The sequence below is a fragment of the Staphylococcus sp. HGB0015 genome, from assembly GCF_000411275.1.
In the GTDB taxonomy this organism is placed as follows: Bacteria; Bacillota; Bacilli; order Staphylococcales; family Staphylococcaceae; genus Staphylococcus; species Staphylococcus schleiferi.
Genome location: NZ_KE150417.1, coordinates 856,084 through 1,085,186, shown reverse-complemented (window position 1 = coordinate 1,085,186; position 229,103 = coordinate 856,084). Strand labels below are relative to the sequence as shown.

The 229,103-nt window shown below is 35.0% G+C and carries 233 protein-coding genes, 2 other RNA genes, 2 pseudogenes, 2 riboswitches and 1 other annotated feature; of the genes and pseudogenes, 210 read left to right on the top strand and 27 right to left on the bottom strand.

Features of this window, described 5'->3' with window-relative positions; translation table 11 throughout:
* Window positions 1-116 precede the first annotated feature (116 nt).
* A complete protein-coding gene (locus HMPREF1208_RS12355) occupies window positions 117-278 on the bottom strand; it encodes a hypothetical protein (protein WP_016425284.1) in 162 nt (53 codons plus the stop codon).
* A gap of 172 nt (window positions 279-450) precedes the next feature.
* Here HMPREF1208_RS12355 and HMPREF1208_RS05060 point away from each other — a divergent pair, with 172 nt between their 5' ends.
* Window positions 451-927, top strand: coding sequence for a DUF4930 family protein (locus HMPREF1208_RS05060; RefSeq protein ID WP_016425283.1), 477 nt, complete (start codon window positions 451-453; stop codon window positions 925-927).
* 83 nt (window positions 928-1,010) lie between these two features.
* Window positions 1,011-1,142 (top strand): hypothetical protein, encoded by a 132-nt coding sequence (locus tag HMPREF1208_RS12500; protein WP_016425282.1) that lies wholly within the window; start codon window positions 1,011-1,013, stop codon window positions 1,140-1,142.
* Between the two features lie 330 nt (window positions 1,143-1,472).
* Here the strand turns inward: HMPREF1208_RS12500 and HMPREF1208_RS12175 are convergent, their stop codons facing one another.
* Complete coding sequence (locus HMPREF1208_RS12175; RefSeq protein ID WP_187364094.1) at window positions 1,473-1,718, bottom strand: hypothetical protein; 246 nt, start codon at window positions 1,716-1,718, stop codon at window positions 1,473-1,475.
* 584 nt (window positions 1,719-2,302) lie between these two features.
* On the opposite strand from HMPREF1208_RS12175, the gene mreC reads away from it, so the two are divergent.
* From mreC to HMPREF1208_RS04950, 22 genes are all read left to right on the top strand, one after another.
* Entirely contained in the window at window positions 2,303-3,139 is an 837-nt protein-coding gene (mreC, locus tag HMPREF1208_RS05050) for a rod shape-determining protein MreC (protein ID WP_016425280.1), read from the top strand.
* On the top strand, window positions 3,139-3,654 hold the full coding sequence (gene mreD, locus HMPREF1208_RS05045; protein ID WP_016425279.1) for a rod shape-determining protein MreD: 516 nt from the start codon (window positions 3,139-3,141) through the stop codon (window positions 3,652-3,654). The genes mreC and mreD overlap by 1 nt, the downstream gene beginning before the upstream one ends.
* Window positions 3,655-3,689: 35 nt before the next feature.
* Window positions 3,690-3,763 (top strand) — a sequence feature (ribosomal protein L21 leader region).
* 11 nt (window positions 3,764-3,774) lie between these two features.
* The gene (gene rplU / locus HMPREF1208_RS05040) at window positions 3,775-4,083 is read left to right on the top strand and encodes a 50S ribosomal protein L21 (protein ID WP_016425278.1); all 309 of its coding nucleotides are present in this window, start codon (window positions 3,775-3,777) and stop codon (window positions 4,081-4,083) included.
* Window positions 4,084-4,085: 2 nt separating this feature from the next.
* Window positions 4,086-4,406, top strand: a complete 321-nt coding sequence (locus HMPREF1208_RS05035) for a ribosomal-processing cysteine protease Prp (protein ID WP_016425277.1) — start codon at window positions 4,086-4,088, stop codon at window positions 4,404-4,406.
* A 10-nt stretch (window positions 4,407-4,416) separates the two neighbouring features.
* Window positions 4,417-4,701 carry a 50S ribosomal protein L27 gene (gene rpmA, locus HMPREF1208_RS05030; protein WP_014613716.1) on the top strand — a complete coding sequence of 95 codons (285 nt, stop codon included), beginning with the start codon at window positions 4,417-4,419 and terminating at the stop codon, window positions 4,699-4,701.
* A 153-nt stretch (window positions 4,702-4,854) separates the two neighbouring features.
* The gene (gene obgE / locus HMPREF1208_RS05025; RefSeq protein ID WP_016425276.1) at window positions 4,855-6,144 is read left to right on the top strand and encodes a GTPase ObgE; all 1,290 of its coding nucleotides are present in this window, start codon (window positions 4,855-4,857) and stop codon (window positions 6,142-6,144) included.
* A gap of 25 nt (window positions 6,145-6,169) precedes the next feature.
* On the top strand, window positions 6,170-6,613 hold the full coding sequence (locus HMPREF1208_RS05020) for an ACT domain-containing protein (protein ID WP_037559285.1): 444 nt from the start codon (window positions 6,170-6,172) through the stop codon (window positions 6,611-6,613).
* Window positions 6,614-6,625: 12 nt separating this feature from the next.
* Window positions 6,626-7,231: a Holliday junction branch migration protein RuvA gene (ruvA, locus tag HMPREF1208_RS05015; RefSeq protein ID WP_016425274.1), complete on the top strand. Its 606-nt coding sequence runs from the start codon at window positions 6,626-6,628 to the stop codon at window positions 7,229-7,231.
* 16 nt (window positions 7,232-7,247) lie between these two features.
* A complete protein-coding gene (ruvB, locus tag HMPREF1208_RS05010; protein WP_016425273.1) occupies window positions 7,248-8,246 on the top strand; it encodes a Holliday junction branch migration DNA helicase RuvB in 999 nt (332 codons plus the stop codon).
* Between the two features lie 17 nt (window positions 8,247-8,263).
* Complete coding sequence (gene queA, locus HMPREF1208_RS05005) at window positions 8,264-9,289, top strand: tRNA preQ1(34) S-adenosylmethionine ribosyltransferase-isomerase QueA (protein ID WP_016425272.1); 1,026 nt, start codon at window positions 8,264-8,266, stop codon at window positions 9,287-9,289.
* A 17-nt stretch (window positions 9,290-9,306) separates the two neighbouring features.
* Window positions 9,307-10,446 carry a tRNA guanosine(34) transglycosylase Tgt gene (gene tgt, locus HMPREF1208_RS05000; protein WP_016425271.1) on the top strand — a complete coding sequence of 380 codons (1,140 nt, stop codon included), beginning with the start codon at window positions 9,307-9,309 and terminating at the stop codon, window positions 10,444-10,446.
* 16 nt (window positions 10,447-10,462) lie between these two features.
* Entirely contained in the window at window positions 10,463-10,726 is a 264-nt protein-coding gene (gene yajC / locus HMPREF1208_RS04995) for a preprotein translocase subunit YajC (RefSeq protein WP_016425270.1), read from the top strand.
* Between the two features lie 138 nt (window positions 10,727-10,864).
* Window positions 10,865-13,144 carry a protein translocase subunit SecDF gene (gene secDF, locus HMPREF1208_RS04990; RefSeq protein ID WP_016425269.1) on the top strand — a complete coding sequence of 760 codons (2,280 nt, stop codon included), beginning with the start codon at window positions 10,865-10,867 and terminating at the stop codon, window positions 13,142-13,144.
* A 108-nt stretch (window positions 13,145-13,252) separates the two neighbouring features.
* Window positions 13,253-15,535: a single-stranded-DNA-specific exonuclease RecJ gene (gene recJ / locus HMPREF1208_RS04985; protein ID WP_016425268.1), complete on the top strand. Its 2,283-nt coding sequence runs from the start codon at window positions 13,253-13,255 to the stop codon at window positions 15,533-15,535.
* Window positions 15,536-15,548: 13 nt separating this feature from the next.
* Window positions 15,549-16,067, top strand: coding sequence for an adenine phosphoribosyltransferase (locus tag HMPREF1208_RS04980; RefSeq protein WP_016425267.1), 519 nt, complete (start codon window positions 15,549-15,551; stop codon window positions 16,065-16,067).
* Window positions 16,068-16,407: 340 nt separating this feature from the next.
* Window positions 16,408-18,597 (top strand): RelA/SpoT family protein, encoded by a 2,190-nt coding sequence (locus tag HMPREF1208_RS04975; RefSeq protein WP_016425266.1) that lies wholly within the window; start codon window positions 16,408-16,410, stop codon window positions 18,595-18,597.
* A gap of 12 nt (window positions 18,598-18,609) precedes the next feature.
* The gene (gene dtd / locus HMPREF1208_RS04970; protein ID WP_016425265.1) at window positions 18,610-19,062 is read left to right on the top strand and encodes a D-aminoacyl-tRNA deacylase; all 453 of its coding nucleotides are present in this window, start codon (window positions 18,610-18,612) and stop codon (window positions 19,060-19,062) included.
* Window positions 19,059-19,934, top strand: a complete 876-nt coding sequence (locus HMPREF1208_RS04965; RefSeq protein ID WP_016425264.1) for an N-acetylmuramoyl-L-alanine amidase — start codon at window positions 19,059-19,061, stop codon at window positions 19,932-19,934. Before dtd ends, HMPREF1208_RS04965 begins: the two co-directional genes overlap by 4 nt.
* Window positions 19,935-20,292: 358 nt before the next feature.
* Window positions 20,293-21,564 (top strand): histidine--tRNA ligase, encoded by a 1,272-nt coding sequence (gene hisS / locus HMPREF1208_RS04960; protein ID WP_016425263.1) that lies wholly within the window; start codon window positions 20,293-20,295, stop codon window positions 21,562-21,564.
* Window positions 21,564-23,333 carry an aspartate--tRNA ligase gene (gene aspS, locus HMPREF1208_RS04955; protein ID WP_016425262.1) on the top strand — a complete coding sequence of 590 codons (1,770 nt, stop codon included), beginning with the start codon at window positions 21,564-21,566 and terminating at the stop codon, window positions 23,331-23,333. The genes hisS and aspS overlap by 1 nt, the downstream gene beginning before the upstream one ends.
* 73 nt (window positions 23,334-23,406) lie before the next feature.
* A non-coding RNA gene (gene ssrS / locus HMPREF1208_RS11780) (6S RNA) lies at window positions 23,407-23,598 on the top strand.
* Between the two features lie 80 nt (window positions 23,599-23,678).
* Window positions 23,679-24,446 (top strand): tRNA threonylcarbamoyladenosine dehydratase, encoded by a 768-nt coding sequence (locus tag HMPREF1208_RS04950; RefSeq protein WP_016425261.1) that lies wholly within the window; start codon window positions 23,679-23,681, stop codon window positions 24,444-24,446.
* A gap of 161 nt (window positions 24,447-24,607) precedes the next feature.
* Here the strand turns inward: HMPREF1208_RS04950 and HMPREF1208_RS04945 are convergent, their stop codons facing one another.
* A complete protein-coding gene (locus HMPREF1208_RS04945; protein WP_016425260.1) occupies window positions 24,608-25,888 on the bottom strand; it encodes a replication-associated recombination protein A in 1,281 nt (426 codons plus the stop codon).
* 110 nt (window positions 25,889-25,998) lie between these two features.
* Between HMPREF1208_RS04945 and cymR the strand changes: the two genes are divergently transcribed.
* From cymR to HMPREF1208_RS04930, 3 genes are all read left to right on the top strand, one after another.
* Window positions 25,999-26,418, top strand: coding sequence for a cysteine metabolism transcriptional regulator CymR (gene cymR, locus HMPREF1208_RS04940; RefSeq protein WP_016425259.1), 420 nt, complete (start codon window positions 25,999-26,001; stop codon window positions 26,416-26,418).
* 41 nt (window positions 26,419-26,459) lie between these two features.
* Window positions 26,460-27,290, top strand: coding sequence for an aldo/keto reductase (locus HMPREF1208_RS04935; RefSeq protein WP_016425258.1), 831 nt, complete (start codon window positions 26,460-26,462; stop codon window positions 27,288-27,290).
* A 66-nt stretch (window positions 27,291-27,356) separates the two neighbouring features.
* A complete protein-coding gene (locus HMPREF1208_RS04930) occupies window positions 27,357-27,551 on the top strand; it encodes a CsbD family protein (RefSeq protein ID WP_016425257.1) in 195 nt (64 codons plus the stop codon).
* 282 nt (window positions 27,552-27,833) lie between these two features.
* On the opposite strand, the gene HMPREF1208_RS04925 is transcribed toward HMPREF1208_RS04930, so the two are convergent.
* Window positions 27,834-28,295, bottom strand: coding sequence for an ISL3 family transposase (locus tag HMPREF1208_RS04925; protein WP_016425256.1), 462 nt, complete (start codon window positions 28,293-28,295; stop codon window positions 27,834-27,836).
* A 180-nt stretch (window positions 28,296-28,475) separates the two neighbouring features.
* On the bottom strand, window positions 28,476-29,486 hold the full coding sequence (locus HMPREF1208_RS04920) for an LLM class flavin-dependent oxidoreductase (RefSeq protein ID WP_016425255.1): 1,011 nt from the start codon (window positions 29,484-29,486) through the stop codon (window positions 28,476-28,478).
* 207 nt (window positions 29,487-29,693) lie between these two features.
* Here HMPREF1208_RS04920 and HMPREF1208_RS04915 point away from each other — a divergent pair, with 207 nt between their 5' ends.
* From HMPREF1208_RS04915 to holA, 33 genes and pseudogenes are all read left to right on the top strand, one after another.
* Complete coding sequence (locus HMPREF1208_RS04915) at window positions 29,694-30,842, top strand: cysteine desulfurase family protein (RefSeq protein ID WP_016425254.1); 1,149 nt, start codon at window positions 29,694-29,696, stop codon at window positions 30,840-30,842.
* A complete protein-coding gene (gene mnmA / locus HMPREF1208_RS04910; protein ID WP_016425253.1) occupies window positions 30,839-31,951 on the top strand; it encodes a tRNA 2-thiouridine(34) synthase MnmA in 1,113 nt (370 codons plus the stop codon). Before HMPREF1208_RS04915 ends, mnmA begins: the two co-directional genes overlap by 4 nt.
* 11 nt (window positions 31,952-31,962) lie before the next feature.
* On the top strand, window positions 31,963-32,637 hold the full coding sequence (locus tag HMPREF1208_RS04905; RefSeq protein ID WP_187364098.1) for a tetratricopeptide repeat protein: 675 nt from the start codon (window positions 31,963-31,965) through the stop codon (window positions 32,635-32,637).
* 2 nt (window positions 32,638-32,639) lie between these two features.
* A complete protein-coding gene (gene recD2 / locus HMPREF1208_RS04900) occupies window positions 32,640-35,033 on the top strand; it encodes an SF1B family DNA helicase RecD2 (protein ID WP_037559152.1) in 2,394 nt (797 codons plus the stop codon).
* A 243-nt stretch (window positions 35,034-35,276) separates the two neighbouring features.
* Window positions 35,277-37,907 (top strand): alanine--tRNA ligase, encoded by a 2,631-nt coding sequence (alaS, locus tag HMPREF1208_RS04895; protein WP_016425250.1) that lies wholly within the window; start codon window positions 35,277-35,279, stop codon window positions 37,905-37,907.
* A gap of 62 nt (window positions 37,908-37,969) precedes the next feature.
* Window positions 37,970-38,242: an IreB family regulatory phosphoprotein gene (locus HMPREF1208_RS04890; RefSeq protein WP_016425249.1), complete on the top strand. Its 273-nt coding sequence runs from the start codon at window positions 37,970-37,972 to the stop codon at window positions 38,240-38,242.
* Window positions 38,235-38,663, top strand: coding sequence for a Holliday junction resolvase RuvX (gene ruvX, locus HMPREF1208_RS04885; protein ID WP_016425248.1), 429 nt, complete (start codon window positions 38,235-38,237; stop codon window positions 38,661-38,663). The genes HMPREF1208_RS04890 and ruvX overlap by 8 nt, the downstream gene beginning before the upstream one ends.
* Before the next feature lie 13 nt (window positions 38,664-38,676).
* Window positions 38,677-38,994, top strand: coding sequence for a DUF1292 domain-containing protein (locus HMPREF1208_RS04880; protein ID WP_016425247.1), 318 nt, complete (start codon window positions 38,677-38,679; stop codon window positions 38,992-38,994).
* Window positions 38,995-39,438: 444 nt separating this feature from the next.
* Window positions 39,439-40,083 carry an O-methyltransferase gene (locus HMPREF1208_RS04875; protein WP_016425246.1) on the top strand — a complete coding sequence of 215 codons (645 nt, stop codon included), beginning with the start codon at window positions 39,439-39,441 and terminating at the stop codon, window positions 40,081-40,083.
* Window positions 40,076-41,005: a peptidase U32 family protein gene (locus HMPREF1208_RS04870; protein WP_016425245.1), complete on the top strand. Its 930-nt coding sequence runs from the start codon at window positions 40,076-40,078 to the stop codon at window positions 41,003-41,005. Before HMPREF1208_RS04875 ends, HMPREF1208_RS04870 begins: the two co-directional genes overlap by 8 nt.
* A 19-nt stretch (window positions 41,006-41,024) precedes the next feature.
* On the top strand, window positions 41,025-42,293 hold the full coding sequence (locus HMPREF1208_RS04865) for a peptidase U32 family protein (RefSeq protein WP_016425244.1): 1,269 nt from the start codon (window positions 41,025-41,027) through the stop codon (window positions 42,291-42,293).
* Window positions 42,294-42,296: 3 nt separating this feature from the next.
* Window positions 42,297-42,920, top strand: a complete 624-nt coding sequence (gene udk / locus HMPREF1208_RS04860; protein ID WP_016425243.1) for a uridine kinase — start codon at window positions 42,297-42,299, stop codon at window positions 42,918-42,920.
* Between the two features lie 24 nt (window positions 42,921-42,944).
* Window positions 42,945-43,421 (top strand): transcription elongation factor GreA, encoded by a 477-nt coding sequence (greA, locus tag HMPREF1208_RS04855; protein WP_016425242.1) that lies wholly within the window; start codon window positions 42,945-42,947, stop codon window positions 43,419-43,421.
* A gap of 302 nt (window positions 43,422-43,723) precedes the next feature.
* The gene (gene pxpB / locus HMPREF1208_RS04850) at window positions 43,724-44,458 is read left to right on the top strand and encodes a 5-oxoprolinase subunit PxpB (RefSeq protein WP_016425241.1); all 735 of its coding nucleotides are present in this window, start codon (window positions 43,724-43,726) and stop codon (window positions 44,456-44,458) included.
* On the top strand, window positions 44,448-45,473 hold the full coding sequence (locus HMPREF1208_RS04845; RefSeq protein ID WP_016425240.1) for a biotin-dependent carboxyltransferase family protein: 1,026 nt from the start codon (window positions 44,448-44,450) through the stop codon (window positions 45,471-45,473). The genes pxpB and HMPREF1208_RS04845 overlap by 11 nt, the downstream gene beginning before the upstream one ends.
* Window positions 45,464-45,904, top strand: coding sequence for an acetyl-CoA carboxylase biotin carboxyl carrier protein (locus HMPREF1208_RS04840; RefSeq protein WP_016425239.1), 441 nt, complete (start codon window positions 45,464-45,466; stop codon window positions 45,902-45,904). Before HMPREF1208_RS04845 ends, HMPREF1208_RS04840 begins: the two co-directional genes overlap by 10 nt.
* Before the next feature lie 13 nt (window positions 45,905-45,917).
* Window positions 45,918-47,288: an acetyl-CoA carboxylase biotin carboxylase subunit gene (locus HMPREF1208_RS04835; protein ID WP_016425238.1), complete on the top strand. Its 1,371-nt coding sequence runs from the start codon at window positions 45,918-45,920 to the stop codon at window positions 47,286-47,288.
* Window positions 47,278-48,036 (top strand): 5-oxoprolinase subunit PxpA, encoded by a 759-nt coding sequence (pxpA, locus tag HMPREF1208_RS04830; protein ID WP_016425237.1) that lies wholly within the window; start codon window positions 47,278-47,280, stop codon window positions 48,034-48,036. Before HMPREF1208_RS04835 ends, pxpA begins: the two co-directional genes overlap by 11 nt.
* A gap of 3 nt (window positions 48,037-48,039) precedes the next feature.
* A complete protein-coding gene (locus tag HMPREF1208_RS04825; RefSeq protein ID WP_016425236.1) occupies window positions 48,040-49,278 on the top strand; it encodes an NRAMP family divalent metal transporter in 1,239 nt (412 codons plus the stop codon).
* A gap of 464 nt (window positions 49,279-49,742) precedes the next feature.
* The gene (locus HMPREF1208_RS04820; RefSeq protein WP_016425235.1) at window positions 49,743-50,429 is read left to right on the top strand and encodes a 5'-methylthioadenosine/adenosylhomocysteine nucleosidase; all 687 of its coding nucleotides are present in this window, start codon (window positions 49,743-49,745) and stop codon (window positions 50,427-50,429) included.
* A 69-nt stretch (window positions 50,430-50,498) separates the two neighbouring features.
* Window positions 50,499-51,026: a YqeG family HAD IIIA-type phosphatase gene (locus tag HMPREF1208_RS04815; protein WP_016425234.1), complete on the top strand. Its 528-nt coding sequence runs from the start codon at window positions 50,499-50,501 to the stop codon at window positions 51,024-51,026.
* Window positions 51,027-52,127, top strand: a complete 1,101-nt coding sequence (gene yqeH, locus HMPREF1208_RS04810; RefSeq protein WP_016425233.1) for a ribosome biogenesis GTPase YqeH — start codon at window positions 51,027-51,029, stop codon at window positions 52,125-52,127. It abuts the gene before it with no gap.
* A gap of 13 nt (window positions 52,128-52,140) precedes the next feature.
* Window positions 52,141-52,950 (top strand): shikimate dehydrogenase, encoded by an 810-nt coding sequence (gene aroE / locus HMPREF1208_RS04805; protein ID WP_016425232.1) that lies wholly within the window; start codon window positions 52,141-52,143, stop codon window positions 52,948-52,950.
* A gap of 13 nt (window positions 52,951-52,963) precedes the next feature.
* On the top strand, window positions 52,964-53,257 hold the full coding sequence (yhbY, locus tag HMPREF1208_RS04800; protein ID WP_016425231.1) for a ribosome assembly RNA-binding protein YhbY: 294 nt from the start codon (window positions 52,964-52,966) through the stop codon (window positions 53,255-53,257).
* A gap of 1 nt (window position 53,258) precedes the next feature.
* Complete coding sequence (nadD, locus tag HMPREF1208_RS04795) at window positions 53,259-53,840, top strand: nicotinate (nicotinamide) nucleotide adenylyltransferase (protein ID WP_016425230.1); 582 nt, start codon at window positions 53,259-53,261, stop codon at window positions 53,838-53,840.
* Window positions 53,818-54,398 (top strand): annotated as a pseudogene (gene yqeK, locus HMPREF1208_RS04790) (bis(5'-nucleosyl)-tetraphosphatase (symmetrical) YqeK); the annotation flags it as partial. The gene nadD and the pseudogene yqeK, both read left to right, overlap by 23 nt.
* A gap of 3 nt (window positions 54,399-54,401) precedes the next feature.
* The gene (gene rsfS / locus HMPREF1208_RS04785; RefSeq protein WP_016425228.1) at window positions 54,402-54,758 is read left to right on the top strand and encodes a ribosome silencing factor; all 357 of its coding nucleotides are present in this window, start codon (window positions 54,402-54,404) and stop codon (window positions 54,756-54,758) included.
* Window positions 54,755-55,480 carry a class I SAM-dependent DNA methyltransferase gene (locus HMPREF1208_RS04780; protein WP_037559150.1) on the top strand — a complete coding sequence of 242 codons (726 nt, stop codon included), beginning with the start codon at window positions 54,755-54,757 and terminating at the stop codon, window positions 55,478-55,480. The genes rsfS and HMPREF1208_RS04780 overlap by 4 nt, the downstream gene beginning before the upstream one ends.
* 50 nt (window positions 55,481-55,530) lie before the next feature.
* Window positions 55,531-56,169, top strand: coding sequence for a helix-hairpin-helix domain-containing protein (locus HMPREF1208_RS04775; RefSeq protein WP_016425226.1), 639 nt, complete (start codon window positions 55,531-55,533; stop codon window positions 56,167-56,169).
* 713 nt (window positions 56,170-56,882) lie between these two features.
* Entirely contained in the window at window positions 56,883-57,347 is a 465-nt protein-coding gene (locus HMPREF1208_RS04770; protein ID WP_016425225.1) for a ComE operon protein 2, read from the top strand.
* A 119-nt stretch (window positions 57,348-57,466) separates the two neighbouring features.
* Complete coding sequence (locus HMPREF1208_RS04765; RefSeq protein WP_231371810.1) at window positions 57,467-59,083, top strand: ComEC/Rec2 family competence protein; 1,617 nt, start codon at window positions 57,467-57,469, stop codon at window positions 59,081-59,083.
* A gap of 36 nt (window positions 59,084-59,119) precedes the next feature.
* Complete coding sequence (locus tag HMPREF1208_RS12350; RefSeq protein ID WP_016425223.1) at window positions 59,120-59,578, top strand: ComEC/Rec2 family competence protein; 459 nt, start codon at window positions 59,120-59,122, stop codon at window positions 59,576-59,578.
* 71 nt (window positions 59,579-59,649) lie between these two features.
* Window positions 59,650-60,624 (top strand): DNA polymerase III subunit delta, encoded by a 975-nt coding sequence (gene holA, locus HMPREF1208_RS04760; RefSeq protein ID WP_016425222.1) that lies wholly within the window; start codon window positions 59,650-59,652, stop codon window positions 60,622-60,624.
* Window positions 60,625-60,954: 330 nt separating this feature from the next.
* Here holA and rpsT read toward each other — a convergent pair whose 3' ends face one another.
* Window positions 60,955-61,203, bottom strand: coding sequence for a 30S ribosomal protein S20 (gene rpsT, locus HMPREF1208_RS04755; protein WP_016425221.1), 249 nt, complete (start codon window positions 61,201-61,203; stop codon window positions 60,955-60,957).
* Between the two features lie 299 nt (window positions 61,204-61,502).
* On the opposite strand from rpsT, the gene lepA reads away from it, so the two are divergent.
* From lepA to HMPREF1208_RS04655, 20 genes are all read left to right on the top strand, one after another.
* Window positions 61,503-63,326 (top strand): translation elongation factor 4, encoded by a 1,824-nt coding sequence (gene lepA / locus HMPREF1208_RS04750; protein WP_016425220.1) that lies wholly within the window; start codon window positions 61,503-61,505, stop codon window positions 63,324-63,326.
* Window positions 63,327-63,389: 63 nt separating this feature from the next.
* Window positions 63,390-64,511: a radical SAM family heme chaperone HemW gene (gene hemW, locus HMPREF1208_RS04745; RefSeq protein WP_037559280.1), complete on the top strand. Its 1,122-nt coding sequence runs from the start codon at window positions 63,390-63,392 to the stop codon at window positions 64,509-64,511.
* 102 nt (window positions 64,512-64,613) lie between these two features.
* A complete protein-coding gene (hrcA, locus tag HMPREF1208_RS04740) occupies window positions 64,614-65,603 on the top strand; it encodes a heat-inducible transcriptional repressor HrcA (protein ID WP_016425218.1) in 990 nt (329 codons plus the stop codon).
* 42 nt (window positions 65,604-65,645) lie between these two features.
* Window positions 65,646-66,245 carry a nucleotide exchange factor GrpE gene (gene grpE, locus HMPREF1208_RS04735; protein ID WP_016425217.1) on the top strand — a complete coding sequence of 200 codons (600 nt, stop codon included), beginning with the start codon at window positions 65,646-65,648 and terminating at the stop codon, window positions 66,243-66,245.
* 63 nt (window positions 66,246-66,308) lie between these two features.
* Window positions 66,309-68,141, top strand: coding sequence for a molecular chaperone DnaK (gene dnaK / locus HMPREF1208_RS04730; RefSeq protein ID WP_016425216.1), 1,833 nt, complete (start codon window positions 66,309-66,311; stop codon window positions 68,139-68,141).
* A gap of 110 nt (window positions 68,142-68,251) precedes the next feature.
* Window positions 68,252-69,382, top strand: a complete 1,131-nt coding sequence (gene dnaJ, locus HMPREF1208_RS04725) for a molecular chaperone DnaJ (protein WP_016425215.1) — start codon at window positions 68,252-68,254, stop codon at window positions 69,380-69,382.
* A gap of 3 nt (window positions 69,383-69,385) precedes the next feature.
* Entirely contained in the window at window positions 69,386-70,318 is a 933-nt protein-coding gene (gene prmA, locus HMPREF1208_RS04720; RefSeq protein ID WP_016425214.1) for a 50S ribosomal protein L11 methyltransferase, read from the top strand.
* A gap of 1 nt (window position 70,319) precedes the next feature.
* The gene (locus HMPREF1208_RS04715) at window positions 70,320-71,072 is read left to right on the top strand and encodes a 16S rRNA (uracil(1498)-N(3))-methyltransferase (RefSeq protein ID WP_016425213.1); all 753 of its coding nucleotides are present in this window, start codon (window positions 70,320-70,322) and stop codon (window positions 71,070-71,072) included.
* Window positions 71,073-71,076: 4 nt separating this feature from the next.
* The gene (mtaB, locus tag HMPREF1208_RS04710; protein WP_016425212.1) at window positions 71,077-72,426 is read left to right on the top strand and encodes a tRNA (N(6)-L-threonylcarbamoyladenosine(37)-C(2))-methylthiotransferase MtaB; all 1,350 of its coding nucleotides are present in this window, start codon (window positions 71,077-71,079) and stop codon (window positions 72,424-72,426) included.
* A gap of 308 nt (window positions 72,427-72,734) precedes the next feature.
* Entirely contained in the window at window positions 72,735-72,911 is a 177-nt protein-coding gene (rpsU, locus tag HMPREF1208_RS04705; protein ID WP_002471046.1) for a 30S ribosomal protein S21, read from the top strand.
* A gap of 187 nt (window positions 72,912-73,098) precedes the next feature.
* Complete coding sequence (locus tag HMPREF1208_RS04700) at window positions 73,099-73,770, top strand: NfeD family protein (protein ID WP_016425211.1); 672 nt, start codon at window positions 73,099-73,101, stop codon at window positions 73,768-73,770.
* A 19-nt stretch (window positions 73,771-73,789) separates the two neighbouring features.
* Window positions 73,790-74,788 (top strand): flotillin-like protein FloA, encoded by a 999-nt coding sequence (gene floA / locus HMPREF1208_RS04695; protein WP_016425210.1) that lies wholly within the window; start codon window positions 73,790-73,792, stop codon window positions 74,786-74,788.
* Window positions 74,789-74,801: 13 nt separating this feature from the next.
* Window positions 74,802-75,398, top strand: coding sequence for a hypothetical protein (locus HMPREF1208_RS04690; RefSeq protein ID WP_016425209.1), 597 nt, complete (start codon window positions 74,802-74,804; stop codon window positions 75,396-75,398).
* A 282-nt stretch (window positions 75,399-75,680) separates the two neighbouring features.
* Window positions 75,681-76,625 (top strand): PhoH family protein, encoded by a 945-nt coding sequence (locus tag HMPREF1208_RS04685; protein ID WP_016425208.1) that lies wholly within the window; start codon window positions 75,681-75,683, stop codon window positions 76,623-76,625.
* Between the two features lie 3 nt (window positions 76,626-76,628).
* Entirely contained in the window at window positions 76,629-77,093 is a 465-nt protein-coding gene (gene ybeY / locus HMPREF1208_RS04680) for an rRNA maturation RNase YbeY (RefSeq protein WP_016425207.1), read from the top strand.
* Window positions 77,093-77,428 (top strand): diacylglycerol kinase family protein, encoded by a 336-nt coding sequence (locus tag HMPREF1208_RS04675; RefSeq protein WP_170166958.1) that lies wholly within the window; start codon window positions 77,093-77,095, stop codon window positions 77,426-77,428. The genes ybeY and HMPREF1208_RS04675 overlap by 1 nt, the downstream gene beginning before the upstream one ends.
* 15 nt (window positions 77,429-77,443) lie before the next feature.
* A complete protein-coding gene (gene cdd, locus HMPREF1208_RS04670) occupies window positions 77,444-77,854 on the top strand; it encodes a cytidine deaminase (protein WP_016425205.1) in 411 nt (136 codons plus the stop codon).
* The gene (gene era, locus HMPREF1208_RS04665) at window positions 77,847-78,743 is read left to right on the top strand and encodes a GTPase Era (protein ID WP_016425204.1); all 897 of its coding nucleotides are present in this window, start codon (window positions 77,847-77,849) and stop codon (window positions 78,741-78,743) included. Before cdd ends, era begins: the two co-directional genes overlap by 8 nt.
* Before the next feature lie 24 nt (window positions 78,744-78,767).
* A complete protein-coding gene (gene recO, locus HMPREF1208_RS04660; protein ID WP_016425203.1) occupies window positions 78,768-79,538 on the top strand; it encodes a DNA repair protein RecO in 771 nt (256 codons plus the stop codon).
* 233 nt (window positions 79,539-79,771) lie between these two features.
* Window positions 79,772-80,218, top strand: coding sequence for an ISL3 family transposase (locus HMPREF1208_RS04655; protein ID WP_016425202.1), 447 nt, complete (start codon window positions 79,772-79,774; stop codon window positions 80,216-80,218).
* Window positions 80,219-80,426: 208 nt separating this feature from the next.
* Here the strand turns inward: HMPREF1208_RS04655 and HMPREF1208_RS04650 are convergent, their stop codons facing one another.
* Window positions 80,427-81,818 (bottom strand): glycine--tRNA ligase, encoded by a 1,392-nt coding sequence (locus HMPREF1208_RS04650; protein ID WP_016425201.1) that lies wholly within the window; start codon window positions 81,816-81,818, stop codon window positions 80,427-80,429.
* Between the two features lie 503 nt (window positions 81,819-82,321).
* Between HMPREF1208_RS04650 and HMPREF1208_RS04645 the strand changes: the two genes are divergently transcribed.
* The 6 genes from HMPREF1208_RS04645 (at window position 82,322) to HMPREF1208_RS04620 (ending at window position 88,777) form a co-directional block, all read left to right on the top strand.
* Window positions 82,322-82,945, top strand: coding sequence for a helix-turn-helix transcriptional regulator (locus HMPREF1208_RS04645; protein WP_081635142.1), 624 nt, complete (start codon window positions 82,322-82,324; stop codon window positions 82,943-82,945).
* A gap of 11 nt (window positions 82,946-82,956) precedes the next feature.
* On the top strand, window positions 82,957-83,784 hold the full coding sequence (locus tag HMPREF1208_RS04640) for a pyruvate, water dikinase regulatory protein (RefSeq protein ID WP_016425199.1): 828 nt from the start codon (window positions 82,957-82,959) through the stop codon (window positions 83,782-83,784).
* A gap of 75 nt (window positions 83,785-83,859) precedes the next feature.
* Entirely contained in the window at window positions 83,860-85,644 is a 1,785-nt protein-coding gene (dnaG, locus tag HMPREF1208_RS04635) for a DNA primase (RefSeq protein ID WP_016425198.1), read from the top strand.
* Window positions 85,645-85,661: 17 nt separating this feature from the next.
* Window positions 85,662-86,771, top strand: a complete 1,110-nt coding sequence (gene rpoD, locus HMPREF1208_RS04630; RefSeq protein WP_016425197.1) for an RNA polymerase sigma factor RpoD — start codon at window positions 85,662-85,664, stop codon at window positions 86,769-86,771.
* Between the two features lie 225 nt (window positions 86,772-86,996).
* Entirely contained in the window at window positions 86,997-87,692 is a 696-nt protein-coding gene (locus tag HMPREF1208_RS04625) for a tRNA (adenine(22)-N(1))-methyltransferase (protein ID WP_037559143.1), read from the top strand.
* Entirely contained in the window at window positions 87,671-88,777 is a 1,107-nt protein-coding gene (locus HMPREF1208_RS04620) for a Nif3-like dinuclear metal center hexameric protein (protein ID WP_016425195.1), read from the top strand. The genes HMPREF1208_RS04625 and HMPREF1208_RS04620 overlap by 22 nt, the downstream gene beginning before the upstream one ends.
* 126 nt (window positions 88,778-88,903) lie before the next feature.
* Here the strand turns inward: HMPREF1208_RS04620 and HMPREF1208_RS04615 are convergent, their stop codons facing one another.
* Complete coding sequence (locus tag HMPREF1208_RS04615) at window positions 88,904-89,872, bottom strand: 4-hydroxy-3-methylbut-2-enyl diphosphate reductase (protein WP_016425194.1); 969 nt, start codon at window positions 89,870-89,872, stop codon at window positions 88,904-88,906.
* Window positions 89,873-90,069: 197 nt separating this feature from the next.
* On the opposite strand from HMPREF1208_RS04615, the gene HMPREF1208_RS04610 reads away from it, so the two are divergent.
* From HMPREF1208_RS04610 to HMPREF1208_RS04590, 5 genes are all read left to right on the top strand, one after another.
* Window positions 90,070-91,410 carry a DEAD/DEAH box helicase gene (locus HMPREF1208_RS04610; protein ID WP_016425193.1) on the top strand — a complete coding sequence of 447 codons (1,341 nt, stop codon included), beginning with the start codon at window positions 90,070-90,072 and terminating at the stop codon, window positions 91,408-91,410.
* Between the two features lie 18 nt (window positions 91,411-91,428).
* Window positions 91,429-92,319: a deoxyribonuclease IV gene (locus tag HMPREF1208_RS04605; RefSeq protein WP_016425192.1), complete on the top strand. Its 891-nt coding sequence runs from the start codon at window positions 91,429-91,431 to the stop codon at window positions 92,317-92,319.
* A gap of 259 nt (window positions 92,320-92,578) precedes the next feature.
* The gene (locus HMPREF1208_RS04600) at window positions 92,579-93,349 is read left to right on the top strand and encodes a metal ABC transporter ATP-binding protein (protein ID WP_016425191.1); all 771 of its coding nucleotides are present in this window, start codon (window positions 92,579-92,581) and stop codon (window positions 93,347-93,349) included.
* Window positions 93,346-94,209 carry a metal ABC transporter permease gene (locus HMPREF1208_RS04595; protein WP_016425190.1) on the top strand — a complete coding sequence of 288 codons (864 nt, stop codon included), beginning with the start codon at window positions 93,346-93,348 and terminating at the stop codon, window positions 94,207-94,209. The genes HMPREF1208_RS04600 and HMPREF1208_RS04595 overlap by 4 nt, the downstream gene beginning before the upstream one ends.
* Window positions 94,196-94,624 carry a Fur family transcriptional regulator gene (locus HMPREF1208_RS04590; protein WP_016425189.1) on the top strand — a complete coding sequence of 143 codons (429 nt, stop codon included), beginning with the start codon at window positions 94,196-94,198 and terminating at the stop codon, window positions 94,622-94,624. Before HMPREF1208_RS04595 ends, HMPREF1208_RS04590 begins: the two co-directional genes overlap by 14 nt.
* A 129-nt stretch (window positions 94,625-94,753) precedes the next feature.
* Here the strand turns inward: HMPREF1208_RS04590 and ispG are convergent, their stop codons facing one another.
* Complete coding sequence (ispG, locus tag HMPREF1208_RS04585; protein WP_171839466.1) at window positions 94,754-95,857, bottom strand: flavodoxin-dependent (E)-4-hydroxy-3-methylbut-2-enyl-diphosphate synthase; 1,104 nt, start codon at window positions 95,855-95,857, stop codon at window positions 94,754-94,756.
* Between the two features lie 436 nt (window positions 95,858-96,293).
* Between ispG and HMPREF1208_RS04580 the strand changes: the two genes are divergently transcribed.
* From HMPREF1208_RS04580 to gcvPB, 22 genes and pseudogenes are all read left to right on the top strand, one after another.
* Window positions 96,294-96,893 carry a superoxide dismutase gene (locus HMPREF1208_RS04580; protein WP_016425187.1) on the top strand — a complete coding sequence of 200 codons (600 nt, stop codon included), beginning with the start codon at window positions 96,294-96,296 and terminating at the stop codon, window positions 96,891-96,893.
* A 226-nt stretch (window positions 96,894-97,119) separates the two neighbouring features.
* Window positions 97,120-99,156 (top strand): peptidoglycan D,D-transpeptidase FtsI family protein, encoded by a 2,037-nt coding sequence (locus HMPREF1208_RS04575; RefSeq protein WP_016425186.1) that lies wholly within the window; start codon window positions 97,120-97,122, stop codon window positions 99,154-99,156.
* A 359-nt stretch (window positions 99,157-99,515) separates the two neighbouring features.
* Window positions 99,516-100,481, top strand: a complete 966-nt coding sequence (locus tag HMPREF1208_RS04570; RefSeq protein WP_016425185.1) for a PstS family phosphate ABC transporter substrate-binding protein — start codon at window positions 99,516-99,518, stop codon at window positions 100,479-100,481.
* Window positions 100,482-100,681: 200 nt separating this feature from the next.
* Window positions 100,682-101,581 carry a phosphate ABC transporter permease subunit PstC gene (gene pstC / locus HMPREF1208_RS04565; protein WP_371665268.1) on the top strand — a complete coding sequence of 300 codons (900 nt, stop codon included), beginning with the start codon at window positions 100,682-100,684 and terminating at the stop codon, window positions 101,579-101,581.
* A gap of 1 nt (window position 101,582) precedes the next feature.
* A complete protein-coding gene (pstA, locus tag HMPREF1208_RS04560) occupies window positions 101,583-102,461 on the top strand; it encodes a phosphate ABC transporter permease PstA (protein WP_016425183.1) in 879 nt (292 codons plus the stop codon).
* 40 nt (window positions 102,462-102,501) lie between these two features.
* Window positions 102,502-103,386: a phosphate ABC transporter ATP-binding protein PstB gene (pstB, locus tag HMPREF1208_RS04555; RefSeq protein ID WP_016425182.1), complete on the top strand. Its 885-nt coding sequence runs from the start codon at window positions 102,502-102,504 to the stop codon at window positions 103,384-103,386.
* A gap of 2 nt (window positions 103,387-103,388) precedes the next feature.
* Window positions 103,389-104,039, top strand: coding sequence for a phosphate signaling complex protein PhoU (gene phoU / locus HMPREF1208_RS04550; protein ID WP_016425181.1), 651 nt, complete (start codon window positions 103,389-103,391; stop codon window positions 104,037-104,039).
* Window positions 104,040-104,113: 74 nt separating this feature from the next.
* Window positions 104,114-104,263 (top strand): 50S ribosomal protein L33, encoded by a 150-nt coding sequence (gene rpmG / locus HMPREF1208_RS04545; RefSeq protein ID WP_016425180.1) that lies wholly within the window; start codon window positions 104,114-104,116, stop codon window positions 104,261-104,263.
* 380 nt (window positions 104,264-104,643) lie between these two features.
* On the top strand, window positions 104,644-105,183 hold the full coding sequence (locus HMPREF1208_RS04540) for a 5-formyltetrahydrofolate cyclo-ligase (RefSeq protein ID WP_016425179.1): 540 nt from the start codon (window positions 104,644-104,646) through the stop codon (window positions 105,181-105,183).
* A gap of 17 nt (window positions 105,184-105,200) precedes the next feature.
* Window positions 105,201-106,640 carry a rhomboid family intramembrane serine protease gene (locus HMPREF1208_RS04535; RefSeq protein WP_016425178.1) on the top strand — a complete coding sequence of 480 codons (1,440 nt, stop codon included), beginning with the start codon at window positions 105,201-105,203 and terminating at the stop codon, window positions 106,638-106,640.
* A 1-nt stretch (window position 106,641) separates the two neighbouring features.
* Entirely contained in the window at window positions 106,642-106,848 is a 207-nt protein-coding gene (locus HMPREF1208_RS04530) for a YqgQ family protein (RefSeq protein ID WP_016425177.1), read from the top strand.
* Window positions 106,841-107,827: an ROK family glucokinase gene (locus HMPREF1208_RS04525; protein WP_016425176.1), complete on the top strand. Its 987-nt coding sequence runs from the start codon at window positions 106,841-106,843 to the stop codon at window positions 107,825-107,827. Before HMPREF1208_RS04530 ends, HMPREF1208_RS04525 begins: the two co-directional genes overlap by 8 nt.
* Window positions 107,828-108,139: an MTH1187 family thiamine-binding protein gene (locus HMPREF1208_RS04520; RefSeq protein ID WP_016425175.1), complete on the top strand. Its 312-nt coding sequence runs from the start codon at window positions 107,828-107,830 to the stop codon at window positions 108,137-108,139.
* A 15-nt stretch (window positions 108,140-108,154) separates the two neighbouring features.
* On the top strand, window positions 108,155-108,778 hold the full coding sequence (locus HMPREF1208_RS04515; protein ID WP_016425174.1) for an MBL fold metallo-hydrolase: 624 nt from the start codon (window positions 108,155-108,157) through the stop codon (window positions 108,776-108,778).
* Between the two features lie 57 nt (window positions 108,779-108,835).
* A pseudogene (comGA, locus tag HMPREF1208_RS04510) lies at window positions 108,836-109,800 on the top strand (competence type IV pilus ATPase ComGA).
* Window positions 109,769-110,836 (top strand): competence type IV pilus assembly protein ComGB, encoded by a 1,068-nt coding sequence (gene comGB, locus HMPREF1208_RS04505; protein ID WP_016425171.1) that lies wholly within the window; start codon window positions 109,769-109,771, stop codon window positions 110,834-110,836. The pseudogene comGA and the gene comGB overlap by 32 nt, the downstream one beginning before the upstream one ends.
* An 11-nt stretch (window positions 110,837-110,847) precedes the next feature.
* Complete coding sequence (gene comGC / locus HMPREF1208_RS04500; RefSeq protein ID WP_016425170.1) at window positions 110,848-111,171, top strand: competence type IV pilus major pilin ComGC; 324 nt, start codon at window positions 110,848-110,850, stop codon at window positions 111,169-111,171.
* Window positions 111,146-111,592 (top strand): competence type IV pilus minor pilin ComGD, encoded by a 447-nt coding sequence (gene comGD, locus HMPREF1208_RS04495; protein WP_016425169.1) that lies wholly within the window; start codon window positions 111,146-111,148, stop codon window positions 111,590-111,592. The genes comGC and comGD overlap by 26 nt, the downstream gene beginning before the upstream one ends.
* An 841-nt stretch (window positions 111,593-112,433) precedes the next feature.
* Complete coding sequence (locus tag HMPREF1208_RS04485) at window positions 112,434-112,961, top strand: shikimate kinase (protein ID WP_016425167.1); 528 nt, start codon at window positions 112,434-112,436, stop codon at window positions 112,959-112,961.
* A riboswitch (glycine riboswitch) is annotated at window positions 112,948-113,041 on the top strand. Its footprint overlaps the gene before it by 14 nt.
* A gap of 79 nt (window positions 113,042-113,120) precedes the next feature.
* Window positions 113,121-114,212: a glycine cleavage system aminomethyltransferase GcvT gene (gene gcvT / locus HMPREF1208_RS04480; protein ID WP_016425166.1), complete on the top strand. Its 1,092-nt coding sequence runs from the start codon at window positions 113,121-113,123 to the stop codon at window positions 114,210-114,212.
* Window positions 114,213-114,224: 12 nt separating this feature from the next.
* Complete coding sequence (gene gcvPA, locus HMPREF1208_RS04475) at window positions 114,225-115,574, top strand: aminomethyl-transferring glycine dehydrogenase subunit GcvPA (RefSeq protein WP_016425165.1); 1,350 nt, start codon at window positions 114,225-114,227, stop codon at window positions 115,572-115,574.
* On the top strand, window positions 115,564-117,036 hold the full coding sequence (gene gcvPB / locus HMPREF1208_RS04470) for an aminomethyl-transferring glycine dehydrogenase subunit GcvPB (RefSeq protein WP_016425164.1): 1,473 nt from the start codon (window positions 115,564-115,566) through the stop codon (window positions 117,034-117,036). The genes gcvPA and gcvPB overlap by 11 nt, the downstream gene beginning before the upstream one ends.
* Before the next feature lie 262 nt (window positions 117,037-117,298).
* On the opposite strand, the gene HMPREF1208_RS04465 is transcribed toward gcvPB, so the two are convergent.
* Entirely contained in the window at window positions 117,299-117,631 is a 333-nt protein-coding gene (locus HMPREF1208_RS04465; RefSeq protein ID WP_371317743.1) for a rhodanese-like domain-containing protein, read from the bottom strand.
* A 196-nt stretch (window positions 117,632-117,827) separates the two neighbouring features.
* Here HMPREF1208_RS04465 and HMPREF1208_RS04460 point away from each other — a divergent pair, with 196 nt between their 5' ends.
* A complete protein-coding gene (locus HMPREF1208_RS04460; RefSeq protein WP_016425162.1) occupies window positions 117,828-118,658 on the top strand; it encodes a lipoate--protein ligase family protein in 831 nt (276 codons plus the stop codon).
* A gap of 83 nt (window positions 118,659-118,741) precedes the next feature.
* Here the strand turns inward: HMPREF1208_RS04460 and HMPREF1208_RS04455 are convergent, their stop codons facing one another.
* Both HMPREF1208_RS04455 and HMPREF1208_RS04450 read right to left on the bottom strand, forming a co-directional pair.
* On the bottom strand, window positions 118,742-118,957 hold the full coding sequence (locus HMPREF1208_RS04455) for an SA1362 family protein (protein WP_037559273.1): 216 nt from the start codon (window positions 118,955-118,957) through the stop codon (window positions 118,742-118,744).
* A 25-nt stretch (window positions 118,958-118,982) separates the two neighbouring features.
* Window positions 118,983-119,588: a hypothetical protein gene (locus tag HMPREF1208_RS04450; protein WP_016425160.1), complete on the bottom strand. Its 606-nt coding sequence runs from the start codon at window positions 119,586-119,588 to the stop codon at window positions 118,983-118,985.
* Window positions 119,589-119,681: 93 nt separating this feature from the next.
* On the opposite strand from HMPREF1208_RS04450, the gene HMPREF1208_RS04445 reads away from it, so the two are divergent.
* The 20 genes from HMPREF1208_RS04445 (at window position 119,682) to HMPREF1208_RS04350 (ending at window position 139,370) form a co-directional block, all read left to right on the top strand.
* Window positions 119,682-120,743, top strand: coding sequence for a M24 family metallopeptidase (locus tag HMPREF1208_RS04445; RefSeq protein WP_016425159.1), 1,062 nt, complete (start codon window positions 119,682-119,684; stop codon window positions 120,741-120,743).
* A 27-nt stretch (window positions 120,744-120,770) separates the two neighbouring features.
* On the top strand, window positions 120,771-121,328 hold the full coding sequence (gene efp / locus HMPREF1208_RS04440) for an elongation factor P (RefSeq protein WP_016425158.1): 558 nt from the start codon (window positions 120,771-120,773) through the stop codon (window positions 121,326-121,328).
* A gap of 199 nt (window positions 121,329-121,527) precedes the next feature.
* A complete protein-coding gene (gene accB / locus HMPREF1208_RS04435) occupies window positions 121,528-121,989 on the top strand; it encodes an acetyl-CoA carboxylase biotin carboxyl carrier protein (protein WP_016425157.1) in 462 nt (153 codons plus the stop codon).
* 1 nt (window position 121,990) lies between these two features.
* Complete coding sequence (gene accC / locus HMPREF1208_RS04430) at window positions 121,991-123,346, top strand: acetyl-CoA carboxylase biotin carboxylase subunit (protein ID WP_016425156.1); 1,356 nt, start codon at window positions 121,991-121,993, stop codon at window positions 123,344-123,346.
* Between the two features lie 20 nt (window positions 123,347-123,366).
* Window positions 123,367-123,732, top strand: a complete 366-nt coding sequence (locus tag HMPREF1208_RS04425) for an Asp23/Gls24 family envelope stress response protein (protein WP_016425155.1) — start codon at window positions 123,367-123,369, stop codon at window positions 123,730-123,732.
* Between the two features lie 32 nt (window positions 123,733-123,764).
* Window positions 123,765-124,157, top strand: a complete 393-nt coding sequence (gene nusB, locus HMPREF1208_RS04420) for a transcription antitermination factor NusB (protein WP_016425154.1) — start codon at window positions 123,765-123,767, stop codon at window positions 124,155-124,157.
* An 8-nt stretch (window positions 124,158-124,165) separates the two neighbouring features.
* On the top strand, window positions 124,166-125,512 hold the full coding sequence (gene xseA / locus HMPREF1208_RS04415; RefSeq protein WP_016425153.1) for an exodeoxyribonuclease VII large subunit: 1,347 nt from the start codon (window positions 124,166-124,168) through the stop codon (window positions 125,510-125,512).
* Window positions 125,496-125,720, top strand: a complete 225-nt coding sequence (locus tag HMPREF1208_RS04410) for an exodeoxyribonuclease VII small subunit (RefSeq protein WP_016425152.1) — start codon at window positions 125,496-125,498, stop codon at window positions 125,718-125,720. Before xseA ends, HMPREF1208_RS04410 begins: the two co-directional genes overlap by 17 nt.
* Complete coding sequence (locus HMPREF1208_RS04405) at window positions 125,701-126,582, top strand: polyprenyl synthetase family protein (protein ID WP_016425151.1); 882 nt, start codon at window positions 125,701-125,703, stop codon at window positions 126,580-126,582. Before HMPREF1208_RS04410 ends, HMPREF1208_RS04405 begins: the two co-directional genes overlap by 20 nt.
* 69 nt (window positions 126,583-126,651) lie before the next feature.
* The gene (gene dxs / locus HMPREF1208_RS04400) at window positions 126,652-128,529 is read left to right on the top strand and encodes a 1-deoxy-D-xylulose-5-phosphate synthase (protein WP_016425150.1); all 1,878 of its coding nucleotides are present in this window, start codon (window positions 126,652-126,654) and stop codon (window positions 128,527-128,529) included.
* A gap of 165 nt (window positions 128,530-128,694) precedes the next feature.
* Complete coding sequence (gene ahrC, locus HMPREF1208_RS04395; RefSeq protein WP_016425149.1) at window positions 128,695-129,147, top strand: transcriptional regulator AhrC/ArgR; 453 nt, start codon at window positions 128,695-128,697, stop codon at window positions 129,145-129,147.
* A gap of 13 nt (window positions 129,148-129,160) precedes the next feature.
* The gene (gene recN, locus HMPREF1208_RS04390; RefSeq protein WP_016425148.1) at window positions 129,161-130,843 is read left to right on the top strand and encodes a DNA repair protein RecN; all 1,683 of its coding nucleotides are present in this window, start codon (window positions 129,161-129,163) and stop codon (window positions 130,841-130,843) included.
* A gap of 6 nt (window positions 130,844-130,849) precedes the next feature.
* Window positions 130,850-131,743, top strand: a complete 894-nt coding sequence (locus tag HMPREF1208_RS04385) for a phosphate acyltransferase (protein WP_016425147.1) — start codon at window positions 130,850-130,852, stop codon at window positions 131,741-131,743.
* Window positions 131,744-131,805: 62 nt separating this feature from the next.
* Window positions 131,806-132,864, top strand: coding sequence for a butyrate kinase (gene buk, locus HMPREF1208_RS04380; RefSeq protein ID WP_016425146.1), 1,059 nt, complete (start codon window positions 131,806-131,808; stop codon window positions 132,862-132,864).
* 12 nt (window positions 132,865-132,876) lie between these two features.
* Complete coding sequence (lpdA, locus tag HMPREF1208_RS04375; RefSeq protein ID WP_016425145.1) at window positions 132,877-134,301, top strand: dihydrolipoyl dehydrogenase; 1,425 nt, start codon at window positions 132,877-132,879, stop codon at window positions 134,299-134,301.
* Window positions 134,302-134,321: 20 nt separating this feature from the next.
* The gene (locus HMPREF1208_RS04370) at window positions 134,322-135,311 is read left to right on the top strand and encodes a thiamine pyrophosphate-dependent dehydrogenase E1 component subunit alpha (RefSeq protein ID WP_016425144.1); all 990 of its coding nucleotides are present in this window, start codon (window positions 134,322-134,324) and stop codon (window positions 135,309-135,311) included.
* Between the two features lie 2 nt (window positions 135,312-135,313).
* Window positions 135,314-136,297 (top strand): alpha-ketoacid dehydrogenase subunit beta, encoded by a 984-nt coding sequence (locus tag HMPREF1208_RS04365; protein WP_016425143.1) that lies wholly within the window; start codon window positions 135,314-135,316, stop codon window positions 136,295-136,297.
* An 11-nt stretch (window positions 136,298-136,308) separates the two neighbouring features.
* Window positions 136,309-137,622 (top strand): dihydrolipoamide acetyltransferase family protein, encoded by a 1,314-nt coding sequence (locus HMPREF1208_RS04360; protein ID WP_016425142.1) that lies wholly within the window; start codon window positions 136,309-136,311, stop codon window positions 137,620-137,622.
* A gap of 318 nt (window positions 137,623-137,940) precedes the next feature.
* Window positions 137,941-138,378: a bacilliredoxin BrxB gene (gene brxB, locus HMPREF1208_RS04355; RefSeq protein WP_016425141.1), complete on the top strand. Its 438-nt coding sequence runs from the start codon at window positions 137,941-137,943 to the stop codon at window positions 138,376-138,378.
* Between the two features lie 11 nt (window positions 138,379-138,389).
* Complete coding sequence (locus HMPREF1208_RS04350) at window positions 138,390-139,370, top strand: aromatic acid exporter family protein (protein WP_016425140.1); 981 nt, start codon at window positions 138,390-138,392, stop codon at window positions 139,368-139,370.
* A 443-nt stretch (window positions 139,371-139,813) separates the two neighbouring features.
* Here the strand turns inward: HMPREF1208_RS04350 and prli42 are convergent, their stop codons facing one another.
* Window positions 139,814-139,915 carry a stressosome-associated protein Prli42 gene (prli42, locus tag HMPREF1208_RS12040; RefSeq protein WP_155976431.1) on the bottom strand — a complete coding sequence of 34 codons (102 nt, stop codon included), beginning with the start codon at window positions 139,913-139,915 and terminating at the stop codon, window positions 139,814-139,816.
* A gap of 321 nt (window positions 139,916-140,236) precedes the next feature.
* On the opposite strand from prli42, the gene HMPREF1208_RS04345 reads away from it, so the two are divergent.
* Together HMPREF1208_RS04345 and gndA are read left to right on the top strand one after the other, a co-directional pair.
* Window positions 140,237-141,352 (top strand): tripeptidase T, encoded by a 1,116-nt coding sequence (locus tag HMPREF1208_RS04345; protein ID WP_016425139.1) that lies wholly within the window; start codon window positions 140,237-140,239, stop codon window positions 141,350-141,352.
* 74 nt (window positions 141,353-141,426) lie between these two features.
* The gene (gndA, locus tag HMPREF1208_RS04340; RefSeq protein ID WP_016425138.1) at window positions 141,427-142,830 is read left to right on the top strand and encodes an NADP-dependent phosphogluconate dehydrogenase; all 1,404 of its coding nucleotides are present in this window, start codon (window positions 141,427-141,429) and stop codon (window positions 142,828-142,830) included.
* A gap of 94 nt (window positions 142,831-142,924) precedes the next feature.
* Here gndA and HMPREF1208_RS04335 read toward each other — a convergent pair whose 3' ends face one another.
* Both HMPREF1208_RS04335 and zwf read right to left on the bottom strand, forming a co-directional pair.
* The gene (locus HMPREF1208_RS04335) at window positions 142,925-143,782 is read right to left on the bottom strand and encodes an AraC family transcriptional regulator (protein WP_016425137.1); all 858 of its coding nucleotides are present in this window, start codon (window positions 143,780-143,782) and stop codon (window positions 142,925-142,927) included.
* A 138-nt stretch (window positions 143,783-143,920) separates the two neighbouring features.
* Complete coding sequence (zwf, locus tag HMPREF1208_RS04330; protein ID WP_016425136.1) at window positions 143,921-145,405, bottom strand: glucose-6-phosphate dehydrogenase; 1,485 nt, start codon at window positions 145,403-145,405, stop codon at window positions 143,921-143,923.
* Window positions 145,406-145,560: 155 nt separating this feature from the next.
* Here zwf and rnz point away from each other — a divergent pair, with 155 nt between their 5' ends.
* A complete protein-coding gene (rnz, locus tag HMPREF1208_RS04325) occupies window positions 145,561-146,478 on the top strand; it encodes a ribonuclease Z (protein WP_016425135.1) in 918 nt (305 codons plus the stop codon).
* A 305-nt stretch (window positions 146,479-146,783) separates the two neighbouring features.
* Here rnz and proC read toward each other — a convergent pair whose 3' ends face one another.
* Window positions 146,784-147,602 (bottom strand): pyrroline-5-carboxylate reductase, encoded by an 819-nt coding sequence (gene proC, locus HMPREF1208_RS04320; RefSeq protein WP_016425134.1) that lies wholly within the window; start codon window positions 147,600-147,602, stop codon window positions 146,784-146,786.
* Between the two features lie 87 nt (window positions 147,603-147,689).
* On the opposite strand from proC, the gene HMPREF1208_RS04315 reads away from it, so the two are divergent.
* The gene (locus HMPREF1208_RS04315) at window positions 147,690-148,454 is read left to right on the top strand and encodes an SDR family NAD(P)-dependent oxidoreductase (RefSeq protein WP_016425133.1); all 765 of its coding nucleotides are present in this window, start codon (window positions 147,690-147,692) and stop codon (window positions 148,452-148,454) included.
* A gap of 1 nt (window position 148,455) precedes the next feature.
* On the opposite strand, the gene HMPREF1208_RS04310 is transcribed toward HMPREF1208_RS04315, so the two are convergent.
* Entirely contained in the window at window positions 148,456-149,367 is a 912-nt protein-coding gene (locus HMPREF1208_RS04310) for an aldo/keto reductase (RefSeq protein WP_016425132.1), read from the bottom strand.
* A gap of 79 nt (window positions 149,368-149,446) precedes the next feature.
* On the opposite strand from HMPREF1208_RS04310, the gene HMPREF1208_RS04305 reads away from it, so the two are divergent.
* The 3 genes from HMPREF1208_RS04305 (at window position 149,447) to xerD (ending at window position 151,474) form a co-directional block, all read left to right on the top strand.
* On the top strand, window positions 149,447-149,989 hold the full coding sequence (locus tag HMPREF1208_RS04305; RefSeq protein ID WP_016425131.1) for an NUDIX hydrolase: 543 nt from the start codon (window positions 149,447-149,449) through the stop codon (window positions 149,987-149,989).
* 104 nt (window positions 149,990-150,093) lie between these two features.
* Complete coding sequence (fur, locus tag HMPREF1208_RS04300) at window positions 150,094-150,558, top strand: ferric iron uptake transcriptional regulator (protein WP_016425130.1); 465 nt, start codon at window positions 150,094-150,096, stop codon at window positions 150,556-150,558.
* A gap of 28 nt (window positions 150,559-150,586) precedes the next feature.
* Window positions 150,587-151,474, top strand: a complete 888-nt coding sequence (gene xerD / locus HMPREF1208_RS04295; RefSeq protein ID WP_016425129.1) for a site-specific tyrosine recombinase XerD — start codon at window positions 150,587-150,589, stop codon at window positions 151,472-151,474.
* Between the two features lie 84 nt (window positions 151,475-151,558).
* Here xerD and HMPREF1208_RS04290 read toward each other — a convergent pair whose 3' ends face one another.
* The gene (locus HMPREF1208_RS04290; protein WP_016425128.1) at window positions 151,559-152,068 is read right to left on the bottom strand and encodes a DUF309 domain-containing protein; all 510 of its coding nucleotides are present in this window, start codon (window positions 152,066-152,068) and stop codon (window positions 151,559-151,561) included.
* 94 nt (window positions 152,069-152,162) lie between these two features.
* On the opposite strand from HMPREF1208_RS04290, the gene HMPREF1208_RS04285 reads away from it, so the two are divergent.
* The 6 genes from HMPREF1208_RS04285 (at window position 152,163) to HMPREF1208_RS04260 (ending at window position 158,107) form a co-directional block, all read left to right on the top strand.
* On the top strand, window positions 152,163-152,891 hold the full coding sequence (locus tag HMPREF1208_RS04285) for a segregation and condensation protein A (protein WP_016425127.1): 729 nt from the start codon (window positions 152,163-152,165) through the stop codon (window positions 152,889-152,891).
* Window positions 152,881-153,423: an SMC-Scp complex subunit ScpB gene (scpB, locus tag HMPREF1208_RS04280; protein ID WP_016425126.1), complete on the top strand. Its 543-nt coding sequence runs from the start codon at window positions 152,881-152,883 to the stop codon at window positions 153,421-153,423. Before HMPREF1208_RS04285 ends, scpB begins: the two co-directional genes overlap by 11 nt.
* Complete coding sequence (locus HMPREF1208_RS04275; protein ID WP_016425125.1) at window positions 153,423-154,166, top strand: pseudouridine synthase; 744 nt, start codon at window positions 153,423-153,425, stop codon at window positions 154,164-154,166. The genes scpB and HMPREF1208_RS04275 overlap by 1 nt, the downstream gene beginning before the upstream one ends.
* Window positions 154,167-154,460: 294 nt before the next feature.
* On the top strand, window positions 154,461-155,186 hold the full coding sequence (locus HMPREF1208_RS04270) for a response regulator (protein ID WP_037559271.1): 726 nt from the start codon (window positions 154,461-154,463) through the stop codon (window positions 155,184-155,186).
* Entirely contained in the window at window positions 155,170-156,912 is a 1,743-nt protein-coding gene (locus tag HMPREF1208_RS04265; protein WP_037559135.1) for an ATP-binding protein, read from the top strand. The genes HMPREF1208_RS04270 and HMPREF1208_RS04265 overlap by 17 nt, the downstream gene beginning before the upstream one ends.
* Before the next feature lie 442 nt (window positions 156,913-157,354).
* Window positions 157,355-157,497: riboswitch (FMN riboswitch) on the top strand.
* A 64-nt stretch (window positions 157,498-157,561) separates the two neighbouring features.
* On the top strand, window positions 157,562-158,107 hold the full coding sequence (locus HMPREF1208_RS04260; protein ID WP_016425122.1) for an ECF transporter S component: 546 nt from the start codon (window positions 157,562-157,564) through the stop codon (window positions 158,105-158,107).
* Between the two features lie 321 nt (window positions 158,108-158,428).
* Here HMPREF1208_RS04260 and HMPREF1208_RS04255 read toward each other — a convergent pair whose 3' ends face one another.
* The gene (locus HMPREF1208_RS04255) at window positions 158,429-158,677 is read right to left on the bottom strand and encodes a ferredoxin (protein ID WP_014613875.1); all 249 of its coding nucleotides are present in this window, start codon (window positions 158,675-158,677) and stop codon (window positions 158,429-158,431) included.
* Window positions 158,678-158,780: 103 nt separating this feature from the next.
* Here HMPREF1208_RS04255 and HMPREF1208_RS04250 point away from each other — a divergent pair, with 103 nt between their 5' ends.
* From HMPREF1208_RS04250 to ypdA, 4 genes are all read left to right on the top strand, one after another.
* The gene (locus HMPREF1208_RS04250; protein WP_016425121.1) at window positions 158,781-159,725 is read left to right on the top strand and encodes a helix-turn-helix domain-containing protein; all 945 of its coding nucleotides are present in this window, start codon (window positions 158,781-158,783) and stop codon (window positions 159,723-159,725) included.
* A complete protein-coding gene (locus tag HMPREF1208_RS04245; protein ID WP_016425120.1) occupies window positions 159,718-161,094 on the top strand; it encodes a RecQ family ATP-dependent DNA helicase in 1,377 nt (458 codons plus the stop codon). Before HMPREF1208_RS04250 ends, HMPREF1208_RS04245 begins: the two co-directional genes overlap by 8 nt.
* Before the next feature lie 182 nt (window positions 161,095-161,276).
* Window positions 161,277-162,602: a LysM peptidoglycan-binding domain-containing protein gene (locus HMPREF1208_RS04240; RefSeq protein WP_016425119.1), complete on the top strand. Its 1,326-nt coding sequence runs from the start codon at window positions 161,277-161,279 to the stop codon at window positions 162,600-162,602.
* Window positions 162,603-162,997: 395 nt separating this feature from the next.
* Window positions 162,998-163,984 carry a bacillithiol disulfide reductase YpdA gene (gene ypdA, locus HMPREF1208_RS04235; RefSeq protein WP_016425118.1) on the top strand — a complete coding sequence of 329 codons (987 nt, stop codon included), beginning with the start codon at window positions 162,998-163,000 and terminating at the stop codon, window positions 163,982-163,984.
* 165 nt (window positions 163,985-164,149) lie between these two features.
* On the opposite strand, the gene HMPREF1208_RS04230 is transcribed toward ypdA, so the two are convergent.
* The gene (locus HMPREF1208_RS04230) at window positions 164,150-165,118 is read right to left on the bottom strand and encodes an asparaginase (protein ID WP_016425117.1); all 969 of its coding nucleotides are present in this window, start codon (window positions 165,116-165,118) and stop codon (window positions 164,150-164,152) included.
* Between the two features lie 73 nt (window positions 165,119-165,191).
* Here HMPREF1208_RS04230 and cmk point away from each other — a divergent pair, with 73 nt between their 5' ends.
* The 25 genes from cmk (at window position 165,192) to HMPREF1208_RS04105 (ending at window position 190,281) form a co-directional block, all read left to right on the top strand.
* Window positions 165,192-165,851: a (d)CMP kinase gene (gene cmk, locus HMPREF1208_RS04225; RefSeq protein ID WP_016425116.1), complete on the top strand. Its 660-nt coding sequence runs from the start codon at window positions 165,192-165,194 to the stop codon at window positions 165,849-165,851.
* Window positions 165,852-165,942: 91 nt separating this feature from the next.
* Window positions 165,943-167,127, top strand: a complete 1,185-nt coding sequence (gene rpsA, locus HMPREF1208_RS04220; RefSeq protein ID WP_037559132.1) for a 30S ribosomal protein S1 — start codon at window positions 165,943-165,945, stop codon at window positions 167,125-167,127.
* Between the two features lie 295 nt (window positions 167,128-167,422).
* On the top strand, window positions 167,423-168,733 hold the full coding sequence (der, locus tag HMPREF1208_RS04215; RefSeq protein ID WP_016425114.1) for a ribosome biogenesis GTPase Der: 1,311 nt from the start codon (window positions 167,423-167,425) through the stop codon (window positions 168,731-168,733).
* Between the two features lie 15 nt (window positions 168,734-168,748).
* Window positions 168,749-169,747, top strand: coding sequence for an NAD(P)H-dependent glycerol-3-phosphate dehydrogenase (locus HMPREF1208_RS04210; protein WP_016425113.1), 999 nt, complete (start codon window positions 168,749-168,751; stop codon window positions 169,745-169,747).
* A 171-nt stretch (window positions 169,748-169,918) separates the two neighbouring features.
* Window positions 169,919-170,191, top strand: coding sequence for an HU family DNA-binding protein (locus HMPREF1208_RS04205; RefSeq protein WP_016425112.1), 273 nt, complete (start codon window positions 169,919-169,921; stop codon window positions 170,189-170,191).
* 185 nt (window positions 170,192-170,376) lie between these two features.
* Window positions 170,377-170,943: a heptaprenyl diphosphate synthase component 1 gene (locus HMPREF1208_RS04200; RefSeq protein ID WP_016425111.1), complete on the top strand. Its 567-nt coding sequence runs from the start codon at window positions 170,377-170,379 to the stop codon at window positions 170,941-170,943.
* A 14-nt stretch (window positions 170,944-170,957) separates the two neighbouring features.
* The gene (locus HMPREF1208_RS04195; RefSeq protein ID WP_016425110.1) at window positions 170,958-171,671 is read left to right on the top strand and encodes a demethylmenaquinone methyltransferase; all 714 of its coding nucleotides are present in this window, start codon (window positions 170,958-170,960) and stop codon (window positions 171,669-171,671) included.
* Between the two features lie 17 nt (window positions 171,672-171,688).
* Window positions 171,689-172,645, top strand: coding sequence for a polyprenyl synthetase family protein (locus HMPREF1208_RS04190; protein WP_016425109.1), 957 nt, complete (start codon window positions 171,689-171,691; stop codon window positions 172,643-172,645).
* A 78-nt stretch (window positions 172,646-172,723) separates the two neighbouring features.
* Window positions 172,724-173,176 (top strand): nucleoside-diphosphate kinase, encoded by a 453-nt coding sequence (ndk, locus tag HMPREF1208_RS04185; RefSeq protein ID WP_016425108.1) that lies wholly within the window; start codon window positions 172,724-172,726, stop codon window positions 173,174-173,176.
* A gap of 464 nt (window positions 173,177-173,640) precedes the next feature.
* Window positions 173,641-174,810 (top strand): chorismate synthase, encoded by a 1,170-nt coding sequence (gene aroC / locus HMPREF1208_RS04180; protein ID WP_016425107.1) that lies wholly within the window; start codon window positions 173,641-173,643, stop codon window positions 174,808-174,810.
* Between the two features lie 17 nt (window positions 174,811-174,827).
* The gene (gene aroB, locus HMPREF1208_RS04175) at window positions 174,828-175,901 is read left to right on the top strand and encodes a 3-dehydroquinate synthase (RefSeq protein ID WP_016425106.1); all 1,074 of its coding nucleotides are present in this window, start codon (window positions 174,828-174,830) and stop codon (window positions 175,899-175,901) included.
* Entirely contained in the window at window positions 175,902-177,191 is a 1,290-nt protein-coding gene (gene aroA, locus HMPREF1208_RS04170) for a 3-phosphoshikimate 1-carboxyvinyltransferase (protein WP_016425105.1), read from the top strand.
* Window position 177,192: 1 nt separating this feature from the next.
* Window positions 177,193-178,434, top strand: a complete 1,242-nt coding sequence (locus HMPREF1208_RS04165; protein ID WP_016425104.1) for a tetratricopeptide repeat protein — start codon at window positions 177,193-177,195, stop codon at window positions 178,432-178,434.
* A gap of 11 nt (window positions 178,435-178,445) precedes the next feature.
* Window positions 178,446-178,997: a YpiB family protein gene (locus HMPREF1208_RS04160; RefSeq protein ID WP_016425103.1), complete on the top strand. Its 552-nt coding sequence runs from the start codon at window positions 178,446-178,448 to the stop codon at window positions 178,995-178,997.
* Window positions 178,998-179,033: 36 nt separating this feature from the next.
* On the top strand, window positions 179,034-179,630 hold the full coding sequence (locus tag HMPREF1208_RS04155) for a DUF1405 domain-containing protein (RefSeq protein ID WP_016425102.1): 597 nt from the start codon (window positions 179,034-179,036) through the stop codon (window positions 179,628-179,630).
* A gap of 37 nt (window positions 179,631-179,667) precedes the next feature.
* On the top strand, window positions 179,668-180,366 hold the full coding sequence (locus HMPREF1208_RS04150; RefSeq protein WP_016425101.1) for a zinc metallopeptidase: 699 nt from the start codon (window positions 179,668-179,670) through the stop codon (window positions 180,364-180,366).
* Between the two features lie 268 nt (window positions 180,367-180,634).
* On the top strand, window positions 180,635-180,958 hold the full coding sequence (locus tag HMPREF1208_RS04145) for a nucleotide pyrophosphohydrolase (RefSeq protein WP_016425100.1): 324 nt from the start codon (window positions 180,635-180,637) through the stop codon (window positions 180,956-180,958).
* A gap of 15 nt (window positions 180,959-180,973) precedes the next feature.
* Window positions 180,974-182,098, top strand: coding sequence for an N-acetyl-alpha-D-glucosaminyl L-malate synthase BshA (gene bshA / locus HMPREF1208_RS04140; protein WP_016425099.1), 1,125 nt, complete (start codon window positions 180,974-180,976; stop codon window positions 182,096-182,098).
* Between the two features lie 3 nt (window positions 182,099-182,101).
* On the top strand, window positions 182,102-183,304 hold the full coding sequence (locus tag HMPREF1208_RS04135) for a CCA tRNA nucleotidyltransferase (RefSeq protein ID WP_016425098.1): 1,203 nt from the start codon (window positions 182,102-182,104) through the stop codon (window positions 183,302-183,304).
* Window positions 183,288-184,259, top strand: coding sequence for a biotin--[acetyl-CoA-carboxylase] ligase (locus HMPREF1208_RS04130; protein WP_016425097.1), 972 nt, complete (start codon window positions 183,288-183,290; stop codon window positions 184,257-184,259). The genes HMPREF1208_RS04135 and HMPREF1208_RS04130 overlap by 17 nt, the downstream gene beginning before the upstream one ends.
* Before the next feature lie 31 nt (window positions 184,260-184,290).
* Window positions 184,291-186,993, top strand: coding sequence for a helicase C-terminal domain-containing protein (locus HMPREF1208_RS04125; protein ID WP_016425096.1), 2,703 nt, complete (start codon window positions 184,291-184,293; stop codon window positions 186,991-186,993).
* A gap of 68 nt (window positions 186,994-187,061) precedes the next feature.
* Window positions 187,062-188,354, top strand: coding sequence for an asparagine--tRNA ligase (gene asnS, locus HMPREF1208_RS04120; protein WP_016425095.1), 1,293 nt, complete (start codon window positions 187,062-187,064; stop codon window positions 188,352-188,354).
* A 234-nt stretch (window positions 188,355-188,588) separates the two neighbouring features.
* The gene (locus tag HMPREF1208_RS04115; protein ID WP_016425094.1) at window positions 188,589-189,287 is read left to right on the top strand and encodes a DnaD domain-containing protein; all 699 of its coding nucleotides are present in this window, start codon (window positions 188,589-188,591) and stop codon (window positions 189,285-189,287) included.
* Window positions 189,277-189,945 (top strand): endonuclease III, encoded by a 669-nt coding sequence (gene nth / locus HMPREF1208_RS04110; protein WP_016425093.1) that lies wholly within the window; start codon window positions 189,277-189,279, stop codon window positions 189,943-189,945. Before HMPREF1208_RS04115 ends, nth begins: the two co-directional genes overlap by 11 nt.
* 3 nt (window positions 189,946-189,948) lie before the next feature.
* The gene (locus HMPREF1208_RS04105; RefSeq protein WP_016425092.1) at window positions 189,949-190,281 is read left to right on the top strand and encodes a YpoC family protein; all 333 of its coding nucleotides are present in this window, start codon (window positions 189,949-189,951) and stop codon (window positions 190,279-190,281) included.
* Window positions 190,282-190,377: 96 nt separating this feature from the next.
* On the opposite strand, the gene HMPREF1208_RS04100 is transcribed toward HMPREF1208_RS04105, so the two are convergent.
* Together HMPREF1208_RS04100 and recU are read right to left on the bottom strand one after the other, a co-directional pair.
* Window positions 190,378-192,594 carry a transglycosylase domain-containing protein gene (locus HMPREF1208_RS04100; protein ID WP_016425091.1) on the bottom strand — a complete coding sequence of 739 codons (2,217 nt, stop codon included), beginning with the start codon at window positions 192,592-192,594 and terminating at the stop codon, window positions 190,378-190,380.
* Complete coding sequence (recU, locus tag HMPREF1208_RS04095) at window positions 192,591-193,217, bottom strand: Holliday junction resolvase RecU (protein WP_016425090.1); 627 nt, start codon at window positions 193,215-193,217, stop codon at window positions 192,591-192,593. Before recU ends, HMPREF1208_RS04100 begins: the two co-directional genes overlap by 4 nt.
* Window positions 193,218-193,414: 197 nt before the next feature.
* Here recU and HMPREF1208_RS04090 point away from each other — a divergent pair, with 197 nt between their 5' ends.
* From HMPREF1208_RS04090 to HMPREF1208_RS04060, 8 genes are all read left to right on the top strand, one after another.
* A complete protein-coding gene (locus HMPREF1208_RS04090; RefSeq protein ID WP_016425089.1) occupies window positions 193,415-193,756 on the top strand; it encodes a DUF1798 family protein in 342 nt (113 codons plus the stop codon).
* Window positions 193,749-194,306 (top strand): DUF1273 domain-containing protein, encoded by a 558-nt coding sequence (locus HMPREF1208_RS04085; protein WP_016425088.1) that lies wholly within the window; start codon window positions 193,749-193,751, stop codon window positions 194,304-194,306. Before HMPREF1208_RS04090 ends, HMPREF1208_RS04085 begins: the two co-directional genes overlap by 8 nt.
* A 19-nt stretch (window positions 194,307-194,325) precedes the next feature.
* Window positions 194,326-194,661, top strand: a complete 336-nt coding sequence (gene gpsB / locus HMPREF1208_RS04080) for a cell division regulator GpsB (protein WP_016425087.1) — start codon at window positions 194,326-194,328, stop codon at window positions 194,659-194,661.
* Window positions 194,662-194,701: 40 nt separating this feature from the next.
* An RNA gene (gene rnpB / locus HMPREF1208_RS11765) (RNase P RNA component class B) lies at window positions 194,702-195,087 on the top strand.
* 420 nt (window positions 195,088-195,507) lie between these two features.
* On the top strand, window positions 195,508-196,635 hold the full coding sequence (locus HMPREF1208_RS04075; protein ID WP_016425085.1) for a THUMP domain-containing class I SAM-dependent RNA methyltransferase: 1,128 nt from the start codon (window positions 195,508-195,510) through the stop codon (window positions 196,633-196,635).
* Window positions 196,636-196,673: 38 nt separating this feature from the next.
* Window positions 196,674-197,591: an EamA family transporter RarD gene (rarD, locus tag HMPREF1208_RS04070; protein WP_016425084.1), complete on the top strand. Its 918-nt coding sequence runs from the start codon at window positions 196,674-196,676 to the stop codon at window positions 197,589-197,591.
* 290 nt (window positions 197,592-197,881) lie between these two features.
* Window positions 197,882-201,337: a dynamin family protein gene (locus tag HMPREF1208_RS04065; protein WP_016425083.1), complete on the top strand. Its 3,456-nt coding sequence runs from the start codon at window positions 197,882-197,884 to the stop codon at window positions 201,335-201,337.
* Window positions 201,338-201,341: 4 nt separating this feature from the next.
* Window positions 201,342-202,226 (top strand): 5'-3' exonuclease, encoded by an 885-nt coding sequence (locus HMPREF1208_RS04060; protein ID WP_016425082.1) that lies wholly within the window; start codon window positions 201,342-201,344, stop codon window positions 202,224-202,226.
* Window positions 202,227-202,318: 92 nt separating this feature from the next.
* Here HMPREF1208_RS04060 and HMPREF1208_RS04055 read toward each other — a convergent pair whose 3' ends face one another.
* Together HMPREF1208_RS04055 and HMPREF1208_RS04050 are read right to left on the bottom strand one after the other, a co-directional pair.
* The gene (locus tag HMPREF1208_RS04055) at window positions 202,319-202,723 is read right to left on the bottom strand and encodes a ribonuclease HI family protein (RefSeq protein ID WP_016425081.1); all 405 of its coding nucleotides are present in this window, start codon (window positions 202,721-202,723) and stop codon (window positions 202,319-202,321) included.
* Window positions 202,724-202,855: 132 nt separating this feature from the next.
* Window positions 202,856-203,554 carry a queuosine precursor transporter gene (locus tag HMPREF1208_RS04050; protein WP_016425080.1) on the bottom strand — a complete coding sequence of 233 codons (699 nt, stop codon included), beginning with the start codon at window positions 203,552-203,554 and terminating at the stop codon, window positions 202,856-202,858.
* A gap of 210 nt (window positions 203,555-203,764) precedes the next feature.
* On the opposite strand from HMPREF1208_RS04050, the gene HMPREF1208_RS04045 reads away from it, so the two are divergent.
* The 24 genes from HMPREF1208_RS04045 to brnQ3 all read left to right on the top strand — a co-directional run bounded on the left by HMPREF1208_RS04045 (window position 203,765) and on the right by brnQ3 (window position 225,930).
* On the top strand, window positions 203,765-203,950 hold the full coding sequence (locus HMPREF1208_RS04045) for a zinc-finger domain-containing protein (RefSeq protein ID WP_037559128.1): 186 nt from the start codon (window positions 203,765-203,767) through the stop codon (window positions 203,948-203,950).
* 28 nt (window positions 203,951-203,978) lie between these two features.
* Window positions 203,979-205,094 (top strand): virulence factor, encoded by a 1,116-nt coding sequence (locus HMPREF1208_RS04040; protein ID WP_016425079.1) that lies wholly within the window; start codon window positions 203,979-203,981, stop codon window positions 205,092-205,094.
* A 28-nt stretch (window positions 205,095-205,122) separates the two neighbouring features.
* Window positions 205,123-205,563: a bacilliredoxin BrxA gene (gene brxA, locus HMPREF1208_RS04035; protein ID WP_016425078.1), complete on the top strand. Its 441-nt coding sequence runs from the start codon at window positions 205,123-205,125 to the stop codon at window positions 205,561-205,563.
* A 284-nt stretch (window positions 205,564-205,847) separates the two neighbouring features.
* Window positions 205,848-206,801: a thymidylate synthase gene (locus HMPREF1208_RS04030; RefSeq protein WP_016425077.1), complete on the top strand. Its 954-nt coding sequence runs from the start codon at window positions 205,848-205,850 to the stop codon at window positions 206,799-206,801.
* A gap of 16 nt (window positions 206,802-206,817) precedes the next feature.
* Window positions 206,818-207,297 (top strand): dihydrofolate reductase, encoded by a 480-nt coding sequence (locus tag HMPREF1208_RS04025; RefSeq protein ID WP_016425076.1) that lies wholly within the window; start codon window positions 206,818-206,820, stop codon window positions 207,295-207,297.
* Between the two features lie 19 nt (window positions 207,298-207,316).
* Window positions 207,317-208,168, top strand: coding sequence for a DegV family protein (locus HMPREF1208_RS04020; RefSeq protein WP_016425075.1), 852 nt, complete (start codon window positions 207,317-207,319; stop codon window positions 208,166-208,168).
* A 19-nt stretch (window positions 208,169-208,187) separates the two neighbouring features.
* Window positions 208,188-208,712 carry a peptide-methionine (S)-S-oxide reductase MsrA gene (gene msrA / locus HMPREF1208_RS04015; protein ID WP_016425074.1) on the top strand — a complete coding sequence of 175 codons (525 nt, stop codon included), beginning with the start codon at window positions 208,188-208,190 and terminating at the stop codon, window positions 208,710-208,712.
* Window positions 208,709-209,137 carry a peptide-methionine (R)-S-oxide reductase MsrB gene (gene msrB, locus HMPREF1208_RS04010; protein ID WP_016425073.1) on the top strand — a complete coding sequence of 143 codons (429 nt, stop codon included), beginning with the start codon at window positions 208,709-208,711 and terminating at the stop codon, window positions 209,135-209,137. The genes msrA and msrB overlap by 4 nt, the downstream gene beginning before the upstream one ends.
* A 13-nt stretch (window positions 209,138-209,150) precedes the next feature.
* On the top strand, window positions 209,151-209,651 hold the full coding sequence (locus HMPREF1208_RS04005; RefSeq protein ID WP_016425072.1) for a PTS sugar transporter subunit IIA: 501 nt from the start codon (window positions 209,151-209,153) through the stop codon (window positions 209,649-209,651).
* Window positions 209,651-209,872, top strand: coding sequence for a YozE family protein (locus tag HMPREF1208_RS04000; RefSeq protein WP_016425071.1), 222 nt, complete (start codon window positions 209,651-209,653; stop codon window positions 209,870-209,872). Before HMPREF1208_RS04005 ends, HMPREF1208_RS04000 begins: the two co-directional genes overlap by 1 nt.
* 106 nt (window positions 209,873-209,978) lie before the next feature.
* Window positions 209,979-211,406 carry a S41 family peptidase gene (locus tag HMPREF1208_RS03995; protein WP_016425070.1) on the top strand — a complete coding sequence of 476 codons (1,428 nt, stop codon included), beginning with the start codon at window positions 209,979-209,981 and terminating at the stop codon, window positions 211,404-211,406.
* A gap of 5 nt (window positions 211,407-211,411) precedes the next feature.
* Window positions 211,412-211,918 (top strand): GNAT family N-acetyltransferase, encoded by a 507-nt coding sequence (locus tag HMPREF1208_RS03990; protein WP_016425069.1) that lies wholly within the window; start codon window positions 211,412-211,414, stop codon window positions 211,916-211,918.
* A 9-nt stretch (window positions 211,919-211,927) separates the two neighbouring features.
* Window positions 211,928-212,998, top strand: a complete 1,071-nt coding sequence (locus HMPREF1208_RS03985; protein WP_016425068.1) for an undecaprenyldiphospho-muramoylpentapeptide beta-N-acetylglucosaminyltransferase — start codon at window positions 211,928-211,930, stop codon at window positions 212,996-212,998.
* Window positions 212,999-213,010: 12 nt separating this feature from the next.
* A complete protein-coding gene (locus HMPREF1208_RS03980) occupies window positions 213,011-213,625 on the top strand; it encodes a phosphatase PAP2 family protein (protein WP_016425067.1) in 615 nt (204 codons plus the stop codon).
* Window positions 213,626-213,892: 267 nt separating this feature from the next.
* Window positions 213,893-214,570, top strand: coding sequence for a response regulator transcription factor (locus HMPREF1208_RS03975; RefSeq protein ID WP_016425066.1), 678 nt, complete (start codon window positions 213,893-213,895; stop codon window positions 214,568-214,570).
* Entirely contained in the window at window positions 214,567-215,931 is a 1,365-nt protein-coding gene (locus HMPREF1208_RS03970; protein ID WP_016425065.1) for a HAMP domain-containing sensor histidine kinase, read from the top strand. The genes HMPREF1208_RS03975 and HMPREF1208_RS03970 overlap by 4 nt, the downstream gene beginning before the upstream one ends.
* Window positions 215,932-216,030: 99 nt before the next feature.
* Window positions 216,031-218,817: a 2-oxoglutarate dehydrogenase E1 component gene (locus HMPREF1208_RS03965; protein ID WP_016425064.1), complete on the top strand. Its 2,787-nt coding sequence runs from the start codon at window positions 216,031-216,033 to the stop codon at window positions 218,815-218,817.
* 14 nt (window positions 218,818-218,831) lie between these two features.
* Window positions 218,832-220,103 carry a dihydrolipoyllysine-residue succinyltransferase gene (sucB, locus tag HMPREF1208_RS03960; RefSeq protein ID WP_016425063.1) on the top strand — a complete coding sequence of 424 codons (1,272 nt, stop codon included), beginning with the start codon at window positions 218,832-218,834 and terminating at the stop codon, window positions 220,101-220,103.
* A gap of 235 nt (window positions 220,104-220,338) precedes the next feature.
* Window positions 220,339-220,575: a hypothetical protein gene (locus tag HMPREF1208_RS03955; protein WP_016425062.1), complete on the top strand. Its 237-nt coding sequence runs from the start codon at window positions 220,339-220,341 to the stop codon at window positions 220,573-220,575.
* Window positions 220,576-220,637: 62 nt separating this feature from the next.
* Window positions 220,638-221,462, top strand: coding sequence for a hypothetical protein (locus HMPREF1208_RS03950; RefSeq protein ID WP_016425061.1), 825 nt, complete (start codon window positions 220,638-220,640; stop codon window positions 221,460-221,462).
* Between the two features lie 6 nt (window positions 221,463-221,468).
* Window positions 221,469-221,672: a DUF6501 family protein gene (locus HMPREF1208_RS03945; RefSeq protein ID WP_016425060.1), complete on the top strand. Its 204-nt coding sequence runs from the start codon at window positions 221,469-221,471 to the stop codon at window positions 221,670-221,672.
* 94 nt (window positions 221,673-221,766) lie between these two features.
* Complete coding sequence (locus HMPREF1208_RS03940) at window positions 221,767-222,567, top strand: ATP-binding protein (RefSeq protein WP_016425059.1); 801 nt, start codon at window positions 221,767-221,769, stop codon at window positions 222,565-222,567.
* An 11-nt stretch (window positions 222,568-222,578) separates the two neighbouring features.
* The gene (locus HMPREF1208_RS03935) at window positions 222,579-224,474 is read left to right on the top strand and encodes a nitric oxide reductase activation protein NorD (protein ID WP_016425058.1); all 1,896 of its coding nucleotides are present in this window, start codon (window positions 222,579-222,581) and stop codon (window positions 224,472-224,474) included.
* A 109-nt stretch (window positions 224,475-224,583) separates the two neighbouring features.
* Entirely contained in the window at window positions 224,584-225,930 is a 1,347-nt protein-coding gene (gene brnQ3, locus HMPREF1208_RS03930) for a branched-chain amino acid-like transporter carrier protein BrnQ3 (RefSeq protein ID WP_016425057.1), read from the top strand.
* Window positions 225,931-226,000: 70 nt separating this feature from the next.
* Here brnQ3 and HMPREF1208_RS03925 read toward each other — a convergent pair whose 3' ends face one another.
* From HMPREF1208_RS03925 to HMPREF1208_RS03915, 3 genes are read right to left on the bottom strand one after another with little or no spacing between them, the layout of a single operon-like run.
* Window positions 226,001-227,176 (bottom strand): toxic anion resistance protein, encoded by a 1,176-nt coding sequence (locus HMPREF1208_RS03925; protein ID WP_016425056.1) that lies wholly within the window; start codon window positions 227,174-227,176, stop codon window positions 226,001-226,003.
* A complete protein-coding gene (locus tag HMPREF1208_RS03920; protein ID WP_016425055.1) occupies window positions 227,173-227,814 on the bottom strand; it encodes a 5-bromo-4-chloroindolyl phosphate hydrolysis family protein in 642 nt (213 codons plus the stop codon). Before HMPREF1208_RS03920 ends, HMPREF1208_RS03925 begins: the two co-directional genes overlap by 4 nt.
* A gap of 12 nt (window positions 227,815-227,826) precedes the next feature.
* Window positions 227,827-228,099 carry an acylphosphatase gene (locus HMPREF1208_RS03915; RefSeq protein ID WP_016425054.1) on the bottom strand — a complete coding sequence of 91 codons (273 nt, stop codon included), beginning with the start codon at window positions 228,097-228,099 and terminating at the stop codon, window positions 227,827-227,829.
* 161 nt (window positions 228,100-228,260) lie between these two features.
* On the opposite strand from HMPREF1208_RS03915, the gene msaA reads away from it, so the two are divergent.
* Both msaA and cspA read left to right on the top strand, forming a co-directional pair.
* Window positions 228,261-228,569 (top strand): regulatory protein MsaA, encoded by a 309-nt coding sequence (gene msaA / locus HMPREF1208_RS03910; protein WP_016425053.1) that lies wholly within the window; start codon window positions 228,261-228,263, stop codon window positions 228,567-228,569.
* 181 nt (window positions 228,570-228,750) lie between these two features.
* The gene (cspA, locus tag HMPREF1208_RS03905) at window positions 228,751-228,951 is read left to right on the top strand and encodes a cold shock protein CspA (protein ID WP_014613945.1); all 201 of its coding nucleotides are present in this window, start codon (window positions 228,751-228,753) and stop codon (window positions 228,949-228,951) included.
* Window positions 228,952-229,103: the final 152 nt, after the last annotated feature.

The following is a 229,103-nucleotide window of genomic DNA, read 5'->3' as shown; positions in this document are numbered from 1 at the left end:
ATAGAGGCATTTGCGCTATTTTTGTACAAAAAAGCAGGATGACTTATGTCATCCCACCATAAAAAATGAAGAACCAAAACAAAAGGCCCATGCAATGTTGCATGAACCTTTTGTTACTAAAGTTGAAAATTTCCAATAAGCCACGTACCAAATTTATAACATAAATATAAAGCTAATACAACTAATCCTACTTTTATTAGAAATCTTATTATTGTAATACCGACTCTGAATAGCAAAACGACTAATAATATAATTAAAAATAATGTGAGAATACTCATCAATGTCACTCCCTATATGTCTATAATAATCGTTTTGTATGAAAAGCGCATCATTCTAAAGTTATATTTATTTCATGCTTAAGATGGATGCTAAAACATAATAAAGCCATTATAATGATAATACAATGAATGAATTAAGATTAATATAATGAAAATATAGTGGAGGGCATGCATGCGGATTTTTAAAAGCTTATTCAAACTATTCATGGTTGTCTTTTTATTTTTAGCCCTCGTATTTACTGCATTAAAGTATTTTCCTCAGATTAAAAATGAACCGTGGAATCCAATGAAAGATAAAGAAGTTTATCAAGCGGTTGATAATGAAGGATATGAAATCCCAGTGAATGGCCGAAAGTATGTCCAACAAGAAAATGACATGTTTAGAAATGTTCCTAAAAGTCAGATGAGGAATGTTTTTAATTGGGTAGATAAATACGAATTTATGCAAGTCAATGATATGTCACGTCTTGGTTATGATAAAGAATATTTAATAGCCGAAAGAGATTCTCAATTTATTCTGTATCGTTTCGGTGAAAATAATATGCGGATTTACACAACGGAACACGATTTGTATGACGATTTAAATCAGCTTGGACACCCGATATCTTTGCAACCGTTAGAAGCTTATCAGCAAGATGAAGACGATTAAAGGTCCTCGATGGTAGCACGTTTGAAAATAGAGTCTATTTACGTTAGGCTGTGATTGTGGAATCTCATAGAGGAGTGGTAAAAATGAAAACAAATCATGCGAAACAGCAAAACGAGCAGCGAAAAGCACAAAGATTATTTTCTGAATGGCGTAAAGATGAAATCCTCTACAAAGAAGACCAAGAGGATCAACATTCAAAAGGGCAACGTCACTAAGAATAATTACTGATTAATCGTCAGTTAACGGCATGAATTTTAACCATCATTTTATAACTCAATGATAAGCAATCATATTCTAATTGAGAGTTACGCTGAAAGAGTAAGCTTAATGCCTTACTTTTTCGGCGTTTTTTATGGGCTGTACACTTTATATGGTGGTTATGTGTCTATAATAATTAAGTCGCAAACTTCCGATTGCTTCTTCGAGTCTCGCTTTCCCAGGCGCCTTACCTCAACTAATTTTGGCTTTTATTTTAGTTCATAAGAAGCCAAAATGGATTTTCGGTTTCGGCTCTATGCCTCGGGATTCTCGACTCGGTACGCAATCTATTTAAGCAATTTCACTATTGAAAAGTGGCATTGCTTTTTTCTTTGGTCTTTTATACAGTCTAAAAATAATAAAAATGCGATTTTTGAAGTTATAAAAGTTGCGATAGCCATATGAAATTTAATCAGTTTAACTTTTTGATTAATTCCTTCAATCGCACCATTATTGAATTGAGGGGTTCCAATCGTATAAGCAATGATATCCTCATACTTTCTGTAGAAGCGTAACACTTTCCATCCATACATTTAAAACATTGTTTTAACAGATTTAAATACACTGCTATCTCTTGGAATCTTAAAAAAGTAATTCGCGATAAACGTTTTCCGTGTTTGTGTATTCGGTTTGGATTCGTATGATAACAGTGAGGACAAGTCATAGGCTTGTATGAAAGGGTACCAAAGATGACGTTAGATTTCTTACCTCTAATAACTACATCTTCTTCAACTTTAGTGATTTTAATATTATTATCTTTAATTTTTAGTAACTTTAATATATCATTACACATAGGCGCAATATGTCTCCTTTATTTTTGGTTTAGTCACTTAAAATTATAGAGGCATTTGCGCTATTTTTGTACAAAAAAGCAGGATGACTTATGTCATCCCACCATAAAAAATGAAGAACCTTTTTATGTTTGGGACGTACAAATACACGTGATAATTGCTTGATATTAGCCGATGTAAATTTGAAAAGTCATAGCACCATTCAAGTCATCATCTTCAAAAATCATTATGATCTCATTACAACACACCCTTGTACTTTATTTACTAACAAGAGTAATATAAAATAGGAGCAGTAATATATTTACATATAATATGAGGTGTTGAGGTTGTCCAATTTTTTTAAAAACAACAAACTCGTTGTGTTGTTTTGTGCATTAATACTTTTTATCGCTTTAGTTGGATTATCTATCAGGTCAAATACCCAATCGGTTCCTGAACAATATGCGAGTGATACCATTTCCTTCGGGCAACGTATTTTCTCTTATCCAGTCCAATTTGTAGCGGGAACTATTACAGACATATTCCATAAAAGTGAAGCGCCTACAAATAAAGAGAAACAATTACAAGCTGATAATGAACGACTTAAATCGGAAAATAAAAAACTCAAAAAAGAACTTGATATGAGTGATATTTCAGAGTATGCGCCTATTTCAGCAGGGGTGATTGCACGCCAACCAGATCAATGGTTAAATACAGTCGTCATTGATAAAGGAAAAAAATCTGGTATTAAAGAAAATATGGCTGTTATGACAGCCAATGGTTTAGTCGGCCGTGTTGCGAAAGTGAATCAATTTTCGTCACAAATCAATTTAATTACAACTAAGGGACGTACTAACCGTTTATCAGTAAATATCCAACATGGTTCAGATGAAGTGTTTGGTTTAATTGATCGCTATGATGATAAAACAGATCAACTTATTGTCAGTGATATAGATAATAACGAAGATATTAAAGAGGGCGATAAAGTTGTAACGAGTGGTTTAGGGGATCAATTGCCTAAAGGGCTTTACGTAGGTGAAGTTGAAAAAGTTCAAAACGATCAATATGGTTTATCAAAGCAAGTTTCTATTAAAACTGGGGCAAACATGAATCATTTTTCTCATGTTTATATCGCTAAAAGAGACCCTAAAACAGTAATTAACGATAAGGGTGACAATTCATAATGAAATCGATTTATTATGTACTTATAGGCTTATTGATATTTTATCTAGATACGTTGCTTACCTTTTTATCACCGATTACAATAGGTCACTTTTCATTTATATTAGTGCCCCATTTAAGCTTTTTATTTTTAATGATCATTGCGATTTATAAAAATACCAGTACCGCATTAATCTTAGGTGTCTTATTGGGTATCATGCAAGATCTGTATTTCGGTCAAGTTTATGGTGTTTATTTATTCGGTTACATTGTGTCCATTCTCATTGCCGATAAATTCTTAAAAGTTTTTTTCAGAGATCACACAATGCTTTATGGCATGATTCTACTTGGTGTGATATTCTTAGAAATTTTTGTCATGGTGATCTATAGTCTATTGGGGTTAATTGATATAAATATGTTTGGATTTTTAGTTTTCCGTATCATACCGACATTGTTTTTGAACAGTCTTTTATTAATCTTTATGTATTTCATTTTTAATCGCTTCATAAATCAATTAAGTACTATTGACACGAAGTAATACGAATGGTATGATTCAGTAGTTGAGTAGTTCATAGCTACATACAACCGCTCAAATATAGGTTTTAAGTACGCAATGTCACCTATATATGGCGTGACTTATAATTAGGAGGTGCAAAGTATGTTTGCTATTATTGAAACAGGTGGAAAACAAGTAAAAGTTGAAGAAGGTCAAGAAATTTACGTTGAAAAATTAAACGTAAACGAAGGTGACACTTTCACTTTTGATAAAGTTTTATTCGTCGGTGGAGACAACGTTAAAGTTGGTGCTCCTACAGTTGAAGGCGCAACTGTCACTGCAACTGTAAACAAACAAGGTCGCGGTAAAAAAATCACTGTATTTACTTACCGTCGTCGTAAAGATTCAAAACGCAAAAAAGGCCATCGTCAACCATATACTAAGTTAACAATTGATAAGATTAACGCTTAATCATGATTAATGTTGACTTTAAATTGAATGACGAAGGTCAGATAACAGATGTCATAATGGACGGTCATGCTGACTTTGCTGAGCATGGTCAAGACATTGTTTGCGCTGGTGCTTCAGCAGTTGTTTTCGGTAGCGTTAACGCTATTATTGGACTTACTGCAGAAAGACCAGATATTGATTACAGTGATGACGGTGGATATTTTCATGTGAGATCTGTTGATACATCAAATGAGCAGGCACAGTTGATACTCCAGTCAATGTTAGTTTCTTTACAAACAATTGAAGAAGAATATAATGAGTATATTAAATTAAATCTGAAGTGAGGTGTAACTCATGCTTAAATTAAACTTACAATTTTTCGCATCTAAAAAAGGGGTAAGTTCTACTAAAAACGGACGTGACTCAGAATCTAAACGTTTAGGTGCTAAACGTGCAGACGGTCAATTCGTTACTGGTGGTTCTATCTTATTCCGTCAACGTGGAACTAAGATTTACCCAGGTGAAAACGTAGGTCGTGGTGGCGATGATACATTATTCGCTAAAATCGATGGCGTTGTTAAATTCGAACGTAAAGGTCGAGACAAAAAACAAGTTTCTGTATATGCAGTTGCTGAATAATTTGTCAAATTTTGACACCAGAAGGTAACTTCTGGTGTTTATTTTTTATATTGATTAGACTAAAGATAATCATAGTTTCAAAATGAGAACCAAACGTAAAGTAAGTAACTTGCGTTTAAAATAAAACAAAAAAATCGAAAAAGAGGTGAAAATATGTTTGTAGATCAAGTTAAAATATCATTAAAAGCGGGTGATGGCGGGAATGGTATTACGGCATATCGCCGTGAAAAGTATGTTCCATTTGGAGGACCAGCCGGTGGTGACGGTGGTCGTGGTGCATCAGTTGTTTTCCAAGTAGATGAAGGATTGCGCACTCTCATGGACTTTAGATATCAACGACACTTTAAAGCTAAAAAAGGCGAAAACGGTCAAAGTAGTAATATGCATGGTAAAAATGCAGAGGATCTTGTTTTAAAAGTACCGCCTGGAACGATTATCAAAGATGTTGAAACAGAACAAACATTAGCTGATTTAGTGGAACATGGCCAAAGTGCAGTTATCGCAAAAGGAGGTCGTGGAGGTCGTGGTAATTCACGTTTTGCGACACCTAAAAACCCGGCACCAGATTTTAGTGAGAATGGTGAACCTGGTGAAGAAATAGAAGTAACTTTGGAACTTAAGCTTCTTGCTGATGTAGGCCTTGTTGGTTTTCCAAGTGTTGGTAAATCAACACTACTTTCAATCGTTTCTAAAGCAAAACCTAAAATTGGCGCTTATCACTTTACTACAATTCAACCTAATTTAGGCGTTGTGGTTACGCCTGACCAACGTAGTTTTGTTATGGCTGATTTACCAGGTTTGATTGAAGGTGCATCTGAAGGTGTCGGTTTAGGACATCAATTCTTAAGACATGTCGAAAGAACAAAAGTAATTGTGCATGTAATTGATATGAGCGGTTTAGAAGGCCGTGACCCTTATGAGGATTATACGATTATCAACCAAGAGCTAAAAGCTTATGCGCAACGATTAGAAGAGCGACCACAGATCATTGTTGCCAATAAAATGGATATACCAGAAGCACATGACCAGTTGGAACAATTTAAAAATAAACTTAATCAACCGGTTAAAATCATTCCAATTTCATCATATACACGTGAAAACATTGATCAATTACTTTATGAAATAGCGAATACACTTGATAAGGTCAAAGATGTTGATTTTTCTGCGACGGAAGAGCAAATCGGTGTCAATCGTGTTGTTTATAAACATACACCTTCACAAGATCAATTTAAAATTACGAGAGATGATGATGGTGCTTATGTCGTAAGTGGTAATGCGATAGAACGTATGTTTAAAATGACCGACTTTAATAGTGACCCAGCAGTACGACGTTTTGCTAGACAAATGCGTTCAATGGGTATCGATGACGCATTACGTGAACGTGGTGCAGAGAATGGTGATATTGTACGTATTCTTGGAGGAGAGTTTGAATTTGTCGAATAATGAACAGGAGGCGCCTAATGCGCGTATGAAACATCAATTTTATGTTATTCGTGAGGATGTTCTACCTTACGTCGTGAAGCGTGTACTACAAGTAAAATCCTCATTAAAAAATGACCCATCACTGACAATTCAAGAAGCAGTGGATATGCATGATTGTTCACGCAGTGCATTCTACAAATATAGAGACACTATCTTTCCATTAGATGAGGTTCGTAAGCGCACAGAAGCTTATACCATTATTTTATTTGTTATTGATAAAGTTGTAATTCTGGCAAGTATCCTTGAAAAATTGTCAGAGCTTCAACTTTCTGTGCTCACAATTCATCAAAGTGTCCCTATCAATAATAAAGCATCCATTACACTGTCACTAGATGGGAGTAAAGCGAAAATTAATCCCTATGAATTAATTAACACATTAAGACAAATGGAAAATATTTATAATGTAGATATTATCGGAATGAATTTATAAGGAGTAGTTACGATGTATGCATATATCTTTGGGAATTTAACGGCACTTTATCCAACACACATCATCGTCGAAACAACATCGGGTGTGGGATATGAAATTCAGACCCCAAACTCATATCGTTTTCAAAAGCATCTTAATCAATCTATTAAAGTTTATACGTCGTTAATTGTACGAGAAGACGCTCAATTGTTATATGGCTTTATTGATGAAGAAGAAAAGGATATGTTTTTAAGTTTAATTAAGGTGACTGGAATTGGTCCTAAATCTGCATTAGCTATTTTAGCAGCGAGCACGCCTAATGAAGTTAAACGCGCGATTGAAAATGAAAATGATGCGTATTTAACAAAATTTCCAGGAATCGGTAAAAAGACAGCGCGCCAAATTGTATTAGATTTAAAAGGTAAAGTAGTTATTACCGAAACGAACGATGAAGACCTACTTTCGAATGCTACGGATGCTATCGAAACCTCTCATTATGCAAAAGAAGCACTATTGGTGTTAGAAGCATTAGGCTATTCTAAGCGTGAATTGAAAAAGGTTGAGAAGGCGATGCAAAGTGAAACTTTTGAAAGTGTTGATGCAGCAGTTAAATTTGGATTAAAACAATTAGTTTCATAAAAAAGGAGTGAGTCAAATGGAACAAGATCGAATGATGGATGGCCATGAGCAATCTGATGAGCAAGCTTTTGAATTGTCATTACGGCCAGATCGGCTAAGACAATACATAGGTCAAAGTACGATCAAATCAAATCTTGAAGTTTTTATTCAAGCGGCTAAAATTCGTGAAGAACCACTTGATCATGTCCTTCTCTTTGGCCCTCCTGGTTTAGGTAAAACGACACTCTCACATATTATCGCAAATGAAATGGGCGTTAATTTACGTACAGTTTCAGGGCCATCTATAGAGAGACCCGGTGATTTAGCTGCTATTTTAACTGGTTTACAACCTGGCGATGTTTTATTTATTGATGAGATACATCGTCTAAGTAGCGTTGTGGAAGAAGTATTATATCCGGCTATGGAAGATTTTTTTATTGATATTATCGTTGGAAAAGGCGAGGAAGCACGTAGTATACGTATCGATTTACCACCATTTACATTAGTCGGTGCAACAACACGTGCAGGGAGTTTGACGAGTCCTTTACGTGACCGTTTTGGTGTTCATTTACGTTTAGAATATTATTCTGAACAAGAACTGGCACAGATTATTATTCGCACTGTTGATGTATTAGGCACAGCAATTGATGAAGAAAGTGCTATAGAAATTGCAAAAAGAAGTCGTGGGACACCTCGTATCGCTAATCGTTTATTAAAACGAATACGGGATTTCCAACAAGTAAATGAAGATGACATGATTTACATTGAGACGACAAAACGTGCTTTGCACTTATTACAAGTCGATGAAGAAGGTCTAGATTATATTGATCACAAAATGATGGCTTGTATTATTGAGCAATATCATGGTGGGCCGGTAGGGTTAGATACGATTGCTGTTTCAATCGGAGAAGAGCGTATTACGATTGAAGACGTATATGAACCTTTTCTCATTCAAAGAGGCTTTTTAGAGCGAACACCAAGAGGTCGTAAAGCGACACCCCAAGCCTATGAACATTTTAAATATACGAGTCATTAAATAGAGGAGTTACTACTTTGAATATTGAAGAATTTGATTATGAATTGCCAGAGTCGCTCATCGCACAAACACCATTAAAACAGCGCGATCAAAGCCGCTTGTTATATTTGAATCGACAAACTGGTGATACCGAAGACTTGCATTTTAAAGATATTACGCGATTTTTCAAACAAGGCGATACACTTGTATTAAATGATACGAAAGTAATGCCAGCGCGTTTATTTGGTGTTAAAGAAGAAACACTAGCAAAAGTTGAAATGTTAATGTTGACTCAAATTGAAGGTGACGACTGGGAAGTTTTACTTAAACCAGCGAAACGGATTAAAGTAGGGCAATCTTTGAGCTTTGGAGACGGAAAAATCATTGCTACTTGTATGAAAGAACTCGATCAAGGTGGCCGAATGATGCGCTTGCATTATGACGGCATTTTACAAGAGCGACTTGATGAATTAGGCGAAATGCCTCTCCCTCCATATATTAAAGAACGATTAGATGAAAAAGATCGTTATCAAACCGTTTATGCAAAAGCGTCTGGTTCAGCTGCAGCACCGACTGCAGGTTTACATTTTACAGATCAGTTGTTACAACAAATTCGTGAAAATGGGGTTAATATTGCATTTATCACACTTCACGTAGGATTAGGTACATTTAGACCTGTGAGTGTTGAGAATATCGATGACCACGAAATGCATAGTGAATATTATCAAATGTCTCAAGAGACTGCAGATTTACTAAATGAGACTAAAGCTAAGGGCCATCGCATCATATCTGTGGGTACGACCTCAACGAGAACACTAGAGACCATTCGACAAAATAATACGCAATTTGTTGCTTCTAGTGGATGGACGGATATATTTATTTATCCGGGTTTTGAATTTAAAGCGATAGATGGCTTGATTACCAATTTTCATTTACCTAAATCCACTTTAGTGATGTTGGTATCTGCTTTTAGTTCGCGACAATTTGTGCTTTCGGCATACCGTCATGCAGTCGCTGAAAAATATCGATTTTTCAGTTTTGGCGATGCGATGATTATTATTTAGTTTGAGAGGAGAATATTATGCCTGCAGTAACTTATGAGCATATTAAAACTTGTAAACAATCTGGTGCAAGATTAGGCATTGTACACACACCGCACGGGTCGTTTGAGACACCTATGTTTATGCCAGTGGGTACAAAAGCTACAGTTAAAACGATGAGCCCAGAAGAATTAAAACAAATGAATACGAAAATTTTATTAGGGAACACCTATCATTTATGGTTACAACCTGGCAATGATATTGTTAAAAAGGCGGGGGGCCTACACCAATTTATGAATTGGGACGGTCCTATTTTAACGGATTCGGGTGGCTTCCAAGTTTTTAGTTTGAGTAATTTGAGAAAAATTACCGAAGAAGGTGTAGAATTTAGACATCATACGAATGGTTCAAAACTCTTTTTATCTCCAGAAGATTCTATCAAAATACAAAATGATTTAGGTTCGGATATTATCATGGCTTTTGATGAGTGCCCTCCTATGCCAGCTGAGTATGATTATGTGAAAAATTCTATTGAAAGAACAACAAGATGGGCTGAACGATGCTTACAAGCGCACCAACGTCCGAACGATCAAGCCTTGTTTGGAATTATCCAAGGTGGAGAATACAAAGATTTACGTCAACAATCAGCGGAAGAACTCGTTAAACTTGATTTTCCAGGATATGCGATAGGTGGATTGTCTGTTGGTGAGCCAAAACCTGTCATGTATGAGATGGTCGAATTTACTGAGCAGTTTATGCCTAAAGATAAGCCGCGTTATTTAATGGGCGTAGGTTCTCCTGATGCATTGATTGAATGTAGCATCCGTGGTATGGATATGTTTGATTGTGTATTACCGACACGTATTGCACGTAATGGAACATGTATGACTTCACATGGCCGTGTTGTCGTAAAAAATGCGCAATATAAAGAGGATTTTAGACCGCTAGATGAAAATTGTGATTGTTATACGTGTAAAAATTATTCACGCGCATACCTAAGACATCTCATCAAAGCGGATGAAACTTTTGGGATTCGTCTTACCACTTATCATAATTTGCATTTTCTGTTAAAATTAATGGAGAACATTAGACAAGCCATTCGAGAGGATCGTCTTTTAGATTTTAAAGAGGAATTTTTCGAACAATATGGCCTCAATGTTGATAATCCGAAAAATTTCTAGATAGGAGCTAAGATTTATGTCTTCACTTATTAGTTTATTACCTTTAATATTGCTATTTGTTGTTATGTGGTTCTTTATGATTCGTCCACAACAAAAGCGTGCTAAAGAGCATCGCCAAATGGTAGACCAATTAGAAGCGGGCCAACGTGTAACGACAATTGGTGGTATTAAAGGAACAGTTCGTGCAGTTGACGAAACGACAGCTGTCATTACAGTTAATGGTAAAGGTACTGAACTGACTTTTGAAAAACAAGCCATTAAACAAGTGGATCCTTCATAACGGATTGTATTGAACAGCTTTAATACAATTAAAGACATGGATTATACCCATGTCTTTTTTAGTTCGTGTTAGAAATCACTTGCACTAATTTTGTAAAGTGAAGTATGCTTGAAACATAAGATAAAATGAGGTGTTTATGTGAAAAAAACAAGTAGATTGATCACCTTTGTTATTCTTGTCGTGCTATTATTCGCGGGAATGGCCACTACATATAAAAATGTGATCAAAAATGTCAACTTAGGGCTTGATTTACAAGGTGGATTCGAAGTTTTATATCAAGTCAACCCACTTGATAAAGGCGATAAAATTGATAATACCGCCGTACAATCCACAGCTAAAACTTTAGAACGTCGGGTCAACGTACTTGGTGTCTCTGAACCGAAAATACAAGTTGAAGACCAAAATCGTATACGTGTTCAACTTGCTGGGGTTAAGGACCAAAACCAAGCCCGTAAAATTTTATCATCACAAGCTAATTTAACAATACGGGATGCTGATGATAAAGTTTTATTAACTGGTAAAGATTTAGTTCAAGGTTCGGCTAAACAAGAGTTTAAACAAAATACGAACCAACCCGCAGTTACTTTTAAATTAAAAGACAGTGATAAATTTAAAAAAGTAACAGAAAAAATTTCTAAAAAGCAAGAAAATGTAATGGTTGTATGGCTCGACTTTAAAAAAGGCGACAGCTATGCGAAAGAAAAAACTAAAGAAGATCCAAAATATATTTCAGCAGCTTCTGTAGACCAACCGATTAACTCACCTAATGTTGAAATTTCAGGTGGTTTCCAAGGTGAAAAAGGCATAACTGAAGCCAAACAAATTGCTGATCTTTTGAATTCTGGTTCATTACCAGTTGATTTAAAAGAAATCTATTCAACTTCAGTTGGTGCCCAATTTGGTCAAGATGCATTAGATAAGACGATGTTTGCATCAATTATTGGGATTAGCATCATTTTCTTATTCATGTTATTATTCTACCGTTTGCCAGGTTTAATTGCTGTCATTACATTAACAACTTATATTTATTTAACAATGTTAGCATTTAATTTTATCTCAGGTGTCCTCACATTACCTGGTTTAGCCGCGTTAGTACTTGGTGTAGGTATGGCTGTTGATGCGAATATCATCATGTACGAAAGGATTAAAGACGAGTTGCGAATTGGTCGCACATTAAAACAAGCTTATAAAAAAGCAAATAAAAGCTCATTTATTACTATTTTAGATGCCAACTTGACAACTGTACTTGCAGCCGCTGTTCTCTTCTTCTTTGGGGAAAGTTCAGTTAAAGGTTTCGCTACGATGTTATTATTGGCAATTTTAATGAGCTTTGTGACTGCGGTCTTCTTAACACGTATTCTTTTATCTTTAGTCGTACAATCCAATGTATTCAAGAAAAAACTTTGGTGGTTTGGTGTTAAAAACAATCAAATTCATAATATTAATGACGGTTATGATGTATCGGATTTAAGTACACCTTACGATAAGATTGATTTTATGAAAATTGCAAAGCCACTATTTGCATTTAGTGGTGTGGTCATTTTAGCAGGTGTTATCATTTTATCAATTTTCAAATTGAACTTAGGTATTGATTTTACTTCTGGTACGCGTGTTGATCTTCAAAGTGATCAACCACTCAATCAAAACCAAGTAGAGAAAAAATTAGAAGCGATTGATTTGAAACCAAACCAATTATCAATTGGTGGAAATAAAAATGAAAATGCTTCGATGCAGTATAAACATGACTTGTCAAAAGATGAAATTGCTAAAGTATCTAAAACATTAAAAGATGCATATGGCAAAGAGCCATCTGTGAATACTGTATCACCTGTAATAGGTCAAGAATTGGCTAAAAATGCGATGCTAGCAGTGATTATTGCATCCATTGGTATGATTATTTACATTTCTTTACGTTTTGAATGGCGTATGGGTATCGCATCGATCATTTCTTTATTACATGATGCTTTTATGATTATTGCCGTCTTTAGCTTGTTTAGACTCGAGGTTGATATAACGTTTATCGCTGCAGTACTGACAATCATCGGTTATTCGATAAACGATACGATTGTAACATTTGACCGTGTTCGTGAAATGTTGAAAAAAGTAAAAGTAATCACGAAAGAAGAGCAAATAGACTATATTGTGAATAGTTCTATTCGACAAACGTTAACACGTTCAATCAACACTGTTTTAACCGTAGTTATCGTCGTTGTTGCAATGTTGATATTAGGTGCATCAAGTATATTCAACTTCTCATTAGCATTATTGATTGGTTTAGTATCAGGTGTATACTCATCTATTGTTATTGCGGTACCGCTTTGGGGCATGTTGAAGAAACGTGAATTACGTAAATCAAGTCATCACAAACTTGTTGTTTATAAACGTAAACGTACTAACGAAGAAAAAGTATTAGTATAATAGAAATAAACTTGGACGTCTTATTGATTAACATCAATGATGTCCAAGTTCTTTTTATTTTCTCTAATTTTCGTTATAATACGTTTTGAGAAAGAGGCGGTAATGATTATGATACAATCGAATTTTCAATGGCAAACGCGTCAAGTTGATAGCTTGATTGATGACGCTTTAGTCGATAAATATAAATTGACACCGATGATGAAATCGATACTAGAAAGCAAAGGGTACACTGATGGATTAGAGCTTGAACGCATTTTAGCACCGAATCATTTGATACATGACCCTCAAGCATTAAGTGACATGGATAAAGCGATATCACGCATACATAAAGCAATTCAAAATGGTGAAAAGATTCTTGTTTATGGAGACTATGATGCAGACGGTGTAACGTCAACGACCATTATGGTTAAAACATTGCAACAACTTGGTGCTACTGTAGGGTGGTATATCCCTAACCGATTTACAGAAGGATATGGGCCAAGCGAAATGGCCTTTAGAAATGCCTATGATGAAGGAGTTACGTTAATTATTACTGTTGATAATGGTATACAAGGGCATCATGAAATTGAACTTGTGCAAAATCTAGGCGTGGATGTGATTGTTACAGACCATCATGAAATGGGGGAAACGTTGCCTCCTGCTTTTGCAATTATCCATCCGATGCATCCTGATTTCAATTATCCATTTAAATATTTATGTGGTGCAGGTGTGGCGTTTAAGTTAGCAGATATGCTTTTAGAAGAATTGCCACATTCATTTTGGGTTTTAGCAATGATTGGGACAATTGCTGATTTAGTTTCTTTGACTGATGAAAATCGGATGATTGTTCAAAAAGGATTGACTTATATCAATGAAGAGACACCCGTGGCGATTCGCACTTTATTAGATCAGGCACAATACCGAGATGATATTAATGAAGAAACAATTGGTTTTATCATTGCGCCTCGATTAAATGCGGTAGGCCGTTTAGACGATGCAGGTTTAGCGGCTGAATTATTAATGTCAGATGATCCAGAAGAATCGCTATTTCTAGCAGAACAAGTGGAACATTTCAATGTGGAACGTAAAGAAATTGTCCAACAAATCGTGGAGGAAGCGATGGAGATGGCTCAAGAAGCCGTTAGTGAGGGCCAAAAATTTTTAGTTTTAGCTAAAGAAAATTGGCACGAAGGCGTATTAGGAATTGTGGCTTCAAGAATTGTTGAAAAATTTCATTTGCCTACTATGATTTTAAATATTGATGAAGCCCAACAACATGCAAAAGGTTCATCCCGAAGTATTTCGCAAGTCTCAATGTTTGAAGCTCTATCTTCGGAATCTACATTAATTACAAAATTTGGTGGTCACCATATGGCTGCAGGATTAACAATGCCGATAGAAAATGTAGATCAGCTAAGAAACGCGCTAAATACATGGATGACTGAACGTTTTAATGACGATGATCTACAACCCGTCAAAATGGTTAATGTTGTTTTAAATATCGAACATGTAACGATTGAACAAATCCGCTCTTTAGAACGGTTACGCCCTTTTGGCATGGATTTTAACAGACCTGTATTTCAAATTGATGGCTTGACCATCCAACAAGCGAAAGCGATTGGTCAAAATCAGAATCATCTTAAAGTTACTTTTAATGAACAAAATTTACAAGGCTTGTTTTGGAATCATGGTGAATTAAACCAAGAATTAATGGAAGACCAAGAAATAGATATCATTGGTGAACTTCAAATTAATGAATGGAATGGGAATCGTACGCCTCAATTTGTAATGACTGATGTAAGAAGTAATGATCGACAGATTTTAGATTATCGCAGCAAAAATAAGCGGTTACCTCGATTTGAGGGTAAAGATCAAGTGTGTTATCTGATACATCCAAATAAAGATAAATCTAGTCATCATGAATTCTATTATGGCGAGGTCATTCCAGAAGGTTATGATAAATGTGTAATGAGAGATTTACCACTTACTATGGAAGATATAAAGCTGTCATGTCGTTACATTAAAGCATCTCAAATTTATCTTGTATTTGAGCATCAACATTCTATTTATTTTGAAGGTTTACCGAAAGATGATACGTTTAAAAAATGTTATAAAGCACTATTTCAAAAGGGTAAAACAAATCTAGAAACTGAAGGTATGGCACTGAGTCAATATTTGCAAATTAAACCCGCTATGCTGAAATTTATTTTAAAAGTTTTCTTAGACTTACAAATTATTTCACAAAAAGATGGTATAATTGAGATTGCGCATTCTCGTGAAAAGCAGTCTATTTCAGCTAGTCGCATTTATCAAGCACGGGTACAGCGAATTGAAGTTGAAAAACAGCTCTTATATGAAGAATTTGATGCCATTAAGTCTTGGTTTGTTAATGAATTAGCAGGGATTGAATGAGGAGAGGATTTAAGTGGATTTAAAAAAATATGTGTCTGAAGTCAAAGATTGGCCTAAAGCAGGCGTTAATTTTAAAGATATTACAACAATCATGGACAACGGAGAAGCATACGGCTATGCGACAGATCAAATCGTTAAATATGCAAAAGAGAAAAACGTTGATATTGTCGTAGGACCAGAAGCACGTGGTTTTATCATCGGATGTCCTGTTGCATATGCAATGGGAATCGGTTTTGCACCTGTTCGTAAAGAAGGGAAGCTTCCACGTGAAGTCATCCGTTATGAATATGACCTAGAATACGGAAGCAATGTACTCACAATGCATGCAGACGCAATCAAACCAGGTCAAAGAGTATTAATTACTGATGATTTGCTTGCTACAGGTGGAACAATCGAAGCGGCTATTCATCTTGTTGAGAAACAAGGCGGTATCGTTGCTGGCATTGCATTTATTATTGAACTTGCTTACTTAAATGGTATAGAAAAAATTAAAGATTACGACGTGATGCGTTTAATCACGTATAATGAATAGTTCATAGAATCAAAAGTTTCTAACATACACATCATTGTATGTTGGAATTTAGTGAGATTAAGAAATCTTCGTTTTATTATAGATTTCAGTCTCACTTTTTTTATTATATTAAATGTTACGTTGAGGTCGATTGATATCATTTGCTGTTGCTTCTATATTTTAAATAAACGCTTTAAATAAACAGAGTAAACATTTTAAAATGTAATCAAGTATTGAAAAACTAAAATTATTGACACTTTTATTATTCTTTTGTAATAAAATTATGCGTTGTGATACGGTTCAATTATTTTTAATCATGTAGTATGATAGAATTATTATTTATAACGTGGGGGTGACCATAATGAATAACGAATATCCATATAGTGTAGATGAGGTATTGCATAAAGCAAAAACATATTTAGACAGCGAACAATATGAATATGTATTAAAAAGTTATCACATCGCTTACCAAGCACACGAAGGACAATTTCGTAAAAACGGTTTACCTTATATAATGCACCCTATTCAAGTGGCAGGTATATTAACTGAAATGCATCTCGATGGCCCAACGATTGTTGCAGGTTTTTTACATGATGTGATTGAAGATACGCCGTATACTTTTGATGATGTTGAAGAAATGTTCAATGTGGAAATTGCGACAATTGTCGATGGGGTTACGAAATTAAAAAAGGTAAAATACCGTTCGAAAGAAGAGCAACAAGCTGAAAATCATCGTAAATTATTTATTGCAATCGCTAAAGATGTACGTGTCATTTTAGTTAAATTAGCTGACCGATTACATAATATGAGGACTTTGCGTGCAATGCCTCGTGAGAAACAAATTCGAATTTCAAAAGAAACATTGGAAATATATGCACCGCTTGCCCATCGTTTAGGGATCAATACAATTAAGTGGGAATTAGAGGATATTGCACTAAGATATATTGATAATGTTCAATATTTTAGAATTGTTAATCTCATGAAAAAGAAACGAAGCGAACGTGAAGCTTATATTGAAAACGCAATTCAAAATATACGTAAAGAAATGGAAATTATGGAAATTAGTGGTGAAATCAATGGTCGCCCCAAACATATCTACAGTATTTATCGTAAAATGATGAAGCAAAAGAAACAGTTCGATCAGATTTTTGATTTGCTTGCTGTACGTGTTATCGTTAACTCTATCAAAGACTGTTACGCCGTATTAGGTCTCGTCCATACCCTATGGAAACCGATGCCTGGTCGTTTTAAAGATTATATTGCGATGCCAAAACAAAATATGTATCAGTCATTGCATACGACTGTCGTTGGTCCGAATGGCGACCCATTAGAAATCCAAATTCGTACTTTTGAAATGCATGAAATCGCAGAGCATGGGGTTGCAGCGCATTGGGCTTATAAAGAGGGAAAACAAGTTGACAAAGATAGTGAAACATATAATAAAAAGCTAAATTGGCTAAAAGATATTGCAGAAACTGATCATACTTCTTCTGATGCGCAAGAATTTATTGAGTCACTTAAATTTGATTTACAAAGTGATAAAGTTTACGCTTTTACACCAGCGAGTGATGTAATTGAGTTACCGTACGGCGCGGTACCGATTGATTTTGCATATGCAATTCACAGTGAAGTCGGCAATAAAATGATAGGTGCAAAAGTAAACGGTAAAATTGTGCCGATTGACTACGTGTTACAAACCGGCGATATCGTTGAAATTAGAACGAGTAAGCATTCATATGGTCCAAGCCGTGATTGGTTAAAAATCGTACGTTCATCAAGTGCTAAAAGTAAAATTAAAAGTTTCTTTAAAAAGCAAGATCGCTCTTCAAATATTGAAAAAGGTAAGTTTATGGTGGAAGCTGAACTTAAAGAGCAAGGCTTTAAACCTGACGAACTATTAACTGAACGTAATTTAAAAATAGTAAATGATAAGTATAATTTTGCCAATGAAGATGATTTATATGCTGCAGTTGGTTTCGGGGGTGTGACATCAGCTCAAATCGTCAACAAACTGACTGAAAGAATTCGTATCGAAAACAAGCAAAAAGCATTGAATCAGGCACAACAAGTGACGAAATCAGCACCTATTAAAGATCACATTACGACAGATTCAGGTGTGTATGTTGAAGGTTTAGATAATGTTCTAATTAAGTTATCCAAATGTTGCAATCCGATACCAGGTGATAAAATATTAGGCTATATTACAAAAGGTCATGGTATAAAAGTGCACCGTACGGATTGTCCAAATATTCAAAACGAAAAAGAGCGTTTAATTGATGTGGAATGGGTCAAATCTAAAAATGCAGCTCAGAAATATCAAGTAGATTTAGAAGTCACTGCTTACGACAGAAATGGCTTGTTAAATGAGGTTTTACAAGCAGTGAATAGCACCTCTAGTCAATTAATTAAAGTAGCAGGTAAATCTGATATTGATAAAAATGCTGTTATTAATTTAAGTATTATGGTAAAAAATGTACATGAAGTGTATAAAGTTGCTGATAAAATTAAACAACTCGGCGATATCTATACAGTAACACGAGTTTGGAATTAGGAGTGCTTAATTATGAGAATCGTTGTACAACGTGTGCAAGCTGCAAGTGTGAAAAACAGCCAAATAGCGCGCTCTATAGATCGTGGTTTATGCTTACTCGTAGGCGTTGGCGAAAATGATACAAAAGCGGATGCAGATGTACTCGCTAAGAAAATTGCAAATTCTCGCATTTTTGAGGATGACAACGGCAAATTAAATTTAAATGTCCAACAAATCGAAGGCGATATTTTGTCAATTTCACAATTCACCTTATATGCGGATGTGCGAAAAGGCAATCGACCAGGATTTAGTAAAGCAATGTCTCCAGATGAAGCCAATGCGCTATATTTATATTTTAATGAGCAATTACGTACTTATCATTTGGCAGTTGAAACAGGTCAATTTGGAACAGATATGCTTGTAGATATTCAAAATGATGGACCCGTGACGATAATCTATGAAAGTATAGATGGCAAAATCCTATGAAAAAAGTAGATCAATGGTTAAAGAAAAAGAGAATCAAACCGCATAGATTTTATTTAGCGTTACTTATTTTGGCTGTTATCATTGCAATCCTCATTTCCTTTATTTTAATTAAAGAGAGTCATACGAGCCAAATTCATGTTGTGGAAGATGCAGAAATTAGAACGGGCCCTAATACTGCATTTCCAGTGATATATAAAGTTAAAGAAGGCGATAGCTTTATCAAAATAGGGCAAAGCGGCAAATGGGTAGAAGTACGTTCACCAGATGGCAAAGAAAAAGGTTGGATTGCTGGCTGGCATACGAATCTAGACATTAAGGAAGATGAAAACCCTTATGCCCATCCATTAAAGAATAAAGTGATCGTTCTTGATCCGGGACATGGTGGCGGAGATCAGGGTGCTGCCAGTCAAACGGGTAAGAAAACTTTAGAAAAAAATATGACTTTAAAAACAAGTTTAGAATTAAAAGAACTGCTTGAAAAAGAAGGTGCAAAAGTCAAATTAACACGCACTAAGGATGAGTATGTTAAATTGAAAGAAAGAAACTTAAAAGGCGATGTTTTTATCAGCATTCATAATGATGCGCTTGACTCACCAAATGCGAATGGCGCAACCGTTTATTGGTTCCACGAACAGCAACAAGCACTTGCGGAAACTTTAAATGCAAGTATTCAAAAGAAAGCGATATTATCTGATCGTGGTCCAAGACAAGAAAACTATCAAGTTTTACGACAAACAGAAATGCCTGCTGTTTTACTTGAACTTGGCTATATTAGTAATCCAACTGACGAAGTGTTGATTAGAGATACAAATCATAGAAAGATAGTTGAAACTGCTATCGTTGATGGATTAAAAAATTATTTTTTAAGTTAACATCTTGAAACTGAACATAAAAACAGTTATGATAATGAATGAATTTTATATTTATCACCGTTAGTATTCTTGAAGAGACTTTTTAGATTCATGAAGAAATGCAGAGAGTTTATCCTAGGCTGAAAGATAAACCTTCAAGTTAAGTTGTTGAACACAAGAAGAGGTACTTTATGAAAATAAAGTCGTACGGCCAACGTTACTGGCTATAGAGTGAAGTACAATCGTGACAGTTGATTGTACTTAATTAGGGTGGCAACACGGCTTAAAGTACGTCCCTTGTATGCAAAAAGTCATACAAGGGGCTTTTTTTATTCAAAATTCGATGACTGGTGCAATCAATGATAAAGGAGAGATGAAGATGATTCACATTCCGCGTGGAACGCAAGATATATTACCTCAAGATACTTCAAAATGGCAGTATATTGAATCAAAATTAGATGAATTAATGAAACTGTATAACTATCAAGAAATTAGAACACCTATATTTGAAAGTACAGATTTATTTGCACGTGGCGTTGGTGATTCAACTGACGTTGTGCAAAAAGAAATGTACACATTTAAAGATAAAGGGGATCGTAGTATTACTTTACGACCAGAGGGAACAGCTGCTGTAGTAAGAAGTTATATCGAAAACAAAATGCAGGGTAATCCTAATCAACCTGTTAAGTTGTATTATAATGGGCCAATGTTTCGTTATGAAAGAAAACAAAAAGGACGCTATCGTCAATTTAATCAATTTGGTGTTGAAGTGATTGGTGCTGAAAACCCAAGTATTGATGCTGAAGTTTTAGCATTAGTCATGCATATCTACCAATCATTTGGTTTGAAAAAACTTAAACTTGTCATTAATAGTGTTGGTGATGCAGAATCACGTAAAGAATATCAAGAGGCGCTACGTGAACACTTTAGACCTGTCATCCATAATTATTGTCAAGATTGTCAAAATCGAATTGAGACCAATCCAATGCGTATTTTAGATTGCAAAGTCGATCGCAATCAACCAGAGATGAAAACAGCGCCTTCGATCATTGATTATTTAAACGATTATTCAAAATCGTATTTTGAAGAAGTGAAAGCACACTTAGATCGTTTAGGTATCCCGTATGAAGTGGATCCAACACTTGTTCGTGGATTAGATTATTACACGCACACAGCGTTTGAATTGATGATGGATAACGAAGCGTATGATGGCGCAATCACTACACTTTGTGGCGGTGGCCGTTACAACGGTTTGTTAGAGTTATTAGATGGACCAAATGAAACAGGTATTGGATTTGCGTTAAGTATTGAACGTTTACTATTAGCTTTAGAAGAAGAAGGCATCGAATTTCCAGAAGAAAACCAAATCGACTTATTTATTGCAACTATGGGAGAAAAAGCGGATCATTATGCTGTAACATTACTTAACCGTTTGAGACATGACGGCATTTCAGCTGATAAAGATTATTTGTCACGTAAATTAAAAGGACAAATGAAACAAGCTGACCGTCTTAACGCAACCTATACGATTGTAATCGGGAATCAAGAACTAGAAAATGGCGAAGTTGCAGTGAAACATATGGCAACGGGAGAAGCAAAAACAATGAAATTTGAAGAAATTGAAAGATATATTAATGGAGGAAGAAAGTAATGAACAAACGAACGACGTACTGTGGTTTAGTCACAGAAGCATATTTAGGACAAGAGATTACATTAAAAGGTTGGGTCCACAACCGCAGAGATTTAGGGGGCCTTATCTTTGTAGATGTTCGTGATAGAGAAGGCTATGTACAAGTCGTATTTAATCCTGATTTCTCTGAAGAAGCATTAAAAGTTGCTGAACGTATTCGCTCAGAATATGTTGTTGAAATCACAGGTACAGTAACGAAAAGAGATCCAGAAACAATTAACCCTAAAATTAAAACCGGTCAAATCGAAGTACAAGCGAAGTCTATCGAAATTATTAATCAATCAGAGACACCCCCATTTTCTATCAATGAAGATAATGTCAATGTAGATGAAAATATTCGACTTAAATATCGCTACTTAGATTTACGACGCGAAAAGTTAGCGCAAACATTTAAAATGCGCCATCAAATTACAAAATCAATTCGTACATTTTTAGATGATCAAGATTTTTATGATGTGGAAACGCCTGTCTTAACAAAGTCTACACCTGAAGGCGCACGTGACTACCTTGTCCCATCTCGTGTACATGAGGGTGAATTTTATGCACTTCCTCAATCACCACAGTTGTTTAAACAATTGCTTATGATTAGTGGATTCGACAAATATTATCAAATTGTTAAATGTTTCCGAGATGAAGACTTACGTGCTGACCGTCAGCCTGAATTTACACAAATCGATATTGAAATGAGCTTCGTTGAACAAGAAGATGTCATTCAATTAGGTGAAGCAATGGCTAAAAAAGTTGTATCTGATGTTAAACAGGTTACTTTGACAGATGCATTTCCACGTATGACTTATGCTGAAGCAATGGAAAGATATGGAACAGATAAACCAGATACACGATTCGGTATGGAATTGATTGACGTTTCAGAATTAGGTCAAATTATGGACTTTAAAGTGTTTAAAGGTGCTGTTGAAAGTGGCGGCCAAGTGAAAGCCATCGTCGTTGAAAATGGTGCTAAAGATTACACAAGAAAAGACATCGATGGTTTAACTGAATTTGTTAATATTTATGGTGCTAAAGGATTAGCATGGGTTAAAGTTGTAGAAGATGGCTTGAATGGACCTATTGCACGATTTTTTGAAGCCGAGCATGTTGAAAAATTACAATCGCTCACAAATGCTAAAGATGGAGACCTCGTGTTATTTGTTGCTGATACAAAAGAGGTCGTTGCACAAAGTTTAGGCGCTTTACGAAATAAATTAGGAAAAGAAAGAGGTCTGATTGATCCTGAACAATTGAATTTCTTATGGGTTACTGACTGGCCATTGCTTGAATATGATGAAGAAGCGCGTCGTTATGTAGCAGCACACCATCCATTTACTTCACCAAAAGTAGAAGATATCGAATTATTAGAAACAGCACCTGAAAAAGCGCAAGCACAAGCGTATGACCTCGTTTTAAATGGTTATGAATTAGGTGGCGGTTCTATCCGTATTCATAATGGAGAATTACAACAAAAAATGTTTAAAGCACTTGGTTTTTCTGATGAAGCAGCACAAGAGCAATTCGGATTTTTATTAGATGCGTTTAAATATGGCGCACCTCCACATGGCGGAATTGCATTAGGACTGGACCGTTTTGTGATGTTATTGTCAGGTCGTACAAATTTACGTGATACAATCGCATTCCCTAAAACTGCATCGGCTACAGATTTATTAACAGATGCGCCGAGCCCTGTATCTAACCGCCAATTAGATGAATTGTCTTTGCGTATTAAAAACATTTAAAATATCATTTCACGGCATGATAAACTTATTATTTGCTAAATCACTGATTTGTGATATGATGAATTCATAAGATAGTCGTCTGCAATGTTCGTAAGTTCGCTTTTTGTATTTTGACCTAACACTCTTTGATCAGGGAGCCCAATGGGTTTTCTTGCAGCGCACACGCCTCTCAAGGAGGACTTGCAAAACAAGAAACAGGGCACCCACCTGTATATAGCAGGCCAAAATGATCAAGCATTTTCAACTACGGCATGACGGATTCTATCGGTACGCAAGACACTTTGTCTTGCGTATTTTTTATGCTTTTACATATAAATGTATAACTTAGCTATGAAGGAGATTAATATGAAACATCAATTTTCTCGTAATGAACTTGCAATCGGACAAGAAGGATTAGACAAGTTGAAACAAACAACAGTAGCTGTATTAGGTGTGGGTGGTGTAGGTTCTTTTGCAGCAGAGGCATTAGCACGTACGAACATTGGTCACATTATTTTAATTGATAAAGATGATGTCGATATTACAAATGTGAATCGTCAAATACATGCACTGACAACAACAATTGGGAAAAGTAAAGTTGCTTTGATGGAAGAGCGCATTAAACTGATCAATCCTGATTGTAAAGTCACACCTCTACATATGTTCTATACTGAAGAAACGTATGAACAATTATTTAATGACTATGATATTGATTATATTGTTGATGCAAGTGATACGATTATTTATAAAGTTCATCTTATGGAACAATGTCTAAAGAGAGATATTAAAATTATCTCAAGCATGGGTGCTGCCAATAAAACAGATCCTACACAATTTGAAATTGCTGATATTTCAAAAACACATACAGATCCAATCGCTCGAGTAATAAGAAATAAATTAAAACAAAAAGGCATTAAAAAGGGCATCCCTGTTGTTTTCTCAGGGGAAAGTCCAATCGTGATTCGTGAAGATGTCAAAGCAGTGGTAGGCGATGCTCAAGGCAAAAATAGAAAAGCTCAAATGCCACCCTCTTCTAATGCATACGTACCAAGTGTTGTCGGTTTAATATGTGCCAGTTATGTTTGTAACGATATACTGAAATCTATTCCATTACAACGTATTAAAGATCGTTAAGTATAGAAATTGCACACTAAAAAAGTTTTATCCTAAAAAAGAAGCGCTAAGACGATTTTTCATTAAAAATCATCTTAGCGCTATTTTTTTAGGGATGGATGTCCTAGGTGTTTTACAAATAGAATTTATAAATTAATTGTCATTAATAACAAGAGCGCCTTTTACTTTTGATGAAGCTGATTTTGTTGCTTTTTAATATTGTCATAGATTTGTTTAAAATGTTGTTCTGTTTTAGAAGTGTCTTTTGGCTCGTAGTATTCTCGTTTTGCTAATAAATCAGGTAAGTACTGTTGGGCGACAAAACCATTAGAGAAATCATGAGGATATTGATATCCTATTGCGCGTCCAAGAGATTTCGCGCCTTCATAGTGACCGTCTCTTAAGTAATCAGGGATTTGGCCTACATGACCTTTACGGATATCACTAAGTGCAGCATCAATAGATTTGATAGCAGAATTGGATTTTGGTGATAAACAAAGTTCGATAACCGCTTGACTTAAAGGAATTCTAGCCTCGGGAAAACCAAGTCGTTCAGCCGCTTCGATTGCTGCGAGTGTACGTTGTCCTGCACCAGGAGAGGCTAAACCAATATCTTCATAACTAATCACTAGTAAACGTCTAGCAATCGTTGGTAAATCTCCAGCTTGAATGAGACGTGCTAAATAATGTAATGCCGCATTGACATCACTTCCGCGTATCGACTTTTGAAAGGCACTCATCACGTCATAATGCATATCACCATCTTTATCACTCAGAAAAGCCCCGCGTTGAAGGCAATCTTCAGCATCTTGAATTGTGATATGTGGCGGTTTCTCACTAGAACTCAGTACGGCAAGCTCTAATGCATTTAAAGCGCTGCGTACATCACCTTGACTCTGAGTAGCAAAATATTCAAAAGCATCGTCGTCCACGACAGGCTCATAGCTCAGTAATCCTCTCTCCTCATCTTCTAACGCATGTGTCAACGCTACTTTGATATCGTCTTTATCAAGAGGATATAATTCGAAAATTTGTGCACGTGAGCGAATCGCAGGATTTATAGCGTGATAAGGATTAGAAGTTGTAGCGCCTATTAATACAATTTTCCCGTTTTCTAAGTGCGGTAATAAAAAATCTTGCTTCGCTTTATCCAATCTATGGATTTCATCTAATAACAAAATGACTTGTCCTGACATTTTTGCTTCTTCAACTATCATTTGCATATCTTTTTTAGTATTAGTTACAGCATTCAGTTGTCTAAATTTAAATGCGGTACTTCCCGCAATAGCTTGAGCAATGCTTGTTTTTCCTATGCCAGGAGGACCATAAAAAATCATAGAAGACAGTCTTTTTGCATTTACCATGCGTCGAATAATCCCTTTATCGCCAACGAGATGCCTTTGTCCTATCACTTCATCTATATTTCTAGGTCTCATTCTCGAAGCTAACGGTTCGGTTAACATCTTTATCCCTCCGTTAAGATTTGTTTTGTACTCTGATTGCATTGGTATTATAATAATATAAATAATGATAAAATCAAACTAAATCGGATTAAATAAGGTGAGGTAAAAATATGAAAATATCGACTAAAGGAAGATATGGTTTAACGTTAATGATTGCCTTAGCAAAGCGTCAAGGGACTGGATGTGTGTCGCTTAAAACAATTGCTGAAGAAAATCATTTAAGTGATTTATATTTAGAACAACTTGTAGGACCTTTGCGAAATGCAGGCTTAATTAGAAGCGTTAGAGGTGCAAAAGGGGGCTATGAGTTAAAAATGCCCGCAAATGAAATTACTGCGGGGGATATCATTCGTTTATTAGAAGGGCCACTGACGATAGTTGAACGAATGGAATCAGAGCCACCTGCACAACAACAACTATGGCTACGTATGAGAAATGCTGTTAAAGAGGTGCTTGATCAAACAACATTGAAATCTTTAGCAGATGATAAAGAAAGAGACGAACTCGAAGGCTATATGTTCTATATTTAAAATACGATTCAATCAACGTTATTCTAAGGAGGCTACAAATTATGGAACAGTTTCAATTAAGAGATGGTAATAATATTGATCAATTGGGCTTTGGGACATATAAATTGAATGGCACTCAAGGTGCACATGCGATAACTGAAGCACTCAAGTTAGGATATCGTGTATTAGACACAGCATATAACTATGAAAATGAAGGTGCCGTTGGTAAAGCAATACAAAATAGTCAAATAGGTAGAAATCAAATTTATGTGACTTCGAAATTACCAGGCCGTTATCAAAAAGATGCAAATGTTTATGAAACCATTCAAGAGTCACTTTATCGTCTTCATTTAGATTACATTGATTTGTATTTAATTCATTGGCCAAATCCAAAGCAAGGCTTATTTGTTGAAGCCTGGAAAGCTATGATTGCAGCACAAAAAGCAGGTTTAATACGTCAAATTGGTGTGTGTAATTTCTTGCCGGAGCATATAGAACAGCTTGAAAAAGAAACAGGCGTATTACCTGTCGTCAACCAAATTGAGCTACATCCTTACTTTAACCAAAAAGAGATGATTCAATTTCATCAGCAAAAAGGTGTTTTGACTCAAGCTTGGAGTCCATTAGGACGGGATAACGGCGTTATGGAAGAAGCGGTTTTACGACAATTAGCAGAAAAATATGATAAAACACCCGCGCAAATTATTTTAAAATGGCATATTCAAAATGGTGTGATGCCAATACCAAAAGCAACATCGGCTCAACGTCAGCAAGAAAACCTAAATGTCTTTAATTTCTATATTACAGATGAAGACATCCAATTAATTAATCAATTAACTAAAAAAGATGGAAGAAGAAAAGGACAAGATCCAGCTGTTTACGAAGAATTTTAATGACGATGTTTAAATTCCATGATTTGTGGAATAAATAGAGTAGTTATTAATAAAGGAGGCCTTTAAATGTCAAATAGTGAAAATAAATTTGAACAAGCAAAAGGTAACGTTAAAGAAACAGTAGGAAATGTAACAGATAATAAGTCACTTGAAAATGAAGGTAAAGGTGACAAAGCTTCAGGTAAAGCTAAAGAAGCCATTGATAACGTTAAAGAAAAAGCTAAAGACGCTTTAAACAAGTTTACTGGCGACGATAAATAAGAATTTAATTAAACATTATCATATAAATAAGCTTCCAAGGTTTCCCTTGGAAGCTTATTTTTTGTGAAATATTAAGGCTGTACACTTTATATGGTGGTTATGTGTCTATAATAATTAAGTCGCAAACTTCCGATTGCTTCTTCGAGTCTCGCTTTCCCAGGCGCCTTACCTCAACTAATTTTGGCTTTTATTGTAGCTCATAAGAAGCCAAAATGGATTTTCGGTTTCGGCTCTATGCCTCGGGAGTCTCGACTCGGTACGCAATCTATTTAAGCAATTTCACTATTGAAAAGTGGCATTGCTTACTTTATGAATTACACGTTTTACAGAAGATGCAGAAACGTTACAATCACTTGCGATATCAGTTTCTGAGCGAACTTGTGTTGCTTTATCTATAATGGCTTTCTGAACATGGTTTGAGATAAAACAGTTATCCTCAACAACATTTGTTTTAGAAGTAAAAGTCCGACCACAAACCATACATTTAAAACGTTGTTTTAACAGATTTAAATACACTGCTATCTCTTGGAATCTTAAAAAAGTAATTCGCGATAAACGTTTTCCGTGTTTGTGTATTCGGTTTGGATTCGAATGATAACAGTGAGGACAAGTCATAGGCTTGTAAGAAAGGGGACCAAAGATGACGTTAGATTTCTTACCTCTAATAACTACATCTTCTTCAACTTTAGTGATTTTAATATTATTATCTTTAATTTTTAGTAACTTTAATATATCATTACACATAGGCGCAATATGTCTCCTTTATTTTTGGTTTAGTCACTTAAAATGATAGAGGCATTTGCGCTATTTTTGTACAAAAAAGCAGGATGACTTATGTCATCCCACCATAAAAAATGAAGAACCAATATTAAATAGATGTTCCTCTTCAATATTTACAAAAATGATATAAATTGCAGTTAAATCTTATTGTTGATTTCTTTCATCCATTATTTCTTTAAAATACTGATATGAGCGGTGTTGTAGTTTTGTATCATAAATATAACTAACAGCCATAATTTCATCAATTTCTCCATATTGTTCAATAAAAGCATCTAATTGCTGATTAACTGAAGCTTTGTCTCCAATAATAGAATCTTGTAAACGTGCTTTTGCAAGAGCGACTTCACGTGGTGATAAAACATCACCCAAATCGTCTGTTGGGGGTTGCATTTTACGCATACGCCCATTTAAAATGCTTGCAAAAACTTGCGCTTGTGTTGTAGCTAAATATTGTGATTCTTCAAAGGTATCAGCAACAATGACATTTAAAGCAACAATAATATAAGGTTCTTTCAAATAGGCTGAAGGTTGGAAGAGTTCTTTGTATATTGCAAGGGCTTCTTTCATTTGTTGTGGAGCGAAATGCCCTGCGAAAACATAAGGTAAACCTTCTCGAGCAGCTACATGTGCTGAATCGGTAGATGATCCTAAAATATACAGCGGCACATTTTTATTAACAGCGGGAATTGCTTTAACGTAGCCTTGATTAGAGTCGGGTCCAAAATATTTTAATAATTGTTGAACTTCTTCAGGAAATTTATACACACCATCATGCTGATCTCTTCTTAAAGCACTGGCTGTTGCCATATCCGTTCCCGGTGCTCGGCCTAAACCAAGATCGACACGGTCTCCATATATCGTTTTTAGTGTTCCAAATTGTTCGGCAACAATTAATGGCGCATGATTAGGCAACATAATACCGCCTGAACCGATTCTCATGTGCGTCGTTTGGCTTAATGCATGCTGAATAAGTATCGCGGTTGCTGAACTGACTAAATTTGGAGCATTGTGATGTTCTGCAATCCACAAACGTTCATATTCTTGTTGCTCAAGATGCTTAGCAAAATCGACCATTTGCTCAATTGCATCTATATCAGAACTGCCTTCACGTATAGGAACAAGATTTAAGGCAGAGTATTTCATTTGTTTTGTCATATCTAAAACACTCCTTTTCAGAATAGAGTATAACATTTTCTAAATAGTGAACTCATGAAAATTGCTTAATGCTATCGTTGAACTCTCTTATTTGAAAGATTACAATGAAGATAAAACAACGTGAAATCAGTAAAACGACGTACTAGAATTTTTATACCGCAAATGCTAAAATAGGAACATTGATTATGAGAAAGGATTGACGTGATTATGGGCGTTTATGCAGATTATGCTGCAACAACACCTGTTAAACCAGAAGTTGTTGATAAAATGATGACCATCTACCAAACGCATTTTGGTAACCCTTCATCTATTCATTCACAAGGACGTGATGCGAGAAGCTTGCTTGATGCATCTCGACGTACGGTAGCAAACTACTTGAATGCACAACCCAATGAAGTTGTATTTACGAGTGGTGCAACTGAATCCAATAATACAATCATCAAAGGCATCGCTTACGCAAATCAATCAAAGGGCAAACATCTAATTACAACAAAAATCGAGCATCATTCTGTGTTGCACGTTTTTGAGTACCTGGAAGAACAAGGATTCGAAGTTACTTATTTAGATGTAACACCTGAAGGCCTAGTCGATATCGAGCAATTGCGAAACAGTTTGCGAGAGGACACAACGCTTGTGTCGATTATGTTTGTTAATAATGAAGTTGGGACAGTTCAACACGTATATGATATTCAGCAAGTACTGGCGCCTTATGAAGCATACTTTCACATGGATGCTGTACAAGCTGTAGGGCATTTGCCGATTGATGTAGAAGATTTAAAGGTAGATGCGCTCAGTATGACTGCGCATAAGTTTGGGGGCCCAAAAGGCGTCGGTGTACTTTATATTAAAAATGGAACACGTGTTACTTTTTCTCAGTTAGGTGGAGAACAAGAAACAAAAAGAAGAGCTGGAACTGAAAACTTAGCACAAATCGTTGGATTAGCAGAAGCGCTCAAAATTGCGGAATCATCACGTGATGATAACAATGTTCATCTAGCACAATTACGTGAGCAGCTACTTGTCGCGCTGCAAGATCGTGCCATCCCTTTTGAATACAATGGCTCTATGATTGATAGTACGAATCATATTATTAACTTATACTTTCCGTTTATAGATGTAGAAACGTTACTTACTTTGCTAGATCTTGCTGGCATTTATGTATCGTCTGGTTCGGCATGTACCGCAGGATCCACTATACCGTCACATGTGCTGTTAGCAATGTTTGGTGAAAATAGTCCAAGAGTAAATCAATCCGTTCGCATTAGTATCAACGAACAATTGACTGCTAGAGATATGCAATTGATTGCAACTGAAATTCAAAAAATCTATTTAAAATTTAAGGAGGAAAATACGTGACAAATCAAAATACACGTGTAGTAGTTGGGATGTCAGGCGGCGTAGATAGTTCTGTGACTGCCCATTTACTCAAAGAGCAAGGTTACGATGTAATTGGTATTTTTATGAAAAACTGGGATGATACTGATGAGAATGGCGTATGTACTGCCACTGAAGATTATAATGATGTGATTGCTGTATGTAACCAAATCGGTATTCCTTATTATGCTGTCAACTTTGAAAAAGAATATTGGGACAAGGTGTTTACTTATTTCTTAGATGAATATAAAAAAGGACGCACACCTAATCCTGATGTCATGTGTAATAAAGAAATCAAATTCAAAGCATTTTTAGAGCATGCATTAAAGCTTGGCGCTGATTATGTGGCAACAGGACACTATGCGCGCGTAAGAAGAAATGATGACGGTTCAGTAGAAATGCTTAGAGGTGTAGATAATAATAAAGACCAAACTTATTTCTTAAATCAATTAACAAATCAACAATTAGAAAAAGTCATGTTTCCAATTGGTGATATCGATAAGAAAAAAGTACGAGAAATTGCTTTAGAACAAGATTTGGCAACGGCTAAGAAAAAAGATTCTACTGGCATTTGCTTCATTGGTGAACGTAATTTTAAAACATTTTTATCTCAATATTTACCGGCACAACCTGGTGAAATGCAAACTTTAACAGGTGAAAAAAAAGGACAACACACAGGTTTAATGTACTATACAATTGGTCAAAGACACGGACTTGGTATTGGTGGAGACGGAGAGCCTTGGTTTGTAGTAGGTAAAAACTTAGAACAAAATATTTTATATGTTGAACAAGGATTCCACCATGATGCTTTATATAGTGATTATTTAATTGCTTCAGATGTATCCTTTGTCAATCAAGTTGATTTGACAGTGCCTCTTAAATGTACGGCTAAATTTAGATACCGACAACAAGATATTGGCGTGACCGTTACAGCGCATTCAGAAGATGCTATCAAAGTCACATTTGACACACCTGTTCGTGCCATTACACCTGGTCAAGCCGTTGTTCTCTATGACGGAGAAGTTTGTTTAGGTGGGGCAACGATTGACGATGTTTACAAAAATGAAAGACAGCTTGATTACGTTGTATAAGAAAAGGTGACATTATGAACCAAGAAAAAATTCATCAATTAATAAAAGAAGGCAAATATGAGGATGCGTTACAAGCGAGCTTTGATAATATTGAAGCGCATCCAGAAGAAGTAGAAAACTATATCAATTCAGGGATACTACTTGCCGAAGCGGGAGAAGTCGAAAAAGCAGAGCGGTTTTTCCAGAAAGCCATTACGATTAATCCGAATCATGGTGTGATTTACTATAATCTCGCTAATGTATATTTTAATGAAGCGCGATATCAAGAAGCCATTAAATTATATCAACAAGCCATGTCGAACGAATTAAATAATAAAGACACCAATTATATGCTTGGTCGCTCTTTTATAGAATTAGATGCGAAAAAACAAGCATTACCATATTTAATGCGTGCTGCTGAATTAGATACTGAATTTGAAGATATAGAAGTACAATTCCAATTTGCATTATTAATGTGTGAGTTAGAGATGTTTGAGCAAGCTGTGCCAGTTCTAAATCAAATTTTAGAAAAAGACAATCGTCATGCGGATGCGCAATATAATCTCACATTAGCATTATTTATGCTGAATGGTAATGTTGAAGCGGCAATTCAAGGTTTTGAACGTGCAATCACAATGGATGAAAATCATTTGTTAAGTCATCATGCTATTAAAACGTTTCGTGCCATACAAGATAAGGAGGACTAATGATGGATAATCCAACACTGTTTGATCAAACCTATGTAAAAGGGACAGTTGAAATGATATTGTTCCAAAATAACGAAAACTACTATACAGTGCTGAAAGTCGATGTACAAGATTCAAATGGCGACTTCGATGACATGGTCACAGTCGTTGGATATTTTCCAAATATGGTCGAAGATGAAACGTATTTATTTAAAGGAAGCGTTGTCCAACATCCAAAGTATGGTAAACAGTTAAAAGCTGAAACTTTCCAGAAAGAAATTCCACAAACTAAAGATGCGGTAATTGCATATTTATCAAGCGACTTATTCAAAGGTATTGGTAAAAAAACAGCAGAACTGATTGTCGAAACAATCGGAGAAAATGCAATTAATGAAATATTGAAAGATAATCAAGTCATCGAAAAGGTTCCAAAACTTTCTAAAAAGAAGCAAGAACAAATTGTGCAGCAAATTATTACCAATCAAGAAAGTGAACAAGTGATGATAAGCCTCAATGAATTAGGATTTGGATCAAAATTAGCGATGGATATTTATAAATTTTATCAACATGAAACGCTTAATGTACTAGATCAAAATCCTTATCAATTGGTTTACGATATCAAGGGAGTTGGTTTTCAAAAAGCGGATCAACTTGCACAGCAATTAGGCATTCATCCGAATCATCCTGATCGTCTAAAAGCCGGGCTATTATTTTTAGTTGAAGAAACTTGTATTAAACAAGGGCATACGTACTTACCACAAGAGGCGCTTATCAATGAGACCATACAACTTCTTTCTAAAAATGAGGGTGAAGACATTCGTTATGAAGCCATTGAAGACATCATGGTTCAATTGACTGAAGAAAAAAAGTTAATAGAAGTTGATCACATGATTGCCATACCAAGTCTATATTATTCTGAAATTAAAAGCACACAAAATTTATTCAGAGTTTATAGTCATAATGAAGCACTGACGCAATTTGAACGTTCAGATATTCAACTGCATATTGGTGAAATCGAAGAGATGAATGAAGTCCATTATGCTACCTCTCAAAAAGAAGCGTTAGAATGTGCAATCAATCATAAAGTTATGTTATTAACTGGTGGTCCGGGAACAGGGAAAACAACGGTTATTAAAGGTATCGTTCAACTTTACTCAGAGATTCATGGTGTGTCTCTTGATTATGATGATTACCATGATAACGACTATCCAATTGTTTTAGCAGCACCAACGGGACGTGCGTCGAAACGATTGCATGAATCAACAGGCTTAGAAGCCATGACGATACATCGTTTAATAGGTTGGAATCAAGAAACGAAGCCGGATGATATTTTGGATAATGAAATTAATGCCAAACTAATTATTATAGATGAGATGTCTATGGTGGATACGTGGTTATTCCATCAATTTATGGCTGCCGTGCCGTTAGATGCACAAATCATTTTCGTTGGGGATGAAGACCAGTTATCATCCGTTGGTCCGGGGCAGGTTTTTAAAGACCTTATCGATTCGAATGTGCTACCTAGAATTAATTTAACTGAAGTATACAGACAACAAGAGGGTTCAAGTATTATAGAACTTGCACACAAAATGAAACTAGGTGAGCCTGTTGATATTACCCAGCGTTTCCATGATCGTTCTTTTATACCCTGTAGTACCGAACAAATTCCTGACGTCGTTGAAAAGGTTGTAAATAATGCAGTACAAAAAGGTTATACGATGGCTGACATTCAAGTTTTAGCACCTATGTATAGAGGGAACGCTGGTATTAAAAGATTAAATCAGATTTTACAATCCATTCTTAATCCAGTTCAAGATAAGTCTAAGCGAGAAATTGTATTTGGTGATGTGATTTATCGTAAAGGCGATAAAGTATTACAACTCATCAACAGACCGAACGACAATGTTTTTAATGGTGACATTGGCATCATTGTCGGCATTTTTTGGGCGAAAGAAAATGCCCTTAACAAAGATGTCGTTGTCGTAGATTATGACGGTAATGAAATCACTTATATGAAATCAGATTTAACAGAACTTACACATGCTTATTGTACCTCTATTCATAAAGCGCAAGGCTCAGAATTTCCGATTGTTCTTATGCCCATCGTCAAACAATATTATCGAATGCTTCAAAAGCCGATTCTTTATACGGGATTGACACGGGCTAAACAATCTCTTGTATTTTTAGGTGATTCAGAAGCTTTCAATATGGGGCTAGCCACAGAAGGTAAGGCACGTTTAACACAATTACATTCATTTTTAACGCAATATTTTAATAATGACACTGAAGAATATAATCAAGACAATCAAGAGGACTTACCAATCGAATTGACCGAAGCAACCATGTTTAAAATCAATCCTATGATTAATATGGGTGAAGTCACACCATACGATTTTCTTGAAATTGACAAAGCTTAATTCTTTTTTATATAATCATATTAAGTTCACGTGCATAGCCGAGTAGGTGTTAATCGACTTTTAAAGAGACGTACTGTTGCTGGAAAAGTACGAGTCGATACATTGAACGCTACTATGTATCATTAATAATAAAAACAAAGAGTGATAGTATGGATACATGCTGTAACTAGGGTGGTACCGCGAACATTCGTCCCTTTCTGCGACGAATGTTTTTTTGTATTTATGAAATGAGGAGTTGTAAAGATGAAAAACTTAAAAGCAAGTGACATTAGACAAATGTATATTGATTTCTTTGTGGAAAAAGGGCATATGGTTGAACCATCAGCTCCCCTTGTACCCATTGATGACGATTCCCTGTTATGGATTAATTCAGGGGTAGCCACTTTGAAAAAATATTTTGATGGCCGTGAAATACCAAAAAAGCCACGTATCGTTAATGCACAAAAGTCTATTCGTACAAATGATATTGAAAATGTAGGTTTTACAGCCCGTCACCATACATTTTTTGAAATGCTTGGAAACTTTTCAATTGGGGATTACTTTAAAAAAGAAGCGATTGAGTTTGCTTGGGAGTTTTTAACGAGCCCGAAATGGATGGCAATGGAACCTGAAAAACTTTATGTGACAATTCATCCCGAAGATACGGAAGCATATGATTTATGGTCTAATCTTATAGGTTTATCGGAGGATCGTATTATCCGAATTGAAGGAAATTTCTGGGACATTGGGGAAGGACCATCTGGACCTAATACTGAAATATTTTATGACCGTGGAGAAGCTTATGGACAAGATGATCCAGCTGAAGAAATGTATCCTGGTGGAGAAAATGAGCGTTATCTAGAAGTATGGAATTTAGTGTTCAGTGAGTATAATCATAATAAAGATCATACTTATACACCACTACCAAGTAAAAATATTGATACCGGCATGGGATTAGAGCGTATGGCATCGATTTCCCAAAATGTACGCACAAACTATGAAACAGACTTATTTATTCCAATTATTGCAGAAGTCGAAGCTGTTTCAGGAAAAAAATATCTCGTTAATGCGCAACATGATGTTGCATTTAAAGTGATTGCAGACCATATTCGTACGATTGCTTTCGCTATTTCTGATGGCGCACTTCCAGCGAATGAAGGACGTGGTTATGTATTGCGTCGTTTATTACGTCGTGCGGTTCGATTTAGCCAGTCATTAGACATCAATAAACCTTTTATGTATCAACTCGTCGACATTGTGGCAGAAATTATGGAACCTTATTATCCAAATGTTAAAGAAAAGGCAGATTTTATTGCGCGTGTCATTAAATCTGAAGAAGAGCGTTTTCATGAAACGCTTGAAGAAGGTCTTTCTATACTTAATCAGTTCATTAGTACTGCGAAAGCATCAGATCGTATCATCAATGGTGAAGATGCTTTCAAATTATATGATACGTACGGTTTCCCAATCGAATTAACAGAGGAAATTGCCGTAAACGAAGGCTTGCAAATTGATATGGATGCATTTGAATCTCATATGGATGCCCAACGTGAACGTGCAAGAAAAGCGAGACAAAATAATCAGTCAATGCAAGTTCAAAGTGAAGTCTTAAAAGCAATTAAAACACCAAGTCAATTTTTAGGATACGAAACATTTGAAACAGACGCAGTGATTACTGATATTATTTTAGATGGGGCACGTGTAAGTTCTGCAGATGCCGGTGAAACAATCCATTTTATTCTAAATCAAACACCGTTTTATGCTGTTAGTGGTGGACAAGTTGCTGATAAAGGTGTGATTACAAATGACCATTTCGAAATCGCAGTTACAGATGTGATTAAAGCGCCTAATGGGCAACACTTACACACAGGTATTGTTCAATTTGGCGAAGTACAAGAATCAGCAAATGTTACAGCTAAAGTGAACAGCCAAGCGAGAAAGGCGATTATGAAAAACCACAGTGCAACGCATTTACTACATGCTGCATTAAAAACTGTATTAGGTGAACATGTTAATCAAGCAGGTTCACTTGTGGATAGCGAGCGACTTCGCTTCGATTTTTCACATATTGCGCCTATGACACAAGAAGAAATCGAACGTGTAGAACAACTCGTTAATGAGGAAATTTGGAATAGCATTAATGTAGATATTCAAGAAATGAATATTGAAGATGCAAAAGCCAAAGGCGCTATGGCACTATTTGGAGAAAAATACGGTGATGTTGTTCGTGTTGTTGATATGAGTCCATTCTCAATCGAACTCTGCGGTGGAACACATGTGAATAACACTTCAGAAATTGGTCTCTTTAAAATTACAAGTGAGTCCGGAACAGGTGCGGGTGTCAGACGCATTGAAGCCGTTACAGGACAAAAAGCATTCTTGTATTTAGAACAATACCTCGCGCGCTTTAATGAAATTAAATCTTTAGTCAAAGCAAAATCAGATGAACAAGTTTCAGAAAAAATTGAGCAATTACAACATAATGAAAAAGAATTACAACGTACGATTGAAGAAAAAAATAAAGCACTCAACCAACTCAAAATGGGCGATATTAAGAGCCAAGTTGAGCAAATCAATGAATTCCCTGTATTAATTACAGAAGTTGAAGTTGATAATGCAAAAGCAATTCGAACAACAATGGATGATTTTAAATCCAAACTTCAAGATACGATTATCATTTTAGCAAGTGATGTTGGAGGCAAAGTTTCATTGATTGCAACAGTGCCAAAACAATATACAGATCGCGTTAAAGCTGGCGACTTGATTAAACATCTTGCACCTGAAGTAGGTGGTAAAGGTGGCGGTCGTCCGGACATGGCCCAAGGCGGCGGTACACAACCTGAAAAGATAACAGAAGCATTACAATTTATTAAAAACTATATTAAATCCTTATAATGCAATTAGGTTTCATGTAAAATGGAAGTGTAATCTATTATGGTTTAAGGAGTGTTAAAACTATGGCAAATTTTGATAAAACAATGAAATTCAACTATGAAGATATTCCAAAAGAAAACGTCGAAACGGTTTTAAACAATGTCTATCATACCCTAGAAGAACGTGGTTACAACGCTGTCAATCAAATCGTAGGATACTTATTATCAGGGGATCCTGCTTATATACCACGTCATAATGAAGCGAGAAATCAAATTAGACACATCGATCGCGATGATATTATGGAAGAGCTCGTCTCTTATTATTTACAAAACCATAATAAGAAAGACCATGCTTAAACATAAAATTATTGGGTTAGATGTAGGCAGTCGTACTGTCGGCATCGCAATTAGTGATCTAATGGGATGGACAGCACAAGGTTTAGATACACTCCAAATTAACGAAGAAGAAAATCAGCTCGGGATTGAAACCTTAATTGACATTGTTAAAAAAGAAAATGTGGGTACTGTAGTCATTGGGTTACCAAAAAATATGAACAATACAATCGGATTTCGAGGAGAAGCATCATTAAAATATAAAGAAGCTTTAGCTGAACAAATGCCAGAGTTAGAAATTGTGATGTGGGATGAGCGATTAAGCACGATGGCAGCTGAACGCTCACTCCTTGAAGCTGATGTATCAAGACAAAAACGCAAAAAAGTAATTGATAAAATGGCGGCTGTATTCATTTTACAAGGCTATTTAGATAGAATTAATTAAGGAGAGCTAAAATATGACAAACGAAAACCATAATCAAGAAATAGAAATTAAAAATGATGAAACGTTATTAACACTCTATGATGAAGAAGGTAATGAAGTTCTTTATCGTAAAATGTTAGAATTTTACCACCCTGGATTTGAGAAAGAATACGTGATTCTAGCTGAAGAAGGCGCACAAGCGGATGACGATGACTTAATCGAGCTTGTACCGATGATTAATGAGCCTGATGAGTCTGGTGAAGGTGGGCGTTTCTTACCTGTAGAAACAGATGAAGAATGGGACATGATTGAAGAAATTGTCAACACAAATATGGAAGATCCTGAAGTTTAGTCTCGAAGTTAAGTATAGAGAAGCTCAATTTTGATATATAAAAAGTAAATGCAAAACCTTTAATTGATTAGATTAAGGGTTTTGCCCTTTTTTGTTATTGGAGACGAATCAAGCTCAGAATGCACATGAATAAAATATGAAATAAGAGCCATAGGTAAGGATTTTGCTGTTTACCTACAATTCAATTCTGTGATAAAATATGTAGAAGTGATTTTGATGTATTGAGCTGTTTGACTTTATCATTTATATACTTTTTTCATATAAGATATGAGTCAAAGTTAGATTAATATGTGGAAGAAGCGAATTAATAGCTCAATAATACTAAAACATTAAATGTATTTACGATACATTTATATATGACACCTGTGTTCAAAAAATCAGTCCAGTTAGACTGGTTTATTTTTTGATAAATTTTAGATTAATGTTAAAAGGAAGTTAACATAAATGGAAGATAACAACCAAAACTATCTTTTAAGTTTGCAAAATTACGACAGTCCAATAGACGCATTACGTAGCATTGCTGAAAAGAACAATGTACCGATTATCGATCAATTATCATTAGATTTGATTAAGCAATTGATTCGAATTCATAATTCTAAACATATATTAGAAATAGGGAGTGCTATTGGCTATAGTGCTATGCAATTTGCTTCTGTTAATTCTGATATTCAAATTACAACAATTGAGCGTAATGAAGCCATGATACAAGAAGCAAAAGCAAACATTGAAAATTTAGGATACCAGTCTCAAATTCGATTGATTGAAGCAGATGCCACAGGCGCATTGGAACTTGTAAATGATCAAAGTTATGACATGATTTTTATAGATGCAGCGAAAGCGCAATCCCAACGATTTTTTGAGCTTTATAGTCCACTGCTTCGTGAAAAAGGTGTTATTATAACAGATAATGTTTTATATCATGGTTTTGTTGCCAATATTGATGTAGTAAAGAGTCGAAATGTTAAACAAATGGTTAAAAAAGTACAAAAATATAATGCATGGTTGAGTCAAAGAGAAGACTACTCAACCAATTTTGTTCACATGGATGATGGTTTAGCCATTTCAATAAAGGAGAGTAAAAATGACTGAATTATTAGTGACGCCGAAATCAATCGAACATATAAAGACACTTATTGATAAAGGGGCAGACTCCTTCGTAATCGGAGAAGAAAAATTTGGTTTGCGTCTGGCTGGTGAATTTAATCGTGATGCGATGCGTGAAGCCGTCAATATCATTCATGCGGCAGGGAAAAAAGCATATGCAGCTGTAAATGGCATTTTCCATAATTATCATATTCCTGCACTTGAAGATTATATTGAATTTTTGCATGAAATTAGAGTGGATCGCATTATTTTCGGTGATCCTGCTGTCGTGATGATTGTTAAACAGCAAGCCGAACCAATCCCTTTGAACTGGAATGCAGAAACATTGGTCACGAACCATTTTCAATGTAACTATTGGGGGAAAAGAGGCGCTAAAAGAGCCGTATTAGCTAGAGAATTGAGTCTTGAAGAAATCATCAATATTAAGGAAAATAGTGATGTTGAAATAGAAGTGCAAGTTCATGGAATGACATGTATGTTCCAATCTAAGCGTATGCTTTTAGGCAATTATTACACATTCCAAGAGAGACAAATGAAAATAGAGCGCCAAAATATCGCAGATGATGTGCAACTTTTACTTTACGATGAAGAACGTGAGAATAAGTATCCTGTTTTTGAAGATTACAATGGCACACATATAATGTCACCGAACGATATTTGCTTAATCGAAGAATTAGAGCCACTATTTGAAGCAGGTATTGATAGTTTTAAAATTGATGGTGTGTTACATGATGAAGCCTATATCAATACTGTGACACAACAATATCGAGAAGCTATTGATTTATACAACGAAGATCCAGAAGCGTATGATGATGAAAAATTTATGCTTGTAGAGCCAATTGAGGAAATTCAGCCTGAGCACCGACCATTTGATGAAGGTTTTTATTACAAGCAAACAGTCTACTAATTTATGGGAGAGATTAAAGATGAAGGTACTTGAAGAAGTTAAATCAGGTTCAAAACCTAAATTAAAAAAACCTGAATTACTTGCTCCAGCTGGTAATCTAGAAAAATTAAAAATTGCAATTCACTATGGTGCAGATGCTGTTTTTATAGGTGGCCAAGAATATGGTTTGCGTTCAAATGCTGATAATTTTACAATTGATGAAATTCGTGAAGGTGTTGAATTTGCAAATCAATACGGGGCAAAAGTTTATATTACAACTAATATTATTGCTCATGACGAAAATATAGAAGGTCTTGAAGAATATTTACAACAACTTGAATCAACAGGTGCTACAGGAATCATTGTAGCAGATCCACTCATTATAGAAACTTGTAAAAGTGTGGCACCAAAACTAGAAATCCATCTTTCAACACAACAATCATTAAGTAATTATAAAGCGGTTGAATACTGGAAAGAAGAGGGATTAGACCGTGTCGTATTAGCCCGTGAAACAGGCGCAATGGAAATGAAAGAGATTAAGGATAAAGTCGATATTGAAATCGAGGCCTTTATTCATGGCGCTATGTGTATCGCTTATTCAGGTCGTTGTACATTAAGTAATCACATGACTGCACGTGATTCCAATCGCGGTGGATGTTGTCAAAGTTGTCGCTGGGATTATGATTTGTTGACTGTCGATCAAAACGGTGAATTAGATGTCTATTATGATGAAAAAGGACAAGCAACACCTTTTGCGATGAGTCCAAGAGATTTAAAACTGATTGAATCGATTCCAAACATGATGGATTTAGGTATTGATTCATTAAAAATTGAAGGTAGAATGAAATCGATTCATTATATAGCGACTGTTGTTTCTGTATATAGAAAAGTTATTGATGCTTATGCAGAAGATCCAGAGAATTTCAAAATAAAACCAGAATGGCTTTTTGAATTAGATAAGTGTGCAAACCGCGATACTGCACCTGCATTCTTTAAAGGAACGCCGGGTTATGAAGAGCAAATGTTCGGCAATGAATCTTCTAAAAAAGCACCCTTTGATTTCGTCGGGTTAGTTCTTGATTATGATGAAAAAAGTCAAATCGCTACGATCCAACAAAGAAATCACTTTAAGCCAGGTCAAGAAATTGAATTTTTTGGTCCAGAAATTCAAACTTTTTCACAAATTATAGATAAAATCTATGATGAAGAAGGTAATGAACTTGATGCTGCGCGTCATCCATTACAAATTATACAAATCAAAGTAGACCAGCCAATTTATCCTAACAACATGATGAGAAAGGAAGTTTAAAGCATGGCAACAACGATAATCGGTATTGCTGGAGGATCAGGTTCAGGAAAAACTTCTGTGACAAACGAAATAATGAACAATTTAGAGGGCCACAGTGTTGCGCTGATGGAACAAGATTACTATTATAAAGATCAGTCACATCTCACTTTTGAACAGCGATTACAAACAAATTATGATCATCCATTTGCATTTGATAATGATTTATTAATTCAAAATTTAAAAGCGTTGCAGTCGGGACAAAGTGTCGAAGTACCGACTTATGACTATACGAAACATACACGTAGTGATAAAACAATTGCATTTCAACCTAAAGATGTTATTATCGTAGAAGGTATATTTGCGCTTGAAAACAAAGAACTACGTGATATGATGGATGTGAAAATTTTTGTCGACACAGATGCGGATTTGAGAATTTTACGCCGCTTAATTAGAGATACTGAAGAGCGAGGACGTACGATGAATTCTGTAATCGAGCAATATCTCAATGTCGTGAGACCAATGCATAATCAGTTTATTGAGCCGACGAAAAAGTTTGCTGATATCATTATACCTGAAGGTGGTTCTAATAAAGTTGCGATTGATATCATGACAACGAAAATTCAAGCGCTCGTTCGTAAACAAGATTAAATATATGTAAAAGGAAGATGTAAAATGGAAAACCAAAAACAATATCCAATGACGCAAGAAGGATTTGAAAAGTTAGAACAAGAACTCGAAGAATTAAAAACAGTAAAACGTCCTGAAGTCGTTGAAAAAATCAAAGTTGCGCGTAGTTTTGGTGATTTATCTGAGAACTCTGAGTACGATGCAGCTAAAGACGAACAAGGTTTTATCGAACAAGATATTCAACGTATTGAGACAATGCTTCGTCATGCTTTGATTATTGAAGATACAGGCGATAATCATGCTGTACAAATTGGTAAAACTGTAACTTTTGTTGAACTTCCTGGGGATGAAGAAGAAAGTTACCAAATTGTAGGATCGGCGGAATCAGATGCATTTAATGGTAAAATTTCTAATGAATCTCCAATGGCTCAAGCTTTAATTGGTAAGCAATTAAATGAAGAAGTGCGCGTTCCTCTTCCAAATGGTGGAGAAATGAACGTTAAAATTATAGATATTAAATAAACTTAGATGAATATAACAAGTAGGGCATTGGCATCTGAGTCGCTCTTTTAGAATTTTGAAGTGAACCAATGTCCTCAATCTCACCTTAGTGATTCATTTACATAAACTTGTTTTTTTTGATTCGGTGTATGGTTTTATCACCGTTTCTTTTTTTGAATTAAAAACTTTAAAAATAAATTTATTTAATTAAATTTGCATAACAACGCTTTGTAGCTATTTTTTAATACAACGCTTCATTGCGATGCACTTTTACAAAATGATAAAATGTAAATATGTAAGGGTTTTTATAAGGGGGGCTTTAATTGAATTTTCGTCAAATCAGTAAGCAATCGTTCATGATTTATTTTAAATCCGAAATAAGTGAAGATGTCTTTGAAAATGTTAATTTTGTTGTAGATTATCTTCGTTCAAAACACCATCCATATATACAAGAAGTTGTACCGTCTTATCGAGCAATTTTAGTTTATTTTGATGGCATACGTGTTAATTTTGAAACATTAGTTGAAGAACTTGAACTCAATCAACTGAAATATAATCATGAACATAACACACAAGGACAGCGAAGAATTATTAATTTGCCTGTGCTATATGGAGGGAAATGGGGACCTGACCTTGACGTCGTTGCCGCCCATAACCAATTATCAATCGAACAAGTGATTCAATATCATACTGAAGCATTTTATCTCGTTTATATGATCGGCTTTATGCCAGGCTTTCCGTTTTTAGGAGGCTTGAACGAGAAGCTCCATACACCAAGAAAAGAAGAGCCAAGAATTAAAATAAAAGCGGGATCAGTGGGTATTGCAAATAATCAAACAGGTCTATATCCATCAGATTCTCCTGGTGGATGGCAGATTATAGGTAGAACACCTATTGATGTTTTTAATCCTCATAGAAATCCTAAAATACTGTATAAACCGGGAGATAAGATAAAATTTTATTCCATTAATGAGGAAGAATTCTTGCATGTACAAAAATATATACAAAAAAATCAGCTAGATTATGATGAATGGGTGATGATTGAAGATGTCGATTAAAATATTAAAGCCCGGATTATTTACCACAGTTCAAGATATGGGACGTTATCATCATCAGTTTGAAGGGTATTCACCTGCTGGTGTACTAGATCGGCCGAGTTATGAAATATTAAATACTTTATTAGAAACGGAAAACCAACCCGCACTTGAAGTGACTATGATTGGACCTAAAATCAAGTTCTTAAGAAGAAATTTAATGGCATTAACAGGGGCACAATTTTCAGCTACTCTAAATAACGAGCCTATCCCTCACCAAACAGTGATTAAGGTAGAAAAGGGCGACATACTTGATGTAGGAAAAGTAGAAAAAGGAATGCGAGGCTATATTGGGTTTGCTGAAATATTAGATATCCCAAAAGTAGAAGGAAGCTATTCTACACATACGCGGACACGAATTGGTGGCTATAAAGGGCGTCAATTAAAAGAAAATGATATTTTAAAAACAAAGCCAGGCTTTATAGATCTCAGTTTAATCGGGCGTTCTAGTGACTATTCTAGTTTTAATAGAGCAAAACACTTACCGATTGGCATCATGGATGGACCACAACTTGAATCTTTTACAAGACGAACTATTAAGGAAATCGAGCAGTTTGAATTCAAAATTTCAGAAAGTTCAGACCGGATGGGCTATCGTTTAAAAGGGCAATCGATACAACCTTTCCAAAGTGCCGATATTATTTCTGAACCTGTTGCATTAGGTAGTGTTCAAGTGCCTAAAGATGGCAATCCAATTATTTTATTAAATGACAGACAGACGGTTGGCGGGTACACAAAAATTGGTACTGTCATTGATTGTGACATCGTTGATATTGCACAAAAACAGCCTGGAGAAACAATAAAATTTGAATGGATTACATTTAACGAAGCGAACGAAATCTTAGCGAGAAAGCGACGTAAGCTTGATGACGCAAAAGCTAAAATTCGTAAACAACCGCAGCGTTTCTTGAAAAACATTCGACCTACGCAGCAAAAAATTAAAACCGTTCTTAAAGGAGATCAATTACCATGGACTTAAAACAAATCGAACAAACATTAAATCTGTTAAATCATTACGGTGCAAAACACTTTAAATATAAAGATGATGACATTGAACTTGAATTGGACTTGTTTACAAATACAAACGGTCAATCATCTGAGCAATTTGATGCTTCTCCATCACCAGTACCTCAAAACACAAATGAGAATGCGCAAAAGCAAGAAGAAAATGAATCAAAAGCGATTCGCTCACAAATGATTGGAACTTTCTATTTGCAAGATGAAAAAGAATTAACTAAACCCGTTATTAAAGTTGGCGACAAAGTCAATAAAGGTGATATTATCGGCTACATTGAAGCAATGAAAGTGATGAATGAAGTTACAGCTGATGAATCTGGAGAAATCCAAGAAATCTTAATTGGCCACGGTGAGAATGTAGAATTTAATCAAGTAATTGTAACTTTAAAATAATGGGGGTGAAAGCATGTATCGTGTACTAGTTGCAAATAGAGGAGAAATAGCGGTCCGGATTATAAGAGCGCTTAGAGAAATGGGTATGGAGTCTGTCGCGATTTATGCCGTTGGCGATGAAGATAGTTTGCATGTCAAACTCGCTGATGACGCCGTCTGTATCGGACAGCCTAATCCACTTGATAGTTATTTGCATATTCGTAAAATCTTGTCAGCTGCAGAAATTACAAATGCAAATGCAATTCATCCAGGTTATGGTTTCTTATCTGAAAGCCCAGTTTTTGCTGAAAAAGTAGAAAGCGAAGGCCTCTATTTTATTGGCCCTACTAAAGAAACGATGAAATTAATGGGAGATAAAATTACTGCGAGACAAACCGTTGACCAAGCAGGCGTACCAGTCATTCCCGGGTCAAAATCATCTGTAGAGGATATCGAAGAAATTGAAAAACTTGCAGAAGAGATTGGCTATCCACTTGTTATTAAAGCGGCGAGTGGCGGAGGCGGTAAAGGCATTCGCATTGTTAAAGACGAATCTCAATTAGAACGCGCATTTAAAGAAGCCAAAAGTGAAGGTAATAAATATTTTAATGATGATCGTGTTTATGTTGAGGCATTTATCCCTGTAGCAAAACATGTTGAAGTTCAAGTTTTGGGTGACGGACAAGGACAGTATATCCATTTAGGTGAGAGAGATTGCTCTGTACAAAGAAAAAACCAAAAACTGATTGAAGAATCGCCATGTAGCGCTTTAAGTGATGAAAAAAGAGAAAAGATTTGTAATGATGCTGTCAAAGTCGCTCGAGCAGCTCAATATAGAAGTGCAGGAACGATTGAGTTTCTTGTTACAGAAGACGCTTATTACTTTATTGAAATGAATGCACGAATTCAAGTCGAGCATACAGTGACTGAAATGCGTACGGATATTGATCTAGTTCGTCAACAATTATTAATCATGAAGAACGGTCAACTCGATTTAAAACAGGAAGATATTTCTTTTAAAGGTCATGTCATAGAAGCACGAATTAATGCTGAAGATCCTGAAAAAGGCTTCCGTCCGACACCGGGTACAGTTCAACGCCTTCATTTCCCTCATGGCTTCAATATACGAGTTGACTCGCTTTTATACAGCGGTTATACTGTATCTTCATATTATGATTCACTGGTAGCTAAAGTCATCGTTAAAGGTGAATTTAGACAACATGCGATAGAAAAATTAAAAGTGACATTAGATGAACTCGTTATAGACGGTTTTAAAACGACTGCAGACTTCTTGTATGCTTTACTTTCGTATCCGCCATATTTTGAAGGTGATGCGAAAGAAGTAGATATTAAATTTTTAGATCGTCACAACATTTTTAAGGAGGTCACTGAAAATGAAAATTGACTTAAACTGTGATTTAGGTGAAAGTTTCGGTAATTATAAAATTGGTAACGACCAGTCTGTCATACCATTGATAACATCTGCAAATATTGCATGTGGGTTTCACGCAGGTGATGAAAATGTAATGGCAGAAACAGTTAAACTTGCCAAACAAAATCATGTGGGTGTTGGGGCACATCCAGGTTTTCCTGACTTACAAGGTTTTGGTCGCCGAAACTTAGACATGTCATTAAAGGAAATTTTTAATATGGTAGTCTATCAAGTCGGTGCCTTAAAAGCATTTTGTGACATTCAAGGCGTCAAACTCAATCATGTGAAACCGCACGGGGCCTTATATCAAATGGCTTCTAGAGATGCAGAAATCGCTAAGGCGATTGCCTCTGCAATCTATGAAATAGACCCTAAATTATATTTAATGGGTCTTTCTAATTCTATTTTGATTGATGAGGGAAGAAAGCAAGGATTAAATGTGGCTTCTGAAGTTTTTGCTGATCGCAGATATGAAAATGATGGCCAATTAGTGAGTCGTAAAAAGGAAGGAGCCGTCATTGAAGATTCGCATGAAGCAATTGAACAAGTTTTACAAATGGTTAAAGAAGGTACTGTAAAAACGATTTCAGGTGAAATGATAGATATCAAAGCAGATACTATTTGTGTACATGGAGACGGAGCACATGCACTGGAATTCGTTAAACAAATTCGATCGCATCTATCAGAAGAAAATGTTGATATCCGTACATTAGGGGGTTAATAAATGAAAAAAAATCCAAATCAAATTGAGAATAATGAAAGTTTTCAATTCACAAAAACACATAAGAGGCTATTGTTAGGCTCTGTATTTTTAATGGCTACTTCTGCAATTGGACCAGCCTTTTTAACGCAAACTGCTGTATTTACACAACAATTTATGGCTAGTTTCGCTTTTGCAATATTGCTCTCTATCATTATAGACATTGGTGCACAAATTAATATTTGGCGTATCCTTGTTGTGACTGGTTATCGTGGCCAAGAAATTGCGAATGAAGTGATTAAGGGATTAGGAACTTTCATCTCAATTTTAATTGCTATAGGGGGATTAGCATTTAACATTGGAAACATTGCTGGTGCTGGATTAGGACTTAATGCTATTTTTGGACTCGATGTTAGAGTAGGCTCAGCGATTACAGCTGCTATCGCTATATTAGTGTTCATCTCTAAAAATGGTCAAAAGATTATGGACGTTGTGACAATGATATTAGGTGTCGTGATGATTGCAACTGTTGCATATGTCATGGTGCAGTCTCATCCGCCTTATCTTGATGCAGCAAAACATATGATTTTACCAGAAAATCCTTCATCACTGGTATTACCTATCATTACTTTGGTCGGGGGCACTGTTGGGGGTTACATTACATTTGCTGGTGCACATCGAATATTAGATGCAGGTATTAAAGGACAAAATTATTTATCTTTTGTGAACCGTTCAGCAATAACAGGTATTCTCACAACGGGTGTAATGAGAGCACTCTTGTTTTTAGCTGTCTTAGGTGTCGTTGTTACTGGTGTGACATTGAATCTAGATAATCCACCAGCTTCAGTTTTTGAACATGCAGTAGGACCGATTGGAAAAAATATTTTCGGTGTTGTTCTCTTTGCTGCTGCAATGTCATCTGTTATTGGATCTGCATATACAAGTACAACTTTCATAAAAACATTACATCATAAAATTAAAACTTATGATAACTATGTTGTTGTAGCCTTCATAGTTATTTCTACTCTAATATTCTTGTTTATTGGTAAACCTGTAAAATTACTGATTATTGCAGGTGCGCTCAATGGATTAATTCTTCCTATCGTATTGGGAACAATTTTGATTGCTTCAAAAAATAAACGAATCGTAGGTGACTACAAGCACCCAACTTGGATGCTTATATTTGGAATTGTAGCAGTTGTCGTTACAATTTTTACAGGATTTTTCTCTTTACAAGGTTTAGCAGCTTTATGGAATCAATAAGATACGATTTAAAATATGAGGTTATAAGAAAATAGTTCAGAATTAAGATGCGATGATTTTAATACAATCTTTGCAAACAAGTGTTAACAGGATGACAAATGCCATCCTGTTTTTTTATATATTTATGTTCAAACAGTCCTACTCATCCTTGCCGGGGCGGGACGACGAAATCATTTTGATTTCTGTCCCGCTCCCATTTTTTATTATGAAGTTGTTGGTCTAAGTATGATAAAATAGCAAAGGTAAGGTATTGGAAGTGTATAAGGATAGGTTAGGGTGTTGTGTTTTAAAGGTGTGTATTTCTTGTTTTGCGTTAATGGCACTTTACTTCTTACATTAATGACAATAGTGTAAACTAAGCGACATTCTAATCTTTTATAAACGACTTAAACATTTATATTTAAAATCATACATTTAATCGATTAAATAGTAATAATTCAATATATGTAACAGGAGGCAATATTATGATTGGCATTATTGGTGCTATGGAAGAAGAAATAGAAATTTTAAAATCTCAGATGGTGGCGTTAGAAGAGATTAAAATCGCACATACGGTTTTCTATAAAGGCTTATTAAATGACAAAGAGATTATTTTAACACAAAGCGGAATTGGTAAAGTCAATGTTGCTATCTCAACGGCATTATTAATCAACGAATTTAAACCATCGTATATTATAAATACTGGATCAGCAGGTGCACTTCAACCTGGCTTGTCATTAGGGGATGTCGTCATTAGTTCAGAAGTGGCATATCATGATGCTGATGCTCGCGCTTTTGGATATGAAATAGGGCAAATACCTGGCATGCCAGCAACGTACAAAGCGGATCAAGAATTATTTAAAAAAGTAGATAAAGTTTTAAAATCTTTAAGCCAAAATGGTAAAGAAGGCCTTATTGTATCGGGAGATAGCTTTATTGGTACCAACGCGCAACGTCAAACAATTTTAGCTTCATTCCCACATGCTTTAGCAGCTGAAATGGAAGCTGCAGCCATTGCTCAAACTTGTTTCCAATTTAATACGCCATTTATTATCACACGCGCAATATCTGATTTAGCAGATGAAGAAGCCGGAATGACTTTTGAAGCATTTTTAAAAGTAGCCTCACAGTCTTCAAGTAAAATGGTTAGTGAATTAGTCAAAGAATTATAAACAAAGCGCTTTTAAGAAGATATTGTGTTATAATACTACGAATGAAGTATTTTAAAATGGAGGATTATAATGGGTATTATCAAGCGATTATTTTTGCCTAACCAATATGTCAAATCAATTCATGAAATCGACTTTGACCAATTACACGCATTAAATATTAAAGGTGTCATTACAGATTTAGATAATACATTAGTAGGTTGGGATGAAGCAGATCCCACACCTAAAGTTCAGGAATGGTTTAAAGGCCTTGAAGATAGAAATATGAAAGTAACAATTGTTTCTAATAATAATGAAAAAAGAGTGAAATCTTTTTGCCAAAACTTAAATGTAGATTATATTTTTAAAGCTAAAAAGCCACGTGGAAAATCTCTAAGACGTGCAACACATCAAATGGGATTAGAGAAAGATGCGGTTGTTGTCATTGGAGATCAAATGTTAACAGATGTATTTGGTGGGAATCGCAGTGGTTTGTATACAATTATGGTTGTCCCAGTTAAAAATTCAGATGGATTTATCACTAAGTTTAACCGGCTATTAGAGAGACGCTTATTAAATCATTTCAAGCGAAAAGGTTATATTAAATGGGAGGAATCTTAATTGACTGAAACTTTAAAGTGTATCGGTTGTGGTGCAGTCTTACAATCGACTGACCCTCAAAAACCTGGTTACGTCCCAAAAGCAAGCATGGGAAAAGAAGACGTCATTTGTCGACGTTGTTTCCGCTTAAAGAACTACAATGAGGTTCAAGATGTCGGTATGGATAGTGAAGATTTTCTTGAATTATTGAATAGCTTATCGAACAAACCTGGAATTGTAGTTAATTTAGTAGATGTGTTTGATTTTGAAGGTTCGTTTATTAATGCAATTAAAAGAATTGTAGGAAATAAAAAAATTATTTTAGCAGCGAATAAAGTTGATTTATTACCAAAACAAATTAATAAGCGTCGTGTAACGGAGTGGTTACGAAAATCTGCTAAAAATTATGGCTTATATCCTGAAGATGTATGTCTCATTTCTGCGCATAAAGGGTTCGGTATTGATGAACTTCTCCAAACGATTGAAAAGCATCGTGACGGGCAAGACGTGTATATTGTTGGCACAACAAATGTGGGGAAATCGACATTGATTAATCGCTTAATAGAACAAAGCGTAGGAGAAAAAGATGTAGTCACGACATCAAAAGTACCAGGTACAACGCTTGATATGATAGATATCCCAATTGATGATCAAAGTGACATGTATGATACACCAGGTATTATACAGGCACATCAAATGACACATTTTGTAACGACAAAAGAACTCAATATCATTATGCCTAAAAAAGAAATTAAACAGCGCGTTTATCAACTCAATGAATTACAAAGCTTGTTTATTGGGGGACTGGCTCGTGTTGATTATTTAAAAGGAGGAAAACGGCCTCTAGTTTGTTATTTTTCTAACGAGCTTCACATCCACAGAACTAAGCTAGAAAAAGCTGATCAATTATGGAAAACTCAACTTGGTTCATTATTAACACCACCGTCCCAACCTCAAGACTTTGATTTTGAACTACTCAATACGATTCATTTGAATACAGGAAATGAGAAAAAAGACATCATGATTTCTGGTTTAGGCTTCGTTACCGTTGACGCTGGTGCAGAGTTAGATGTGACGGTTCCTAAAAATGTTGAAGTGACATTAAGACCTTCCATTATGTAAGGAGTGAGCATGTATGAAATTTGCAGTTATCGGGCATCCAATCGATCATTCTTTATCACCCATCATGCATCAGACAAATTTTAAAAGTTTAAATTTAAACGATCAATATGAAGCACTAAATATTCCAGAACAGGATTTTCATCATATTAAAGATATCATTTCCGAAAGAGATTTAGATGGTTTTAATGTCACTATTCCTCATAAAGAGCGTATCATCCCTTTTTTAGATTCACTTACTGAAGAGGCGCAAGCAATTGGTGCTGTGAACACTGTTCGAATTATCAATAATCAGTGGATTGGACACAATACTGATGGCCTCGGCTTTGTTAAAGGATTGCAATCAAAATATGGAGATTTAAGTGACGCACAAATCCTTATCTTAGGTGCAGGAGGGGCAAGCAAGGGAATCGCTTATGCATTAAAAAAAGTATGCAAACATCCAATTACAGTTGCTAATAGGACAATGGCACGCTTTGACAGTTGGAAATTTAATGTGCTTAAGTATAGTTTAGATGAGGTTCATCCTCTATTAGAGACGTTTGATATTATTATCAATACAACGCCAGTAGGCATGAATCAATCTACTGATAGTATCATTACTTTTCAAAAGTTAAAGCCTAGCGCACTTGTATGCGACATCGTTTATAACCCTTTGCAAACATCATTTTTAAAACAAGCTGCTCAAAAAGGGTATACGATATATAATGGTTTGGATATGTTTGTTTTTCAAGGCGCAGAAAGCTTTAAAATTTGGACAGGCCTAGATAGTAATATTTCAGAAATGAGACAATCTGTACTAAACAAATTAAATGAAACGAATTAATAAGGAGGCTATTATGGCGTTAACAGGAAAACAAAAGAGATTTTTAAGGAGTCAAGCACATCATGTTGATCCTACATTTCAAATTGGAAAATCAGGTATAAATGAAAATATGATTATTCAAATTAAAGATATTCTTGAAAAACGAGAATTAATTAAAATTCATATTTTACAAAATAATTTAGAAGATAAGGCCACACTTGCAGAAACGATAGCAAATGAAACTCAAAGTGAATTGGTTCAACTGATTGGATCTATGATTGTTCTTTATAAGGAATCTAAAGAAAATAAAACGATTGAACTCCCTTAATATGAAAAAAATCGTTATTTATGGGGGACAGTTTAATCCAATTCACAGTGGTCACGAGATGGTTGCGAGTGAGGTAAATGACCAGATTAGACCGGATGCGTTCTATTTTATACCGAGTTACATGTCTCCTTTAAAGACACCGAGCGGTTTAATTGATGTCAAACATCGTATAAAAATGGTCGAACTTGTCATTCAAAATCTGGGATTTGGCACACTTCGTTTAGACGAAATACATCGTAAAGGACAAAGTTATACTTACGATACATTAGTCGCAATTAAAAATGAAGCGCCAGACGCGCAACTCTATTTTGTTATTGGCACTGACCAATATGAACAATTAGACAAGTGGTATAAAATTGAGGAATTAAAGAAAATCGTTACTTTTATTGTTGTTAATAGAGGCTATCCAATCCAATCACAGTCAGAATCTATTCAACCGATTAATATTCCTAATATCGAAATCAGCTCAACTGAAATTCGTGAACGTTGTCAACAAAACAGAACGATTCATATGTGGGTACCGTTAAATGTCGAACAGTATATTTTCAAGGAGGGGTTATATGGATCAAGCGTTTGCAATTGAATTGGTTAAGCAAAAGTTACCTAAAAAAAGATTTGAACATTCAATGCGTGTTGCAGAAACAGCTGTTAAATTAGCAGATATTTATGAAGGGGATAAAGAAAAAGCGGAATTAGCAGGTATTTTACATGATTTTTGTAAATATGACGACCTCAGCTTTTTATATCAACAAGTGACGCGCTATCAGTTAGATCACGAGCTTTTAGGTTATGGTTCTGAGATTTTACACGGTCCTGTTTGTGCGGCATTGATGAAACATCAATATGGTGTAAACGATAAAGAAATTTTATTAGCAATCTATAATCATACAACAGGGCGTAAACAAATGACGAAAACTGAAAAACTAGTGTTTATCGCTGACTATATCGAACCTGGACGTAAAACACCCGGTGTAGATGAAATACGCGATATGGCCTATAATGGTGTAGGCTTAGACAAAACAATATATGAAATATCCAAACGTACAGTATTGTATCTTGTGAACAAAGATGTTAATGTTTTTCAATCAACTATTGATTGTCTTAATTATTACAATTTAAATGACTCTAATTAAAGGATGATTCAATGAACGTAAAAGACTTACTCATGTTAGCTGTTAAAGCTGCAGACGATAAAAAAGGCGAAGATATTATCTCACTTAATATGCATGGCATTTCTGATATTGTAGATTACTTTGTAGTTTGTCATGGAAACAATGAAAGACAAGTTCAAGCTATCGCAAGAGCTGTTAAAGAACAAGCGGAAGAACAAGGCGTTACAGTGAAACGTATAGAAGGTTTCAATGAAGGCCGATGGATTTTAATTGATTTAGCAGATGTTGTTGTTCATGTTTTTCATAAAGATGAACGCAGTTATTACAATTTAGAAAAACTTTATCAAGATGTAGAAATGATGGGGTATAAAGAGGTTATGAGTTCATAATGCAATATGAGAATTTAAGTGTATTTTATGATCGATTAACTGATGATCAGCCTTATGATAAATGGCTTGCCATTATAAAGGATACGCTTCATGCGGCTCAAGCTCATTCCATCTTAGATATTGGTTGCGGGACGGGTAATTTAACACAGTTTTTACCACAACTAGCGACCGAGGTAGTAGGAATGGATTTAAGTCCTGAGATGATAGCACGTGCACAGCAAAAATCTGAACATGTAAATTGGATACAAGGAGATATGACAGCATTTAACTTAAATCGCCAATTTGATTTAGTAACGATTCTTTGTGACAGTTTAAATTACGTTGTTGAAGAAGCGGATGTAATGGCAACTTTTAATCATGTCTTCCATCATCTCAAACAACAAGGAAGTTTTATCTTTGATGTGCACAGTATTTATAAAATGGATACACAGTTCAACCAACAAGTTTATTTAGATGATCGTGATGACTTAACGCTCGTATGGCAAACCGAGACTGTCGAGTTACCTCATAGTGTTTGGCATGACTTAACATTTTTTATTCGAACAGAAGATGGACAATATTTAAGAAGAGATGAATCACAGTTTCAACGGACGTTAGAAAAAGCACAGTATATAGAAATGCTTAAAGCAATTGGTTTTAAAGATATTGAAACATTTTATGATTTCGATTATAGTAATAAAAATAGTGAGAGTGATCGACTCTTTTTTATAGCAAAAAAATAGAAGTAAAACCATCCCTCTTTGCGTGTAAATAAACGCAAGGAGGTTTTTTTATGCGATCTACACAACATGTTTTTGATTTGCTTAAGCATTATAAGATTCACTTATGTCTATGTATTTCTTTATTAATCATTATTCTTTGTTCTATATTCTTTTTTACGGGATTTGACAGCAAAGAATCAAAAGATGAGATATCTCTGCCACATCAAAGTGATTTGATAGAGTCAAGTGTTGGGAAAGATAAGCAATCCAAGCCAAATGAACAGACGATACCTTCAACAGTTATAGTCGATATAAAAGGTGCAATAAAGCATGCGGGAACATACGAAATGAAACCTAACGCGCGTATAAAGGATTTATTGGATAAAGCTCAGCCACTTAAGAACGCAGATTTATCAACGGTTAATTTAGCCGAAAAGTTACGTGATCAAAAGATGATTTATATTCCAACTGTTAACGATAAACAACAAGTTGAGGCACATGCTGAATCATTAGGTAAAGAGCATGAGACTTCAGATTCAAATCAAGTCATTAATTTAAATACAGCAGAAGAAAAAGACTTGACCCAAGTTCCTGGAATTGGACCTTCGAAGGCCCAAACAATCATTAAATATAGAGAAGAACACAATGGCTTTAATGCTGTTGATGAATTAAAAGAAATTAAAGGTATCGGCGATAAAACGTTTGAATAATGAAAAGACCTAAGCTTTTGACATTTTAGATGTATTTTTCAAGTCAAAGCGCCTCTTTTATTCAGTGTGTAGAGAAATCTGCACATCGTGACAGTACGACTGTCCAACAAAGAAATTGAATTGCTTGAAAACCCTAAAGCCTGCTTGACCACAACGTAGAGATAATCAAACTCAAGCGTGAAGGTTGCGAAACTGCAGAAAAAATAAGCAGGATGACATAAGGTTAAAACCTAAGTGTTTTTTGCAATGGGCAACTAGCAGCCAAGCCTAGAAATAGGAAGGTTCAACGACTATTCCTCTTGAGGGAAGTACACACAAGCGTGTGGAAGTGGTTTCGCCGTAATGGATAATGCCAACGGAAAAGATATAGTCTGTGCTTGTATGAAAATACAAGATGCACGTAAAGGTGCTGACGGTGGTGTAGCGTCTACCGTTGAACAACCCAAACCTAAATAATCTCTCATAAAGTGTATGAGATCGAACCGTATAGAAACCGTTTTTATACTTTATCATTTTTGGTGAATTCATATGTAAAACCTATCTATATGCTGAAATCTCATTCAGATTTGTTATAACGGGTAATTATTGAGGTAAAAACAGAAAATCAAATCTTACTTTTCAGTCTGATTGTAGAATCTAACTAGTGAAATACTATAGAAAAAGTTATAATTTAATAAAGAATCATTGGAAATAACTTCGAGGAGTGACTTAAATTGAAACGTATTCAATGGCATGACTATTTCATGGCACAATCACATTTACTAGCATTGAGATCGACTTGTACTCGATTATCAGTCGGTGCAACCATTATTAAAGACAATCGTATTATTGCTGGGGGCTATAATGGCTCAGTTTCAGGAGAAGTCCACTGTATTGATGAAGGTTGTTTAATAGAAGACAGTCATTGTATTAGAACGATTCATGCAGAAATGAATGCAATATTGCAATGCGCCAAGCAAGGTGTCTCAACAGAGGGGGCTACAATTTACGTGACGTATTTTCCATGCTTAAATTGCACAAAATCTATAATTCAAGCCGGAATCAAAACTGTTTATTATGCCGAAGATTACCATAATCATCCCTATGCAATCCAGTTATTAAAGCAATCTGGAATTAATTTTGAAAAGATCGACTTTAATGCTCAAACTATTGCTAATTATCTTCTTAATACAAAATGACCTATCTCTTATTATGCTATATTATTGGTCAAATCGCTTATCATCATTTAATGACTGCGCTTTTTCTATTATTCATTATATTAATTACTATGTATAGGAAAAGAAAAAGCAAATTATTGATGGTGACCAGTCTTTTAATCGTGTCGATTGGATTTGGGATTGAAAAGAAACAACATGCGCCTTTAGAACATATTCAATCTTCCTATACCCAACAATCAAATGAGGAAAAGAACGTATTGATTCATTTTTCTTCTCTTCCTTCAGTCAAGGAAGGGTTACTTACGGCAAATATATCAGACTTTAATAAACAGTTAGTTTTAAAGGCGCCTTTTAAAACTAAAATCAACCTTCCAAATGCTAATTTCTTTCTGAACCATGCTTGTCCGGTGAAGGGAATATATCACGATCCCCAACACCTTTCACAATTGGAAGTTCTTTTTGTTAAAAAAATTGATTTTAATAGATGTATACGCATGCAACCCAAATTTAAAGACTATATCATGTATGCACGTAATAGTTTGATTGAACGCATTAGAGCGCATCATTTTATAGGCCAAGGTGAAATATTAGCAATTGCGACAGGCTCTACAGATGATATGTCTAGCGACAAAAAGTCCCGAGCGAGAGGCTTGGGGATATCACATTTATATGCGATTAGTGGGACACATGTGAATATATTAATTGCGTTTTTTTATATGTTCACTAAGCGGTTACCCATTCCCATTTATGTGATTGAATCTCTATTACTTCTCTTTTTGCCGTTATTCCTTATGTTTGTTAATGCAAGCCCCAGTGCACAAAGAGCTGTATTAATGACAATGTTAATTTTAATACTTTCAAAATATTTTCATTTCACGTCGATACAAGCATTAGCATGTGTGTATATTTTCATGTCGTTTTTGAATTTTCAATATCACTATCATCTAGGTTTTATATATTCGTTTCTCATTAGTAGTGTTCTTATCTTGATGAAAGATCTTTTAAATAAGTATCAATTCGCGTATTCGCTTATTTTAGCATCTGTGATTTCAATTGTTGCTGTTCTGCCAATCAACTATCTCCAATTTAATGAAATACAATGGCAGGGGATCATCAGCAATATTATCTTTATTCCGCTATATAGTTTTGTCATTATCCCTTTCTCATTCATTGTAGGTCTATGTGCATTAATATATCCCTCTTTGTTATTCCTTTTTAAGCCTTTGTCGATAATTATTTTCACGATACAAAATTTCATTTTAAAAGGTTTACAACCGCTTACGCAGTATCATTTTCCCATTGCAGATTTTGGAGAAGTTGGATTTTTAATGATTACAATCGTTACTTTTATTCTTCTTTACTTCCTTTCTAATGAAAAATATCTCATGTTCTTTTTGGCTGCTGTTTCTTTCCTATTTATAGCGACTCACTTACATCCAAATTATCCGAACCAAATGACAATTTTAGATGTTGGACAAGGCGATGCCATACTCTTCCAAAATAAAAATGGTAAAACACTCCTAATTGATACTGGTGGGGTAGCTGAACATGGGAGCATGAAAAAACGTAACTACAACATCACGGAAAAATCAACTTATCCGTTATTTAAAAAGAGGGGTATTCATCATGTTGATTATTTAATTATCACTCATGATCATAGTGATCATTTAGGCGAACTTGCGCAAATTTCAAAATATATCAAAATCAAAAATATTATCATTAATCCTTCTCATTTTAACCAAGAAAAGTTGCAATGAATTCAAAATATTGCGAAAAGCCAACATACAAAATTATTGTCCTATAAAGACATTTCTTTTATCGATTTAGGCGCATTTAAATTTACTCTATTGGATACAAATATTGAAAACAGTGCTGACCCAAATGAACATTCAATCATTACTTTAGCATCGATCGATCAAACCCATATCTTACTAATGGGGGATGCTACAGAAAAAAATGAACTGAAGCTACTCGCTAATTATCGCTTACCGAAAATTCAAATCTTAAAGGTAGGACATCATGGAAGTCAAACGAGTTCATCAACAACCTTTATCAATGAAATACGACCTCAAATCGCACTGATATCAGCAGGTAGAAATAATGTCTATCATTTGCCGCATCCAACTACTATTCAAAAGCTAAGGGCTATTCATGCAAAAGTATATAACACCGCTGATAATCATCATATAAATATCGAATTTAATGATAAAGGTAAGACATCGTATCAAATTCATACTGAGAAAGCTTCATAATTAGGAATCACCTTTACTTTTCATGATATAATGTATAAATACGATTGAGAAATAAGAGAGGAAGTATATGTATGTCAAACATTCACGTCATTCATGGGGAGGTCCCTGAGTTAATAGACCGCGAAACAGATCAACTCATCGATCATTATCTTGATAATGAACCTAAGGATGATTTTAATTATGTAAAGTATAATTTATATGAGGTCAATATTCATACAATTATCGAAGAAGCTTTGACACTTCCGCTATTTTCAAATAAAAAAGTGATTGTTGTTCAAAATAGTTTCGTTTTTACAGGAGAAAAACCGCCTAAAGATTACATTGCTCATACAGATGCGTTACAAGCATTTATAGAAAAATACGATGGGGAAGCATTACTGATATTTCAAGTCCAATCAGTGAAATTAGATGAGAAAAAGAAGCTTGTAAAAACTTTAAAAAAGCATGCATCAATTAAAAAAATTGAACAAATGTCAGAACAAGAAATGTTGAATTGGATTAAAACATATTTAAATACATCTTATAAGGAAATTAAACAAGATGCATTAGAGCACTTTTTATCATTAACAGGCGTACAATATCGTGTTATAAAACAAGAGCTTGATAAGTTGTTATTATTTGTAGGAGAACGCCCCGTCATAAATAAAAACGATATACAAATGATTGTTAATAGAAGTCTTGAGCAAAATGTTTTTCTATTAACCGAATATATTCAAAAAGGTCAAAAGGATAAGGCAATTCAACTCATTAAAGATTTAATTCAGCTTAAAGAAGAACCCATTAAATTATTAGCACTTATCACAAGTAATTATCGATTGTATTATCAAACCAAAATTTTGAGTCAAAAAGGATATTCTGGACAACAAATTGCTAAAACTGTTGGTGCACACCCTTATCGAGTTAAATTAGCACTCAACCAAGTTAAAAGATATCAGTTAGAATCATTATTATCGATTATTGATCGATGCGCTGAAACAGATTATAAACTTAAGTCTTCCTATATGGATAAAGTTTTAATTTTAGAATTATTTATACTCAGCTTGTAGCGTATGGCGATTAGTTCCGCGATACGTTCAAATCGTTATGTACAACGATGCGTTTTCTTCATTCAACTTTTTATGGCGAACCACATTATATTTTAAGTGTTTGTTTAATCAACCGTTAATATTTTTCTAATGGTTGATTAAATGACTAAGATTTTGTTGCAAAAAAAATAAGGTTGAGACATTGGTAAGTCTCAACCTATGAAAGTTATTAAATTAATGAAATCAGCAATAGATAACCACATTAATGCTTAATAGAAGCTTTTATTGATTAATGCTAGAGGGGACGAATGTCCCACACTCATAATCTATAACTTTCAAACAAATATTGAATTATTTTGCTGACATCAATTTAGATTTCATTCTATCAGCTTTGTTAGAATGAATTAAATTCTTTTGAGCAGCTTTATCAATACGTTTAATTGCATTGCTTACTAATTCTTGTTTATTATCGGCATTTGTCTCAATAGCTTTTTTAGCATTTTTGACTGCAGAACGCATATCATTCTTTTGAGAAATGTTTTTGCTTTCAGCTGTATGAGTTGTTCTCACACGTTTAATTGCAGATTTAATATTGGGCATGAAAGACACCTCCTATAATCATCTTGGTATCAAAATAATTTGATTACAACAAGATTCATTCTATCAAAACTCAAATCAATGTGCAACGATTAATTCAAGTGTAGCTGTAATTTTTGATAATTCAATAAGAACTCACGAAATATAAGGCCTATTCAGGATTGTTGAAGAAAATAGGTTATAATAGAAATATTAACATTAAACACCTCTAGACTCAGTTGCATTTATAACTTAAAAACGTTATTATAGCAAAGATGTAATCGTTAATTGACGGGTAATTTTATGAAAGTGAGTATGATGATATGAATAATCAAGAACGTTTAAATAGACGTAAATATATCAGGAATTTTTCGATCATAGCACATATCGATCACGGAAAATCCACTTTAGCAGATCGTATACTGGAAAATACGAAAACAGTAGAATCTCGCGAAATGCAAGCACAGCTATTAGATTCAATGGATTTAGAACGCGAACGTGGAATCACAATTAAATTAAATGCAGTTCGCTTAAAATATGAAGCCAATGATGGTGAAACTTATACTTTCCACCTTATTGATACACCAGGTCACGTCGACTTTACTTATGAAGTCTCTCGCTCTCTTGCTGCGTGTGAAGGTGCGATTTTAGTCGTTGACGCTGCTCAAGGAATAGAGGCACAAACATTAGCGAATGTATATTTAGCATTGGATAATGACTTAGAGCTTATTCCTGTTATTAATAAAATAGATTTACCTGCCGCAGAACCTGAACGCGTCAAACAAGAAGTTGAAGACGTCATCGGTTTAGATAAGGACGATGCAGTATTAGCAAGTGCAAAATCAAACATAGGTATAGATGAAATCTTAGAAAAAATTGTTGAAATGGTACCACCACCAGATGGTGACCCTAGTGCACCTTTAAAAGCTTTAATCTTCGACTCAGAATATGATCCATATAGAGGGGTTATTTCATCTATAAGAGTCGTTGACGGTGTCGTTAAAGCAGGCGACCGCATTCAGATGATGGCGACAGGAAAAACGTTCGAAGTGACTGAAGTCGGAATTAATACACCAAAAGAATTGCCTGTAAACGAATTAACAGTAGGCGATGTAGGTTATATTATTGCAAGCATTAAAAATGTAGACGATTCTCGAGTTGGTGATACTATCACACATGCTGAAAACCCTGCTGAGACACCATTAAAAGGGTATAAGAAAATGAATCCGATGGTTTACTGTGGCTTATTTCCAATCGATAATAAAGATTATAACGATTTACGTGAAGCATTAGAAAAATTACAACTTAATGATGCTTCTCTTGAGTTTGAGCCCGAATCATCAAAAGCACTCGGATTCGGATATAGAACTGGATTTTTAGGTATGTTACACATGGAAATTATTCAAGAACGAATTGAACGAGAATTCGGAATTGAATTGATTGCGACAGCGCCTTCAGTTATTTACACAGTGGTATTGAGAAATGGTGATCAATTACAAGTCGACAACCCAGCTCAAATGCCAGAGAGAGATCAAATTGATAAAATATATGAACCTTATGTAAGAGCAACAATGATGGTACCAAACGATTACGTGGGTGCAGTTATGGAATTATGTCAACGTAAACGTGGTCAATTTATCAACATGGACTATTTAGATGATATACGTGTAAATATTGTATACGAACTTCCGTTATCTGAAGTCGTATTTGATTTCTTTGATCAACTCAAATCAAATACTAAAGGATACGCCTCATTTGATTATGAGTTTATCGAAAATAAAGAAAGTAACCTTGTTAAGATGGATATCCTTTTAAACGGAGATAAAGTTGATGCTTTAAGTTTTATCGTACACCGTGATTTTGCATATGCACGAGGCAAAGTTTTAGTTGAAAAATTAAAAACGCTTATCCCACGTCAACAATTTGAAGTGCCTGTTCAAGCTGCAATTGGGCATAAAATTGTGGCGCGTACAAATATTAAGTCCATGGGTAAAAACGTGCTATCTAAATGTTATGGTGGCGACATTAGTCGTAAACGTAAATTATTAGAAAAACAAAAAGCAGGAAAAGCGAAAATGAAAGCAGTAGGTAATGTTGAAATACCTCAAGACGCTTTCTTAGCCGTATTAAAAATGGATGAAGAATAAAATTTTGTTATATGCTCCCCATACTTTAAAGTGTTTAGGGGGCATATTTTATGGGGTGACATGATGACAGTGAAAAGTGCATATATTCATATTCCTTTTTGCGTTAAAATCTGTACTTATTGTGATTTCAATAAATATTTCATTCAAAATCAACCAGTTGATGCTTATTTACAATGCTTAAGAGAGGAAATAAAGCAATCAAATGCTTCTACTTTGGAGACATTGTTTGTGGGCGGAGGGACCCCTACAGCTTTGTCAGTAGAGCAACTCACATACCTATTAGAAACGATTCAACAACAATTTAAAATTTCAGGAGAATACACTTTTGAGGCTAACCCAGATGAATTAACGGCTGAAAAAGTAGCTTTACTCAAATCATATGGGGTAAATCGTTTGTCACTTGGTGTCCAAACGTTTGATGATGATTTACTCAAAACTTTAGGGCGTAGTCATCAAAAATCCGATATTTATCAAGCAATTGAAAATGCAAGATATTATGACATTCCATCTATTAGTTTAGATTTGATGTATCATTTGCCGGGTCAAACTTTAAAACAATTTCAAACTAGTCTTGATGAAGCTTTATCTTTAAATATAGATCATTTATCAAGTTATGGACTTATTTTAGAACCTCAGACCCAATTTTATAACCAATATCGAAAAGGAAAGTTAAAGCTACCTAATGAAGATATTGGTGCTGAAATGTATCATTTCTTGATGAATCGAATCAAAAAAAGTGAATTACACCAATATGAAATCTCTAATTTCGCAAAAGCCAATCATGAATCTGCACATAATAAAGTTTATTGGAAAAATGAAAGTTATTATGGGTTTGGTGCTGGCGCAAGTGGCTATATTGACGGGATTAGATATACAAATGTAAATCCCGTTAATCATTATATTAAAAAAGTCAACCAAGGTTTGAAACCAAGGTTATCTGAAACAGAACCGACTGAACAAGAACAGATTGAGGAAGAAATGTTTTTAGGACTTAGAATGAACCAAGGTGTCAATAAAGATACATTCCAAATGAAATATCAACGGCGGTTAGAAGACATATATTCTAAAGAAATTTTAAAGCTGGAAAAACAAGGACTCATCGAAAATTCACCTACGGAAATAAAGCTTACAGATAAAGGACGAATAGTAGGAAATGAAGTCTTTGAAGCATTTATACAAGTGTAAAATCTTTTTTGATATTTGATGCTTTAACATTGACTTACTTTGACCAATTTGATAAATTATAGTTAGCACTTGAAACAAAAGAGTGCTAATGAGGTGAAAAACATGATTACACGAAGACAATTAAGCATTTTAAATGCGATTGTTGAAGATTATGTTGAATTAGGACAACCAATCGGTTCTAATACACTAATACGAAGACATAATGTTGATGTTAGTCCTGCGACAATTAGGAACGACATGAAGTCTTTAGAAGAAAATGATTTAATTAAAAAAACACATTTTTCTTCTGGGCGTGTGCCCTCTGAACAAGGGTTTAGGCTATATGCGAATCGATTGTTAGAGGCGTCATTAAATTCAGATGAGCAAAGTCATCTCAGTTTACATGAAATGTTTGTCAATCATCATTATGATATTTCATCTACATTAGATAACTTTGCAAAAGTGTTTTCAAATCAAACACATTACACAACTCTTGTAATAGGACCTGATCATTCAAAGTCCACCATTTTAGATTTACATTTAATGAAGGTAAACCCTCATCATTTAATTGTCGTACTGGTTTATAAAACTGGACATGTAAAACATTTGCATGTTTCCACACAGCAAACCATTGATGATCAATCTATTATTAAAGTTTCAAATTATCTTTCTCAAAGTATTCATACATTTCTCAACGATGGCCAAAATCATCATTTTGAAATGTATCGTATGTTAGGCTTTGATGATAAAGAAATAAACTTAATCATGCATATTTATCAGTTAATTGAACAATACAATAAAGACGAATCATCTCATGTCTATTTAGGTGGCAAACATCAATTAATTGAGGGGTTAAATGAATCAAATGTTGCATCCATTCAACCTATCTTGAAGTATATTGAGTCTGAGCAGATTACAGAATTTATTCATAAAATTTCTAATCATCCAATCAATATACGCATTGGTACTGAAATTGAGAACAATTTGCATGGTGTAGCCATTCTTACCAGTCCATATCAAATCGAAAAAGATTTGAATGGTTATATTGCTGTTATTGGTCCTACAGCAATGCGTTATCAAAACGTGATACAATTGCTTAGTCGAATATCATAAAATAGGCATACACGCATGCTTAAATGTAATGGAGGTTTGAAAATGTCAGAGGAAAAAGACATTCGTGATAACGAAGAAAAAATTGAACAGGAACAGAACGAAAATTTATCTTCTGAACCTGTAGAAGATGTTCAAACTGAAAATGAAAGTAGTTCAGAAATTAGCGAAGAGACTGAAACTGTAGATCCAAAAGATGAAGAAATTGCATCTTTAAAATCTAAGCTAGATGAAAAAGAAGAACAGTATCTTCGTTTGTATGCTGAATTTGAAAATTATAAACGACGTATTCAAAATGAAGCACAAATTCAAAAGAAATATCAAGCTCAAAGTGTACTTACTGATGTATTGCCTGCATTAGATAATTTTGAGCGCGCTTTAAAAATAGAAGGTAATGATGAATCATTCAATTCACTTAAAAAAGGTGTAGAAATGGTTTATGATAGCCTTACTAAAGCACTTGAGGATAACGGATTAGAACGTATCAAAACAGAAGGCGAACAATTTGATCCGAACTATCATCAAGCTGTAATTCAAGATGATCATCCTGATTATGAATCTGGACAAATCACAGAAGAGTTACAACCAGGTTATAAATTGAATGACAGAGTATTACGTGCTTCAATGGTAAAAGTAAATCAATAATTTTGACTGAAAATACCATTTATGTAAAAATAACAATGTTTGAAATTTAGGAGGAATTAGACTATGAGTAAAGTTATTGGAATTGATTTAGGTACTACTAACTCTTGTGTATCAGTTTTAGAGGGAGACGAACCAAAAGTAATTCAAAACCCTGAAGGCGCACGTACAACACCATCTGTTGTTGCTTTTAAAGGTGGAGAAACACAAGTTGGTGAAGTTGCTAAACGTCAAGCAATTACAAACCCAAATACAATTCAATCTATTAAACGTTATATGGGTACTGATCACAAAGAAAATATCGATGGCAAAGATTATACACCACAAGAAATTTCAGCAATGATTTTACAAAATCTAAAAAGTACTGCTGAAAGCTATTTAGGCGAAAAAGTAGAAAAAGCTGTTATTACAGTACCTGCTTACTTCAATGATGCTGAACGTCAAGCAACTAAAGATGCTGGTAAAATTGCTGGATTAGAAGTTGAACGTATTATTAACGAGCCTACAGCTGCAGCATTAGCTTATGGTTTAGATAAAACAGAAAAAGATGAAAAAGTTTTAGTATTTGACTTAGGTGGCGGAACATTTGACGTTTCTATCTTAGAATTAGGTGACGGTGTGTTCGAAGTACTTGCTACTGCAGGTGACAATAAACTTGGTGGGGACGACTTTGACCAAGTCATTATTGATTATCTTGTTCAACAATTCAAATCTGAAAACGGTGTAGATTTATCTCAAGATAAAATGGCATTACAACGTTTAAAAGATGCAGCTGAAAAAGCGAAAAAAGATTTATCTGGCGTTTCTTCAACACAAATTTCACTTCCATTTATTTCTGCAGGAGAATCTGGACCGTTACACTTAGAAACAACATTGACACGTGCTAAATTTGAAGAATTAGCAGATTCACTTGTTCAAAAAACAATGGGTCCAACACGTCAAGCAATGCAAGATGCTGGTCTTTCAAAAGCTGATATTGATGAAGTTATCTTAGTAGGTGGTTCTACACGTATCCCAGCAGTACAAGAAGCAATCAAAAAAGAAATTGGTAAAGAACCAAACAAAGGTGTTAACCCTGATGAAGTTGTAGCTATGGGGGCTGCAATTCAAGGCGGTGTCATTACTGGTGACGTTAAAGATGTTGTACTTCTAGACGTTACGCCACTTTCACTTGGTATTGAAATCATGGGTGGCCGTATGAACACTTTAATTGAACGTAACACAACAATTCCAACATCAAAATCTCAAGTTTATTCTACTGCCGCTGACAATCAACCTGCTGTAGACATTCATGTGTTACAAGGTGAACGTCCGATGGCATCTGACAACAAAACATTAGGTCGCTTCCAATTAACTGACATTCCACCAGCACCACGTGGCGTACCTCAAATTGAAGTTACTTTTGATATTGATAAAAACGGTATCGTAAACGTAACTGCTAAAGATTTAGGTACAAATAAAGAGCAAAACATTACAATCGAATCTTCTTCAGCGTTATCAGATGAAGAAATCGATCGTATGGTTAAAGATGCAGAACAAAATGCTGAAGCTGACAAAAAACGTCGTGAAGAAGTAGATTTAAGAAATGAAGCAGATCAACTTGTATTCCAAGTAGATAAAACATTAAAAGACTTAGGTGAAAACGTAAGCGAAGATGATAAAAAAGATGCTGAAGCGAAAAAAGACGAGCTTAAAACTGCTTTAGAAGGTAACGATATCGAAGACATTAAAGCGAAAAAAGAAGCTTTAGAACAAGTTGTACAACAACTATCTATGAAAGTATATGAGCAAGCACAACAACAAGCTCAAGCAAGTCAAGGCAATGCATCTCAACAAGGAAGCACAGTTGAAGACGGCGAATTTAAAGAAGTAAATGACGACGATCAATCACAAAAATAGGTCATGTCACTAAGTATATATTGACTGTAAAAAGTCGCTCAAAGGGGCTAGGACATTCAATCGTCCCAGCCCCTTTTTAATCATAATTTGCATATAAAGGAGAGATGGCATTGGCAAAAAGAGATTATTATGAAGTTCTTGGTGTAAGCAAAAGCGCAAGTAAGGATGAAATTAAAAAGGCTTACCGCAAATTGTCAAAAAAATATCATCCAGATATTAATAAAGAAGAGGGCGCAGATGCTAAGTTTAAAGAAATAAGTGAAGCTTATGAAGTACTTAGCGATGATAATAAACGCGCAAATTATGATCAATTTGGTCATTCTGGACCTCAAGGTGGATTTGGTCAAGGTTTTGGTGGCCAGGACTTTTCAGGATTTGGGGGCGGATTTGAAGATATATTTAGCTCATTTTTTGGTGGTGCTCAAAGACAGCGTGATCCAAACGCCCCACGTAAAGGTGACGACCTTCAATATACAATGACCATTTCTTTTGAGGAAGCTGTATTCGGTACGAAAAAAGAAATTTCTATTCGTAAAGAAGTTACTTGTCATACGTGTGGTGGGGAAGGTGCCAAACCAGGAACTAAAAAGAAAACATGTTCATACTGTAAAGGTAAAGGCCATATAACAGTAGAGCAAAACACAATACTTGGACGTGTAAGAACTGAGAAAGTTTGTCCTGAATGTAATGGAACTGGCGAAGAATTTGAAGAGCCATGTCCAACTTGTAAAGGTAAAGGAACAGAAATTAAAAATGTCAAACTTGAAGTGACTGTTCCAGAAGGTGTCGATAACGACCAACAAATTCGTTTAGCAGGTCAAGGTTCACCAGGTGAAAATGGAGGTCCTGCTGGTGATTTATTTGTCGTATTCCGCGTTAAACCATCTGATAAGTTCCAACGTGAAGGCGATGACATTTTATATCACCATGATATTGGATTTGCACAAGCTGCTTTAGGTGATGAAGTTAAAATCCCAACATTAAATGGACATGTCATGTTAACTATTCCAGAAGGTACACAAACTGGTAAACAGTTCAGACTTAAAGGTAAAGGGATTAAAAATGTGCATGGCTATGGATACGGTGATTTATTTGTAAATATCCGTGTACAGACGCCTACACGCTTAACTGAAAGACAACGTGAAATTTTAAAAGAATTTGCGAGTGAATCAGGAGAAAATATTACTGAACAGCCATCTAATTTTAAAGATAAAGCACGTCGCTTTTTCAAAGGAGATTAGTCAATGACATGGATTGAACTTTCTGTAACCGTAAACCAAGACGCAGAAGCCGTTGTTACTGAAATTCTTCAAGAAGCCGGTTCAAGTGGTGTTGCGATTGAAGATTCGGGAGAGCTTTCAAAAGAACGTGAAGATCGATTCGGAGAGATTTTTGAACTGAATCCAGAAGACTACCCTGAGAGACACATGATTATTAAAGCCTATTTTAATGATTTTCAATATGATGAAACTTTAAAAGAAAATATTAAATCACAATTTACGCATGCGCCTTTAATTGATCAATCCATCCTAGCTTTAAGTGAAAAGACTATTCAGGAATCAGATTGGGAGAATGAGTGGAAAAACTATTTTCACCCATTTCAAGCTTCAAATCGTTTCTATATAGTGCCGAGTTGGGAGTCAGTAGACCGTACATCTGATCATCTTTATATTGAGTTAGACCCAGGTATGGCATTTGGTACAGGTGATCACCCAACGACAAGTATGTGCTTAAGTGCTTTAGAGACAACAATACAACCTGAACATCGCGTTATAGATGTGGGCACAGGGTCTGGTATTTTAAGTATCGCCTCTTATTTACTTGGTGCTAAAGCGATTAAAGCCATTGATTTAGATGAAATGGCTGTAAAAGTTGCACAAGAAAATTTCGAAAAAAATCATTGTCTTGACACTATACAAACAGGCACAGGCAACTTATTGGTCAATGAGACAGAACAATATGACGTTATCATTGCTAATATATTGGCACATATTATCGAAAAAATGATTACAGACGCTTATGCGCGATTGAATCCTAACGGTTATTTCATTGCATCTGGTATTATTGAAGAAAAGCGTGATGAAATACAAGCGCAAATGAAAGCAGCTGGTTTTACAATTATTAACACTGAGTTGCAAGAAGGTTGGGTTTGCATTATAGCGCGTAAGGAGATTTAATATGCAAAGATACTTTATTCATAAAAACGCTGAACTTCATCAGCGTTTTTTTATCACAGATAAAAATGATATACACCATATTAAAAATGTCATGCGTTTATCAGTAGGCGATGAGATTATCGTTAATTTTTTAGACGCTCAAACTTTCCGCTGTAAAATTATAGAAATATCTGATAGCGACATTTCAATCGAATGTCTGGCACGAGTCGATATAGCGAGTGAATTGCCTATTTCTATCACTATTTGTAGCGGTCTTATTAAAGGCGATAAATATGAGTGGTTGCTACAAAAAGCAACTGAGCTTGGTGCAAGTGCGTTCATCACAACTCAAATGGACCGATCTATTGTTAAATTAAATAAGCAAAAAGCCGATAAAAAAGTTGAACGTTGGAAAAAAATCGTTAAAGAAGCAGCTGAACAAAGCTATCGTCAAATCATCCCTGAAGTTAACTTTACCTCGAATTTAAAAGACATTTATGGTATGATAAATCAATATGATTGTGTGCTTATGGCTTATGAGGCATCTGCAAAAGAAAATGAACGGGCATTTTTTAAGACTAAGATTCAACAATTAAAGCCAGGTGCTCGTGTCTTAATGCTATTTGGTCCTGAAGGTGGCTTTTCTGATGAAGAGGTGGCAGCTTTTGAAAAAGTTGCAACTTGTATTGGTTTAGGCCCAAGAATTTTACGTGCTGAAACCGCACCACTATATGCACTAAGTGCCATAAGTTATGAAATAGAATTGATGGGGTGAGTATATGAGTACAGTTGCTTTTCACACATTAGGTTGTAAAGTAAACCACTACGAGACAGAAGCAATTTGGCAATTATTCAAAGAAGAAAACTATGAACGTGTTGATTTTGAACAAAATGCAGACGTTTTTGTTATTAATACATGTACTGTAACAAATACAGGCGATAAAAAAAGTAGACAAGTGATTCGTCGTGCCATTCGACGTAATCCAGAAGCTGTCGTGTGTGTGACAGGATGTTATGCACAAACTTCTTCTGCTGAAATTATGGAAATTCCTGGTGTTGACATTGTTGTAGGTACGCAAGACAGACATAAATTACTTGGTTATATCAACGAATACCAAAAAGAACGCCAACCTATTAATGGCGTAAGTAATATTATGAAAAATCGCACTTATGAAGAATTAGATGTCCCATATTTTACAGACCGCACACGTGCATCTTTAAAGATTCAAGAAGGATGCAATAATTTCTGTACTTTCTGTATCATACCGTGGGCACGGGGCTTAATGCGTTCTAGAGATCCTAAAAAAGTTATTGAACAAGCAACACAGCTTGTTAATTCCGGTTATAAAGAAATTGTTTTAACTGGTATTCATACAGGAGGTTATGGACAAGACTTAAAAGATTATAACCTCGCACAATTGCTTAGAGATCTTGAAACTGTAGATGGGCTTGAACGTATTCGAATCTCCTCTATAGAAGCAAGTCAGCTGACTGATGAAGTAATAGAAGTATTAAAACAGTCACATAAAGTGGTAAGACACTTGCACGTGCCACTTCAATCTGGTTCAGATAGTGTATTAAAACGCATGCGTCGTAAATATTCTATGTCTCATTTTTCTGAACGTATTCAAAAATTACACGAAGCACTACCAGGCTTAGCTGTAACAAGTGATGTTATTGTTGGTTTCCCAGGTGAAACGGAAGCAGAGTTCCAAGAAACTTATGATTTTATTGTTAATCATCATTTCTCTGAACTACATGTATTCCCATATTCCCCAAGAATTGGGACACCTGCAGCACGCATGGACGATCAAATAGATGAAGAAATCAAAAACGAACGTGTTCATAAGTTAATCGAATTGAGTAATCAACTCGCAAAAACGTATGCTTCTCAATTTGAAAATGACGTATTAGAAGTAATCCCTGAAGAAAAAGGGTCACACAACAATGTATTGGTAGGTTATGCTGATAATTATATGAAAGTTGAATTTGAAGGCGATACTTCTTTAATTGGCCAAATTTGTAAGGTTAAAATTACAAAGGCTGGATATCCTATTAATCAAGGTTCTTTATTACGTGTGGTTACGCATGCTTCAAACGCTTCTGAACACGAGCATGTGCTTATATAATTAAAGTAAGTTATATTAAATTAACATTAATTTATAGATTTACACAGAATATTAAAAGCTTTAGTATATTTCTTGTTCATTTGTACTGTTTTCAATGGACGTTATCCTTATCAAAATAGGCTGTTTCTATACTTTTGCCTTCTATATTCTTTGTAATCGTACATTAAAAAAGATTTCGTTTATCTTTAAAAATGTAAATTTGAAGATTGACCGAAATAGAGATTTAATTTATACTATTGTGTATATGGTTCATAGCCATGTACTGATGAATAAAAGTTTTTTTGATATTTGGAGGGAGGGAAATACAGATGTCTAAAACAGTAGTCCGCAAAAACGAATCATTAGAAGATGCTTTACGTCGTTTTAAACGCTCAGTTTCTAAAAGCGGTACAATTCAAGAAGTTCGCAAACGCGAATTCTATGAAAAACCAAGCGTAAAACGTAAAAAGAAATCTGAAGCTGCTCGTAAACGTAAATTCAGATAATTTCATTGTGTTGAACTCCCTCAACGTTCAAATAATGATATATAAAAGCCTAGAACATCGTGTTCTAGGCTTTTTAACATTAAAAAATAAAATGCATAACTACTACATGTCAGCTGTAATTTCATGTATACTACAAAGAAGAGAGTGAGGTGTATGAACAATTAAATTCGTCATACATAATTTAAATATGATTGATAAGGTAACAAATCAAAGTGGCTTTGAGCAAATTGGCTCATGGTTAACCACGCAAAGTATTTCGTTAGTACTAACCTGTCTAGTCTTTCTTGGTTTTTTATATCAACTTTATTCTCGAAAAATTAATTTTGCTGGTATTATTGCCTTGTTCGCTTTATTACTTATATTTTTAGGTTTCATCATAGAAGGCAGTTTATCTGTGATTACGATTATGTTATTTACAATTGGTGCTATTTTAGTAATCATAGAACTATTTGTTTTTGGTGCAGTTCTAGGTATTATTGGTATGATTTTAATCATTATCAGCTTGATTACCATGGGTAATGATTTACCAATGATGCTACTTAATGTTATCGTTGCACTAATTTTGACATTAATTGAATGGGTGATTTTAGTGAAATTCTTTAAAAAGAGTATTTCTATCTTTGATAAGGTTGTTTTAAAAGATTCAACGAATAAAGAATCTGGCTATACTTCTCACAATGATCGATCAGACTTAGTGGGCAAGAAAGCCATCACGTATACCGATTTGAGACCTTCAGGAATTATTTTATACAATCATGAGCGTATTGATGCTGTTTCAGAAGGCTCTTTTATCAATAAAGATTCTGAAGTCACAATTATCGAAGTCGAAGGTACACGTGTTGTAGTAAGAGAAAACTAAATATAAAGGAGAGAATGCAATGTTAACAACTGGATTTATATCATTTATTATCATCGCTGCACTTATCATTGTCGCACTTATCATATTATTCTCATTTGTACCAGTAGGATTATGGATATCTGCACTTGCAGCTGGTGTTAAAGTCGGCATTGGCACTTTAGTTGGGATGCGCTTACGTCGTGTATCACCACGTAAAGTCATTGGTCCATTAATCAAAGCGCATAAAGCCGGTTTACACCTTACAACAAACCAACTTGAATCACACTATCTAGCTGGAGGTAATGTAGACCGCGTTGTTGATGCCAACATTGCTGCTCAACGTGCTGACATCAATTTACCATTTGAACGTGGTGCTGCTATCGACTTAGCAGGCCGCGACGTTTTACAAGCGGTCCAAATGTCTGTAAACCCTAAAGTTATTGAAACACCATTTATCGCAGGTGTGGCAATGAACGGGATTGAAGTAAAAGCGAAAGCACGTATTACAGTACGTGCAAATATTTCACGCTTAGTCGGTGGTGCTGGAGAAGACACAATTATCGCACGTGTCGGTGAAGGTATCGTTTCAACGATTGGTTCAAGTGAGCACCATACGCAAGTTTTAGAAAACCCTGATAATATTTCTAAAACAGTGTTAAGTAAAGGTCTTGACTCTGGAACAGCATTTGAAATTTTATCAATTGATATTGCTGATGTTGATATTAGCAAAAATATCGGTGCAGACTTACAAACTGAACAAGCTATTGCTGATAAAAATATTGCACAAGCAAAAGCAGAGGAACGCCGTGCGATGGCTGTTGCCCAAGAACAGGAAATGAAAGCACGCGTACAAGAAATGCATGCGAAGGTAGTAGAAGCGGAAGCAGAAGTTCCACTTGCATTAGCCGAAGCTTTACGTTCAGGAAATTTAGGTGTCAAAGATTATTACAATCTTAAAAATATAGAAGCTGATACAGGTATGAGAGAAGCGATTAATAAAAGCACTCAAAATAACGATAACTCTACATCAGAACATTAATTGAGGTGATTTTATGAGTATAGGAGTGATCATATTTATCATTTCTGTCGTTATTTCAATCATTAGCGCAGTTAATGATAAAAGTCATGAGAAACGCCAAAATCGTAAGCCTCCTCAACAAAAACATATTGAACATGAAAAAACGAATCAAAAAAGCTTTTTAGATAAAGTACAAGAAAAGCTAGAAGAATTTGAAAAAGAATTTTCAGAACCTGAGCATGTCCCTCAGGAAGAAAGGCAGCATCAACCTTCACAACAACCTATACCTAAAAAGCAAGTTGAGCCAATAAAGCCTAAAGTGTCAGAACAAAAAAAGCAAGAAGATACGTCGAAGCAACTCAAAGAACTGTTACAATCTCAAATGGATGAAATCGACGCACAACTTAATAAAGAGCGTCTTAAACAGTTAGAACGCATGGAACGTAAAGCAAAAGAAATTATTCAAGATGAGTATTTATCTAATCGTACTAAACGAATGAAATTACAGCAACTCACTGAGAGAAAAGAACCAACCCCAGCTTTGAAAGGGGACTTAACCTTTTCTGAAAATGAGGTAGTAAACGGTTTGATTTGGTCGGAAGTTTTAACCAAACCTAAACAACTAAAATAAACTCACTCTACTAACCAAAGGGATTTTCCCTTTGGTTATTTTTATGAAATCGTTTATTAGTTGATAATATTACATCCATCATTATTACTTGTCCCTAGTGGGCAAAATTATAACAGCAATGTTCTGTTAACAAGCCGACAACTTTATGTCATTTCATGTTAGATTTACGGTTGAAATATAGCAAACATGATATAATAAACCTATAGCGATAAAAGAACAATTGCAACATACAATTTAAATTTGATACATTTGTGATAACAATACATGAAAAGGAGCTACTATATGCCTGGAATTATTCAGATTGACGATATCAATCAAGCACAAGCTTTATTAGGGAATAATGATGAACATATTAAACTAATTGAAGATGCGTTTGATGTCGTCATACATGCAAGAGGACAAGAAGTAGCAGTCAAAGGTGAAAAGCTGGATGCTGTTACTGAAGCGGAATCTGTACTCATCAACTTACTTAAAGTGATTGAGCAAGGTGCATCAGTTACGGTTAAAGATGTACAAGCAGCAATCAAAATGGCAAAGAATGGACAAATCGAACATCTTATCGATTTATACGAAGAAGAAATCACTAAAGATGCATTTGGAAAAACCATTCGTGCCAAAACGATGGGGCAACGTATGTATATTCATGCAATGAAAAAGAATGACTTAGTTTTTGGTATTGGTCCTGCCGGTACTGGGAAGACATTTTTAGCAGTTGTTTATGCCGCAAAAGCTTTCCGTGCTGGCCAAGTTAAAAGGCTTGTACTTACTCGTCCAGCCGTAGAGGCAGGGGAATCTCTGGGGTTTTTACCTGGCGATTTAAAAGAAAAGGTGGATCCTTACCTCCGTCCTTTATATGATGGTCTGAATACAGTTCTTGGTGTTGAGCAAACCGCACGCTTTATCGAAAGAGGTATCATCGAAATTGCACCTTTAGCTTATATGAGAGGGAGAACGTTAGATGATGCATTTGTCATATTAGATGAAGCGCAGAATACAACACACGCTCAGATGAAGATGTTTTTAACACGACTTGGTTTCGGCTCGAAAATGGTTGTAACTGGAGATAAAACACAAATCGACTTACCTAAAGGCGTCAAAAGCGGCTTAATAGAAGCAGAACAAAGACTGAAAAATATTAAAGGGCTATCAATTCAACATTTAGATCAAGCTGATGTTGTTCGCCATCCTTTAGTTGGAAGAATAATCAGTCGATACGAGGAGGATTAATCCATGTTTACAATTGATTTTAGTGATCATACAGGAGAAGTGAAAGCAGAATGGTATGAACAAATTAATGCGCTGTTGGATTACGCAAGAACTGAAGAAGGTATAAATGAAGAAGCTGAACTATCAGTGACATTTGCAGACAAAGACGAAATCCAAGCTATTAATCGTGAATATAGAGATAAAGACCGTGTCACAGATGTTATATCTTTTGCTTTTGAAGAACAAGAAGACATTTTTGAAGGCATGGAAATGCCACGTATTTTAGGAGACATCATCATTTGTACTGATGTGGCGCAAGAACAGGCGCAACAGTATAACCATTCTTTTGAGCGAGAGCTAGGATTTTTAGCACTACATGGCTTTTTGCATTTATTAGGTTATGATCACATGTCTGAAGAAGAAGAAAGAATTATGTTTGGCCGCCAAAAAGAAATACTAGAAGGCTTTGGTTTAACTAGGGATCGATGATGAATCGTTTTAAATACGCATTACAAGGTGGCCTCACGTTGTTGCGTAAAGATAGAAACTTTTTATACCATCTTATATTGGCGGTTTTAATTATAATTTTTGGAAGTTTCTTGTCGTTAAATCGAATCGAATGGATATTAATCATATTAGCAATATTTTTAGTTCTCATTACAGAGGCGATTAATACAGCCATTGAGTACGCCGTAGATTTGACAACAGGTTCATTTCATATATTTGCAAAAAATGCAAAAGATATTTCAGCATTCAGTGTGTTGCTAGCATCTATTTTTGCTATAATTATTGGTTGTATGATTTTTATACCTAAATTGATATAAGAGGAGCTAAAAAACATGGCTTATACAGAAGAACACTACAAAGAAGTTAGAGCAGCGCAACAAAAAGCATATGCACCTTATAGTAAATTTAAAGTTGGTGCATATCTTATCACGAAAGATGGACATACATTCCATGGTGCAAACGTTGAAAATGCCGCTTATCCATCATCAATTTGCGCTGAGCGTTCAGCTTTAGTTGCTGCAATTTCTCAAGGTTATCGCCCTGGTGATTTTGAATCGATTACCATAACAGTGGATAGTCCTGAACTTGCTTCACCATGTGGTCCTTGCAGACAGGTGATGAAAGAATTATGTGATGATGACATGCCTGTGTATATGACGAACCAAACAGGAGAAGTAAGAACATCTACTGTTGCTGAACTTTTACCATATGGATTTTCTGGAAAGGATTTAAATAATGAATGAATATAAATCAGGATTTGTAACTATCATTGGCCGTCCCAATGTGGGTAAATCTACGTTTGTTAATCGTGTCATCGGTCACAAGATTGCGATTATGTCAGACAAAGCGCAAACGACACGAAATAAAATACAAGGGGTCATGACAGAAAAAGATGCACAAATCGTATTTCTGGATACACCCGGTATTCACAAACCTAAGCATAAGCTAGGGGACTACATGATGAAAGTGGCTAAAAATACACTTTCTGAAATTGATGCAGTGATGTTTATGGTCAATGTCAATGAGGAGATTGGCCGAGGCGATCAATATATTATGGAGATGTTAAAAACGGTAAAAACACCTGTTTTTTTAGTCTTAAATAAAATTGATTTAGTGCATCCTGATGCATTAATGCCAAAAATCGAACAATACCAAACTTATATGGATTTTTCGGAAATCGTACCTATTTCTGCGTTAGAAGGCCATAACGTCGAACATTTTCTAAATGTATTAAAATCTTATTTACCTGAAGGACCCCAATATTATCCAGATGGTCAAATTTCAGATCACCCAGAACAATTTGTCGTGAGTGAACTCATTCGTGAAAAAATTCTACAAACGACTACTGAAGAAATCCCTCATGCTATTGGGGTTAATGTTGAGCGTATGACCAAAGAATCTGAAGATCGTGTTCATATTGAGGCTACGATTTTTGTAGAACGTGATTCACAGAAAGGGATTGTCATTGGTAAAGGTGGCAAAAAATTAAAAGAAATCGGCAAAAGAGCGCGCCTTGATATTGAACATCTACTCGGCTCAAAAGTATACCTTGATTTATGGGTAAAAGTTCAAAAAGATTGGCGCAACAAGACTACATTTATTAAACAAATGGGTTACGTTGAAGACGAATGATTTTGTAAATCAGGTGGTGGCGACATGTTAGTGAAGCAAAAAGGTATCATCATTAAAGCTGTAGATTATGGTGAATCTGATAAAATTATCACCATTTTAAATGAACATGGCGCTAAAGTTCCCCTTATGGTAAAGCGTGCCAAAAAGGTCAAATCAGGGCTTCAAGCTACTACCCAACTTTTTGTACAAGGTCTGTTCATATACAACAAATGGAAAGGCATGGGGTCACTTACATCTGTTGATGTGATTGATTTGAATTACGAATTGCGTCAAGATATATATGCAAATAGTTATGCCAGCCTTTGTCTAGAAACGATTGATCGCTCAATGGAAGCAGATGAAGTCAATCATCATATGTACGCATTACTTATTTTTGCATTTGATCGAATTCATCAAGGTGTCTCTCCCCAACTTGTGGCAAATATTGTGATGTTAAAATGTATGTCTCGCTTTGGTTTTGATATAGACTTGTCTCAATGTGTAGTTACAGGAGATACCCATCCGGGTCATTTCACACATTATAGTTTTAAATTTAACGGCGTTTTGTCTCAACAGGCTGCATCTCAAGATGAACATGCTTATCCATTATCGAATAAAACAATCTACCTTACTCAAGTTTTAAAAAATTTACCTTTGAATAAAATTAAAGAAATTCGTATTCAAGATGCCATTGTTGACGAAATGTCTCAATTCATTTTACTTCTGTATAAGGAGTATGCTGGCATGTATTTTAAAAGTCAAAGACTCATTAATCAACTTCATCGACTTGAAATGAATCAAAATTTTGATCGATAAAAAAGTTGCTTATCCACTAAAAAGTGAAGAGGTCTAATGACAAATTTTACAATATAAAAGAAATGGGAGTGGATTACATCAATGTCGTCCACTCCCATTTTCTTATTTAAAATGGTTCTTCATTTTTTATGGTGGGATGACATAAGTCATCCTGCTTTTTTGTACAAAAATAGCGCAAATGCCTCTATCATTTTAAGTGACTAAACCAAAAATAAAGGAGACATATTGCGCCTATGTGTAATGATATATTAAAAGATAATAATATTAAAATCACTAAAGTTGAAGAAGATGTAGTTATTAGAGGTAAGAAATCTAACGTCATCTTTGGTACCCTTTCATATAAGCCTATGACTTGTCCTCACTGTTATCATTCGAATCCAAACCGAATACACAAACACGGAAAACGTTTATCGCGAATTACTTTTTTAAGATTCCAAGAGATAGCAGTGTATTTAAATCTGTTAAAACAATGTTTTAAATGTAGGGTTTGTGGTCGGACTTTTAATTCTAAAACAAATGTTGTTGAGGATAACTGTTTTATCTCAAACCATGTTCAGAAAGCTATTATAGATAAAGCAACACAAGTTCGCTCAGAAACTGATATCGCAAGTGATTGTAACGTTTCTGCATCTTCTGTAAAACGTGTGATTCATAAAGTAAGCAATGCCACTTTTCAATAGTGAAATTGCTTAAATAGATTGCGTACCGAGTCGAGACTCCCGAGGCATAGAGCCGAAACCGAAAATCCATTTTGGCTTTTTATGAGCTACCATAAAAGCCAAAATTAGTTGAGGTAAGGCGCCTGGGAAAGCGAGACTCGAAGAAGCAATCGGAAGTTTGCGACTTAATTATTATAGACACATAACCACCATATAAAGTGTACAGCCTTTAAAATTTAACTTTTTCTGCTAAAAATGCATTTAATTCACTAATTGGCATACGAACTTGTTCCATTGTATCACGATCACGCACTGTTACTTGTTGATCTTCAAGTGAATCAAAGTCGAACGTAATACAGTATGGTGTACCAATTTCATCTTGTCGACGATAACGTTTACCAATAGATTGAGATTCATCAAAATCTACTACAAAGTCTTCACTTAATTGTTCATAAACTTTAATCGCATCTGCAGATAGCTTTTTACTTAATGGTAAAATTGCTGCTTTGTATGGTGCAATGGCAGGGTGGAAGTGTAATACTGTACGTGCATCTTTACTTCCTTCAACACCTTCTTCATCATAAGCGTCACATAAAAAGGCTAATGTCACACGATCGGCACCTAATGAAGGTTCAATACAGTAAGGGATATACTTTTCATTTGTTTCTGGATCATGATATCTAAAATCATCTCCAGAGTGTTCACTATGTTGTTTTAAGTCGTAATCTGTTCGACTAGCAATACCCCATAATTCGCCCCAACCAAATGGGAAACGATATTCGATATCTGTTGTAGCATTTGAGTAGTGAGATAACTCATCTTCATCATGGTCACGTAAACGTGTATTGTCTTTGTTAAGACCTAAATTAGTTAACCAGTTCGCAGCAAATTCTTTCCAATAGTTTTGCCATTCGATTTCTGTACCAGGTTTACAGAAAAATTCTAATTCCATTTGCTCAAATTCACGTGTACGGAAAATAAAGTTCCCAGGTGTAATTTCATTACGGAAAGATTTACCAATTTGCCCAATACCAAATGGTAGTTTCTTACGCATTGAACGTTGTACATTTTTATAATTCACAAAAATACCTTGAGCTGTTTCAGGTCGTAAGAAGATCTCATTTGTTGAATCTTCAGTAACACCTTGGAATGTTTTAAACATTAAATTAAATTGACGAATGTCTGTCCAATTCGCAGTACCACTTACAGGACAAGTGATGCCTTCTTCATCAATAATGCGTTTCATCTCATCAAAACTTAAACCATCAGCAATAAAGTTTTCATCGCCTTTTTCGTTTAACATATAGTCTTCAATCAATTTGTCAGCACGATATCTTATTTTACTATCTTTGTTATCGATCATTGGATCATTAAAGTTACCTAAATGTCCTGATGCTTCCCAAGTTTTAGGGTTCATTAAAATAGCAGCATCCAAACCTACATTATAAGGTGATTGCGTGATGAACTTTTTCCACCATGCTCTTTTAATATTGTTTTTCAATTCAACACCTAAAGGACCATAGTCCCAAGTGTTTGCTAAACCACCATAAATTTCACTACCAGGAAAAACAAATCCTCTGTGTTTGGCTAATTGTACAATAGTATCCATGTTTTTATCCATTTCAATTTTACACTCCTTAACAATAAAAAAGCCCCAAGCCAAAGAATCAACTTTGCCTTGGGACGAATTATTATAATAATCCGCGGTTCCACCCAAATTAGTGTCGCCACTCACTTTTATTCAACTCAAATCATACGCCAAATCAGTGTGTTAAGCTTCCACCATCCTTAACTCGCTTTATTATTAATTCTAAATTATACGAATTAGAAAGGCAAGTAAAATCATAATTGTATCACTTTCGAATACAAGTTATAATGAATATTGTACTAAAAATGCAAAGTCAAACTAATTTTGATTGCATGCCAACTCAAAGTTTATATGAGGAACTATAGGTTACTTTTATAAACTTTCAATATATCGTTTTCCATAATCGATGCAATATTAACAATTTAATGTTACTGGTTTGCCAACAGATAAAAATATAGTGCTAGTATGTAAAAAGGAGGCACTTCTGCTATTTAATTAGCATAACCGTTTACGGTTTTAAATAGTTAGAGACTCATATAGAACTTAGTCAAAGACAAGCCCATATTGTAGAAATTGTTAAGTCTTCTGGACCTATTACAGGTGAAAAGATAGCAGAACAGTTAAATTTAACTCGTGCTACGTTGAGACCTGATTTAGCTATCTTAACGATGGCTGGATATTTAGAAGCAAGACCTAGAGTCGGTTACTTTTATTCCGGTAAGTCAGGATCACAACTTTTAACTGAACAATTAAAACAATATATCGTTAAAGATTACCAATCACATCCAGTGATTTTAAAAAGCGATGTGACAGTTTATGATGCGATTTGCTCGATATTTATTGAAGATGTAGGAACATTATTCATTGTTAATAATGAAAATGAACTCGTTGGTGTATGTTCGAGAAAAGATTTACTTAGAGCTTCGATGGCAGGGCAAGACATACACACTATGCCAGTCAATATTATTATGACAAGAATGCCTAATATCGTCTTGCTCAATGAGAATGATTTAGTCTTGTATGCAGCACGACAAATGATAACAAAAGAAATAGACTCAATACCTATAGTACGAGCAAAAGAAAACGGCAAGTTTGAAGTGACAGGACGTATTTCGAAAACCACAATCACAAAACTATTCGTATCGCTATTTGATCATTAGGAGGATAATCTATGAAAAATGTAAAAGTAATTGTTGCTTCAGATTCAGTGGGAGAGACTGCTGAATTAGTAGCTAAAGCATGTATTTCCCAATTTAAACATAGCGATCACTCATCTGACATATTACGCTATCCTTATATAGAAACAAAAGAAAATATCGACGAAATCATTGCCTTAGCAAGAGAAGTCGATTCTATCATTATATACACACTTGTACGCCCTGATATCCGTAATTATATGCAAGAATTAATAGAGCAATACGATCTCAAATCAGTTGATATTATGGGTCCTATGATTCAAGTGATGGAAAAAACATTTAATCAAAAATCATTAAACGAACCTGGTATTGTACATCAGCTTGACGAAGATTATTTCAAAAAAATAGAGGCGATGGAGTTTGCTGTTAAATATGACGATGGCAAAGATCCTAAAGGGTTACCTAAAGCAGATATTGTTTTAATTGGGGTCTCACGTACTTCAAAAACACCCATTTCACAATATTTAGCACATAAACGATACAAAGTGATGAATGTTCCTATCGTTCCTGAAGTGACACCTCCTGATGCGTTATTTGAAATAGATCCGCAGAAGTGTATAGCTTTGAAAATAAGTGCTGAAAAATTAAATGCAATTCGTAAAGAAAGACTTAAACAGTTAGACTTATCTGATTCCGCACGCTATGCGACAGACCAACGTATTACAGAAGAACTTGAATACTTTAATCAAATTGTTGAAAAGATAGGCTGTCCAGTTTTAGATGTTTCTAATAAAGCGATTGAAGAAACTGCCAATAATATTATTCAAATCATTGAGCATAATAATTCCTTTTTTAATGGATAAATTGTATAATAATACAACTGTCTTTTAATCATTCACAAAATTATGATGCAGTAAATTGTAATATAAGGTGATGAAATGAGAATTCCGCAAAGTACGATTGACGAAATTAAGACACAATCGGACATATTAGACGTAGTAAGCGAATATGTCAAACTTGAAAAGAGAGGGCGCAATTATATCGGTTTGTGTCCTTTCCATGACGAAAAAACACCTTCTTTTACCGTTTCAGAGGACAAACAAATTTGCCACTGCTTTGGATGTAAAAAAGGAGGAAACGTCTTTCAATTTATCCAAGAAATTGAAAATGTTTCATTTACAGATGCTGTTAAAAAGTTAGGCGCACGGGTCAATATTAAAGTAGATACCGGTGAGTCTAAAGAATTAGAGCACATTGCATCAGATGATTTAACAATGATTCAAATGCATGAATCATTGCTTGATTATTATCACTATTTATTGAAAAAAACCGTTGAAGGCGAGAAAGCACTCAAATATTTGTATGATCGTGGCTTTACAGATGAAATCATAGACGAGCGTAAAATAGGATTCGCACCAAATTCATCACATTTTGCAACGAACTTCATGGAAAACAAGGGCTATGATTTACAACTTGGGTATGAAGCTGGGATATTATCGCGAAACGAAACAGAATTTAATTATTATGATCGTTTTCGTGATCGCATTATTTTTCCACTTGCAAATGCTCAAGGTCGTATTGTTGGCTATTCGGGTAGAACCTACACAGGTCAAGAGCCTAAATACTTAAATAGCCCTGAATCTCCTATATTTCAAAAAAGAAAGTTGCTTTATAATTTGGACAAAGCACGTAAAAGCATCCGTCAAAATGATGAAGTTATTTTACTCGAAGGATTTATGGATGTTATCAAGTCTGATAGCGCAGGCTTAAAAAATGTTGTTGCCAGTATGGGGACGCAACTATCAAATGAGCATATCACGTTTCTAAAAAAACTGTGTGGTCATATTACAATTATGTATGATGGTGATAATGCTGGGATAAACGCAGCGTTGAAAACGGGTCAAACACTGTTGCAGCAACAATTTAACGTTTATATCGTTCAACTGCCTACAAAAATGGACCCTGATGAGTATATAAGTAAATTTGGTGCAGAAAAGTTCCGAGACTTTGTTAATAAAGAGAAAAAATCATTTGTCAGCTTTAAACTTCATCTTAACCAAAGCGAAATACAAAACAATGATTTATCTTACGAAAAATATTATAAAACTTTTATAGATGATGCAGCCCATATCAATTCAAAAATTTTAAGAAATAAAGTGATACAAGATGCTGCCCAAGTGTTTAAAATAAGTGTTGAGAGTCTAAATAATGAAGTAGAACGAATATATCCACAACAAAATGTTGCACCTAGACAAATTCAGCATGAAACACCACAATTCACAACACTTACTAAATATGAAAAAGCCGAGCGTGCACTTTTAAAACATTTTATCAGTGATAAAGAAGTATTTTTAAGCTTTTATCAAGATATTGAAGAAACAGACTTTACAAATCAACATTTTAAACGTATATTTAGTATTTTACGGGAGTTTTATTCAAATTATGATTCTTTTGCGATGAGTGACTTTATCACTTATGTTGATCAGGATGAATTAAAAGAAGTGTTGATACATTTAGTAGATTATCCACTTAACCGTGAACCGTTTGAAAACGAAATTACTGATTATATTAAGTTGATGACTGAGCATCGATTTTCAGAATCGATTGAAACACTCCACGAAAAGTTGCGTGAAGCAACCCGAATCGGGGATACAGAATCTCAAAAATACTACTTAGAGATGATTGTCAATAAAAATAGAGCTAGATTGAAGAGTCAAGAATAATTTCGGGAGGCCTTTTTATGTCAGATAACCAGGTAAAAGTAATAAAAAAAGAAACCATTGATCCGACACTCACATTAGAAGATGTAAAAAAACAACTTATTGAAAAAGGTAAAAAAGAAGGTCATCTAAGCCATGAAGAGGTAGCAGATAAATTACAAAACTTTGATATGGATTCTGACCAAATGGATGAATTTTTCGATATGATTAATGATAATGACATCCAACTCGTAAATGAAAAAGATAGTTCAGATACAGATGATAAATTAAATCCTGGCGACCTTAGTGCACCACCAGGGGTTAAAATTAACGACCCTGTAAGAATGTACTTGAAAGAAATTGGTCGTGTGGACCTTTTGAGTGCGCAAGAGGAAATAGAATTAGCGAAACGTATTGAGCAAGGTGACGAAGTGGCGAAAGCGCGCTTAGCTGAAGCGAACTTACGTCTTGTTGTAAGTATTGCAAAACGCTACGTCGGACGTGGCATGTTGTTTCTTGACTTAATTCAAGAAGGTAACATGGGTTTAATCAAAGCGGTAGAAAAATTCGATTTTAGTAAAGGATTCAAATTTTCTACGTATGCCACTTGGTGGATTAGACAAGCAATTACACGTGCAATTGCCGATCAAGCGCGAACAATTCGTATTCCAGTTCATATGGTAGAAACAATCAATAAATTAATCCGCGTACAACGTCAATTATTACAAGATCTTGGTCGTGATCCAGCACCTGAAGAAATTGGTGAAGAAATGGATTTACCACCTGAAAAAGTACGTGAGATTTTAAAAATTGCACAGGAACCTGTATCTTTAGAGACACCTATTGGTGAAGAAGATGACAGCCATTTAGGTGATTTCATAGAAGATCAAGAAGCTCAAAGCCCCTCTGACCATGCAGCGTATGAATTATTAAAAGAACAATTAGAAGATGTCCTTGATACTTTAACAGACCGTGAAGAAAATGTACTTCGTTTGCGTTTCGGTCTTGATGATGGACGAACACGTACATTAGAAGAAGTTGGTAAAGTATTTGGTGTAACACGTGAAAGAATTCGTCAAATTGAAGCTAAAGCTTTACGTAAACTTAGACATCCAAGTCGCAGTAAACGTTTGAAAGATTTCATGGACTAAGATTAAAAGCGCATAAAACAATGGGATAGATGCATAAAGACTTTATTTCAAATTAGACTAAAGTGCTTCTTACAACTTAAAAAGATATTAATGCTTTAGTCAGCCTTGTTAAGGTGGGACTATGAAATTTAAATTCACTTTAGATTTCTATCCCACTCTTTTTTTGTATCAACATCTAATTGATACATCTTTTTACTTAGCATTTTACATAGAGGAGGAATTACTATCATTCCAATTAATAAACGACTTAAAAAGGTCAGTGAATATATTACCGGTGATGTCCTTGCTGATATTGGTTCAGATCATGCTTTTTTACCTATGTTTTGTATTGAAAATGGTTTGATAGATCATGCTATTGCAGGAGAAGTCATTAAAGGCCCCTATCAATCTGCTGTGAAAAGTGTGCAACTTCATGGCTATCAATCTAAAATTGATGTGCGTCTTGGTGATGGGTTAACCATTCTAACAGCGCACGACAAAGTAGATACCGTGGCTATTTGTGGCATGGGCGGACCATTGATTGCTCGAATTTTAAAAGAAGGTGCCGCATTCATTCAAAACCAACCGAGATTAGTTTTACAGTCTAATATTCAAAGTCAGCCTATACGTGAATTTTTACAAAATAATGGCTATCAAATTACAACAGAAACATTAATGAAAGAGCGCGCGCATATTTATGAAATCATTGTTGCAGATCCTGGAAAAATGCAGTTATCTCAACGTGATTTAAAGTTTGGACCATTTCTACACCCATCACCCGATGATTTATTTATTGAAAAGTGGGAAAGAGAGTTAGAGGCATTAGCGGACATTAAGAAGAATCTCAATCCCGAAAAACATAAACAACGTTGGAACGAGATAAGCCATTTAGAAAGTGACATAAAAGAGGTGTTACCACAATGCAACTCAAAAAGCTTTTAGAAATTTTAAATAAAAATGTGCCATTCCATACTGCTGAGTCATGGGATAACGTAGGCTTATTAATTGGCAATAAAGAGAGCCAAGTTACAGGTATTTTAACTGCACTTGATTGTACGGGCGAAATTGTCGATGAAGCAATAGAAAAGAATTTAAATACCATCATCGCGCATCATCCTCTTATATTTAAAGGCATCAAACAAATTATTGATGATGAGGCATATGGATCAATTATATATCGATTAATTCAAAATAATATTAATCTAATCGCATTGCATACCAATTTAGACGTTCATCCTGAAGGCGTAAATGCCATGCTTGCTGAAAAGATTGGTCTAAAAGATTTTGAACTGCTTAACAAAGAAAAAGAGCATTATTATAAAATTCAAGTTTATATCCCTGAAGAGAACGCTGAGGCTTTTAAAGATACTTTATCACAGCACGGTCTTGCTCAAGAGGGAGAATATGCGTATTGTTTCTTTAATACAAATGGAAAAGGACAATTTAAACCTTTAGAAAACGCAAACCCTCATATTGGGGAAATTGGAAAAGTTGAGACGGTGCAAGAACAAAAAATAGAATTTATGGTTCAATCCAATCAACGTCCTTTAGCAGAAGCATTAATTCATCAATACCATCCTTATGAAACACCCGTCTATGACGTCATTCAAATGACACGAACATCTCATCATGGTCTTGGGATAATAGGGAATCTAGAACATAAAATGACGGTCCATTCATTCGTCAATCAGGTCAAAAACGCTTTACAAATGCCAAGTGTAAGATTTATTGGGGATATGAACGCTTCAATTCAGCGCGTTGCAATTATTGGTGGGTCTGGAATGGGCTATGAAACACAAGCGCAGCAATCTGGCGCCGACCTTTTCATAACAGGAGATATTAAGCATCATGATGCATTAGATGCAAAAATAGCAGGTATCAATTTATTAGATATTAATCATTATAGTGAATATGTAATGAAAGAAGGGCTCGTTCATTTATTAAGAAATTGGTTAGAGTCAGAACCAGAACATTCACTCAAAATTGAAGCCTCAGCACACAATACCGATCCTTACGATTATTTATAAAAGATAGTGTAAAAATCTTATAAAATTCACAAACAAAAGCTGAAAAGTTGGTTAATGGTCAATTAAAATCTATTTTTACTAAAGCAAAAGTCGAAGCAATCGTATCAAACTGCTTCGACTTTTATATTATTCCATGATTTTAACAGGTTTAGCTTTTTTAATTTTAGGTAGAATTTTTTCAACAGGCACATTAGAGTGAGTTGTATGGGTTTCAGGATTCATTGGGTCGTAATCTTTCAAGAAGTTAATCACTTCTTTTACAATTGGCGTTGGCGTCGAAGCCCCTGCAGTAACAGCGACAGTCTCAACACCTTCAAGCCATTCAAGTTTAAGTTGAGAAATGTCCGCAATTCGATAAGATTGCGTATGTGCAATATCTTTAGAAACTTGTGCAAGACGATTAGAATTATTACTTTTTGGATCACCGACAACAATCAGTAGGTCAGCTGCACCAGCCTGCTCAGCAACTGCTTCTTGTCTCACTTGCGTCGCTTGACATATCTCTTTATGTTGTTCAATGTGTGGGAACTTCTCTTGTAAATCCTCCATTAAATGTAAAACATCCCATTGCGACATCGTTGTTTGGTTAGTCACAATTAAAGGATAATCATTAAGTGTATCTGGTAAAGCTTCTACATCTTCTTTCGTCTCAACAAGATAAACAATATCTGGTGCAACACCGACAGCACCTTCAGGCTCAGGATGGCCTTTTTTACCAATATATACGACATGATAGCCACTTGCTTTTTTCTCTCTAATCAAAGCGTGTGTATTCTCAACATCTGGACAAGTAGCATCAATACATGTTAATCCCTTAGCTTTAGCACGTTTTTTCACTTCTGGCGAAACACCATGTGCTGTGAAAATAACAGTGCCTTCTGAAATCTGTTCTAAAATCTCTAATCGATTTGGTCCGTCTAATGTGATAATACCATCCGTTTCAAAAGCATCCGTTACATGCTTGTTATGAACAATCATACCAAGTATATAGATAGGCCGTGGTAAATTAGGGTCAAGCGAAGCATTTCTAGCAATCACCATCGCATCGACAACACCATAACAATAACCACGAGGGGTAATCTTAATAATTTCCATTTTTATACACGAACCTCCTTCGATACATCATTATATCAGTAACACCGTACTTTTAAAATTAAAATACAAATAAAATCTAGATTTAGTCTCACAACTACAAATGTAAAAATCATATTTAAAAAACATGCACTTTGCTTATTTTCATTAAACATGATTTCATTTATAATATAGAGACGAATCTTTAAGGAGGCCAAATCATGGCAAATCATCCATTTGACCAATTTCGTTTTGATTCAAACTTAATTGAAGCAATTAAATCATTAAATTTTAAACAACCCACTGAAATACAACAACGTGTGATTCCAAAAATAATGAAACGTGTAAATCTGATTGGTCAATCACAAACGGGTACAGGGAAATCACATGCATTTCTTTTACCATTATTCCAACAAATTGATTCCACATACGAGGAACCACAAGCCATTATCGTTGCACCAACACGTGAGTTAGCAACACAACTTTACCAAGCTGCGCAACACCTTAGTCAATTTAAAACTAATGTAAAAGTAAGCTTGTTTATTGGTGGAACTGATTTTGAAAAAGACAAACAAAAGACAACGGTTCAACCCCAATTGGTGATTGGTACACCAACGCGCATAAACGATCTCGCTAAATCGGGTGCGCTACATGTTCACTTAGCAAATTATTTAGTTGTAGATGAAGCTGATTTAATGATTGATTTAGGTCTCATCGAAGACGTGGATCAAATCGCGTCTAAACTTGATGAACAAGCAAAAATGGCTGTTTTTAGTGCTACAATTCCTAAGACATTATATCCATTTTTAAATAAATATTTAGAGCAACCAGAATTTATCGAAGTTAAGAGTGAATCGAAAAATAAAAAGAGTATTGAATTCTTCCTTATTCCTACAAAAGGTGCACAAAAGATAGATAAAACCGTTTCACTTATTGAACTTTTAAACCCTTATCTCGCGATAATATTTTGTAATAGTAGAGATAGTGCAGATGCGCTCGCAAGTGAGTTGCAGCAACAAGGTATTCAAGTCGGTATGATTCATGGTGGCTTGTCTCCTCGCGAACGTAAACAACAAATGAAGCGAATCCGAAACTTAGATTATCAATATGTAATCGCAAGTGATTTAGCTTCAAGAGGAATCGACATTGAAGGAGTTAGTCACGTCATTAATTTTGATGTACCTAAAGACATTGACTTCTTTACACATCGTGTTGGAAGAACAGGACGCGGTAATTATAAGGGCATTGCAATTACACTTTATACACCTGAAGAAGAAGAACTGATTCAATTAATTGAACAAAAAGGCTATCAGTTTGAAAATGTAGATATTAAAAATGGTGAATTAAAACCTATCAAAGCGCACAATACAAGAAAGCTACGTCAAAAACAAGATGATCACATTACGCAACAAGTAAAACATAAAGTGAAACGTAATAATAAGAAAAAAGTTAAACCAGGCTATAAGAAAAAATATAAGCAAGAGCTCGAGCAGATTAAACGCCAAGTAAAAAGACAGTTTAGCAGAAGTAAAAAACGTCAAGCTAGAAAGAATAAAAGATAAAAAAAGGATAGGATAATTATGTTAATAGGTTCTCACGTCTCAATGAGTGGTAAAAAAATGTTACAAGCATCCGCTGAAGAGGCACATCAATACGGGGCTTCAACATTTATGATTTATACTGGAGCACCCCAAAATACACGTCGCAAAGCGATAGAAAATCTTAATATCGAAAATGGTAAAGCAACAATGCAAAAATATGGTTTATCAAATATTGTTGTACATGCACCCTATATTATTAATATTGCAAATACGAACAAACCAGAAGTCTTTGAACTAGGGGTCAATTTCTTACAAAATGAAATTGAGCGTACAGAAGCAATTGGAGCCAAAGATATTGTCTTACATCCAGGTGCGCATGTTGGTGCTGGTCCTGAAGTCGGAATTAAAAAAATTATTGAGGGACTTAATGAAGTTTTAACCAACCAAAACGATGTTAGAATAGCGCTTGAAACAATGGCTGGAAAAGGTTCAGAGGTGGGCCGAACTTTTGAAGAACTCGCTCAAATTATTGATGGTGTTACACACAATGAACGACTTTCTGTTTGCTTAGATACATGCCATATTCACGATGCAGGATATGATGTCGTTCATGATTTTGATGGTGTTTTAGAAGAATTTGACCGTATTATAGGGGTAGACCGTATCAAAGTCGTCCATGTGAATGATAGCAAAAATCCAATTTCAGCTCATAAAGATCGCCATGAAAACATTGGCTTTGGTCATATCGGATTTGATGCACTCAATTATGTCGTTCACCATGAACAATTCAAAGATATTCCTAAAATTTTAGAAACGCCTTACGTTGGGGAAGATAAGAAAAATAAAAAGCCACCGTATCGTTTTGAAATAGAAGCTTTCAAAAACAACAAATTCGATCCAGAAATGAAAAACAAAATTATGTCAGTTTAATCTATAGCTCAGAATGATTTTTTGAACGGGCATATTGTGCCAGTTATTTAAATTCAAAAGTGCACTTTAAATATACAAGTTGCACAAATAGGGGTGAGCACTAATTTTTTAGTCTCACTCCTTTAAATTTGAGTAAATCAGTACTAACTTTTTTTACATTATAAAAATCGCGTATTTAATGTTATAATAAATCGAAGTCGGAAAGATTACTATTTACATTGTATGCTTAAATCAATATGGTGAAAATTGAGGTGAAAAGATGCCACAACCAGTCTTTGAATTAAAAGGGATAGACTTTTTTTATGACAATAAAAAAGTATTAGAAAATATCAACATTCGTATCAATAAAGGTGAATTTTTAGCCATTGTTGGACCTAATGGCGCGGGTAAGTCTACGTTGCTCAAATTAATTTTAGGGATTTTGCCGATTCAAAAGGGGGAAATTCTTATTGATGGAGAGTCATATCACAAAAAATTGACAACTGATAAAATCAGTTATGTCTCACAAAAAGCGTCATCTGTCACATCTGGTTTTCCAGCTACTGTGAAAGAAGTTGTTTTAAGTGGTTTAACTCGTAAAAAGCGTCTTTTCAGATGGTTTAGCAAGTCTGATGATCAGAAAGTAAATCAAGTCTTAGATCGCTTGAATATTTCGCAATTAAAGCATAAAAATATTGCACAGTTATCCGGAGGGCAACAGCAACGCGTATTAATTGCACGGGCACTTGTCTCAAATCCTTCTGTACTTGTATTAGATGAACCAACTAATGGCATTGATGCGAAACACGTCGGTGAATTTTATGAGACGTTAGATCACCTCAAAAAAGAAGGCGTTACTATTATTTTAGTAACACACGATATTGGTGTTGTTGTTGATACAGCAACTGAAGTGGCTTGTTTAAATAAACATTTGCACTTCCATGGGGCAACAAGTGAATTCAAATCACTTGATGAAGTTGAAATTTCTAAAATTTATGGCCACCCCATTAAATTTGTAGACCATAAACATGATAGGGATTGTTGTGTATGATTGATGCATTATTGAATTTTGAATTTATCAGGTATTCTTTTATTAGTGGTATATTAATAGGGGTTATTGCTCCCTTAATCGGTACATTTATCGTTGTGAGACGCTTATCATTAATTGCAGATGCTTTAAGTCACGTAACTCTTGGTGGGATATCATTCGGCATGTACTTATTAACTGTCTCATCAGTATTTGCATTTATTAATCCGATATGGACTGGTATTGTTTTTGCAATTGTTGGTGCGTTGTTAATTGAAAAACTTAGAACATCTTATAAAAACTATTCTGAAATCGCTATACCTATTATTATGAGTACAGGTATTGGCTTAAGTGCGATATTTATATCTTTAGCCAAAGGGTTTAACCAAGAACTTTTAGGCCTTTTATTTGGCTCTATTAGCGCTGTATCGCTGAGTGATTTGTTTACAATTGTTACAATTACGGTATTAGTGTTAATATATATCATGTTATTTTATAAAGAGCTATTTATACTCTCTTTTGATACAGAGTACAGTCAAGTTATCGGTATACCAAAGTGGATTCAGTTTTTATTTATCGTTATTGTCGCATTAGTCATATCTGCTTCTATGCGTGTTATTGGTGTATTACTTGTTAGTGCACTAATTACATTACCGGTTGCCATAGCGATGCGTTGGACAAAAGGGTTTAAGCAATTTATATTTTTAAGTATCATGATTGGTGAGTTTTCTGTCATTATTGGACTGGTTACTGCATTTTATTTAAATATCTCACCTGGTGGTATTATCGTTGTTATTTTAGTTATCATGTTAATGTTAACACTATTTTATCAGTCCTTTGTAGTCAGAAAATTTAAAGGAGTGAATGTGAATGAAAACAAATGAAGCCATTCGTATATTGAAAAATAATGGGCATAAATATACGAACAAAAGAAGAGATATGATTGAGATGTTTATTAATGAGGATAAATATATCAATGCTAAGACCATTCAACAACACATGAATGCACACTACCCAGGTATATCTTTTGATACGATTTATAGAAACTTACATTTATTTAAAACTTTAGGCATCATCGAGGGAACAGAAATGGATGGAGAAATGAAGTTTCGTGCGGCATGTACTTCGCATCATCACCACCATTTTATTTGTAAAGTGTGTGGAGATACAAAAGTGATTGATTTTTGTCCAATGTCTGAAATCAAAGCAAAACTACCAAATGTTGACATTGAAATGCATAAATTAGAAGTTTACGGCATGTGTGAAAAATGTAAGCAAAAAGGCTACCATCTTGTTTAATTAGAGAGATCTCTATTTACTTTAGTAAAAAATGATATGTATTGTAAAAATAGTAAAAACCCGGACGTTTGCTTTCGTTAACGTTCGGGTTTTGATATTTGTTCAGCAAAATAGGGTAACATGTGATGTCTAGTTTTGATTTGCAGTTGCTTCTTTTTTCTTGTTTTCTTCCCATTCAGCAGCGAGTTTATCGATTTCCATTTTCAATTCATCCACCATTGTCTCTTCAGGTACTTTTCTCACCGTTTTTCCTTTCATAAATAACAAGCCTTCTCCACGAGCACCGGCAATACCGATATCTGCTTCTCTCGCTTCACCTGGACCGTTTACGGCACAACCCAGTACTGCTACTTTTAAAGGAACTTGAAGTTTCTCAATGTATTCTTCTACTTCATTTGCAATTGAAATTAAATCAATTTCGATACGACCACAAGTTGGACACGCAATCAAAGTTGCTGCATTACTTGCTAAGCCAAAAGATTTTAATAAAGACTTCGCAACTTTCACTTCTTCAACTGGATCCGCTGAAAGTGAAATTCTCATTGTGTTACCAATACCAAGAGATAAAATTGCGCCCAAACCAGCAGAAGATTTAACTGTACCATTAAACAATGTACCACTTTCTGTAATACCAAGGTGTAATGGATAATCAAATGCTTGTGCAGCCTTTGTATAAGCTTCAATTGCGAGGTTAACATCGCTCGCTTTCATTGACACGATAATGTCATGAAAATCTAAATCCTCTAAAATTTTAATATGGTGTAATGCACTCTCTACCATACCATCAGCAGTAGGGTAACCATATTTTTTTAGAATATGTTTTTCAAGAGAACCCGCATTAACACCAATTCGAATTGGGATTCCTTTTTCTTTACAAGCCTCCACAACAGCTTCTACTTTTTCACGTCTTCCAATATTACCTGGATTAATACGGATTTTGTCCGCACCATTTTCAATCGCAATCAATGCTAATTTATAATTAAAATGGATATCTACAACAAGAGGGATATTAATTTGAGCTTTAATATCTTTAATAGCGTACGCATCTTCTTCGTTAGGACATGCAACACGTACAATTTGACAACCTGCTTCCTCTAAGCGTTTAATTTCAGCCACTGTTGCCTCTACATCGTGAGTTTTCGTCGTTGTCATACTCTGAATAACAACTTCATCTGCACCACCAATTGTTAAATTACCGACTTTAACGGGGCGCGTATTTTTACGATGTGTAATTTCAGCCATAATAGGAACTCCTTTATGAATAATTTTAACTTGAAAATGCACTTCTAAGAGGCTATTAATTCAACGTTATTTCATATTATACAATAAGCTCACCTGCATATTCAAAACAATTAGATTGAGAATGTCATAAATTTTTCATAAACGTTGTAAAGTGAATATTTACTATTGGCGTATTGAAAATATGTTTCATCAATAACAATTCATTCATCCATCCAATCACATTTTATAAATAAAAAGTGTCAAGCAATTTAAAAAACTTTATATATAGATAATTTGATGATTAAAATGTTTAAATCTACTGAAATTGCGCTATAATATAAGTACGTAGTCAAAATGAAATTCATCAATTTGTAAGCATATTAATTGTGACAAGTTGATGAATGTTGATACAATTATCATGGAATCAAATTTAGGAGGATGATTAATTATGGCATTTGAACTACCAAAATTACCATATGACTATGATGCGTTAGAACCACACATTGATAAAGAAACAATGGTGCTACATCATGACAAACATCATAATACGTATGTAACAAAGTTAAACGCAGCAGTTGAAGGTACAGATTTAGAAGATAAATCTATTGAAGATTTAATTGCTAATTTAGATAGTGTACCTGAAGATAAACGTACTGCAGTTCGTAATAATGGTGGTGGACACTTAAACCACTCATTTTTCTGGCAAATTATTTCACCTAACTCAGAAGAAAAAGGTGAAGTTGTAGATAAAATTAAAGAACAATGGGGTTCTTTAGATGCATTCAAAAAAGAATTTGCTGAAAAAGCTGCAGGTCAATTTGGTTCAGGTTGGGCATGGTTAGTAGTGAATAATGGTCAATTAGAAATCGTAACGACTCCTAACCAAGATAGTCCACTTACTAATGGCCAAACTCCAATTTTAAACTTAGATGTATGGGAACATGCATATTACCTTAAATATCAAAATAAACGCCCAGATTATATCAATTCTTTCTGGAATGTTGTTAACTGGGAAAAAGTTGACGAATTATATCAAGCAGCGAAATAATATGCGATATAGAAGGGGGTTGAGGCTCGTGGGCCATCAACCTCTTTTTTTATTTTAGAATGGACCTCGATACATAAATCAGTGTCATTCACATTATATTTCGGCAAATAAGTATAGGGAGATAGGGTTGCTATATTTTTATACTTTTTATCACAAAACATTAGCCAAATGTATTTTTATCATATATTATTTTAAGAAGAACTATGGTGAATAGAGGTCGGTTGTTTTGTTAAAACGATTAAAAGAAAAAACAAATGATGAAAAGATGCGTCTACGAATGAACAAGCGTGTCAATTTTATTTTCGCAGTCATTATTTTTGCTTTCGTACTCATTGTCTTAAGGTTAGGTTACTTACAAATTGTTCAAGGTTCTCAATATAACCAAATGATTCGTGAAAGCGAAAATGTGACAGTGAACGAGTCTGTGCCAAGAGGCCGTATTTTAGATCGTAATGGTAATGTCATCGTAGACAACGCGTCAAAAAAATCAATTACATATACTAGAGGTAAAAATACGAATCAAGAAGAGATTATGGATACCGCTAAAAAGTTATCTCAATTAATTAAAATGGATACTTCTAAAATCACCGAACGCGATAAAAAAGATTTTTGGATTCAAAAAAATCCTAATCAAGCCAAAAAATTAATGAAAAAAGAACAACAATTATATGAGAACGGTGATATTTCTCAAGATGATTACGATAACACATTGCGCCATAAAATCAGTGACAAAGATTTAGACACTTTATCTAAAAAAGACCTTGAAGTGTTGGCTATTTATAGAGAGATGATGCAAGGCTCAACATTAAGTCCGAGAACAATTAAAAATGATAAGGTCACTGATGAAGAGTATGCCTCTGTATCACAAAAACTTTCAGATTTGCCTGGTATTAATACAGAAATGGATTGGGATCGTAAATATCCTTATGGAAAAACATTAAGAGGTATATTAGGAAGTGTTTCAACTCCTGAAGAAGGTCTACCAAAAGAATTAACAGATGAATATTTATCTAAAGGTTATTCAAGAAACGACCGTGTGGGTAAAAGTTATTTAGAATTGCAATATGAAAATATTTTAAGAGGTAAAAAGAAAGAAATGCGCTATACCACTGATAAATCTGGAGCCATCATTGATTCGGAAGTGGTTAACGAAGGTTCTCGCGGTGATGACTTAGTCTTAACGATAGATATTAAGTTGCAACAAAAAGCGGAGGAATATTTAGAACAACAAATTAAAAAATTACGTTCAGAAGGCGCTAAAGATATGGATACGGCAATGATGGTTGTGCAAGACCCTAATAACGGTGATATTTTAGCTATGGTCGGTAAGAAAATTGATAAAGACGGCTCACTGACAGACTTTGATATCGGTACATTCACGACGCAATACGCTGTTGGTTCATCTGTTAAAGGGGCAACCTTATTAGCTGGTTATCAAAACAATGTCATCCATGTTGGTGAACAAATGATTGATGAACCTTTAACTTTTAAAGGCGGCTCTACAAAACGATCTTACTTTAACAAAGATGGTAGAAAATTGATCAATGATAAAGAAGCACTCATGCATTCATCCAACGTTTTTATGTTTAAAACGGCATTAAAGCTGGCTGGCCTTGAGTACCAACCTAACATGGCCTTACCAACAGATGTAACGATTCCTGGACAAAAATTACGAAAAGGTTTAAACCAAGTCGGTCTTGGTGTGAAAACTGGTATTGACTTACCAAATGAAGTCACTGGACAAATTGAACCCTTAAAAAACAATCCAGGGAACTATCTTGATCTCGCAATTGGCCAATATGATACTTATTCACCATTGCAACTATCACAATATGTATCAACAATTGCAAATAATGGTTTTAGAATTCAGCCACATATTGGTAAAGAAATTCGAAAAGCAACAAAAAATGATGATTTAGGACCTGTCAAACACAAAATTAATGGCAGAGTTTTAAACCGCGTCAATAACAAACCTGACGAAATAAAAGAAGTTCAAGAGGGATTTGATATGGCCTTTAATAAAGTTGCTGGTACAGGTTATGCAAGTTTTAGTAAAACAAAAGTTCGTTCTGCAGGTAAAACGGGTACAGCCGAAGTATTCCAAGATGGAGAACCACGCGTCAACTCTACTTATATTGGTTATGCTCCTGAAGATGATCCAAAACTTGCATTCTCAATCGTTTATACCAACCAACCTGTTCCTGAACCATGGTTGAATGGTGGCGACTTAGGACGAGATGTTATTAATTACTATTTTAAATAAAGACTGGCTTTGTAATCTCAAATACTTTCATATGCATTACGAAGTCAGAACAGCTCTAAGATGATGAAACGATCATCTTAGGGCTTTTTTTAATCCAAATTTTATGATGTATAGTTTAGATTTCAATATTAACAACCGATTTTCAATAATTATCTATTAATGATTGACTGAAAGCACAAATAAGTAAGTACAATCTAACGACGTTCAATCAAGAAAAAATAAGCGTATATCGCAAAGAAACACTACAAAATTTCATAATTAACATAAACTTTACATTACATTCATTCATAGTTAATAAATGATTTGTATCCTTAAGATGTAAACAATATGATAACCACTAATTCTAGGAGGATGTTTCAATGAAAAAATGGCAAGTACTGGGCACTACAGTTATCAGCGCTTCATTAATTTTAGGTGCATGTGGCGGAGCTGGACAAAGTAATGATAGCAAAGGGAATGACTCTAAAGGTTCGGATGTTGAGGGCTCTGTAAAAGGTAATGGTTCATCAACTGTAGCACCTATCATTGAAAAATTAAACGAAAACTTTTCTTCAGATCATAAAAATATTACAGTTGAAAACGTGACTTCAGGAACTGGTGATGGATTCAAACAATTCATTGCTGGTAAAACTGATTTTTCAAATGCGTCACGACCAATTAAAGATGAAGAAAAAAATCAATTAAAAGACAAAAACATCGATTATACAGAATTTGAAATTGCAAAAGACGGTTTAACAATTGCAGTTAACAAAGATAATGACTTTGTAAAAGAATTATCTTTAGATGATTTGAAAAAGATTTATTCTGGCCAAGCTAAAAAATGGTCTGATATTAACTCTAAATATCCAAATAAAGAGATTAAAGCTTTTTCACCTGACCAATCGCACGGAACATACGATTTCTTCTCTGAAGAAGTTATGAACAAACAAGATATTAAAGCTGAGAAAAACCAAAATACAGATGTCATTGTTAAATCAGTGCAAGATAATCCAAATGGTATCGGGTTCTTCGCATTTAACTTCTATAAAGAAAACGAAAAGAATTTAAAAGCAGTTAAAATTAAAGATAAAAATGGTAAAGCCATTTCACCTGATCACAAAACAATCCAAGATGGTTCATATCCTTTAAGTAGACCGTTATTCATCTATGCTAATAACGAAAAACTCAAGAAAAATGATGCATTTGCAGAATTCTTAAAATACACATTAGATGATAAAGGTAAAGCAGCAGAATCTAAAGGTGTTGATTATGTCGCATTACCTAAGAATAAATATGAAGAACAGATGAAAAAACTTGATAAATTAACTGGAGATAAAAAGAAATAATCGAAGCAGTCATAACATGATAAGTTTTATATTCTGACAATCATGCATATTCATTTACGGAAGTGATTACAAAATCCACCTTGAAGTTGTAATCATGATTGACAGTGTCAAAGGGTTGAGTTTCATAATCAAATGATTATGTCTCAGCCCTTTTTAGAAAAGGAGCGCGTAATATGAAATCGCAAAACAATATTAGAGAGATGATCCAAAAGAAGAGTCATTCTGGTTCATCGCTGAGTGATAAAATTATGCCAATCATATTGGCTACGATTGCAGCAATTTCTATTTTAACAACAATAGGGATTGTCATTACATTATTGACTGAAACGATTACTTTTTTTACACGGGTCCCCATCTCTAAATTCTTTTTAGAAACCGATTGGAATCCATTTAGTTCGACACCAAAATATGGTATTTGGGCACTTATTCTCGGAACACTGAAAATAACATTAATCGCAACAATTTTCGCTGTTCCAGTTGGAATAGGTGCAGCTATTTATTTAAGCGAGTATGCATCAAAACGTGCACGTAAAATCATTAAGCCTATATTAGAAGTCCTTGCAGGTATACCAACAATTGTTTATGGTTTCTTTGCATTGACATTCGTAACACCTGTGCTCAGAGCAATTTTCCCAAGCATTAGTAGTTTTAATGCAATTAGTCCAGGTCTCGTTGTCGGTGTAATGATTATTCCAATGATTGCAAGTATGAGTGAAGATGCGATGTCATCAGTGCCTGACAAAATAAGAGAAGGGGCACTTGGCTTAGGTTCAACAAAATTAGAGATGATACTTAAAGTGATTGTACCCGCAGCCACATCAGGAATTATGGCTTCAATTGTATTAGCTATTTCTCGTGCAATCGGTGAAACAATGATCGTCTCCCTTGCAGCAGGGTCAAGTCCGTCGTTTGATTTATCTTTAACACATTCTATCCAAACGATGACGGCTTATATTGTCCAAGTCTCACAAGGTGATGCAACAAATGGTTCTGATTTATACTACAGTATTTATGCAGTTGGGTTCACATTATTTATCTTTACATTAATAATGAATTTTATTTCGCAAATGATTACAAAACGTTTCAGAGAGGAGTATTAATATGAATTTAATCAATCAAGCTGAGGTTGAGAAAAAGCTCTCTGGCCGTATGACAAAGAATAAGGTGTTCAAATCGATATTCTTGATATGTACACTTATTGGACTAATTGTTTTAGCCATCTTAATTATCGACATTTTAAGAAAAGGCCTTCCAGTTATGACGGGTGACTTTTTCACAAATTTCTCTTCATCATCTGCGCATACAGCGGGGGTTAAAGGTGCTGTTATTGGGACATTATGGCTCATGATGACACTTATTCCTATCGCTTTAGTGCTTGGTGTAGGAAGCGCCATTTATTTAGAAGAATATGCTAAAGACAATGCTTTCACTAAATTCATCCGTGTTAATATTTCTAACTTAGCTTCTGTGCCTTCCATTGTATATGGTTTATTGGGTGCAACGATATTTGTTGCTTTGTTGAAACTCGGCAATTCTGTAATTGCTGCTGCATTAACATTAGCGTTGCTCATCTTGCCCGTTATTATCGTAGCAAGCCAAGAAGCCTTGAAAGCCGTCCCTAATTCAGTTAAAGAAGCTTCTTATGGTTTAGGGGCAAACAAATGGCAAACGATTAAAAACGTTGTTTTACCAGCAGCGATACCTGGTATTGTAACAGGGGTTATTTTAGCGATTTCAAGAGCTATCGGAGAAACAGCACCCTTAGTTGCAATCGGTATTCCAACCATTTTGTTAAGAACACCGAATAGCATTTTAGATTCTTTTCAAACATTACCTTTACAAATTTATGATTGGGCGAGAAAACCAGGAATTGGTTTTCAATTACTTTCATCTGCAGCCATAATCGTCCTACTAGCCATTTTATTAATATTGAACACAATCGCTGTCATTATCAGAAATAAGTATTCTAAAAAATATTAAAAAGAAGAATTTTAAAATCGTTTTGAAATGAGGTTTTACTATGACTGAACTTAATACACTAGAGTCAGAAACAAACAAAGTTAACAGTAATCGCAAAGTTAACAATGAAAATAAAAGATTTATTGCCACTACACAACAACAAGAGGACAATGTACTGACAGACGCAGATCGTCAAATTGTTTATTCTACACAAAATTTAGATTTATGGTACGGTGAGCAACATTCTTTAAAAAACATCAACTTAGATATTTTAGAGAAAAATGTTACTGCTATTATTGGGCCTTCTGGATCAGGAAAATCAACTTATGTGAAAGCATTAAATAGAATGGTTGAGTTGGTGCCTTCTGTTAAAACATCAGGTAAAGTATTTTATCGAAATCAAAACATTTTTGACAAACGTTATCCTGTTGAAAAATTGCGTACAAATGTAGGTATGGTATTTCAACAGCCAAATCCATTTCCGAATTCAATTTATGATAATATCACTTATGGACCAAGAATTCATGGCATAAAAGATAAAAAAATACTAGATGAAATTGTTGAAAAATCGTTACGTGGCGCAGCAATTTGGGATGAATTAAAAGACCGCCTTAACCAAAATGCATACGGTCTTTCTGGTGGTCAACAGCAGCGTGTTTGTATTGCCAGATGCCTTGCTATCGAACCGGATGTTATTTTAATGGATGAGCCAACTTCTGCACTTGATCCGATTTCTACTTTAAGAGTAGAAGAACTCGTACAAGATTTGAAAAAAGATTATTCAATTATTATTGTTACACATAATATGCAACAAGCAGCGCGTGTTTCTGATAAAACGGCATTTTTCTTAAATGGTCATGTGAATGAATACGACGATACAGATAAAATCTTCTCAAATCCTTCTGATAAACAAACAGAAGACTACATTTCTGGACGTTTTGGATAATCATGACTGTCATTAGGAAAAGATATGAAGACCAGTTAAGTGACCTATTTAAAGATGTTCGTCGATTAGGTTTAAACGTTTATGATATGATACAACAATCGATAAAAGTTTTATCAGATAAAGACGTTACCCATGCAAGACAGGTCATTAGAAGAGATGAAGACATTAATAAATTGGAGTCTGATATTAATGAGAAAGTTGTCATGCTGATTACACGGCAACAGCCTATTGCTAAAGATTTACGATTTATGATTTCAACACTTAAAATCGCTTCTGAATTTGAAAGAATGGGCGATAATGCCGCAAATATAGCTAAAATACGGACACGGGCACAATTTACAGATCATTATATTATGATGCGGCTCGAAGCTATGGGACATCTTTCTATGTTGATGCTCAAAGACTTGAAAGATGCTACGCGTCATAATGACTTAGAATTAGTTAAAGAAATCATCGAGCGTGATATTGATATTGATGATTTATATAAGCAAATTATTAATACAACATATTTGATTGATAACGATCCTTTCGTTGCTGGACAAGCACATTTAGTCGCAAGATATTTAGAAAGAATCGGTGATCATGTCGTCAAAATTGCTGAACATATTTATTATTTTATTACAGGAAATCGGTATGAGACTTATGAGAAATAACACTTCCCAATTTCTGCTTTAAATGATATGATAATGAAGTCGTATTTTGAAGAAAGAATAGGAGGGATACTGTTATGCGCGTTAATGTGACATTAGCTTGTACAGAATGTGGAGATCGTAATTACATCTCTACTAAAAACAAAAGAAATAATCCTGAACGAATTGAAATGAATAAGTTCTGTGCACGAGATAATAAAAAAACTTTACATCGTGAAACAAAGTAATCATTTCAAGTAAGTGAGTTTGGAACATAAATAATTCAACTCATTTTAATGATTAAATCAGTTTAAATCACGGAGATTTCAAACTTCTAGACAAGATTTTATTACAAGTTCTAAACGTTTGATTATCCAAGGGGGGCAAAAATATCTAGTAGTCTTAGATATTTTTGGCCTCTTTTTTTATTACGCTCTTAAGGAAACAATTTCTAGCTCATTATTCTATAAACGGATTTTGAAATGCACCACTCTAAATGTAGCTGAAACACATATTTTACGACATAAAATCAATTGTTATATACTTTATTCAATTGTCATATAATGATATTTCCATGACACCAGTTAACAAGCACGATATAATAGTGACAAAAGGGGAGTGAAGTTAATTGAACAAAAAATCATTGAGGTTAGAAACTTTAAATAAGATGAAATCACTCTCGCCCCAGCAAAAATGTGTAGCTGACGAATGGCTATTTCAACAATTAATTGCACATCCAAAGTACCAACATGCCAATCGTATCGGTATTGTAATGTCCATGCCTCACGAAATCAATACAGACCCGATTATTTTACATGCATTACAAAACGATAAATTAGTTTTTGTACCTTCTACTGAATATCAACAAAAAAAGATGGTATTTCAACAGCTGTTTGACTTAAATCAAGTTGATATGGATGAGAGAGGGATCCGATATGTTAAACATCAAACACCTATCAATCATTCATTAGATTTGGTAATTGTACCAGGAGTTGTTTTTAATCAAAATGGTTATCGTATTGGCTATGGCGGGGGTTATTTTGATCGATTTTTGTCAAAATATCAGCCAGTGAATCTAAGTCTCGTTTATGATATACAAATGACAGACTTGATGACCGTTGAGCCTCATGATTACCCGGTATCTGAATTAATCATCGCAGAAACATAAATAACTGGAGGATTTATATGTTTGAAGAAAAGCACTTATGGAAAGCAAGCTTTTTATGGATAAAATACTTAAACTACGAATGTATACACTTTGATCAAGATAAAGGCGAGATTTGGCTTGGCAATAAAAAACAAAATCATATTATTATATTTAAACAAGGTCATTTTACAACCCAAGAATTAGAATTTGATAAAGAGCGCCTCATTTCACATCATGACGATATCACAAATTTCATAGGTTATAATGCCAATCGATATGATGTATATGTATTGACGGAGAAATCGTTTAACCCCACTCAATTCAATGTACATCAACCTGTTCGTGTTCGCTTTCATTGTATTGATTCAATCAAATCATTTGATCAAATGAGTGACCATTTTCTTATCAAAAGAAATTTGAGACATAAAGATAATAAAACAGAAAAAGAGTACAAAAAACGTGTATTGAATCCAAATATTATCGAACGTGCAATGTATCGTTTTACACCGGTAACTTACGCTTTGATTTTAATTAATGTGCTTATTTGGCTTATCGTAACTTTTTTTACGCCTCATCATACGGATTATGAAATTATTAATTTAGGTGCATTAAGCCATTTTAATGTTGTTCATGGAGAATGGTATCGACTGTTGTCTTCGATATTTTTACATATTGATTTTCAACATTTACTCTTTAATATGTTGTCGCTCTATATATTTGGGAAATTAGTAGAATCCTTTGTCGGATCACTTAAAATGCTTGGCATCTACTTTTTCTCAGGAATTTTTGGCAACTTATTATCGTTATCGTTTATTACAAAAGGATTTTCATTAGGAGCAAGTGGGGCTATTTTTGGATTGATTGGCGCATTGCTTGCATTAATGATTATCAGTAAACGTTTTGAACGTAAAATGATGTTACAAATAATCCTTGCTGTACTCATTATGACGGGAATCACATTACTCATTCAAAATGTTAACGTGGTCGCTCATTTAGGCGGATTAATAGGTGGGGGACTTATTACTTATTTAGGTTATTTATTTGTAGCAATGCGAAAATACTTCTATATTTTAGTCGCAATCACAATGATGATTACCATTGGTATGCTCGTTAAAATATATACAACACCGGATATCAATATTTATAATCAAATCATTCAAGATGAAATGTATAGCAATCATTTTAGTGAAGCTAAAGATATGGTTAAGCAGACCTACCATAATGGCTATGCAGACGACATGACATATTATTTATCCGGACTAATTATCGCAACACAAGATTCAAAAGCCGAGGCTATGGCTGAATGGGAACATGGAGTCAAGCTCTTTCCAAATTCAACGCAACTCAATTATGAATTAGCCATAGCAAACCGGTCATTAGGCGATAATAAAAAGGCGAAAAAATATTTATCACAAGTACTAAAAAACGATCCTAAAAATAAGGATTATATCAATTTAAAAAAAGAACTGGATGATTAGCATGCAGACACAACTTAATACATTTTATGATGTACTTCAATTACTTAAAAAATATGGTTTTATCATTTATTTTGATAATAAAGATGATATGCTTGAAATGATTGAACAAGAAATTCAGACGTTATATCGACACGAATTAATAACTAGAGAAGAATTTCTCCAATCTAAATTATTAATTAACCAAAGAAGGATGAACAGAGATGAGTAAACATTTGATTTTAGCAGCAGATATTGGTGGTACGACTTGTAAACTTGGGATTTTTAATGATAATCTAGAACAGCTTTCGAAATGGTCGATTGAAACCGATACGTCTGATCCTACTGGTCGTGTTTTATTACGACAAATATATGATGCTTTTGTAAACCAAATGGTTAAACATAATTTTGACATGAATGACGTTCTTGGATTAGGGATAGGCGTTCCCGGTCCAGTTATGTTTAAATCTGGGATTGTAAATGGTGCTGTCAACCTTAACTGGCCTGGCCGGGTCAATGTTTCAGAAATCATGCAAGAGTGGGTGTCATTCCCAGTCTATGTCGACAATGATGCCAATGTGGCAGCATTAGGAGAAAAACATAGTGGTGCGGGCAAAGATGCTGATGATGTTGTTGCGATAACATTAGGTACAGGACTTGGCGGCGGAATTATCTCAAACGGCGAGATTGTACATGGTCATAATGGTTCAGGTGCCGAACTCGGTCATATCAGAGTGGATCATGACCAACGCTTCCAGTGCAACTGTGGTAAATCGGGTTGTATCGAAACCGTTGCCTCAGCTACAGGTGTCGTTAATTTAGTCAATTTCTACTATCCTAAATTGACATTTAAATCATCAATTTTACAATTGATTAAAGATAATAAAGTCACTGCCAAAGCGGTTTTTGATGCTGCTAAAGCAGGTGATCAATTTTGTATTTTTATTACCGAACGTGTTGCACAATACATTGCTTATTTAGCTAGTATTATCAGCGTTACGACAAATCCGAAATATATTATTCTTGGTGGTGGTATGTCGGATGCAGGAGATATTTTAATTGAAAATATTAAGACAGAATATCATCATCTTGCATTTACACCTTCACAAGAGGGTACAGAAATTGTACGTGCGGAACTCGGCAATGACGCTGGTATTGTCGGTGCAGCGGGTTTAATTAAAACTTATATTATAGAAAAGGAGCGCGTTTAAATGGCTATAGTAGATGTCGTAGTAATCCCTGTTGGAACTGAAGGACCAAGTGTAAGTCAATATATCGCAGAAATCCAAACAAAATTAGAGGCATTCAAACAAGAAGGTAAAATCGATTATCAATTAACACCTATGAACACATTGATTGAAGGCGAGTTATCCGATTTATTTGAAGTTGTTCAAGCTATTCATGAACTACCATTCGATAAAGGCTTAGACCGTGTTTGCACTAATATTAGAATCGATGACCGTCGTGATAAAGATAGAAAAATGAACGATAAATTAGAATCAGTGAGAAAACATTTACAGTAAGTGAGAGGGATAAATATGAAAATTTCCTACCTGACTTTAGGGATCGTCAGCACAAATACGTATTTTATTGAAAATGATACAGAATTGATTTTAATCGACCCGTCATCAGAATCTAAAAAAATACTAAATCGTATACAGCAATCTCAAAAGCAATTGAAAGCAATTTTGCTCACACATGCACATTTTGATCATATTGCAGCACTAGATGATGTTTTAGAACAATATGACGTGCCAGTATATATGCATCCTGAAGAATTTGATTTTCTTTCTGAACCAGAAAAGAATGGCTCTGTCCAATTCCAAGCATATGGCTTACCAATCATCACGAGCCATGCACAGCCTACTGCGATCGAAGAGGGTCATCATCAAATTGGACAATTTCAATTTGATGCATTGCATACACCTGGGCATTCACCAGGAAGTCTGACATATGTTTTTGATGAATTTGCAGTTGTTGGAGATACTTTATTTAATAATGGTATTGGTAGAACGGATTTATACCGTGGTAACTATGAAACACTTGTTGATTCAATTCAAGATAAGATTTTTAATTTAGATGAAACGTTGCCATTATATCCAGGACATGGTCCATTCACAACTGTTGAAAATGAATATATGAATCCATATCTTCATGGCTAAAAATTTTAAAGTAATTTAATCACCTCTTACGTGTATAGATGTAAGAGGTGATTTTTTATGCAATTATTATTTGACCATGTCATCCAATATGCGATTCAAAGTGAAGCAAGTGATATTCATTTTATACCTTCACAATCACAAGTTGAGGTGAAATTAAGAGTTAAAGATCAGTTAATCATGTATGACACGTTGAATAAAGAAACCTATCAAAAATTACTCACGCTTTTAAAGTTTCAAGCTGGACTTGATATTACAACACGCCACAAAGCACAAAGCGGTAGATATATTTATGAGTATAAAAATTTATATTATCTACTTTGCCACTTAATTTAGGTACTGAAAGTTGTGTCATACGCATAACACCCCAATATTTCCAAACTTCAAATTTAGACTCAGTAATAGATATTAAAACAACAATGGAAAAAAAGCAGGGCCTCATATTATTTAGTGGTCCAACGGGTGCAGGTAAAAGTACGTTGATGTATCAAATGGTCGTTTATGCAAAGCAAAAATTAAATCTTAATATTATTACAATTGAGGATCCCGTCGAACAGCTTGTAAACGGTATTACACAAATTTCAGTAAATGAAAAAGCCGATATCACATATAGTTCTTCCTTGAAAGCCATTTTAAGATGTGATCCAGATGTTATTCTAATTGGTGAAATAAGAGATAAATATATTGCCAGAGACGTCATTCAAGCGAGTTTAAGTGGCCATTTAGTATTATCCACAATTCATGCGAATGACTGCTCTGGTGTATTATTAAGGCTGATAGAAATGGGACTGTCACAGCAAGACTTGTCACAATCTATTAATATGATTATTAATCAACGTTTAATTACAACTAAAAACGATAACCGACAACTTGTTTATGAAACAATGAATCAATCTGAAATTCAATTTTTCTTAAAAAATAATTTTAAATTACCTGCAGCATTTGAAAGCTTAGTAGATAAGTTGCATTCTTTAAACCAAGAAGGCGTGATCGATGAAAAAATATTACGAAAATATTCAACATAGAAAAACATTACGCCACATACGCTCAAATCATCTATTAATAATGGAACGCCTATCACAACTTTTAGTGCATGGTTTTACCTTCGCTGAAGCGATGAAGTTTATATATGACCAACTCCAAATCAAAAACACACGATTTCATTCAATATTGATTAACGCCTTGAATCAAGGTGCTACATGTTATGAAGTTTTCCGTATTTTAGGTTATCCCCAAACCGTCTTACTCCAATTATATTTCGCTGAAAAATATGGCTCTCTCCCAGAAACACTGCAATTATGCCACCAATTTTACAGTAAAAACAGAAAGCTAAAAAAACAATTTGTTAAAACAATACAATATCCTATTGTACTTATTTTTATTTTTTTCGCGCTAATCACGACTTTGAACCACACCGTTATGCCTCAATTTAATCAAATGTATGACAATATGCAGATAGAAGCCTCGTTTTTACAAAAAATCATAAAAGCTTTTATCCAAAACTTTCCACTTACTTCAATAGTCCTACTACTTTGTTTGATCGTAATTTTCTTTTTAGTTCGCCACTTTTTTAAGCAACTTACTATTCGTCAGCAAATCCATTGGATTAACCGCTTCCCATTCCTCAGAAAATACTACAAACTTTACAACACCTATAACATTACAAATCATTTCGTTTTATTTTTTAAAAATGGCATTACATTGAATGATATTGTCCAAATTTATATCCATCAACAGGAAAGTTTATTTCTCACATATATTGGTCGTACTTTGCAATATCAACTTCAAAATGGCGTTTCCTTTTCAACTATATTTACGCAACTCAATTGTTTTGAAAATCAGTTTATTCAATATATTCAACATGGTGAAATGCGAGACAAATTGGATGTCGAACTCCAAATGTATAGCATATTTTTACTTGACCATATTGAACATTTTTTACACCAACACATTAAATGGATTCAGCCCATTATGTTCACCTTAATTGGTTTACTTGTATTATGTGTTTATTTAGTCATGATGTTTCCCGTTTTTGAAATGATGCAAACAATAAAAGAATAGGAGATATTGATATGCTTAAAAATATAATGACAAAATTATTAGTAAAAAAAGGCTTTACACTCATAGAAATGCTACTCGTATTATTAATTATTAGTGTATTACTCATTTTAATCATTCCTAACATCGCTAAACAATCTGAGCACATTCAGAAGACAGGCTGTAGCGCTCAATTGAAAATGATAGATAGTCAAATCGAAGCTTATGCTTTGAAGTTCAATCACAAACCTGCAACGATTGATGATTTAGTTAGAGAAGGCTATATTAAAGAAAGTCAAAAACAATGTAAATCTGGAGAAACGATTTCTATCAATGCAGGCGAAGCGGTTGCGTCGTGATGGCTATACACTTGTAGAAATGTTAGTTGTATTATCAATTATCATTGTTTTTCTATCCATTGTGATGACACATCCAAAATTTGATTTTTCTCATCTACAATGTCAATATGAGATTAAAAAGCTTACAAGCGAGATTGACTTCTATCAATCACAGGCAATCAAACATCATCAATCCATATTGATGCTTTTTCGCAAACAATACAATGACATTAAAATTGTTACTTCATATCCCCAAACAACACGCTTGCTTAAATTAAATCCCCTTAAATTAAAAACGAGTTCTAATCTGCCATATCTAAAATTTGATGAAAAAGGGCAAATTTCAAAGTTTGGAACGTTATATTTTGAATATCAAGGTCAAACGATTGCTCTGATTTTTCATATTGAACAAGGGAGGTATCGTATCAAATATTTAAAATAAAAAAAGGTTACTTGTTAATAGAGGCGCTTTTTGCAATTTCTATCTTGGTTGTTTTAGCGAATCAAATGCTACCATTAAATCAACAAATGTTAACCACTTATCGGAATGAAGTCGAACAATTGGAGCTTAAACGAGCGCTATACCAAATTGTTAGAAAAAATATCCCTCATGAAAGGTTAAGAATAGCACATTATGAAGTCATTCCTCAGAAACAGCGTATTTGTATACAAAATTTACAGTCTCATCAAAAATATTGTTATATCAAAAAGGGGATTCACACTCATTGAAAGTTTGATAGCATTACTAGCGCAATGCTTAATCATAATGCTTATCCCATTTTTTATCATGACATTCAGCCAACATAAACACACACTTTTTGATGATAGAACTTATGATTTAGAAATGATGATTAAAGATATCTCCGATCATTTAAACCACACTGATATTAAAGATGTATTATTACTAAAAAAGGGAATTGAAATTCAAAACAAACAATCAAAAATTAATTATTATCTCCAAAATCAAAAAATCATTAAAACTGTGAATCATAGAGGAAATATTACGCTATGTAATGAGGTGATGAACGTAGTTTTCACAAAAGTTAGTAACAAATATATTTTAATGCGAATAAAGTACCGTGAAAGGAATGGTTTTCACGAAAAAGAAATTCTCTTCTAAGAAAGGGTTCACACTACCTTTACTTCTCGTTATATTTACTGCTTATTTTTCATTTAATGCTTTTTATTTAATGATTTATAGTCTAAAATTACAAACAATAGATGCTATTACTGATGATTATGAACATCACATTAGGCAAACAATAGAAAAAGGTGAGTAACGATTGAAGACAACTAGTAAAATGCCTATCGTATTAATAGGATTCATGGGCGCAGGTAAATCCACAATTGGCAAAATTTTATCACGTGAACTCAATTGCTCATTTACTGATTTAGACAGTTTGGTTGAAGCGCAATTGAATCAATCAATACCAGAAATTTTTGAGTTAGAAGGGGAAAAAGCATTTAGAAGATATGAATGTCAATATTTAAAACATGCACTAGAAAAATATGATATTATAGCCACAGGTGGCGGTATACTATCAGACGATCAAACATTCAATTTTCTAAAAAAACAGGAAATAACGGTTGTTTGGATAGATGCACCCTTCGAAATTTTATATGAACGCATTAAAAATGATGCGAATCGACCTAATGCAAACAAAAAAAGTTATGACGCCTTAAAAAGCTTGTATTATAGTCGTAATTCAAGATATAATGAAATCGCATTCATTAAGATTTCATCCAAAATATCATTGCGAGAAACACTTAATGAAATTAAAAACACAATATTTGCGAACGATCAATATTAGAGAGCATGGCATGGGCCATCGCCGAAGGAGCAAGTAACTTGGATTACGAATCTCTCAGGCAAAAGGATAATATTGTGACGCATTCCTGAAGGGATTTCAACAGGGGAGTAGTTCAACTACTCTTCTGTTTTTTTATTAAACAATTAGGAGGGTATTTTCATGTCTGAAGGTTTAAAACAAACCCCGTTATATCAACACTATGTTGATGCTAGTGCAAAAATTGTTGAATTCGGTGGTTGGGCAATGCCTGTTCAATTTTCAAGTATTAAAGAAGAGCATAATGCTGTTCGATCTAATGTGGGATTATTCGATGTCAGTCATATGGGGGAAATTATCATCGAAGGTCCTGATGCAGCAAAGTTAGTCCAGTATGTACTTTCAAATGATACAGAACAACTAACACTTTCAAAAGCACAATATACAGCATTGTGCAATGAACATGGTGGTGTAATTGATGATTTAGTTATTTATCAATTGGATACACAACGTTATTTACTTATTGTTAATGCTGCAAACGTAGAAAAAGACTATCAATGGATTGTTGATCATAGTCAAGATTTTGATGCTAAGGTTGAAAATGTGTCATCAAGTTACGGACAACTCGCTGTACAAGGTCCAAACGCACGTCAATTAATCCAAGCACAGGTTCAAGATGATATCAGCGACATGAAAATGTTTGAATTTAAAAAAGAGGTAGAATTATTTGATAAAAAAGTCATTTTATCTCAATCAGGGTACACAGGAGAAGATGGTTTCGAAATATATTGCGATAGTGCAGACGTAGTTGCCATATGGGAAAAACTCCTTTCTCTTGATGTGGTTCCTTGTGGTTTAGGTGCACGTGATACGTTACGTTTAGAAGCTGGCTTACCTCTGCATGGTCAAGACTTAAGTGAAATGATTACACCATACGAAGGGGGAATTGCATTTGCCGCTAAACCTCTCATTGAAGCCGATTTTATTGGAAAATCAGTACTCAAAGAACAAAAAGAAAATGGTGCACCAAGACGTACAATTGGCTTGCGAATGATTGAAAAAGGGATACCTCGAACAGGTTACACCATTTACAATTTAGAAGGCAAAGAAATAGGTGAAGTCACGTCTGGAACTCAGTCCCCTTCTACAGGACACTCAATTGGTATGGGAATTATTCAACGTGATGAATTTGAAATGGGAAAAGAAGTCATTATTCAAGTTAGAAAAAAACAAGTAAAAGCGCAAATTGTTAAAAAAAATCAAATTGAAAAATAGGGAGTGAATCGTGTGAGTCATCGTTATATTCCATTAACTGAACAAGATGAGAAGGACATGTTAGAAACGATTGGGGTAAATTCAATTCAAGATTTATATAGTGACGTTCCTGAAAACATCCTTCTAAACCGAGATTTAAATATCGAAGAGGCTGAACCAGAGACACAATTGCTAAAGCGATTAAATCGAATTGCAAATAAGAATACAACTAAAGAAACACATACAAGTTTCCTTGGTGCGGGTGTTTATGACCATTATGCACCTGCAGTGGTAGATGCCATGATTTCTAGATCAGAATTCTACACTGCTTATACACCTTATCAACCTGAAATTTCACAAGGTGAACTACAAGCTATATTTGAGTTTCAAACGATGATTTGTGAGTTAACAGGTATGGACGTAGCGAACTCATCGATGTACGACGGCATGACAAGCTTTGCTGAAGCGTGTTTGTTAGCTTGGGGGAAAACTAAAAAAAGTAAAATTGTGGTTTCAAAAGGTTTACACTATCAAGCATTACAAGTATTACACACATATTCTGCAATTCGTGAGCAATATGAAGTTGTGGAAGTCGATTTAGAAGGTACAATCACTGATTTAGAAAAACTTGAAGCAGCAATCGACGATGACACAGCAGCTGTTGCTGTTCAATATCCTAATTTCTATGGTTCAATAGAAGATTTAGAAGCCATTCAAGCGCTTATTAAAGACAAAAAAGCTTTATTTATTGTCTTTGCTAATCCACTTTCATTAGGTTTATTAACGCCACCGGGTGAATTTGGTGCAGATATCGTTGTTGGTGATACACAAGTGTTTGGAATCCCTTCTCAATTCGGCGGACCTCACTGTGGATATTTTGCGACAACGAAGCAATTAATGAGAAAGATACCTGGACGTTTAGTAGGTCAAACACAAGATGATGATGGTAACCGCGGTTTTGTTTTAACATTACAGGCACGCGAACAACATATTCGACGTGAAACAGCTACATCTAACATTTGTTCAAATCAAGCTTTAAATGCACTCGCATCTTCAATTGCGATGTCCGCTTTAGGTAAACAAGGAATCTATGACATAGCTGAACAAAATATTGAAAATGCCAATTATGCTAAAGCTCAGTTTAAAAACAATGGTTTTAAAGTCAATGAAGACACTTCTTTTAATGAATTTGTCGTTGAATTCAATAAACCTATCGAAGAAGTAAACGCATTATTACTTGAAGAAGGTATTATTGGTGGCTTCGACTTAAGTGTCGTTGATCCTCAATACAAAAACCATATGCTTGTCGCTGTAACGGAACTAAGAACAAAAGCTGAAATTGATACATTTGTTAAGAAAGCGGGTGAATTAAATGGTAAGTAAATCTAGTCCATTAATATTTGAACGTTCAAAAGAAGGGCGCTTTGCCTATGCATTACCTAAAAAAGAGATAAACGAGAATGTCGCGGAAAAGTTATTAGATTCAAAATTCATTCGTAAAAATAAGGCTGAATTTCCAGAAGTATCAGAATTAGATCTTGTTCGTCATTATACAGAACTATCTCATAAAAACTTCGGTGTAGATACAGGCTTTTATCCATTAGGTTCTTGTACAATGAAATACAATCCTAAAGTAAATGAAAAAGCCGCACGCATTCCTGGCTTTGCTGAATCACACCCGCTTCAAGATGTGAATCAAGTTCAAGGTTCATTAGAAATTATTTACAGCTTGCAAGAAGAGCTTAAAGAAATTACTGGCATGGATGAAATTTCTTTACAACCCGCAGCGGGTGCACATGGTGAGTGTACTGCTTTAATGATTTTCAAAGCCTATCATTTACAAAATGGTGATACACAGCGTGATGAAGTTATTGTTCCTGACTCTGCGCACGGTACAAACCCAGCTTCAGCCGTATTTGCTGGTTTTAAAGCAGTCACTGTGAAATCTAATGAAAAAGGTGAAGTCGATATTGATCACCTAAAAGAGTTAGTCAGTGAAAAAACTGCAGCTATCATGTTAACCAACCCTAATACATTAGGAATATTTGAAACTAATATTATGGAGATTCGAGACATCGTTCACGAAGCAGGCGGATTGCTTTATTACGACGGCGCTAATTTAAACGCTATTATGGACAAAGTTAGACCAGGTGATATGGGCTTTGACGCTGTACATCTTAATTTACACAAAACATTTACTGGCCCACATGGCGGTGGTGGACCGGGTTCAGGCCCAATTGGTGTTAAAAAGGCCCTTAGAGAATATTTGCCAAAACCACTAGTTGTTAAAAATGGCGATCGTTTTGAATACGATAATGACATCCAACATTCGATTGGTCGTGTTAAACCGTTTTATGGTAATTTTGGTATCTATTTACGTGCATACACGTATATTCGCTCAATGGGTTACCAAGGTTTGAGAGAAGTGTCAGAAGCAGCTGTGCTTAATGCAAATTACATGAAAGCGAGACTTAAAGATACTTTTGTCATTCCATTTGATCAATATTGTAAGCATGAATTTGTACTAAGCGGTACAAAACAGAAAAAATTGGGTGTGCGTACATTAGATATGGCTAAACGACTCTTAGATTTTGGTGTTCATCCACCTACTGTTTATTTCCCTCTGATTGTTGATGAAGGTATGATGATAGAGCCAACTGAAACAGAATCTAAAGAAACGTTAGATTATTTCTGTGACGCTTTAATTCAAATTGCTAAAGAAGCAGAAGAAGATCCTGATAAGGTTTTAGAAGCGCCACATACAACGATAATCGATCGATTAGATGAAACAACAGCAGCACGTAAGCCTATATTAAAATTTGAAAATTTAAAAGAAGAAAAATAAAATGATCACCCTAGTACGTGCAAATCAGCACATGCTAGGGTTCTTTTGATTGAATATAATGATTTATTAACTGTAATAGGATACGAAGCATACACAGTTTGACTCGCAATCGAACTGAGTTTAAGAGGCGATTAAAGTAACAGTAACATTTAAACACACTGGTATATAGCACAGCTCATAAGGAGTGTGAGCTCAACCTAACTGAGCATTAAAATAAAGCTAGAGCACCCATCGTCAAGTTGGAGCATTCTAGCTTTAAAAATTACTTTTTAGACTTAATTTTGCCAGTCCACTTTTTGTAACCGCCTTTTAGCATATATAAGTCTTTATATCCTTTTTTCTTTAACGTTCTTGCCGCACGATAACTTGCGATACCATTGGCATCAACCAAATAAATCGGTTGGTCTTTTCGTAAACCTTGATAGCGTTGACGGAACATGGTCATAGGTATGTTTCTTGCACCATTAATGTGACCATAGTCATAATCTGCTTTTTCACGAAGGTCAATGACTTGTGCTTTTCGAATGCCTTGTTGAAAAGCTTCTTGATCCAATTCTGTAACAGATTTTTTATTAATCAAATAATTAATTACCATCCAAATAATGACGGCAGCCAACACAATCAAAACAATCCATGTTATGTTACTCATCTTGCATCCTCCCTAAAATACCGATATTATTATTATAAGACTGATAGACTGATTTATCAAAATTTTTATATTGTGACATATGTTAGTATTTTTATATAATCACTACATATGCCAAAGTCGTTCATAGGAGGCTTTAAGTCAAATGACAGAAACTTGGCATTTTATTAATACAGGGAGCCATGACCCATATTATAATATGGCATTAGACGAAGCATTATTAAACTTTGTCTCAAGAGGGGAAATCGATCCCGTCATCAGATTTTACACGTGGAACCCACCGACATTGTCGATTGGTTATTTCCAACGTTTATCAAAAGAAATCGATATCAACAAAGTAAAAGAAAAAGGTTACGGTCTTGTAAGACGACAAACTGGAGGTAGAGGTGTCTTACATGATAAAGAGTTAACATATAGTGTGATTGTTCCTGAGTCTCATCCAGATATGCCTAAAACGGTAACTGAAGCGTACCGTGTCATTTCTGAAGGTTTATTGGAAGGCTTCAAGTCACTTGGTTTTGATGCTTATTTTGCAGTACCTCGCTCTAAAGAGGAACGTGAGAAACTTAAACAACCACGAAGTTCGGTATGTTTCGATGCGCCAAGCTGGTATGAACTTGTTGTCGAAGGAAAAAAAATCGCCGGAAGTGCGCAAACACGTCAAAAAGGCGTTATCTTACAACACGGTTCAATACTACAAGATGTCGACATCGATGATCTATTTGATATGTTTATTTTTAAAAATGATCGATTAAAAGCCAAAATGAAGGAAGCTTTTGTAGAAAAAGCGGTCGCAATTAATGATTTGTCTAATAGTCATGTATCATTAACCGAAATGGAAGTAGCTTTTAAAGAAGGCTTTAAAAAAGCTTTAGATTTGGAATATCAACCGCTTGAATTGACCGAGGCTCAACAAGAAGAAGTAAAAGCGTTGGAAGAAAAATATCGCTCGGAAGCATTTTTATACAGAAAATAAAATTAATGAAAAAAAGCATGACACATGATAATTACTGTGCCATGCTTTTTATTGTTCTTAGTTAGTATTTCTCGCTTAAAGGATTATCTGCGGCGTCGGTAACGATTTTTCCACACTCTCAATTTATAGTTTCTTTGATCGGGCGTTAAAAAGAAAAAGAAATAAATCAAATAAATCACAGCAATCATCACAATAAGCATGATAATTGATTTAAATATTCCAAATAAAACAAGATCTAAATTCAACACTAACCCGATTATCGCAATAATAATTACGATACCAAATAGGATTTTTTGCAAAGCGCTCATCTCTATTTACACCTCTTTAATTTTGTTTCAAATTATCATTCTTTACTTGAATGTTTGTCAAATTTTGACGTCCTCTTTGAATAGAAGTCAAATCTTTTTTAGCATAACCTTTTTTAATTTCAGTTAAGGCTGTTTTGATATCTTTTTGTACTTTCAACACTTGTTTATGTTGTTTTTTTACATTATCATCTTTTTTTACAATCGATAAATCATTCACGCTCTCTTTGTATTGATCAATTGCATCATCATTCGCTTCAATAACACTATCAAGTTGATCCATAACATCTTGATTCTTTTTATTCTTCATAATTTGACTATCAATCGCCTGATAGTCATTAATTGTTTTTGTTACTGAGCCATAGTATTTTGAAGATATTTGTAAGTAATCTGCAATTTTTTTGTTTGTTTTAGCTTGTCCAGTATTTTCTGAGTCTTTTTTCAACGCATCTAATTGCTTTTGTTTTTTATGATTCTCATTTTTAAGTTCTTGATTTTCTAATTTCAAATCATGATTTTTGTCACTCAAATCCGTACTTTTTTCTTCAAGGGGCAATAAATTTTGACTTCCACACCCCGTTAGTAGCACCGTTAGCCCTAAACTCGCAAACATTCTTTTTTTCATAATAAACTCCTAAACATTAATAGTTTTTCATTATACTTGTTTTTATTTTAAGGTATCATATAGTTAAGTACAAATATCAAGGAGGAAAATATCATGAAAAATAGAATAAATAAAGTAAGAAGTCTATTACAAGAAAAACATATAGATGGCCTAGTTGTTCTCACAGATTTTAATAGACGTTATTTATCTGGCTTTACTGGAACAAGCGGTGGCTTATTAATTACAGCAGATCAAGCCCGTTTAATTACGGATTTTCGCTATATCGATCAAGCAACTGAACAAGCACCATTATTTGAAATTGTTAAACAAGAAAGTGATCTTTATTCTAGTGTAATCACACAAATTCAAGAATTAAACCTTCAAAATATAGGTTTTGAAGGGCACCTTGTTTCTTATGATGCCTTTTTAAAATTAAACCAAGGACGTCACGATTTAATATCAATAGGCGATGAAATTGAAAAAATTCGTCGCGTAAAAGATACGGACGAAATTAAATTGATTCAAAAAGCAGCGGATATCGTAGACCAAGCTTACGAACATATTCTAACTGTGGCAAAACCAGGGATGACAGAAAAAGAATTAAAAGCGCATTTGGAAAGTAAAATGTTACATCTAGGTGCAGACGACACATCATTTGATACTATCGTTGCTTCTGGTAAAAGAGGCGCACTCCCACACGGTGTCGCATCAGATAAAGTCATCGAATCTGGAGATATGGTTACTTTAGATTTTGGAGCTTACTACCAAGGCTATAGTTCTGATATTACGAGAACATTTGCAGTGGGACAACCTTCTGATGAAATGATCAAAATTTATAACATCGTATTAAAAAGTCAAGAAGCTGCAATTCAGGCGATTAAAGCAGGCATGACTGGTAAAGAAATCGACTCAATCGCGCGTCAAGTGATTTCTGATGCAGGCTACGGTGACAATTTTGGTCATTCATTAGGTCATGGTATTGGATTAGATGTACATGAGCAACCAGCGCTTTCTCAAAAATCTGATACCGTTCTTGAAATCAATCATTGTGTTACGATTGAACCGGGTATATATGTAAATGGTCTTGGTGGTGTTCGTATTGAAGATGACATTTTAATTACAGAAAATGGCGGTCAATGCTTTACTAATTGTCGAAAAGACCTTATTATTTTATAAGAAGAGTGAATCTGAGGAGGAAACTGAATGATTTCTGTAAATGATTTTAAAACAGGTTTAACCATTTCTGTCGATAACGGCATTTGGAAAGTTTTAGAATTCCAACATGTTAAACCTGGTAAAGGGTCTGCTTTTGTGAGATCAAAATTACGTAATTTAAGAACAGGTGCAATTCAAGAAAAGACATTCCGTGCAGGTGAAAAAGTAGAGCCTGCTATGATTGAAAACCGTCGTATGCAATATTTATATGCTGATGGCGACAACCATGTATTTATGGACAATGAAACATTTGAACAAACAGAACTTACAACACAATATTTAGAACATGAATTAAAGTTTTTAGTTGCTAACATGGATGTTCAAATTCAAACATATGAAGGCGAAACAATTGGCGTAGAACTTCCAAAAACTGTTGAACTACGCGTAACTGAAACAGAACCGGGTATCAAAGGTGATACTGCGACAGGCGCTACAAAATCAGCTACTGTTGAAACGGGTTATTCATTAAACGTACCACTATTCGTTAACGAAGGCGACGTTTTAGTAATTAATACAACAGATGGAAGTTACGTTTCACGCGCGTAATTGTATTCATCGTTCAATATCGAACATATACCTAATTAAAAAGGGGCTTGCATCATGTTTTATACATCTGATGCAAGTCTTTTTTTGATTTGATGTTTTTCGATATGACAACACATGAATTACGACTTTTCTTGAATTGCCCCTTTCACTCAAGTAAAATAGTAAGGTAGAAATAATCAATCATAAGGGAGTAACCAAAATGAATTTTAAAGAGATTAAAGAATTAATCGATATTCTAGATCACTCTAACTTAACTGAAATTAATATAGAAGATAAAGGGACTATCGTTAATCTAAAAAAAGAAAAAGAAATTGTCACTCAACAAATTGCACCGACGCAACCTGTTGGAGCTCCTAATACATTTACTGAACAAGTATCATCAACACCTGATCAGGATATGAACCAAGCACCTTCAAGTGATGATCAACTTCAAACAATCAATGCACCAATGGTTGGTACATTCTATAAATCACCTTCACCAGAAGAAAGCGCATATGTTCAAGTTGGAGATCAAGTCTCTAATGACACGACTGTCTGCATTCTTGAAGCGATGAAATTGTTTAACGAAATTCAAGCTGAAGTCTCAGGAGAAATCGTTGAAATTCTCGTTGAAGACGGACAAATGGTTGAGTATGGCCAAGCCTTATTCAAGGTGAAGTAATATGAAAAAAATATTAATTGCAAACCGTGGTGAGATTGCAGTACGAATTATTCGTGCGTGCCACGAATTGGGTATCCAAACAGTAGCGATATATTCGGAAGGCGATAAAGATGCATTACATACTCAACTAGCTGACGAATCCTACTGTGTAGGACCTAAGCAATCAAAAGATTCATATTTGAATATACCGAACATATTATCAATAGCGACATCAACTGGCTGTGATGCAATTCATCCAGGCTATGGCTTTTTAGCAGAAAATGGGGATTTTGCTGAATTGTGTGAAGCGGTTCAACTTAAGTTTATTGGGCCAAGTTATGAATCTATTCAAAAAATGGGGATTAAAGATATCGCCAAAGAAGAGATGAAGCGCGCAAATGTACCTGTCGTACCCGGTAGTGAAGGCTTAGTTAATACAATAGAAGATGCAATTCAAACTGCAGATAAAATTGGATATCCTGTTATTATTAAAGCCACAGCCGGTGGTGGCGGTAAAGGGATACGTATTGCACGCGATGAAGATGAATTGATAAATGGCTATAAAATGACACAACAAGAAGCTGAAACTGCATTTGGTAATGGTGGTCTTTACTTAGAAAAATTTATTGAGAACTTCAGACATATTGAAATACAAGTTATTGGGGATGAATATGGCAATGTGATTCATTTAGGAGAACGTGATTGTACCATTCAACGACGCATGCAGAAGCTAGTCGAAGAATCACCATCTCCAATTTTAACTGAAGAAAAAAGAAAAGAAATGGGCGATGCTGCAATTAGGGCAGCAAAAGCCGTTAATTATTTTAATGCGGGTACCATTGAGTTTATTTACGATTTGGATGAAAACCAGTTTTATTTTATGGAAATGAATACGAGAATCCAAGTTGAGCATCCTGTTACAGAAATGGTAACGGGTGTTGATCTAGTGAAGCTACAGATTAAAGTTGCGATGGGTGAGCAACTCCCTTATAAACAAGAAGATATCAAAATCAATGGGCATGCGATTGAGTTCCGTATCAATGCAGAAAATCCTTATAAAAACTTTATGCCTTCACCGGGTAAAATCGAACAATATTTGACACCAGGTGGGTTTGGCGTTCGTATCGACTCTGCTTGTTATACAAACTATTTAATACCTCCGTACTATGACTCAATGGTTGCGAAACTTATCGTACATCAACCTACTAGAGCAGAAGCCATTATGTCTGGTTTACGTGCTTTGAACGAATTTGTAGTTTTAGGTATTGACACAACAATTCCATTCCATATCCGATTATTAAACCATCCTGTTTTTAATGAAGGTTTCTTTAGCACGAAGTTTTTAGAGATATACGATATTATGAATAACGAAGATTAATTTGAATGGAGGTATGTCATATGGTTAAACCAATTGAAAATTTCAACCCAAATCTAGGTACAGTCGAAATCGTTCCCGAGGTCATTTCTTTAATTGCTAGTATTGCTGTTTCAGAAGTAAAAGGGGTACATGGTGTTTTTTCAGACTTGAAAAATTCCACATTAGAACGTTTTGGGCGCAAAAATTTAAACAAAGGTATCAAAATTGACACGAAAGACAATGAAATTTTTATCGATGTCTATTGTTCATTACAATATGGCGTTAAAGTGTCAGAAACAGCATTGAAAGTTCAAGAATCCATTCATAGTGCTATTCATACAATGACTGCACTTTCACCACAACAAATTAATGTTCATATTACACATATAGAAATGGCTAAAAAATAGTCACTAATTTTTTAAGAACGGAGCGTAATAAATTGAGTAGAAAACAAGCGAGAAGTCAAGCTTTCCAAACATTATTTCAACTAGAAATGAAAGATTCAGAACTAACAATCGATGAAGCCATCAGCTTTATTAAAGATGACTATCCAGATTTAGATTTTGACTTCATTAAATGGCTTGTTTCTGGTGTCAAAGACCATCAAAATGTGTTAGATGAAAAGATCAGCCCACATTTAAATGGTTGGACAATTCCACGTTTATTAAAATCAGACCGCATCATTTTGAGAATGGCGACATTTGAAATTGATCATAGTGACACACCAGAAAAAGTTATTATTAACGAGGCTGTTGAATTGGCTAAACAATTTAGTGATGACGACAATTATAAATTTATCAATGGCGTATTAAGTCATATCAAAAGAAATTGAGTGATAACATGGAAAAATATTTAACAATTTCTGCGTTAACAAAATACATTAAATTCAAATTTGATCAAGATCCACATTTACAATCTGTTCTAATCAAAGGAGAGCTTTCGAATTTCAAAAGACATAGTAGTGGCCATCTTTATTTTGCTGTTAAAGATGCAGATAGCGTTGTTGCCGCTATGATGTTCAAAGCCCAAGCGGCGCATTTGGATTTTGAACCTAAAGAAGGCGATCAAGTCCTCATTGAAGCACGTGTCTCTGTTTATGAACGTCGTGGTAATTACCAAATCTATGTAAACAAAATGCAACTAGACGGTGTGGGTAACTTATATCAAAAATTCGAACAGTTAAAACTTAAGCTCACAAAAGAAGGCTATTTTGATCAATCACATAAAAAATTAGTGCCAAAATATCCTAAAAAAATTGTCATATTAACCGCAAGCACTGGTGCTGCAATTCGTGATATTCAAAACACACTCAATAGTCGTTATCCTTTGGCAGAACAGATTAAAATCAGTACCCTTGTACAAGGAAGTCAGGCTAAAAATGATATCATCGAAAAATTACAATATGCAGATCGCTTAGATGTGGATGTCATCATTTTAGGCCGTGGCGGTGGCTCTATAGAGGATTTATGGAATTTTAATGAAGAAGAAGTGGTTAAAGCTATTTTTTCATGCCAAACGCCTGTCATTTCTGCTGTAGGTCATGAAACAGATACCACGTTAAGCGATTATGTGGCAGATATACGGGCTGCTACACCGACTCAAGCAGCTATGTTAGCTACACCTGATCAAAAAGAACTTTTGCAGATATTGGCAAAAAGTCGTCATTACTTAAATCGTTTTATAAAACAATATTTAAAACAAGCAACACAGCAATTGAATCAATATCAATCTTATTATAAATTTAAGCAACCATCGCTTTTGTACGATCAACAAACACAAAAGCGCGACGACTTAGACCGAATGCTTCACCAGTCTATGCAATATCGTTTTCAATATGAAAAACAGCGCCTTCATATCATTCAGCAACGTATTCGCATTAAGTATTTTTATGATTACATTCAGCGCCAAAAACAGCAATCTTTAGACTTTAAAAATGCTTTGAATAAGCAGATGCAACGTGTGATCACACAAAAGAAACAGCAGTTTGAACAAAAGTTGCTGACGCTTGATAATTTAAGCCCAACGAAAACAATGTTAAGAGGATACTCGATTGTGATGAAAGATGATAATGTCGTCACAAGTAGCCATGATATTCATGAAGGGGACAATATTGAAGTCACAATGAAAGACGGGAAGCTAGATGCAACAATTAAAAAGGTAAGGTGGAATAATGACAACAGAAAATAATTCATTTGAAGAAATGATGCAAGAGCTCGAATCAATTGTGAATCAGTTAGATAATGATACGATTTCCTTAGAAAAATCATTAGAATTGTATCAAAAAGGAATAGCACTATCAAAGTCATGTGAAACAACTTTAAAAAATGCAGAAAAGAAAGTTTCACAACTTATGGATGAAGAGGCAGATGAAAGTGATGAACCAAAATCTGAATAACTTATTAGACCAATTTAACGAAGTATTGCATCGTTCAATTAACGATACAAGTCTGAAAACACGTTTAGAAGAAAGCATGCGTTATTCATTGGAAGCGGGAGGAAAGCGTATTAGACCCTTACTCTTGCTAGCAACCCTTCAAATGTTAAATCCAAAACAATTAAAAAGTGGATTTAGTGTCGCCTTAGGGCTTGAAATGGTTCATACATATTCGTTAATACACGATGACTTACCAGCTATGGACGATGATGACTTAAGACGTGGTAAACCGACAAATCATACGGTTTATGGTGAATGGCTCGCAATACTTGCAGGTGATGCACTGCTTACCAAGGCATTTGAAATGATAACGGGTGATGAAGACATTAGTGCAGAAAAAAAGGTGAAATTGATCCAATCCCTTAGTAAAGCAAGTGGCCATACGGGAATGGTGGGTGGCCAAGTTTTAGATATGCAAAGTGAAAATCAGGCGATTGACTTTAAGCAATTAGAACAAATTCATTCTCATAAAACGGGGGCACTTATTGAATTTGCGATTGAAGCAGCAACAATTATCGCACAACCCCCAGTTGAAGTAACACAACAACTCATTCAGTTTTCCAAACATCTCGGCGTCATATTTCAAATTAAAGACGACCTTTTGGATGTTTATGGCGATGCAGACCAGTTAGGTAAACCTGTAGGTAGTGATGAAGCCAACCATAAAAGCACGTATGTTTCTTTACTAGGTCAAGCTGAGGCTGAAGCACAACTTCAAAACCATATTCAAAGTGCGGAAGCACTGTTAAATCAGTTGTCTACAAACTATAACACAACCGATTTAATGCAATTATTAACGCTTTTTTATCAGCGACAGAATTAATTTCAATCTATACTATAAAAGTCATGTAATGTTATAATCATAATGACATAAAAATTAAGGGTGATTTCAATGGATGTAAGAAATATACAGGATCCTTCATTTTTAAAAAATCTTTCTGTAAGTGAGCTTGAATCATTGAGTCACGATATAAGACAGTTTTTAATCCAAACATGTGCTGTTACCGGGGGGCATATTGGTGCTAATTTAGGTGTCGTTGAACTGACGATTGCTTTACACAAGCATTTTAATAGCCCTGAAGATAAAATTATTTGGGACGTAGGCCACCAAAGCTATACGCACAAAATTTTGACGGGTCGTGGACATGATTTTAATACATTAAGACAGTATAAAGGATTATGTGGATTTCCAAAATTAAAAGAATCTGAGCATGATGTGTGGGAAGCCGGGCATAGCTCCACATCATTATCAGCAGCAATGGGCATGGCTAAAGCGCGAGATATACTAGGTAAGCACAACCATATTGTTCCTGTAATAGGGGACGGCGCGTTGACTGGAGGAATGGCGCTTGAAGCTTTAAATAATATTGGTCATGATCGTACGAATATGACAATTATATTAAATGACAACGAGATGAGCATTGCGCCTAACGTGGGTGCAATGCATAATATGTTGGGCCGAATTCGAATGAATCAAAGCTACAATCGTCTTAAAATCGATGCAGAGAGCGTGTTAAGTCGATTACCTGGGGGGAGCCGATTACGTGAATCTGCTGACCGTATCAAAGATAGTTTAAAATATTTAGTTGTAGATGGTGCATTTTTCGAAGAATTAGGTATTCGTTATATTGGACCTGTTGATGGCCATAATTTTGAAGAGTTGGAAAATGCGCTGACAGCTGCCGACTCAATTAATAAACCTGTATTAATTCATGTAGTAACAAAAAAAGGTAAAGGTTATCATCCAGCTGAAAACGATAAGATTGGAACTTGGCACGGCCTTGGACCTTATAAACTTGATACCGGTGAGCAAATAAAAGGACAACCTGTAGGTCCATCATGGAGTCAATTGATGAGCGACGAAATCCTTTCCTATGCCAAAAAGGATAGACGCGTCGTAGCGATTACACCTGCGATGCCAGTTGGTTCTAAACTCACTAAATTCCAATCTGAGCTTCCAGAACAGTTTTTTGATGTTGGTATCGCAGAGCAACATGCAGTTACGATGGCTGCCGGCCTTGCAATGGAAGGTATGAAGCCATACGTTGCAATCTATTCAACTTTTTTGCAACGTGCATACGATCAAGTACTACACGATGTTGATCGTCAAAACTTAAACGTTATTTTTGGTATTGATCGCTCAGGTTTAGTTGGTGCTGATGGTGAAACGCATCAAGGTGTCTTTGATGTCGGTTTCTTAACGCAATTTCCAAATATGACCGTTATGATGCCAAAAGATGAAAATGAAGCTAAAGATTTAGTTTATACTGCAATGCATTATGAGCAAGGTCCAATCGCAATTCGTTATCCTCGCGGCAATGGATTAGGTGTTAAAATTAATGAAAATCGCAGTCATATTCCTATTGGCTCATGGGAAACGCTAACCGAGGGAGACGACATAGCTCTTATTAGTTACGGCCCTACAGTGTCAACACTCATGGAAGTAGCAGAAGAATTATCAAAACTCGGCATCAAAGCCCGTGTGATTAATGCACGCTACATTAAGCCAATGGATGAGGCTACGTTAAAGCAATTAGGCGAAATAAATATGCCAGTACTCACTGTAGAGGAAGGCATGCTTAATGGTGGATTGGGTAGTCAAATTGCTAATTATTTCACTGATCATTCATTTGCAAATCGTGTTAAGCGCTTAGGTATTGATAATATTTATATCGAACATGGGAATGTGGACCAAATTCTTGAAGATTTAGGTTTAACTTGTGAACCCCTTGTTCATACAGTACAAGCATTTTTAAATAAAGATCAGTAGTCAAATATGTAGGGTATTTCAGGGTTGGGACGTCAAAAAGTCTCAGCCCATTTTTTGTCATTTTTTGTATGCATGAATGACTATTCTTACGTATGTCTTGATTAGGTAAATCATATAAGATTATGGTAAAATCAATGTATAAATATTCGTTATGAGGTGTCAAATATGCCTAAAAAATCTGTGAGACATATAAAAATCAGAGAAATTATTTCTAATGAACAAATTGAAACACAAGACGAACTTGTAAAGCGCTTAAATGATTATGAAATGAATGTAACACAAGCCACTGTGTCACGTGATATTAAAGAACTTCAACTGATTAAAGTTCCAGCCGCTAGTGGTCAATATATTTATAGTCTACCTAACGACCGACGCTATCATCCTTTAGAAAAGTTGGGTCGTTATCTTATGGATTCATTTGTAAAAATTGATAGTGCAAACAATTTGTTAGTATTAAAAACATTGCCAGGTAACGCGCAATCAATAGGTGCCATTCTCGATCAAATTGATTGGGAAGAAGTTCTAGGGACAATTTGTGGAGATGACACATGCCTTATTATTTGTAAAGACAATTTATCGGCAGATGAAATTAAGGCAAGAATATTCAATATGTTATAAGGGTGGATGTTAGATGTTACAAAGCCTCTCTATAAAAGAATTTGCAATTATAGAAACGCTAGATATTCAATTTTCAGACGGACTTACAGTATTAAGTGGTGAAACAGGTGCTGGGAAATCCATTATCATCGATGCTATTGGTCAATTAATTGGTATGCGCGCATCGTCTGATTTTGTCCGACATGGTGAGAAAAAAGCGATTATTGAAGGAATTTTCGATATTGATCATGCTGAAGAAGCAATACAAGAATTGAATACGCTAGGTATTGATATTAACGAAGACTTCTTAATTGTAAAACGTGAAATATTTAGTTCGGGTAAAAGTATTTGCCGTATCAATAATCAAACCGTAACGCTTCAAGATTTAAGGAAAGTGATGCAGGCACTGCTCGATATCCATGGACAGCACGAAACTCAAACTTTACTTAAACAAAAATATCATATCGAATTACTTGATCGCTATTCAGATGGACAATATGCAAAAGCATTAAGCCAATATGAAGAAACATTTAATCAACATCACTCAAAAATTAAAGAGCTTGAAGCACTTGAATCTGCAGACCAAGCTTTGCTACAACGTTTGGACTTAATGAAATTTCAATATGACGAATTAAAAGAAGCCCAATTAAAGGAAGGCGAAATCGAACAATTAGAAATTGATATTAAGCGAATTCAAAACTCAGAAAATTTAAGTGTTGCGCTTAATGCGGCTTATGAGACGTTGACCGATGAACAGGCCATCCCTGATAGACTTTATACATTAAGTGCACATTTGCAGACAATTGATGAGATATTGCCAGAAACATTTCAAAAACTGAAAGAAGATGTCGACCAATTCTACTATACTTTAGAAGATGCAAAACATCAGCTTTATGATGAAATTAATCAAACTGATTTCGACGAGCAATATTTAAATGAACTTGAATCTCGAATGAATTTATTAAACAACTTAAAAAGAAAATACGGTAAAGATATTTCTGAGTTAATCACATATCAGGCCAAAATCGCAGAAGAAATTGATAAGATTGAAAACTATGAAGAAAGCACTTCACAATTACGAAATGAGATTAAACAGTTATCTGCTCAGTTAATTGAGCACGGCCAGGTTTTGTCTAAAGAAAGAAGGCTTGTCGCGCGACAACTAAGAGATCGAATTGTTAATGAAATACAAAATTTACAAATGAAGGATGCAAATCTTGAAATATCATTTAAACCCTACGACCAGCCACAAAGAGAAGGACTTGAACGTGTTGAATTTTTAATTAGTCCAAACAAAGGTGAACCTTTAAAGAGTTTAAATAAAATTGCAAGTGGTGGCGAATTATCACGTATTATGCTGGCATTGAAAAGTATTTTCGTACGTTCTAGGGGTCAAACAGCGATTCTATTTGATGAAGTGGATTCAGGTGTTTCAGGCCAAGCTGCTCAAAAAATGGCTGAAAAGATGAAAGAAATATCTGCTGTGATACAAGTCATCTGTATTTCTCATTTACCACAAGTTGCATCCATGAGTGACCATCATTTATATATCGCCAAACAAGAAAAAGAGGGGCGTACAACGACATCTGTACAAGAGCTCAACGGGGAATCTCGTATTGCTGAAGTCGCTCGAATGATTTCAGGCGCAACTGTAACTGAGCTTACAAAACAAAATGCGAAAGAAATGATAGAACAAAATCAAAGACTTAAAGGATGATGTGATATGAATTTTAAAGCATTACTAAAAGGGCATCAAAATTTCAGTGGAACCATTGCGATGATTAATGCAACTGAAGAGCCATTAATCAACGTGATTGTCGAAGTTTTGAATAAAACTAAAGCGGAATTTATATTATACAATTATCAAGATGCTTCAGAGTTGATACGTTCATTTGACCTATCACCAGAGTTATTGACACGCATTCATATTCATACATTTGAAACGCAAGATGAAGCGATAGAACACTGTTTAGACGATCTCTATCATCAAAAAGCACATATCTTGATGAAAGGGCAAATTCCGACTGCTCAAATTTTATCAGCAGTGTTAAAAAGAAATGCAGTGGATTCAAAACCTTTCCTCAATCATCTTGCAATATGTGAAATACCGACTTATCACAAATTACTTATGATTTCTGATGTGGCCTTAAATATCACTCCTTCAGTTGAAGATACGAAAGCAATGATTAATAATATTGTCCGTTTTGCGAGACAACTAGACTACGACTCATTAAATATTGCACTTTTATCATCAGTTGAAAAAGTTAGTAACAAAATCCCTTCAACTTTAAAAGCGCAAACATTACAGCAATTTTATGCGTCGCACCCAATCGATGAGGATATCCTAATTGAAGGTCCGTATGCTTTAGATAATGCAATTGATAAGAAAAGTGCAATCCAAAAAGGGATTCACACGAAAGTAGCAGGTAATGCTGATGTTTTAATCGTACCTGGCCTTGATGCTGGGAATGTTCTCTATAAATCGCTTACTTACTTTGGCCATGCAAAAGTTGCAAGCTTGATTTTAGGTGCACGCTTTCCTATTGTACTTACATCTAGAGCAGATAGTATAGAAAATAAAGTGAACTCAATATTGGTTGCGCTAAAGTTTATTTAGCGTTGTGTTTCGCAACCATAAGATAAAAAGGAATTTGTTGAAGTTTTGAAAGAAGGTATTCTATGGTAACGACACTCGTTTTAAATCTTGGTAGTACATCGAGTAAATATGCAATCTACCGTAATGATGAATGTATTTTAAATGAAAATATTAAACATTCAACCTCTGTTATTAATCAAACTTTGTTAGAACAAGAACAAACACGTCAGCAATTGATTGAACAAGATTTATTATCTCATCATCAAACACTTGATAATATGGATGTTATCGCTTGTCGTGGTGGTTTACTAAAGCCCTTGTCAGGCGGAACCTATGAAGTGAATAGTGCAATGTATAATGACCTTAAATCATTTGATTATGGCGCTCATGCTTCGAACTTAAGTGCAATGATTGGTTATCGTTTAGGCCAAAAATATCATATTCCTGTATTTACAACTGATCCTGTTGTTGTAGACGAATTAATCGATGAAGCACGTGTGACAGGGATACCGGATATCCAACGACGCAGTGTTTTTCACGCACTCAATCAAAAAGCGATGGCTCGCAAATATGCGAAAAGCGTCAATAAAAACTATGAAGATGTGCATGTGATAGTCGCACACATGGGTGGCGGTATTAGTATTGGTGCCCATCAACAAGGTCGTGTCATCGATGTCAATGAAGCACTTTATGGCGAAGGCCCCATGGCTATGGATAGAGCAGGAAGTATACCGAATGATTTACTAATCACTTATATGGAGAGGAATCAGTTATCTGCTGAAAAGTTAAATGCAATCCTCAGTCGTGAATCTGGCTTAACTGCGTATTTTGGGACTTCAAATTTGAAAGAAATCATGATGTCTTATGATACGGATGAAAAAGTACGACTTTTCATTGGGGCAATGGCACTTCAAATTTCAAAAGTGATTGGAGAACGTGCTGCAACTTTGAAAGGTAAAGTTGATCAAATTATTTTAACAGGTGGAATGAGTTTTAATGAGCAACTCGTTGAATTGATTTCAACTTACGTAGATTGGATTGCACCTATTTCTGTTTATGCCGGAGAACATGAAATGACAACATTGGCCGACCAAGCACAACGTGCATTTAACCAAGAAATATCAATCCAAACGTATCGATAGGAGATAAATATTATGACAAAAGAAAAATATGATGTCGTTATTTTAGGTGGTGGCATTGCAGGTTATTCTGCTGCAATAAGGGCGAGTCAATTAGGAAAAAATGTGGCCTTAGTAGAAAAATCAAAAGTTGGAGGCACATGTTTACATAGGGGATGTATCCCAACAAAATCTTTTCTCAAATCAGCTGAAGTCTATCATTTAATGCAAAATGCCGATCAATATGGTATTCAAGCGGAGCCTTCTACATTTCAATTTAGCCTTCCACAAGTGATGGAGCGTAAAAATCGAATTGTTGAAACAATGTATCAAGGCGTTCAAGGTTTAATGAAGCAACATAAAATCGATGTATTTAATGGGGTCGGTCGCTTGTTAGGTGCCTCTATTTTCACACCACAAAGTGGGACAGTTTCAGTTGAATATGAAGATGGATCTTCTGAATTATTACCTAATGATTATGTTTTGATTGCAACAGGATCAAACCCACTGGCGCTGCCATTTTTACCTTTTGATTACGAGCAAATTTTAAGTAGTGATGACATGATGACGTTAACCGCATTACCTCAGTCAATGACGATTATTGGGGGTGGCGTCATAGGGTTAGAATTTGCATCCTTTTTGAGTAAAGTCGGTGTCAAAGTCTATGTCATAGAGGCAGGTCCAAGAATCCTTCCTACTGAAAGTCAACAGAGCAGTCGTCTGATTCAAAAAGAATTAGAACAACAAGGCGTTACTTTCTATACAAATACAGCACTCAATGAGGAAGATATTGAAATTCATACCGATAAAGTAACTTTTAATGTTGATCAATCTTTCTCTACTGAGAAAGTTCTCGTTTCAATCGGTAGAAGGGTTAATACGCAGGACATAGGACTTAACAATACAAAAGTTGAGCTAAATGAAAAACAGATGATTTTAACGAATGCGTGGATGCAGACTGCGGATCAACATATTTATGCTGCAGGTGATGTGATTGGTCATCTACAATTAGCGCATGTAGGTGCACGAGAAGGCGTTATAGCCGTTGAGCATATGTTTAATGAAAATCCTTTACCAATAAACTATGATCAAATGCCAAAATGTGTTTATACATCACCAGAAATTGCATCTATAGGGGTAAACCAAGAAACAGCTAAACAAAGAGGATTAAACTTTAAAGTTGTTAAGGCACCATTTAGAGCGAACGGTAAAGCGATGATTGAATCAGCCAATCAACCTGAAGGCTTTGCTGAACTTTTATTTGAAAAAGATTCAGAAAGTTTTATTGGTGCGTCACTCGTAGGTCCCCATACGACTGAATTAATTAATGAACTCAGCGTATTACATTTTATGAATGGTTCATCTATAGAATTGGGCTTATCTACACATGCACATCCATCGATTTCTGAATTAATGATGGAACTCGGTCTTAAAATGAATAATCAATCTATCCATATATAGATATAAGGAGGGAAATGAATATGAAAGATTATAAAAGTGTAGGACTAGAAGTTGAGGATTTAAAGGTAATCTATCAAGCGATGGACTTAGGAAGAAAACTTGATGAGCGAATGTGGTTATTAAATCGAGCAGGTAAAATCCCATTCGTAATTAGTTGTCAAGGGCAAGAAGCAACTCAAATTGGGACTGCTTATGCACTACAAAAAGGAGATGTAACAGCCCCTTATTATCGAGACCTCGCACTCGTTACTTATCTAGGGATGACACCATTAGAAACAATGCAATCGGCATTCGGTAAAAGAGATGATATTAGCTCTGGCGGAAAACAAATGCCTTCACATTTTAGTAAAAAAGAAGTAGGAATTATGTCTCAAGGTTCATCTGTTGCCACTCAAATATTACATGCTGTAGGTGCGGCGTTAACATTTAAAATGGATAACAAACAACAGGTCGCATTGACAACACTTGGCGAAGGAAGTTCAAACCAAGGTGACTTTCATGAAGGGCTTAATTTTGCAGGTGTTCACGATTTACCATTTATTTGTTTAATTGAAAATAATAAATATGCTATCTCCGTTTCTAAAGATTTACAGTATGGCGCTGAACAACTTTCAGACCGTGCTAAAGGTTATGGCATGTTTGGTGAAACAGTTGATGGAAATGATCCTATTGCGGTCTATGGGGCTATTAAAGCGGCACGAGAACGCGCGATTAACGGTGAAGGCGCTACACTCATTGAAGCAATGTGTACTCGATTAACTGCACACTCCTCTGACGATGATGACCGTTATCGCTCTAATGAAGAAAAAACGCAAGATAAAGAAAATGATTGTAACTTAAAATTCAAATCTTATCTCATCGATAATGAATTAGTCGATCGGGATTGGTTTGATAAAATCGAGCAAGAAAATCAAGCCATTGTCAATAAAGCAACGAAAGAGGCTGAAGCTTCACCTTATCCTGATGCATCAGAAACTTACCAATATGTCTATGAACAAGGAGGGCTTTAAACATGGCTAAAATCACTTACTTAGAAGCAATTAAACAAGCATTGGATCTTTCATTAGAACAAGACCCTCAAACATTTATATTAGGTGAAGATGTGGGTAAAAAGGGAGGCGTATTTGGTGTTACGGCAGGTTTACAAGATAAATATGGCAAGTATCGTGTATTAGATACACCACTGGCTGAATCAAATATCGTCGGTTCAGCTATAGGTGCAGCCATGATGGGCAAACGTCCTATTGCTGAAATACAATTTGCTGAGTATATTTTACCTGCAACAAACCAAATTATGAGTGAAGCCGCAAAATTACGTTATCGTTCTAATAATGATTGGCACGCACCTCTAACAATTCGTGCGCCGTTTGGTGGCGGCATACATGGTGCTTTATACCACTCCCAAAGTATTGAAAGTGTGTTTGCGTCTACACCAGGTTTAACAGTCGTTATTCCTTCAACACCGTATGATGCGAAAGGTTTGTTACTTGCTTCTATCGCATCTAATGATCCTGTACTCTTTTTTGAACATAAAAAGGCGTATCGATTACTAAAAGAGGAAGTACCTGAAGCGTATTACACTGTACCGTTAGGCAAAGCAGATGTTAAGCGTGAAGGTAATGACATTACAGTATTTTCATACGGGCTTGCAGTGAACTATTGCTTACAAGCCGCTGATATATTAAAAGATGAAAATATTGATGTTGAAGTTGTAGATTTACGTACGGTATATCCAATTGATCAAGAAACGATTGTTCGTTGCGCGAAAAAAACAGGGAAATGCTTGTTAGTTACTGAAGATAATAAAGAAGGCAGTATTTTATCTGAAGTCGCAGCAATTATCGCCGAAAATTGCTTATTTGATTTAGATGCGCCAATTATGCGACTTGCTGGTCCTGATGTGCCAGCAATGCCATTTTCGCCTCCACTCGAAGACGAATTTATGATTAATCCAGATAAAATTAAAAATAAAATGCGTGAACTTGCGCGCTTTTAAGGAGGGTCATCATGGAAATTAAAATGCCAAAACTTGGAGAAAGTGTCCATGAAGGAACGATTGAACAATGGCTAGTCAATGAAGGCGATCAAATTGAAGAATATGATCCTTTATGCGAAGTTATTACAGATAAAGTTACAGCCGAAGTACCTTCTTCATATACTGGTACAATCACTAAAATTATTGCGCAAGCAGGCGAAACAATTGAAGTCGGTGCAGTGATATGTGAAATGGAAGTGGCAAATCATGATGCAGATTCCTCTGTAAGTACATCTAGTGAGCAACAAGAAGCATCAGGAACGACTGAAGCAGTTCATGCACCTCAATCTGTGACTTCTAATCAAGATAAGGCGGGTACTAAAGTTAAAAATAACGGCCGTTTCTCACCAGTCGTATTTCGTCTGGCATCGGAACATAATATTGATTTAGCAAATGTAGAAGGCACCGGTTTTGAAGGTCGTGTGACAAAGAAAGATATTGAAGCGTATATCGCAGGTCAAGGTACTACATCACAAGCTACGCAAACATCACAAACTTCTGGAACACACAACCAAACTGTTGAAGAACCCGTCGTTCAGGAGCTAGCTACAAGTCATGAGAATACGCATGTCTTTTCACATGACAACCATTCACAAGCTATTCCAATTAACGGTGTTCGCAGACAAATTGCTAAAAAAATGGTACAAAGTGTTCAAGAAATTCCACACGCTTGGATGAAAGTAGAAGTGGATGCCACTGAATTAACTAAAACTAGAAATCACTATAAAGGACAGTTTAAAGCACAGGAAGGCTATAATTTAACTTATTTTGCCTTTTTTGTAAAAGCTGTCGCTGAAGCTTTGAAAAAATATCCACTTCTCAATAGTACGTGGCATGAAAATGAAATTATTCTTCATTCAGATGTGAATATTTCAATCGCTGTCGCACATGAAGATAAACTATTCGTACCTGTTATTCACCATGCAGACGAAAAATCCATCAAAGGCATTGCGCGTGAGATCAATGAATTAGCACAAAAAGCACGTCGCCATCAATTAACACATGAAGATATGCAAGGTGGTACTTTTACTGTCAATAATACAGGGACTTTCGGTTCTGTAAGCTCTATGGGCATTATTAATCATCCACAAGCTGCAATACTTCAAGTAGAATCCATTGTGAAACGACCTGTTGTCATTGATGATATGATTGCAATCCGTCAAATGGTCAATCTCTGTCTCTCTTTAGATCATCGTATACTTGATGGTTTACAAGCAGGACAATTTCTAAATGAAGTCAAACAACGTATTGAAAGCTACACTTTAGAGCATACGCAAATATATTAATCTGTAAATAACGAATCAAACCTATAACACAAGCTAAAATCATTCGTTACACATAGAAAGTACAATGCAAGTTATTTAAATAAGCATCAACATTTTATATAAACATTAAAAAGAAAAGGTTGGGCATGGCGCGCTCAGCTTTTTCTTTTTATAAAAATAAACACATCTGCTTTTGGTGGATGATACAGGGAATCATATAGGATACCTTCTATATAAATGTTTTCTCGACATTAAAAGCGAACATAGAATGATTGCAGTCCACATGAACGTTTAGTAAAATAAAAATAGTTCAAGCCTAATGTATGGAGGAATGTCAAAATGGATTTAAATTTTGATTTATATATGAATAATGTCGTTCAGCAAGCGCGTTCAGAAATGGACCATGCTGGTTATGAACAATTAACGACAGAAGAAGAAGTGGATCAAGTTTTCAAACAAGAGGGTACAACTTTAGTCATGGTGAATTCTGTTTGTGGCTGTGCAGGAGGAATTGCACGTCCAGCTGCAATGCACGCTTTACATTACGATGTATTACCTGACCGTCTTGTTACAGTATTTGCGGGCCAAGATAAAGAAGCGACACAACGTGCAAGAGATTATTTCGAAGGGTATGCACCATCTAGTCCTTCTTTTGCGCTGATGAAAGATGGCAAAATTACTGAAATGGTGGAACGCCACCAAATCGAGGGACACGATACAATGGATGTCATCACTCAATTGCAACGTTTGTTTGATCGCTACTGTGTTGAAAAGTAGGGTGACGTCGCATGTTACGTTTAAATCCATATCGTATCGGATTAAGAACGATTAAAACTGCGATAGGCATGGCACTAGGTGTAATCATTGCACAGCTTTTAGGGTTGGATAATTACGCATCTAGTGCTATTTTAGTTGTTTTATGTATCAAAGATACAAAAATGAACTCTGTACACGCCATCGTTTCTCGTTTTATTTCCTGTCTTATCGCTATCGCCTTTGGAGCAACAATTTTCACTTTACTCGGTCAACATGCTTGGGTACTCGGCTTAATTGTTTTATTTTTTATTCCTACAACAGTAATGATTAATATGCAAGAAGGTGTCGTCACAAGTATTGTCATTTTACTTCACTTTTTTAATGCAAAAGTAATAAATTTTGACCTTGTTATTAATGAGATTTTATTGTTGATCGTTGGCTTATCCATCGCTTTTACAATGAATACGATTATGCCAAATCTCGATCACGCATTATCTAAATATAAGCGAGAGATAGAAGCTCAAATTAAACGGATTTTTTATGTTTACAGCGATGCTTGTGCTCAACATAATAATCATCCTAATGTTTCATTTAATTCTCTTTCTAAAACAATACAAGAAGCAAAATCACTCGCTTTTAGGGATGTTAAAAATCACTTTGTACGTAATGAAAATAGTTACTATCATTATTTCGACATGCGAGAAGACCAAGTTGAAATTTTAAAACGGATAAAGGACCATATCGAACATATTCATGCTGATGATGTTATGAGTGCGCGTGTCTCTCATTTATTTAAAGAAATGGCGGAAAATGTGAATGAAAATAACTATACTGCGTTACGCCTTCACACACTTTACCAAATTCGTTTGGAAATCGAACAATTGCCTTTACCCACTACGCATGAAGAGCTTCATACGCGCTCAAGTATGATACAAATTTTATATGATACTGAAGAGTATTTAACGATTAAATCTAAATTTGGATCACTTAAAATGCACCACGAAGTTCAATAGTAGTCTGAATTATCCCATAAAAGAAATATAAAAGAATCTGGGACATAAATACCAAAATAAATAGCTCGAAGATGATTTTGATAAAAATCCTCTTCGAGCTTCCTTTTTATTGTCATGCTTCGTATTATATAGGCTCGCTTTCCGAGGGGACAGCCTCAGCCTGTAGTCTTCGGCTCGTCCTGTTCCCTCAGGAGTCTCGCTATAAATACTTCGCTTATATATGTAATCATTCACCATTATCCTTTAAAAAATAAGGCACTTTCGTATAATTTAATTAATCACAACAAAAACTAAACTAACGAGGTGCCTAAGGAAATTAGTCGCATCTAGTGCGGCTAAACTGATGATAAAAGGAAAAAAATCCGAGATTTTTCGTTTTTTACGAAAACCTCGGATTTCATCGATTATTGAGACAATTTTGTCTCAGGCTCTTTTAACATCCACTACATGCTTAACAAAGGTGCGACACCTGTTAAAATAAGTGACGCGACGATAGCTAAAAGCATGACAATTAATAAAACTTTTCTAACCTTTTTGTTTAACAAAATCTACGCCTCCAAGTCATCATCTCGAAATTTGACTATACAAACATGGTTTTAAAAATGACATCAACTGTACTTCATCCCTCGATGAAAACCATCGATAACATCATAATAAATAGCCAATTCATTGATATTTACGTTTAATACGCCATTATTAAATGAACTTAATACCGTTGACGCTTATCATCAATGACTAATAACGAAATTATAACATTCATTAATTCAAAACGCCAAAGCAATTTTAACTCTGATTTAAAATTAGATATTTTGCATAATGAGGGTTTTTCGATAAAATGACATTAAAGTTCAAAGGAAGGTGACATAATGGTTAATGAAGAAAGATTGTTAAATACATTTCTTGAATTAGTACAAATTGATTCTGAAACAGGGCATGAAGAAATCATTCAACCCATCCTAAAACGTAAATTCGAGGCTTTAGGATTAAAAGTTGTTGAAGACCAAGCACAACAAGAAACAGGATTTGGTGCAAATAATTTAATCTGTACATTACCAGCCACTCATACAGAGTATGACAAAATTTATTTTACGAGTCACATGGATACTGTGGAGCCAGGTCGAAACGTGAAGCCTATTATCAAAGAAAATGGTTTTATTTATTCAGATGGAACTACTGTTTTAGGGGCAGATGACAAAGCAGGTTTAGCGGTTATATTTGAAGTTCTTGAAGTGATACAAGAGCAAAATCTTCAACACGGACAAATTCAATTTGTGATTACAGTCGGAGAAGAATCAGGCTTAGTAGGGGCTAAAGCATTAAGAAAAGACGATCTAGATGCTGATTATGGATATGCTATTGATTCTTCAGTTCCTGTCGGACATATCACTACTGGGGCGCCTTATCAATCAAAAGTCAATGCAACAATTCATGGTAAAAAAGCACATGCGAGTACCCCTGAAGAAGGTATTAGTGCTATCAATATTGCAGCGAAAGCCATCAGTCAAATGAAATTAGGGCAAATTGATCACGAAACAACAGCAAATATTGGAAAGTTCCAAGGGGGCGGGCCGACAAATGTCGTCACTGATCTCGTGAATATATGGGCAGAAGTACGTTCTCATTCAAAAGAAAAATTAGATGCACAAATCGAACATATGGAGAAAACCTTTCAATCGACTGCTGAGCAATTTAATTGTCACGCAGAAGTTGAAACTTCACTCTCTTATCCAGGCTTTCGAATTCAGCCTGAAGACAAAGTGTATCAAATTGCTGAACAAGCTTCTCGTGCGCTTGGCTTTGATATGCAAGTCAATGTCGGTGGGGGCGGTTCAGACGGTAACATCATTAATAAATTAGGCATTCCTTCTGTCATTTTAGGTGTTGGCTATGAAAAAATACACACAACTGACGAACGTATTTCAACACAATCTTTAAATGATTTAGCAAATTACGTCCTTAAAATCATTGAAATCGCTAAATAAGATTGCGAAAGTGTTTCATGACTTATTATATGGTACAATAAGTCCGTAATTTATAAATAAGAGAGGTTAGTAAAATGACACAACAAATTGGTGTAGTAGGTTTAGCCGTAATGGGTAAAAACCTAGCTTGGAATATTGAATCCCGTGGCTACAGTGTATCAGTATTTAATCGTTCTTCTGAAAAAACAGATTTAATGGTTGAAGAATCAAAAGGAAAAAACATTGTTCCAACATATTCAATTGAAGAATTTGTAAATTCTTTAGAAAAACCACGTAAAATATTATTAATGGTTAAAGCTGGTGAAGCTACAGATAAAACAATCGAAAGTTTATTACCTTTACTTGATAATGACGATATTTTAATTGATGGTGGCAATACAAACTATTTAGATACGATTCGTAGAAATAAAGCATTAGCTGAAAGTGGTATTAACTTTATCGGCATGGGTGTTTCTGGCGGTGAAGTCGGTGCCTTAACTGGTCCTTCAATGATGCCTGGTGGACAAAAAGAAGCTTATGAGAAAGTGGCAGACATTTTAGAAGCTATCTCTGCTAAAGCGAAAGACGGTACACCTTGTGTGACTTATATTGGACCAAACGGCGCTGGTCATTACGTTAAAATGGTACACAATGGTATCGAGTATGCAGATATGCAACTTATTGCTGAAAGTTATATCATTATGAAAGATTTACTCGGTATGCAACATGAAGAGATTTCTCAAACATTCAAATCTTGGAATGCTGGCGAGTTAGAAAGTTATCTTATTGAAATCACTGGAGATATCTTCACGAAATTAGATGAAAATGGCGATCCGCTTGTTGAAAAAATCATGGACCAAGCTGGACAAAAAGGGACTGGTAAATGGACATCGATTAACGCTTTAGAATTAGGAGCGCCATTAACAATCATTACTGAATCTGTATTTGCACGTTTTATTTCTTCATTAAAAACACAACGTGTCAATGCTTCAAAACTTTTAAATGGTCCTTCTGCTTCATTTGAAGGGGATAAAGAAGCATTTCTTGAAAAAATCCGTCGCGCTTTATACATGAGTAAAATTTGTTCATATGCGCAAGGATTTGACCAAATGAAATCTGCAAGTGAAGATAATAATTGGAATTTACAATTAGGCGAACTTGCGATGATTTGGAGAGAAGGTTGTATCATTCGTGCGCAATTCTTACAAAAAATTAAAGATGCATACGACAAAGACAATCAATTACAAAATCTTTTATTAGATGATTACTTTAAGGATATCGTTACAGAATATCAATCTGCTTTGCGTGATGTCGTGGCAACAAGTGTTCAAAACGGTATTGCAATTCCTGGTTTTGCAGCAAGTATTAACTACTATGATAGTTATCGTTCAGCTGAATTACCTGCCAACTTAATCCAAGCACAACGCGATTACTTTGGTGCACACACTTACCAACGTAAAGATAAAGAAGGTACATTCCATACACACTGGACAGAGTAATCCATTTTGGATGATATCAAATGATTAAAAAAGAGACTCCGCAAGCAATAAGTTGCGAGTCTCTTTTTAGTATCTTTATTTGTAACTTCAAATATTACTCATCGTCAATATTGACTGGTACGCAAAGTTGCACTTTCGTAAATGGATCCTCAAAAGAAATCTCAAATGGATAAATTTCAACGTAAAGACTATTACGTTCAAAAGGTAAAGTCAGTTGTAAACTGGTTTCTATGTAATGCCACGCTTCACTCGTGACATAATCAATCTCTCCTTGTAAATTAAACAATGCAAATTGACGTTCAGCAAAGAAACGATCTTCTAAATGTGCAGGCAAACGCTCACTTGGCACACCTACAAAAACTTCCAAGCCCTGATCTAAAGGACAGCTTACAACAAATAATTCGCTAGGACTGCGATCATTATAACGTATCATATCTTTCAATCGGCCATCTGCTTTCAAATCCTCAAGAAAGTCAGGCACAATAAAATGATTATCTAATTCATTTGAAGGGATAAAACGAGAGTGCCCCACTAAAGTAAAGCCTCCCATATTATCGAGACGATAAGGAAGTGGGGGACGAGAAGTCGTTGATAATTTCAAATACAATCTTTCTTGCATTTTCAATTGGTCTTGCTTCAATTTAGCTTGTAACGGTGAAACCCCATGATAATCACTAAAATCATGTGCAAAATCATTTACATCTTCATAATGATAGCGTTTAGCCACATTGATTAAACGATTTGCACCTTGAATTAAATCTTTGGCAGCTAACGTTAATCGTCTCGCTCGACAATATTCACGAGGGGTTTGGCCTATAATCATCGTAAAAGATTGTTCTAAATGATAAGGAGAAATTTCAACGTATTCACTTAACGTTTGCAAATCAAACGATTCTAAAAGATGATCTTCCATATAGACTATAGCACGTTGCAACTGTTTGATAACGTCCAAAATTTTCACTCCCTATACTCTTAAAACTCACGACGCACGATTTTTCGTATCTAGTTATCAATTATATAACAAAAAACAGCTAAGTGATACTAAAACCGTATCTCTTAGCTCATTTTCTATTAGCCTTATGTTTTTAAATTATTGAATGTCATTCCACCATTTAAAACCATCTCTACTTAACAATAAATCACTATCTAACGGACCATCTGTTCCAGATTCATAGTTAGGAAATTCTGGTTCAAATTTGTCCCAAGCTTCTTGAATTGAATCGACAAATTTCCATGTTGATTTCAATTCTTCCCAATGCGTAAAGTTTGTCGCATCGCCTTTTAAGCAATCATACAACAAGTTTTCATATGCATCGACAGTATTCATTTTATCTTGTGCACTCATCGCATAAGACAATTGAACGGGTTCAGTTTCAATTCCTTGTACATATTTTTTACCGTTCAAGTGAATAGAAACACCTTCGTTCGGTTGAATATTGATAACAAGCAAATTAGAATCTAAATGTTTATCTTTTTGATAATAAAGGTTCATCGGAACTTCTTTAAATTCAACCACGACTTGAATGGATTTACGTTTTAGACGTTTACCGGTACGGATATAAAATGGAACGCCAGCCCATCTAAAGTTATCAATGAGCACTTTCCCAGAAACGAAAGTTGGCGTCTTAGAATCAGAAGCTACTTTATCTTCTTCACGATACGCTTTCACTTGTTGACCGTCAATCGTTCCACGATCATATTGACCTCTAACAAACTGTTGGCGTACTTCTTCTGGTTTTAATACGTGCATAGATTTTAATACTTTAACTTTTTCTGCTCGAATGTCAGCACTATTCAAACTAATAGGTGGCTCCATTGCCAATAATGCTACCATTTGTAGCATATGGTTTTGCACCATATCTTTCAAAGCACCGCTAGATTCATAATAGCCACCACGATCTTCAACACCTAATATTTCTGATGAAGTGACTTGAATATTGGAAATATATTTATTATTCCATAAAGGTTCAAACATCGCATTACTAAAACGTAAAACTTCAATATTTTGAACCATATCTTTTCCTAAATAGTGGTCAATTCTAAAAATTTCTTCTTCTTTGAAAGAACGTCGTATTTGTTTATTTAATTCTTCCGCTGATTTTAAATCACTACCGAAAGGCTTCTCAATGACTAAACGTTTAAAGCCTTTTGTGTTTGTTAAGCCAGAAGATTTTAGATAATCTGTTACGATGCCAAAAAATTGGGGCGCCATCGCAAGATAAAAGACACGGTTCCCCCTTAAAGAGAATGTACGATCTAAAGATTCACTTAACTCTAAAAGTGTTTGATAACTTGCTTCATCATTCACATCATGGGGTTGATAAAAGATATGTTGCATAAATTTGTCTAAATGTTTTGTATCTTGGACATGCGCTTGAATAGATGCTTTTACTTGTGCTCTAAAATCATCGTTAGTCAATTGACGTCTACCGATACCAATAATCGCTACTCTTTCATCTAAATTATCTTGTTGATAGAGATGAAAAAGGGAAGGGAATAATTTACGGTGACTTAAATCACCAGTTGCGCCGAATATGGTAATAAGCGCTGGAATATGATTATTTGTCTTATTCAAGATTCAAAACCTCAATTCTTTTTATATTAAATATGTGTACATTATAAAGCATATCGCCCATAATGACATACAATTCTGCTTTAAGCACATACAGTCAGATTTCGTTACCGATTCATCGGCAATTATGGTAATATAACGCTAAGGAGGCACGAAGCATGGAAATTACATTTTTTGGTACCAGTGCAGGGTTACCTACTAAAGAGCGTCATACACAATCTATCGCTTTAAAACTCGAGCCTTATTTAACAGATATTTGGCTTTTTGATGTGGGCGAAGCAACCCAACACCAAATACTCCACCATTCCATTAAACTCGGAAAAGTCAGTCACATTTTTATCACACATATGCATGGTGATCATGTTTTCGGCTTACCGGGCGTTTTAACCAGTCGTTCATTTCAAGGTGGAGAATCAAAGCCACTGACTGTAATTGGGCCAAAAGGCATTAAAGATTTTATTGAATACAATTTATCATTAACTTATTCACATTTAAATTATCCGTTACACATTATCGAAATAGACAAGCGTCTTGATTTAAGTATTAATCATTTTGAAGTCAATGCTAGGCCTTTAAACCATGGTATCCCTTGCTACGGATATCGTATTAAGGCACCGAATACGCCAGGAAAATTAGACGTTTTAAAATTAAAAGCGTTAGGTATTCCGCCAGGCCCGCTCTATCAAAAGATTAAGTCTCAAGATACATTTGAATATGAGGGCAAAACTTATGATGCGAATCAATTCAAAGGACCTGAAAAAACAGGGAAAACCATTGCTATTTTTGGTGATACAAAACCGAGTGAGCATGCACTTGAACTTGCACATCACGTTGATGTATTAGTTCATGAATCCACATATATTGAAGGCGATAAGTCATTAGCCAATGCTTATCATCATAGTCATATTGAAGATGTCCTTCAATTAATGGCAGATGGTCAAGTTAAGCATGGGTTGCTGACGCACTTAAGTGGACGCTACACTAAAGAAGACATTCAATTGATAGAAGCACAAATTCAAGCTGAATCTGAACAATCGTTTCAGTTTGTTGAAGATTTTGATAGTTATACATTTTAATAGCAATCTCGCTAACAATAAATTACGTCCGAGACATAAAATTCTTGAAAGCCTTGCATTTATGATCTCGCTGCGTGAGAGCTGAAGTCTTAACTCAATTTGGATTAATCGAAGCAGAAAGGCTAGAACAGGACAGCCGAAGTATACAGTCTGAGGCAGTCACCTTGGAAGGTAAAGTCATACAATACGAAGTTTTATCATGAAAATAAAGCGCTAAGACGATTTTCTAGTAAAATTCATCTTAGCGCTACTTATTTTAGAATTAATATCCTAGCCTCAATACTTATATATGAAACCTTTTATAATTACATATCATCTTCTTGCGCTGATAATTCAATACTACGATTGACAGCCGCATTCAAGCAATCTTCAAATATACCTTCTAAATTATATTCAGATAATGCATTTAATCCAGCTTGTGTCGTACCACCTTTTGAAGTGATATTTTTTCTTAATTGTTCCATGCTCAAATCAGAACGCTCAATCATCTTACTCGTGCCTATAATCAACTCGCGTATAGACTCTTCTACTTGAGCTCTTTCAAGACCTAATTTTGTACCTGCCATCACATATTGTTCGAACACATGATATAAAAATGCAGGACCACTTCCTGTTATTGCAGTGACTTGGTGCAAATGTGCTTCTTGAACTTCGATTGCAGACCCAAATGCATTGATGACTTCTAAAACTTCTTCTTTAGAAGTTGGACCAAAATTCGAAGAGAAACTCACACCGGTCACAGAATGGCCGACATGTGCATTTGTATTTGGCATAATACGTGCAATCGGAGCATGCGTATCAAGTTTTTGTTTAATATAAGAAATCGGTAGTCCTGCCATGATTGAAATGAATTTATTTTGATTATGAATATTTCCTTTAATGCGTGTAGCAAGTTGATCAAAATCGTGTGGTTTTGATCCAAGAAAAACATAATCGGCATCTTTTAATAAGGCTTCATCATCATAACTATATTGAATCCCTAAATTTTCTTGATAAGATTGCAACATTTCTTCATTCGTACGGTTCGTTAAATAAATATCCTCAGGCGCCAAAATTTTTGAATTAATAATACCCGTAAAAATAGCATGTGCCATATTGCCAGCACCATAAAAAACGATTTTCATACGACATTTCACTTCCTTATTTAGTACTTTTACATTACAGTTATTCATAACGTTATGGGAACGATTTAAAAGATAAAGGGTGATTTTATGCAAAAACCACATTTTATTATGACTGGTAGTACGAGTGGTCTCGGATTCGCATTGGCTCAAGCCATGCTTCAAGACTGCTGTGAATTAACATTAATTGTACGGGATATTAACAAAGCACGTGCGTACTTTTCAAATCAGAATGTGCATTTGATTGAATGCGACCTTTCTAATATCCAACAAGTACGTGAGATCAATCATCAATTCAACCCAGACATCCAATATGACGGGCTTATTCATTGTGCTGGTTTAGGCTATTTTAAATCATTGCTTGAGCATGAAGATGCTGAAGTAGTAGAGACTTACCAAATCAATATCGTGTATTTTGCGATTTTACTTAAACGATGCGCACCATTCTTTAAAGCCCATGCAAGTGTTGTAGGCATCAGTAGCCTCGCTGCATTTGCTACACAACCTTATGCTGCTCATTATGGTGGCAGTAAAGCAGCGCTTAATCATCTGCTTAATGCGTTGCGAATGGAACAGCCTAATTGGCACGTTATGACAGTAAACGTAGGGCCGATTCAAACACCTTTTCATGGTAAGGCGGATCCATCAGGGCAATATGCCCATCAAGTGAAACGAATCATGCTACAACCCGAATTTGTAGCAACGCAAATCATCAAAGCGATGAAACAAAAGAAAATTGAAGTCAATCTTCCGAAAGGGCTCCACTTAATGTTGAAATGGTATCAACTTGCTCCCAGATGGATTGAAAAATTTGCCAAACCTCTTTTTCTAGGTAAGAAAAGGAAGGGTTTTTAAGTTACATTTCCCAATGTTCTGCATAATGAAGGCGTTTGACAACATCCATTGCAGCTTGAAGTTGTTCGTTAGTAACCGTTGAATGATACTGTTGAATATTTTCACGCAATTGCTCAGGTGTACTCGCACCAACGATAATCGATCCTAATACTGCGTGAGACTTTAAGAATTCAAAGGCAAGCGCAGTAAGCTGAGGATTAATCTGTTGAAGCGACTGAATTGTTTGTTTCAATTCATCGAAACTGTAATCAAAAATGCCTTCTTTAAATTTATGATTTAAAGTGACTTCCGCTTTGTTGGTGAGCAATCCTTTAAAAACTGGGCCTCTAGCTAAAAGTTTCACACCTTTTTGATTAATCTCGTCAAGTAAATCGAGCGGGCGATTATCAATTAAATTAAATTGCGACATGATCGTTTCAATTTGGCTATGTTCCAAATAGTAACGAATAACATTAGGGCGTATAGATGAAATACCGTAGGCTTTGATCAATCCTTCTTGCTTTAATTCATCAAATGCACTAATCGTTTCGTCTAATGGATCTTCAATTGTTCCACCATGAAGCATGTAGAGGTCAAGTTTTTCTAAGCCAAGTCTTTTTAAAGATTGTTTCACATTATTTTTAATATATTTTTTTGAAGGGTCCCAAAAAGTTTCTCCGTTATCTTTCAAGTGATTGCCGACTTTTGTTCCAATAACAATATCACCGTTTTGTTGATATTTTTTTAATATTTTCCCAACAATCTTTTCATTTTCACCTTTATCGTAAATATCTGCCGTATCAAAATAGGTAATACCCGCTTCAATAGCTGTCTCTATAATTTTAGAAGCATCACTTTCATCTGTACCTAGACTCATACATCCCAATCCTAATTCTGACAAAGTCAGACCACTTTTCAACGTGTTTTTTTGCATGTTAAAGCTCCTTCCGATAAAATTTATGTATACTAATGATAGCAAACTGTGAGAAAAATTGAAAAGGGGCATATCACTGATGAATTTTGAAGAAAAAACAATATCAAAAGAAACGATTTATGAAGGCAAAATTATAAATGTAGAGAAACATGAAGTCCGCTTACCCAATCAAAAAACAGCCTATAGAGAAATCGTAAAACATAATGGTGCCGTTGCGATTTGCGCTGTAACACCAGAAAATGAAGTCATTCTAGTGAAGCAATATCGCAAACCTTTAGAACAAACATTACTAGAAATACCTGCTGGAAAGCTTGAACCTGGTGAAGATAGAAAAGAAGCGGCAATGAGAGAACTTGAAGAAGAAACAGGTTATCGAACTGACCGATTAGATTTGATTGGCGAAGTTTATGGGACACCTGGTTTTGCAGATGAAAAAATATCTATTTATTTTACGGACTCACTCCAAAAGGGCACTGTTCATTTGGATGAAGATGAGTTTGTTGAGAAAGTTCATTTTTCGATGGCCGATGTTAAAAATGCAGTAGAAACACATGAAATAGAAGATGCTAAAACACTGATTGCATTCCAATATCTATTATTACATTATAATCATTCTAAATAAATAACCGATATGAGTTGCTTTTTTTCTCAATTACTGGTAATTTATAACAAGTAAAACAATCAATTTGTAATAATTATAATTTTCAGTAGAGGGGTGAGGCTTCCGTGGAGGAAAGACTTAATCGCGTGAAGCAACAGTTACAACAGTCTTCATATAAGTTAACACCACAACGTGAAGCAACGGTGCGTGTTTTAATTGAAAATGAGACTGATCATTTAAGTGCCGAAGATGTTTACTTAAAAGTAAAAGAAAAAGCACCTGAAATTGGTTTAGCCACTGTTTACCGTACACTAGAACTTTTAGCAGATTTAAAAGTCGTGGATAAGGTGAGCTTTGGTGATGGTGTTGCACGTTTTGATTTACGAAAAGAGGGCTCTAAACATTTTCATCACCATCTTGTTTGTATGGAGTGTGGTAGAGTAGATGAAATAGAAGAAGACTTATTACCACAAGTAGAAGAACGTGTTGAAAATGAATTTAATTTTAAGATTTTAGATCACAGACTTACATTTCATGGTATTTGTGAAGCGTGTCAAAAAGAGGGCAAAGGCACGAAAGCGCAAATGTAATGATATTGACAAGAATTGAGGTCAATGCATGGAAGAAATTCGAGATGAATATTTAAGATTTATTCAAATAGAAAAAGGTTTGTCCAACAATACAATCGCTGCGTATCGTCGTGATCTTAACCACTATTTAAACTATTTGAATGAGCAAAAAATTACTCATTTAAATTTTGTTAATCGGCAAATCATTCAAGAGTGGTTTGGTTTTTTACATGACGAAGGACATTCAGCGAAATCCATCGCAAGATTCACTTCGACAATTCGAAGCTTTCATCAATTTGCTTTGAGAGAAGGCTATACGACGCACGATCCAACAGTCCTTATTGCGACACCCAAATATGATAGAAAGTTACCTGATGTGCTATCTATTGATGAGGTTGACCAATTATTAATGACACCTGACACTTCAAAAATTAACGGTTATCGTGATAAAACAATGCTAGAACTTTTATATGCGACTGGGATGCGTGTATCTGAACTTATTCATATAGAAGTCCAAGATGTCAATCTTATCATGGGCTTTGCAAAAGTGTTTGGTAAAGGAAGCAAAGAAAGAATTGTGCCTTTAGGTGAAACGGTCATCGATTGTTTAGCACATTATATACAAGAGATAAGACCACAATTGTTAAAACATACGACTACCCATGTTTTATTTTTAAATATGCATGGTAAGCCAATGTCAAGACAAGGCGTGTGGAAGATGATTAAGCAAGTTGGGCTTAAAGCAGGCATTACCAAAAGACTAACACCACATACATTACGTCATTCATTTGCCACACATTTATTGGAGAATGGCGCTGATTTGCGTGCGGTACAAGACATGTTAGGACATTCAGATATTTCTACAACACAATTGTATACGCATGTGACTAAAAATCAGATTCGTAAGATTTACCAAGACTATCATCCTAGAGCTTAGTACTTTATTCGAAGTTAGCGTTTGGGCTTTAGAGATGAAAGTATAAAAGGAATAAAACAGAAGTTCATTTAAGAATCATCTGTTTTATTCCTTTTTTCTTTGTGTAAGTGCGTGGTGACGTGCTGCGATAACCTCTGTCCGATCTCTCAGTTGATGATGATGTAAAATATAAGGCGTACTGACAACATGCTTCGTTACACAATAATTCGGAAACTCACTTTCAATTTGTTGTTCCATTTCTTCTGTCAGAGGCAGTTGAATCGGAGAAAAAGGGATTTCTAGAGAAGTCGCGCTTATTAAATGCTTTAATACTTCCTTATATTCTGCAATATTTAAACCTAAATATACCAGTTCATTCGGTTTATAGGATTGAATGATTTGATAAGCTTTATTAAAGGTTTTGTGGGCGCCTTTATAGTTACCTCTACGATAGTGATAACATCCTGTAGCCAATAGGATTAAACTTACAACCGCATCTTGTTTCGTAAACTCAGATTGTAGTTTCCACGCCTCCTCTAAAATATCATGGCATAAAAAATAATGCTGTTCATAATGAAATTGATAATAAAAATGAACTAAATCACTTTCTTTCATTTTATCACTCCAAAAATTTATTGTTATACATAAACATGCTATAATATTTTTTGTTATTATGCACATGACTTGCAATATGAAATGAGGATCATCCATGTATGAAGTAAAACTTGATGCCTTTAACGGGCCGCTGGATTTGTTGTTGCACTTGATCAATGAATTCGAAATTGATATCTATGATATTCCTATGCGTGAATTAACAGAGCAATATATGCAGTACGTTCATGCAATGAAGCAACTCGAAATTAATATCGCAAGTGAATATTTGTTAATGGCTTCTGAACTCTTAATGATTAAAAGTAAAATGTTATTACCTGACACACCCCAAGAGGATTTATTAGAAGAGGATCCACGTGACGAACTTGTTGAAAAATTAATTGAATATCAAAACTACAAAGCCTATTCTGAAATGTTAAACGAGCAACGCGAACTTCGTGCGCATTATTACACAAAAGCGCCGACAGATTTGTCACATTATGAGCAATCTGAGCGCATGTCACCCGATACTCAAATCGATTTAACCGAGTTAATCGTTGCATATCAAAAAATGAAAACCCGTGTTGCACTTAAGAAGCCAACAACAGTAGATATAAGAAAAGAAACGTATACGATTCAACAATCGACCCAGCACATATATGATCAGTTAAAAACATCTACTCGCATTTCGTTTTTTGACTTGTTTACATTTCATGAATCGATTGAACATGTCGTCACGCATTTCTTAGCTTTGTTAGAAATGTCCAAAAATGGCATCATTCAATTACAACAAGTTCAAGCATTTCAGAATATCGAAATCAGTAAAGGGGTTAATTATGACACTTAATACAATAGAAGCACTTGCCGCAATTTTGTATACAGTCGGTGAAGATGGCATTGATGAAGCACAATTACTCGAAACACTAGCTGTTGATTCAGACACGTTAAACACGGCAATTTCTCAATTAAATTTACCTGGACTTGAAATCCATCAATATGGTAATCGCTTTATTTTAACAACGCAAAGAGAAGCTGAACCTTATATAGAGTCGCTGATTATTAATAAAGCATCAACAAAACTTTCACAAGCTGCCATGGAAGTCTTAGCTATCATAGCTTATAATCAACCTGTTACTAGAAATGATATAGAATTAATTAGAGGCGTCGGTTCAGATGGTCCAGTTAAGACGCTGATTGGTAAAGGTTTAATTGAACCTCGAAATAACCCTGAAGCCCGAGGTCAACAATTATATACAACTGAATTGTTTTTAAATGTGTTTGGCTTAGAAAACTTAGAAGCATTGCCTACAACTGATGAGGAAGAAGAGGAAATCGAATCCTTTTTTAGTCAGTTAGTGAATCAAAAAGGAGAATCATAATGAGCAAAGAATTAGAAAGATTACAAAAGCGGATCGCAAATAGCGGCTATACGTCAAGACGTAAAGCAGAAACATTAATCCAAGAAGGTAAAGTACAAGTGAATGGTGTTACAGTCACTGAACTTGGAACGAAAGTCCGCCCTTCCGATGAAGTCAGTGTGGAAGGGATTCCTCTTGAACTGGAAGATAAATTATATATTCTATTTTATAAACCTGCCCAAGTCATTACGAGTGTTTCTGACGATCGTGGTCGAAAAGTGGTCACTGATTATTTCGACGATCTTGAAACGCGTATCTATCCAGTAGGGCGCTTAGATTATGATACTTCCGGTTTATTATTGTTAACGAATGATGGTGCTTTTACGCATTTAATGACACATCCTCGTTTTAAAATACCAAAAACGTATGTTGCTAAAATAGAAGGATATATTTTAAGAGATCAAGTGAAGGCATTAGAAAAAGGAATTATGCTTGAAGATGGACTCACACAACCTGCAAAACTGAAAGTCAAAAAACAAAATAAAGAGAAAAATAGTTCTTTAGTAGAAATCACAATTACAGAAGGACGTAATAGACAGGTGAGAAGAATGTTTGAACATTTTGGTTTTAACGTTCAAAAACTATCTCGCGTTTCATTTGGACCGTTAACATTAAAAGGATTAGGTGCAGGAGAAGGCAGAGTATTATCACCACATGAGGTTAAATCATTGAGACAACTCGCTGAAAGCGGTACGAATCAATAAGTGAACACAGTCCGTTTGCGTGATACCATGTTTCATTGAAAACAAACCGTGTGTGGACGTCGTCTAATTGTTAAATCAAATTATTTTTCCTTTTAAAAGTGTGATGCTAACAAGCACATCTTATTAAATCTTTTGTTTTAAAAAAATAATACTTTTTTAAGATTAAAATTACAGGCATACTCTTTTTTATGGAATTTTAATTCAAATTCATTGTTTTATTATCAAGCAGATATTTCGATATGCTATAATAAACTTTAGGTTAGAAATGTCACCATGTGTGGGAGGTATGTCATGATGACTAATGAAATCTTAGTCGTAGATGATGAACATCGTATTAGAAAATTATTAAAATTGTACTTAGAAAGAGAAGGTTACGAGATAGCTGAAGCGAGTGATGGTCGCGAAGCATTAGAATTAGCAACGAAATACGATTATGCATGTATTTTATTAGACCTGATGTTACCTGAATTGGATGGTCTTGAAGTTGCGATGAAATTACGCGAAACGAAAGATACGCCAATTATTATGCTTACAGCAAAAGGCGAAGAAAATAATCGTGTTGAAGGTTTCGAATCCGGTGCAGATGATTATATTGTTAAACCTTTTTCACCTCGCGAAGTCGTTTTACGTGTCAAAGCACTTTTACGCCGGACACAATCAGCAACAGCTGAACAAAATGAACCTCATGCGCGTGATATGATTGAGTTTAAACATCTCACAATTGACAATGATGCGCATAAAGTTTTAGCGGATGAAACACCAGTGAATTTAACACCTAAAGAATATGAATTACTCATCTTTTTAGCTAAAACGCCAAATAAAGTTTTCGATAGAGAGCAATTATTAAAAGAAGTTTGGCACTATGAATTTTACGGTGATTTAAGAACTGTGGATACACATGTCAAACGCTTGCGTGAAAAACTGAATCGAGTTTCTGCAGATGCAGCTAAAATGATTCAAACTGTATGGGGAGTAGGCTATAAGTTTGAAGTTATTCAGTCGGATGAAACGACTCAATAATGTCGTTATAAAACTGTGGTTAACTATTTTATTAATAGTAACGACAGTTTTAATTTTATTAAGCGCTGCACTCATCACATTTTTCCAATATTATTTTACGCAAGAAACAGAACGCTCTCTCTATAAAAGTGCTGAAAATGTAAGTAAAGTGATTGAAAATAGTCACAATCGTAAAATAGCAATCGAACATAGTGAAGACCTATTGGAAAATAATAAAGGTCTCATTATCTTACCCGATCGCCTTCATATCAATGAGCATGATGTAGTTAAATCTAAAATGTTAAAAGAAATCAATCAACATGCATTATTTGAAAAAGTTTTAACACAAAATAAATCGAAACTTCAACATGTCATGTTTAATATTGATGGTAAAAAACATACTTTTGTATTGCTAGGGTATCCGTCGAAAGATTCAACCGGCAAAGCCTCTGTTATTTTTATTTATCAAGACTTAAAAAGCATCGATGAAACAAATAATATTATTACTATCATTATTTTAATCACAGCTGTCGTCTTTTTAGCGATTACGACCATTTTCGCATTTTTCTTATCAACACGTATTACACATCCTTTGCGTCAACTTAAAACGCAGGCAAGGGAGGTCGCGCGTGGAAATTATGATAAACGTGTACCCGTTCAAACAAAAGATGAAATTGGCGAATTGGCAATGACTTTTAACAAAATGAGTCGGAGTATCCAGAGTCATATCGATGCATTAGTCACTTCTAAAAATATTCGAGATACATTAATCAATTCAATGGTTGAAGGTGTGTTAGGGATTAATCATCATAGACAAACCATCATCTCAAATCAGCTCGCACAACGGATGTTGTCAGAAATGAACGCGCATGATAAAGAGATGTTCGATCAACAAATTGATGATACTTTTAAAAGTCAAAGTACAGAATTCAGAGAATATGAGATGAATCAACGCTTTTATGTGGTCATTATGAGTTACATTCATAATATTCAAACGAATGGTGAAGGCGGGCTTGTGGTCATTATCAGAGATATGACGAATGAACATGAGCTTGAACAAGTGAAGAAAGATTTTATTGCTAGCGTCTCTCATGAACTTAGAACGCCTATTTCATTATTACAAGGCTATACTGAGTCAATTGTTGATGGTGTGGTTACAGAACCTGATGAAATTAATGAATTTTTGTCTATCGTTTTAGATGAATCTAAACGCCTCAGTCGACTCGTTAATGAACTGTTAAACGTAGCAAAAATGGATGCTGAAGGTCTAAATGTAACGCAAGAAGTCCAGCCGATGAGTGATTTAATTAAAAAAATGGCGATTAAATACAGACAACAAGCTTATGAGCTCGATTTACATCTAGATTTTCAACTCGATGGCGAAATGGCCTTACCTTGGTATTATGACTTTGATCGTATGGAGCAAGTGCTAACTAACTTAGTTGATAATGCCTCTCGATACACACAACCAGGGGATACGATAGCTATTCATGCAAAATCAACTATAGACCAACAAATTTTAATCGTTAAAGATACAGGAGTAGGTATTCCTTCCGAACATTTAGAAAAAGTTTTTGAACGCTTTTATAAAGTTGATGCTGCTCGTAAACGCGGAAAACAAGGTACTGGACTTGGGCTATTTATCACGCGAATGATTATTGAAGCGCATGGTGGCCACATCGATGTTGACAGTCGCATCAACGAGGGAACAACCTTTACCATCACACTGCCTAAAAAGAAGGCATAAAGTTTAAAAAATATTTAAGTGCCTGTTTTTTTGTGTACTTGGTATTTATCACGCTTTAGTAGGCTAATAAAATTAGGGCATCAGTCGCAAAATCAATAGTGCTCAGATGATTTTAAATAGAAATCGTCTGAGCGCTTTCTTTATATGATAAAAAAATTTCGTGACTCTATTATAAATAGGCCTGACGAGCCAATCACCAAGCCTATTTTTGATACAAAAGGCGCGCAATCCTGCAATTCTCTCTGTAATTAGAAGCATCCAACCCCTCATAATTAAGAAGATAATGCGCTTATATCTGTTTTTACGTCAATGACACTTGGCAGTAAACGATAAATTTCAAATAAAACCATCCCATCAAAGAATCTTACTGTCAAATGATTGCAAAAACATTGTTTTGGGCTGCATTCTCATGTACACTATACTCATTAAAATAGAAAAACGAATTCATCTTCGGGGTAGGGTGCAATTCCCAACCGGCAGTAAATTAAAGCCTGCGACCTGCAAAAAATCAAAATCTTGATATTTTGTGGCTGATCTAGTGAAATTCTAGAGCCGACAGTAAAGTCTGGATGGGAGAAGATGGAGGTTTATTTGTGTTGCTTTTTAATCCTCCTATTCAACTAAGATGAATTTAATAGGAGGTTTTTTCATGAAACAAAAGCAAACACGACATTTGATTATTGTGGGAATGTTAAGTGCCATATCGGTGGTCTTAATGTTTATTAAATTCCCGCTTCCATTTTTACCACCGTATTTAACGATTGATTTTAGTGATGTTCCACCTCTATTAGCTACTTTTACTTTAGGACCCATCGCTGGAGTTTTAGTTGAATTAATTAAAAATTTACTTAATTTCTTTTTCAATGTGAGCGATCCTGTTGGGCCGGTTGCCAACTTTTTAGCTGGAACAACATTATTATTAGTGAGTTATTGGGTATATCAATCACGTCAAACAACACGTCAATTAATCATTGGTCTTATCGTTGGGACATTAGCTATGACTGTATTACTAAGTGTTTTAAATTATTTCGTACTACTTCCACTGTTTGGAATGATTATGAATTTAGCCGATGTAGCGAATAATCTTAAGCTTATCATTGCAGCGGGTATCATTCCATTCAATATCATTAAAGGTGCATTAGTATCAGTCATCTTTATATTGTTATATAAACGTATTGGCCATATTCTAAAATAAAAACATATTCAAACGAAGCACATGACTAGGAAGTCTGAGACAAAGTCTATTCAGCCTAGATGATTCTGCTTAACGTTGATGTTGTCATTAAACAAAAAAGAGATGTATCTTCTACAATTTGTGAAGACACATCTCTTTTTTATGCGAAAAATTTTAATGACAAGTGGAGCTGAATGCACATTTATAACTTTAAAATAAATAAGTTGAGTAGGATGTACAACATGAAAACATCCACTCAACTTCAGTCTATTCCTAGACATTCGATTGTTTTATATTTATATTAAAGACATCTTGTCTCTAGCAATCATCGCTGTTTATCGTCTACTCAAATTTGAGTGCATCGCCATCAAATGATTCCTCTTCAACTTTAATAGAATCAGTAGGGCAACCTTCAAAAGCATCTTCAAGGTCTTCATACAACTCTTCTGGTACAGGTGTTGTACCTTGGTTGTCATCTAAAATCACATATGCGATACCCTCATCGTCGTAGTCATAAATATCTGGAGCCGCTGCACCACATGCACCACAAGCGATACAAGTATCCATATCAACTATCGTATATTTAGCCAATTTTTTCGCCTCCCTTTTCAAAGTGCCACACTAACATTATAATTTTATTGTAGTTCTGTGTACTTAAATTTTCAATATATTCGTTTTAGAATGAGGTCAAATGATGAAACACTTAATTAATTATGCATATCATCATGCATCAGCCTATAAAACTAAAAAAAGCATCTTTAATATTATCATAGGAAAAAAATCTCATCAAACTTTTTTTGATGCGGTCTCTTTAAATCTATTGTCTTTATATGGTTGTGCACCAAAGCTTAAGATGCAAACTTTTGAACAAATCATTAAAGAAGAAACCATAACGACTGAACTAAAAATAACGAATCAAGTTACTTTTCCATGTTTACAAGCTTCTTTTAATGCCATACAACTACTCACACAAACTTATTCTTATGCCAGACACAATCAAATGGCTTTTCAACCGATTTCGTCTCAAACTGAAGTCCATCAAGTTGTAAAGCAAATTTATCAATCTGACCAAATAGAAAACATTTTATCTCAATTAGAGCAAGAATTACGTACGCTTTATCAAAACTTAGAAGCGCAACGAGAAAAAATATATAGCCATTATTTATTAACAGGTTTTGATGAACCGATGTATACTTTTACCCAAATCAGTATGATTGAATCTATCGAGAGTGAAGATTTATTCAAAATGTTTTATGAAGAACTTGTTCTAATTTATCTAATGATAAACGAAAGTAGTGACTTTCCTATACTTTCTCAGTGTGCACTGAGACTTCACGTTTCACAACCTGTACATCAGACGGCACAATTATTAAATCAAGGTTATAACCTCCAAAAAATTGCTCAAATTGAAGGTGTGAGAGAAAATACAATCGAGGATCATATTTTAGATTTATTTATGAAAAATCAAATGTATAACTATCAAGATTTTCTACATCATTTTAATCAAGAATTTATTAATCAATACAATGCTGAACCGTATCAGCGTTTAAAACGTTATAAAGAACGATTTGATAATATGTCGTACTTTGAAATTAAACTTGCAATTGTAGGGATTGCTAAAGGAGAATTAGATGCTTAAAGCAGCTTTAAAACAATTTTTCGGCTTTACATCATTTAGACCAGGACAAGAAGAAATCATTACCAGTGTGCTACAACATCAGAATACACTGGGCATATTACCAACTGGTACAGGTAAAACACTTTGTTACCAATTACCTACTTATATGAAACAACAGCCAACGCTCATTATCTCACCTCTTATTTCTTTAATGGATGATCAAGTGATGCAAATGAAGATGAAAGGAGAGCAAAAGGTTGTTGCCATTCATTCTGGTTTAGAAGATGCAGAAAAAAGGCTGTCGATCGCAAAAATAAAGTCGTCACGTTTTGTCTTTGTGAGCCCAGAGTTCATTTTACAACCACATTATTTCAACCAATTTAAAAATATTCCTTTTGGTATCGTTGTATTAGATGAAGTCCACTGCCTTTCTGAATGGGGGTTTGACTTTCGACCGCATTATGCTTTAATCGGAAAGATAACCCAACAATTTGAAAACGCAACTGTATTAGCATTAACAGCAACAGCGACAATTCATTTACAAGAAGACATTGAAAAGGTCATTCAACAGCCGATGCACAAGATTCAATTTTCAATGGACCGTCCAAATATCGCTCTATCCGTTGAATTAAAGTCTTCGCATGAAGAGAAAGTGACGTGGTTAATTGACAAAATTGCGTATTCTGGGCCAACCATCGTTTATGTCTCTTCAAAAAAAGTTTGCCTAGAACTCGCACAGACCATTTATCAAGCGGGCTATTTAACAGGGATTTATCATGGAGATTTGTCTTATCAAGAACGATTAACGGTGCAACAACAGTTTTTAAAAAATGATATTCGCATCATTGTAGCGACGAGTGCTTTTGGAATGGGCATTAATAAACCGGATATCCGGACAGTCATTCATTTCCATCTTTCTCCAAGTCCTTCTAGCTATATGCAAGAAATTGGACGTGCTGGTAGAGATGGACAACAAAGCCAAGCGATTGCATTGTTTCAACCAGATGACCAATATTTAATGGAAACTCTCGCAACAGGAAATATTATAAGAGAAATAGATATTCAACAATATGAACTCGGACAATTGATAGACTCAGAAATCATAGAGATTTTAGATGTTTTGAGCGAAGCCTTTACACTCGCACAATTACGTGCTATTTTCAAACAAAATGAAGAAATAAAATTGCGCGCTTTCCGTCATATGCATCATTATGTTTTAACTCAAAAATGCAGAAGACAACATCTCCTTTCTTATTTTCAAATGCCTAATGAAACCGTGTCACAATGTTGTGATCGTTGCGAAACAATCGAACCGATATATGAAAAAAATAAGAAAAAAGTGAAGCGAAAGTTAGATTGCAGTGAAAAATTAGAAAATTTATTTCATTAGTTTTTACAATGCTTTACACAGCGTTTTTAAAACCGCTATAATCAATATAAATACTTAATAGCTATTTCAATCATCGGGATATGTAAACGGTTGGTAAATTTTCTTTAATAATTGAGGTTATCATGTTTTAAATCCCTTAAATATAGCTATATATTTAATATACGTAGAAAGGATGAATGTATGTGTCAAAAGATAATTTTAAGGATGAATTCGAACAGAGTCGTCAAGAAATAAAATCTCACAATCATGATGAACCATCTAGTGAGACACATGTAGACGATTCAGAACAACAAACTGAAAACAACCAACAATTCCCACCTCGAAATGCATCAAGACGTCATAGAAAGAGAGAGCATGGTCCATCACCTGTAAATGAAGCAAATCAAGCAGATCAACAAACTGATTTGAGCGAACAGGAAACTAATGAAAAATCGCAAAAAAGACCAGGGAAAGTAGGGGGCTTTGTTAATCATCAGGATGAACATACAAAAGCTGAAAACGATCAACCTATCGCAAAAGATGAGGCAAAATCGCATTCAACGCAAGAAGTTCATCAAAATGATCAAAGTATAGAAGATCATAAAGCAGATCAAACGCACGATGAAAATCATGATTCAGAGACACATGATGACAAAAAAAACGATAGTAAAGACAAAGCTGCCTTAACAGGTGCTGCCGCTGTCGGGGGTGGCGCAATCGCTAAACATCATCACGATAAAACAACGGCTCATCATGAGTCTTCAGAAGGTGTCCATTCAAATCAAGATGATCCATCATCAAATGATAAAAAAGCACAACATGAAAGTAACACAGATAAAGAGAATGTAATTAATGGCGCAGCAGTAGGGGCAGGCGCGTCACAAACACATCCATCATCTCATACAGGCACTGAAAACAGTCAACCCGCTCATGAAACACATGTTTCAAATGGCAGATCAAGCGGTGGTAGATTCAAGAAATTGTTACCTTTATTAGCAGCGATTATTCTATTAGGTGCTTTAGCCATTTTTGGTGGTGTTTATCTCGTTAATCATAATCAACAAGGCGATCACGCATCACACGTTGCTCAAAAACATGAAACGAAAGAGCACAGTAAATCAGATAAAGAGAAAGATAAAGAAGCTAATAAAGATAACTCGACTAAAGATGATGATAAAGCACAATCAGACAATCAAGATGATAATAATAGTGCTGATAATAACAATGCCACTGATGACTCAAATGCTTCAGATCAAAATAACAACGGCGCACAAGATACTACAGGTCAAAATCAACAACAATACAATCAAAGTAATCAACAATATGGCCAACAAAATGGACAAGCGAATAATCAACAAGCCCAAAACAATACTGGCCATACCCATACAGTAACAGGTAACCAAAACTTATATCGCATCGCTATTCAATACTATGGTAATGGTTCTCCTGAAAATGTTGAAAAAATTAGACGTGCAAATGGTATCCAAGGTAATAACATTAGAAATGGACAACAATTGATTATTCCATAATTATTATATTTTATATGACAGAGGGGACGCGCAAACAGCGCACTCGTCGTCAACCAATACAAATGATTAAAAATAAGACTAGGAAATCTAAATGTATCAAGATTTCCTAGTCTTATTTATGTTTTATATATTGAGTGCATCTTAATAATAAGCTATATAAAAGCAGGAAAACACCCATAAACCAGTATGCAAGTCACTTCGTTAACCTGAAAAAATTTAACATTATGTACATACATTTCAATTTAGATTCATAAAAAAACTTGTTATAATACTTAAGGAAAATAACAGTTCTTATAATATACTGTGCTAGTATGTGAATTAGGAGGCTATATAGAACATTAAAGTAGCATAATATGTGGTAACTCACCATCATTTTTTAATGTTCTTGTTTAAAAATGAAAACTGTAGAGAGTATCATCATCGGTGGCGGTCCTTGTGGCTTAAGTGCTGCTATAGAACAAAAGAAAAAAGGGATTGAAACACTTATTATTGAGAAAGGTAATGTAGTCGATGCCATTTATCATTACCCTACACATCAAACATTTTTCTCTTCAAGTGATAAACTCAGCATTGGTGATGTTCCTTTTATTGTTGAGGAGCTTAAACCTAGAAGAAATCAAGCACTTGTTTATTATAGAGAAGTCGTAAAGTATCATCAGTTAAATATTAACGCTTTTGAAGAAGTTTTAACGGTAAAGAAAATAGACGATCATTTCACTTTAACTACTACGAAAGATGTTTATCAATGTCGTTTCTTAACTGTTGCAACGGGTTATTATGGTCAACATAATACATTAGAGGTTGAAGGCGCTGAACTTTCAAAAGTTATGCATTATTTCAAAGAACCCCATCCTTATTTTGACCAAGATGTCGTTGTGATCGGTGGGAAAAATTCAGCAGTCGATGCTGCAATTGAATTAGAAAAAGCGGGCGCACGAGTGACCGTAATCTATCGTGGTGCAGATTATTCACCTTCTATTAAGCCATGGATTTTACCAAACTTTGAATCATTGGTCCGTAGAGGAAACGTGAAAATGCATTTTAATAGTGTTGTCACTCAAATTACTGATAGTCATGTTACTTTTGAAAAAGAAGGCGAACGTATCACCATTCCAAATGATTATGTATTTGCAATGATTGGCTATCATCCAGATTATGAATTTTTGAAATCTATTGGTATCGAAGTGCATACAAACGATTTTGGAACAGCTCCTGTTTACCATCATGATACGTATGAAACAAATATCGAAAATTGTTATATTGCAGGTGTTATTGCAGCAGGAAATGATGCGAATACAATTTTTATTGAAAATGGTAAATATCATGGCGATGCGATTGCGCAAGATATTTTAACGAAAAAACAATCTCCATTAGAATCATAAATGATACGCTACCTTTAGTGTATCTAAATAGAGCAGTCGTTGTCTAAGGTAAGCATAACATAGACAACGACTGCTCTATTGTTTATTCATATTCTTTTCATAAATCCAGATAGTTTCTTCTACAATCACTTTTATCCTATCTTAAAAAATCCAAATGATATCGTTTTATTCATTAAAATAGTTTTGTATTTGTTGATGCGTCAATTTGTTACTCAATGCCACTAACAATTTAAGTCTAGCTTTTTGACCATTTAATCCATTAGAGAAGATAACACCTTTTTCATACAGTTGATGACCGCCACCTTCATACGCATACACAGCACTTACAATACCGTTAAAAGAACGTGAAACTAACACAATGGGCATACCTTGTGCTAAACATGCATTCAGCCCTTGCATTGCAGTAGGTGGCAGATTACCTTGCCCTAATGCTTCGATGATTAATCCATCCACTTGTGTATCTGCATAAAATTGCAACATCTCACTTCCCATTCCCATATATGCTTTAACCAGGGGGATGTTCAGAGTAGAATCAACCAGATGCAAATTTTGACTTTCATATGGTCTGTGATGAAAATAAATGCCTGCTTTCGTTATCACACCCAGTGGCCCGTGATTAGGACTTTGAAATGTATTCGTATTTGATGTATGTGTTTTAGTTACATTACGTGCAGTGTGAATTTCATCATTAAATACGACCATTACGCCTTTATTTTCAGAGTCATCCGATATCGCTACACGTATTGCAGCGATGAAATTGTATAAACCATCAGAACCAATTTCGTTTGAAGACCGCATGGCGCCCGTGATGACAATCGGTTTAGAAGTAGCAACTGTTAAATCTAATAAAAAAGCTGTTTCTTCTAATGTATCCGTACCGTGAGTAATGACAAAGCCATCATAATAATTTAAGTTTTCTGGTGCTTCAATCGTATTTTTTAAAATCTTCACATGCTCAATTGTCATATGAGGTGACGGCACGTTAAAAGGCATAATTTCATCAATTTTTGCATATTTCGCAATGACATCTTGATGATGTGAAATAGGGTTGTCAGTAGTCGTACTCACTTTATTTGATTCATCTTCCGACATACTTATGGTGCCCCCTGTATGTATGACTAATAATTTTTTCATATAAGTTCCTCCTCGTAAAGCCATCCATTCTTATGATAAAATAATGTTAAACAAACGACAAGGAAGGTAACAAATGACAGCGATAAATATTGCATTAGATGGACCAGCAGCTGCTGGTAAAAGTACTATAGCGAAAAGAGTTGCAGGACAACTCGGAATGGTGTACGTCGATACAGGGGCTATGTATCGTGCGATTACTTATTATTACTTACAACATAAGGATCGCATTGTGCATTTTGACAAAATGATGGATCAAATTGATTTAAATCTTGCATATGATCCAGAAAAAGGGCAGCGTGTCTATTTAAATGATGAAGATGTCACTGATTTTCTACGAGAAAATGATGTTACGCAAGAAGTATCCTATGTTGCTTCAATTAAAGAAGTGCGTACGTTTTTAGTACAAGCACAACAAAAATTAGCGGCTAAAAAAGGCATCGTTATGGATGGCCGAGATATTGGCACAACTGTTCTTCCTGATGCCGAAGTAAAAGTATATATGATTGCATCTGTAGAAGAGCGTGCTGAGCGCCGCTTCAAAGATAACCAAGAACGCGGGATTGTATCTTCAATTGAACAATTAAAAAAAGATATTGCCGAAAGAGATGCCTATGATATGAATCGTGAAATTTCACCATTAAAAAAAGCAGCTGACGCTGTAGAAATTGATACAACAGGATTATCCATTGAAGAAGTCACAAATCGAATTATAGCGCTAGTAAATAAAGTTTGAATTATTTTATTCAAACTTATCTAAATTTCTTGACAATTCAACGCTTTTATAAGAAGTTATTATTATGTAGTAGTATAAGGAGGCATTCATGATGACTGAAGAATTCAATGAATCAATGATTAATGACATTAAGGAAGGCGATAAGATTACAGGTGAAGTACAGCAAATTGAAGACAAACACGTTGTTGTACATGTAAATGGTGGAAAATTTAACGGCATTATTCCTATTAGCCAACTATCAACTTATCACGTGGACAACGCGAATGAAGTTGTTAAAGTTGGAGATGAAATCGGTGCATATGTTACTAAAATTGAAATCGATGAGGAAAATGAAACAGGAAGTTACATCCTTTCTAAACGCAAGTTAGAAGAAGAGAAATCTTATGCGTACTTACAAGAAAAATTAGATAACAACGAAACAATTGAGGCTAAAGTAACAGAAGTTGTTAAAGGTGGCTTAGTTGTGGATGTTGGTCAAAGAGGATTCATTCCTGCATCGTTAATTTCAACTGATTACATTGAAGATTTCTCAGATTATGAAGGTAAGGTGCTTGAACTTAAAGTTGAAGAACTTGAACCTGAAAAAAATCGTGTCATCTTAAGCCGCAAAGCAGTAGAAGCAGAAGAAAATGAAAAGAAAAAAGCAGAACTTTTAAAATCTATTAAAGCTGGCGACATTATCGAAGGAAAAGTAGCACGATTAACAAACTTTGGTGCCTTCATCGATCTTGGTGGCGTAGATGGTTTAGTCCATGTATCTGAATTATCTCACGAGCATGTAAAAACACCTGAAGAAGTCGTTACAATTGGCGACACTGTAAAAGTGAAAGTTCGTTCTGTAGAACAAGATTCTGAACGTGTTTCACTTTCAATTAAAGATACTTTACCTAGTCCTTTCGAAACAATTCAAGAAAAATATAGTGAAGGTGATGTTGTAGAAGGTAAAGTTATGCGTTTAGCCTCTTTCGGTGCTTTTGTTGAAATCGATCACGGTTTACAAGGCCTTGTTCATATCTCTGAAATCAGCCACAAGCATATTGGCACACCTGGTGAAGTACTTGAGCCTGGACAAACAGTTCAAGTTAAAATTTTAGGTATCAATCCTGAAGAAGAACGTATTTCATTATCAATCAAAGCGGCCTTACCTAAAGAGGAAACTGAAGAAGCTTCAGAGGAAACAACACAACAATACACGCAACAATCAACTGATGAAAATGAAAACAATCCTACATTAGGAGATGTTTTTGGAGATAAACTTAAAGACTTAAATTTATAATATAAATTTATTGAGATTACAATGCGTCAACATGAATCATTAATCAGATATGTGTTGATGCATTCGTCTGTATTCGTGGAGTAAAGTATGAGTCTAAGCAATTACAATTGACTTGTACTTTACTCTTTTTCTTTGGATGCATTAATGAAGTGAAAAAGACTGTGATACGTTCCATTTATATCCATTACTTCACATGATATAATACGATTGTTGTATTTAGCATAGTGCTTGTAGTCGATGCGCTTACATGGATATGTTAAAATAATAAAGATATTAATAGAGAGGAAGAACAATCATGACGAAACCTGTAGTTGCTATCGTTGGTCGTCCTAACGTTGGAAAATCTACTATTTTTAACCGCATCGTCGGCGAGCGTGTGTCCATCGTAGAAGATACACCTGGTGTGACACGTGACCGTATTTATGCAAGTGGCGATTGGTTAACACACGAATTTAATATTATTGATACTGGCGGTATCGAAATAGGGGATGCACCTTTTCAAACACAAATTCGCGCACAAGCCGAAATTGCGATTGATGAAGCAGATGTCATTATATTTATGGTCAATGTGCGTGAAGGTATCACTCAAAGTGATGAAATGGTTGCACAGATGCTATATAAATCAAAAAAGCCGGTCGTATTGGCTGTCAATAAAGTAGATAATCATGAAATGCGCAATGATATTTATGACTTTTACTCCCTTGGATTTGGAGAACCATTCCCACTTTCGGGCTCACACGGACTTGGTCTTGGAGATTTATTAGAAGAGGTCGCAAAACATTTTAAACCTGAGGAAGAAGATCCATATGATGAAGACACGATACGATTATCATTAATTGGAAGACCTAACGTGGGTAAGTCTAGTTTAATCAATGCGATTCTTGGTGAAGATCGTGTTATCGTCTCTAATGTTGCAGGAACAACACGTGATGCTATTGATACTGCATACAGCTATGAAGGTCAAGAATATGTATTAATTGATACGGCAGGTATGCGTAAAAAAGGTAAAGTCTACGAATCTACTGAAAAATATTCAGTGTTACGTGCATTGAAAGCAATTGAACGTTCTAATGTCGTCCTTGTAGTACTCGATGCAGAACAAGGCATTATTGAACAAGACAAACGTGTTGCGGGCTACGCACACGAAGAAGGAAAAGCTATCGTAATCGTTGTCAATAAATGGGACACATTAGAAAAAGACAGTAAAACAATGAAAAAATTTATGGATGATGTTAGACAAAACTTCCAATTTTTAGACTATGCACAAATCGCTTTTGTATCTGCTAAAGAAGGTACGCGTTTACGCACGTTATTCCCGCTTATTAACGAAGCAAGTGAAAATCATAAAAAACGTGTACAAAGTTCAACGCTGAACGAAGTTATTACAGATGCCATTGCAATGAATCCAACACCTACGGATAAAGGCCGCAGACTGAATGTATTTTATGCTACACAAGTCGCTATTGAGCCACCAACATTTGTGGTGTTTGTGAATGATGTTGAATTATTACACTTCTCATACAAACGTTACCTTGAAAATCAAATTAGACAAGCGTTCGGTTTTGAAGGTACGCCTGTTCACATTATTGCTCGAAAACGAAACTAAATCGGAGGGGTTTATATGACTAACATTACCGTGTTTGGTACAGGTAGTTTTGGTACTGCATTAGCAAATGTTCTAGCAGAGAATGGCCATAACACACTCATGTGGGGTAAAACTTTATCAACAGTTGAAGAGATTAACACACATCATACTAACCATAATTATTTGAAAAACGTGGAATTAAATCACTATATTAAGGCGACAACAAATATCGAAGCGGCAATTGATCATGCAGATATTTTCCTTGTTGCCTTACCCACAAAGGCTATCCGAGAGGTAATGACACAAGTCAATGGGTTGTTAACGACTCGAAAATCGTTTATCCACGTTACGAAAGGGATTGAAAACGAGACATTTAAGCGTGTATCTGAAATGTTAGCAGACACGATTTCTCCTGAATATAATGCTGGCATTGGTGTTCTATCAGGACCGAGTCATGCTGAAGAAGTCGTTATTAAACAACCTACAACTGTCGCAGCTGCATCAAGTGATTCTGAGTTACGTAAATGTATCCAAGACCTTTTTATGACTGACTATTTACGTGTTTATACGAATGATGATTTAGTTGGCGTAGAACTCGGAGGCGCTTTGAAAAATATTATTGCGATTGCGAGTGGTGTATTAGTCGGTATGGGCTTTGGCGATAATGCAAAGGCAGCTTTAATGACACGAGGGCTTGCTGAAATAACAAGACTGGGTGTCAAATTAGGAGCTGACCCTCTTACTTTCCAAGGTTTAGGAGGAATTGGAGATTTAATCGTGACTTGTACTTCAACACATTCTCGTAACTTCACATTAGGTTATCAGCTCGGTAAGGGGAAAAAGTTGAAAGAAATTATGAGTGAAATGAATATGGTTGCCGAAGGTGTTTATACAACTGAATCTGTGTATCATTTATCTCACGCTGTACAAGTGGAGATGCCAATCACTGAGGCGTTATACCGTGTACTGTTCGAGGATGAACCTGTTGAACGCGCAGTAAAAGCCTTAATGGGAAGAACTAAAAAATCAGAATAACTTTCCTTGAAGTGTGTCATTTTAGTCATAAATCTCTAAAATTTAACAAAATGCGATTAAATCAACGTTTTTCGCATATAAATCGTTGCAGTCTTGTATGGCGTTGTGTTAAAGTCATACCATAATGATAATTGAATTATCATTACATAACCTTTGAGGAGGTGAATTGACATGAACAAAACTGACTTAATCAACGCTGTTGCTGATCAAGCTGAACTTACTAAAAAAGAAGCTGGTCAAGCAGTTGATGCTGTTTTTGAATCAATTCAAAAAACACTAGCTAAAGGTGAAAAAGTACAACTAATCGGTTTCGGTAACTTTGAGGTACGTGAACGTGCTGCACGTAAAGGACGTAACCCTCAAACTGGTAAAGAAATTGATATTCCTGCAAGTAAAGTTCCAGCTTTCAAAGCAGGTAAAGCATTGAAAGATGCAGTGAAATAATTCAATTATTTACAAGTAAAAAAGCCCTTTATAGGGCTTTTTGCTTTAATTAAAGTAATTTTCCATATCTTTTCACAATACAACCATCTCAAAACTTCAATATCTCTTATAGAAAAGTAATTCAGATTTAAATTTTTGAATGATAGTGTTAAGATAGAGAGTGATTAAAAATAGAGGTGGGGCATATGGAGAATACTTTAACGTATTTACAACGACAAATTGATAATCGACTGAATCAATTGAATCAACCAGATAATATACATATTAATAAACCATTAAGTCATTTGTTAGATCAGTTATCAGTCCCTTTAAATGCGAAACTTGCATGCCTTTCAATTGATACATCGATGAAGCATTTAGATCGGATTAGCTTCTATCATTATGAACGGGATGCAATTTTAATAGGTGATTTAATGAGTGCCCACTATTATCAATTAATAGCGGATTTAAAAGATGTTCATTTTCAACTTAAAATGAGTCAGGCGATTGTTAAAATAAATGAACTGAAATCATTCATACAACATCAAGGCAAAGCGCTAAGCCAAAAAGAATTTTTGGAGACAATCATTACGATTGAAACCCTCTTAATTAAAGTTCTAATTGACCGATTCAGCAAAGAAACTGAATTTAATACTCTTCGTGCCTACCTGATTAATCATCTTGAAATTCAACATTTAACCTATCTCATCGATTTTGATACGACTGAGATTGAAGAGACGATTAACCAACTCCAAAATTATATTAAAGAATAAATGAGGTTTCTAAAATGGCAAAAAACAATGTAAACAAAGCCCATGTTCATGAGGTGTTTCAAAATATATCCGGTAAATATGATCGATTAAACAACATCATTAGTTTTGAACAACATAAAGTATGGCGTAAAAAAGTGATGAAAGAAATGAACGTAAAGCCTGGTTCAAAAGCATTAGATGTGTGTTGTGGTACTGCTGATTGGACAATTGCGTTGAGCAAGGCTGTAGGTCCAGAAGGTGAAGTCACAGGACTTGATTTCAGTGAAAACATGTTAAAAGTAGGTGAAGAAAAGACTGCCCATATGGATAACATTCGTCTAGTACAAGGCGACGCAATGGCACTCCCTTTTGATGATAATGTTTTCGATTACGTCACAATCGGATTTGGATTGAGAAACGTTCCAGATTATTCTAAAGCTTTATCTGAAATGTATCGTGTCCTTAAACCAGGGGGCATGGTCGTATGTTTAGAAACAAGTCAACCTACTATTCCAGTATTTAAACAAGTTTATAAAATGTATTTTAAATTTGTAATGCCATTATTCGGTAAAATATTCGCCAAATCAAAACAAGAGTATGAATGGTTACAACAATCAGCATTTGATTTTCCAGATCGTAAAAAATTAAAAGGTCTTTTCGAATCAGTGCATTTCCAAAATGTTAAAGTGCGCAGTTTTACCGGTGGTGTATCAGCTATGCATTTAGCATACAAACCGAAATCGAAATAATTAAAAGGTGATTATGCATGTCAAAAATAAATTTGAATCAAGAAATTAAAAAAATTGAAAACTCTTTAAAGCAGTTGATTCAATCGGATGATTCAACACTTGAAAATGCTGCTAATCACCTCCTATCCTCTGGTGGCAAGCGTATTCGACCTCTTTTTGTCATTTTAAGCAGTTATGTTGGTCAAAATCCTGCTAACACAGCTGCTTACCAAGTAGCGACATCACTCGAACTTATTCATATGGCAACACTTGTACATGATGATGTGATTGATTTAAGCGACAAAAGAAGAGGGAAGTTGACGATTGAAAAAAAGTGGGATCAACCTACAGCCATATTGACTGGAAACTTTTTGCTTGCCCGTGCATTAGAACACTTATCTCAAATTGAAGATCATCGCATCCATCTAACGCTTTCAGAAGCCATTATTGAAGTTTGTCGAGGTGAGTTGTTTCAATTTCAAGATCAATTTAGAGCCACACAATCAATGACCAATTATTTAAGACGTATTAATCGTAAAACAGCATTGTTGATCCAGTTAGCAACTGAAGTTGGTGCAATGACAGCTGAAGCCGATACTGAAACTGTAAGAAAAATGCGCAATATTGGCCATAATATCGGGATGAGCTTTCAAATTATTGATGATGTGCTTGACTTTACGAGTACAGAGAAAAAATTAGGGAAGCCCGTCGGAAGTGATTTGCGCAATGGACATATGACGCTTCCTGTTTTATTGGAAATGAGAAACAATCCGACGTTTAAAGAAAAAGTTGTGACTTTAAATCGTCAGTCCGATACTGCTGATTTTGAGTGGTGTATCAATCAAATTAGAAATTCTGATGTCATTCAACAATCACTAGATATTAGTCAAAAATATTTGGATAAAGCGACAAGCCTACTCGATACTTTGCCTAAAAGTGACATTACACCGCATTTTAAAAAATTAATTAAACGACTCCAAAACAGAATGCATTAGATAAGTTTGTTGTTGAAAGCGCTTCAAACTAATGATAGGATATTCTTGTAATATAAATACACAGGGGGATATCTCAACATGGAAAAAAGCTTTGTAATGATTAAACCAGATGCTGTTCAACGTAAATTAATAGGTGAAATTGTACAGCGCATTGAGCAAAAAGGTTTAAAACTTGTAGGTGCCAAATTGATGACAGTTTCTAAATCTCTTGCAGAAACACATTATCAAGAACATGAAGGGAAACCATTTTATTCTTCATTAGTTTCTTTCATTACTTCAGCACCTGTATTCGCAATGGTTGTAGAAGGAGAAAATGCTGTTGCAGTCGCACGACACATTATCGGTAGCACAAATCCATCTGAAGCTACACCAGGCTCAATTCGAGGAGATTTAGGCTTGACTGTTGGCCGTAATGTCATCCACGGCTCAGACTCTGTCGCATCTGCAGAACGAGAAATTGCTTTATGGTTTAACGAAGAAGAAATCAGTACATATCATACACCAGATGAAACTTGGTTGTATGAAGGTTAATTATTAAGAACCCGAGATTTTCGTGAAAACAACGAAATCATCTCGGGTTTCTCTTTTGGATATGCGCCTTATCAGTATCTGCCAGTATTCTTTTTGTGTCTTTCAAACATATAGATAGCTGTTGATACATCTTCCTTCTATGATATACATTTGTGTTCGAGTAAAAGTAGTTTGTTTTTGCGCGATTCATCATTTTGCCATTTCCATCAATTCGAATTTATTTAAACTGTGAAACTTTGAACGGAGCACTTCATACAGAGCCACTTCAATACTACGATTAAAAAGTGGCATATTGACAGAGAATTTCGGGTTACACTTTAGTCATTAAAAGCGATAAACAAAAAAGACTGAATTGTATTAATTTATCTTTTATTTTATGCTATGATATGAGGCATACGAATTTTAAATTCAATTTATTAATCGCAAATTGATTAGGAATATAAATCTAAGGGGGCGTGTCAGTCATGTTAAGGTTTTTAACTTCTGGAGAATCACATGGACCGCAATTAACAGTTATTATTGAGGGATTGCCTTCAAATATGAAAATCGACATCGATCAAATCAACGAAGAAATGTTTAAACGTCAAGGCGGTTACGGCCGAGGTCGCCGTATGCAAATTGAAAAAGATACAGTTGAAATTGTTTCTGGTGTGCGTCACGGCTATACTTTAGGAAGTCCTGTTACCATTGTCATAAAGAACGATGATTTTACACATTGGCGCAATATTATGGGGGCTGAACCTATCTCAGAAGAAGCGCAAGACAATATGAAACGTGTCATTACTAAACCGCGTCCAGGACACGCTGATTTAGTTGGCGGGATGAAATACAACCATCGTGATTTACGCAATGTCTTAGAGCGCTCATCTGCACGAGAGACTGCTGCAAGAGTGGCTGTGGGGGCACTTTGCAAGCAAATGCTTAACCAATTAGGTATAGATGTTTATAGTCGTGTTGTTGAAATTGGTGGTATTAAAGATCAAGGTCTTTATGATATTGAAACAATTATAGAAAATGTAGATCAAAATGATGTCCGCGTGATTGATTCTCAAATTGCTCAAGCTGTCCGTGATAAAATCGATCAAGCTAAAAAAGACGGCGACTCCATTGGTGGTGTGGTACAAGTAATCGTAAACCATATGCCAATCGGTATAGGAAGTTATGTGCATTATGATAGAAAATTAGATGGTCGTATTGCACAAAGTGTCGTTGGTATTAATGCATTTAAAGGTGTTAGTTTCGGCGAAGGCTTTAAAGCGGGTGAAAAGTTAGGCAGTGAAATACAAGATCCCATTTTGTTTTCAGAGGAAAAAGGTTACTACAGAGACTCCAATCATCTTGGTGGTTTAGAAGGCGGAATGTCAAATGGGATGCCAATCATTGTGAACGGTGTTATGAAGCCAATTCCTACATTGTATAAACCACTTGATTCAGTAGATATTGATACGAAAGCACCATTTAAAGCAACGATTGAACGTTCAGATAGTTGTGCTGTTCCTGCTGCGAGTGTCGTCTGTGAACACGCGGTATCTTTTGAAATCTCGAAAGCAATTTTAGAAGAATTTGGTTCACATGATTTCGCACGCTTAGCTCAACTTGTAACAGAGAGACGCGAACTTAACAAAACATTTTAAAGAATAGGTGATCGACATTGGAATTTACAACCACATACGCACAAAATAATTATCTTATTATTGTCGCACATTCATCCTTAAACAAGCTAACCGAATTCACTTCGAGTTATCAGCACACTTTCGTCTTCGTAGATGCATCGGTATATCAACTCTGGAAAAGTAAAATCGATCAACTTGTGACCGCTCAAGCGATGACGTGTATCACGATTCCATCAGGAGAGCAAGTCAAATATTTCTCATATTATGAAGAGTACTTAGAGTTATTATTATCATATCATCCCACTCGAAATACCTGTCTTGTTGCTATTGGAGGTGGCGCTACAGGAGATTTTGTGGGCTTTTTAGCTGCTACACTTTTGAGAGGCGTAGATTTTATACAAGTTCCTACGACACTTTTGGCACACGATTCAAGTATCGGAGGTAAGGTCGGCATTAATACAAAGCAAGGTAAAAATTTAGTAGGCGCATTTCACCGGCCAAAAGCAGTGCTATATGATTTAGACTTTTTAGAGACATTACCTGAAAATGAAATATTAAGTGGCTATGCTGAAGTTTATAAGCATGCTTTATTGAGAAATGAAAATGCAACAAAAGCATTAGAAAATCAATATCCGAGTCAAGTAGAGCTCAAATCTTTAAAACAAATCGAAACATACTTAATTCAAGGGATCCAAACAAAATTACAAATTGTCGTTGAAGATGAGAAAGAAAAGGGACAACGGCAGTTTTTAAATTTAGGTCATACTTTTGGACACGCAGTGGAATATCACCATCGACTCCCACATGGTTATGCCGTTATGATTGGTATATTATATCAATTTATCGTATCAAATATTTTATTCAACACTTCGTTTAATCTTCAACACTATTATCGTTACTTCAAATCATTAGGTTATCCGTTGGAAATCATCGCGTCGTTTCAATTTGAACCGTTATATGCGTTGATGTTACATGATAAAAAAAATGACGCTGATGGTGTACGCATGGTTTTACTAAAAGACATCGGCAGTCCTATTGCAGTCCATGTGAATCATAACATTTTACATCAAGCATTTACGCAACTTAAGCAACTCCACAAAGAGGTGAATTAAATGCAAACCATAACATTAAAAGGTCCTCTAAAAGGGGAAATCACGGTCCCCGGAGACAAATCAATGACACACCGTGCAATCATTTTTGCTTCTTTAGCGAAAGGAAAGTCAGTCATCTATCAACCTCTGTTAGGTGAAGATTGTTTACGTACAGCTAAAATATTTGAAAAACTAGGGGTCAAGATGACTATCACATCAGAAAAAATAGTGATTGATTCACCAGGGTATCAAGATTTTAAAACACCCCGTCAATGTTTATATACAGGTAATTCAGGTACAACAACGAGACTATTAGCAGGATTATTTGGCGGGATGGGGTTAAGAAGTGTGCTTTCAGGTGATGCATCGATTGCAAAAAGACCCATGAATCGTATCTTACAACCTCTTCAAAAGATGAATATCAACATGAGTGGTGTTGATGAAAACTATACACCACTCATTGTAATGCCAAGTCAAGTTCGAGGCATAGATTATCAAATGCCTGTTGCAAGTGCGCAAGTTAAAAGTGCTATTTTATTAGCGGGTTTGTTTGCCAATGAAGAAACCGTTATACACGAAATAGAAATGTCTCGTAATCACACAGAAACAATGTTTGCCCATTATCAGATTCCTGTTGAAACAAATCAATTAACAGTGACATTACCCCCGAGAGGGATTGACCACATTGTTGCGCGAGATTTTTATGTTCCAGGTGACATCTCTTCGGCCGCTTTTCTTATTGTTGCTGCCTTAATAACACCGAATAGTGATATTACGATACACAATGTAGGAATCAATCCTACACGTGATGGCATCATTGAAATTGTACAAAAAATGGGAGGCTGCCTTACATTAACGCAACAAACGGACGGACCTGAGCCTACAGCGACCCTTCGTGTACAATATACACCTCATTTAAAAGGGATTGAAATTGGCGGTTCACTTATCCCACGTTGTATTGATGAATTGCCAGTGATTGCATTACTCTGTACACAAGCTGCAAGTTCAAGTATCATAAAAGATGCTGAAGAATTAAAGGTAAAAGAAACCAATCGAATTGATACGACAGCAAATGAACTGAGTAAACTTGGCTTAAAATTAAAACCGACAGAAGATGGACTTATCATTGAGCCTTCAACAGTTTCTAGACTTTCAGATCTCGATAGCCATACGGATCATAGAATCGGTATGATGCTAGCAGTTGCTTCATTACTCACTGAACAATCTGTACATATTCATCAATTTGAAAGTGTAAACGTATCTTTCCCGGGGTTCTTACCTATGTTAAAACAATTAGAAAATGAGGGATAGTATGCAAGACATCTACAAATTAATCGATGATATCAATCTACAAAAATTAAATCAGCTTGATTCTCGAGTACAACAAGCATTGGAATCTGACGATGATGATGCGTTGTTCGTTTTAGGTGAGACACTGTACAATTTTGGTCTAACACCTCAAGGTCTTGAAGTTTTTAGAACACTTTATATGAAGTATCCCGATGAAGATGAAGTACTAATTTATTTTATTGATGGATTGATTTCCGAAAATCATACAGACGAAGCTTTAGAATATTTAAACGAAGTCCCACTTACTCCCGAACGTTTAATGTTAGAAGCAGATTTATATCAACAAATCAGTATGGTCGATATCGCAATAGAAAAAGTACAACAAGCGATTGATATGCAACCTGCGGATCCGATTATACATTTTGCGCTTGCGGAGCTTCTTTATTTCGACGGGCAATATTTACGTGCTTCGCGAGAATATGACACTGTTCTTGAAAGTGGTGAATATGAAATCAATGGTATCAATTTGTTTTCTAGATTAGCCGACAGTAGCCTTCAAAGCGGTAATTATACCGATGCATTGCGTTGGTTTGATGAAATCAACGAAAAAGAGCTTCATTCTGAAGACTACTTGAAAAAAGCAATTGCTTATGAAAAAAATGATTTAACGCATGAAGCGATTAAACTCATGAAAACTTTATTGCAAAAAGATCCGGATTTCATTCAAGGGTATTATTATTTACAACAATTATATGAAAATGAAAAAAGTTTTGCAGATGCCATTGAGATTGGCCAAGAGGGGTTACGACTCAACCAATTTTATAAAGAATTAATGTATAGTACAGGCGCACTACAAATTGAACATGGTGACCAAAACGAAGGTGTCGAATTGTTAAAACAAGCCCTTGAAGTTGACCCAAGTTATCAAGAACCTTTATTGATGCTTGCAGACTTATTTAGAAAAGAAGAAGAGTATGAAGCGATTATTGAGTTGGTGCAATTCGTCAATGAAGAAGATATGGATCCTCAATTTGTATGGCAATTGGCATATGCATTTGGAGAAGAAGAACGTGATAAAGAAGCGCAGCATTTTTATGAACTCGCTTTCGACACGTATAAAGAAAATATCGACTTCTTAAAAGATTACTATTATTATCTCATCGAAGTCGGTCAGACAGATCAAGCAAAAGGAATACTCGAAACACTTATTGAGAAAGATAAAGGTAATGCAACATGGATTGAAGAACAAGAACGTTTAATGTAAGGTGATGATTCATGTATGAAGTGCATTTAAATTACGAAAAAAGAAACTTTATTGATTATCTGCTATTTCATTATCAATTTAAATCAAGAATTAGCGTTTGGCTCTTAAACCTTATCAGAGCTAATAGCGAAAGACTCGAACGCATTCATTTTGTTGATCATATTGTACAGGGGCATCCCACGCTTGAAATTGCAACTGAAGATGCCCCGTTTGTTGCAATTAAGTATCATGATACACATACGATTTTAATGAATTCAAACGAGATTTTTCACAATATCGTGCAGCACGATGGGATTATTGATATAAAAATCCATTTTGGACATACATCCCAACGCGATAAGAGAATGGATCACCTATTATTACATCAAATCATTACTTCTTACAATAACCATGATTACTTAAAAGATATGTATACCATTGAATTATCTAAAAATATTGAGCATCAGTTAATTCACACTATTCAATCACAAATCGATTTAAGCCTTAACATGAACGATGTAGAGGCTTTTCATCATTTTTCAAACGTTTTGAACTTATTAGAACTACGCCACATGAATGACTAATACGGTCAAATTCATTTAATTAAGAGAGGTGACACCATGCTATGGACGCAAATCCAAAATATGTTAATTTACAATCGAGCGCCATATTTATTCCTCATTTTATTTAATATTTTAGGTACAATTTATGGCTATATTTGGTATCAACCCAGATTGGCTACGACACCTTGGTATTTTTGGCCGTTTGTTCCGGATAGTCCAACAGCAACACTTTTTTTAGTAGTGTCACTTATCCTATTGTATGTTAATAAAAAGAGTGCCGTTATCGATGCGCTTGCTTTTGTAACTTTAATTAAATATGGTGTTTGGGCCGTCTTGATGAATATCATTCTATTTGTGCATGACCAAACGATTTATGTGATGGGTGTTGTACTGCTGATGATGCATGCTATCATGGCAATTCAAGCCTTTTTATTTTTACCCCTCTTTAAATTTACCGAATGTAGCATGATTGTCAGTATCATTTGGGTCTTTCATAATGATGTCATTGATTATGTCTTCCATCAATATCCAGTATATGGAGGACTCTCACAGTATGAAACACAAATAGGTTACATTTCGTTTTGGCTTTCAGTCATTTCCATTTTGTTTTTGATTTATTTTACAAGACAAGGTAAAAAGATTGACCCTATTTGAAGTACCACGTAAAATATAGTCTAAAGGAGTGAGCATAATGTCTTTAATGTCTTTAATTATTTATTTTGTAATACTTATGATCCTCCCAATGTATGCACAACACCAAGTTAAATCTAACTATGAAAAATATTCTCAAGTTAGATCGACAAGTGGCAAGACGGGAAGAGAAGTCGCATTAGAAATTTTACATGCGAATGGCATTTATGATGTGGAAGTAAAAGAAGGTCAAGGATTTCTAACTGACCATTATGACCCTAAAAATAAGGTAGTCGTTTTGTCACCTGCCAACTATAGTCGACCTAGCGTAGCCGGAACTGCAATTGCTGCACACGAAGTCGGACACGCGATTCAAGACTATCAAGGTTACTTCTTTTTACGATTCCGTTCTGCATTAGTACCAGTTGCTAACCTAGGAAGTTCATTGTCATATATTTTCATTATGGCTGGAATTGTGTTAACCGGATTACAAATGGCAATTGGTTCAACTGCTTTATGGATTGGGATTTTCTTAATGGCTTTTGCTGTATTATTTTCAATAGTGACATTGCCAGTTGAATTTGATGCAAGTAAACGTGCTATGAATCAGATTCAAAAGTTAAACATTGTAAATGAAAAAGAATATAAACACGCTGGACGCGTTTTAAGAGCTGCAGCTATGACTTATGTGGCAGCAACAGCAGTCGCAGTCGCTGAGCTATTACGATTTATTTTAATCGCGCGTTCATCAGATCAATAAAATAGAATGCAAAAAGAGTTGGAGAAATTGCTCCAACTCTTTTTTATGCTATAAAGCAATGTTATGCCATGAATGGGAGTTGGAATAACATCAATCTCAAATCACCTGTTTTTAAATCATGATGCATGGTGCATAGTGAATCACTCATTTTAATTTCATGTAAATCGTATTGAGTTGATTCTTAAAAGAGAATGAGCTTGATAGATTGCCCAAATCGATTCATTTCATGTAAGATAAAAGAGAATGAATTTAGAAAGGAAGTCATCAAATGACCAAATCACTCTCTGAAATGCAAAAAGAAGTTGATACATATATATCACAATTTAAAACAGGTTATTTTTCTCCGCTTGCAAATTTGGCACGCTTAACAGAAGAAGTCGGGGAACTTGCACGTGAAATCAATCATTTTCATGGTGAAAAGAAGAAAAAAGAGAGTGAAGCTGATAATACAATTGAAGCAGAGCTAGGCGATAATCTATTTGTATTACTTTGTTTAGCTAATTCTTTAAATATTGATATGACGGATAGTTTTAATCAAACGATGCAAAAATTTAATACACGTGATAAAAATCGTTTTGAAAGAAAATCATAAAGGAGATTATTGACGATGAAAATTGGAATTACTTGTTATCCATCTGTGGGAGGCTCAGGTGTGATTGCAACGGAATTAGGTATATTAATGGCCGAGCGTGGCCACGAGGTTCATTTTATTACTTCTAATATGCCTTTTCGACTTACAAAGCCGATTCCTAACATTACCTTTCATCAGGTTGATGTCAATCAGTATTCTGTTTTTCAATACCCACCTTATGATATTTCGTTAAGTACAAAAATTGCGAACGTCATTAATGAGTATGATTTAGATGTATTACATATGCATTATGCTATCCCTCATGCCATTTGTGGTATTTTAGCAAGACAAATGTCGGGTAAAGATATTAAAATCATGACAACTTTACATGGAACAGATATCACTGTTTTAGGATACGATCATTCGTTAAGAAATGCGATAAAATTTGGTATTGAACAAAGTGATGTCGTGACAAGTGTAAGTCAATCACTTAAAGCACAAACAAATGAGATTATTGCGCCGAATAAAGAAATTATTCCTATCTATAATTTTGTGCGAGAATCAGAGTTTCCAACAAGATATAATCCATCTTTTAAAGAAAGCTATCATATTGAACAAGATGAAAAAGTTTTAATTCATGTTTCAAACTTTCGACAAGTGAAACGCATTGACACCATCATCGACACATTTAGTAAAGTTAGAAAACAAATAAAAGCTAAATTATTATTAATCGGGGACGGACCAGAATTATTAGATATGCGAATGAAAGTACGTGAACTCGGCTTATCCGATGAAGTGCTATTTTTAGGCAAGCAAGATTGTATGAGTAATTTCTATCAAATTGCAGATATTGTGTTATTAATGAGTGAAAAAGAAAGCTTTGGTTTAACCTTATTAGAAGCAATGAAAACGGGTGTTATTCCAATAGGAACTTATGCAGGTGGTATTCAAGAAGTAATTCAACATGAAAAAACAGGCTATCTTGTAGACATAGGAGATAGTGATACAGCTGCACATTATGCATTAAAATTATTAAAAGATCCAGAACTTTATCAAACAATGCAACAACGTATGCTAAAAGATGTTGAGACACGCTTCCATTCTCAGAATATCGCAGATCAGTATGAATATTATTATAAACAAATGTTAGGAGAACTTTAATTCATGAATCGTATTCAATTTGAAGTCGCTCAACCCATTATAGATCGTCTCACCGAAAATGGTTATGAAGCGTATTTCGTTGGTGGCTCAGTACGAGATTACATTATGAATCGCTCTATACATGACGTTGACATTACAACAAGTGCGACACCTGATGAAATCGAATCACTTTTTGAACATACGATACCTATAGGTAAAGATCACGGCACAATCAATATCGTATGGAATAAAGAAAATTATGAAGTGACGACTTTTAGAGCTGAAGGTACTTATATTGAACATAGACGGCCTTCTGAGGTTTATTTTGTACGTGATTTATATCGAGACGTTGAAAGACGTGACTTCACAATGAACGCTATTGCTATGGATATTTCTTTTCAACGTTATGATTACTTTAACGGTGAACAAGATATTCAGCAGCGATTGATTCGAACTGTAGGCGACGCTGAGACACGATTTAATGAAGATGCTTTAAGAATCTTACGTGCACTCCGCTTCAAGTCACAGTTAGGATTCCATATCGAATCACAAACGTATGATGCGATGCAAAAACGATTATCAGATATACAATTTTTATCAATTGAGCGTATCATCGCAGAACTTACAAAATTACTTAACGGTTCTTTTGTTGCTGAGACATTCCCTTTACTACAAGCTTTGAACATTTGGCAATATATCCCTTTATTCAAAGATATGAATATGTCTTCTTTGAAAATTGTTACACCACTTACATTGGAAGCATTTTTAGCACTGATTCTGTTAAAAAATGGGGAAGCCACTCTAAAATCGTTGAAACTTAGCAAAGCTCAGAACCATTCGGTCTCAGCAATGGTCAAAGCGATAAACACAAGTCAATCGATAGAGACCAAAAATGCATTAAAATTATTTGTTTATGATTTTGGTTTGGATTTATCACTTGAACTTCTACGTTTAAAGGAAATATGGCTAGCAAACCAAATCTCATTACCATCCCCTTTAGTTTATAATGAAGGCACCCTTCGAACAGTATGGGACGAACTTCCGATAAAGGATCGTCAGTCTATGGCTATTAATGGCGCTATTTTAATGGATGCACTTCATTTAAAAGGTGGACCTTGGCTTAAAAAAGCCTTGCGAGAAGTTGAATGTGCGATCATTAAAGGCCAACTGGGGAATCAACAAGAAGAAATTATTGAATGGGTGAAAGAACATGTCGAAATATCGTGAAACTATATTGGAATTACTTACCGAAGCAAGACCTGACTATATCTCTGGCCAAACCATTGCGGAAAAACTGAATATTTCGAGAATGACTGTTAAAAAAACAATTGATCAACTTAAGTTAGAAGGCATTTCAATCGATTCTGTCCATAATCGTGGACATAAACTAAATGAACTTCCAACACAATGGCACGAAGGCGTCTTAAATGGGCTATTTAAAGATTCTACATTTATAGAGAAATTCGAATGTTATGCGACGGTCGATTCCACACAACAAATTGCCAAAAAATCGATTGTTGATTTTGATGGGACTATGTTGATTTTGAGCGATGCGCAAACTGCGGGAAAAGGGCGGTTCAAACGCGTTTGGCAATCTCCAAAAGAGAAAGGGTTATGGATGTCTGTCGTTTTACGCCCAGAAATTTCTTTTTCAATGCTGACAACATTTAATTTATTTATTTCTCTTGCAATCTGTGAAACGATACAAACTTATCTCACAGATCAAGTTCAAATCAAATGGCCCAATGACATCTATATTGGAACTCAAAAAGTCTGTGGCTTTTTAACTGAAATGATTGCCAATGCAGATGGTATAGAAGCGGTCATTTGTGGTATAGGTATTAATATTAATCATGAAGATTCAGACTTTGACCCAAGTTTAAATCATACAGCAACAAGCCTTAAAATACATAGCGGTCAAGACATCAATCGTTATGACTTTTTGAAGGTACTCATGCGTAATATTGAGCAACGTTATTTACAATTTTTAAATGAGCCATTCACTGCAATCAAAGAGGAATACATTGCACATTCAAATATATGGAATAAGCAATTGCGTTTTACAGAAGGATCACAGCAGTTTTATGGTAAAGTCGTTGAAATTGATGACCAAGGCTTTTTACATGTCGTTGATCGTCAAGGTGATCTTCACAGATTAATGAGTGCTGACATCGAATTATAAACGACAAACAGAGAAAGGAGGCACCTTTTATATGGCGCAATCGCCTTGTTATGCCGTCATCGACCTTGAAACGACTGGCAACCAAACAAATTATGATGAAATCATACAAATTGGTATTACATTTGTACAAGACAAACAAATTATTGATAGTTATCATTCAATGATAAAAACAGATATTCAAATCCCGACATTTATTCAAGCTTTAACCTCAATAGAAGAAGAAATGTTACAACAAGCGCCTTATTTTCATGAAGTCGCAAAAGAAATATATTCAAAAATAAAAGATTGTATATTTGTAGCACATAATGTGAATTTTGATTTGAATTTTTTGAAACGTTCTTTTAAAAAGTGTCATATTCATTATCAACCAAAGAAAGTGATCGATACTTTAGAGCTTTTTAAGGTGGCTTTTCCTACCGAAAAAAGCTATCAATTGACAGAGCTGTCAGAATCTTTAGGTGTGCCTTTAACTAACGCACATCGCGCGGATGAAGATGCCCGGACGACAGCACGAATTATGATTTTAGCCTTTGATAAATTTGAAACACTCCCGCTCAATACTAAAAAGCAGCTTTACTATTTAAGCAAACAACTCAAATATAACTTGGATGACTATTTTTTCGAATTGGTTCGATTACATCAACCTTCATTAGAACAAAAGCAGTTACAACAATTTGAGCAGATTTTTTATAAACCACAACCGGAATTTCATGAAGCGACATTAAAGTTTGAAGGGGACTTAAATGACCTATATCAATTAATTATCAATCATTGTGGATATCAGTATAGAGAAGAGCAGCTTTATATGGCACAAGTCGTTTTTGATCAATTGATGCATAATGATAAAGCCTTGATTGAAGCAAACACAGGAAGCGGTAAATCTTTAGCTTATTTGATTGCTGCATTAATGTATTATATCGAAACAGGCGAGCATGTAATGATTTCGACTAATACTAAAATGTTACAAAATCAGCTTTTATCTCATGATATTCCGATGTTGAACGATGCTCTAAATAGTACGATTAACGCAACACTGATCAAAAGTAAGCAAGACTATATTTCACTAGGACTTATCAGTCAAGTGTTAAAAGATGAAACATCGAATTATGATGTAAATTTACTTAAGATGCAGTTATTAATTTGGATTTTAGAGACACATACGGGTGATATAGAAGAACTCAATCTACGTGGTGGACAAAAAATGTATTTTGAGCAAAAAGTTGAAACTTATGTGCCGATTCGTAAAGATATTCATTATTATAACCACATACGGACGAATGCTTCGAAAATTCAAATTGGTATTACAAATCACGCACATTTATTATATTCTTCACCAGACCATACGATCTATCAATTGTTTAATCATTGTATCATCGATGAAGCCCATCGATTGCCTGATTATGCGATTGATTGTGCCATGCGTGCTTTTGGCTATTCAGACATTAAATATCAACTAGGACTCATTGGTAAAACAGAAAACGAGAAGTTACTCAAACAAATTGATCAGTTGGAGCAACAACGAATACTCGAAAAATTAGATATTCCGCCAATAGACGTCTTTAACATTAAACAAGATATTAACGCAATACATGATATGAACGAACAGTTCTTTGAAACATTGTTTGAGATGGTCCATAATGCACACATTTATGACGACGAAACATCAAAACTGTTTTATGTTTATGATATTGATGTTAATGTATTGATACCATCATTACATCACTTTATTTCGCAAATTAATTTAACACTCGAAAACTTTAACAGTATGAAACATAAAGTGATTAAGACGATGCGCAAACATTTACTTTATATTGTCGATCAATTACGGCACATTGAGAATGGTTTAAAAGATGGACATATGGCTTATCTATCGCTCAAAAATTTACAACAAAAGTCAACTATCAAAATTCATATTAAAGATCATTCTGTGAAGCATCTATTATCAGAGAAGATACTCAATAAATTTGACTCTATTTCGTTCGTATCCGGAACCTTAACTTTTAATCAGTCATTTAAAACTTTTAAAAAGTGGTTTGAGGATGAAACATCATTTCAAACCTATCAAATTCAATCCCAACAAACATTTCAACCGAATGGTCATATCTTTATTCCAAAAGATATTAAGCGCTACAATTATCAAAACCAAGATGAATATATCCAAACCATTGTCGATTATATCGCGCGATATGTGACCACAGTTGAAGGAAAATGTCTAATATTATTTACTAGTTATAAAATGTTATATACGGTTATGGATTATTTAAACCAAATGGTTGAATTTGAAGATTATGTGATTTTAACGCAACAGCAAAATCAAAATTATAAAATTGCCCAACAATTTAATCATTTTGATAAAGCGATTTTATTAGGAACAAGCACATTTTTTGAAGGATTCGATTATCAAGCAGAAGGAATTAAATGTGTCATGATTGCTAAATTACCATTTATGAATCAACATGCAACGAAGCCTATGCTACTTGCAAATGAGTTTGATAATGTCTTCAAGGATTATGTGTTACCAGAAGCTGTTTTGCGATTTAGACAAGGACTGGGTCGTCTTTTACGGAACGAAAAAGATAAAGGCGTCATTGTATCTTTTGATAATCGACTTATCCATAGTCAATATAAACAATTTTTCCAAAATACATTAACGCATTACAAACAACATCAAGGTAATATTCAGCAATTTGAACGATTACTCAATCGAATGCAATCGAATGATTCGACAGATTAGTCATTAGGTAGAAGTTCGTAACTACTTTTGTTAAAATAGTAACAGTATTAATAAATAGGAGAATGGTTATGAAAACAACGATTAAAGAAGCAAAAAATAAGATTGGCCAAGAAGTAACAATAGGCGCTTGGTTAGCAAACAAGCGTTCAAGCGGTAAAATTGCATTTCTTCAGTTACGTGACGGCACAGGCTTTATGCAAGGTGTTGTAGTAAAAGCAGAAGTAGATGAAGAAACATTTCAACTTGCAAAATCTATAACACAAGAGTCTTCACTTTATGTAACAGGTGAAATTACTGAAGATCAACGTTCAGATTTAGGTTATGAAATGCAAGTGAAAAAAATTGAAGTTATCCATGATGCTCATGATTATCCTATTACACCTAAAAATCACGGCACAGAATTTTTAATGGATCACCGTCATTTATGGTTACGTTCTAAAAAACAACACGCTGTGATGAAAATTCGTAATGAAATTATTCGAGCAACATATGAATTTTTCAATAATAACGGCTTTACAAAAATTGACCCACCAATTTTAACTGCGAGTGCACCAGAAGGGACAAGCGAATTATTTCATACAAAATACTTTGATGAAGATGCGTTTTTATCACAAAGTGGACAACTTTATATGGAAGCTGCAGCGATGGCGCATGGTAAAGTGTTCTCATTTGGGCCAACATTTAGAGCTGAAAAATCTAAAACAAGAAGACATTTAATTGAGTTTTGGATGATTGAACCTGAAATGGCATTTACAACACACCAAGAGAGTTTAGAAGTGCAAGAAGCTTATGTTGCTTTTATCGTCAAATCAGTACTCGAAAATTGTAAAATCGAATTAAAAGCACTTGGTCGTGATACTTCTAAATTAGAAAAAGTTCAAACGCCATTCCCACGTATTTCTTATGATGATGCGATTAAATTTTTACATGAAGAAGGTTTTAACGACATTGAGTGGGGCGATGATTTCGGTGCGCCACACGAAACAGCTATCGCAAATCATTATGATTTACCCGTATTTATCGTTAACTATCCAACTAAAATCAAACCATTTTATATGCAACCGAACCCTGAAAATGAAGAGACTGTCCTTTGCGCTGATTTAATCGCTCCAGAAGGCTACGGTGAAATCATTGGTGGTTCTGAACGTATCAATGATATTGATTTATTAGAAGCACGCATTGAAGCGCACCATCTCGATGCCGAAAGCTATCAATATTATCTTGATTTACGTAAATATGGTAGTGTGCCACATAGTGGTTTTGGTCTTGGTCTTGAACGTACTGTGGCATGGATTTCAGGAGTAGAACATGTTCGTGAAACTTCACCATTCCCACGTTTATTAAACCGTTTATATCCTTAATTAACAATCGAATTGAAGTTGGGCGCACATGGATGAATTCAACGATCAGTTGTCTTGCATGATAAGTCAGTACGTTATTTTCACTTATCATCCCCATGTGATAAAGGTCTCAACCTCGTTCGGGGTGAGATGATGAAACCTGTTTTTGAGAGGTTTCTCACTCACTCTTTTTTTATCGCTCATGTTTGATAGATCAGTGCGGACTTCATTTAAATATAGTGAGGGGGAAATGGTATGAATGCACGTGAACTTCAAATTAGACCTGTTGTGATTCGATATGAACTCCTTGAGCATTATCATGACTTAGGTTTGAATGAGAATGACTTAGTGATACTCCTTAAAATTTTGCATGCTTACGAGCACTCGAATGAACAACCTTCTATAGATACGTTAAAAAAAGGGACAACTATGAAAGCGTTCGAAGTGACAACCATCATTCAAAAGCTCATTCAGCTCGGTTTGTTAGAAATGAGAGTTGAGAAAAACGCAGAAGGTAAATTCACTGAATATATCAACTTAGAAGGGTTCTATGAACAATTTTCGCAAGTATTATCACAAGTTGAACAAACAACGCAATCTACATCTCAAGCAGAGGCTTTTAAACAATTGTTTCATCGCATAGAAACTGAATTCGGACGTCCGTTATCGCCTTTAGAAATAGAACATATTAATCAATGGCTAGATGTTGATCACTATGACATTAAAATTATTGATGCTGCACTGAACGAGGCCCTTGCACATCAGAAGACATCATTAAAGTACGTAGATAGAATTTTATTAAATTGGCAAAAAAATAATGTGACTACCGTAGAAGATACGCAACCGATTCGTGCAAAATTTAAAAAGCAATCTCAATCTCAACAACCTGTTAAAAAAATAGAAAACCTTCCAAAATTTAATTGGTTGAAAGGAGAGAATCCTTTTGATAAGTAAAAAGAAAGCACTTGAAATGATTGATGTGATTAATCAAATGTTTCCCAATGCAGAGTGCGAGTTAGTTCATGATAATCCTTTCGAGTTGACCATTGCGGTTCTATTATCAGCGCAATGTACAGATAATACCGTCAATAAAGTTACGCATTCATTATTTCAAAAATATCATACTCCAGAAGATTATTTAGCTGTTGATTTAGAGGAATTACAACAAGATATTCGTTCGATTGGACTTTATCGAAACAAAGCAAAAAATATACAAAAATTAAGTCGATCTTTACTTGATCAATTCGATGGGGAAGTTCCACATACACTTGCTGAACTAGAAAGTCTTGCTGGAGTCGGTCACAAAACGGCAAACGTAGTGATGAGTGTCGCATTTGGTGAACCTGCACTTGCAGTAGATACGCATGTTGAACGCGTATCTAAACGTTTAGGCATTTGTAGATGGAAAGATAATGTAACTGAAGTTGAACGCCGATTAACGTCAATCATTCCAAAAGAACGCTGGACAAAGAGCCACCACCAACTTATCTTCTTCGGTCGCTATCATTGTCTAGCTAAAAAACCGAAATGTGGTGTTTGTCCATTATTTGATGATTGTCGAGAAGGTCAAAAGCGTTATCGTGCATCACTTAAAGCAGCAGGAGGGCACTAGTTGATGGAACAATTAAATCAAATGACTACTTTAGAAAAAGAATTAGATCAATTCGCCAAAAGTCGTCAAATTGGCAGTGTACAGGCCAAACCATTACTTAATCAATATTACTCATTGTTAATGGACTATTTTTACGCAATTAACCAAGTCGAACCTACTTCATTAGCACAACTTGATTTGGATACACTCACAATCGTTCCGTTTAATATTGTTGATCGACTTGCATATATTGAAGAAAGAAAGCATCACTATATGGGCTACCAACAAATGAAAACACTCAAATCAGAACTGATTAAAATGTATGCCGCTTATCGTGCGCGACATCACATTGAATGACTCTTCTTCATCTTCATACAATGATTTCAAACATCAATCAAAGACAAAAAATATCCCAGTTTTCTCGCATTGAGTAAACTGGGATATTTGTATGATTTATCGGTTAAAAAGATGACCGAAAAAACCACCATTATTATTTGAGTTATTGTTACCTTGTTGTTGTGGACGGTTACCGTTATTCAAATTCTGACTTTCATTGTTGCTATCACTTGATCCAGATGTCGAATTGGAGTTAGAACCTCCGCTTGACTCTGTAAAGTTACTTGTTGTATGGCCATCCGGTGATTTTGATACATATAAACTTTTACCGCTACCACTTACAGAATCAGGGCGTTTGAAATCTTCACCATCGTGTGGACTAATTTCACTCATGACATCTTTAAATAGAAGTTGAGGATATTTTTGTTCACTACTACCGACGAATGAGTTTTCACCATATTGCTTAACTTTGTCAAAGCCCATCCATACTGACATTGTGTATTTAGGTGAGAAACCTGTAATCCAGACGTCTTTAGCGGCTGAGTCAGGTAAGTTATATTGTTGATACGCTTCTTGACCATATGTGCCTGTACCTGTTTTAGCTGCCATGTGGACACCTGAAACACTGTTACCATAAGCTGAACCATAAGCTTCAAACGTACCTTTTAAAATTTCAGTTATCATATAAGCCGTATAATCACTCATCGCTTTATGACTTGTATGATCAAATTCAACTGTATCGCCATTTGCCTCTACAACTTTCTTAATAGAGTGTGCTTTATTATAAGTTCCTCCATTAGCAAATGAAGCATAAGCTGAAGCGAGTTGCGTAGGTGAGAATTCAGAAGATGAACCACCTAGAACTTCAGATGGACCAATATTTGAATTTTCATATTCGAGTCCTACTTTTTTCGCAAAATCAGTTGGTGCTTTACTTCCTGCTTGTTCTTTTACTTGTTGCCAAGTTTTTAAAGCTGGAATGTTAAAACTTTGACGTAATGCATCATAAATCGAAACTGTACCGTGACTCTTCTGATCATAGTTTCGGAATGTACCACCGTCAATGTTGTACGACTGCTCATCTTGGATAGAATGGTTTGTCGCCCATTGTAAATTTTCGATAGCTGGACCATAAGCTAAGAATGGTTTCAATGTAGAGCCTGTAGGGTGTGCGTCAGTCGCTTGGTTACGCTGAACAACATCTTTATAATCTCTACCACCAGAAATAGCTGCAAGGGCACCTGTTTTACTGTCTACAATTGTTGAACCGACGAGCTGATCATCATTTTTATAATAGCCGCCATTATCAATATGACTTTGTAAAGATTTTTGAGCATCTTTATCCATATACGTATAAATCTTAATACCGCTATTTAATAAATCTGCTAAATTTTCATTTTTAAATTCAGGGTTACCCATTAATTCCTGCTTCACAAAATTGACGTAAGAATTGTATTGTTGTGAATCATCATCCGGTTTAACTTGACGCTCTTCAGCTGAACGTTTAACTAAGTTCGCTGTAATTGGCGTATCTTGTGCTTCTTTCTTTTGCTTTTCAGTAATACGGTGGTGATAAGCCATTAAATAAAGCACTGTGTCTTTACGTTTTTCAGCTTCTTTAGGATGATCGTACAAATTGTATGTGTTTGGAACTTGTGGCAAACCAGCAAGATAAGCAGATTCTGCTAAATTAAGATCTTTCAAGTCTTTATTGAAATAGTATTTTGCTGCGGCTTTAACGCCATAAACACCATCAGAATAATAAATTTTATTCAAGTACATTTGGAAGATCTCATCTTTAGAGTATTCTTGCTCAAGACGATAAGATAAATATGCTTCTTGCGCTTTACGTTCGATAGATTTTTGGTCAGTCAAAAATGTTCGTTTAACAACTTGTTGCGTTAAAGTTGAAGCACCTTGTGAACCAAAACCACCAGATACATTTTTAAGTACAGCGCCGAACAGACGTTTATAGTCTATCGCACCATGATCATAAAAACGGTTATCTTCAGTAGCAAGTACAGCATCTTTCATCGTATCTGGAACATCTTTTAAATCAACATGTTCACGTCTTGCACCATTATCAAGCGTCTTGACTAAATCGCCATCTTTATCATAAATTTTCGCCGGACTCGGATCTTGTAATTTTGATTCGTTAAAAGCTGGAGCTTTCCACGCATAGTAAGCAAAAAGCAAAACAGCTAATAACGCTAAAATGACAAATGCTAGAACTAAAAAGCTCAGCACCTTAATAATCGTACGCTTAATATTTTTATTCTTTTTTTGACCGGACTTCTTGTTGGCGTGACTAGAAGTCCCTTTCTTTTCCGTCATAATCGGTCCTCACTTTCATCTAATATCAACTTATCAACTGCATTGAGGTAATCTAATCTGGGTTGATACTGATAAGGAATATAGTAACCATTTTCTTGAATTTCTTCAACCTTAATTGATTTTTTTCCATTTTTTATGTAACGCTCCCAAAATGGAATAAATCGCTTAAACGGTAAAAGATAGACTTCATCGATTCCTTTAAAACGAAATAACAAAAATGCAATACCGCCATGCGCCACAACTTGCTCCATATGTTTCACTTGATGTTCATGAATGTTTTGTAATGGAAAGGACGTTTTATTTTTTGTTTCTTTCGCTTCAAAGTCGATATAAAAGCCTTTATAAACACCATTATAGTCAGTGGTTGAAGGCGTTCTAAAATAAGCCTCTTTTATTACAGCTTGACTCCGCTTAGGATAATCGACTTGAACAATTTGCACAGGTGTCGGTTTCTTGTGTATCACAGCTTTATTCGTTCTCAAATAGAACTGATTAGAACGTTCAATGTCATTTTCTAATGTCATCCCACGGCCACCGTATTTTATTTTACTAGAACTATGACGCACAGGGCTTCCGTCTTGAGTCCGACTTGGTTTGAAAGGCTTACCATTTGGATAATTCATTTTTTCACCTACAGTCCATGTTTGCTGTCCTATTAAACATGATAGGATAGGCGTTTTATAAATCAAAAAAACGATTCATAAACTGTCATTATTGTAACATAGATAGGTCTTGACCGTTACCCCTAAACATATCTGGTTAAAACTTTGAATTTGAATATGATAAAATCGAAGTAATCTAACATGAGGTGATACCACTTATGCAATCTGCAATCGAAAAACTTCTTGATGACTTGAACCATATCTCTTTGCGTTATCAACAGGCTAGGGAAGGGCACCCATTTGAATTTTACGAAGACATTGCACCTTTTGTTGCACAAGTCGATCAAGATGTAGCATCTTTAAATTTGTATGAGAATCAAATTCAAGATCTTCCATATTTTAATCGTCAAAAATTTGTGCGTATGCAATCACTTATTTCAGAGCTTGCTATCAGCTGTCACCAATCCACAACAAGTAAAAAAATATTTATAGATCGATTTAAAGCGGTTCAACACGACTTGAATTATCTCATTCAAAACGGGGGTCATAAAGATGTATAAAACGATGTATATTACAGGTTATAAATCATATGAACTTCAAATCTTTGATTCCCAAGCGAAAGAAGTGACCTATTTAAAAAAATTTATTACTCAAAAACTCATTCAATACATTGAAGAGGGGCTTGAATGGGTATTAATACAAGGACAGTTGGGAATTGAAATGTGGGCTGCAGAATGTGTCATTGAACTTAAAAAGGAATACCCAGAGTTGAAACTCGGTGTCATTACGCCTTTTTTAGATCATAGCTCTAAATGGAATGAGGCTAACCAATTACAGTACCAACAAATCATAGCAGAGAGCGACTATGTTAATAGTATTTACCAATCTGCTTATCAAGGCCCTTTTCAATTTCAAGCTGCAGATCAATTTATGTTGGACCATACGGATGTCACAGTCTTAATTTATGATGATGAACAAGAGGCAAGCCCTAAGTTCTTCAAACAGAAGTTAGTTGATTTTGTTGAAAAAACAAACTATACTTGTGATATTGTGACGTTTGACGAAATTATGAGCTTTATCAATGATTTACAATGGTCAGAAGAAATTTAAATCAAATGAGGTGGAACAAATGTCAGATGTTTCGTTAAAGCTTTCAGCAAAAGACATTTATGAAAAAGATTTTGAAAAAACGATGGTACGTGGGTACAGACCAGAAGAGGTTGATGCATTTTTAGACGATATCATCGCTGATTATCAAAAAATGGCAGACCTAAATAATGAAGTGATTAAATTATCAGAAGAAAATCACAAGCTGAAAAAAGAAATTGAAGATCTACGTATTCGTGTTGCTTCAAGTAGACCTCAAGATAATAAGAGTTTCGCTAACCAAAGTTCAACTCAAAGCAATAACGTAGACATATTAAAACGTATTTCTAATTTAGAAAAAGCGGTCTTTGGAAAATAGTCATTGCTTTTGAGATTAAAAATGCTATAATTTTTAAGGATATTTCGTGTAATCGCTATATGGTTTACATATAGAGGAAAGTCCATGCTCACACAGTCTGAGATGACTGTAGTGTTCGTGCTTGATGAAACAATAAGTCAAGGCAATATCAATGATATTGACGGCAATGAACTAACCTAAGTCATTAGATATGGTTATATTAGTTTGAAAGTGCCACAGTGACGTAGCTTTATTAGAAATAATAAAGGTGGAACGCGGTAAACCCCTCGAGTGAGCAATCCAAATTTGGTAGGAGCACTTGTCTAACGAAATTCAACGTATAGACGAGGAAAGGTAATATCCCTTTCAGACAGATGATTACAACTGGCGTACCAGTGCTGCTAGTGCACGTAATGAGTACAATAGTACAGAACATGGCTTATAGAAATATCTCAACTAGTTCGGGCTGGGACATCGAGTTCCAGCCCTTCATTTATGCAAAAAATAAATGAAGCAGCTTAATCGTGTGTTAAAATAAAATTGTGTTAAAAAATTCACTGAAAATATTTTTTCAATGGTTTACAAAATAATAGTTAAAAATCAATCGCATCCCTAAAAGTGACGATTAAATTTTTAAAATTTTTAACTTGCTGAGTTGGAGAAGGAAAGCGTCCAAAAAATTAGAGGTTTTATAGGACGCGTCTTGCCATGAATCATAATGTTATTTCAGAAATTAAGGACCCTTGACTTAATCACGTATACATGTAAGTCAGTTTCTTTACAATTCTAGCCTTCCTTACATGCCGGGGAAGGACTTGATATTTTATAGGCAGTTTAATTCCAAATATGTATGTTAGGAGAATGATTGTGTATCAATTATTAGCAGTATGTCCAATGGGGCTTGAATCGATTGTTGCCAAAGAAGTACAAGAGTTAGGATACGAAACGCGCGTTGAAAATGGACGCATTTACTTTCAAGGTGATGCATCTGCATTAATTAAAGCCAATCTATGGTTGCGTACAGCAGATCGTGTCAAATTAATTATCGGTCAGTTTGAAGCAAAAACTTTTGACGATTTATTTGAACAAACTAAAAATCTTCCTTGGGAAAACTATATTTCTGAAAATGGACAGTTTCCAGTACAAGGTCGTAGCTTAAAATCGACGTTACATAGCGTACCAGATGTCCAAGCCATTACTAAAAAAGCAATTGTAGAAAGACTTAAAAAAGCATACGAAGTGTCAGGCTGGTTAGACGAAAGCGGCGCGAAATATCCTGTAGAAGTCAATATTTTAAAAGACCGTGTTCTTTTAACAATTGATACATCTGGTTCTGGACTTAACAAACGCGGTTATCGACTCGCTCAAGGTGAAGCGCCGATTAAAGAAACGTTAGCCGCGAGTTTAGTTAAACTTGCAAACTGGAAAGGCGATACACCATTAATCGACCCATTTTGTGGTTCTGGAACTATCGCAATAGAAGCTTGTTTAATCGCCCAAAATATTGCACCTGGCTTTAATCGCTCATTTGTTTCAGAACAGTGGGATATAATTCCTGATGGACTCTTTGATCAACTGAGAGATGAAGCAGATCAACAGGCTGATTATGATAAAGAAATAGAAATCTATGCTTCAGATATTGACCCTAAAATGGTTGAAATCGCAAAACGAAATGCTGATGAAGTAGGGGTTGGCGATATCATCAAATTTGAAGTTAAAGACGTCAACACTTTAACAATAGCGCATGAAGGGCCAATCGGGCTAATAGGGAACCCGCCTTATGGTGAACGTATTGGTGACCGCGATGAAGTAGAAGCTATGTATCGCTATTTAGGTACATTATTGCATCAAAATCCTCAACTTTCACTGTATATTATGACAAGCCATAAAGCATTCGAACATTTAGTTAATCGTAAAGCAACAAAACGACGTAAACTTTTTAATGGCTATATCGAAACGACTTATTATCAATATTGGGCAAATAAAAGTGAATAAGCAATTCATGAAAACTTTTTTAGAAAAGAGGGACTGATTTGTATCAAGATCAGGCGTTTAAACGTGGGATTTTTTATTCAGTAATATCTTATGTCATGTGGGGAACACTCCCACTCTATTGGACATTAATTCGTGGGATAGATGCGACTGAAACGTTAATGTTTCGTATTGTATTATCACTCATATTTATGGTTATTTTAATTCCGTTAATAGGCCAACAAAAGCAAGTCTATCAAGATTTTTCAAATTTAATAGCTAAACCACTCAAACTTTTTATCATTATATTAGCGGGATACGTTGTAGCAGTGAACTGGGGGACATTCATCTTTGCAGTTAACTCTGGTTATGTGCTACAAACAAGTTTAGGTTATTACATTAATCCGCTAGTCAGTATTTTACTGGCAATGATCTTTTTTAAAGAACGTTTTAATCGTTTAGAGTGGCTTGCAATTCTCTTTGCTGCTATAGGTGTCGTTTATATGACAATCAAAGTAGGGGAATTTCCAGTCATTTCTTTACTTTTAGCTTTTTCATTCGGCATATACGGCCTGCTCAAAAAATTAGTGCCTATGCCTGCAGTAAGTAGTATTACGATTGAGTCATTAGCAACTGCACCAATGGCGTTGATCTATCTCATATATCTTGGACAAACGTCAGGGTTAAGTGTCGGAATCAATATGTCATCATTTTGGCTCCTTTTTTCAGGCGCAGTAACCGCGATACCGCTTCTTGCTTTTTCAGAGGGCGCGATTCGTATTCCACTATCACTTATGGGTTTTATTCAATATATTGGGCCGACACTTATTTTTATACTGGGTATTTTTGTATTTAAAGAGCCATTTAATATGGATCAGTTTATCACATTCTGTTTTATTTGGACTGGCATTCTCATTTATGTCATTTCCCAACTCCTTAAAATGAAACGTCGTCCAAAACCGCTTGAATTTCAAGAATAGACAGTATTTGGCGCAGTATATTAACTCAATAGTATATTCAATAAGCAGCAACGTTACATTCATGTGACGTTGTTTTTTTAATCTGCATTTTAATACAAAGTAAGCGTTAATGAAATTGAGCTTAACAGAATAATTAAGAAGCGCTCACAATGTTTTGACTTCATCATAATGTCTTCCTATCGATATGCATATCGCTTCAAGTGATAAAATAAGTATGACTGTACAATGTTACAATTAAATTCATATAATAGAACTATAGAGTGCTTTATAAACAAGGGGAGTCAGTTTACATGCAGAACCAAGAAGAACTAGATATTTTATATAAATTAAAAAAAGAAGTAGAAAAATCAGATCATTATACGTTTGTTCAAACGATTAATCAAATAATTAAAAAAGTTTACCTAAATCAATATACCGTGACCTTTGTAGGCCACTTTTCATCTGGAAAATCGACAGTCATTAATCGTCTTATCGGTCAGGAGATATTACCCAGCTCACCCGTTCCAACCACTAGTAATACCGCACTTGTGACTGTTGCTGAGCAATCAGGGATGACCGCAAACATTGAAGGTCAAAAATACACTTCCCTTCAAAATTATGACGAAGTTAAAGCGATGAACCGGGAAAATTATCAAGTTGAATCCATTGATATTCAAATACAAAGTTCAAAGTTCAAAAATGGCTTCACTTTTCAAGATACGCCAGGTGTAGATTCCAATGTACAATCACATAGTGCGCAGACTGAGCAATTTTTATATACAAGTAATATTGTTTTTTACACAGTTGATTATAATCACGTTCAATCTGCTTTAAACTTCAAATTTATGAAAAGATTAAATTATGCAGGTATCCCGGTTGTCTTTGTTGTTAACCAGATTGATAAACACAATCATCAAGAAATCGACTTTGAAACTTTTCAACGTCGTGTGCAACAGTCAATTCAAGAATGGGATATTCAACTTTTGAAAACATTTTATATTACTAAATTTGAGCATCCTTATAATGAATTTGATGCCCTTTCATCATTTATACGAGAACAAGACCAACATAGAGAACCCGTCAAAGATTATGTTGCTCGAATGAAAGAGTTTATTCAACAACATCAAAAAGATTATTTACAGCAAGAAATGCAGATGCTTCTAGAACGTTTAAATATTACGGCTGAACAATTTGATCAAGCATATCAAACACATCAAAAAAATGAAATGATAAGTGAAGAAACACAACTGTTAAATACCCCTTCAGCCCTTAAGCAATATTTAAAAGATAAACGCAGATCTATTATTGATAATGCTTATATTATGACGCATGATATGCGGGAAACCATTCGTTTTTATTTAGAAAGTATGACTAAAAACTTTAAAGCAGGGGGACTTTTTAATAAAAAAAGAAAAACAGAGGAAATTCGCGCTGCACGCCTTCATGACGTTATACAACAACTGCAGAAGCGGATTGCGCATCAAATTGAAAAGCCTATGCAAGATGACTTATCATTTTTGACACGCTTTATCAATAATACACAATTGAATCAGCAAATTTTAAAGCAACACTTTGAAATTCCTGAAAGTCTTATCACTGAACTGTATCAAACACAAATAGAAATTACGAATCAGTATGTGCTCACTTTCTCAGAGCATTTAATGAAAGAAATCAAGCAATATATCTTGAAAATGTCTGAGCCTTTAGATGAAGAAATCATTGAAAATGTCCATGCAGAAGAGCATTTAGTTGAAGATTCCACTGATATTCAAGACTATAAGCGCTATATCGATTTGCGGAAATTAAAGCAATCTCTAGAAACAGAAAACTATCGCCATTACTATATTCATATGTCAGACTCTCTTGACCAACTGATTGATCGGACACGCATTCATTTCCAACCACAAGAAACGGTATCCGACTCAACCTATGAATCCGATAATCATCAAAGTGTGGTCACAAATGAGCGAAGTTTGCATACAACTCAAATCCAACAAGGATTAGACGTTGTTCGCAACATCCCGCTTTTTAAAACAAGTGTCAAAAACATTGAAGATACATTAACGAGAATGACACAACAAAAAATTAAAATAGGGATTTTCGGTACATTTAGCGCTGGAAAAAGTAGCTTGATTAACGCGCTACTAGGTAAAGCTTATTTAACTAGTTCGCCTAATCCTACCACTGCCGCTACGACAGAAATATCGTATGGGTCCCATCACAGTGTTACATTTAAAACACCTGACGCCTTATTAGCAGATATTAACGATATGACCCAGCTCATAGACAATCAGTTTGATTCAATCACGACGTTTTTAAACACAGATCTTGAACAATTAAAAACAAAGATTGATAAAAATAGCGTTGCCTTTATTAATGCAGTAGAAAAAAACTATGATTTATATCAGTCCTATATCGAAAAGGGCATAGAACACCCCATCGATGCTTCAGAAATTTCGAAATGGAGTGCGGAAGACGAATTTGCTACCTTTGTACAAATGGTGCACCTACGTCTACCCTTACCATGGCTAAAAGACAAAGTGATCATTGACTCATTAGGTTTACATTCTAATAATCAACGACACACGAATGAAACCGAAAAGATTTTGACAACATCAGATCTTATTTTATATGTAAGTTATTTTAACCATGCGTTTACACAGAATGATCAAGCTTTCATACAACATATGAAAGATATGAATCAATTGAAAACCAATCAGTCGTTTAAAATGGTCATTAATGCTGTTGATTTAGCTGAAAACAGTGACGAACAACAAGCAGTATATGCATATGTCAAAGATGCGTTGTCTAAAGTCCAAATGAACCCTGATATCTTTATGGTATCGAGTCGCGCCGCTTTAGAGACAGATGATGAAGGGATGCATACGTTAAAAGAAAGTATCACACATTTCGCTGAAGTCGAATCTAAATCACTGTTAGAACAGAAAATGTATGATCAATTTGCCTATATTAAGGAAGCTTACGAATCAATCATCAACGATTTTGAAACCAATGCGCAACAAATGCATCAGACGCAACAACAACTTGAACGTATGCGCCGAGAAAAACTATTTAAAGCTGAATTAATCCAATCGATTGCACAAAAGACCTTTAACGAAATAGAAGATCAAATTTACCATTTAAATGAGCGCTTAAAAATCCAATTAGCAGATGATGTTAAAGCGATTTATAATGGCCAAATGACAAATACAAATCATTTTAATGAAGAAAAAAGACGGAGTACGAAATCATATCTTGATCAAATACACCAAAAGCTCTTCTTAGAACAAACACTGCTAATAGAAAGACTTAAGCATTTCTTTAATCAAGCATTACAACAAGAAATGGCACCTAAAATTAAACTACTTCAACACTATCGCGTGATTATACCTGATTACGAAACCATCCAGATTGAACCGTATGAAAAGTCTATTTTAACGCTCGAGTTACAACAAATGGTTGATCAATTACCTAAACAGCTGACAAAGCGAAACCTTTTACAGCCTAAAGTACAAAAACAAATCCAATCAGAAATCAAAGAACGCACGATTAACTTGCTTCAGCCAAAGTTGACTGAACTACGAAAAGTGTTAGAATCGCTGTTAGACCAACTCACTTCAAAAGCAACTGAAGCGATTGAAACGGCAGAATTAGAAGCACAAAATGAAATCAATGCGATCCTTGATTTCAAAATTGATGATACACTTATCAATCAATTAAAAATAAGCACGCCAAAATTAGCACAAATTCTAAATTCAAAGGACTGAAACGATGACTCAAAAACTTTTACTTATAGACGGCATGGCCTTATTATTTCGTCACTTTTATGCGACGAGTATCCATAAAAATTTTATGCGAAATTCAGCAGGTGTCCCTACAAATGGGACACAAGGCTTTGTCAGACATGTCTATAGCGCGATTCGAGATATCCAACCGACGCATGTCGCAATTTGTTGGGATATGGGAAAGGCGACATTTAGAAATGAAATGTATGTAGATTACAAACAAAATCGCCCAGAACCACCAGAAGAATTAATCCCTCAATTTAATCATGTCAAACATATTTCACAATCACTCGGCTTTTTAAATATAGGCGTCGAAAACTTTGAAGCAGATGACGTTATCGGTACACTCGCACGCTCTTTTTCAGAGTCTGATGAACATCACGAAGTTTATATTGTGACAGGTGACCGAGATTTACTTCAATGTATTAATGAAAAGGTTAATGTTTGGCTGATTAAAAAAGGATTTAATGAATATCACAAGTATGATCAAGCCCGCTTTGAAGCGGAATATGGTTTAAAACCACAACAACTTATTGATGTTAAAGCTTTTATGGGAGACACTGCTGATGGATATCCTGGTGTCAAAGGGATCGGAGAAAAAACAGCGATTAAATTGATTCAACAGTATGATTCAGTTGAAAATGTTGTTGAAAATCTTGCAAAGTTAACACCGGGTCAGCAGAAAAAAATCAATGAACATTTATCTGAACTTCAACTGTCTAAACAATTGGCAACGATAGAGTGTCACGTTCCTATAGAATGGACTTCATTACTTGAATCTATGGCGCATCAAGTTGAACTTAACCACGTCCTTTCAATTTGTGATCAACATGAGCTTTTTGTCTCAAAACGATTTATTCAACATTTATAGTATATCTTCAGAATGAGGTATGGTTGTCATTATTAAAAAGTACCGAAATTAACTGTTTTTCATAAGTTAATCTCGGTACTTTTTTATTTGGGTTAATCAGACTGTTGCTTTATTGTATGGTATAACTTATCTTGTGCTAATTGATTTGCTGCTTTATTTTGCTTTCTCGGAACCCATTTCACAAAGCAAAGTGCAAAATGGTTTGATTCATTTAAGTAACGCTCAAGATAAGCTTTAAAGTGTTTATTTTTAACATATTCTCGATTCACAGCATCTTCGATAAGTTGTGAATCCGTATAGATCAGTGCAGTCTCGATATTTAACGCTTTAGCCTGTTTCATTGCAAATAGGAGCGCTTCCCATTCTGCAGTATGATTGTCCATCATCCCTAACACTTTAGTGGCTGTATAACGCTCATGTTCATCTACAATCACAACGCCACATGTGCTTAGACCCGGATTGCCTTTCGTTGCTGCATCAAAATGTATTTTCGCCAATAGAGCTCACCACACTTCAACTTCTTTAAGATTAAATACGCCAACATATTACATTATTACAGAAATCTTCACCCGCAAGATTAATGACTAATTCAAAGTCATCTTTTATTTTTAAATTAACATGATTGCTGATCAATAGCCATCATCTTTAATTTTACCTTTACGATAAAGTGATTTTGCCCAATAACCAAATGGTACATTCAAAATTGTAGAAAGCAATTTTAATAAATACGTTGTTATAAATATTTCAAATATGACAGGATGAGGTAGACTGCCATAAAAAGCGATGAGTACAAATAACGCAGTATCAAATATCGAACTTAACGTTGTACTTCCATAAGCACGTATAAAAAATGTGCGATCCGATTTAAATATTCTCTTAATCACATTAAATACGAACACATCAATGTGTTGGCCGATGATATAAGCAATGATTGAGGCAAATGCAATACGAGGTACGACATCAAAAATAGATTTCAACGCGCTTTGTGCCATATCCGCATCACTTGGTTGAAATGCTAAGGAGATTTGCATGACGATAATCATCACTAAAGTGGATGAAAAACCTAACCAAACTGCTCTTTTAGCAACTTTCCGCCCATAAATATCATTCAATACATCAGTTGCAAGATAAATAGAAGCAAACATAATGTTACCTAAAGTGGCTGAAATCATAAATATATCCACCGTTTTCAATACTTGGATATTTGCAATAATTGTTCCTATTGCGACCCACGCATATAATCCGGCCTTACCAAAAAAACGGTACATTAAAACCATTAATATAAATGTAACTAAAAACGCGACTAAACCTAGCCATTCGTTATACAATGAGAATCCCTCCTAAATTTTGTTAAAGCGGGTGTTTAGAAACCGCTCAACGATATAACTTTACTATTATAAGCAAACCGTGTTGTATTTTCAAGATAGGTTTTTCTGAAAGGATTGAGGAAATCACTAAGTTTAAACATTTCAATGTACCTATCAATCATGTTAATATAGTGAATATTGTATGCATTATATTTTAAAGAGGTGAATTTTGTGCTCACTGAATCTAAGAAAAATGCTATTGCCGAGATTGACCAACTCTCTCAGCAATATTGTGAGCAATGTCTTGTTAAATCATACATTCGAAAAGTAAAAGGGAAGACACAAGCACATCACTTCTGCATCAATGAATGTTCAATTGGAAAGCAAATTCGACAACTTGGAAACGAGTTGCAATAAATGTCATGATTTGATGAGGAGGTTTTTTATGGAAATTGTTAAGGTAGAGCCTACACCGAGTCCAAATACCATGAAAATTGTTTTATCTGAAACAAGGGAAGATCGTCATTCTTCGACTTATACCGAAGTTAAAGAAGGGCAACCTCCCTTTATCAATGCTATTTTGAAAATAGAAGAAGTTAAATCTGTTTTTTATGTGTTAGATTTTATAGCGGTTGATAAAATGCCTAAAGCAGATTGGGAGGATGTTTTGCCTAAAGTGACTGCGACGCTCAATCACGATCAGCAAGATTCTCTCTCCGAAATTCAACCGGATTCACATTTTGGGGAAATTAAAGTAGAAGTCCTAAAGTTTAAAGGGATTCCCTATCAGGTTAAATTAACTACAGGGGATAAAGAATATAGAGCGCAATTAGAGGATCGCTTTGTTAATGCCATGCTTTCTACACAATTACCTGAAGATAACGTCGTATTTTTACGCAAATGGGCATCACTAGGTGTAAGATATGGGGATATCGAAGAAGTTATGGCAGAAGTCATTGAAGAAATGCATGCAGTTTACCCGGAACATGTTTTAGACCAATTGGTTGAAGAAGCTAAAAACACTAATATCACTGTTCCCGAAAAACATTATACGCATGTCTCTTTAGAGACCTATCAGCAAACAGCGGATTGGAAAACACGTCTACGGATGCTTAAATCTTTTCCAACACCAACTGCAGACGACTATCCTTTACTAGATGCGGCATTAAATGAAAGTAAAGTCCCATTGAGAAGAGAAGCTGTGGTCTTGCTCAGTATGATTGAAGACAAAGCCACACTTCCATACTTATATAAAGGTTTAAGAGATCAAAGCCCAGCAGTTAGAAGAACAGCGGGAGACAGTATTAGTGACTTAGGCTTTAAGGAAGCTTTACCTGAAATGGAACGGGCGCTCGACGATCCACAAAAAATAGTGAGATGGCGTGCTGCGATGTTTCTTTTTGATGAGGGTGGTCCCGCACAATTGGAAAGTTTAAAAGCGCATCAAGACGATTCAGCGTATGAAGTGAAGCTCCAAATTGAAATGGCGATTACGCGCATTGAAAATGGAGAAGACGCGCTTGGATCTGTTTGGAAGCAAATTGCAAATCGAAATCAATAAATGAATAAATAGAGGGAGTGTTTTTATAATGAATGCATATGATGCTTATATGAAAGAACTTGCTGCACAAATGAGAGGCGAGTTAACAGAAAATGGTTTTGAAAGTTTAGAGAGTGAAGCGGATGTCAGTGATTATATGGCAAATGTGGAAGACGATGCAACAACATTTGTTGTCATCAACTCAACTTGTGGTTGCGCGGCAGGACTTGCGCGCCCAGCAGCAGTGGCAGTCGCTGAACAAAACGAAAACAAACCTAATCATAAAGTCACAGTATTTGCCGGTCAAGACAAAGAAGCAACAGCTAAAATGAGAGAATACATTCAACAAGTACCATCAAGTCCATCATTTGCGCTATTTAGAGGTACACAACTTGTGCACTTTATGCCACGTGAACATATCGAAGATCGAGACATTAATGATATCGCCATGGATATTAAAGACGCTTTCGATACGCATTGCCAAGCATAACTTTCTAACAAGGATTGAAACATGCCAAACAAATGCTGTTTCAATCCTTTTTGACTTTCAATAATAGCAACAGTGCGCTATCATTTCATAGCTCATCGCGACAATTGAAAGAAAGAGTTCATTAATTAGAAGTAAGTAAAGACGCCACACAGACAACTATGAGCATACGTTTATTTAGAACCCATTTGCTAGTTAAGAAGCATCTCTTATCAACAACGTTGTTTTTATTTTTCAAATAGTTAAAAATCGTCTATTATATATACTAAGAGAAAGAGGTGAATGTCATGAATCCATTTGATCAAGCGTATCACAGCTTATGTGAAGAAGTATTAAAAATTGGAAATCAACGTGATGATAGAACAGCCACAGGCACCATTTCTAAGTTTGGTCATCAACTTCGATTCGATCTTTCGAAAGGGTTCCCGTTACTCACTACTAAAAAAGTTTCGTTTAAGTTGATTGCTACAGAATTAATATGGTTTATTCGAGGCGATACAAATTTAAGATATCTTTTAAAATATAATAACAACATTTGGAATGAATGGGCGTTTGAAAAGTATGTCCAAAGTTCAGATTACCACGGCCCAGATATGACTAATTTTGGCCATCGTGTCCAACATGACCCAGAATTTGCAAAAATCTATCAACAAGAGATGAACAACTTTAAACATCAAATATTGAACAACGATGCATTCATGGAAAAACACGGAGATTTAGGTAATGTCTACGGTAAACAATGGCGTGATTGGGTTGGTGCTGATGGGCAGCATTATGATCAACTTAAAACAGTTATTGAACAAATTAAGACACATCCTAATTCGAGACGTCATATTGTGAGTGCTTGGAATCCATCAGAAATTGACACTATGGCATTACCGCCATGTCATACACTATTTCAATTTTATGTAGAGAACAATCGATTAAGTTGCCAGCTCTACCAAAGAAGTGCTGACATCTTTTTAGGTGTTCCTTTTAATATTGCAAGCTATAGTCTGTTGACGCATCTTATCGCAAAAGAATGTCAATTAGAAGTCGGTGAATTTGTTCATACTTTTGGAGATGCGCACATTTATAGCAACCATATAGAAGCGATTCAAACACAGCTTGAACGAACAAGCTACGAACCACCTCAGTTAAAAATTAATTCTGATTGCTCGATATTTGATATAGAATATGAAGATTTAGAGATCGTTAATTATCAATCACATCCAGCAATAAAAGCACCGATTGCTGTATAAATAAAGGAGCAAACAAATGACACTATCTATTTTAGTCGCACATGATCAACATCGTGGTATTGGATTCCAAGGCCAATTACCTTGGCATTTACCTAATGATTTGAAGCATGTAAAAAAATTAACCACCGGGCATACACTTGTTATGGGACGTGCCACTTTTGAGTCAATTGGCAAGCCATTACCTCAACGTAGAAATGTTGTGTTGACTCGAAATAAAGACTTCCATCATGACGGCGTTGATGTGATACATGACATTGATGAGATACAATCCATTAAAGACGAACATGTTTTTATATTTGGCGGACAATCTTTATTCGAAACTTTCATCGACAAGGTTGACGACATGTATATCACAGTGATAGATGATGAATTTCAAGCAGATACCTTTTTCCCACCTTATACATTTGAAGAGTGGAAAGTCGTTTCTGCAGAAGAAGGTACAGTAGACGAGAAAAACAAGTACCCACATACATTTTTACATTTGACTCGAAAGTAAATCTTGGAGGTTTCATACTATGCAACAAATAATTGTTACTGATTCAACATCAGACTTAGAACCATCATTTTTAAAACAACATAATATTCATGTCGTTCCATTAAGTGTTACAATTAATGGCGACTCATACGAAGATCAAACTGAAATTACAAATGAATCTTTTTCTCAATACTTGGGTTATGATGAAAATGATCTTAAAACAAGTCAACCTCCAATCGGAAAATTTGTAGAGAAATATGAGGAACTTGCTCAAACTGGTGCTGAAATTATTAGTATCCATCTATCTTCAGGTTTAAGTGGTACTTACCAAACGGCTGTCCAAGCAAGTGAAATGGTTGATGCTAAAATTACTGTCATTGATTCAAAATCGATTTCGTTTGGTTTAGGTTATCAATTGAAATGTTTAACACAATGGGTTGAAGCTGGCTTATCAACAGAAGAAATCCTTAATAAATTAAAAAAATTACAAGAAAACATCAAGTTATACGTCATTATTGGTCAATTAGATCAACTGATTAAAGGTGGACGCATTAGTAAAGCAAAAGGCTTGATTGGTAACTTTATGAAAATTAAGCCAATTGGTGAACTTGTTGATGGTAATTTAGAGATGATTCATAATGCACGTACACAAAATGCATGTATTAAATTTATCCTGAAAGATTTAAAATCATTTATCGGTGATAATGCTATTGAATCGGTTGGCATATCACATGCAAAAGCACAAGATTTTATGGATAAATTTAAAGAAAAATTAGACGAAACATTTAATATACAAAAATTTGAATTTGGACATACGACACCCGTGATTTCTACGCATACAGGTGCGGGTGCAATCGGTTTAGTTGTCTTGAAAAATTCTAAAGACTTATAAAAACTCGGAGGTGTCAGAAATGGCGATAGCAACATTGGCAGGCGGATGTTTTTGGTGCCTCGTAAAACCATTTACATCATATGACGGTGTTAAGAGCATCACTTCTGGTTATAGTGGTGGCACGGTTGAATATCCAACTTATGAAGAAGTATGTACGAATACAACAGGACATGTTGAAGCTGTTCAAATTGTATTTGATGAACAAGTGATATCTTTTAGTGATATTTTAGATATTTATTTTAAAACATTTGATCCGACTGATAAAAATGGACAATTTTTTGATAGAGGCGAAAGTTATCGACCTGTCATTTTTTATCATGATGAAGCACAGAAAGAAAGTGCACTAAAGAAAATTGATGCGCTAAATGAGGCAAAAATATTCGATAAACCTGTCGTCACACCGGTAGAACCTTACAAAAATTTCTATCCAGCAGAAGACTATCATCAAGATTATTATAAAAAACATCCCGTTCATTATTATCAGTATCAGCGTGGGTCTGGTAGAAAAGCATTTATCAAAAAACATTGGGGTGATCAAGCATGATTAAAAAAGATAAAAAAGATCTAACTGACTTAGAATATCTCGTAACACAACAAGATGGGACAGAACCTCCATTCCAAAATGAATATTGGAATCATTATGAAAAAGGGATTTATGTAGACAAAATTTCAGGTAAACCACTTTTTACTTCTGATGATAAATTTGAATCAGATTGTGGTTGGCCTAGTTTTTCAAAAGCCATTGATGATCAAGATATTATCGAACTTGTCGATAAATCTTTCGGAATGATTCGAACAGAAGTCCGTTCTGAAGACAGCAATAGTCATCTCGGTCATGTCTTTAATGACGGCCCAAAAGATCGTGGTGGCTTACGTTATTGTATTAATTCAGCAGCAATTCAGTTTATTCCTTATGAAAAACTTGAAGCACTCGGTTATGGTGATCTCGTAAAACTTTTTGATAAATAAAGGAGTTAACAAGATGTTCAAAAAACTTTTCGGTAAGAATAATGAAGCAAGCAAAGACATTACGGTTTATGCGCCTATTAGTGGTGAACTTGTAAAAATCGAAGACATTCCAGATCCAGTTTTTGCTCAAAAAATGATGGGAGAAGGGTTTGGCGTGCAACCTATTGAAGGTACAGTTGTTTCACCTATAGATGGTGTTGTAGATAACGTTTTTCCTACTAAACATGCAATTAGTTTAAAAGCTGATAATGGTCTTGAAGTATTAGTTCACATTGGCTTAGATACTGTTCAACTTAACGGTGAAGGATTTGAAGTTTCAGTTGAAAGTGGTGATCGAGTAAAAATGGGTGCTGTCCTCGTATCATTTGATTTAGAATTTATTAAACAAAATGCTAAATCTACTGTTTCTCCAATTATCATTACCAATACTGCTAGCACAGAATCAATTCAATTTGAAGAGGCGTCACATCTTAGCAAAGGTGAAACTTCAGTGATAGAAGTGAAAATGAAATAATGAAAGATGCATCATTTTATCAATTCGCATTAACTGTACGTGGCCGTAAAGATCTACAAGGGGCACTCGCAGAAATGATTTTTGAAGATTTATCATTTCCTAAATATGAGAAAAGTTTCGATGTATTGTCCGAATATATTGAAACGGAAGGTAATTATACTTTACCTATGTCTGTCTTTGATGATTTATATGAGGAATATCAAGAATGGCTACAATTTTAATGTGATGTATATCTTTCCACATATGCGTTTTAAGGGTGCGGACGAGCAATGTCTCACCCTTTTTCCTTTGAAAAATCAGAAAATCAAATAAGAAGGTGAAATACGATTGAGTACGTCTAACAACAATAAAAAGCCAAAACGTTACATATCTTTAAAAACCTTTATTTTAAGTATCCTACTCACTTTTGTTTTAACGGCATTAGTTATTGCAGGGGGATTTTTTTACTACAACCATGCATCTCAAAACCAAAAAGTGACTGCGAATGCCCAAAAACTAAGTGATGTATACGAGTTAATTGCGAATGATTATTATAAAAAGCAAGATAAAGAACAACTTCTCAATGACGCAATTAAAGGCATGACTAAAAGTTTAAACGATCCATACACTGAGTATTTATCTCAAGATGAAACTAAATCTTTCCAAGAAGATGTTTCTGGCGATTTTGTCGGGATCGGTGCTGAAATGCAACAAAAAGGAAAACAAATTATTATTACAAGTCCAATGAAAGATTCACCTGCTGAAAAAGCGGGCATTAAACCAAAAGATGAACTATTAGCAATTAATGGTCATTCGACTAAAAACAAAGCGCTCAATGCTATTATTCCTGAAATACGCGGTAAAAAAGGAACTGAAGTCAAACTGACGATTAAAAGAGGCAATGACACAAGAGATATTACGGTTAAAAGAGATAAGATTCATGTAAAAAGTGTCGAATACAAAAAACATGGACACATTGGCGTGTTTAAAATTAATAAATTCCAAGAAGGCACTGCAGGAGAACTTAAATCTGCCATTCAGCAATCACAAAAAGAAGGTGTCACACAAGTATTATTGGATTTAAGAAATAATCCTGGCGGCTTGTTGGACGAAGCTGTAAAAATGGCAAATATTTTCCTTGATAAAGGAGAAACTGTCGTCAAACTCGAAAAAGGCAATCAAAAAGATGCTGTTAAAACCGCAAACCAACCGTTAGATCATATTAAAGATATGAAGGTTTCAATCCTATTAAATGAAGGTTCAGCGAGTGCTTCTGAAGTATTCTCAGGTGCGCTACACGACCATCATATTGCCAAAATTTATGGTACAAAATCATTTGGTAAGGGTATCGTACAAACAACACGTGAATTTAAAGATGGATCTTTATTGAAATTTACTGAAATGAAATGGTTAACACCTGATGGTCATTATATTCACGGTAAAGGTATTAAGCCAGATGTTCCTGTTAAAGGTGCAGACTATGAAAATATAAAACCCATTCCGACAGATAAAACTTACCAACAAGGTGACCACGATAAAAATATACGCTCAATTAAAATTGGAATGAAAGCCTTAGGTTATTCAATAGATGCAGTGGATGAATCATACGATGCGCAATTAACGACTGAAATTAAAGCATTTCAACAAAAAAATCACATAGAGGCAAATGGGATGTTTAACGAAGAAACAAATCGTCTATTTACAGAAAAGCTGGTTGAAAAAGCAACGCGTGAAGATCCTATGCTTGAACAAACGCTAAAGAAACTTGAGGAGTGATTTCATTGATCAGAAAAGCAACATTACAAGACCTTAATCAAATCGAAGCTTTAACAGAAGAAGCAAAACAACTAATGATTGAGGATAACAATCCACAATGGGATCATCGTTACCCACTTAAAACCCATTTTAAAACAGATATTGAAATGGGCGGCCTATACGTTTATGACGATTCAGAAATTAAAGGTTTTATCGTCATTGACCAAAATGCACCAGATTGGTATGATGCGCTTGAGTGGCCCATTGATAAATCGAATGCTTATGTCATTCATCGCCTTGTCGCATCGCCACAATATCGAGGGATTGCGCAACAACTAATGCAATTCGCAATGGACTTGGCAGAATCACATCATGTTCAAATTTTGTTGACAGATACATTTTCACAAAATGAACGCGCACAAGGATTGTTCAAAAAATATGGTTTTGTCAAAACTGGTGAAATGACAAGTACTGAGTTTCCTTTTGATAAAGGTAAACCATTTTATGCATATTATAAAAATTTAACAGAATAGAGGGTTAATATGGTTAAAATTGCATTTACAGGTGGCGGAACTGTTGGACATGTGTCGGTCAACTTGAGCTTAATTCCAGCTGCAATCGAGAAAGGACATGAGGCATTTTATATTGGTTCGAAAAAGGGAATAGAACGTGAAATGATTGAATCGCAATTGCCCCAAACACCTTACTATGTCATTTCTAGTGGTAAATTACGGCGCTACTTTTCTTTTGAAAACTTAAAAGATGTCTTTAAAGTGTTAAAAGGAATTTTAGATGCACGTAAAGTCTTAAAACGCGAAAAGCCAGACATCGTTTTTTCAAAAGGGGGCTTTGTCTCCGTGCCAGTTGTATTAGCTGCAAAATCATTAAAAATACCTACAATTGTTCATGAATCTGATTTAACGCCGGGTCTAGCTAATAAAATTGCAATTAAGTTTGCCAAAAAACTTTATACAACATTTGAAGATACGTTAAAGCATGTTCCGAAAGATAAAGCAGATTTTGTCGGGGCTACCATTCGAGAAGATTTGAAGCACGGCAATAAAACACGTGGTTATCAATTAACTGGATTTAATCCAAACAAAAAAGTGTTACTTGTGATGGGCGGCAGTATGGGAAGCCTTAAAATAAACGAGGCCATTCGTCGTCATCTTGATACATTGCTTGAAACTTATCAGATTATTCATTTGACTGGTAAAGGCTTAGTCGCGCCACATGTCCAAACTGAAGGTTATGTACAATTTGAATTTGTTAAAGATGATTTAACAGATTTACTTGCAATTACAGATACCGTCGTTTCAAGAGCGGGTTCAAATGCGATTTATGAATTTCTAACATTACGTTTGCCAATGCTTTTAATCCCATTAGGCCTTGATCAATCACGAGGCGATCAAATTGATAATGCGCAATATTTCGAAAAGCAAGGTTATGCTACTATGTTAGATGAGTCCGAACTCACTAGTGAAACATTGATGGCAGCGCTCAATGAAATTGAAAAAAATAGAGCTCAATATATTAACAATATGGAGAATTTCACTGAAAGTTATACTAAAGATGATTTACTTGAAAAAATAATTCATGATGCACTTGGTTAAGGAGGTTAGTTCATGTCACATTGGAAGCGAATTTCACTTTTACTCATTTTTACACTGATATTTTCAGTGATTGCCATGTTTCATGAATCGCGCTTAGGCAAGTGGATTGATAATGAAGTTTATTCATTTATTTATTCTTCAGAGAGTTTTATATCGACTTCTATCTTTTTCGGTGCGACTCAAATCGGTGAAGTATGGGCAATGATTACATTATCACTCATTGTCGTAACTTTACTTATGCTCTATAAATACAAAATTGAAGCGCTCTTTTTTGCACTGACTATGATAATGTCCGGCGTGACGAATCCAATACTTAAAAATATATTCGATAGAGAACGACCAACTTTGTTACGACTCATTGATATATCAGGTTTTAGTTTTCCAAGTGGACATGCCATGGGTGCAACAGCATTTTTTGGAAGTTTAATGTTTGTTGCACACCGTATTTTAAAAGGGAAATCAAAAGCTTTTGTTATTGGTGCGAGTGCACTATTTATCATTTTGATTTCTAGTTCTCGTGTCTATCTCGGTGTCCATTATCCAACTGACATCATTGCAGGAATTATAGGCGGTGTGATTTGTATTTTACTGTCTCAACTCATCCTACGTAAACAATTGAATTTATAAAAAGCAACAAAGCCGCCGCAAATGAATGCGACGGCTTTTATTTAACGTTTAATATCAACGAATTTTTATACGGGCATATAAAAGGGGATATTATTGAAAATGACTCAATCTTAAGAACGAATTGTAGTGGGGGGTCGTTGTGATTGACAATCATTTTCAATTACATTATAACTCATTGAGAATGATTGTCAATTAAAAACGCAAAATTTTTTAAAAAACTTTCCCGTTTTATAGTTTTAGCATATGATTATGGAAGAGGTGACAAGCATGAAAAAAGTACTCATTGTAGAAGATGAAAAAAACTTAGCTCGCTTTATTGAATTAGAACTTAAACATGAAAATTATGATGTAGAAATTAGAAATGATGGCGCTTCAGGATTGAATCGCGCTTTACAACATGATTTTGATCTTATTTTATTAGATTTAATGTTACCTGAAATGGATGGTTTAGAAGTTTGTAAAAGATTGCGTACGCAAAAAGATACGCCTATCATTATGATTACTGCTAAAGGTGAAATAGAAGATAAAGTCACTGGGTTAGATTATGGCGCTGATGATTATATTGTCAAACCTTTTGAAATTGAAGAATTATTAGCAAGGAGTCGTGCATTGATACGACGGTACACAGATGAGCATTCAGCTAAATCAAATGTGATAGAAATAGATGGCATCAAAATAGATAAAAATGCTTTCAAAGTATGGTATGAAAATGAAACTCTCGAACTCACTAAAACCGAATTTGATTTATTATTACTTCTTGCAGAAAACAAAAATCGCGTCTTGCATCGAGAACAAATTCTTGATCATGTTTGGGGTTATGAATCTGAAGTCGAAACAAATGTAGTAGATGTATATATTCGATATTTAAGAAATAAATTGAAAAAAATCGATAAACAAAAGCTAATTGAAACGGTTAGAGGTGTAGGATACGTGATCAGACAATGAAACAATCGACACTAAAAACCAAATGGACATTTGTGACGACACTCATTACGTTTCTTATCATTTTCATATTTTGCTTACTCATTATTTATGCAATTAGTAGTTTACTCAAGCAAAATGAATTTCAAAAAGCAGAAAGAAGTGCAGATGATCTTTACAATCTTTTAGAAACAAAACCGGTAAAAAATATTACAGCTTTAGAGTATAGCTCCGTCACAGATAGCTATCAAAAAGTCATTCTTTATGATGAACACGGACATAAATTATTAGAAAACTCAAATACAACGAATATCCAGTTCTCACCACCTTTTCACCCTCACGAAACTCGAAACATTAAAATTATACGAAATGACAAAGGGGCTTATATTACTGTTTCTAATCCTGTAGATACGGGTCACTTTAAAGGGTATGCAACAATTGTTCACTCTCTTGATGTTTACGATGATTTACTCAATTTTATTACTTACTTGGCACTTATATTTGGTTTTATCGCATTATTTGTAACCGCATGTATCAGTTATTTCTTTTCATCGCAAATCACACAACCGATTAATATTATTACTGAAAAAATGACTCAAATTAGACGAAATGGGTTCCAAGAGAAACTTGAGGTACCTACGAATTACGAAGAAACAGATGCGCTCATTGATACATTTAACAGTATGATGGTCAAACTTGAAAATTCGTTTAATCAACAAAAACAATTTGTTGAAGATGCTTCACATGAATTGCGCACACCGTTACAAATCATACAAGGCCATCTCAATTTAATTCAGCGCTGGGGTAAAAAAGATCCTGACATATTAGAAGAATCATTGAATATTTCATTAGAAGAAATGAATCGAATTACAAAACTTGTCGAAGAATTGTTACTGTTAACTAAAGATGACTCACGCTTAACTGATAACCAAACGGAAAAAGTAGATGTAAACGAAGAAATTAAAAATCGGATACATTCTTTACAACAAATTCACCCAGACTATCAATTTAATTTTTCATCTAATTTAGATTTTATCTATTTAGATATTAATTCATTCCATCTAGAACAAATACTGTTAATCTTTCTCGATAACGCAATTAAATATGATACGCAAAATAAGCATGTATCAATAGCAACAAAACTAATTAACAACCAAGTCTTAATTAAAATTACAGATAGGGGAATGGGCATACCTCAGGCAGACCAAGCACATATATTCGATCGTTTCTATCGTGTTGATAAATCTCGGTCCCGCCAACAAGGTGGAAACGGACTCGGTTTATCTATCGCACATAAAATGGTCAAACTATATAACGGTCGTATTTCAGTCAAAAGTGAAGTGGGCCAATTTACAACATTTATCATCAGTTTCGATTCATTATAATAACTATAATTATCCAATTTTTTGCCTTTAAATGTTCACATTTTAATGCTATTATTGACCTGTAAGCGTTTTTATTTTTTTAAATGTGGAGGGTGGATTATGAAGAACGATAAACAGGTGACAGAGGCACCTGTAAACTTTGGAACAAATTTAGGATTAATTTTAGAACTTTATGATCAATATTTAGATGATCCTAGTTCTGTTACTGAAGATTTACAAGTTCTCTTTAGTACAATTAAAGACGGTGAAGCAACAGTTTCATCAACATATCAATCAAGCTCAGGGGATAGCACAATAAAACGTGTTATGCGATTAATTGATAATATTAGACAGTATGGTCATTTAGAGGCTGATATTTATCCTGTAAACGCGCCTCAACGTACGAATATTCCTAAATTAAATCCAGAAGACTTTAATTTAGATCAACAAACACTTGAGGGCATCTCAGCAGAAATCGTTTCTGACCATTTTAAGGATATTTATGATAATGCGTATGAAGCCATAGTGAGAATGGAAAAACGTTACAAAGGTCCTATTGCTTTTGAATATACACATATTAATAATAATAAAGAACGTGTATGGCTGAAACGTAGAATTGAGACACCTTATAAAGCAAGCCTCAACAAAGAAGAAAAAATTAAACTATTTAAACTTCTCGCACACGTAGAGGGGTTTGAGAAATACCTTCACAAAAACTTCGTAGGTGCAAAAAGATTTTCAATCCAAGGTGTAAATACCCTCGTGCCTATGATCACTCAAACAATTAAACGTGCAGCAGAAGAACAAATTACAAATATACAAATTGGTATGGCACATCGCGGGCGTTTAAATGTGCTAACCCATGTACTTAAAAAGCCTTACGAAATGATGCTTTCTGAGTTTATGCATACTGATCCGATGAAGTTTTTACCTGAAGATGGCAGTTTAAAAATCACTTCAGGTTGGACAGGAGACGTGAAGTATCATTTAGGTGGCATTAAAACAATTAAAGAACACGGCTTCGAACAACGCATCACATTAGCAAATAACCCTAGCCATCTTGAAGTTGTGGCACCTGTTGTCACTGGACGCACGAGAGCCGCACAAGATCGCACTGATGGCTCAAGTCAAATTAAGACAGATCACAATAGTGCAATGCCAATCATCGTGCATGGTGATGCTGCTTATCCGGGGCAAGGTGTCAATTTTGAAACAATGAACTTGGGTAACTTGAATGGTTTCTCAACTGGAGGTACTTTGCATATTATTACAAATAACCGTATTGGTTTTACAACCGATCCAGAAGATGGCCGTTCAACAACTTATGCAACAGACGTCGCTAAAGGTTATGACGTTCCAATACTACATGTGAATGCAGATAATGTAGAAGCTACAATTGAAGCTATCGATATTGCTATGGAATTTAGAAAGACATTCAACAAAGATGTCGTTATTGATTTAGTAGGTTATCGTCGTTTCGGTCACAATGAAATGGACGAGCCAACACTTACAAATCCATTACCATATAAAGAAATTAAAAAGCATGACACTTCAGAAGTCATTTACGGTCAACAATTGGTGGATGAAGGTGTGATTAGTCAAGATGAGATGGATGAAGTGATTGAAGGCGTACAAAAAGAAATGCGTCAAGCACACGATAAAATCGATAAAAAAGATACAAATAACAATACTGACATGGCAATGCCTGAAAGTATTGCAAAACCGTTAGCGAATAATGATTCTGAATTATCGCTTGAAAGATTAAAAGAAATTAATGAAGCAATGCTTACTTATCCTGAAGCATTTAATGTCTTTAAAAAGTTAAATCGTATTCTCGAACAACGTAGAGAACCTTTTGAAAAAGAAGGGGGGCTCGTGGATTGGGCACATGCTGAGCAACTGGCTTTTGCTACAGTGATGCAAGAAGGAATCCCAATTCGTATGACAGGTCAAGACTGCGAGCGTGGTACATTTAGTCATCGTCATGCAGTATTACATGATCAAGAAAACGGAGAAACATACATTCCGTTACAACATGTACCTGATCAAAAAGCAACTTTTGATATTCATAATTCACCATTATCAGAAGCTGCTGTAGTTGGCTTTGAATATGGATACAATGTAGAAAATCCATCATCTTTCAATATTTGGGAAGCACAATTCGGTGATTTTTCAAATATGGCACAAATGTATTATGATAACTTTATTTTCTCAAGCAATGCAAAATGGGGAGAACGTTCAGGATTGACATTCTTCTTACCACACGCATTTGAAGGGCAAGGTCCCGAACACTCATCAGCACGTTTAGAACGCTTCTTACAACTAGCAGCAGAAAACAATATGACAGTATGTAACTTATCAAGTTCAAGTAACTATTTCCATTTGTTACGTGCACAAGCAGCAAGCTTAGGCACAGATGCGATGAGACCTTTAGTATTAATGTCACCGAAAGGCTTGTTACGTAATAAAACCGTTGCACAGCCTATCGATGCATTTACAAGTGGTGGATTTGAACCTATTCTTGCGGAAAATCACGACGCAAATAAAATTAAAAAAGTCATTTTAGCATCAGGAAAAATGTTTATTGATTTGAAAGAACGTCTAAAAGAATCACCAAACGATGAAATTTTAATTGTCGCTGTTGAAAGACTTTATCCATTTCCAAAAGAAGAAATTGAGTCGCTATTAAAAACATTACCAAAACTTGAAACCATTGCATGGGTTCAAGAAGAACCACAAAACCAAGGTGCATGGTACTTTGTTCACCCTATTTTAAACGAACTTGCAGGGGATCAATATCAACTCATTTATCACGGCAGAAAACATCGTGCTGCACCTTCTGAGGGTGATGGAGAGATTCACAAACTTGTTCAAAATATCATTATTGAAAATAGTTTAAATATTTAGGGGGCATATTTAAAATGGCAGAGGTAAAAGTTCCAGAGTTAGCAGAATCAATTACAGAAGGTACCATTGCAGAATGGTTAAAACAAGTAGGTGACACAGTTGAAAAAGGTGAAGCCATACTTGAACTAGAAACGGATAAAGTAAACGTTGAAGTCGTTTCTGAAGAAGAAGGTACAATTCAAGAATTACTTGCAGAAGAAGGCGATACCGTTGAAGTCGGTCAAGCAATCGCTGTTGTAGGCGAAGGTGGCGCAAAAGCATCAAATAAAGATGATTCTAAAAAAGAAACATCGTCAAAAGAAAAAGATGATCAACAAGAAAGCCCGTCTGATCAAAAAGCAGAAGAAAAATCAGATAAACAAAATGAAGTAGCACAAACAGCTTCAAATGAACGAATCAATGCCACACCGTCAGCAAGACGCGCTGCACGTGAAAAAGGCATCAGTTTGAGTGAAGTGAGTCGTAAAGCGAACGATGTTATTCGTAAAGAAGATGTTGCTCGTGGCCCTCAAGAACAACAAGCAACAAAATCAGCAGATAAGCAAAATGAATCAAAACCACAAGCACCACAAAATCCGAACAAACCAGTGATTCGTGAAAAAATGAGCCGTAGAAAGAAAACTGCAGCTAAGAAATTATTAGAAGTGAGCAACAATACAGCAATGCTGACAACTTTCAATGAAGTTGATATGACAAATGTTATGGAATTGCGTAAACGTAAAAAAGAAAAATTTATGGAAGACCATAATGGTACTAAGTTAGGCTTTATGTCATTCTTCACAAAAGCTGCAGTTGCCGCTCTTAAAAAATATCCAGAAGTTAACGCAGAAATTGATGGCGACTATATGGTAACGAAACAGTTTTATGATATCGGTGTGGCCGTTTCTACACCGGGAGGATTATTAGTACCAAACGTTCGTGATTGTGATAAAAAGAACTTTGCAGAGATTGAAGAAGAAATTGCACGCTTAGCTGCAAAAGCACGTGATAATAAACTCTCTCTTGATGATATGGTCAATGGTTCATTTACCATTACAAATGGTGGTATCTTCGGTTCAATGATGTCAACACCAATTATTAATGGTAACCAAGCTGCTATACTAGGTATGCATTCTATTATGACAAGACCGATTGCAATCGATAAAGATACGATTGAAAATCGACCAATGATGTACATTGCTTTAAGTTATGATCATCGAATTATCGATGGAAAAGAAGCTGTAGGTTTCTTAAAAACGATTAAAGAACTGATTGAAAATCCTGAAGATTTATTATTAGAATCTTAAAAAGAAACGACTTTACACATTAAAATACAACGGTGCATGGACGCCGTTGTATTTTTCATTTGATTAACTTAACAAATTTCATTGCTATCATGCTATTCATAACATCGAATAGTGAAAAATGATTGACATTCGTCTTTAAATTAGGGATCCTGATATATTCAATTGTCAATACATATCCAAACGATGCGATATACGTTACAATAAAAGATAGGCGCATTAAGAAAGGAATTGACAAATGAACCGTAAATTAATAGTGCCTGTTTTAACAGTGGGCATTTTCCTAATTTTAATCAATATAGGGCTGATGATTGCAAGCCTAGTTGGTTCTATTCATTACTATCCTATTTTCCAAACGATAGGCTTAGCACTACTTGTACTATATGGTTTTGACATGATGAAATACAGTCATGCGAAATCCATATATTTATGGGCAGGAATTCTTTTTATTGTGTTTGGTATTTTCTTTAAATAATAGCGGTACCTTAACTTTAAGATGAAATCCAAAACGGACTTAAGAAAGAAGGAGAATCATTTATGTCTCATATCCGAAGTATTACACTTGCGACTGAAAATATAGACAAAACGATTGATTTATTTCATAATGTGTTAGGAATGACTTATCAAAAAAAGAATAACACTGTTCAATTTGGTGATGCAGCTATTAATCCAGGAACAAGAATACAATTTGTTGAAGTGAATCAACCTATTCAACAAGAGCATCAGCATTTTCAACTGATTGGATTGCGTACACCTTCAGATGAAGGAATTCGGGAATATGAAGATATTTTTCATCAACATCGTCTTGATTATCAAGAACCCACATTCATGAATGGTCATTCACATCTCGCTTTTTATGATTCCAATGAACAACGATTTGACATTTTTTCAAACGAAAACAATACGGGTGTGGGTCTAGGCATACCAAATGAAGAGAGTACCGTTAATCCACTTCATCAACTTCAAGGTGTGGGCCCAGTAATTATTAAAACGAATGAGTTGATGATTACGATTGCTTTATTAACGCAAATATTTAATTTTGAAGTTTTTGCAGAGTACGTGACACCGCAAACACAAATACGCACAGTTGTATTACAATCTCAAAATGGTGGCTTAGGCGCTGAAATTCACGTATTCGAATCAGCAGAAACCGTAATACTGCCAGAATATGGCATTGTAGAGCAAGTCGAATTTACTGCACAAAATATGTCCGAATTTAATGATGCGATTAATAAATTAAAAGCGCATCAAATGCCTTACGAAATTTTAAAAAATGATCAACAACATACACGTTCTATTCGGATAAATGATGCGAACGGTATTTCATATATCTTAACTTTAGAACAACAAGAGGAAGGATGAAATTAGATGTTACACGAAACTTGGAAAGAACAAACACCTCAAAAGCAAGTTAAAGTCATTCATACAGATGCAAAGAAATTTACAGTAAGTGATATGTTAACGATTGGCAATACATATCCAGTCGTTAATGAAACAGAAGAGTATTATCAAATAATTGATAATTCTGGTCATGTCGGTGGATACTATAAAACTTATTTTGAAGAAGTTTAATACAAGCAGACTTAGAAAATAGATGTGATAAAAAGCGGGGGTATCTTTTTACTCACGTCTTTTTTCATGCACTGAATTAGAAAGGATTTTGGGAATGATAAAAGAACATTTTACAAGTTATATAAACTCAGATGAAACGGTATTAGGAGATGCTGAAAAATTATTTGCTTTAAATAAAAACATTTTACTTAAAGGACCAACAGGATCTGGTAAAACTAAATTAGCCGAAACATTAAGTCATATCACTCAATTGCCTATGCATCAAATTAACTGTTCTGTGGATTTAGATGCTGAAAGTTTACTCGGCTTCAAAACAATTAAGACTTCAGAAGAAGGGCATCAAGAAATTGTCTTTATTGATGGGCCAGTCATTAAAGCGATGCGTGAAGGGCATATTTTGTATATTGACGAGATTAATATGGCCAAACCTGAAACACTACCGATTTTAAACGGTGTTCTTGATTATCGAAGACAACTTACGAATCCTTTTACTGGTGAGGTCATCAAAGCCGCACCTGGATTTAAAGTAATTGCCGCAATCAATGAAGGGTACGTCGGTACATTACCCATGAATGAAGCTTTAAAAAACCGCTTTGTAGTCATTAATGTGGATTATATCGATGGCGATACATTGCATGATGTCATTAAAGCACAAAGTCTTTTGCAAGATGACCGATTAATCCATCAAATTATTAAATTTAATGAAGATCTGCGCACGATGACACAACAAGGTCAGCTTTCTGAAGAGGCAGCCAGTATACGTGCTTTAATTGATATGAGTGATTTAGCAACAGTGATGCCAATCGAAAGAGCCATACAACGTACCATTATTGATAAATTAGAAGATGAACGTGAGCAACAAGCGATAATGAATGCAGTAGAACTTAACTTTTAGAGGGTGATTTGATGAGCGATCGTTTTATCATGTTTAATGATGAACAACTTGATGCAATGAAAGTGATGATACTCCAAGACCTTGCAAGGTTGTTACTGAAAAATGAAGACACGCAAGTAAAAATTCATAAATTTCCATATTATGACGCTATCCAAAATGAAGTAATCTGTAGTTCTTTTTGGGCACATCGACCTAAAACCATCGAACATACAGGTCTGAAAACTGATATTTTACTTGCAACGTACAGTTATTTTCATATGGATCCACAAGTGGTCAATGAAGTTTTAAATAATGAAGAAGGCTTTAAACATCCTAAACTGTATCGTCAATTATTTAAAATGATTGAGGAAATGCGTATTTTAAACTTAATCATCAAACAACGACCGATGACACAACGGATGATACAAGTCAGAAAGCAGATTCGCAAACAGTATTGTGAGTCACAAATCAATGTATACCGCACTAAAACATTATTCACTGACTTACTGTTTCTAAATTTAGAATTATCATTTTTACAAGATGATTTCTACACTGTACCGGATATTCACGTTGAGTTAGATGGCATATTAAATAGAATGTATCAATATCTACCTGATGCTTTTCAACTTCGTTCTAGTGAAGAGACAATGTACCTCGTACAAAGGATTATGTTTCAAGTGGACGACTGGCTCAGTGAAGATATGCTCAATGAATATTATCATATTCCCCGGCATATTTATGAAGCTTTATCAAATCTTACACTTGAAGATTTAAAGCGGACAGATGCTGCACAAACAGATGGCCATCGAGATGAAGAAGAGGAAGAGGAAGTTGAAGCAGAGCAGATCGAGTCTAAATATGCAGATAGCGACACTGCTGGCGGCACCTATCTCGAAATGGAATTACATGAAGGTGAAAATAGTGAGGTGTTAAGTGATAATGACACCGCAAGAGAAGGCGATAGTACGGACGATATGACTGATATGATTAGTAAAAAGGGACGCGGCTCTAAAGATACGAAAGAAAATGAAGAAGGTGGCGAACAAGGTCCATCGAACCAATTACTCAGTTTGTCGGGCATCAATCAATATGTTGATATTAAGTGGAATGTACCGGAGATTCAACCTGAATATTTCGAGGCATACCGTCAAGTTCAGAGTGAAGTGCAATATGAGATAAAAGATTTAATTCAAATTATTAAAAAAACTATCGATCGTGAGTACCAAGATGTTCGCACGCATCTTACTAAAGGACGTTTACAACGTAATTTAGTGAATTGGTTTATTGATGATCAATATAAGCTTTTTTATAAAAAAGCTGACCAGAGTCGAACATTCGATGCGACTTTTACATTACTCATCGATGCCTCAGCGAGTATGCACGACAAAATGGAAGAAACGATTAAAGGGGTCGTGCTTTTTCATGAAACTTTGAAATCTCTTAATGTTAAACATGAAATTTTAGCGTTTAATGAAGATGCTTTTGAAGCAGATGCTGAATATCAGCCTAATATTATTGATGAAATTATTCATTATCACCAATCTACGTTTAATACAGAAGCGCCAAGAATTATGTCATTAACACCTCAAGATGATAATCGTGATGGTGTAGCTATACGAATTGCGAGTCAACGCTTATTAACACGTTCAGAGCAACAACGATTCTTAATTGTATTTTCTGATGGTGAGCCTTCTGCCTTCAATTATAGTCAAGATGGAATTTTAGACACTTATGAAGCTGTAGAAATGGCACGTAAACTAGGAATTGAAGTTTTCAACGTTTTCCTTAGCCAAGAACCTATTACTGAATCTATTGAACAAACCATTCATAACATTTATGGTCAATATGCGATATTTGTGGAAGGCGTTCAACATTTACCGAGTATGTTGTCTCCGTTATTAAAAAAATTATTATTGAAATCATTTTAATACAAAACTTGAAGTTACATTTGTAATTTTCAGAAATTTTATAGACGATGGCAAATTCTTGTGATAGAATGAATCATATTTATTTAAAGGAATTTGAAGGAGTAGCAATATGAATAAAAACACTTTAATCATTGGCTTTATGTTATTTGCCATCTTTTTTGGAGCAGGAAATCTTATATTTCCACCAAACTTAGGCCTCGATAGCGGTCAATATTTTTGGCCATCCATTCTTGCTTTTGTACTAACTGGAATTGGTTTGCCATTACTCGGCGTTGTCGTTGGTGCATTAGATAAACAAGGTTATATCGGAGCAATTAATAAAATACATCCTGCATTTTCAGTTGTATTTTTAGTTTCTATCTATTTAACAATAGGGCCTTTATTTGCAATACCTCGAACAGCTTCAACATCTTTTGAGATGACAGTAACACCAGTTATCCATTCGAGTAATCCTTTGTGGCTATTCATTTTTTCAGTTATATATTTTCTTATTGTTTTATATTTATGTTTGAACCCAGGTAAAATCGTTGACCGTATTGGTGCCATTTTAACACCTTTACTTTTAGTGACAATTATCGCAATGATTGTTAAAGGTTTTATCGACTTTGGTGGCAAACCGCAAAGTAGTGCAAATCCTGAAACTTACACTTCTGCTTTAGGTGGTTTTTCAAAAGGATTTACAGAAGGGTATTTAACAATGGATGCAATTGCAGCGATTGCATTTTCAATGATAGTGGTGAATGCGGTTAAAGCAACAGGCCTTAAACATGCAAATGCCATTTTCAAACAAACAGCAATGGCGGGTATCATTGCGGCAATTGCATTAGCCGTCATTTATATCTCACTTGGCTTTATCGGTAATCACATGATTATCCCTGAAGATACAATGAAACGATTAGTAGATAACGATCAAAATATTGGGGCTTATTTATTAATTACAATGGCGGATGCAGGTTATGGTGCATTTGGTAAATATTTACTAGGTATTATCGTTGCACTCGCATGTTTAACAACAGCTTGTGGATTAGTTGTCTCTGTCAGTGAGTATTTCAATAGCATTTTACCTAAAATCTCTTATAAAGCATATGTTTACATTTTTACTTTAATTAGTTTTGTATTATCAAACTTAGGTTTAAATGCTGTAATCAAAATGTCTATACCGGTTTTACTCATTTTATACCCAATCGCGATTACGACAGTATTGTTAATTTTAATCGCACGTTTTATTCCAACACGACGAATTACGCAACAAATCACTGTGGCTGTTGTCACAATTGAATCTGCTTTAAGTGTTATGAATACAAACGGATGGTTAAAATTAAGCTTTATTGATCAACTTCCTTTACATCAACATTCACTTGAATGGTTTCCAATTGCTGTAGTTACATTAATCATCAGCTATATCATTGGTGCATTTGTAAAAAGTTCTAACATTATCGTTTACGAAAAAGAATAATCGTGAGTCATAATGAAACCACCGCATTCCTATTATGGATGCGGTGGTTTTTTAAATGTTTTCATACTGATTATTGCTGGTTTCTTTGAACTTTAGCTGTCGTCAGTCTTTCTTTTAAGTCACTTTCTAATAGCTTCAAGTCCGCTTCAGCTTGTTGTCTTTTTTGTCTGCCTTCCTCTTGAATTTGTAGCGTTTCTTCAATCGTTTGAATAATGTTATCTTGTGTTGTCTTAAGCGTTTCAATATCAACAATGCCTCGCTCATTTTCTTGAGCAGCTATATTAGCGTTTTGACGCAACATTTCAGAGTTACGTAAAAGCATTTCGTTGGTTGTATCTGTTACTTGCTTTTGTGCAATAGCAGCTTTATGTTGACGTTGTAAAGTAAGCGCGATTGCCATCTGATTTTTCCATAACGGAATACTTGTTAAAATTGAACTTTGAATTTTTTCAGCGAGCGCACGACTCACATTCTGAATCATTCGAATTTGTGGCGCCGATTGTAAAGAAATCTGTCTTGATAATTTCAAGTCATAAATTCGCTTATCTAAACGATCTAAAAATTGCTCCATATCTGCAACTTCTTGAACTTTCATTTGATCAGATGCGCTTTTAGCTTCTTCACGCAATTGAGGCAATAGCGCTTGTTCTATTTCTTTCTTTTTCTGTTCACCAGCTTGAATGTATAAGTTTAAAATATCAAAATAATCTTTATTTTGTTGATACAAGCCATCTAACATTTGGATATCTTTTACTAATAGTGATTTGTTTTTATCGAGTTCTATCGAAATACGATCCACTTGAGCACTTACCGATTGCATTCGTGAAAATAGCTGTTGCATTGAATTTTTTGAACGCTTAAATATTTTCTTTAAAAATGAATCATCCTTTTGAGATAACGACTCAGGATCAACTTCTTTAAGTTTTTTCATCAATTGTTCTAATGTATCACCGATGGGGCCTACATCTTTAGACTGTATTTCATTCAACATTTGATGCGAAAAAGTTGAAAGCTGTGTTTGCGCGTTAGCTCCAAATTTCAATAAACTTTCATGATTTAAAGGTTCGATTTGTGCAGATAAACTATGAATCTTTTGACGATCTTGTTCTGATAAATGTTTATCTAACTCTGACGATGTTTCTAAAGCTTGTACCTGACTTTGAGACGTCATTTCTTGATCAAAAGATTTGAAATAATCATCTAAAGGATGTGCTGTCGCTTCTTTAGAAAGGTCATTTTGTTTCATCGATCATTCTCCATTTCTTTCATATTTCTTTTCTGATACAGCTGATTAAGCTTTATTTCCGTGTCTAGTTGATTATAATCTTGTTCATTAATTTGTTTTAAATCAGCAATCAGCGTACGTTTGACTTCTTCTAATGTAATACGCGTTTGTTGTAATTTTTGTTGTTCTTCTGCTGATTTTAAAGGCATTTTCGCAAGACGTGTGTAACTTTCAACAAGATAAAGCGCATTATCGATATGCGAATAATAAAAACTTTCTATCTTATAAAATTGAAAAGGCCGTTGTTTAACGAGCGCGTTAATCGTACGACTCAAACGAAAGATGTCATTAATCAACTTGAAATCTTGTATAGATCGTACATTAATAAATGTTTTTAAAATTCTTTTGATTTTACTTTGTGCTTGGTTTATTTGATGCACAATATAGCGATAGTCTTTGCGCGATAAATTCATTTCTTGTAAATACGCACGTGATGTGAGTCTTTGTGTTGGAACATAACCCGCAATAAATCCTGTAAAGCCTATCAACATGTCTAAAATAAAATTTAAATCTAAGGCAAAAATACTTGTCAGCAGTGCGATAATAGATACCGGAATACCGACAAAAACACCCCAAATACGAGAAAATATATACTTCATATCCATCTTCCTTTAAGATATCACTTTAAAATCTCTAAAATCTTTTTCTATTTCTAGTTCGTCAACAGAATAGTGTGTAACACTTGAAGCAGGGGAGGCGCCCTTCGATACAGCCTTTGTAAAGCTTTCAAGTTGTGTTTCATTCCCTTGAGCATGAATTTCTACATAATCATCTTTATTTTTTACATTGCCAACGATTTCATATTGCATCGCAAGTCGTTCAGTAAAATATCTAAACCCTACACCTTGCACCCGACCATATACACGGATTAAATAGTGCTTCATTTAACATCACCTCTTACAGTTAATTATAAGGATTTTCAGCCTAAAACTCTAATAATAAAGCTACATCACATGTCGATTATTTAAGTGCTTTAACTTGATTTTTAAATTTAAAAATATTATTTTGGATGAAAGACATTTCTTGTATTTAGGGGGACAATTTCATGTGGGAAGTTGCTAAGATTCGTGCAGACTACGAAGGTTGGTGGTTATTCGATGACTGGCCAGAACACATCGTAGATACACAGAAGTTTGATTCGTACGACGCATTTATACAAGCTTACCAACAGTTGATCCAACAAGCGAAAGGCTGTTATGACAATTACATTGTTGGCAAGCATAATATTTACGCATTTTATAATAATTGTGACATGAACTATTGCGAAGACTGTGAGGAAAATCTTCAAATCTTTTATAGCTATATTACATTAAAAAATGAAAAAATTTATTTAAATTTACCAATAATAGACTAATCGATAAATTTTAAATTCTATATTGCAAATCATGCACAATTGCCTTATAATAAGGTATAAGCAATAGCATTATTCCATATTGCAAAAAATATTTTTTTAGATTATATAAATTAATAATTAGTATTTTTTGTAATATGCGAATAGCGCATATTGAATTTTAGTCTTGGAGGTTTCACACATTATGAAACAAGGTACAGTTAAATGGTTTAACGCTGAAAAAGGATTTGGTTTTATCGAAGTTGAAGGAGAAAACGACGTATTCGTACACTTCTCAGCTATTAACCAAGAAGGTTACAAATCATTAGATGAAGGTCAATCAGTTGAATTTGAAGTAGTTGAAGGCGATCGCGGTCCTCAAGCTGCAAACGTTGTAAAACTATAATAAATAGATGCAATATTGACTTAGAAAAACAGTGAAGCATACTTCACTGTTTTTTTGTGGTTGTATATTTTTAACGGTTGGTGAAATATTCACTGACCGTTATTTTAATTTTTGATATTAAAAAAGCACAAATATCTCTATAATTGTAAGTG

What these genes read in the sequence shown, in the direction of transcription:
- HMPREF1208_RS04590 (WP_016425189.1), top strand. Translation starts at nt 94,196, where the DNA reads ATGAAAACAAATGAAGCCATTCGTATATTGAAAAATAATGGGCATAAA.
- msrA (WP_016425074.1), top strand. Translation starts at nt 208,188, where the DNA reads ATGGCGATAGCAACATTGGCAGGCGGATGTTTTTGGTGCCTCGTAAAA.
- yhbY (WP_016425231.1), top strand. Translation starts at nt 52,964, where the DNA reads ATGGCGTTAACAGGAAAACAAAAGAGATTTTTAAGGAGTCAAGCACAT.
- HMPREF1208_RS03985 (WP_016425068.1), top strand. Translation starts at nt 211,928, where the DNA reads ATGGTTAAAATTGCATTTACAGGTGGCGGAACTGTTGGACATGTGTCG.
- cdd (WP_016425205.1), top strand. Translation starts at nt 77,444, where the DNA reads ATGGCTTATACAGAAGAACACTACAAAGAAGTTAGAGCAGCGCAACAA.
- rsfS (WP_016425228.1), top strand. Translation starts at nt 54,402, where the DNA reads ATGAACGTAAAAGACTTACTCATGTTAGCTGTTAAAGCTGCAGACGAT.
- msaA (WP_016425053.1), top strand. Translation starts at nt 228,261, where the DNA reads ATGTGGGAAGTTGCTAAGATTCGTGCAGACTACGAAGGTTGGTGGTTA.
- cspA (WP_014613945.1), top strand. Translation starts at nt 228,751, where the DNA reads ATGAAACAAGGTACAGTTAAATGGTTTAACGCTGAAAAAGGATTTGGT.
- HMPREF1208_RS04260 (WP_016425122.1), top strand. Translation starts at nt 157,562, where the DNA reads ATGAAACAAAAGCAAACACGACATTTGATTATTGTGGGAATGTTAAGT.
- HMPREF1208_RS04020 (WP_016425075.1), top strand. Translation starts at nt 207,317, where the DNA reads ATGCAACAAATAATTGTTACTGATTCAACATCAGACTTAGAACCATCA.
- HMPREF1208_RS04040 (WP_016425079.1), top strand. Translation starts at nt 203,979, where the DNA reads ATGGAAATTGTTAAGGTAGAGCCTACACCGAGTCCAAATACCATGAAA.
- ruvX (WP_016425248.1), top strand. Translation starts at nt 38,235, where the DNA reads ATGCTTAAACATAAAATTATTGGGTTAGATGTAGGCAGTCGTACTGTC.
- holA (WP_016425222.1), top strand. Translation starts at nt 59,650, where the DNA reads ATGTCAAACATTCACGTCATTCATGGGGAGGTCCCTGAGTTAATAGAC.
- rpsU (WP_002471046.1), top strand. Translation starts at nt 72,735, where the DNA reads ATGTCTAAAACAGTAGTCCGCAAAAACGAATCATTAGAAGATGCTTTA.
- HMPREF1208_RS03980 (WP_016425067.1), top strand. Translation starts at nt 213,011, where the DNA reads ATGTCACATTGGAAGCGAATTTCACTTTTACTCATTTTTACACTGATA.
- HMPREF1208_RS03975 (WP_016425066.1), top strand. Translation starts at nt 213,893, where the DNA reads ATGAAAAAAGTACTCATTGTAGAAGATGAAAAAAACTTAGCTCGCTTT.
- aroC (WP_016425107.1), top strand. Translation starts at nt 173,641, where the DNA reads ATGTTAAGGTTTTTAACTTCTGGAGAATCACATGGACCGCAATTAACA.
- HMPREF1208_RS12175 (WP_187364094.1), bottom strand. Translation starts at nt 1,718, where the DNA reads ATGTATGGATGGAAAGTGTTACGCTTCTACAGAAAGTATGAGGATATC.
- HMPREF1208_RS04595 (WP_016425190.1), top strand. Translation starts at nt 93,346, where the DNA reads ATGATTGATGCATTATTGAATTTTGAATTTATCAGGTATTCTTTTATT.
- HMPREF1208_RS04285 (WP_016425127.1), top strand. Translation starts at nt 152,163, where the DNA reads ATGTATGAAGTAAAACTTGATGCCTTTAACGGGCCGCTGGATTTGTTG.
- grpE (WP_016425217.1), top strand. Translation starts at nt 65,646, where the DNA reads ATGTCAGAGGAAAAAGACATTCGTGATAACGAAGAAAAAATTGAACAG.
- HMPREF1208_RS04030 (WP_016425077.1), top strand. Translation starts at nt 205,848, where the DNA reads ATGAATCCATTTGATCAAGCGTATCACAGCTTATGTGAAGAAGTATTA.
- dnaG (WP_016425198.1), top strand. Translation starts at nt 83,860, where the DNA reads ATGAGAATTCCGCAAAGTACGATTGACGAAATTAAGACACAATCGGAC.
- HMPREF1208_RS04025 (WP_016425076.1), top strand. Translation starts at nt 206,818, where the DNA reads ATGACACTATCTATTTTAGTCGCACATGATCAACATCGTGGTATTGGA.
- HMPREF1208_RS04385 (WP_016425147.1), top strand. Translation starts at nt 130,850, where the DNA reads ATGAATTTTAAAGCATTACTAAAAGGGCATCAAAATTTCAGTGGAACC.
- HMPREF1208_RS04580 (WP_016425187.1), top strand. Translation starts at nt 96,294, where the DNA reads ATGGCATTTGAACTACCAAAATTACCATATGACTATGATGCGTTAGAA.
- HMPREF1208_RS04620 (WP_016425195.1), top strand. Translation starts at nt 87,671, where the DNA reads ATGCAACTCAAAAAGCTTTTAGAAATTTTAAATAAAAATGTGCCATTC.
- HMPREF1208_RS04410 (WP_016425152.1), top strand. Translation starts at nt 125,496, where the DNA reads ATGACAACAGAAAATAATTCATTTGAAGAAATGATGCAAGAGCTCGAA.
- HMPREF1208_RS04315 (WP_016425133.1), top strand. Translation starts at nt 147,690, where the DNA reads ATGCAAAAACCACATTTTATTATGACTGGTAGTACGAGTGGTCTCGGA.
- efp (WP_016425158.1), top strand. Translation starts at nt 120,771, where the DNA reads ATGATTTCTGTAAATGATTTTAAAACAGGTTTAACCATTTCTGTCGAT.
- HMPREF1208_RS04115 (WP_016425094.1), top strand. Translation starts at nt 188,589, where the DNA reads ATGAATGCACGTGAACTTCAAATTAGACCTGTTGTGATTCGATATGAA.
- HMPREF1208_RS04205 (WP_016425112.1), top strand. Translation starts at nt 169,919, where the DNA reads ATGAACAAAACTGACTTAATCAACGCTGTTGCTGATCAAGCTGAACTT.
- ruvA (WP_016425274.1), top strand. Translation starts at nt 6,626, where the DNA reads ATGTATGCATATATCTTTGGGAATTTAACGGCACTTTATCCAACACAC.
- HMPREF1208_RS12500 (WP_016425282.1), top strand. Translation starts at nt 1,011, where the DNA reads ATGAAAACAAATCATGCGAAACAGCAAAACGAGCAGCGAAAAGCACAA.
- HMPREF1208_RS04945 (WP_016425260.1), bottom strand. Translation starts at nt 25,888, where the DNA reads ATGTTAACCGAACCGTTAGCTTCGAGAATGAGACCTAGAAATATAGAT.
- HMPREF1208_RS04270 (WP_037559271.1), top strand. Translation starts at nt 154,461, where the DNA reads ATGACTAATGAAATCTTAGTCGTAGATGATGAACATCGTATTAGAAAA.
- HMPREF1208_RS04090 (WP_016425089.1), top strand. Translation starts at nt 193,415, where the DNA reads ATGCAATCTGCAATCGAAAAACTTCTTGATGACTTGAACCATATCTCT.
- aroA (WP_016425105.1), top strand. Translation starts at nt 175,902, where the DNA reads ATGCAAACCATAACATTAAAAGGTCCTCTAAAAGGGGAAATCACGGTC.
- hrcA (WP_016425218.1), top strand. Translation starts at nt 64,614, where the DNA reads ATGATTACACGAAGACAATTAAGCATTTTAAATGCGATTGTTGAAGAT.
- HMPREF1208_RS04655 (WP_016425202.1), top strand. Translation starts at nt 79,772, where the DNA reads ATGTGTAATGATATATTAAAAGATAATAATATTAAAATCACTAAAGTT.
- HMPREF1208_RS04890 (WP_016425249.1), top strand. Translation starts at nt 37,970, where the DNA reads ATGGCAAATTTTGATAAAACAATGAAATTCAACTATGAAGATATTCCA.
- HMPREF1208_RS03920 (WP_016425055.1), bottom strand. Translation starts at nt 227,814, where the DNA reads ATGAAGTATATATTTTCTCGTATTTGGGGTGTTTTTGTCGGTATTCCG.
- HMPREF1208_RS04975 (WP_016425266.1), top strand. Translation starts at nt 16,408, where the DNA reads ATGAATAACGAATATCCATATAGTGTAGATGAGGTATTGCATAAAGCA.
- dtd (WP_016425265.1), top strand. Translation starts at nt 18,610, where the DNA reads ATGAGAATCGTTGTACAACGTGTGCAAGCTGCAAGTGTGAAAAACAGC.
- HMPREF1208_RS04640 (WP_016425199.1), top strand. Translation starts at nt 82,957, where the DNA reads ATGAAAAATGTAAAAGTAATTGTTGCTTCAGATTCAGTGGGAGAGACT.
- ybeY (WP_016425207.1), top strand. Translation starts at nt 76,629, where the DNA reads ATGTTTACAATTGATTTTAGTGATCATACAGGAGAAGTGAAAGCAGAA.
- HMPREF1208_RS04365 (WP_016425143.1), top strand. Translation starts at nt 135,314, where the DNA reads ATGGCTAAAATCACTTACTTAGAAGCAATTAAACAAGCATTGGATCTT.
- greA (WP_016425242.1), top strand. Translation starts at nt 42,945, where the DNA reads ATGGAAAACCAAAAACAATATCCAATGACGCAAGAAGGATTTGAAAAG.
- ahrC (WP_016425149.1), top strand. Translation starts at nt 128,695, where the DNA reads ATGCCTAAAAAATCTGTGAGACATATAAAAATCAGAGAAATTATTTCT.
- HMPREF1208_RS04765 (WP_231371810.1), top strand. Translation starts at nt 57,467, where the DNA reads ATGGTGACCAGTCTTTTAATCGTGTCGATTGGATTTGGGATTGAAAAG.
- HMPREF1208_RS04515 (WP_016425174.1), top strand. Translation starts at nt 108,155, where the DNA reads ATGAAAATTTCCTACCTGACTTTAGGGATCGTCAGCACAAATACGTAT.
- era (WP_016425204.1), top strand. Translation starts at nt 77,847, where the DNA reads ATGAATGAATATAAATCAGGATTTGTAACTATCATTGGCCGTCCCAAT.
- HMPREF1208_RS03945 (WP_016425060.1), top strand. Translation starts at nt 221,469, where the DNA reads ATGTTACACGAAACTTGGAAAGAACAAACACCTCAAAAGCAAGTTAAA.
- HMPREF1208_RS03955 (WP_016425062.1), top strand. Translation starts at nt 220,339, where the DNA reads ATGAACCGTAAATTAATAGTGCCTGTTTTAACAGTGGGCATTTTCCTA.
- HMPREF1208_RS04150 (WP_016425101.1), top strand. Translation starts at nt 179,668, where the DNA reads ATGTCTTTAATGTCTTTAATTATTTATTTTGTAATACTTATGATCCTC.
- lpdA (WP_016425145.1), top strand. Translation starts at nt 132,877, where the DNA reads ATGACAAAAGAAAAATATGATGTCGTTATTTTAGGTGGTGGCATTGCA.
- aroE (WP_016425232.1), top strand. Translation starts at nt 52,141, where the DNA reads ATGAAATTTGCAGTTATCGGGCATCCAATCGATCATTCTTTATCACCC.
- HMPREF1208_RS04160 (WP_016425103.1), top strand. Translation starts at nt 178,446, where the DNA reads ATGTATGAAGTGCATTTAAATTACGAAAAAAGAAACTTTATTGATTAT.
- rpsA (WP_037559132.1), top strand. Translation starts at nt 165,943, where the DNA reads ATGACTGAAGAATTCAATGAATCAATGATTAATGACATTAAGGAAGGC.
- HMPREF1208_RS04105 (WP_016425092.1), top strand. Translation starts at nt 189,949, where the DNA reads ATGGAACAATTAAATCAAATGACTACTTTAGAAAAAGAATTAGATCAA.
- dxs (WP_016425150.1), top strand. Translation starts at nt 126,652, where the DNA reads ATGGATGTAAGAAATATACAGGATCCTTCATTTTTAAAAAATCTTTCT.
- HMPREF1208_RS04190 (WP_016425109.1), top strand. Translation starts at nt 171,689, where the DNA reads ATGTCAAAAATAAATTTGAATCAAGAAATTAAAAAAATTGAAAACTCT.
- HMPREF1208_RS04165 (WP_016425104.1), top strand. Translation starts at nt 177,193, where the DNA reads ATGCAAGACATCTACAAATTAATCGATGATATCAATCTACAAAAATTA.
- gpsB (WP_016425087.1), top strand. Translation starts at nt 194,326, where the DNA reads ATGTCAGATGTTTCGTTAAAGCTTTCAGCAAAAGACATTTATGAAAAA.
- HMPREF1208_RS04690 (WP_016425209.1), top strand. Translation starts at nt 74,802, where the DNA reads ATGAGTATAGGAGTGATCATATTTATCATTTCTGTCGTTATTTCAATC.
- HMPREF1208_RS04360 (WP_016425142.1), top strand. Translation starts at nt 136,309, where the DNA reads ATGGAAATTAAAATGCCAAAACTTGGAGAAAGTGTCCATGAAGGAACG.
- buk (WP_016425146.1), top strand. Translation starts at nt 131,806, where the DNA reads ATGGTAACGACACTCGTTTTAAATCTTGGTAGTACATCGAGTAAATAT.
- HMPREF1208_RS04345 (WP_016425139.1), top strand. Translation starts at nt 140,237, where the DNA reads ATGGTTAATGAAGAAAGATTGTTAAATACATTTCTTGAATTAGTACAA.
- HMPREF1208_RS04715 (WP_016425213.1), top strand. Translation starts at nt 70,320, where the DNA reads ATGCAAAGATACTTTATTCATAAAAACGCTGAACTTCATCAGCGTTTT.
- HMPREF1208_RS04535 (WP_016425178.1), top strand. Translation starts at nt 105,201, where the DNA reads ATGTTTGAAGAAAAGCACTTATGGAAAGCAAGCTTTTTATGGATAAAA.
- HMPREF1208_RS04350 (WP_016425140.1), top strand. Translation starts at nt 138,390, where the DNA reads ATGTTACGTTTAAATCCATATCGTATCGGATTAAGAACGATTAAAACT.
- mreD (WP_016425279.1), top strand. Translation starts at nt 3,139, where the DNA reads ATGAAATCGATTTATTATGTACTTATAGGCTTATTGATATTTTATCTA.
- HMPREF1208_RS04610 (WP_016425193.1), top strand. Translation starts at nt 90,070, where the DNA reads ATGGCAAATCATCCATTTGACCAATTTCGTTTTGATTCAAACTTAATT.
- rpmA (WP_014613716.1), top strand. Translation starts at nt 4,417, where the DNA reads ATGCTTAAATTAAACTTACAATTTTTCGCATCTAAAAAAGGGGTAAGT.
- rpsT (WP_016425221.1), bottom strand. Translation starts at nt 61,203, where the DNA reads ATGCCCAATATTAAATCTGCAATTAAACGTGTGAGAACAACTCATACA.
- HMPREF1208_RS04930 (WP_016425257.1), top strand. Translation starts at nt 27,357, where the DNA reads ATGTCAAATAGTGAAAATAAATTTGAACAAGCAAAAGGTAACGTTAAA.
- msrB (WP_016425073.1), top strand. Translation starts at nt 208,709, where the DNA reads ATGATTAAAAAAGATAAAAAAGATCTAACTGACTTAGAATATCTCGTA.
- HMPREF1208_RS12355 (WP_016425284.1), bottom strand. Translation starts at nt 278, where the DNA reads ATGAGTATTCTCACATTATTTTTAATTATATTATTAGTCGTTTTGCTA.
- HMPREF1208_RS04005 (WP_016425072.1), top strand. Translation starts at nt 209,151, where the DNA reads ATGTTCAAAAAACTTTTCGGTAAGAATAATGAAGCAAGCAAAGACATT.
- HMPREF1208_RS04880 (WP_016425247.1), top strand. Translation starts at nt 38,677, where the DNA reads ATGACAAACGAAAACCATAATCAAGAAATAGAAATTAAAAATGATGAA.
- cymR (WP_016425259.1), top strand. Translation starts at nt 25,999, where the DNA reads ATGAAAATATCGACTAAAGGAAGATATGGTTTAACGTTAATGATTGCC.
- recD2 (WP_037559152.1), top strand. Translation starts at nt 32,640, where the DNA reads ATGGATAATCCAACACTGTTTGATCAAACCTATGTAAAAGGGACAGTT.
- HMPREF1208_RS03940 (WP_016425059.1), top strand. Translation starts at nt 221,767, where the DNA reads ATGATAAAAGAACATTTTACAAGTTATATAAACTCAGATGAAACGGTA.
- HMPREF1208_RS04600 (WP_016425191.1), top strand. Translation starts at nt 92,579, where the DNA reads ATGCCACAACCAGTCTTTGAATTAAAAGGGATAGACTTTTTTTATGAC.
- hisS (WP_016425263.1), top strand. Translation starts at nt 20,293, where the DNA reads ATGATTCACATTCCGCGTGGAACGCAAGATATATTACCTCAAGATACT.
- HMPREF1208_RS04675 (WP_170166958.1), top strand. Translation starts at nt 77,093, where the DNA reads ATGAATCGTTTTAAATACGCATTACAAGGTGGCCTCACGTTGTTGCGT.
- HMPREF1208_RS04935 (WP_016425258.1), top strand. Translation starts at nt 26,460, where the DNA reads ATGGAACAGTTTCAATTAAGAGATGGTAATAATATTGATCAATTGGGC.
- scpB (WP_016425126.1), top strand. Translation starts at nt 152,881, where the DNA reads ATGACACTTAATACAATAGAAGCACTTGCCGCAATTTTGTATACAGTC.
- brxA (WP_016425078.1), top strand. Translation starts at nt 205,123, where the DNA reads ATGAATGCATATGATGCTTATATGAAAGAACTTGCTGCACAAATGAGA.
- HMPREF1208_RS04650 (WP_016425201.1), bottom strand. Translation starts at nt 81,818, where the DNA reads ATGGATAAAAACATGGATACTATTGTACAATTAGCCAAACACAGAGGA.
- HMPREF1208_RS04460 (WP_016425162.1), top strand. Translation starts at nt 117,828, where the DNA reads ATGACAGAAACTTGGCATTTTATTAATACAGGGAGCCATGACCCATAT.
- HMPREF1208_RS04915 (WP_016425254.1), top strand. Translation starts at nt 29,694, where the DNA reads ATGGGCGTTTATGCAGATTATGCTGCAACAACACCTGTTAAACCAGAA.
- HMPREF1208_RS03965 (WP_016425064.1), top strand. Translation starts at nt 216,031, where the DNA reads ATGAAGAACGATAAACAGGTGACAGAGGCACCTGTAAACTTTGGAACA.
- HMPREF1208_RS03935 (WP_016425058.1), top strand. Translation starts at nt 222,579, where the DNA reads ATGAGCGATCGTTTTATCATGTTTAATGATGAACAACTTGATGCAATG.
- HMPREF1208_RS04530 (WP_016425177.1), top strand. Translation starts at nt 106,642, where the DNA reads ATGCAGACACAACTTAATACATTTTATGATGTACTTCAATTACTTAAA.
- mtaB (WP_016425212.1), top strand. Translation starts at nt 71,077, where the DNA reads ATGAGTACAGTTGCTTTTCACACATTAGGTTGTAAAGTAAACCACTAC.
- HMPREF1208_RS04250 (WP_016425121.1), top strand. Translation starts at nt 158,781, where the DNA reads ATGAAACACTTAATTAATTATGCATATCATCATGCATCAGCCTATAAA.
- floA (WP_016425210.1), top strand. Translation starts at nt 73,790, where the DNA reads ATGTTAACAACTGGATTTATATCATTTATTATCATCGCTGCACTTATC.
- gndA (WP_016425138.1), top strand. Translation starts at nt 141,427, where the DNA reads ATGACACAACAAATTGGTGTAGTAGGTTTAGCCGTAATGGGTAAAAAC.
- HMPREF1208_RS04125 (WP_016425096.1), top strand. Translation starts at nt 184,291, where the DNA reads ATGGCGCAATCGCCTTGTTATGCCGTCATCGACCTTGAAACGACTGGC.
- HMPREF1208_RS04085 (WP_016425088.1), top strand. Translation starts at nt 193,749, where the DNA reads ATGTATAAAACGATGTATATTACAGGTTATAAATCATATGAACTTCAA.
- comGC (WP_016425170.1), top strand. Translation starts at nt 110,848, where the DNA reads ATGCTTAAAAATATAATGACAAAATTATTAGTAAAAAAAGGCTTTACA.
- HMPREF1208_RS04130 (WP_016425097.1), top strand. Translation starts at nt 183,288, where the DNA reads ATGTCGAAATATCGTGAAACTATATTGGAATTACTTACCGAAGCAAGA.
- HMPREF1208_RS04310 (WP_016425132.1), bottom strand. Translation starts at nt 149,367, where the DNA reads ATGCAAAAAAACACGTTGAAAAGTGGTCTGACTTTGTCAGAATTAGGA.
- HMPREF1208_RS05035 (WP_016425277.1), top strand. Translation starts at nt 4,086, where the DNA reads ATGATTAATGTTGACTTTAAATTGAATGACGAAGGTCAGATAACAGAT.
- HMPREF1208_RS04305 (WP_016425131.1), top strand. Translation starts at nt 149,447, where the DNA reads ATGAATTTTGAAGAAAAAACAATATCAAAAGAAACGATTTATGAAGGC.
- xseA (WP_016425153.1), top strand. Translation starts at nt 124,166, where the DNA reads ATGGAAAAATATTTAACAATTTCTGCGTTAACAAAATACATTAAATTC.
- yajC (WP_016425270.1), top strand. Translation starts at nt 10,463, where the DNA reads ATGTCTTCACTTATTAGTTTATTACCTTTAATATTGCTATTTGTTGTT.
- cmk (WP_016425116.1), top strand. Translation starts at nt 165,192, where the DNA reads ATGACAGCGATAAATATTGCATTAGATGGACCAGCAGCTGCTGGTAAA.
- HMPREF1208_RS04615 (WP_016425194.1), bottom strand. Translation starts at nt 89,872, where the DNA reads ATGGAAATTATTAAGATTACCCCTCGTGGTTATTGTTATGGTGTTGTC.
- HMPREF1208_RS04290 (WP_016425128.1), bottom strand. Translation starts at nt 152,068, where the DNA reads ATGAAAGAAAGTGATTTAGTTCATTTTTATTATCAATTTCATTATGAA.
- aspS (WP_016425262.1), top strand. Translation starts at nt 21,564, where the DNA reads ATGAACAAACGAACGACGTACTGTGGTTTAGTCACAGAAGCATATTTA.
- der (WP_016425114.1), top strand. Translation starts at nt 167,423, where the DNA reads ATGACGAAACCTGTAGTTGCTATCGTTGGTCGTCCTAACGTTGGAAAA.
- accC (WP_016425156.1), top strand. Translation starts at nt 121,991, where the DNA reads ATGAAAAAAATATTAATTGCAAACCGTGGTGAGATTGCAGTACGAATT.
- recO (WP_016425203.1), top strand. Translation starts at nt 78,768, where the DNA reads ATGTTAGTGAAGCAAAAAGGTATCATCATTAAAGCTGTAGATTATGGT.
- ndk (WP_016425108.1), top strand. Translation starts at nt 172,724, where the DNA reads ATGGAAAAAAGCTTTGTAATGATTAAACCAGATGCTGTTCAACGTAAA.
- HMPREF1208_RS04450 (WP_016425160.1), bottom strand. Translation starts at nt 119,588, where the DNA reads ATGAAAAAAAGAATGTTTGCGAGTTTAGGGCTAACGGTGCTACTAACG.
- proC (WP_016425134.1), bottom strand. Translation starts at nt 147,602, where the DNA reads ATGAAAATCGTTTTTTATGGTGCTGGCAATATGGCACATGCTATTTTT.
- HMPREF1208_RS04520 (WP_016425175.1), top strand. Translation starts at nt 107,828, where the DNA reads ATGGCTATAGTAGATGTCGTAGTAATCCCTGTTGGAACTGAAGGACCA.
- HMPREF1208_RS04840 (WP_016425239.1), top strand. Translation starts at nt 45,464, where the DNA reads ATGGACTTAAAACAAATCGAACAAACATTAAATCTGTTAAATCATTAC.
- HMPREF1208_RS04445 (WP_016425159.1), top strand. Translation starts at nt 119,682, where the DNA reads ATGAAAAATAGAATAAATAAAGTAAGAAGTCTATTACAAGAAAAACAT.
- pstC (WP_371665268.1), top strand. Translation starts at nt 100,682, where the DNA reads ATGATCCAAAAGAAGAGTCATTCTGGTTCATCGCTGAGTGATAAAATT.
- HMPREF1208_RS04870 (WP_016425245.1), top strand. Translation starts at nt 40,076, where the DNA reads ATGACTGAATTATTAGTGACGCCGAAATCAATCGAACATATAAAGACA.
- HMPREF1208_RS04000 (WP_016425071.1), top strand. Translation starts at nt 209,651, where the DNA reads ATGAAAGATGCATCATTTTATCAATTCGCATTAACTGTACGTGGCCGT.
- alaS (WP_016425250.1), top strand. Translation starts at nt 35,277, where the DNA reads ATGAAAAACTTAAAAGCAAGTGACATTAGACAAATGTATATTGATTTC.
- HMPREF1208_RS04065 (WP_016425083.1), top strand. Translation starts at nt 197,882, where the DNA reads ATGCAGAACCAAGAAGAACTAGATATTTTATATAAATTAAAAAAAGAA.
- gcvPB (WP_016425164.1), top strand. Translation starts at nt 115,564, where the DNA reads ATGGTAAGTAAATCTAGTCCATTAATATTTGAACGTTCAAAAGAAGGG.
- HMPREF1208_RS05020 (WP_037559285.1), top strand. Translation starts at nt 6,170, where the DNA reads ATGAAACATCAATTTTATGTTATTCGTGAGGATGTTCTACCTTACGTC.
- HMPREF1208_RS04265 (WP_037559135.1), top strand. Translation starts at nt 155,170, where the DNA reads ATGAAACGACTCAATAATGTCGTTATAAAACTGTGGTTAACTATTTTA.
- sucB (WP_016425063.1), top strand. Translation starts at nt 218,832, where the DNA reads ATGGCAGAGGTAAAAGTTCCAGAGTTAGCAGAATCAATTACAGAAGGT.
- HMPREF1208_RS04835 (WP_016425238.1), top strand. Translation starts at nt 45,918, where the DNA reads ATGTATCGTGTACTAGTTGCAAATAGAGGAGAAATAGCGGTCCGGATT.
- prmA (WP_016425214.1), top strand. Translation starts at nt 69,386, where the DNA reads ATGACATGGATTGAACTTTCTGTAACCGTAAACCAAGACGCAGAAGCC.
- obgE (WP_016425276.1), top strand. Translation starts at nt 4,855, where the DNA reads ATGTTTGTAGATCAAGTTAAAATATCATTAAAAGCGGGTGATGGCGGG.
- rpmG (WP_016425180.1), top strand. Translation starts at nt 104,114, where the DNA reads ATGCGCGTTAATGTGACATTAGCTTGTACAGAATGTGGAGATCGTAAT.
- recJ (WP_016425268.1), top strand. Translation starts at nt 13,253, where the DNA reads ATGATACAATCGAATTTTCAATGGCAAACGCGTCAAGTTGATAGCTTG.
- HMPREF1208_RS04195 (WP_016425110.1), top strand. Translation starts at nt 170,958, where the DNA reads ATGGCAAAAAACAATGTAAACAAAGCCCATGTTCATGAGGTGTTTCAA.
- HMPREF1208_RS04775 (WP_016425226.1), top strand. Translation starts at nt 55,531, where the DNA reads ATGCGATCTACACAACATGTTTTTGATTTGCTTAAGCATTATAAGATT.
- HMPREF1208_RS04950 (WP_016425261.1), top strand. Translation starts at nt 23,679, where the DNA reads ATGAAACATCAATTTTCTCGTAATGAACTTGCAATCGGACAAGAAGGA.
- HMPREF1208_RS04200 (WP_016425111.1), top strand. Translation starts at nt 170,377, where the DNA reads ATGGAGAATACTTTAACGTATTTACAACGACAAATTGATAATCGACTG.
- HMPREF1208_RS04865 (WP_016425244.1), top strand. Translation starts at nt 41,025, where the DNA reads ATGAAGGTACTTGAAGAAGTTAAATCAGGTTCAAAACCTAAATTAAAA.
- ruvB (WP_016425273.1), top strand. Translation starts at nt 7,248, where the DNA reads ATGGAACAAGATCGAATGATGGATGGCCATGAGCAATCTGATGAGCAA.
- HMPREF1208_RS03970 (WP_016425065.1), top strand. Translation starts at nt 214,567, where the DNA reads ATGAAACAATCGACACTAAAAACCAAATGGACATTTGTGACGACACTC.
- bshA (WP_016425099.1), top strand. Translation starts at nt 180,974, where the DNA reads ATGAAAATTGGAATTACTTGTTATCCATCTGTGGGAGGCTCAGGTGTG.
- accB (WP_016425157.1), top strand. Translation starts at nt 121,528, where the DNA reads ATGAATTTTAAAGAGATTAAAGAATTAATCGATATTCTAGATCACTCT.
- recU (WP_016425090.1), bottom strand. Translation starts at nt 193,217, where the DNA reads ATGAATTATCCAAATGGTAAGCCTTTCAAACCAAGTCGGACTCAAGAC.
- pstB (WP_016425182.1), top strand. Translation starts at nt 102,502, where the DNA reads ATGACTGAACTTAATACACTAGAGTCAGAAACAAACAAAGTTAACAGT.
- HMPREF1208_RS04815 (WP_016425234.1), top strand. Translation starts at nt 50,499, where the DNA reads ATGGGTATTATCAAGCGATTATTTTTGCCTAACCAATATGTCAAATCA.
- brnQ3 (WP_016425057.1), top strand. Translation starts at nt 224,584, where the DNA reads ATGAATAAAAACACTTTAATCATTGGCTTTATGTTATTTGCCATCTTT.
- tgt (WP_016425271.1), top strand. Translation starts at nt 9,307, where the DNA reads ATGCCTGCAGTAACTTATGAGCATATTAAAACTTGTAAACAATCTGGT.
- HMPREF1208_RS04965 (WP_016425264.1), top strand. Translation starts at nt 19,059, where the DNA reads ATGAAAAAAGTAGATCAATGGTTAAAGAAAAAGAGAATCAAACCGCAT.
- comGD (WP_016425169.1), top strand. Translation starts at nt 111,146, where the DNA reads ATGCAGGCGAAGCGGTTGCGTCGTGATGGCTATACACTTGTAGAAATG.
- HMPREF1208_RS04700 (WP_016425211.1), top strand. Translation starts at nt 73,099, where the DNA reads ATGATTGATAAGGTAACAAATCAAAGTGGCTTTGAGCAAATTGGCTCA.
- nadD (WP_016425230.1), top strand. Translation starts at nt 53,259, where the DNA reads ATGAAAAAAATCGTTATTTATGGGGGACAGTTTAATCCAATTCACAGT.
- ypdA (WP_016425118.1), top strand. Translation starts at nt 162,998, where the DNA reads ATGAAAACTGTAGAGAGTATCATCATCGGTGGCGGTCCTTGTGGCTTA.
- recN (WP_016425148.1), top strand. Translation starts at nt 129,161, where the DNA reads ATGTTACAAAGCCTCTCTATAAAAGAATTTGCAATTATAGAAACGCTA.
- HMPREF1208_RS05060 (WP_016425283.1), top strand. Translation starts at nt 451, where the DNA reads ATGCGGATTTTTAAAAGCTTATTCAAACTATTCATGGTTGTCTTTTTA.
- dnaK (WP_016425216.1), top strand. Translation starts at nt 66,309, where the DNA reads ATGAGTAAAGTTATTGGAATTGATTTAGGTACTACTAACTCTTGTGTA.
- HMPREF1208_RS04230 (WP_016425117.1), bottom strand. Translation starts at nt 165,118, where the DNA reads ATGAAAAAATTATTAGTCATACATACAGGGGGCACCATAAGTATGTCG.
- HMPREF1208_RS04875 (WP_016425246.1), top strand. Translation starts at nt 39,439, where the DNA reads ATGGAAGATAACAACCAAAACTATCTTTTAAGTTTGCAAAATTACGAC.
- rpoD (WP_016425197.1), top strand. Translation starts at nt 85,662, where the DNA reads ATGTCAGATAACCAGGTAAAAGTAATAAAAAAAGAAACCATTGATCCG.
- HMPREF1208_RS04210 (WP_016425113.1), top strand. Translation starts at nt 168,749, where the DNA reads ATGACTAACATTACCGTGTTTGGTACAGGTAGTTTTGGTACTGCATTA.
- HMPREF1208_RS04060 (WP_016425082.1), top strand. Translation starts at nt 201,342, where the DNA reads ATGACTCAAAAACTTTTACTTATAGACGGCATGGCCTTATTATTTCGT.
- HMPREF1208_RS03915 (WP_016425054.1), bottom strand. Translation starts at nt 228,099, where the DNA reads ATGAAGCACTATTTAATCCGTGTATATGGTCGGGTGCAAGGTGTAGGG.
- HMPREF1208_RS04465 (WP_371317743.1), bottom strand. Translation starts at nt 117,631, where the DNA reads ATGGTAATTAATTATTTGATTAATAAAAAATCTGTTACAGAATTGGAT.
- rnz (WP_016425135.1), top strand. Translation starts at nt 145,561, where the DNA reads ATGGAAATTACATTTTTTGGTACCAGTGCAGGGTTACCTACTAAAGAG.
- HMPREF1208_RS04820 (WP_016425235.1), top strand. Translation starts at nt 49,743, where the DNA reads ATGATTGGCATTATTGGTGCTATGGAAGAAGAAATAGAAATTTTAAAA.
- HMPREF1208_RS04425 (WP_016425155.1), top strand. Translation starts at nt 123,367, where the DNA reads ATGGTTAAACCAATTGAAAATTTCAACCCAAATCTAGGTACAGTCGAA.
- HMPREF1208_RS04145 (WP_016425100.1), top strand. Translation starts at nt 180,635, where the DNA reads ATGACCAAATCACTCTCTGAAATGCAAAAAGAAGTTGATACATATATA.
- HMPREF1208_RS04135 (WP_016425098.1), top strand. Translation starts at nt 182,102, where the DNA reads ATGAATCGTATTCAATTTGAAGTCGCTCAACCCATTATAGATCGTCTC.
- HMPREF1208_RS04845 (WP_016425240.1), top strand. Translation starts at nt 44,448, where the DNA reads ATGTCGATTAAAATATTAAAGCCCGGATTATTTACCACAGTTCAAGAT.
- asnS (WP_016425095.1), top strand. Translation starts at nt 187,062, where the DNA reads ATGAAAACAACGATTAAAGAAGCAAAAAATAAGATTGGCCAAGAAGTA.
- HMPREF1208_RS04155 (WP_016425102.1), top strand. Translation starts at nt 179,034, where the DNA reads ATGCTATGGACGCAAATCCAAAATATGTTAATTTACAATCGAGCGCCA.
- hemW (WP_037559280.1), top strand. Translation starts at nt 63,390, where the DNA reads ATGACAGTGAAAAGTGCATATATTCATATTCCTTTTTGCGTTAAAATC.
- udk (WP_016425243.1), top strand. Translation starts at nt 42,297, where the DNA reads ATGGCAACAACGATAATCGGTATTGCTGGAGGATCAGGTTCAGGAAAA.
- HMPREF1208_RS04920 (WP_016425255.1), bottom strand. Translation starts at nt 29,486, where the DNA reads ATGACAAAACAAATGAAATACTCTGCCTTAAATCTTGTTCCTATACGT.
- xerD (WP_016425129.1), top strand. Translation starts at nt 150,587, where the DNA reads ATGGAAGAAATTCGAGATGAATATTTAAGATTTATTCAAATAGAAAAA.
- comGB (WP_016425171.1), top strand. Translation starts at nt 109,769, where the DNA reads ATGAAAAAATATTACGAAAATATTCAACATAGAAAAACATTACGCCAC.
- HMPREF1208_RS04605 (WP_016425192.1), top strand. Translation starts at nt 91,429, where the DNA reads ATGTTAATAGGTTCTCACGTCTCAATGAGTGGTAAAAAAATGTTACAA.
- brxB (WP_016425141.1), top strand. Translation starts at nt 137,941, where the DNA reads ATGGATTTAAATTTTGATTTATATATGAATAATGTCGTTCAGCAAGCG.
- HMPREF1208_RS04570 (WP_016425185.1), top strand. Translation starts at nt 99,516, where the DNA reads ATGAAAAAATGGCAAGTACTGGGCACTACAGTTATCAGCGCTTCATTA.
- HMPREF1208_RS04370 (WP_016425144.1), top strand. Translation starts at nt 134,322, where the DNA reads ATGAAAGATTATAAAAGTGTAGGACTAGAAGTTGAGGATTTAAAGGTA.
- HMPREF1208_RS04100 (WP_016425091.1), bottom strand. Translation starts at nt 192,594, where the DNA reads ATGACGGAAAAGAAAGGGACTTCTAGTCACGCCAACAAGAAGTCCGGT.
- HMPREF1208_RS04405 (WP_016425151.1), top strand. Translation starts at nt 125,701, where the DNA reads ATGAACCAAAATCTGAATAACTTATTAGACCAATTTAACGAAGTATTG.
- HMPREF1208_RS04525 (WP_016425176.1), top strand. Translation starts at nt 106,841, where the DNA reads ATGAGTAAACATTTGATTTTAGCAGCAGATATTGGTGGTACGACTTGT.
- pxpA (WP_016425237.1), top strand. Translation starts at nt 47,278, where the DNA reads ATGAAAATTGACTTAAACTGTGATTTAGGTGAAAGTTTCGGTAATTAT.
- HMPREF1208_RS04275 (WP_016425125.1), top strand. Translation starts at nt 153,423, where the DNA reads ATGAGCAAAGAATTAGAAAGATTACAAAAGCGGATCGCAAATAGCGGC.
- HMPREF1208_RS04925 (WP_016425256.1), bottom strand. Translation starts at nt 28,295, where the DNA reads ATGTGTAATGATATATTAAAGTTACTAAAAATTAAAGATAATAATATT.
- HMPREF1208_RS04245 (WP_016425120.1), top strand. Translation starts at nt 159,718, where the DNA reads ATGCTTAAAGCAGCTTTAAAACAATTTTTCGGCTTTACATCATTTAGA.
- phoU (WP_016425181.1), top strand. Translation starts at nt 103,389, where the DNA reads ATGACTGTCATTAGGAAAAGATATGAAGACCAGTTAAGTGACCTATTT.
- HMPREF1208_RS03925 (WP_016425056.1), bottom strand. Translation starts at nt 227,176, where the DNA reads ATGAAACAAAATGACCTTTCTAAAGAAGCGACAGCACATCCTTTAGAT.
- lepA (WP_016425220.1), top strand. Translation starts at nt 61,503, where the DNA reads ATGAATAATCAAGAACGTTTAAATAGACGTAAATATATCAGGAATTTT.
- HMPREF1208_RS04685 (WP_016425208.1), top strand. Translation starts at nt 75,681, where the DNA reads ATGCCTGGAATTATTCAGATTGACGATATCAATCAAGCACAAGCTTTA.
- HMPREF1208_RS04825 (WP_016425236.1), top strand. Translation starts at nt 48,040, where the DNA reads ATGAAAAAAAATCCAAATCAAATTGAGAATAATGAAAGTTTTCAATTC.
- pstA (WP_016425183.1), top strand. Translation starts at nt 101,583, where the DNA reads ATGAATTTAATCAATCAAGCTGAGGTTGAGAAAAAGCTCTCTGGCCGT.
- rplU (WP_016425278.1), top strand. Translation starts at nt 3,775, where the DNA reads ATGTTTGCTATTATTGAAACAGGTGGAAAACAAGTAAAAGTTGAAGAA.
- gcvT (WP_016425166.1), top strand. Translation starts at nt 113,121, where the DNA reads ATGTCTGAAGGTTTAAAACAAACCCCGTTATATCAACACTATGTTGAT.
- HMPREF1208_RS03950 (WP_016425061.1), top strand. Translation starts at nt 220,638, where the DNA reads ATGTCTCATATCCGAAGTATTACACTTGCGACTGAAAATATAGACAAA.